The sequence below is a fragment of the Peribacillus sp. NPDC097675 genome, from assembly GCF_050277655.1.
In the GTDB taxonomy this organism is placed as follows: Bacteria; Bacillota; Bacilli; order Bacillales; family DSM-1321; genus Peribacillus.
This window is the reverse complement of record NZ_JBNNSK010000002.1, coordinates 57,672-288,357: the sequence shown is the minus strand read 5'-3', so window position 1 is coordinate 288,357 and position 230,686 is coordinate 57,672. Positions and strand designations below refer to the sequence as shown.

The window sequence follows — 230,686 nt, the reverse complement described above, 5'->3', positions numbered from 1 at the left end:
GGGACCGACAGGCGTAGGTAAGACAACAACCTTAGCCAAAGTAGCGGCAGAGACCATGCTGAAGCATGAAAAGAAAGTGGCATTCATTACGACTGATACGTATAGGATTGCAGCCATTGATCAATTGAAGACATATGCAAAGATTTTAAATGTTCCAATTGAGGTGGCTTATAACCTAGAAGACTTTAAAAGGGCGACGGAACGCTTTTCGCATTATGATTATGTATTTATAGATACAGCTGGGAGGAACTTTCGCAATCCACAGTATGTTAAAGACCTCGGAGAAATCATCCACTTCACAGATGAAATGGAAACGTATTTGGTGCTGTCGTTGACCTCGAAGCAAAAGGATATGGAAGATATTTATCGACAATTTACTACGATTCCCATTAAGCAGGTCATTTTTACGAAAGCGGACGAAACGTCAACTTTTGGTTCGATCTTTAATTTTATCCATGCTCATAAATTGGGGGCCGCTTATATAACTAATGGACAAAACGTACCAGATGATATTGAAAAAGCGACATCGTCCAATTTATTGAAGATGGTTTTTGGAGCTAAAGATTATGAAAGATCAAGCTGAAAACCTGAGAAGGAGACTCGAAATGCAAAAAAAACATTCATTGGCCAAGACACTTGCCATTTTGAGTGGGAAGGGTGGAGTTGGTAAATCCAACTTCTCTTTGAACTTTGCAATCTCCTTATCGAAACTTGGAAAAAGGGTCCTGTTGTTTGATATGGATATCGGAATGGGGAATATAGATATTTTGACCGGACAGCATTCTCCATACAGCATTGTTGATTTTTTTGAAAATGGTTTAAGCTTGCAAGATATCATGACTCCAGGTCCGGAACGAATTTCTATCATTACAGGTGGCACTGGACTCACTAATCTTTTTTCTCTAGATGAAGATAAATTTGCACGTTTTAATGAAGAATTTGGTTCGCTGATTGAGAACTATGATTATATATTATTTGATATGGGGGCGGGTATCACACAGGACTCGGTGAAATTCCTTTTATGTGTAGATGAATTAATTATCATCACAACTCCAGAACCGACTTCCATAATGGATGCCTATTCCACGATGAAATACATTCGTTCTGTAAATAATAGGATCCCATTTTTTCTCGTTTGCAATAGAGTATTCACCAAAAAGGAAGGCAAAGAAACAATAGATAGGATTCGAAATGCTCTACGAAAATTCTTAGGCACAGAGCTGGTTGCACTGGGGTATCTACCGGATGATCGATCAGTTTCCAAAGCGGTTTCAAGGCAAATTCCTTTTATTCTTTCTTATCCTGAAGGTGATGTTTCTAAGTCTCTATCCGAAATCACATCTAGATATGTAAATCATACATCCGGTGAAGATCCGGTTATACAAAAAAGCAATTTCCTACAAAATATGAAACGATATTTTCTTAGAAAGTAGGTTTCCTTATATGGACAAAGTTAAAGTGCTGATAGTGGACGATTCCGCATTTATGAGGAAGCTGATTTCAGAACTTTTATCAGAAGATAACAGAATTGAAATCATTGGGACGGCTAGAAACGGTAAAGATGCTTTAATGAAAATAAAATCATTGAATCCTGATGTTGTTACCTTGGATGTGGAAATGCCGGTTATGGACGGATTGGAAGCATTGAATCGAATTATGGAAGAATGTCCGACTGCGGTTGTGATGCTATCGAGCACGACGAAGAAAGGGAAGGACAATACATGTATTGCCATGCATAGCGGTGCCGTCGATTTTATAGCTAAACCATCGGGTGCTATTTCGTTGGATATGTACAAAATTAAGGAAGAGCTGTGTGAGAAAGTTATGGCAGCTAGTTTTGCAAATGTTCACAAACTACAAAATAATGCTAGAAATGTTGAAAGAAGTCCTTTAGAATGGAAAAAATATAGTAAAATAGAAGCAAAAGAAAATAATATTATCGAAAAAAACATAAATCACTGGTTCCATGGGAATAAAAAGATAGTAGTTATTGGTACATCAACGGGAGGACCAAGAGCTTTGCAGACAGTATTGACAGGACTTCCTGGAAATCTAGATGCTCCTATCTTGATTGTTCAGCATATGCCGCCCAGCTTTACAAAGTCTTTAGCAGATAGGCTCAACTCATTATGCAGGATTCAAGTAAAGGAAGCGGAAGATGGGGAATTGATTCAAAAAGGAATAGCATATATCGCTCCTGGTGGATACCATTTCAAAGTTAAACAAATCGGGAAGAGCCTCGCGGTTGAATTGGACCAATCCGAGCTCCGAAATGGGCACCGACCATCGGTGGACGTGCTATTTGAATCAGTAAGTGAAATTTCGGATTTAGCAAAAATAGCCGTTGTCATGACCGGGATGGGAATGGATGGTTCAAGCGGACTTGCTAAATTGAAAGCAAATGGTCCCCTGAAGGCAATAGCTGAGTCACAGGAGACATCCATTGTTTTTGGTATGCCAAAAGCGGCGATAGCTACCAATTTAATAGATAGTATAGAGGATGTAGATAAAATAGCTAAAGCAATTATCGGCTATTGCTAACAAATGGAGGTGGAGATCGTATGGATATGAATCAGTATTTAGAAGTATTTATTGAAGAAAGCAAAGAACATCTTCAAACGTGTAGTGAACAGCTGTTGGTACTTGAGAAAAACCCGAATGATCTTTCGATAGTTAATGAGATTTTCCGCTCAGCCCATACTTTAAAAGGAATGTCGGCGACGATGGGATATGAGGATTTAGCGAATTTAACTCATAAAATGGAAAATGTTTTGGATGCGATTCGGAATAGTAAAATCATCCTCACTCCTGAATTGTTCGACGTAATATTCTTAGCGGTGGATGATCTAGAAGCGATTGTCATGTCGATTGCTGAAGGTGGAGATGGAAAACGTGATGTGACGAACGTGGTACAAAAACTGCAACAAATTGAAAAAGGTGAATCGTTGGATATTTCTGCAGTCAATGAAACTGCCGCTGCCACCTCTTCCAGCGAAAAAATGGAAGAAGCGATGATGGGCGAATATGATGAATTCGAAATGACTGTGCTGCAACAATCCAAGGAACAAGGCTTCAAAAGCTATGAAATTTCAATCAGCTTGCGTGATGATTGTCTTTTGAAAGCAGCTAGAGTTTTTATGGTGTTTGAGGTTCTTGAAAAGTCCGGTGAGGTGATAAAATCTAATCCACCTGCTGAACTTTTGGAGGAAGAACAGTTTGACCAGAAGTTTACTGTTACCTTGGTTACAAATGAATCAATCGAAGAGACCAAGAAAAAAATCATGAAGGTTTCGGAAGTGGAAGTCGTTGATATAAAGGCCCTTAATCTTGATGAACTCCGTCATGCCGCAAATGTTAAAGAAGAAAAAAAGGCCGCCGATAAAAAGCCAAAGGAAGCCACGGATAATCCACCTTCAACTGATATTAAAGAAGAAAAAAAATTGGTTAAGCATGCCCCAAGTAAGACCATCCGAGTAAATATCGAGCGACTTGATATCTTAATGAACTTATTTGAAGAACTTGTTATCGATAGAGGTAGACTCGATCAAATATCGAGTGATTTGGATAACCAGGAATTGCATGAAACAGTGGAAAGAATGTCGCGTGTAACAAGTGATTTGCAGACGATTGTGTTGAACATGCGCATGGTCCCGGTGGAAACAGTATTCAATCGTTTCCCTAAAATGGTACGCCAATTAGCCAGAGACCTAAATAAAAAAGTGGATTTAGAAATTATCGGGGCTGAAACGGAATTGGACCGTACGGTTATTGATGAAATCGGTGATCCACTTGTCCATTTATTAAGAAATGCCATGGATCATGGAGTGGAGACGCCTGAAGTACGTCGGGCTAAGGGGAAAAAAGAAGAAGGAAAAATCCTTTTAAAGGCTTATCATAGCGGCAACCATGTGTTTATTGAAATCGAGGATGATGGAGCCGGTATTAATAAAGAACGTGTTTTAAACAAAGCCCTTTCCAATGGGATACTAACAAAGGAAACGGCTGTAACATTAACGGATAAGCAAATTTATGAATTGATTTTCGCATCAGGGTTCTCAACAGCGGATACCATCTCGGATGTATCTGGTCGTGGTGTAGGGTTGGATGTGGTGAAGAACACGATTGAATCGTTGGGTGGATCGGTAACAATCGACTCTAAGGAAAATGAAGGATCCATATTCCTCATTCAGCTTCCGTTGACGCTATCTATCATTTCCGTCATGCTAGTTGAAATTCAACAAGAAAAATATGCAATCCCTCTTTCTTCTATTATAGAAACCGCCATTATTAAAAAAGAAGATATCATGAATGCCCATAATCAACAGGTAATTGACTTTAGGGGAAAAGTGCTGCCACTTCTGTTCTTGAAAGATATTTTCGAAGTGCCTGTACAAAATGAAGAAGAAGAGTTTCTGTCAATCGTGATTGTCAGGAAAGGTGATAAGATGGCCGGACTCGTAGTAGATTCCTTTATTGGACAACTTGAAATCGTATTAAAATCACTAGGTAATTATTTATCAACTGCTTTTGCCATTTCTGGAGCAACGATTTTGGGTGATGGCCAGGTAGCCTTGATTGTTGATTGCAATGCATTGATTCACTAACCATTTCGGAATATAGATATGAACTACATTCCTTCCTACCAATAGGCTTGCTTCATAGAGATTCTACCATCTGGGAAAAGTTCTGATGGATGGAGCAGCAATGTGGTTGAGAGGTAAAAAGAGGAGGGTACTTGAATGTCGACAACAAGTCCTGTTCAAGATATAAAAGTAATTGTGTTTCAAATCAAAGACAAAGAATATGCCATTCCGGTGGAAAAAGTAAGTGGGATTGAAAAGCTTTTGCATATAACAAGAGTGCCCAAGGCTGTTCCATTTGTTAAAGGAGTAATCAATTTAAGGGGTGTGATTACGCCTATTATCGATTTACGGATCCGTTTTGGTTTTGAAGAGGTGGAATATAATGATTCCACAAGAATCATCATTGTCGTCCTAGATGACATGGAAGTAGGCTTAATTGTCGATTCTGCCAATGATGTGCTCGATATTCCAGTGGAGAGCATAGAGCCTCAACCGGAAGTAGTCGGCCACTTAGCTTCAGAATATATTAGTGGTGTTGCTAAAATTCAAAAACGTTTGCTTGTATTAATTAATCTGGAGAAGGCTCTAAGTCTCGAAGAAAATGAAATCGTGAGAAAAGAAGGATAAAGAGATGTCATTTATTGATAAAATCAACCCTATCCACCTTGATATTTTAAAAGAAATCGGAAATATTGGGGCTGGACATGCCGCTACTGCTCTCTCTGCCATTCTTAATAGAAAAATAGATATGAATGTTCCTAATGTCCGGGTAGTTTCCTTTGATGAAATGATGGAATTGGCGGGAGGCGCAGAGCACGTTGTGGCGAGTGTCTTCTTGAGAATTGAAGGAGATGCCACTGGAAGCATGATTTTTATCCTTTCGTTACCTGTGGCAGAGTACTTCATTCGACAGATGATTGGGGATGAGACCTTTTCCATAGATTCACCACCCCATTCTGAATTGGAGCTTTCTTGCCTTCAGGAATTAGGGAATATCCTATCGGGATCCTATCTTTCTTCCTTGTCGGACTTTACCAGATTAAACTTATATCCTTCCGTTCCATCCTTGAACATCGATATGGTGGGAGCGACAATCAGTTATGGGTTACTGGAATTATCTCAAGTAAGTGATTCTGCCATTGTGATCGATACCGTCCTTGCACAGGATGAAAGGTTTGCTGAGACTATAAACGGTCATTTCTTTTTACTGCCTGATCCCGATTCCTTTGATACTATTTTTGCAGCTTTAGGAGTGACAATAAATGGCTGATCTATTGCAAATCCAAGTTGTTAAAGTGGGGATAGCAGACATGAATATTGTGAAACCTCCCTATTCCATTCGTACTTCGGGACTTGGTTCATGTGTAGGGGTCGTCATTTATGACGAGAAAAAAGAGATTGCAGGTCTGGCGCATGTCATGTTGCCCGATTCTTCACTCGCTAAGTCCGGACAAATTAATATTGCAAAGTTTGCGGATACAGCAGTGAAGGAGCTGGTCGAACGCCTCGTTAAACAAGGAGCAAGGCCGAATTTCCTAAAAGCCAAGATGGCTGGCGGTGCTCAAATGTTTCAATTTGCATCTGGAGGGGATTTAATGAGAATAGGGCCCCGAAATGTGGAAGCTGTGAAGAAGGAATTGGAAGAATTACGTATACAAGTCGTTTCGGAAGATGTCGGCGGTAATAGTGGTAGGACAATTGAATTCAATTTGACGGAGTGCATGCTTAATATCCGGACCGTAAATAAAGGAACAAGAAATATTTAATAGGGTATAGGGAATGGCACAGCTGGAAAGTGACGGGAACACTGCAATCAAATATTGTTGCACCTAGAGCCTTCAAGGACCGTTTTGACTACAAAACGTAAACAATGTTAGGAGGAAGTCCCATGTCTCAACTGACTATCGAAGAAGAACAGTTATGCTGGAAAAATTGGGTCGACTGCAGGGACCCGCAAGCAGGGGACGTATTGGTGAAGAAATATGTGCCACTTGTGTCTTACCATGTCCAACGTATATCAGTCAGCCTTCCTAGGAATGTCAGTCGTGATGACATTAGGAGCTTAGGGATGATGGGCTTATTTGATGCCTTGGAACGCTTTGATCCAAATCGTGATTTGAAATTCGACACATATGCTTCATTCCGAATTCGTGGTGCCATTTTGGATGGTTTAAGGAAAGAGGATTGGTTGCCCCGGAGTGCGAGAGATAAAGCAAAAAAAATCGATTCAGCTATTGAAAAATTGGAACAGAAATATATGCGAAACCTTACACCCAAAGAAATTGCATCTGAATTGAATATTCCAGAAGATGAAGTATATGTTGCAATGAATGAGCACTTCTTCGCAAATGTTTTATCTATGGATGAAAATCCACAAGAGCAGGATGACAAAGAAGGAACGAATTACCATATAAAAGATGAAAAAGCAGATTTACCTGAAGAAAATGTTTTAAAACAAGAATTGTACGCAGAGCTAGCGAAAGGTATAGAAACACTAAACGAGAAAGAACAGTTGGTATTACAACTTTTTTATAAAGAAGAACTTACGCTGACAGAAATCGGACAAGTGATGAGCCTTTCTACATCCAGGATATCGCAGATTCATTCAAGGGCGATATTTAAACTTAGAAATGCCATGCAGGATAAAAAAAACTAAGCTGGCTCTCATCTTTCATACAGCTTTTTTTCTGGAACTTGTGTGCAAGGCTAAAATATTTGTGGGCAAACCTTTCCAAACATATGGTGTCATCAGGAGAAACAGGATAACCCATCAGTAACACTTACAGATGATTAGTGAAAGTTGAAAGGATATATGGGGGTGGGTGGCTGTTGAGTTTAAAAGCGATTGAAATGCAAATTGCCCTTCCTAGAACCCAAGATGCTGGAAAAATCCAAGAGCAACTTCTACAAAAAAATCTAATACAACAGGATCATGACACCACTCAGGGCCGAAAGGAAGACGAACGAAAACAAACTACTGTTATGGCTGAAGAACAAAAACTTCCTGCTCATTTTTATGAAAAAGAAGGAAGTGCGGACAAAGGTCCTTTTCTCCAACAGCAGAGGAAGAAAGAAAATAAGAAAAAAACAACAGTGAATATAGATCCCCATCCCTATAAAGGTAAGAGTATCGACTATTCCGGTTAAGAGGAGGCACCATGTCAGGAATTTTTATGTTTCTCCTTTTTAGTCTAAACATATTCACGATTTTCGCCGTTATTGTTTTATATCTTAGACAAAATCGATTAAGCAAGCTAGAAAAGGAACAAAAAGCAGTCATAATGGAGATGGAAGAACTACTAACAGGCTATTTAATGGAAATGAAGGAAGATAACGAAGCGTTGATAAAGGCAGTTACACAAGCTGGTGCGAAAACAAATCAGAATAGAATCAAAGAGCAGGTAATTGTAAAAAGTCGATCTGTAGTGAAAGAGGCAGCACCATCAGAGGAATTGATGCCCCTCTTAAAAGAACCAAGTCTTACCGGGGCGAAAAAGCAGGCAGCGAATGCTTATAAGAACCAGAGTGAAACTGATGGAGAGTTTAAGCCTGCTGACGGAGTGAAAGACAAGCTTGAGCTTTCATCGGATGCTTCCGGTTTATTATCCAAAGAAATAGCCCAGGTAGTTGAAAAAGATTTCTCAGCCATGTTGCAGGATTCTTTAGAGGAATTATCACTAAATGAACAAGTTGACTATCTAAGGGAGCAAGGTCTTTCTATTGAAGAAATTGCAAAAAAATTGAATAGAGGCCAAACGGAAATAGAGCTTTTATTAAAGTTCAAAATGAATAGATAAATATTGCTTGATTGTATTCCTTGAGTATGATATATTATGAAATGGTGTTAATACACACGCCCGTGATTCTAGCAGATGGTGCTGTTTATACAGTTTCTGTAGGAAAATGATCGGAGCGGAGGAAAAACAAAACCATTTAGGAGGAACTAAAATGTCAGTCATTTCTATGAAACAATTGCTTGAAGCTGGTGTGCATTTCGGACACCAAACACGTCGCTGGAACCCTAAGATGAAGAAATATATCTTCACTGAGCGTAACGGCATCTACATCATCGACCTTCAAAAAACAGTTAAAAAGGTTGAAGAAGCTTATAACTTCGTTAAAGAACTAGCTGCTAACGGTGGAACTGTTCTTTTCGTAGGTACTAAAAAACAAGCTCAAGAATCAGTTAAAGAAGAAGCTATCCGTTCTGGTATGTACTATGTAAACCAACGCTGGTTAGGTGGAACTTTAACAAACTTTGAAACAATCCAAAAACGTATTAATCGTCTTAAAGATATCGAAAAAATGGACGCTAACGGAACTTTCGAAGTGCTTCCTAAAAAAGAAGTTATCCAACTTAAAAAAGAATGGGATCGCTTAGAGAAATTCTTAGGCGGTATTAAAGATATGAAGACTCTTCCAGATGCGATCTTCGTTATCGACCCTCGCAAAGAGCGTATTGCTGTTGCGGAAGCACACAAATTAAACATTCCACTTGTTGGTATCGTTGATACAAACTGTGATCCGGATGAAATCGACGTAGTTATTCCTGCGAATGACGATGCAATCCGTGCTGTTAAATTATTAACAGGTAAAATGGCAGATGCTATCTTAGAAGCTAAACAAGGCGAAGAAACAGCAACTGAAACAACTACTGCTTAATAGTGGACAGAGTTGCTTAACTAAGTGAGAAAAAAAGGTGATAAGAGGATAATGCCTTTTATCCCTTTTTTTTGCACTAAAGTAAGCATACATAAATCCCGTGCTTTTCAATTCACGGTTGATTTTGAAACTGGTGATAATCAAGTTGATTGGTCAGTACCATGACTAATGGATGTTTTTTTGTAAAAAAATGCTGCGATTTGTTGTTTTTGATGTTAAAAACAAGTATTATCTGGCAAAATGGGTAAAGACTGAATAAACCGCATTTAATTTGAGGAGGATTTATATTATGGCAATCACTGCACAATTAGTTAAAGAATTGCGTGAGAAAACTGGCGCTGGAATGATGGACTGTAAAAAAGCTCTTGTACAAACTGATGGAGATATGGATAAAGCAATTGACTTCCTTCGTGAAAAAGGAATTGCAAAAGCTGCTAATAAAGGCGACCGTATCGCTGCTGAAGGTTTAACTTCTATCGTTGTAGACGGAAACCAAGCAGTAATTCTTGAAGTGAACTCTGAAACTGACTTCGTTGCTAAAAATGAAGGGTTCCAAGTTCTTGTTAAAGAACTAGCTGCATTCTTATTGGCTAACAAGCCTGAAAGCGTTGAAGCTGCTCTTGAGCAAACAATGGAAAATGGTGCAAAAGTTGCTGATCATATCAATGCAGCAGTAGCAAAAATCGGTGAGAAATTAACTCTACGTCGTTTCCAAGTTGTTTCAAAAACCGACAGTGATGCATTTGGCGCATACCTTCACATGGGTGGACGTATCAGCGTACTTACTGTTCTTGAAGGCACAACTGATGCTGAAGCAGCTAAAGGTGTTTCTATGCACATCGCAGCTATTAATCCAAAATATGTTTCTCGTGACCAAGTAGACGCTACTGAGCTAGAGCACGAACGTGAAGTTCTTACTCAACAAGCCCTAAACGAAGGCAAACCAGAAAAAATCGTTGCTAAAATGGTTGAAGGACGTATTAACAAATTCTACGAAGAAATCTGTGTGAACGAACAAGCATTCGTTAAAAACCCAGATCAAAAAGTAGGTCAATTCGTTGAAGCTCTAGGCGGAAAAATCCTTTCATTCGTACGTTACGAAGTAGGAGAAGGTCTTGAAAAACGTCAAGAAAACTTTGCCGAAGAAGTAATGAACCAAGTTAAAAAAGACTAATTGATTGTAAGAAAATGATTAAATAGGGAACACTATGGTGTTCCCTTTTTTTTGAAAAATCATGGATTTTTGGTTTATAAGCAAGAATGAGCATGATGGACGAACAAATAGATTACATAGTTGGAGGTTCTCATGGCTAAATATAAACGTGTCGTATTAAAACTCAGTGGTGAAGCTTTGGCTGGTGAAGATGGTTTTGGAATTAACCCAGCCGTTATAAAATCAATTGCTGAGCAAGTTAAAGAAGTAGCTGAATTGGATGTAGAAGTAGCTGTAGTTGTCGGCGGTGGGAACATATGGCGTGGAAAAATCGGTAGTGAAATGGGCATGGATCGTGCAAATGCTGACTATATGGGCATGCTGGCTACAGTCATGAACTCATTGGCGTTGCAAGATAGCCTGGATCAACTTGGCATTGAAACACGCGTACAAACTTCCATCGAGATGAGACAAGTAGCAGAACCATATATTAGACGACGTGCTATCAGACACCTAGAGAAGAAAAGAGTCGTGATTTTTGCAGCAGGAACAGGTAATCCATATTTTTCAACGGATACTACTGCCGCATTACGTGCAGCGGAAATTGAAGCTGATGTCATCTTGATGGCGAAGAATAATGTGGATGGCGTTTACAATGCTGATCCGGTTAAAGATAAAAATGCCGTGAAGTATGATGAGCTTTCATATCTTGATGTGATTAAAGACGGATTAGAAGTAATGGATTCTACTGCGTCATCGCTATGCATGGACAATGATATTCCATTGATTGTCTTCTCTATTATGGAAAAAGGTAATATCAAGCGTGCTGTATTAGGTGAAACGCTTGGAACTATTGTAAGGGGGAAATAAAAGATGCCGAAACAAGTTATTTCGAATGCGAAAACGAAAATGGAAAAAGCCATTGGAGCTTACACACGTGAATTAGCCAGCATCCGTGCCGGAAGGGCAAACGCCTCATTGCTTGATAGAATCTCTATTGATTACTACGGTTCTCAAACACCGATTAACCAAATGGCAGGTATTTCAGTACCTGAAGCAAGACTTTTAGTCATCCAACCTTATGATAAAACAATATTGGGTGAGATTGAAAAAGCTATTCTGAAATCAGATTTAGGATTGAATCCTTCTAATGATGGTTCAATAATCAGAATTGCCATTCCTGCCTTAACGGAAGAACGTAGAAAAGATCTTGTGAAGGTCGTTAAGAAAGAAGCGGAAGAAGCGAAAATTGCAGTCCGTAATGTACGTCGTGATGCTAACGATGAATTGAAAAAGCTTGAGAAAAATGGTGAAATCACAGAAGATGATTTGCGTGGCTATGTAGATGATATTCAAAAGATGACAGATGGCAACATCTCGAAAATCGATGATATTACAAAAGATAAAGAAAAAGAAATTTTGGAAGTCTAACCACTTTTAAAAATTTATAAAAAAAAGGGCCGAATCCATTGTGGTCATGTCTTGTACTAACATATAGGTGTGTTAAAAAGAGAAAACTGTTATAATAAGGTTTCTCCGATTATGATTACGCCTGAGTTAGTAAGAGCTTGAAAACGATGGAGGAGGTCCTTTTTTGTCCTTTCGCTATATAAACCTTGAAAGGCATCCAATAATAATTTCTTTCCAACTTCTAATGAAGAAAATATTTTCATAATAATAATAATATGATAACAAGTTTTTTTTTGATATTATAATATAGATTCTGTTCTTTTTTAGAATCCATAAATATACATAGTGCACGTAAATTTTGCATTTGTAGAGAGATAAGTACAACCTAATGGGGGACTAACATATGTATTCACTATGGAAGCGTTTCGTTAAAAAAGATGCTTCTTCCGATGTAGCAAGTAGGATCCAGCATATTAAAAAGTCTAATGTTCCTCAACATATTGCCATTATTATGGATGGAAACGGTCGGTGGGCTAAAAAACGTGCATTGCCACGTGTAGCAGGCCATCATGAAGGAATGAAAACTGTTCGTAAGATTACGAAAATATCCAATGAGCTAGGAATAAAGACATTGACCGTTTATGCGTTCTCCACGGAAAACTGGAAGCGCCCAAAAAGCGAAGTCGATTTTTTAATGAAGCTACCACAGGAGTTTCTTGGTACATTTCTGCCTGAACTTATAGCTGAAAATGTAAGGGTGGAGATGATGGGGGATTTATCATTAATTCCGTCCCATACTCAAAAAGCAGTTAAACAAGCGATGGAGGATACGAAAAATAATGACGGTATGATTTTGAACTTTGCTCTTAATTATGGAAGCCGAGGGGAAATAGTCACGGCAGTTAATAGCATCATTCACGATTCGAAAAATGGTATAATCAAGGAAGATGTTTCTGAGGAAATGGTATCCAGCTACTTAATGACCAAACATTTGCCGGACCCAGATTTATTGATCCGCACAAGCGGTGAAAAAAGGTTGAGCAATTTCATGCTTTGGCAGTCGGCATATACAGAGCTGTGGTTTACGGATGTATTATGGCCGGACTTTAGTGGAGAGCACTTACTGCAGGCTGTCGAGGAGTACCAAAAACGTTCACGCAGGTTCGGTGGCGTTTAATGTAGAAGGCGAGGAAATTGGAATAATGAAACAGAGAATTATTACGGCAATCATTGCTGCCGCTATCTTCATCCCGATTGTAATGGTAGGGAAAGTTCCCTTTTTACTGATGGTCTACTTGTTAGCATCCATCGGTTTGTATGAATTGATGAAAATGAAAAAAATGCGTGTGTTCTCCTTTGAGGCTATTCTTTCACATGTTTTGCTGTGGATATTATTATTGCCGAATGATTATAGCACGTTTTTAACTGAAAATAATTATGATAAAGTACAGATTTTCTTAATCGGCGTTTTAGTGCTGTTACTTTATACGGTTCTTTCAAAAAATAGGTTCACCTTTGATGATGCAGGCTTTTTAGTCATTACGATTCTGTATTTAGGCATCGGTTTTTATTACCTCTTTGAAACGCGTGATAATGAATCTTTAGGCCTGGTCTATATCCTTCTTACTTTATTTACGATTTGGGCAACTGACTCAGGGGCATATTTCATCGGAAAAGCATTGGGTAAAAGGAAGTTATGGCCTGAAATCAGTCCTAATAAAACAATTGAAGGGTTCTTTGGAGGGGTATTTTCCGCATTGATTGTGGGTGTGCTTTTCTACGCATTCTCTTCTTTGGATTATTCTTTATGGCAATTACTATTGATTTCTTTAATCATAGCAATCTTTGGCCAACTCGGCGATCTTGTTCAATCGGCTTATAAACGTCACTATGGCGTAAAGGATTCGGGAAAGATTCTTCCTGGTCATGGCGGAATTTTAGACAGGCTGGATAGTTTAATATTTATTTTACCAATTTTACATTTATTGCATGTTTTATAATAAAATATAGGCAAGGTTATATAGAATTAGGAGATGAACGGATTTGAAGTATATCAGCCTTCTGGGTGCAACAGGTTCGATTGGGAAACAGACAGCGGATGTAGTCAGGGCCCACCCCGATCAATTCAAGATAGTGGCACTTTCGGCCGGAAAGAATATTGATTTGGTCAGGATGTATATAAAAGAGTTTGAACCGGAGCTAGTTTCCGTACAGACAAAAGAAGATTATGAACTTTTGAAAAGTGAATACCCTAACCGGAAAAATTTAGAGTTCATGTATGGCGATGAGGGGATAACAGCTGTTGCGGTATATGATCAAGCGACAGTTTTAGTCAATGCCGTCATTGGGAGCGTGGGCCTTTATCCGACCCTGCAAGCGATTAAAGCCGGAAAGGATATTGCCATAGCCAATAAGGAGACATTGGTGACCGCTGGGCATCTGGTCATCGATGAAGCGAAAAAGGCTGGTGTGAGCCTACTTCCTGTCGATAGTGAGCATTCTGCGATATTTCAAGCACTACAAGGTGAAAAAGAAAAGAACATCGAACGATTAGTCATAACCGCCTCAGGTGGAAGTTTCCGTGATCGGACCCGTGAAGAGTTACAGGGAGTCACGGTGGAAGAGGCTTTGAACCATCCAAACTGGTCAATGGGAGCAAAAATAACCATTGATTCAGCTTCCATGATGAATAAGGGGTTGGAAGTTATCGAGGCCCACTGGCTGTTCGATCTTCCCTACGAAAAGATTGATGTAGTGTTGCACAGGGAGAGCATAATCCACTCGATGGTGGAATTTCACGACTCCAGTGTGATGGCACAATTGGGTACCCCAGATATGCGCGTACCCATCCAATACGCCCTTACATATCCAGATCGTCTGCCTCTTGTCGGGCGCAAGCGTCTGAACCTGGCGGAAGCAGGAAAACTGCACTTTAGTGAAATGGATTTCACTAGATATCCCTGTTTGCAATTCGCATATAAAGCAGGTAAAATGGGCGGCACGATGACAACCGTGTTGAATGCTGCCAATGAAGCTGCGGTAGCTGCATTTTTATCCGGAAAAGTTTCTTTCCTTGAAATCGAGAACTTGATAGAAAGAGCGCTTAACAAACATACTGTCATTGCGAGTCCTGATTTAGAAACAATCCAGGAAGTCGATATAATGACAAGGAAGTTTATAGAATCTATAGTGAAAGATAGGTGACCAGAATATGCAGACTCTAGAAACGCTTATAGCGTTCATTATCATTTTTGGCGCTCTTGTATTTTTCCATGAGTTGGGACACTTAGTATTGGCGAAGCGTGCGGGAATTTTGTGCCGCGAATTCGCAATCGGTTTCGGACCAAAAGTATTCACATATAAAAAGAAGGAAACGGTCTATACGATTCGCCTTCTTCCTTTAGGTGGATACGTTCGAATGGCTGGGGAAGATGCAGAAAATATCGAATTGAAACCTGGATATCGTGTTGGATTGATGTTTGATGAAGAAGAAAATGTCACTAAGATTATCTTGAACAACAAAGATAAATACCCGGATATTCGGCTTGTTGAAGTGGAAGTGATAGATCTAGACCATAAACTGATACTTACGGGTTACGAAGAGGGAGAAGAAGATACATTAAAAACCTTTACCATCGATAAAGAAGCTGTAATCGTTGAAAATGGAGTCGAAAACCAAATTGCCCCTTATGATCGTCAGTTTGCGTCAAAATCTCTTGGACATCGCTTCTTGACAATTCTGGCTGGTCCAGCGATGAACTTTGTTCTTGCTTTTGTTATTTTTACATTGATTGGTTTGTTTCAAGGGGTCGTTGTCGACGAAGCAAAACTGGGTGAACTAACTAAAGATGGTGCGGCTCTTACTTCGGGATTAAAATCCGGGGACGCCATTCAATCGATAGAAGGTACGGAAGTTACAACCTGGGAAGATGTGCAGGCAAGCATTCAAAAACATCCTGGAAAAGAAATCGAATTCGTTGTTTATAGAGATGGAAAAACGTTGGAAGTTCCAGTGACCCCTCAGGAAGTGGAGAGGGAAGGCGAGAAAATTGGAATTATCGGCGTATATCCACCGGTTGAAAAAGCTCCGCTAAAAGCAATTGAATATGGAGCGACAGAGACCTATTTTTGGACGAAACAGATTTTCATCATTTTGGGTGACCTAGTAACGGGAGGATTTACGATTGATAGTTTATCTGGTCCTGTAGGTATTTATAAATCCACTGAAGAAGTGGCGAAACAAGGGTTGTTCACGTTAATGAAGTGGGCTGGATTGCTCAGCATTAACTTAGGAATCATGAACCTTCTTCCGTTACCTGCTTTAGATGGAGGACGATTGTTATTCTTCGTGGTCGAATTCCTAAGAGGAAAACCAATTGACCGACAAAAAGAAGGAATGGTCCATTTTATCGGATTCGCATTGCTGATGTTATTAATGATAGTCGTAACATGGAATGACATCCAGCGATTTTTCCTTTAAGCCTGAAGTGTACGAATGAATTTAAACAGCCAGCAGAACTATCTGTTGGCTGTTTGTAATCGTTCCTATGTTTTTAAAGAGTTTGGGCAAAATAGTTTGTTTTATCGGTAATTCGTAAGTATAATCGAAAATGAGCATATGAAATCAACAACTTAATTAAATTAAAAAGCATTTTGTAGTAGATAACCGTAAATTTTCGTATGGAAGTTTAAAGGAAATATTGAAGAGGTGTAGATATGAAACAAAGTATGACGTTAATCCCTACATTAAGGGAAGTACCTGCGGATGCAGAAATTAAAAGCCATCAGCTTTTATTGCGTGCAGGGTTCATGAGACAAAATTCAAGCGGAGTATACAGTTTTATGCCGCTTGGTAAAAAAGTGCTTCAGAAGGTCGAAGCGATTGTTCGGGAAGAGATGGATAATGCGGGTGCCGTCGAATTATTGATGCCGGCCCTTCAGCAAGCAGAATTCTGGCAGGAATCGGGTCGTTGGTATACATATGGACCTGAACTAATGCGATTGAAAGACCGTAATAACCGTGAATTTGCCCTTGGTGCAACACACGAAGAAGTCGTTACTAGCTTAGTTCGTGATGAAGTGAAATCTTACAAACGTTTACCGTTGACAGTATATCAAATCCAAACGAAATTCCGTGACGAACAAAGACCACGTTTTGGTTTGTTGCGCGGACGCGAATTCATCATGAAGGATGCTTATTCATTCCATGCTAATCAAGAAAGTCTTGATGCTGTATATGAAAATCTATATAAGGCCTATTCAAATGTATTTAGCCGTTGTGGTCTTGATTTCCGAGCTGTCATTGCAGATTCAGGAGCGATGGGTGGTAAAGATACACACGAGTTCATGGTGCTTTCTGAAATAGGAGAAGATACAATTGCTTATTCGGATACATCAGATTATGCGGCAAATATTGAAATGGCACCTGTAACTGTTAAATATGAAAAGAGTTCCGAAGAGCTAGGTTCACTTGAAAAAGTTCATACTCCTGGGCAGAAATCGATTGATGATGTTGCGTCATTCTTGAAAACGGATGCTTCTAATTTGATAAAATCCTTGTTGTTTAAAGTGGATGAAAAATATGTACTTGTCTTGGTACGTGGTGATCATGAAGTCAATGACATCAAAGTGAAAAACTTCTATAATGCTGAAATCGTCGAATTAGTAGATCCAAACGAAACGAAAGAGGTATTAGGTTGTGCGGTAGGCTCTCTTGGACCAATCAATATTGCCTCCTATGTGGAAGTTATTGCTGATTTGGCTGTTGAATCAATGGTTAATGGGATTTCTGGTGCAAATGAGGAAGACTATCATTACGTGAATGTGAATCCTGACCGTGATTTTAACGTAGCAAACTATATCGACCTTCGTTTTATTCAAGAGGGTGATCCTTCACCGGATGGAAACGGACATATTAAATTTGCTAAAGGGATTGAAGTGGGCCACGTATTCAAGCTTGGAACAAAGTATTCCGAAGCGATGAACGCGACTTTCCTAGATGAAAATGGCCGTTCACAACCGATGATCATGGGTTGTTACGGTATTGGTGTGTCCCGGACACTTGCGGCAGTAGCTGAGCAATTCAATGATGAAAAAGGTCTAGTGTGGCCTACCAATTTAGCACCATACCAGGTTCATTTGATTCCAGTTAACATGAAGGATGAGTCTCAAGCTGAGCTTGCAGAAAAATTATATGGTGAACTTAAAAAACAAGGCATGGATGTATTGATGGATGACCGTCATGAGCGTGCAGGCGTCAAATTTGCCGATTCTGACTTGATTGGCCTTCCGGTCCGCGTAACGGTCGGTAAAAAAGCTTCTGATGGTATCGTTGAAGTGAAGATACGTAAAACGGGTGAAGTACTTGAAATGGAAACAGTGGAACTCGTACAAAAGCTGAAAGAATTATTAGGATAAGCGAATACAAATATAGGTGGGTTTGGCATCATTCAATTGGATGGTGCCTTTCCTTTTCTTTGTATGAAGAGACTCTTAAAAATTTATGTAGTGTGTTATAATAACCACTGTTGTTATCGAATGGATACGACGATTATTAATTAGATAGTAGATAAAGGGGAGAGAGGAAATGGATCAAAATCCAAACAGCGGTAGAGAGAGATTTCAACTCTTGCTCCAACAATTGGACTTGACAGAGGATGCCTTTGTGAATTTTTTCATTGGTGCCGAGATTGAAAAACTGTCGATTGAGAGAGAGTCACAAAAATGGCATTTCGCCTTTAATATACCTGCTTTAATACCATGCAGTGTCCATACAAGATTCGCTAACCATTTAACTAGTACATTTGCTCATATTGCCAAAGTAACCTTTACTTTGAATGTTGCTAATCCGTTGGTGACGGAAGAATTGGTCAAAGAGTACTGGAAAAATTGTATAAGCGAGCTACAAGGCATTTCACCAGCTCTTTTAACCCTATTAAATGAGCAGGAGCCGAAAGTAACAGGATATAAGCTTGTTGTCAATGCACGAAATGGCGCTGAAGCTGGGCAGTTAAAACAGAAATACTCCGGCCTTATTTCGAATATTTATCAGAGCTACGGTTTCCCTCCATTATCGCTTGAAGCGGAAGTGAACGAAAATGTCTCGAATTCGGATTACAAGAAGTTTTTAGCTGAGAAACAAAAAGAAGACGAGGAAAAGGGACTCGCCGCTTTACTAGAGATGCAGAAGAAAGAATCGGAAAAAGGAGACGATGGCGTCTACGAAGGTCCGGTTAAAATTGGGTATACCATTAAAGAAGATGCAGATTTCCGTAGCATAGAGCAAATTATCGATGAAGAGCGCAGAATAGCAATCGAAGGTTTCGTGTTTGACGCGGAAGTGCGTGAGCTCCGTAGTGGTCGCAGTTTATTAACGTTTAAAGTTACGGATTACACGAGCTCTATCCTGGTCAAAATGTTTTCACGTGATAAAGAGGATGCAGCCATTCTTGCCCGGGTAAAAAAAGGAATGTGGGTCCGTGCACAGGGAAGCATTCAAAATGATACGTTTGTCCGTGATTTGGTTATGATTGCCAATGACATTAACGAAATCTCTAAACAAGGTCGGCAGGATAAGGCCCCTGAAGGTGAAAAACGTGTCGAACTCCATATGCATACACCAATGAGCCAAATGGATGCTGTGACGCCGACATCTGCTCTCGTTGCCCAGGCAGCGAAGTGGGGACATAAGGCAGTGGCGATTACCGATCATGCAGGAGCTCAATCTTTTCCTGAGGCCTATAGCGCCGGTCAAAAAAATGACATAAAGATTCTTTATGGCGTAGAGGTTAATCTTGTGAACGATGGCGTGCCGATTGCCTATAACGAAGCGCATGTGCCGCTTTCTGATGCCACGTATATCGTTTTCGACGTAGAGACGACAGGCTTGTCTGCCGTTTATGATACAATCATTGAATTAGCTGCCGTGAAAATTCATGATGGCGATATTATTGATAAATTTGAGTCATTCGCTAATCCCCATCGACCGTTATCCAATACGATTATCGACTTGACCCATATCACCGATGATATGCTGGTGGATGCACCGGAAGTTTCAGATGTATTGGAAAGATTTAAGGAATGGGCTGGAGATGCCGTTCTTGTGGCCCATAATGCAAGTTTCGACATGGGCTTTTTGAATATGGGTTACAAAAATATAGGATATCCCAAAGCAGCCAATCCCGTTTTGGATACGCTGGAATTAGGAAGATTCTTATATCCAGAGTTCAAAAATCACCGCTTGAATACATTGTGTAAAAAGTTGGATATTGATTTGACCCAGCATCATAGAGCCATATACGATGCAGAGGCTACGGGTTACCTGTTATTGAAAATGTTGAAGGAAACGATAGGGAAAGGCATAACGTATCATGATCAGCTAAATGACAATATGGGTAATGGAAATGCTTATCAACGCTCTCGACCGTCTCACTGTACTTTGATTGCGCAAACGCAGGAAGGTTTGAAAAATCTCTTTAAATTAGTTTCGTTATCCCATATCAATTATTTTTACCGTGTGCCTCGTATTCCACGTTCACAACTGAAAAAATATCGTGAAGGAATCCTTGTGGGTTCTGGTTGTGATAAAGGGGAAGTATTCGAAGGGATGATGCAAAAGGGCTTTGAGGATGTTGTCGAAATTGCCGAGTTTTACGATTATCTTGAGATCCATCCTAAGGATGTCTATCAACATTTGATTGAGCTTGAATTTGTCCGAGATGAAAAATCATTAGAGACAATCATTTCCAACATCGTCAAGCTTGGAGAGAAACTGGACAAACCTGTTGTAGCGACAGGGAATGTTCATTACCTCGATCAAAATGACAAGATATACCGTAAAATCCTTGTGAATTCGCAAGGCGGGGCAAATATGCTGAATCGCCATAAGCTGCCGGATGTCCATTTCCGGACAACGGATGAAATGTTAAGAGATTTTGCCTTCCTTGGTGCCGAAAAGGCAAAAGAAGTCGTGGTCACAAATACGAATAAAATCGCGGATATGATTGAAAACATCAAGCCGATCAAGGACGATCTGTATACCCCTAAAATCGAAGGTGCAGAAGAAGAAATGCGCGCGATGAGTTACGGTATGGCCAGGAAGATATATGGAGAAAACCTTCCGGAAATCGTCGAAGCCCGCCTTGAAAAAGAATTAAAAAGCATTATCGGTCATGGATTTGCCGTTATCTATTTAATTTCTCACAAACTGGTTAAAAAATCATTGAATGATGGATATCTTGTCGGTTCACGTGGATCGGTCGGATCGTCATTCGTAGCGACGATGACAGAAATTACGGAAGTGAATCCACTTCCGCCACATTATGTGTGCCCAACATGTAAAAAATCGGAATTCTTCAATGATGGTTCCGTTGGTTCTGGTTTTGACTTGCCAGATAAAGATTGTCCTGATTGTGGCATTGCCTACACGAAAGATGGCCATGATATCCCTTTTGAAACGTTCCTTGGATTTAAAGGGGATAAAGTCCCCGATATTGACTTGAACTTCTCTGGTGAATATCAGCCGAAGGCCCATGATTATACGAAGGTTCTGTTTGGGGAAGATTATGTGTACCGTGCCGGAACGATCGGTACAGTGGCCGAAAAGACGGCATATGGGTATGTTAAAGGGTACTCAGCCGATAACAATATCCACATGCGCGGAGCCGAAACAGATCGACTTGTGGCCGGATGTACAGGTGTGAAGCGGACAACCGGACAACATCCGGGGGGGATCATCGTTGTTCCGGATTATATGGATATCTATGATTTCTCACCAATACAATTCCCAGCGGATGACCGGAATTCAGAGTGGAAAACGACTCACTTTGATTTCCACTCGATTCACGATAATATTTTGAAACTCGATATTCTTGGTCATGATGATCCAACAGTGATCAGGATGCTTCAGGATTTGAGTGGGATCGATCCTAAAACGATTCCGACAGATGATCCAGAAGTCATGAAGATATTCAGCAGCACGGAATCACTAGGAGTGACTGAAGACCAGATTATGTGTAAAACAGGTACCCTCGGTATACCTGAATTTGGAACGCGCTTCGTTCGGCAAATGCTTGAAGATACAAAACCGACGACTTTTTCCGAGCTTGTCCAAATTTCCGGATTGTCACATGGTACCGATGTATGGCTGAGCAATGCCCAAGAATTGATCCATAATAAGATTTGTACACTAAGCGAAGTAATTGGTTGTCGTGATGACATTATGGTTTATCTCATTTATCAAGGGCTAGATCCTTCCTTGGCATTTAAGATTATGGAATCTGTTCGTAAAGGGAAAGGTTTGTCGGATGAATTTGAAGAGGAAATGCGAAAGAATGAAGTGCCGGAATGGTATATAGATTCCTGTAAGAAGATTAAATATATGTTCCCTAAAGCACATGCTGCCGCATATGTGTTAATGGCTGTTCGAATTGCCTATTTCAAAGTGCATTTACCATTATTGTATTATGCAGCTTATTTCACGGTTCGTGCCGATGACTTCGAAATAGACGCTATGACACGGGGTTCACAAGCAATCAAGACCAAGATTGAAGAAATAAGCGTGAAAGGGTTGGAAGCTTCAACTAAAGAGAAGAACACGTTGACAGTACTTGAACTTGCCTTGGAAATGTGTGAACGCGGATACTCTTTTGCTAAGGTAGATTTGTACAAATCCAGTGCAGATCAATTCATTATTGAAGGCAATACGTTGATTCCGCCTTTCAATTCAATTCCAGGTCTTGGTACGAATGCGGCGATCAATATCGTCAATGCACGTAAAAATGGTGAGTTCCTTTCCAAAGAGGACTTGCAGCAACGCGGGAAGGTTTCCAAGACAATCCTTGAATATCTTGATAAACAAGGCTGCCTTGAGTCTCTTCCAGAACAAAATCAGCTTTCCTTATTTTAATAGGAGGGCTGGCCATAAAAAGGAAGAAACAGACATGATATTTGCAAAAATATCTTGATTATGGTATATTTTTATTGGAAATACTAAGAGGAACCAATGGCAAGAGTGGGGAAACCCACTCTTTCGTGTTGTATTGACCATTTAATTTTGAATCCGAAACCAAGCGCACACAACGCACGTATGGAGGAAACAAATGAGTAAAAAGGTAACGGAAGTTGTAGAAGAATTAGCTTTACCTATTCTTGAAGAATTACAGCTTGAATTAGTTGAAGTGGAGTATGTGAAGGAAGGCAAGAACTGGTTCCTTCGAGTGTACATTGATAAAGAAACAGGCGTAGATCTTGAAGATTGCGGGAACATGAGTGAAAAGCTCAGTGAAAAGCTTGATGAAGTCGATCCAATTCCACAAATTTATTTTCTCGAAGTTTCATCTCCCGGAGCGGAAAGGCCTCTGAAAAAAGAGAAGGATTTCCTTAATGCTATCGGTAAAAATGTTTACATAAAAACATACGAGCCCATTTTAAATGAAAAAGAATTCGAAGGAATCATGACCAGTTATGATGGGAATGAAGTGACGCTTGAAGTCAAGATCAAGACTAGAAAGAAAACGATTGTCATTCCATTTGAAAAAGTGGCAAAAGCAAGACTTGCCATTACCTTCTCTTAATCAAGCAAATCATTAATTAAATATCCGTAAGGGGGATCACCATGGGCAATGAGTTATTGGATGCTCTCTATATTTTAGAACACGACAAAGGAATTTCGAGAGAAGTTTTGATCGACGCGATTGAGGCTGCACTTATATCGGCATATCGCCGTAACTTTAACCAAGCACAAAATGTACGTATCGACTTAAATTTAGGCAAAGGAACAATGCGTGTATTTGCCAGAAAAGATGTGGTCGAAGAAGTATTCGATTCTCGTCTGGAAATTTCCGTCGAAGAAGCAAGAGCAATAGATCCTAACTACCAGTTGGAGGATATTGTGGAAATGGAAGTAACTCCGAAGGATTTCGGCCGCATTGCTGCACAAACAGCGAAACAGGTCGTTACTCAAAGAGTGCGTGAAGCAGAACGTGGCATTATCTATGCGGAATTCATCGATCGTGAAGAAGATATCATGACTGGGATTGTACAACGTCAGGATTCACGTTTTATTTATGTGAGTTTGGGTAAAATTGAAGCATTACTTCCTGTCAACGAACAAATGCCAAATGAACAGTACAAACCACATGACCGCATTAAGGTTTTCATCACAAAAGTTGAGAAGACTTCGAAGGGGCCACAAATTTTTGTATCCCGTTCGCATCCAGGTCTTTTAAAACGTTTATTTGAAATAGAAGTTCCTGAAATCTTTGATGGAACAGTAGAAATCAAGTCAGTTGCCCGTGAAGCAGGCGACCGCTCGAAAATCTCTGTACACTCAGATAATGAGGAAGTCGATCCGGTTGGTTCATGTGTTGGCCAAAAAGGACAACGTGTCCAGGCTATCGTAAATGAATTAAAAGGCGAGAAAATCGATATCGTTAAATGGTCAGAAGATCCGGTTATCTTTGTTGCGAATGCTTTAAGTCCTTCAAAGGTTCTTGAAGTTATCGTTAAAGAAGAAGATAAGGCAACTACTGTCATTGTTCCTGACTACCAACTTTCGCTTGCAATTGGTAAGCGTGGACAAAATGCACGCTTGGCAGCCAAACTGACTGGCTGGAAAATTGACATCAAGAGTGAAACGGAAGCCCGCGAAGCTGGCATTTATCCTGTTGAAGAACAGGAATTCCTGTTAAGCCGGGATAGTTATGTGAATGAAGAGGAAGAAGATTTCGAAGAGGATAACGAGTAAGGTAGAGGTGAAAATAGATGAATAGCCGAAAAAAAATCCCGATGCGAAAATGTGTAGCCACTGGCGTTATGAAGCCAAAGAAAGAACTCATTCGTATCGTTCGATCTAAAGAAGGGGAAGTCAGCCTTGATCCGACCGGAAAAAAATCGGGAAGGGGAGCTTATTTAACCCTTGATCGGGATATTATCGAGCTGGCCAAAAAGAAAAATGTGCTGGCAAATCACCTTAGTACTCGAATTGACTCTTCCCTTTACGAAGAACTGCTTGAATTAGTGGATAAGGAGAAAGACTAACACCATGACCCAACAACAACAATGGATGTCTCTATTAGGTTTGGCCAATCGAGCACGCAAGCTAATTTCGGGTGAAGAATTAGTGGTTAAAGAGATTAGAAGCGGTAATGCCAAAGTTGTTATTTTAGCCGCGGACGCTTCAAAAAACACTGAAAAAAAAATCTCTGATAAGTGCGCATTTTATCAGGTTCCTTTAAAGAGAGTCGAAGACAGATCCATGCTTGGCCATGCCATTGGCAAGGATGCTAGGGTTGCCGTCGCCGTTCTCGATGAAGGTTTTGCACAAAAACTCCGAATGCTGCTCGATTAAATTTACCGGGGGTGAACGTATGACAAAATTGCGTGTATATGAATATGCAAAACAAAAAAACGTTTCAAGTAAAGACGTAATAACTAAACTTAAAGAAATGAATATAGAGGTAACAAACCATATGACAGCATTAGACGATTCAACTGTAAACAAATTAAATGACTCACTTAAACCAAAAAGTGAAGAACCAGCCCAAGCTGCTGAACCGAAAGCAAATGCAACGGTTGCTAAATACGAAGCTGAAGCAGATGAGAAGAGCACGGTCAATAAAGAAAAGCTAAAGAAAAAACCGCCAGTTAAACCGCTGGGCACTAAAAAGCCAACAGGACAGTTTAACAGAGGAAGAAATAACCGTAACAAAAATAACAAACAAAGACAATCAGCGCCACAGGCACCTGTTACAAAGCGTAAAGAAAGAGAACTTCCAGAAAAAATTACGTTTTATGAGTCTTTGACAGTTATGGAACTCGGTAAAAAACTTCACCGTGAACCTTCTGAAATCATTAAAAAACTTTTCATGCTTGGTGTAATGGCAACAATCAACCAAACATTGGACAAAGACGCTATCGAATTAATCTGTACAGAGTACGGAGTATTGGCTGAAGAAGAGATTCGTGTCGACTTGACAGATCTTGAGTCATTAGTGACTGAAGATGCTTCTGAAGATCTAATCGAACGTCCGGCAGTCGTAACAATCATGGGTCACGTCGATCATGGTAAAACGACATTGCTTGATTCCATTCGTCATACGAAAGTTACAGAAGGCGAAGCGGGCGGAATCACTCAACATATCGGTGCTTACCAAGTCAAAGTCAATGACAAGAAAATCACATTCCTTGATACACCAGGACATGCTGCGTTTACGACAATGCGTGCTCGTGGAGCATTAATCACGGATATTACGATTCTCGTTGTAGCAGCTGATGATGGTGTTATGCCTCAAACGATTGAAGCAATTAACCATGCTAAAGCAGCGGAAGTTCCAATCATTGTCGCTGTTAATAAAATGGATAAAGAAGCAGCTAATCCTGACCGCGTTATGCAAGAGTTAACTGAGCACGGTTTAGTTTCTGAAGCTTGGGGTGGAGAAACAATCTTCGTACCAATTTCAGCTAAAACGGGTGAAGGAATCGATAGCTTGCTTGAAATGATTCTACTAGTAAGTGAAGTAGAAGAATACAAAGCAAACCCAACGCGTAAAGCGAACGGAACGGTTATCGAAGCACGTTTGGATAAAGGCCGTGGCTCTGTAGCGACGTTGCTTGTCCAAAACGGAACATTGAAAGTCGGAGACCCTATCGTAATCGGTAATACATTCGGTCGTGTACGTGCAATGGTCAGTGACCTTGGACGCCGTGTTAAGGATGCTGGTCCATCCACACCAGTTGAAATCACTGGATTAAATGAAGTTCCACAAGCAGGCGATCGTTTCATCGTCTTTGAAGACGAGAAAACTGCCCGCCAAGTTGGGGAAGTACGTGCACAAAGACAACTTGCTTCACAACGTAATGAAAAATCACGTGTTACACTTGATACATTGTTCGAACAAATGAAAGAAGGGGAAATCAAAGAATTGAACATCATCTTAAAAGCGGATGTTCAAGGTTCTGCAGAAGCAGTAGCCGCTTCCCTGAATAAAATAGAAGTTGAAGGCGCAAAAGTGAAAATCATTCACATTGGCGTTGGAGCCATCACAGAGTCTGATATCATCCTTGCTACCGCTTCTAATGCGATCGTCATCGGATTTAACGTCCGTCCTGATGCAAATGCGAAGCGTGCGGCTGAATCAGAAAAAGTTGATGTCCGCCTTCACCGCATCATTTACAAAGCGATTGAAGAAATTGAATCGGCTATGAAAGGGATGCTTGATCCTGAGTTCGAAGAAAAAATCATAGGTCAAGCTGAAGTTCGTACAACGTTCAAAGTATCAAAAGTTGGTACAATTGCGGGTTCATATGTTACAGAAGGAAAACTTACGCGTGACAGCGGAATTCGCTTAATTCGTGAAGGTGTCGTCATTTATGAAGGTGAAATTGACGCATTGAAACGCTTTAAAGATGACGTTAAAGAAGTTGCAACAAATTACGAGTGCGGTATTACCATTAAGAATTACAATGACCTTAAAGAGGGCGACGTAATTGAGGCTTATGTAATGGAAGAAATCGAACGTAAATGATCGTTGGATCCGTCCAATGTGAGTGCATTATCTATGACACCCATTCCTTGAAAGAAAAAAGAGCCGTGTTGCAACGTGTCATGACACGGCTCAAACAGAAGTTTAATATCTCGGTAGCCGAAACGGATTTCCAGGATCTTTGGCAACGTACTAAGATCTCCATCGTGACCGTTTCTTCCTCAAGGAAAGCTACTGAGAGAGAACTTCAAAATGCCCTTAAATTTCTAGATTCTTTTCCGGAAATTGAGCGTACAATAACAGATATAGACTGGCTATAAGCTAGCGAGGTGATATTATGAGCCTTCGAGCAAATCGTGTGGGCGAACAAATGAAAAAAGAGCTGAGTGAGATTATCGGCCGTAAGATCAAAGATCCAAGAATTGGATTTGTCACAGTAACGGATGTTGATGTGACAGGAGATTTACAACAAGCAACCGTTTATATTTCCGTCTTGGGAGACCAGGAACAACGGGAAAAAACATTGCAGGGTCTTGAAAAGGCAAAAGGATTCATGCGTTCAGAGATTGGACAACGAATTCGTTTGCGTAAAACTCCAGAGTTGTTTTTTGAATTTGATGAATCTGTCGATTACGGTAACCGTATCGAATCATTAATTTCTCAAATCAAAAAAGAGGAAAAACCTTCCGTGAAAGACGAAGAATAGGCAAGCAGTAAATGGAGGCTGACTCAATAAGTGCTTTGCACTTCTTGTTGTCGGCCTCTTTTTTTTGAAATGAGAATAATGAGGTGAAGGTATGGACGGAATACTTCCATTATGGAAACCAAAAGGAATGACATCCCATGATTGCGTCTTTAAATTAAGGAAGATTTTAAAAACCAAAAAGGTTGGACATACGGGTACTTTGGATCCTGAAGTCACTGGTGTTTTACCAATTTGTATCGGTAGAGCAACGAAGATTGCTGAATACTTAACAGAGGCAGGGAAGGCATATGAGGGGGAAGTGACCCTTGGTTTCTCAACGTCTACCGAAGACGCAAGTGGTGAAAAGGTAGCAGAGCAAAAGGTTACTGAACCAATTCAGCGTGACAAAATCCTTGAGGTATTGAAATCTCTAACGGGAACGATTGAACAAACTCCCCCAATGTTCTCAGCTGTCAAGGTAAATGGTAAAAAACTATATGAATATGCGCGTGCTGGAATTGAAGTGGAGCGCCCAACAAGGGAAATCACTATTTATGATATTACTTTGCTCGATGACCGTTTAGAATTTACAGGCGAAAACATTTCTTTCCGTTTTCGTGTCCATTGCAGTAAAGGGACCTATATTCGTACACTGGCTGTGATGATGGGGGAAAGATTGGGCTATCCTGCCCATATGTCTGACTTGACTCGGATTGAAGCCGCCGGGTTTTCGCTGGAAGATTGTTTGACATTCGCTGAAGTGGAAGCATTCATGGAATCGGAGCAAACAGAGGAATTTCTATTGCCCTTAGAACGGGGATTATTACATTTGCCGAAATTTCAGATTAGTGATAAAGTAGCAAAGAAAGTACTTAACGGTGCTGTATTGGACCAAACGGAGGATGTAGTTTTTGAAAAGGGGCAGCCATTTGTAATGGTAGATCCCGCTGATAAGGCCATTGCCATATATCAGATACATCCGACAAAAGATGGGTTAATTAAACCTGTAAAAGTTTTAGCACAAGAATCATAGACCGTTTTTGCCGTCGGAAAGAGGAGATTGAAAGGTGAAAGTGATTGCATTAGAGCATCCTCATCAATTTAAACCGGATGACTTCCCGGAGCTCGTCATGGCCCTTGGGTTTTTTGATGGCATTCATAAAGGGCATCAAACTGTCATCCAAACCGCCAAGCAAAAAGCCCATGAAATGAATCTTCTGTCAGCTGTCATGACATTTGATCCGCATCCTTCCGTAGTATTAGGGAAGAAAACGGGAAGTATCCGTTATATCACGCCACTTGAAGATAAGATAAAGATTATAGAAAAGATGGAGCTCGATTATTTATTTGTCGTACACTTCAGTAAGGAATTTGCTTCAATGCTACCTGAGGAGTTCGTCAACGACTATATAGTGGGTCTTAATGTCCGCCATGTTGTTGCTGGTTTTGACTATTCATATGGTCGATACGGTAAAGGCACCATGGAAGAACTGCCTGCATACGCCCAAGGACGATTTAGCCAAACTATCGTTGCAAAGCAGACATTTGAGGACGGTAAGGTGAGTTCTACAAGAATCAGGGAGACACTCCGCAAAGGTGACTTTTTTGATTTCTATCATTTGGCCGGCCGACGCTATTCAACGAAGGGACATGTGGTCCATGGTGAAAAGCGGGGGAGAAAATTAGGGTTCCCGACTGCCAATATTGAAGTGAGTGATGATTACATATTCCCCGCTCCAGGTGTATATGCAGTCAGGATTAAAATAAATGGCTTCTGGTATGATGGTGTGTGCAATGTTGGTTTTAAACCGACGTTCCATGAAGAAAAACCCCAATATCCCACCGTCGAAGTCCATGCTTTAGGTTTTACAGGGGATATTTACGGACAACAGGTCTCCGTGGAGTGGCATATTAGGTTAAGAAGCGAGCAGAAATTTTCTGGGCTTGAAGAATTGGTCAACCAGATTGAAATGGACAAACAAAATGCGCAAGCCTATTTTTTAGAAATGAACGCGAGAAAAAAGTAAGAAAGCTAAAGAATACAATAGAATACTTGCTTTTTTAACGGAAAGCATGTATTCTATTGTATGTATGAAAATAACCATTGCTTGGCTAGTCGAGACTCCGACGCTGGCTCGGTAATAGGTGATTTTACAGAATTTTAGGAGGAATAATAACATGGCTATTACACAAGAACGCAAAAACGAACTTATCGCTGAGTTCAGAACTCACGACACTGACACTGGATCTCCAGAAGTTCAAATCGCAGTATTAACAGAAGAAATCAACAACTTGAACGGTCACTTACGCACACACAAAAAAGATCACCATTCACGTCGCGGTCTTCTTAAAATGGTAGGTAAACGTCGTAATCTTTTAACTTACCTACGTAATAAAGACGTTACGCGTTACCGTACACTTATCAACACATTAGGTCTACGTAGATAATTTTTTCAAAAAAAGCGGGAAATTTCCCGCTTTTTTGATGTTATTCAAATGATTTGGACGCTTTCTGTTTTTAGGCTAAGCCATCGTCCTTTGGACTCGGCAACCGCCGGGTTTTTTTCTACTCATAAATGATTAAGATATATACATAATTGAATGAATAAATTTTTATTCATATTACTGTTAACACATGTTTTTTTCGTGCATAATAGTGATAGTTTGGTTTTAACTTGAGTTCAATTACTTTCACATAAATGATTTAAATTAATACGGGTTTAGGTAAACTAAGCCTCTAAAAGCGAAGATTCAGAGAGGGGTTTAATAAATGGGACAGGAAAAACATACGTATTCATTTGACTGGGCCGGCCGTAATGTAACGGTAGAAATCGGTCAGTTGGCCAAACAAGCGAACGGAGCCGTTTTAGTCCGTTATGGTGAAACAGCTGTCTTAAGTACAGCAACCGCTTCTAAAGAACCTAGAAATGTCGACTTCTTCCCGTTGACAGTCAATTACGAGGAAAGACTTTATGCAGTCGGTAAAATTCCAGGAGGCTTCATTAAACGTGAAGGCAGACCAAGTGAACGTGCAATCTTGGCAAGCCGTCTAATTGACCGCCCAATCCGCCCACTATTTGCGGATGGTTTCAGGAACGACGTCCAAATTATCAGCATGGTTATGAGTGTTGATCAAGATTGTTCTACAGAAATGGCAGCTATGCTAGGTTCATCTCTTGCACTTTCCGTTTCCGATATTCCTTTTGAAGGACCAATCGCGGGTGTAGTAGTGGGAAGAATCAATAATGAATTCATCATTAACCCTACTGTTGACCAACTGGCGAAAAGTGACATCAACTTAACGGTTGCCGGAACGAAAGATGCAATCAACATGGTTGAAGCTGGAGCGAATGAAGTACCTGAAGAAACAATGCTTGAAGCAATCATGTTTGGTCATGATGAAATCAAGAAGGTTATTGCATTCCAAGAAAAAATCGTAGCTGAAATTGGTAAGGAAAAATTACAAATCACGTTGTATAAAGTCGATGCAGAACTTGAAGCAGAAGTGAAAGGCCTATGTGAAGCAGACCTTAACAAAGCCGTACAAGTTCAGGAAAAACATGCACGCGAAGCCGCTATCAAAGAAGTTAAAGATGGTGTGTTGGCTAAGTATGAAGAAGAAACTGATGAAGAAAAACTAAAACAAATTAAAGAAATTTTAAATAAATTGGTTAAATCCGAAGTTCGCCGTTTAATCACGGAAGAAAAAGTTCGTCCGGATGGCCGTAATCCAGATGAGATCAGACCATTATCATCTGAAGTAACGATCTTGCCACGTACTCATGGCTCTGGATTGTTCACACGTGGACAAACTCAAGCATTATCCATTTGTACATTGGGTGCACTAGGAGATGTACAGATTTTGGACGGGCTCGGAACCGAAGAGTCTAAACGATTTATGCATCATTATAATTTCCCGCATTTCAGTGTTGGGGAAACAGGTCCGATCCGCGGAGCTGGACGTCGTGAAATCGGTCACGGTGCACTTGGTGAAAGAGCATTGGAACCAGTTATTCCAAATGATAAAGACTTCCCTTATACAATCAGACTTGTATCTGAAGTACTTGAATCAAATGGATCAACTTCACAAGCAAGTATCTGTGCTAGTACGCTAGCTATGATGGATGCAGGTGTTCCTTTGAAAGCTCCAGTAGCAGGTATCGCAATGGGTCTTGTAAAAACAGGAGAGCATTATACAATCTTAACGGATATTCAAGGTATGGAAGATCACCTAGGCGATATGGACTTTAAAGTGGCTGGAACGTCTAAAGGTGTTACTGCCCTTCAAATGGATATCAAAATTGATGGTCTTTCAAGAGAAATACTAGAAGAAGCATTGCTTCAAGCTAAAAAAGGCCGGATGCATATCTTGGAATCGATGATTGCAACAATCAATCAACCGCGTGAGAAGTTGTCTAAATATGCTCCAAAAATCGTTACAATGACTATCAATCCGGATAAAATCCGTGATGTTATTGGACCGAGTGGTAAACATATCAATAAAATCATTGAAGAGACCGGCGTGAAAATCGATATCGAACAAGATGGTACGGTATTCATATCTTCTACGGACGAGCCAATGATCGAAAAAGCTAAAAAAATCATTGAAGATATCGTACGGGAAGTCGTAGTGGGCGAACTATACTTAGGTAAAGTTAAACGCATAGAAAAATTCGGTTGCTTCGTAGAGATTTTCAATGGTAAAGATGGTTTAGTCCATATTTCTGAATTGGCTGAAGAAAGAGTCGGCAAAGTGGAAGATGTCGTTTCACTTGGCGATGAATTATTAGTTAAGGTTACTGAGATTGACAAACAAGGTAGGGTTAACCTTTCTCGTAAAGCTGTACTTAAAGAACAAAAAGAGGCAGCTAATCCTTCTCAATCATAAGAAAAAAAGAATAATCGGCATGCGGTTCCTTCGTGGACCTGCATGCTTTTTTTGTTTTAAAAGTTCGCCCTATGAATAAGGGTTTTTAGCAATTAAAAGTTGTCATGTTCTACCTTGTCCATTTTCTTCATACATTTCTGTATGAAGGGGGCGTAAAAAATGAATAATAAATGGAAGCAGATAGTTGCGATAAGTGCCATAGCAGGTATATCATGGTTATTAGTGCAAAATCCATATACACAAATTTATTTGACCCAATTAACAGATCGTTCAGTGGCTACCATGAAGCAGGAAGATGAACTTCTTATTCAAATAAAAGAATCAGCCAAAAAATATGAGATTGCACCACAGGATGCCCGAATAGATTCGGTTTGGAAGACCGTTCCTGGATACAATGGCCTGAAGGTGAATATCCAGGATTCGTATAAAGCAATGAAGAAGGAGGACCAATTCGATAAGGATAAGCTTGTATTTGATCAAGTTCCCCCAAAGGTCCACTTAAAGGATCTTGAGCCTGCGCCCATTTACCGGGCCCATCCCGAAAAGCAGGTTGTGTCATTTTTAATCAATGTAGCTTGGGGGAATGAATACTTACAAGATATGTTGGCTGTATTAAAAAAACATAACGTCAAGGCAACATTTTTTCTTGAAGGCAGATGGACTAAAAACAATCCTGAATTTGCAAAAATGATTGTGGATGGCGGTCATGAAATCGGAAATCATTCCTATACACATCCTAACATGCAAAATATCTCTGCACAGGCTACACGTGAGGAAATCAACAAGACGAATGAAGTAGTGGAGGCCGTGACGGGCGTGAAGATGAAGTGGTTCGCTCCACCAAGCGGAAGCTACCGAGATGAGACGGTCACCATAGCTAATTCTTTAGGGATGGGCACTGTGATGTGGAGTGTAGATACGATTGACTGGCAAAAACCAAGTCCTGAGGTCCTTCAACAAAGGGTTCTTTCTAAGGTTCACCCAGGAGCCTTTATTTTAATGCATCCGACAGAGTCTACAGCCAAATCCTTGGAGACGTTAATTATTAACATAGAAAAGAAAGACTTAGAAGTTGTTAAAGTTTCAGAAGCAGTTAGTGAAGAACGTTTGAATCCGTAACGCATTGGTTACGATAGCAGCATAGATGATTGGGAGGAATGTTAGTTGATTAAGAAATATACGTGTCAAAATGGAGTAAGAATAGTATTGGAGAATATTCCAACAGTACGTTCCGCAGCAATTGGGGTATGGATTAAGACTGGTTCCCGGAATGAAACACCGGAACTGAATGGTGTTTCCCATTTTCTGGAGCACATGTTTTTCAAAGGGACGACTACGAGGAATGCGCGAGAAATTGCCGAGTCATTCGATAGCATTGGCGGACAAGTAAATGCATTCACATCAAAAGAATATACATGTTATTATGCAAAAGTAATGGATAACCATGCGAGCTATGCACTTGAAATCCTTTCTGATATGTTCTTCAACTCCACGTTCGATGAAGAAGAATTGAAAAAAGAGAAGAATGTCGTCTATGAAGAAATCAAAATGTATGAGGATACACCGGATGATATTGTACATGACCTTTTAAGCAAGGCGGTTTATGAGAACCATCCTCTTGGCTATCCAATCCTTGGTACGGAAACTACGTTGGAAACATTCAATAGTGAAACACTAAAGAAATATGTTCATGATATGTACACGCCTGATAAAGTCGTCATCTCCATTGCAGGGAATGTGGACGAGAAGTTGATTCAGGAAGTGGAAAGTTACTTTGGTTCATATCAAGGTGGAGAAGACCGTCTGGAATTGGTGAAGCCTGCATTCCACGAAAATAGAATCACACGTAAAAAAGAGACTGAACAAGCCCATCTATGTCTTGGTTTCAAAGGACTGGAAATCGGAAATGACAAAACTTACAGCTTAGTCACATTGAATAATATCCTTGGAGGCAGCATGAGCAGCCGTCTCTTCCAAGAGGTCCGGGAACAACGTGGGTTGGCATATTCCGTATATTCCTATCATTCAAGCTACCAGGACACCGGTTTAGTAACGGTTTATGGTGGGACGGGTACAAGCCAGCTTGACAGTTTGTATGAAACGATTCAGGAGACACTGGATACGCTGAAAAGGGACGGTATTACAGAAAAAGAATTGCGGAATAGTAAGGAACAACTGAAAGGTAGCTTAATGTTGAGCCTTGAAAGCACAAACAGCCGCATGAGCCGTAATGGTAAAAATGAGTTAATGTTAGGTGAACATCGTTCACTTGATGATATTATCGTAAAAATTGATGAAGTGACGGAAGATAGTGTTAATGAATTAGCAAACCAAATCTTTACTGAACATTCATTGTCCTTAGTAAGCCCTTTAGAAAAATGGGATAAATAAATATCACTGACCTGTTCTTCTGTTTACCAATGGGAGAGCAGGTTTTTTTGTAGAAAGGAAAGGACGACTATTTTTAATATGGCCTTCTAAGTTCTCTTGATTTCGGATATAGATGGGATTAAGGAGAAAAAAGGGGGAGTAGGATTTGAGGTTGAGTGAATTAAGTGGAAAAGAGATTGTCGATGTAAACAGGGCAGAACGATTAGGGGTACTCGGACAGACGGATTTGGAGTTTGACGAAACGGGACAAATTACCACTTTGATTATCCCTTCAGTGAAATGGTTTGGACTCTTTAGAAATGGAAGTGAAGTCCGGGTCCCGTGGAATCATATTAAAAAAGTGGGAACGGATATGCTTATCATCGACTTTAGGGAAGAACTTGAAGTAGAAGCGATTAAAGATGGAGAACAGATGGACGGATAATGATATTAATGTAATAAACCTAATGAACGCCTGAGCAGGGAAAGCTCTAGGCGTTTTTTATTTTCTAAGTCACCGTTCTTATTTTCAACACATAAGATGGAGTGAGCTGAATGAATATCGGATAACGAATCGCTTTCAAGTGAATCATCGGCGAGGCGTGGTTTGGATTTTTATAAAGAAGGTGACGATTTAATGCTCACAGACATGCAAATCGCTGTAATTGGTGGGGATGCACGTCAGCTGGAAGTTGTTCGTAAACTGACTGAGCTGGATGCGAAGCTGTTTTTAGTAGGGTTTGAACAGCTTGACCATGCGTTTACAGGTGCGGTTAAGGAGAAATTAGAAGATATAAATTTTACGGAACTAGATGCAGTTATATTGCCAGTCAGAGGGACTGATTCAACGGGAAAAGTGGAAACCATCTTTTCCAGTGAAGATGTCTTCTTGACCGAAGCCATGATTAAAGACACCCCAGCTGATTGTGTATTTTATTCAGGGATCAGTAATGATTATCTAGATCGACTGTTTAAAGAAGCGAATCGTAAACTTGTTCTTTTATTTGAACGAGATGATGTAGCGATATACAATTCGATCCCCACTGTTGAAGGCGCAATCATGATGGCCATACAGCATACGGATTTTACCATCCATGGTTCGAATGTTGCCGTTCTAGGCCTTGGAAGAGTTGGGATGAGTGTAGCGCGTTCATTCCAAGCACTTGGTGCCAAGGTAAAGGTAGGGGCCAGAAAAAGTGAAGATATTGCCAGAATTACTGAAATGGCAATCACCCCTTTCCATTTGAATGATCTTTCATCCGAAATGAAAAACGTTGATATATGTGTTAATACCATCCCTTTTCCAATTATAACAGCAGACGTCCTTGCAAGTATGCCTGTTCATACATTGATTATTGACCTTGCTTCAAAACCAGGGGGGACGGATTTTCGTTATGCAGAAAAAAGGGGCATAAAGGCATTGTTGGCACCAAGCTTGCCGGGGATAGTAGCCCCAAAAACTGCCGGTCAAATATTAGCGAATGCGCTTGGAGTTTTGATTCAAGGCGAGTTCATCAAAAGAAAGGGGAAAAAAATATGAGTTTGAAAGGTAAACGGATTGGTTTTGGATTGACAGGGTCGCATTGCACATACGATAGTGTGTTTCCAGAAATAGAAAAGCTAATAAATGAAGGAGCAGAAGTGATTCCGGTTGTGACATCTACTGTTCAAAATACGGAAACGCGTTTTGGAAATGGGGAGGACTGGGTTGCACGAATCGAACAATTGACTGGAAATCAAGCCGTTGATACAATCGTCAAAGCAGAGCCATTAGGACCCAAATTGCCGCTTGACTGTATGGTCATTGCGCCAATGACCGGAAATTCGATGAGTAAGATGGCAAACGCCCTCACAGATTCGCCTGTACTTATGGCTGCAAAAGCGACGATGAGGAATCACCGTCCGGTTGTGGTTGCAATTTCAACAAACGATGCCCTTGGTTTGAATGGCATTAATTTAATGAGGTTGATGGCCGCAAAGGATATCTATTTTGTTCCATACGGTCAAGATAATCCAGAAGGCAAACCGAGTTCGATGGTAGCCAGAATGAGTTTGATCCGGGATACCATAGTGGCGGCCATTGATGGAGAACAAATCCAGCCAGTCATTATTGAACGGTTCAAAGATGAATTAACCTGATTGCCCCATAGCCTTCCGCTTCCCGGTAATTTGTTCAGGCTTTACAACCATGTACACTCTGTTATTCGTTAAAATCAATCTATACTGCCAGAATATTTTGTTGAAGTGCATTCTTTCGAATGTTAATGTGATAAAATATATGATATTCTGAGCAAGTAGAAGTATACCAGACAAATATTAATTAACTAGAGATAGAAAAGGAGCATGTACAAATGACCGGGACACAGGGATTGCATATTGCTGTAGTAGGAGCGACTGGAGCGGTAGGACAACAAATGATTTCAACGCTCGAAGAACGGGATCTTCCGATTAAAAAAATCATCTTTTTATCATCAGCTCGTTCCGCAGGGACTAAACTGTCATTTAAGGGCGAAGAAATCGAAGTTCAAGAAGCAAAACCTGAAAGCTTTGAAGGCATAGATATCGCTTTATTCAGTGCGGGTGGAAGTGTTTCTAAGGAATTGGCTCCAGAAGCAGTAAAAAGAGGAGCGATAGTAGTAGATAATACAAGCGCATTCCGCATGGATGAAAATGTTCCGCTTGTCGTACCGGAAGTGAATGAAGAGGATCTTAAAAATCATAATGGAATCATTGCCAATCCGAATTGTTCAACGATACAGATGGTTGTAGCGTTAGAACCGATTCGCCAGGAGTTTGGTTTATCGAAAGTGGTCGTTTCCACATATCAAGCGGTATCTGGAGCAGGGGTTGCAGCGATAAACGAACTGAAGGAACAGGCTCGTGATTTGCTGGATGAGAAAGAAATCGAACCAAAAATATTACCGGTAAAAGGGGATGCCAAGCATTATCAAATTGCTTTCAATGTCATTCCTCAAATCGATAAGTTCCAAGACAATGGGTTCACGTTTGAAGAAATGAAAATGATCAATGAAACAAAGAAAATCATGCATATGGAAAAGCTGCCTGTAGCTGCAACTTGTGTTAGGCTTCCCGTTGTAACAGGGCATTCGGAATCTGTTTACATTGAAGTTGAAAAAAATGGCGTTTCCGCGACTGAAATCAAGAATTTGATGAAAAAGGCACCAGGAGTCGTATTAGAGGATGAGCCAGAACAACAGGTTTATCCAACCCCTGCATCTTCTGTCGGAAAGAATGATGTTTTCGTAGGCCGGATCCGTAAAGATTTAGACGAAGATAAAGGCTTCCATTTATGGATCGTTTCCGATAATCTATTAAAAGGGGCAGCATGGAATTCTGTTCAAATTGCTGAAAGCCTTTTAAAACTAGACTTAGTGAGTGTTAAGTAAGAACGGATAATTAAATCTCAAGCAGCTAAGAACGTTCCAACATGATAAAGAGTTTATGTCAGCTTCCTTATTGGGAGGCTGGCTTATATTTGGGGTGAGAATATTGAAAATAGTCGTCCAGAAATTCGGTGGGACATCAGTCCGGGACGAAGATAGCCGGGCCCATGCCAAGGGCCATATTGAGAGGGCTCTAAAGGAAGGCTACAAAGTGGTGGTCGTTGTTTCTGCCATGGGAAGAAAAGGTGATCCATATGCTACAGATACATTACTTTCACTAGTAAATGGATCAAATGCCTTTCTTTCTAAACGGGAACAGGATTTACTTATGTCAGTAGGTGAAACAATATCTTCTGTCGTATTTACGAATATGTTATTGGAACATGGAATAGAGGCTACTGCTTACACAGGAGCCCAAGCAGGATTCCAGACGAATTATGATTTCTCCAGTGCAAGAATCGTTGAAATGAAATGTGATCGTCTATTGAAGGAACTTGAAATGAAGGATGTCGTTGTTGTTGCAGGCTTCCAAGGAGCCGCCAAAAATGGGGACATCACAACGATTGGACGAGGTGGGAGCGACACTTCTGCTGCTGCATTGGGAGCCGCTTTACAAGCTGATCGTGTTGATATTTTCACGGATGTGGAAGGAATCATGACTGCTGATCCGCGGATTGCCGAGCATGCACGCCCATTATCCATCGTTTCCTATACCGAGGTATGTAATATGGCATATCAAGGTGCAAAAGTCATTCATCCCCGTGCAGTCGAAATTGCGATGCAGGCCAAAGTGCCGATCCGAATCCGTTCCACATACAGTGAAGGATTAGGGACCCTAGTTACAAGCGTCAACAAGGGAAGCCAAGGCAGTGATATTAGGGAAAGACTTGTCACTGGAATTGCTCATGTCTCGAAAATTACTCAAATTAAGGTGAATGCAAAAAAAGGACAATATAATTTACAGGCTGAAGTGTTTAAAGCGATGGCCAATGCGTCTATTTCCGTCGACTTTATTAATATTTCACCGAATGGTGTCGTCTATACGGTCACGGAAGAGATGACGGAACTTGCCCTTTCTATTCTCGCTGAAATGGGGCATGACCCCCTTGTTGAACAGAATTGTGCTAAAGTATCTGTCGTTGGAGCAGGCATCAATGGAGTGCCTGGTGTGGCATCGAAGATAGTTACAGCACTTTCGGAAAAAGAAATATCGATTCTTCAATCTGCGGATAGTCATACGACAATTTGGGTATTGGTGAAGGAAGAAGATTTAATTGAGGCGGTTAATTCGCTTCATGATGCATTCCATTTACATGAAATAGAATTAGAATAACCGTTTTTATATTGAGGTTTTATAAATTAAAGAGGTGTAAAAACATGATATTTGGTAGAGTATCAACCGCAATGGTCACTCCTTTCGATAGTAAGGGGAACGTTGATTTTCAAAAAACGACTAAATTAGTCAATTACTTATTATCCAATGGAACGGATTCCCTTGTACTTGCAGGAACAACAGGGGAATCTCCTACATTATCTTCGGAAGAGAAGATAGCGCTTCTTCGTCATGTTACAAAGGTCGTAGAAAAACGAGTGCCCATCATCATGGGAACAGGAAGCAATAACACATATGCTTCCATCGAGTTGACTAAAAAAGCGGAAAAGAACGGTGCAGATGCTATCATGATTGTGGCACCCTATTATAGTAAAACGAACCAGGAAGGACTTTTCCAACATTTTAAAGCGATTGCCGAGAGTACAACACTGCCGGTGATGGTTTATAACATCCCTGGGCGTGCTGCTGTCAATATAGAACCGGAGACCATCATTCGTCTTGCGGAAATCCCAAACATCGTAGCCGTGAAAGAAGCGAGCGGCGATTTAAATGCTATGACGCAAATCATTGCTGAAACCGGTGAGGATTTCGCTTTATATAGCGGGGACGATGCTTTAACCCTCCCTGTATTAGCGATAGGTGGAGTAGGTGTCGTGTCAGTTGCCTCCCATGTAGCTGGCAATGAAATGCAGAAAATCATCGAAGCTTTTATCAGCGGGAACTTAGCAGAAGCTGCGAGACTTCATCAGGAACTGCTACCCCTCATTAAAGGTTTATTTGCAGCTCCAAGCCCAGCCCCTGTCAAAACGGCTCTTCAGTTGCAGGGCATAGATGTAGGCTCAGTCAGGTTGCCTATCGTACCACTGACGGAGCAAGAACGATTAATGTTGATTTCAGTATTAAAAAAATAAGTCATTACCACACAAGCTGATCGATTAATGATTGGCTTGTTTTCACATATAGATACATTAGTTTGAAAATTACGTATTATTTTCTTTCCAGTTATAGGATAAGGGCTTATACTTCTAATAGTCTTTTGTTTTAAAAGGGATATATTGGAGAGTTTAGCTCCTATACATAGACGCAGGCCAAAGGGAAAAATCTTTCTAAAAATGGTATGTGTTGTCATGTTTTTTGAACTTGAGTTATAATGAAATCAATGGAAATTATGAACGGCTATTTCTTAAGGAGGATATTCGATTGGGTAAAGATAAAAATAATGGAATTAAAGTGATTTCTCTTGGGGGACAAGGGGAACTTGGTAAAAATATGTATGTGGTTGAGGTAAACGAGGACCTTTATCTTTTAGATGCAGGTTTGATGTTGCCAGAAGAAGAAATGCTTGGTATCGATGCTGTTATACCGGATATATCATATTTGATGGACAATAAGGAACGAATTCAAGGGATCTTCATTACGCATGGTCATGAAGATCATATGGGTGCCCTGGCGTACGTACTGAAATATTTACCTGTTCCTGTATATGGTACAAAGCTTACACTTGCGTTAATTAAAACCAAACTAAAGGAAGATGGCTTTAATGGAAGGGCGATTTTTACAGAGATTGATTCAGATTCTCTTTTGAGTTTTCCGGAGGCTGCTGTTTCCTTCTTCCGTACGAACCACAGTATCCCTGATTCTGTGGGAGTCGTCATTCATACCCGTGAAGGCGCTATCGTCTATACTGGCGATTTCAAGTTTGATCAAGCGGCGACAGAGCTTTATAAACCGGAAATAGGTAAGATGGCAAGTATTGGAGAAGAGGGGGTCCTGTGTCTCCTATCTGATAGCACGGGGGCGGAGAGACCAGGTTATACCCCTTCTGAAGCAGTTGTTGCCAGAGATATTACCGAAGCCTTCCGTTCCACATCTGGAAGAATAATCGTTGCCTGCTTTGCTTCTAATGTAAACAGAATTCAGCATGTTTTCAATGCGGCTGCAGCAAACAAAAGAAAAGTGGCAGTAGTTGGAAAAAGTTTGAAGCGGGTATACGAAGCAGCATTAAATCTGGGTTACTTAAAAGTTGAGGAAGACCTAATTATCCCAGTTAGCGAGATCAATCAATACGAAGATCGTGAAATTGTGGTGTTATCTACCGGCCATCAAGGAGAACCGATAGCAGCCCTTCAAAAAATGGCGAAGCAGACCCATAAACAAGTTACGATAAAAAAAGGCGACACGGTCCTAATCAGTGCCTCCCCTCTACAGGGCGGAGAGCTTATTCTATCAAAGACCGTAGACTTGCTTTACCGGGTAGGCGCTGAGGTTGTTTCTTCAAATAAATATAAAGTACATGTGACGGGTCATGGTAGTCAGGAAGAATTGAAGATGATGATCAACCTGATGAACCCTAAATACTTTATCCCTGTACACGGGGAATACCGTCATCTATATTCTCACCAAAAAGTAGGTATCTCTGCAGGGATTAAACCGGAAAATATCGTGATTGCTGAAAAAGGTGACGTCATTGAAATGAATGGCGATAAGATTGCCCTTTCCGGAAAAGTAACTGCAGGTAATATTTTAATTGATGGCAGTGGTGTGGGAGATGTGGGGAATATCGTTCTCCGTGATCGCCGTTTATTATCACAAGATGGTATATTGATCGTCGTCGTCACATTGAATCGACAAGATAAGAGCATTGCCGCAGGTCCGGAAATCATCTCTCGTGGATTCGTATATGTGCGTGAATCCGAAAAGATGATGGCGGAAGCAACGGGTATTGTCAGTGAAATCGTGAAGAAGAACGGTTCGCGTCAGCCTTTCGATTGGTCTACGCTAAAACAGGAAATGCGTGATGCTTTAAATCAATTCTTCTATGAAAAAACAAAGCGCCGCCCGATGATTTTACCTATCATCATGGAATACTAAAAAAGGAAATTTTATAAAAAAGGCAGACATGTTGTTGAATCAACCTGTCTGCCTTTTTTGTCATTCATTCGAATTCGACTTAAGTACCCTGTATGGATCCTTCCCTTCTTTTCTTAAGTGCGCCTGTCTTGAAGAATGAAGTTTAAGACTCGAGACATAATAAAGGCATAGGCTTTAGAGAAAGGGGTTGCCCATAAATGGATACACCATTACCAAATGAAAATGAAGGCCGTCAGGAAGCTAAAAATTCAACCTTAATCGAGAAAATTCAGCAATTGGGAACTACAAATGTCCCACAACTTTCAAAAGACTCAAAAATTCATTGTTTGACAATTATTGGTCAAATCGAAGGACATATGCAACTTCCTCCCCAAAATAAAACGACCAAGTATGAGCATGTGATTCCTCAAATAGTAGCGATTGAACAAAATCCTAATATTGAAGGGTTGCTTGTCATTCTAAATACTGTCGGAGGAGACGTGGAAGCGGGCCTAGCCATTGCCGAGATGTTAGCTTCCCTATCTAAACCCTCCGTCTCCATAGTATTAGGAGGAGGGCATTCCATTGGGGTGCCAATTGCCGTATCTTGCGATTATTCGTTTATAGCCGAGACAGCGACCATGACGATACATCCAATCAGGTTGACAGGAATGGTCATCGGGGTACCTCAAACCTTTGAATACTTAGATAAAATGCAGGAGAGGGTAATTAAATTTGTCACAAGGCATTCCAATGTTACCGAAGACAGCTTTAAAGACTTAATGTTCGCTAAAGGAAACCTAACACGGGACATCGGAACGAATGTAATTGGGGTGGAAGCGGTGGATGTCGGCATGATTGATGGTGTTGGAGGAGTAGGGCAGGCTATGAGGAAATTGAATGAATTCATGGAAGAAAGAAGTACTAATAAAGGTGAAGAGGGGCTACTGCAATGACTCTTTATACCATCGTCCCTGATGAAATCATTTTCCCACACCATCATGACAAAATCGCACATATGATCGAAATGAAGGTGAATGGGGTCCATGTCATGGTAGAACATGAGGGTGGAAGTTCGTTTCGTATTGACCGGATTGTAAGTACGAATCCTGAAGATTACATGAAGGCCAATGTACAGCCTGGTGAGGTTGTCAATGTTTTTGAGTCGCTGAGCAACTAGAAAATAGGACCAAGAGAGATAAATTATGATATACTAATGAAAAAATCAGCAGCCCTTTTGGCTGCTTTATTCATTGGTTGGATTTTGAATACGCATAGTGGAGAAATGATCAAAAGACATCATCCTATTTTTTTGGTATAATCGCTTAGCGAACATTTGTTTTGTCTGGGCGTAACTAGGAATTGGCAATTAAGTTTCAAGAAGAATCAGGTGATTTTATGGTGAAAAAGAAAAAAAGGAAGAAGAAAAGCACTGAAAAACTAAAGATATCGCTTAAATATGAATTGATTGGCCTAACTATTATAAGTCTGGCAGTCATTGCCATTGCCAAATTAGGTGCAGTGGGGAGCGGTACAGTCCTGTTAGTTCGTTTCTTTATGGGAGAATGGTATATCCTCTTTTTGTTAGGGGCCATCGCAACTGGCTTTTATTTGATGATTAAACGAGAGATTCCTTATTTGTTGAAGCGACAATTAATTGGCTTGTATTTTATTGTAGCGAGTATGTTACTGCTTAGTCATGTTACCCTGTTTAATTTATTGGCCGAAGGTGGTCCATTTACAAAACCCAGTGTCATATCGAACACGTGGGAACTATTTTGGATGGAAGTGACCGGTAAGACTAGTACCAAGGATCTTGGCGGAGGAATGATAGGCGCTGTCTTATTTGCATCCTCTTATTTTTTATTTGACGAAACGGGATCAAAAATCGTGTCGTTCGTATTTATCATTATCGGAATCGTCTTATTGACAGGAAAGACATTAGGCGAGACACTTGGAAAATTTATCGTTACCCTTGGAAGCTTTACGAAAAAGCAGTGGTCGGCCTTTACCGATGATATGAAAACATGGAATGACGATAAGAAACAAAAGAAAAAAAATCCGGCGAAGAAGAAAAAACGTGAAAATGAACCTGTGGGAGAAATTCCTGCTGTACAGCAGGAAGAAGAGACACAAGAGATGGCGACGGAGCGGATCATTTCAAGCTTTGCTGATAAAGCATATGGTGATGAAATGGAAGAGCAGCCTGCTACTACTGAGAGGATTCCTCCAGTTGAAGCGGATGAAGAACAGGATGAAGTCGTACCGCCCATCAATTTTACTGAAGTGGAAAATAAGGAGTATACCTTACCACCCCTATCTTTGTTATTGCAACCCAAGAAAACGGATCAAAGTGGAGAATATCAGTTAATTCATGAAAATGCGGCAAAGCTTGAACGAACGTTTCAGAGCTTTGGGGTTAAAGCGAGAGTCACTCAGGTTTATTTGGGGCCTGCTGTGACCAAATATGAAGTGCACCCAGATGTAGGTGTAAAGGTCAGTAAAATAGTGAGTCTTTCCGATGACTTAGCATTGGCACTTGCAGCCAAAGATATCCGAATGGAAGCACCCATTCCAGGGAAATCGGCAATAGGAATTGAAGTGCCGAATTCTGAGGTGGCCATGGTTTCTCTTCGGGAAGTATTGGATGCTAAAGAAGTTGATAAACCAGATGCTAAACTGCAAATTGGTCTAGGGCGGAATATTTCAGGTGAAGCGGTTAAAGCCGAACTCAATAAAATGCCGCATTTACTTGTGGCAGGAGCAACAGGCAGTGGTAAATCTGTCTGTATCAACGGCATTATCACAAGTATCCTGATGCGGGCAAAACCACATGAAGTGAAGATGATGATGATTGACCCAAAAATGGTAGAGCTCAATGTCTATAATGGAATTCCCCATTTACTTGCACCAGTCGTGACTAATCCTAAAAAAGCGGCCCAAGCCCTGCAAAAAGTGGTGAGTGAAATGGAACGTCGCTATGAGCTCTTTTCGCACACGGGGACGCGAAATATTGAAGGCTACAATGATTACGTTAACCGTTTTAATAGTGAGGAAGATTCCAAACAGCCGCTCTTGCCCTATATTGTGGTCATTGTCGATGAGCTGGCAGATTTGATGATGGTGGCTTCAAATGATGTGGAGGATGCCATCACACGTCTTGCGCAGATGGCAAGGGCAGCAGGCATTCACTTAATCATTGCCACTCAGCGACCGTCTGTAGATGTAATTACGGGTGTCATCAAGGCAAATATTCCCTCCAGAATTGCTTTTAGTGTATCATCATCGACTGATTCAAGGACGATATTGGATATGGGAGGCGCAGAAAAACTGCTAGGCCGTGGAGACATGCTGTTTTTACCTGTAGGATCTTCCAAACCGATTCGAGTTCAAGGAGCTTTCTTATCCGATCATGAAGTTGAGGAAGTAGTCAATTACGTTATTTCACAACAGAAGGCTCAGTATAATGAAGAAATGATACCTGATGAAATACCGGAGACTTCAAGCGGTGAAGTCGAGGATAGTTTATATGGGGAAGCTGTATCCTTAATTACCGAAATGCAGACGGCTTCAGTTTCGATGCTGCAGCGCCGTTTCAGGATTGGATATACCCGCGCCGCGAGGTTAATCGATGAAATGGAAGCAAGGGGTATCGTCGGTCCCTATGAAGGAAGCAAGCCACGTAATGTGTTGGTAACAAAAGATGATCACGATGAAGCACATCTATCATAGAATTAAAAAATACCGGGCATTTGCCCGGTATTTTTTAATTGACTGTCGCTTCATCTAAATGTTCTAGGCAGAAGGCAGTAATCATAGCTACTTCTTCATCCTCTAACTCAAAGTCCAACAGCTGGTCACTGCCTTTTTCTAAAATATCATACTTAACTAGTCTGCCATTTTGTTCTTCAGATACAAATAAAACACGGATATATAAACCGTTCTCTGTAAAGAGTTCGTCCTCTTCCGGTACTTCAATATCTAAAAAATATTCAAAGCGGTCTCCGGATAAGATTCCGAATGGGTCGGTCAATTTTTCAACTGTATATTCTGTAATGTTTAACATAATTCAATCATCCCTTCAAAGAAGATAATGTCTATTATACATGAAAACAGATTCTTGGAAAGAAAGCTAGATCATTTTCCCGATAAGAATTTTGCAGATGAAAATTTATTTGATTAAGTCGAATAATCGCAAGATTTGCAACGTTTTTACTATGTGAAAAGAATTTCGGGGGTATATTATCCTAAATTATTTTCAGTTAATTAGAAAAACACTATATATTTATAATTGAAAAAATGTTATATTATTTTCGATTAGTAGGAATGATTCAACATCAGATGTCTGATGTCTTAAGAAACAAGCTGGGGGAGACTGTATGTCTATTAAATCAGATAGTCGACATTTATATTTGCAGGTTATTGATTACCTGAAGCAAGATATTGAGTCTGGAGTGTATAAGGAGAATGAAAAATTCCCTTCCGAATTCATCCTTGCAAAAAAGCTAGGAGTGAGTAGAGCTACGCTTCGTGAAGCACTGCGAATTTTAGAAGAAGAAAACATCATTATTCGCCGCCATGGAGTCGGAACCTTTGTTAATCCTAAGCCGCGGTTCACTTCAGGTATCGAGCAGCTAAAAAGTGTCACGAACATGATTGAGGAGGCAGGGATGAAGCCGGGGACGATTTTCTTAAGTTCGACGACACAAGAACCAACAGAAGAGGATATTTCGAGGTTTTCATGTACATCGGATGAACGTATCGTAGTCATTGAACGGGTAAGAACAGCGAATGGTGATCCTGTCATTTACTGCGTGGACAAAATTCCTGAATCGATTCTCTCGGTTAATTTCGACCGTAAAGATGAGTCCCTTTTTGATATATTGGAAAAGGATGCCGATAGGAAAATTACACATGCCGTAGCTGAAATTGAGCCAATCGGATACCATGATAAGGTTTCTCCTATCCTTAAATGCACGCCTGAAGCTGCGCTACTCGTTCTAAAGCAGATGCATCTCGATGACTGGGACCAGCCTATCTTGTATTCTGTTAACTACTTTAAAGCCAATATGTTTAGTTTTCATGTCCTTCGGAAACGTGTTTAGGCCTTCTTCCTTACATACGGATGAATGCAAGCGATTGTTCCAATTTTGAGGAATCGTTAAATCGTAATTTTTTACCGATTATTGAAAACGTAAACATGAATGACTTTTCAGAACATTTCTGCTGAACCATCTATCTTAGGAGGAAAAAAAATGAAAAAGCGTAAATTGGGTCTAGCTCTTTCGCTTGTTCTTGCTGCTGGTACATTATTGGGGGCTTGTGGTAATTCAGAGGATGATAATAAAGAATCTTCTACTGGAAAAGAAAAGAAAGATAATTTTACAGTAGCAATGGTTACCGATACTGGTGGGGTTGATGATGAATCATTCAACCAATCCGCTTGGGTAGGACTTCAGGAGTTCGGAAAAGAAAATAGTTTGGAAAAAGGTAAGGACGGCTATAATTACCTTCAATCAAAATCGGATGCTGACTATGCAAAGAACTTGAACACGCTTGTCCGTGAAGATTACAGTCTTATCTATGCGATTGGTTTCCTTTTGGCTGAGTCCGTTGAGGAAGTAGCTGACCAACGTCCAGATTCACAATTTGCTATCGTTGACACGATTGTAAATAAACCGAATGTAGCGAGCATTAATTTCAAAGAGCAGCAAGGTTCCTTCCTAGTTGGGGTAATTGCTGGACTTCAAACGAAAACAAACAAAGTAGGTTTTATCGGCGGAGTTGAATCTGAATTAATCAAAAAATTCGAAATAGGCTTTAAAGCTGGTGTATTGGCAGTAAATCCGAAAGCAAAAGTGGAAGCCAAGTATGCTGGGGATTTCAATAAGGCTGATATTGGTAAATCTACTGCAGGATCTATGTATGCTTCAGGCGCTGATATCATTTATCATGCTGCTGGCGGTACAGGTAAAGGTGTATTCACTGAAGCCGTGGAACAAAAGCAAAAAGATCCTAAGAGAGAAATTTATGTAATTGGTGTAGATAGTGATCAAGTTAAGTTGGGCAACGTTCCAGGAACGGACGAAAATATCACATTAACATCCATGATCAAACGTGTTGATATCGCTGTTAAAGACCTTTCCACAAAAGCTAAGGAAGGAAAATTCCCTGGCGGAAAAGTCATTGAATATGGTATTGAAGAGAATGGTGTAGGTATTTCTGACTCAAAAGATAACGTAACTGAAGAATCTTTAAAAGCAGTTGAAGAATGGACTGCAAAAATCAAGTCAGGTGACCTAGTGGTTCCAGGCACAGATGAAGAGTTCAAAAAATTCAAAGAAGAATTATAATCTCTAAGATTGAGAGGGAGTGGGAAAAAATCTTTCCATTCCTTCTTTTCCCCCAAAAAAGGCTGACTGATAAAAAAATCGAATGAAAGATTATGAAAAAATCATAGTTTCTCATTTGGTTTTTTCTAAGTAGGTCAAGTAAAAGGGATGAACCAATCTTCTAGTTAAGTATCATATACACTCATTTTAGGGGTTGATTATACGTGGAATATGTAATTGAGATGCTGAATATCCGAAAGGAGTTTCCTGGAATTGTCGCAAATGATAATGTAACCCTACAAGTGAAAAAAGGGGAAATCCATGCATTATTAGGTGAAAATGGTGCCGGGAAATCAACATTGATGAACGTTTTGTTTGGTCTTTACCAGCCAGAACAAGGGGAAATCAGGGTGAATGGAGAACCTCATAAGATTACTAGTCCGAATATTGCAAACGATTTAGGAATTGGGATGGTTCATCAACATTTCATGCTTGTAGATCCCTTTACTGTCACTGAAAATATCATTTTGGGAAAAGAGCCTTCCAAGGCTGGGAAAATCGATTTAAAAGAAGCGAGTGAGGAAGTTAGGAAACTATCGGAGCAATATCAGCTTCGGGTTGACCCTCATGCGAAAATTGCCGATATTTCGATAGGTATGCAACAACGTGTCGAAATATTAAAGACACTATATCGTGGAGCAGAAATTCTAATATTCGATGAACCGACTGCCGTGTTGACGCCTCAAGAGATTAAAGAGCTCATAACCATCATGAAGGCCCTTGTTAAAGAAGGAAAGTCGATCATTTTAATTACCCACAAACTTAAAGAAATCATGGAAGTTTGTGATCGGGTCACGGTCATCCGAAAAGGTCAGGGAATTGGGACAGTTACGGTCAGTGAAACAAACCCTAATGAACTAGCTAGTTTAATGGTTGGTCGGGAAGTCCTTTTTAAAACGGAAAAAACGGAGGGGGTCCCTACTGATATCGTTCTAGATGTAAAAGGACTTGAAGTTAAGGATGCCAGGGGAGTTTCAGCCGTCAAGAACCTGGATTTAACCGTGCGAGCGGGAGAAATTGTCGGTATCGCTGGTGTAGATGGAAACGGACAATCCGAACTAATTGAGGCATTGGCCGGTTTAAGGAAAGCGACAGCAGGTAGCATTCAATTGAACGGCAAGGAAATTCGGAACCTTAAGCCACGCAAGATTACCGAATCAGGAGTTGGCCATATCCCGGAAGACCGGCATAAACATGGACTGGTCCTTGATTATAGCATTGGAGAAAACATTGTCCTGCAAACGTACTATCAACAACCTTTATCCAAAGGTGGTATCTTGAATTCAAAGAAAATATTCGAGAAAGCCCGTTCTTTGATTAAGTCCTATGATGTTCGTACCCCAAGTGAGTATACCCCTGCAAGGGCGCTTTCCGGAGGAAATCAGCAAAAAGCAATCATTGGTAGGGAGGTTGATAGAAATCCAGATTTATTGATTGCCGCTCAGCCAACTCGTGGCCTCGATGTCGGAGCGATTGAATTTATTCATAAACGCCTTATAGAACAGCGAGATTCAGGCAAAGCGGTACTTCTCATATCATTCGAATTGGATGAGATCATGAATGTGAGTGATAAAATTGCCGTTATATACGAGGGAGAAATCGTTGCCATTGTCAGTCCTAAAGAAACGACAGAACAGGAACTAGGTCTTCTAATGGCGGGTAGTAAACGGACGGAAGCAGGTGTAAAAACAACATGACGAAGGACAAGATTAAGGAATATATATCTAAATACTTATCTAAATTACTAAACCCTGTGATAGCGGTCATCCTTGGTTTAATTGTAGGGGCTATCATCATGCTTGCCAGTGGATACGATCCTGTTGCCGGTTATGGGTCCATGATCGGTGGCATTGTAGGTGATTCATACTATGTGGGTGAATCGGTCAGGACGATCATTCCTTATATTCTGACCGGTTTAGCGGTCGCTTTTGCTTTTCGTACCGGTCTATTCAATATCGGTGTGGAAGGACAATTAATCGTAGGCTGGCTGGCTGCAGTTTGGGTTGGTATTGCGTTTGAACTTCCTAGGATCATCCATTTGCCCTTAGCGATTTTGGCTGGGGCTGTTGCAGGAGCTCTATGGGCATTCATCCCAGGTTATTTAAAAGCGAAGTTTCGCGTACACGAAGTAATCGTTTCTATCATGCTAAATTATACAGCCTTATATATGACAAATTATTTAATCCGGAACGTATTGACGGACAAGCTGGATAAAACAGAGAGAATTGCTGATTCTGCATCACTTCGTTCACCATTCTTTGAAAGCATTACCGATTATTCCCGGATGCACTGGGGAATTGTCCTGGCCATTATATGTGTATTCATCATGTGGTTCATCCTAGAAAAAACCAAAACGGGTTTTGAGCTGAAAGCGGTTGGATTTAATCAGCATGCATCCGAATATGCTGGGATGAGCGTCAATAAGAATATCATTCTTTCCATGGTCATTTCAGGTGCGTTTGCTGGACTTGCTGGAGCTATGGAAGGATTGGGAACGTTTGGATATGCCGCCGTCAAGGGCGGTTTCACAGGCATGGGCTTTGATGGAATCGCAGTCGCGTTACTCGGAGCAAATACAGCCATTGGTGTCGTTCTTGCAGCCTTATTATTTGGTGGGCTAAAGGCCGGGGCTTTGAACATGCCGCTCGAAACAGGCATACCTAGTGAAATTGTTGACATCGTCATTGCATTGATCATTTTCTTCGTAGCATCCAGTTATTTTATTCGTTGGATTGTCAATCGGTTTAAGAAAGGGGTGAAATAAGTGGACTTTTATCAAATACTACAAATTATCGTGCCATCTATGATTGCTTTAGCTGCTCCGCTTATATTCACGGCACTCGGCGGAGTATTTTCTGAACGGGCTGGCGTCGTTAATATTGGATTGGAAGGCCTAATGGTCATTGGTGCTTTTACCGGGATTGTATTTAATTTAACTTTTGCCGATGTGTTTGGAGGTTGGACACCTTGGCTAGCTGTTTTAGCAGCTATGGTGGCTGGTTTGTTATTCTCGATTCTCCATGCAGTTGCGTCGATCACCTTCAGGGCTGACCAAACGGTAAGTGGAGTCGCCATAAATTTATTAGCGGTCGGGCTGACGATGTTTTTAGTCAAGCTGATTTATGATAAAGGGCAAACAGATCGGATTACGGAAACGTTTCCGAGGATTGATGTCCCGTTATTAAGTGATATACCGTTTATCGGACCTATCTTTTTCTCGAATGGATATTATATTGTCTACCTAGCCATATTAATTGCGTTTGTCGTTTGGTATATCCTTTATAAAACGCCATTCGGTTTACGAATCCGTGCTGTAGGGGAGCATCCTATGGCCGCTGATACGATGGGTGTCAACGTAACGAAAATTCGCTATGCAGGCGTTCTTCTCTCAGGTGCTTTTGGGGGAATTGGCGGGGCCATATATGCAACCATCTTCTCCAATGAATTCAACCATGCGACCATTAATGGTCAAGGATTCATGGCTATTGCCGCAATGATTTTTGGTAAATGGCATCCAATTGGGGCAATGGGAGCCGCACTGTTTTTCGGATTGGCTCAAAGCTTGAGTATTGTAGGATCAAGCCTACCATTCTTTAAAGATATTCCATCCGTGTATTTGTTGATTGCACCATATGTGCTTACCATCATTGCCTTAACCGGATTCATTGGTCGAGCAGATGCACCTAAAGCATCGGGTCAGCCGTACATCAAGGGAAATAGATAAAAGTTTGACCGGTCAGCAGTTTTCATTGCTGACCTTTTTTTGTCAGTGAGAAAGGTTTAAAGTAGTTTTGGAAAAAAAGTAGTTGCAACTTGCATGAATTTTCCTTTCACATGTATATTTTAAGGAGATGTTTAAAAGGTAACGTATCTACAAACAATAACTTAATAAGATTGAATTTCATAATGAGGAGGATTAATCCATGTCTATTGCATCCGATACAGTTACAGAAAAAAGCGGATATAAGCTGCACATTGTCCGTACGGATAAATATAAAACAAACACTCTCGTGTTGAAAATGAAGGCACCTTTGAAGAAGAATTCCGTTACATACCGTGCTTTATTGCCATATGTACTGCAAAGCAATACAAGTAAATATCCGACTACGCCCGAACTCAGGTCTTATTTAGACGATTTATATGGAGCGGGCTTTTATGTCGATGTAGCTAAAAAAGGGGAATATCAAGTCGTAAGCTTTACGATCGATATCGTCAATGAAAAGTTCCTAAGTGATTCGACGCCCCTTCTAGAAAAGGCTTTCGCCTTGTTATCTGAAGTCATCTTTCATCCCAAAACAAATGGCGCGGAATTCGATGCCAAGACTGTCACTAATGAAATTAGGTCATTAAGGCAGCGTATCCAGTCAATCTTTGATGATAAGATGAGGTACTCTGCTACTCGACTTGTTGAGGAAATGTGCAAAGATGAGCCATATGCACTAGACGCAAGTGGCAATTTACAAGACTTGGAGACGATAACTCCGAAATCACTTTATACTTATTATAAAAAAATGTTGGCTGAGGATGAAATTGATCTGTATGTCATTGGAGATATCGATGAATCGGAAGTCGAGGAATTGGCTGAGCGTTATATCTCCCTCCCTGAGCGAGTACCAGCCCAACTTCAAAGAACTGTAGGAAAAGACGTTGTGAAGGAACAAGAAATCATTGAGAATGCCGATGTGAAACAAGGTAAGTTAAATATGGGGTATCGAACGCATATTTCGTATGGTGATCCCGACTACTATGCTCTTCAGCTGTTCAATGGGATTTTTGGAGGCTTTTCGCACTCAAAACTTTTCATCAATGTCAGGGAGAAAGCAAGCTTGGCTTATTACGCTGCTTCAAGACTTGAAAGTCATAAAGGCCTCCTAATGGTGATGGCTGGCATCGAAAATGAAAACTATAAACAAGCGATAGAAATCATTCATGAACAAATGAAGGAAATGAAACAAGGTAATTTTTCGGAAGAGGAATTGGAACAAACGAAAGCAGTCATTAAGAACCAGCTTCTTGAAACCATTGATGTGTCTAGGGGATTAGTCGAAATTCTATATCACAATGTCCTGTCTGGGCAAAATATATCCCTCGATGAATGGTTTGCGAAAACGGAACAGACAACAAAGGAAGAAATCATCAAAGTGGGTCAAAAAATTCAGCTTGATACAATTTACTTCCTATCTGGAACGGAGGTGCAGGAATAATGGAGAAAATTGAATTCACTCAACTAAAAGAAGAGCTTTATCATGAAAAAATGGAGAATGGATTAGAGGTATATATTCTTCCCAAAAAAGAGTTTAACAAATCATTCGCCACATTTACGACAAAATACGGTTCTGTTGATAGTCATTTCAAGCCATTAAATCAAGAAGAGTTCACTAGGGTACCGGATGGAATTGCCCACTTCTTGGAGCATAAGCTATTTGAAAAAGAAGATGGCGATGTGTTTCAGCAATTCTCTAAGCAAGGCGCTTCAGCAAATGCCTTCACTTCGTTTACAAGAACCGCTTACTTGTTTTCGAGTACATCAGAATTCGAAAGGAATTTAAAGACATTAATAGACTTTGTCCAAGACCCTTATTTTTCCGAGAAGACCGTGGAGAAGGAAAAAGGTATTATAGGACAAGAAATTAACATGTATGATGATAATCCGGATTGGCGCTTATATTTCGGTGCAATTGCGAACATGTACCATCAACATCCTGTGAAAATAGACATTGCAGGCACTGTTGCATCTATCGCTGATATTACGAAAGACATGCTTTATGATTGTTACAATACGTTTTATCATCCGAGCAACATGTTATTATTCGTTGTGGGGCCGGTCGATGTAGAGAATACGATGAACTTGATCCGTGAAAACCAGGCTGGTAAAGACTATCAGGAACAGCCGGAAGTCGAACGGAAATTCGAAAAGGAACCGGATACAGTGGCTAAGGATAAGGACATTTTGAAAATGAATGTTCAAACACCCAAAGTAATGATTGGAATCAAGGCTACCGATGTTCATCAAACTGGCGAACAATTATTGAAACGAGAGTTGGCGACGAACATATATCTGGAAATGCTGTTCGGTAAAAGTTCATCCCTTCATGAACGATTATACGAGGAGGGCTTGATTGATCAAACTTTCTCCTATGATTATACTCAGGAACAGGGATTTGGCTTTGCTTTACTTGGCGGAGACACGGCAAATCCTGAAAAATTAACGAAGTCTTTGCTCGACATCCTTGAAAATTCTAAAAAAGGTACGGGGTTAAGTGAAGAAAGTCTGCAAAGGACAATTAAGAAAAAAATTGGTTCCTTCTTACGCTCACTGAATTCACCCGAATATATCGCAAATCAATTTACGCGCTATGCTTTCAATGAGATGAACTTATTTGATGTGGTACCAGTATTAGAGAAACTAACAATGGGAGATATTGAACAAATCGCGTACGATCTCGTCTCTGAGGAGAGGACGACTGTTTGTGAGGTACTTCCTAAATAAAAAAAAGAGGGGGGCATTGGAAGTGGAGAAGCGTTTTGCCCTTATTACGGGAGCTAGTGGAGGAATCGGCAGGGAAATTGCTTTAAAGCTGGCCGAGGAGAATTATTCACTTTATTTACATTACAATAGCAACGAGGAAGCAATTCAAGAGTTAATAGAACAACTTCGTCCGTTTCAGGTCGAACTTATCCCAATTCAAGCAGATTTAGCAACAGGAGATGGATACAAAAAGTTGGCGGAAAATATTTTTGCGCTTCATGCGATTGTCCTAAATAGTGGTAACAGCTATTATGGACTCATATCCGATATGAATGAGCAAATTGTCAATGAAATGGTTCAGTTGCATGTGACCAGCCCTTTTCAATTGACAAAGGAGTTGCTGCCGAAGCTTATGTATCAAGACCGGGCGGCAATTGTCGCAGTTACCTCCATCTGGGGTCAGACGGGGGCTTCATGTGAAGTGCTGTATTCAATGGTTAAGGGAAGTCAAAATGCCTTTATCAAGGCACTGAGCAAAGAGGTTTCACTAAATGGGATCCGGGTAAACGCCGTTGCCCCGGGTGCAATTTCAACTTCCATGCTGGAGTCTTTTAGCGCTGAAGATTTGGAAATTATTAAAGGAGATATTCCAATGGGAAGGATGGGCAGTTCAAAGGAAGTGGCTGAAGCTGTTTCCTATTTACTATCTGACAAGGCATCCTATATAACTGGGCAGATCCTGGGTGTAAACGGCGGATGGTACACCTGATGATAAATTTTTTTAAGTTGTATAATTTTTTCGTTTCCTTCACAAAATAGACGTGTACGATTTTGAAGGAAAGGGTGACCACTCATGTCAGTATTAGACAATTGGGATCAATGGAAAAATTTCTTGGGAGATCGACTAAACGAGGGTGAAAAACAAGGCTTAAACGATGAGACTGTCAATAGCTTGGCTTTCGAAATCGGTGATTATCTAGCTAAGCAAGTTGAGCCCCAAAACGACCAAGAGAAAGTGCTTGCAGATCTATGGTCTGTTGCGAGCGATCAGGAAAAACAGGCAATGGCAAGTGTGATGGTCAAGTTAGTCGAGAACAATGAAACAAAGTAATATCTAAAGACAAAGGGCCCTGTTACCTAGGTAACAGGGCCCTTTGCATTTGTGATATGAAATTTTCCTCTCTCCATATAGAAAAATGATGAATTTTATGGGGTTTTTCCTTTTAACTTATCAAGAAATACTATATTATAGAAGCTAGACAATAATCATTTAAAAAGCAAAGAATATGAAATAGTATGACGGATAAGTAATACTCGATTGTTGGATAAAAGCTTCTAGGCTTAAGGAGTGTTATCGTGGAGAAAAAAGAATGGTATTTCGAATATGAAATTCAAGTTAACCGTCCAGGTTTATTAGGGGACATATCATCCTTACTCGGTATGCTCTCCATTAATATCATCACTATTAACGGTGTTGACCAAGGTAGGCGAGGTTTGCTTTTACAGGCAAATGACAGCCGCAATATAGAGAGATTCGAGTCAATTCTCCACACGATGGATACGATAAAGGTCATTAAACTTAGAGAGCCTAAATTACGCGATCGGCTTGCTGTAAGGCACGGCCGTTATATACAACGTGACGCTGATGAAAAAAACACTTTCAGATTTGTTCGTGATGAATTGGGATTACTTGTGGACTTCATGGCCGAACTATTTAAACAAGATGGTCATAAGTTAATTGGTATTCGCGGAATGCCTCGAGTCGGAAAGACTGAATCAATTGTTGCTTCGAGTGTCTGTGCAAATAAGAGATGGTTGTTTGTGTCATCAACCCTTTTAAAGCAGACGATTCGCAGTCAACTTATCGAGGATGAGTATAACAATGATAATTTGTTTATTTTAGACGGTATTGTCTCGACCCGTCGAGCCAATGAGAAACATTGGCAGCTTATCCGTGAAATAATGAGGCTAGACGCTGTCAAAGTCATTGAACATCCAGATGTTTTTGTTCAGAATACCGAGTATACTCTCGAAGACTTTGATTATATTATTGAATTAAGAAACAATCCGGAAGAAGAAATTACATATGAAGTTGTGGACCAAAAAGATCAGTTTTCAGGGTCGGAATTTGGATCCTTTGACTTTTAAAATGGTAGGTGTTTTATTTGACTGAGTTAGGTAATCGATTAAAGGAAGCAAGGGAAGCCAAAGGGTTTACCTTAGATGATTTACAAGAACTGACGAAGATACAAAAAAGGTATCTCGTAGGGATTGAAGAAGGAAATTACAGCATGATGCCCGGGAAATTTTATGTGCGGGCGTTCATTAAGCAATATTGTGAAGCAGTAGGTCTGGAACCTGAAGATATCTTCGAAGAGTTTAAGAGTGAAGTGCCTTCTGTCTATAGCGAGGAACTACCTGAACAGCTTTCAAGGGTAAAGACGCGTAAGACCATTCCAGCTAAAGATTCAAAATTTGTAGAAATGTTGCCGAAAATATTAGGAGCTATTGTAGTAATTGGTGTCGCTGTATTGATTTGGATACTGGTTTCCAATAGTATGAGCAATTCCGATGGCAATGATAAAAAGAACGATAAACCTAGTGAATCGGTTGGATACAATGAAAGCAATGAGTTTAACGAAAAAAAAGATAAAGTAGATAAAAAGCAGGATGAAGAAAAAGCAGATACATCTGACAAAAAAGATGACAAAGACAAAGTTGTAGAAGAAAAAGAAGAAGAGACTGAGCAGGAATTATCCGTTGTTAGTTCTAGCGGTAAAAATAGTACGTATGAGTTGAAAGGTACCGATACCTTTAAATTGAAAGTTACTTCTACAGGTTCACCATGGGTCGGCATTACGAATGGTGAAGGTAAATTATTTTTCCAAGGTGCAATCAAGGAAAAGGATAGTCAGGAAATGGATTTTACTGATGAAAAAGAAGCTGTCATCAATGTTGGTAGAGCAAATGAAACGGAAATATTTGTGAATGGCGAAAAGCTTAAGTATACTATTTCACCCAATGATATGACTACGCAATTGGTTACGATACAATTTACGAAAGCGGAATAGTCATCTCTTAGATGACTATTTTTCTCTTTCATTTAGAAAAGGAATAGTAAACCCGGCATACATCAATTGATTTTGAGGTAAAATTATACATAGGGATAACTTGGCCAAAGGCCACTTAACAATGATGGAAGCGCATTGCCGAAAAGCAGGCGTACATTTTGGAGGTTAAAAGTTTGAATCTGCCTAATAAGATTACAGTAGCAAGAATCTGTCTAATTCCAGTTTTTTTAATCATCATGCTCGTACCATTTTCATGGGGAACGCTTACTTGGGGAGAGTACACATTGCCGGTGGCACATTTAGCAGGTGCTATACTTTTCATCATAGCTTCTACTACGGATTGGATCGATGGTCACTTTGCAAGAAAATATAATTTGGTTACCGATTTAGGGAAATTTTTAGATCCATTGGCCGATAAGCTACTAGTTTCGGCCGCGTTAATTGTTTTGGTTGATTTGAATTTGATGTATGGACAGTCTTGGATTGCCATCGTCATTATTAGCCGGGAATTTGCCGTTACTGGTTTACGCCTGGTGTTAGCCGGTACTGGAGAAGTGGTCGCGGCCAACCAACTAGGTAAAATTAAAACGTGGGCGCAAATAGTCTCAATATCAGCCTTATTGCTTCATAACCTGCCATTTGCTTTCATTTCGCTTCCATTTGCCAATATTACCTTATGGATAGCGTTAATCTTTACAATATGGTCCGGTGTCGATTATTTCGTCAAAAACAAGCAGGCTTTTATTAATTCTAAGTAATGAAGGGGTCGTTGATATGGATGCAGAAATCATTGCAGTAGGCTCTGAACTTCTTTTAGGGCAAATCAACAATACAAACGGAAGATTTTTATCGCAACAGTTTGCTGAAATGGGTGTCAATGTTTTTTATCATACTGTTGTTGGTGACAATGATCGTCGTCTGCAACAAGCCATAGAAATTGCCGAATCACGGGCTAACTTAATTGTTTTTACTGGTGGTCTGGGTCCAACTAAGGATGATTTAACGAAGGAGACGATTTCTCGCCATATTGGGAAAAACCTCGTCTTTGATGAAGATGCACTACAATCCATAGAAGCGTATTTTAAAAAACGTGGTCGTCCAATGACGGAAAATAATAAAAAGCAGGCCCTCGTCTTGGAGGGGTGCGAGGTTTTAGCGAACGATCATGGCATGGCTCCGGGAATGGTCTTGTCTAAATCGGGAATTACATATATGCTCCTTCCGGGTCCACCAAGCGAAATGGAACCAATGTTCCTGAACCACGGATACGAAGCAATCATGAAAAGACTAGAAAAGCATGAACGAATTGATTCCAAGGTACTTCGTTTCTACGGAATAGGAGAAGCGGAGCTTGAGACGGTGATTGAAGATCTTCTTGTAAACCAAACGAATCCAACAATTGCCCCCCTTGCAGCGGAAGGGGAAGTGACTTTAAGGATTACAGCTAAAGAATCGTCTAAAGAAAAATGTGAAGAACTTATTACAGCAGCGGAGAAAAAAATTCTTAGCCGGGTAGGACAGTATTATTATGGAAGTGATAATACTTCGCTCATAAAAGAACTGGTTAAAGAATTAACGGTACGTAAGCTGTCAATAGCAGCAGCGGAAAGTCTAACCGGCGGCATGTTCCAAGAGCAGTTGACGACGATACCAGGGGCAGGGAAAGTGTTCAAAGGCGGTATTGTCAGCTATACAAATGATGCAAAGGCGAATGTCCTAGGCGTAAGCGAAGAGACTATTTCCGTTCATGGTGTCGTCAGTGGCGAGTGTGCTATGGAAATGGCCTCTAATGCCTGGAAAAAGTTTGATGCGGATATAGGCATTAGCTTTACTGGCGTTGCAGGGCCCGATGAACAAGAAGGTAAGCCTGTCGGTACGGTATTCATAGGCATTTCCTTTAGAAATGGGGACACCCGCTTCAAAGAGTTGAATTTATCTGGAAGCAGGGAGCAAAACCGCGTTCGAAGTGTAAAATATGGCTGTCATTATTTATTGCGGGAATTATAAACATAAAAAGCAGAGCTCCCTAAAAGGCTCTGCTTTTTTATGTTTAAGAGTTTGTTTTTTTAGAATTAAGGAAAAAAAAGAAAACAGTTTATTCGATAAAAAGGTGTTTTATTAGGAGATTTCCAGAAGAAAAGGTAAAATTAACTTAGACAAAATACTTTTTCAAGAAGATATAACCAAAAGAAAAAAACGAATGAATGTTCGACTTTTTGCTTGGCAAAATAGTAAAAAGAGTATATAGTAAAGATAGGTTTTGGGACAAGATATTGATCTTGTCCTCAAACAATGGCTAACGTAAGAACATCTGTAATCGGACTGCCGATTATTTGAATATAGAGGAGGAAATTAAGTGAGTAGTGATCGTCAAGCGGCTTTAGATATGGCGTTAAAACAAATTGAAAAACAATTTGGTAAAGGTTCTGTCATGAAACTAGGAGAACAGTCTGATCGAAGAATCTCTACGATCTCGAGCGGATCTTTAGCATTGGATGTTGCGTTAGGAGTAGGTGGCTTTCCAAGAGGCCGGGTCATTGAGATATATGGACCGGAAAGTTCAGGTAAAACAACTGTTGCATTGCATGCAATAGCAGAAGTGCAAAAAACTGGTGGGACGGCAGCATTTATTGATGCTGAACATGCCCTAGATCCAGCATATTCAGAAAAACTTGGTGTGAATATTGATGAATTGCTTCTTTCGCAGCCTGATACGGGTGAACAAGCTCTGGAAATTGCGGAGGCGTTAGTGCGAAGTGGTGCGGTTGATATTATTGTTATCGACTCGGTGGCAGCGCTTGTTCCTAAAGCGGAAATCGAAGGAGAAATGGGAGATTCCCATATGGGTCTTCAAGCCCGTATGATGTCACAGGCCCTTAGAAAACTCTCTGGTGCTATTAATAAATCCAATACTATTGCAATCTTCATTAACCAGATTCGTGAAAAGATTGGGATCATGTTTGGGAATCCGGAGACGACTCCAGGTGGTCGCGCATTGAAGTTCTATTCAACCGTTCGTCTTGAAGTGCGTCGTGCAGAACAATTAAAACAAGGCAATGAAGTCGTAGGGAACAAAACAAAAATTAAAGTCGTTAAAAATAAAGTAGCTCCTCCCTTCCGTCAAGCGGAAGTCGATATTATGTATGGTCAGGGGATTTCACAGGAAGGCGAGATCATTGATATGGGCGCAGACCTGGATATCGTCCTGAAAAGTGGTTCGTGGTACTCATACAATGATGAGCGTGTCGGACAAGGTAGGGAAAACGCGAAATTGTTCTTAAAAGAAAATAAAGATATCGCTCAAGAAATCTCACAGAAAATTAGAGATCATTATAATCTGGATGGAGAGTTTGAGCTTCCAGAAGAGGATAAAGAGGAGCATCTTGAACTGCTTGATTGATGGTGGGAAAGGACCTAAGCTTATTATGCTTAGGCCTTTTCTATATTCCTCAAGATCATTAAAATGAAAAAATTGCAAAAATTTAAGCGGTTTTAGAGTCCTCTAATATGTTAAACTGATACATATTAGTTGTGCCTAGTAATTAAACTTGAATAAACCTTGATACATAAGGGACAAAGGCTTGACAATAAAAATTCTCAACTATACAATTAATATGTATATTTTACAATTTTTCAAACTAAAATTTTGAAAATTAAGAGCTGTATATTGAATTTATGTGCAATGTACTTGCCGACAGTTCAACATTTTATGTAAAAGTTCATAGCAAGGGGAGGTGAAACGATGGAACCCATGACAATCATCTTCACTTTGCTTGGCCTAATCGTCGGTGCAGTTGTTGGTTATTTTATTCACAAATCAAAATTTGAGAGTAAAATAGCAGGGGCAAAGGGCTCTGCTGAACATATCCTTGAGGATGCAAAACGTGAAGCGGAAGCGCTTAAAAAAGAAGCCTTGTTGGAAGCAAAAGATGAAATTCATAAGGTTCGTTCCGAATCTGATCGGGAATCCCGTGAAAGAAGGAACGAATTACAAAAACAAGAAAATCGATTATTGCAAAGAGAAGAGAATCTTGATCGGAAGGATGAAACGTTGGATAAACGTGAAAGCCTTTTAGAGAAAAAAGAGGAGTCTCTTAACCAAAGACAACAGCATATTGAAGAGATGGAAAGCAAAGTGGACGAGACGGTACGTAAGCAGCAAACGGAGCTTGAACGTGTCTCTGGTTTGACTCGTGAAGAAGCTAAATCGATCATAATAGATCGGACAGAAAATGAGCTTGCTCATGATGTAGCACTTATGATTAAAGAAAGTGATACCCGCGCCAAAGAAGAAGCTGATAAAAAGGCGAAAGAAGTTCTATCTCTAGCCATTCAGCGTTGTGCGGCTGATCACGTTGCAGAAACCACCGTTTCTGTAGTGAATCTTCCAAATGATGAAATGAAGGGACGAATAATCGGACGTGAAGGCCGAAATATCCGAACACTTGAAACGTTGACTGGTATTGACCTTATCATTGATGATACTCCTGAAGCAGTCATTTTATCTGGATTTGATCCAATTAGACGCGAAACGGCACGCTTGGCACTTGAAAAACTTGTTCAGGACGGACGGATTCATCCGGCTCGTATTGAAGAAATGGTTGATAAGGCAAGACGTGAGGTAGATGAACATATCCGTGAAATCGGTGAACAAACAACATTCGAAGTTGGTGTTCACGGGCTTCATCCAGATCTTATCAAAATCCTTGGTCGTTTGAAATTCCGTACAAGTTATGGTCAAAACGTACTGAAGCATTCTATTGAAGTGGCCCAACTTTCAGGATTACTGGCTGCTGAGCTTGGTGAGGATGAAGTACTTGCCCGCCGTGCCGGTTTGTTACATGATATTGGGAAGGCAATCGATCACGAAGTTGAAGGCAGTCACGTTGAAATCGGTGTTGAGTTAGCAACTAAGTATAAAGAGCATCCAACTGTCATCAATAGCATCGCTTCACATCATGGCGATACAGAACCAACATCTATAATTTCGGTGCTTGTAGCGGCTGCTGATGCGTTATCAGCTGCAAGGCCAGGTGCAAGAAGTGAAACACTGGAAAATTACATTAGAAGACTTGAAAAACTTGAAGAGATATCCGAATCCTATGATGGAGTGGAAAAATCCTTCGCGATTCAAGCCGGACGTGAAGTACGGATTCTAGTGAAGCCAGAACAAATAGATGATCTATCGGCTCATAAACTCGCTCGTGATATCCGGAAACGGATTGAAGAGGAACTTGATTACCCAGGTCATATAAAAGTAACGGTTATCCGTGAAACAAGAGCGGTAGAATATGCCAAATGATTTGGCTTTGGAAACGAAGTGGTGAAAACCACTTCGTTTTCATTTTTGTATAAATTTTTATGGGCTTCACTGGGGTCCCTGAGTTAAACGAATCATGTGAAATGTATTAGGAAAGGATTTTGGTATGAAATTGTTATTTATAGGAGATGTAGTGGGTTCACTTGGTCGTGATATGGTCCAAGAATATCTCCCGAAACTTAAGGCAAAACATCAGCCTCATATTACAGTGATTAATGGGGAAAATGCGGCAGCAGGTCGGGGGATTACCGAAAAGATTTATCGCGGTTTTCTAGATTGGGGAGCTCAAGCCGTGACGATGGGGAATCATACGTGGGATAATCGAGAAATTTTTTCTTTTATAGATGAAGCGAAGTATCTCGTCCGTCCGGCTAATTTCCCCGAGGGTTCACCTGGCGAGGGACTGAAGTTTATAAAGGTAAATCAGCAGGTGGTTGCCATCATCAATTTGCAGGCCCGTACATTCATGCCGGCATTGGATTGTCCGTTCCAAAAAGCAGAGGAGCTCGTCCGGGAAGCACGAAAAAGGACACCAATCATTTTTGTCGACTTTCATGGTGAAGCGACAAGTGAAAAACAGGCAATGGGCTGGTATCTTGATGGAAAAGTAACAGCTGTGGTGGGAACCCATACACATGTCCAAACAGCCGATAACCGGGTTTTACCGCAAGGAACAGCTTATGTATCAGACGTAGGGATGACAGGCCCATATGACGGCATTCTAGGTATGGGGAGGGAGAATGTTATCCATAAGTTCTTGACAGGCCTACCAGTTCGATTTGAAGTGCCAAAGTCTGGCCGTACCCTATTAAGTGGTGTATTGATAGATATTGATAGTAAGTCCGGTAAAGCATTAAAAATTGAGCGAATTCTGATTAACGAAGATAACCCTTTTTATAACTGATATGAATGGACAACAGTCAAGGCTGATTGTCCATTTTTATTTTTGGCAATTGCATGTTAGTTAACATGAATTCAGTCCATAAAAGAAGAGATTAGGGCCTTCCATACTACGAAGGCTACTTCCCAGATCTGTCAGTGGAATGGGGGATAGGGCATTTACCGATAATATATCCTTTTTTGTAAATGGTAGTTGGACAATCCTAGTTTTCTTTGTCATACAAGTTTTACTAGCTGAATATAGTAGCAGTGGAAAGTGTTATAACTATTGAGCCAAGCTATAATCGGCAGGGAAAACAAGGAGGACTAGGAATGGAAATATTAAAGGTTTCAGCAAAATCTAATCCTAATTCTGTAGCAGGCGCACTGGCGGGGGTTCTAAGAGAAAAAGGAACCGCGGAAATTCAAGCAATCGGTGCAGGTGCGTTAAATCAAGCCGTTAAGGCAGTAGCAATCGCAAGAGGATTTGTCGCACCTAGTGGAGTCGACTTGATTTGTATTCCTGCCTTTACGGATATTCTTATTGATGGCGAAGAGCGTACAGCTATCAAGCTAATCGTTGAACCAAGATAATTTCATATGTAGTTGCCCTGTTTGTCTGATGACAAGCAGGTTATTTTTTTGTCCATGACGAAATATAAAGAGTAGAAAGGGGAATGAATAAATGATATTCGATGCGCATTGTGATGTTTTAATGAAGTTGTTTATTGAACCGGAGATTTCTTTTGTGGACAGTGATAAGTTACATATAACGAAACGTCAACTGATCGAAACAGGTGGAAAGGTTCAATGCTTTGCCATTTACATTCCTGAACAAGTCCATACCGATATGAGGTTTCAGGCTGCTTTAGCGATGATAGATATTTTTCATAAGAAAATTTTGAGCGAACCAGAAATGAAATTCATACGGTTTCGTAAGGATATCGATACCCTTAAAGAAGGAGAAATTGGAGCTTTGCTGACATTAGAAGGCTGTGATTGCATTGGCGATGATTTATTAAAGATGAAAATCCTTCTTCAACTTGGAGTTACTTCAGTAGGATTAACATGGAATTATGCCAATCTAGTAGCTGACGGTGCATTGGAGAAAAGGGGAGCGGGATTGACCCGATTTGGAAATGGTGTTGTGGCATTATTGAATGAACAAGCGGTGTGGTGTGATCTTTCGCATTTGTCGGAATCCGGTTTTTGGGACACGCTGGAAATTGCCACATTTCCAATAGCTTCACATTCAAACGCTTATCATTTATGCCCACATCCAAGAAATCTTAAGGACAGCCAAATAAAAGCTCTCCTACAAAAGAATGGGACTATTGGGGTGACTTTTGTCCCGCAATTTTTATCCAAAGGTGCAACCACTTCGATAAAAGATATCATTAACCATATTGAGCATATTTGCAGTTTAGGTGGAGATAAGCAAATTGGCTTTGGATCGGATTTCGATGGCATAGACGAGATGGTTGATAACTTGACTTCTTATAGGGATTATCAAAATTTAATCAATGAACTTGATAGGCTTTATTCCACTGATTTTGTAAACGGGATCCTTTTTGAAAATTTCATACGTAACTATCCTCGATAATGTAAGCACCCAGAGGTTGAAATGTATTTCTGAATTTACCTATAAAAATGAATATTCTGAAAATATAAAAAATAAAATCCTAAAGGTTGCATTTTATGTATTTTACCGATAGAATTGAAAGCGATTAGTACACCTTTCATGCAATAGAACGATTATATACATATTGAACGTTCTGAAGAGAGGTGCAGTTTAATGCAGTTATATACGAACGTTCTAAAGGAGTGTAAGACATGATCAATCAACTTTCATGGAAAGTTGGCGGACAACAAGGTGAAGGTATTGAAAGTACAGGAGAAATTTTCTGTATTGCCCTCAATCGCTTAGGTTACTACTTGTATGGCTACCGTCATTTCTCATCTCGAATTAAGGGTGGACACACGAATAATAAAATTCGTGTAAGTACTACCGAGACTCGTGCTATCTCAGATGATTTAGACATCTTAGTCGCTTTTGACCAAGAAACAATAGACGTCAATTATAAAGAACTACACGCTGGTGGCATCATTATCGCTGATGCAAAATTCAAACCTGTCTGCCCTGAAGATACAAAGGCAGAGTTATATATAGTCCCATTTACAGAAATCGCTTCTGAGTTGGGCACTTCTTTAATGAAAAACATGGTTGCAATTGGAGCTACCTGTGCTGTTTTAGGTATGGAAATCTCCGTGTTCAACGATGTAGTCGATGAAATCTTCGGCCGTAAAGGGGAAGAAATCGTTAAAAAGAACATGGATGCGATTACTGCTGGTTATAAATCCATGGAAACATTGCTAGGTGAAAAAGTGGGAGCCATGGAACTTGAAAAAGCGGATGGTCAAAAACGTTTGTTCATGATTGGTAACGACGCAATCGCACTAGGTGCGGTTGCCGGTGGTTGTCGCTTTATGGCAGCGTACCCAATAACGCCAGCTTCCGAAATCATGGAGTATTTAATCAAGAAACTGCCTAAAGTAGGTGGTACCGTTATCCAGACCGAGGATGAAATCGCAGCAGCTACGATGGCAATCGGAGCAAATTACGGTGGCGTTCGTGCTATCACGGCTTCAGCAGGCCCAGGGCTTTCCTTGAAAATGGAAGCAATCGGTTTAGCTGGTATCACCGAAACTCCGATTGTTATTGTAGATACACAACGTGGCGGTCCTTCCACGGGACTTCCAACGAAACAAGAGCAATCGGATTTAATGGCAATGATTTATGGTACACATGGGGAAATCCCGAAAATTGTCATGGCCCCGAGTACAGTGGAGGAAGCCTTTTATGATACGGCTGAAGCCTTTAATCTTGCTGAGGAATATCAATGTCCGGTTATCATTTTATCCGATTTGCAACTTTCACTAGGTAAACAAACGGTGCAACCGCTAGATTACAGTAAAGTAGAAATCAGACGTGGTAAACTTTTGGATTATGAAATTGAAGGATCTCAAGAAAAAACATATTTCAAACGTTATGAAGTAACGGAAGATGGAGTGTCACCGCGAGTCCTTCCAGGTATGAAGAATGGTATTCACCATGTAACCGGTGTAGAGCATGATGAAACAGGTAAGCCTTCTGAATCAGCTGCCAACCGTGTAGCACAGATGGATAAACGGATGCGTAAGCTTAGCAATTTGGCGCACACGTTCGATACACCTGTATACAAGAATGCACCTCACGAAGAGTCTGATTTATTGATCTTAGGATTTAACTCTACCCGAGGAACGATAGATGAAGCAATCGGTCGTTTAGAATCAGATGGAATAAAAGTGAATCATGCGCAAGTTCGTTTGATTCACCCATTCCCTGCGGATGAAGTTCTTTCTTTAGTACAATCGGCTAAGAAAGTAGTAGTAATTGAAAATAATGCGACTGGACAATTGGCTAATATTATCAAGATGAATGTCGGACATGTAAACAAAATTAAAAGCATCCTAAAATATGATGGCAACCCTTTCCTCCCGCATGAAATTCACACACAATGCAAGGAGATGTTCGAATATGGCAACGTTTAAAGAGTTTCGAAATGATGTAAAACCTAATTGGTGTCCTGGATGCGGGGATTTCTCCGTCCAAGCTGCCATGCAGCGTGCAGCAGCCAATGTAGGATTGGAACCAGAAAACTTGGCTGTGGTTTCTGGTATCGGCTGTTCAGGCCGCATTTCCGGCTACATCAAATCATATGGCTTCCATGGTATACATGGTCGTTCGTTGCCGATTGCCCAAGGGTTGAAAATGGCTAACCGCGAATTGACCGTTATAGCTTCCGGTGGGGACGGCGATGGTTTTGCAATCGGAATGGGACATACCATTCATGCAATTCGTCGTAACATCGATATTACGTATATTGTCATGGATAACCAAATTTATGGTCTAACGAAAGGTCAAACTTCCCCTCGTTCAGCTGCTGGATTTAAAACAAAATCCACCCCTGAAGGATCAATTGAGAGGGCAGTTTCTCCTATGGAATTAGCTTTATCAGCAGGCGCAACATTCGTCGCTCAAAGCTTTTCCACGGATCTAAAAGACTTAACGGCAATCATTGAAGCAGGAATCAATCATAAAGGGTTCTCCTTTATCAATGTTTTCTCTCCATGCGTAACTTATAACAAAATCAATACGTATGATTGGTTTAAACAAAACCTAACAAAATTAAACACGATTGAAGGGTATGATTCCACTAATAAAGAACAGGCCATGCAAACATTGATGAAGCACGATAGTCTTGTGACAGGAATCATTTATCAAGATTCTTCACGTCCATCTTATCAGGAATTAATTCCTGGTTATGCAGAGGAATCGTTGAATAAGTCGGATCTAACTTTGGATCAAGCTCATTTCGATAAACTTGTTGAAGAATTTATGTAAGCATGAAAAGGTCCACCCCAAATTTGGGGTGAACCTTTTTTTTATGGTTAACTAAGCGTTCTAGTTAGGAGATCGCCATTAAGTCGATCCTACTAATCAGTAAGCATTACCAACCGTTGCATCCGCAGTTGTTTCCTCCAAAGTTGCGGTTACAGCACCCAAAAGAAAAGAAATTGCAACGATTTCTCCTGCAACAACAGTTGTTGTTATTGTTATTGTTACAGTTGTTATGGTTATTATTGTTGTTGTAATGATGGTGATGATGGTGATGTTTGTTATTGTTGTCATTATCATTATTGCGACGTTGACAACCTCTTACTGCACGACAGAAATCTCGTTCGATATTGTTGTTATTATTTTCGTGCTTGTCATGCCCCTTGTGACACTCATACTCGTACTCGTCATTATTTTTGTTATATGACATATAAGTCACTCCCTAAATTATTTTTGTTGTACGAGATATCTTATTCAAGAGCGGACAGGATGTTATAGGACCCCGTCCCATTTAGTGAAAATGTACGTTAGACCTAGCCGATAAAAATAAATTGAAAATCTTAGAACCAATGCAATATTCATTTCATATGTTATTACTATTTTGTGAAATTTTTCTAACAAATGCTTAAGGAGTGACAGAATGATTGTTTCTTCCAGATAAAAGCTTTATACTATGATAATGTGGATATATCACAATAAAAGGCAATTATTTACTTGTTATTTAATAAGGTAAACTGTACAGAAATAGTTAGCATGATAAATAAACTAACTATTTTGAAAGGAGATTGACATGAACGAGAAACAGCGATTAGAATCACAACAAGTGCAGTCTGAAAATCCAGCGGACAAAAAATCCGAAAAGGATTACAGTAAGTACTTTCAAGCAGTTTATATTTCGCCTTCCTTGAAAGATGCTAAAAAACGTGGAAAAGAAGATGTTGAATATCATGATGACTTTGCTATTCCTGAGCAATTCCGTGGAATGGGAGAGGGCAAGAAATTTCTTATTCGTACATATGGTTGTCAAATGAATGAACACGACACAGAAGTCATGGCCGGTATCTTTACGGCACTCGGCTATCAACCGACCAATATGGTTGAAGAGGCGAATGTCATTTTACTGAACACTTGTGCAATTCGCGAAAACGCGGAGAACAAGGTGTTTGGGGAATTGGGACATTTAAAATCACTTAAATTGGAAAAACCTGATTTACTGCTAGGGGTTTGCGGTTGTATGTCACAAGAAGAGTCCGTCGTTAAACGGATTCTTGAGAAACATCATTTTGTCGATATGATTTTTGGCACGCATAATATCCATCGTTTACCTCAAATCCTTAATGAAGCCTATCTTTCAAAAGAGATGGTGATTGAAGTTTGGTCCAAAGAAGGAGACGTTATTGAGAATCTCCCTAAAGTTCGTAAAGGGAAAACGAAAGCCTGGGTAAATATTATGTATGGGTGTGATAAATTCTGTACATACTGTATCGTGCCTTTCACGCGTGGTAAAGAAAGAAGCCGCCGCCCGGAAGACATCATTCAGGAAGTGCGTCATTTGGCAGCGCAGGGCTATAAGGAAGTCACTCTCCTCGGTCAAAATGTGAATGCATATGGAAAAGACTTCACGGACATGGAGTACCGACTCGGTGATTTAATGGAAGAAATTCGTAAAATCGATATCCCACGAATCCGTTTCACTACGAGCCACCCCCGTGATTTTGATGATCATTTGATTGAAGTACTTGCTAAAGGCGGTAATTTAGTGGATCATATCCATCTTCCTGTTCAATCCGGAAGTACGGAAACGCTTAAGATCATGGCCCGTAAATATACACGCGAACATTATTTAGAACTTGTTAGAAAAATCAGAGAAGCGATTCCTAACGCGTCCTTAACTACGGATATCATTGTCGGTTATCCAAATGAAACGGAAGAACATTTTGAGGAAACGATGTCTCTATACCGAGAAGTTGGATTTGATGCTGCTTATACGTATATTTACTCTCCACGAGAAGGAACGCCTGCAGCAAAAATGCAGGATAATGTCCCGATGGAAGTTAAAAAGGAACGTTTGCAACGCCTGAATGCACTTGTTAATGAAACATGCGCATTGAAAATGAAAGAGTACAATGGGCAGATTGTTGAAGTCCTTGTAGAGGGTGAAAGCAAGAAAAACCCGGATGTATTAGCCGGTTATACGACGAAAAATAAGCTTGTGAACTTCAAGGGACCAAGATCTGCGATTGGCCAAATCGTCAAGGTGCAAATCACCGATACGAAAACATGGTCATTGAATGGGGATATGGTCGAAGAAGCAACAGCGATTGAGGTGGAGTAAATGACAAAGTATACAAAAGACGATATCTTAACAAAAGCGGCAGAACTGGCTCAAATGATTGCCAGCACAGAAGAGGTTGATTTCTTTAAACGGGCGGAAGCTCATATTAATGAAAATCAAAAAATCCGTGAAATGATTGCCAGTATCAAGAGCTTACAAAAACAAGCCGTGAATTTCCAACATTATGGAAAAGAAAAAGCGTACGGACAAGTTCAAGCCAAAATCGATGCCCTTGAAAAGCAATTAGATGAATTGCCTATTGTCCAAGAGTTCAAGCAATCTCAAGTAGATGTCAATGACCTTTTGCAAATGGTCTCTTCTCAAGTATCCAATAAGGTGACGGACTTGATTATTGAATCGACTCAAGGTGATATCCTTCGTGGGGAAACTGGATCAAAGGTACAGGCCGGCGGCGGAGGCTGTTCATAAATCTCTTAAAAACCCTTCTGACTTCAGAAGGGTTTTTTTATGCCCTAAACCCTTATACAGCGCCCATTCGTGACACATATCCCAAAACTGGCGCATAAAATAACCTAGATTTAAACATTACAGCAGTTTTCAGATATAAAAAATTCTACGCACACTAGACTTTTACCACGCATAGGATGAATGGAAACTGTATGAGGAGGGTTCGCTAGCATGTCACAATATAGAGAGATAATTACTAAAGCGGTGGTGGCCAAGGGACGTAAATTCACAAAGTCCTCACACACCATTTGCCCGGCTCATCATCCTTCTAGCATTCTAGGTTGTTGGATCATCAACCATAAATACGATGCCAAGAAAGTCGGCAAAAAGGTAGAAATTCACGGCAGCTACGAAATCAACGTTTGGTATTCATATAACCATAATTCCAAGACGGAAGTTGTCACAGAAAAAGTACAATATACCGACGTGATTTCGTTAAAATACCGTGATCCAGATTGTCAAGATGACCATGAAATCGTAGCGCAAGCTGTCCAACAGCCGAATTGTTTAGAAGCTGTAATCTCCCCTTGTGGACAAAAGATCATTGTCCATGTGGAAAGAGAATTCTTTGTGGAGGTCGTTGGCGAGACGAAAATCTGTGTCGCTGTAAGTCCAGATGGCCGCTGTGAAGATGACTGGGGCTCAGATTTTGATGATGATGAGTTCGAAGATTTAGATCCGGATTTCCTAGATGAATTTGAAGACGAATAAAATAGTATAAATATAGTCAATACCGGATGACATTCCCTTCATCCGGTTTTATTTTAGTTAAAGTCAAAAAGGGATAATCAGTCGAAACTTAATTACCTATCAGTGTTTATGATCTTTTACTCCTTGTGAGAAGCCGATTTCACTTGTTAGTGATAAGAGTTACTCGCGAATTTTACATGTATTCTTGCAATATCGAATACGGGAAAGGTGCTATCCCATATGGTATAATAAAGGACATATATGAATAACAGATTATAGTTTGGAAAGGTTTTGAAAGAATGGCTGGTTATACACCAATGATTCAACAATATTTAAAAATCAAGGCAGAGTATCAAGATGCCTTTTTATTTTTTCGTTTAGGAGATTTTTATGAAATGTTCTTTGAGGACGCTTTAAAAGCCTCACAGGAACTTGAGATTACGTTAACGAGCCGGGAGGGTGGCACTGAAAACCGCATTCCTATGTGTGGTATACCCTATCACTCCGCGCCTAATTATATTGATATTTTAATAGAAAAAGGCTTTAAGGTGGCCATTTGTGAGCAGACGGAGGATCCTAAACAAGCAAAAGGCGTCGTTCGCCGGGAAGTTGTCCAACTGATTACACCGGGAACCAAAATGGATAGTAAAGGCCTACGAGAAAAAGAGAACAATTATATTGCAACAATCACTTCTTTTGCAGATGGGCAATTTGGCTTTGCCTACAATGACTTATCGACTGGTGAAAGCAAGGTCACGTTGATTGAAAGTTTCGAAGAAGTATTAAACGAGTTCGCCATTCTTGGTGCCAGTGAAGTTGTCATTGCAACGGATTTTAACGAAGAATGGAAAAAGCATTTGCAGGTTCGCGGAGCAGCGGCACTTTCCCTTGAGGATAACTTGGAACAAAGTGAGTCGTTCATTTCCTTGCTCCGGTTGTTAAAAGAGGACAAGCAGGCTCAAACGACTGCTCGTTTATTGAATTATTTATATCGCACCCAAAAAAGAAGCCTTGATCATCTTCAACCCGTATTTGCCTATGAAACGTCCCAATATATGAAAATCGATTACTATAGTAAGCGTAATTTGGAGTTGACGGAAACCATACGTTCCAAAGGGAAGAAAGGGTCATTATTATGGCTTTTGGATGAAACGAAGACAGCGATGGGCGGGCGGATGCTGAAGCAATGGATTGATCGCCCACTCATCAATCGAGTGCAAATTGAACGAAGACAAAATCTTGTTGAAACGTTGAAGGAACAATATTTTGAACGTCAAGATCTGCGGGAGCGCTTGAAGGAAGTATATGATTTAGAGCGTCTCGCGGGCCGTGTCGCCTTTGGGAACGTCAATGCACGGGATTTAATCCAATTGAAACGTTCACTTCAACAGGTGCCCATCATTCGTGAAATCGTCCAATCCATGGCCTCCAACCTGGATATAGCAGCTCTTGCCGAAAAACTGGATCCCTGCGAAGAAGTGACCGATTTGCTTGAATCGGCACTTGTGGAGAACCCACCGTTATCCGTTAAGGAAGGAAACATCATTCAAGATGGTTTCCACTCGGAACTGGATACATATCGAGACGCCAGCCGAAACGGAAAAACGTGGATTGCCCAGCTTGAACGGGAGGAAAGGGAACGCACGGGGATTCGATCATTGAAAATCGGCTATAACCGAGTGTTTGGCTATTATATAGAAGTGACGCGTGCCAACTTGCATTTACTTGAAGAGGGGCGGTATGAACGGAAACAAACTTTGACCAATGCTGAACGGTATATCACACCTGAATTGAAAGAAAAGGAAGCCCTGATTTTACAAGCCGAAGAGAAAAGCGTCGGTCTCGAATACGACCTATTCCTTAATTTACGTGAACAGGTGAAAAGCTATATCCCGCGTTTACAAGAGCTAGCGAAAGGTGTCAGTGAGCTTGACGTTTTGCAATGCTTTGCAACGATCAGTGAAGAGCGTCATTATGTGAAGCCAATCTTTTCCGAAAATCGCAAAATTGTTCTCAAAGAAGGGCGCCATCCAGTTGTCGAAAAAGTACTGCAATCACAAGAGTATGTGCCTAATGACTGCTTGATGGATAGTGACCGGGAATTGCTTCTGATTACCGGACCGAATATGTCGGGTAAAAGTACGTATATGCGTCAGATTGCGTTGACATCCATTTTGGCCCAAATCGGTTGTTTCGTATCGGCATCAACAGCTGAACTGCCGATTTTCGATAAAGTGTTCACTCGAATTGGCGCAGCGGATGATCTCATTTCGGGACAAAGTACCTTCATGGTCGAGATGCTCGAAGCTAAGAACGCGATCATGAATGCAACGGAAAATAGCCTGATTTTATTCGATGAAATAGGACGTGGAACTTCTACCTACGATGGTATGGCACTAGCGCAGGCCATCATTGAATACATCCACGAAGAAATCGGCGCAAAGACACTCTTTTCGACACACTATCATGAATTGACGATACTTTCAGAGGAACTTACTAAACTGAAAAACATCCATGTAAGTGCAATCGAACAGAATGGGAATGTCGTTTTTCTTCACAAAATAAAAGAAGGTCCAGCTGATAAAAGTTATGGTATCCATGTAGCCAAGCTTGCCGACCTTCCTAAGCAGTTAATCGACCGGGCTTCTGCTATTTTAGCTCAACTTGAAAATGAAAATGGACAAGGACATGGGAAGGAAGTGCCTTCACGGCCAGCCACTGATCGTGATATGGGAGTTCCTCTCGTCACTAAGGATAAGGTTGAATCGGTTGTCAATGAAGCGTCACAACTTTCCTTTTTTGGGGAAGAAGCTCCTAGAGAAAAAACAAATTCATCACCCAAGGAAAAAAAGGTACTTGATGACATCAAATCGCTTGATATTCTTGAAATGACACCGCTTGAAGCAATGAATATACTCTATAAATTGCAAAAGAAATTGAAATAATTAACTGAAGTGAGGCGATGAACGTGGGAAAAATCAAACAGCTCGATGAGGCTTTATCGAATAAAATAGCAGCTGGCGAAGTTGTTGAACGTCCTGCCTCAGTCGTGAAAGAACTTGTGGAAAATGCCATAGATGCCAGCAGCACCATCATAGAAATAGAATTGGTGGAGGCTGGACTTGGTTCGATAAGGATTATAGATAATGGAGATGGAATGACGGCAGATGATGTAGAAGCAGCCTTTAAACGTCATGCCACAAGTAAAATAAAAGATGAAAATGACTTATTTCGAATTCGGACGCTGGGATTCCGTGGTGAAGCGATGCCAAGTATTGCATCTGTATCCCACTTTGAGATGAAAAGCAGCACAGGTGAGGGGCCGGGAACGCGAATCCTGCTTGAAGGGGGAGTCATCAGGGAACTGGAGGCTTCATCGAGCCGAAAAGGAACGGACATCACGGTTTCCGAGTTATTTTACAATACGCCGGCTCGGTTAAAGTATTTAAAAACGATTCATACCGAGCTTGGAAACATTACGGATGTCACCAATAGATTAGCACTGTCACATCCGGACATTTCGATACGCTTAACACATAATGAGAAACGTATCTTGCATACGAATGGAAATGGGGATGTCCGTCAAGTATTGGCGGCCATTTACGGCATGAATATTGCCAAAAAGATGATTCCGATAGAAACAAGGTCACTTGACTTCACTATAACTGGATATATCGTGATGCCAGAGGTTACCCGTGCTTCCCGAAATTATATTTCGACGATGATTAACGGTAGATTCATAAAAAATTACGTCCTTGTGAAGGCAATCTTGGAAGGATATCATACCTTGCTGCCGATTGGTCGTTTCCCGATTGCTTTATTGAATATTGAAATGGATCCGATATTGGTCGATGTCAATGTGCACCCATCTAAATTAGAGGTGCGACTTAGCAAGGAACAAGAATTATACAGCCTTGTTTCTGAAACGATTAAATCAGCTTTCAAGAAAATTTCCTTAATACCAAGCGGCTTTACACCTTCAAAGCAGGAAGAGCCAAGAAGCGAGCAGACGGAGCTCAGTTTAGACCATGTAGTGGAAAGTGGAAGACGGGTTCTCGAAGAAGCAAAAAAAGAAACGTCATTGCTGAAGAATACGTTGATACGAGAAAAACAGCAGCAGGAAAGTACTATAGAACCTATCGAGGATAATCGGACTATCGATACCATGCGAGAGATAATATATAGTAGTGAAGGAAGTAAAAAAATGGATGAATCCTCTATTCCTGTCTTTCCTCCAGAGGAAAAAATTCCACACTTCGAATCAGCTGAAGGGTATACGACGTATACAGTCGAGGAGATTGAAGAGGAAGTCGAAGAGGATGAATCAACAAGCCGAATACCACCCATGTATCCAATCGGACAAATGCATGGGACGTATATTTTTGCTCAAAATGAAAAAGGTTTATATATCATCGATCAGCATGCTGCACAGGAACGGATTAAATATGAATACTTCAAAGAAAAGGTCGGCCGTGTCGAAAACGAGCTACAGGATATGCTCGTTCCGATTACGTTAGAATTCTCGACTGATCAATCCATTCGCATAAATGAATACAGGACTGAACTAGAAAAAGTAGGCGTCTTTCTAGAGGAATTCGGCCATAATGCTTTTATTGTCCGTTCCCATCCGCAATGGTTCCCTAAAGGAATTGAACAGGAAATCCTTGAAGACATGATCGAGCAATTACTATCGATGAAAAAAGTGGATATCAAAAAACTGCGTGAAGAGGCGGCTATCATGATGAGTTGCAAAGCCTCCATCAAAGCAAACCGCCATCTCCGCAATGACGAAATACAAGCGCTGTTAGATGAACTAAGGCACACAACCGATCCATTCACATGCCCGCACGGAAGGCCAATCATCATCTCCTATTCCATTTATGAAATGGAGAAGATGTTCAAACGGGTGATGTAAACAGTAGAGAACTCCTTTTAATAGGGGTTCTCTGTTTTTATATACCATAATGGGATAGATATTTAAGGGCCCATAAGAAAACCCCCTCCTCAGTTTGAGAAGGGGGTGGTCCTGATTAATCTTCAAACAATTCATCCATCAAGTCATCAATTTCTTTTTTTAACTGTTTAGTGCCTTCTTTAGAGACCGTAATTTTATCACCATCGATTATTAGCATATCCCCGACTCTGGCCCCTTTAGGAAGGGAGCTTTTCGGGAAATCCTTCATATCTCCGCCATTGATTTCCACAACGGCGATTTTTCCTTCGAAGCGATCAATAATTCCCTGAACCATTTATTTCACCGTCTTTACAGTAAGTTTCGTACCTGTAGAAGTAAAAATGATATTTCCTGATTTGTCTGTACGATAGGTCTGGGCTTTAACGGAGTTCAAACGTTTTATCACGGTAGAAGTAGGATGTCCATATCTATTTTTTCCTACGCTAATTATAGCGTATTTTGGTTTGGTTTTCTTTACAAAGGCTGAACTAGTAGAGGTATTTGCTCCATGATGGCCAACTTTAAGCACATCGACACTTGGTATTAGTTTTTTAGCAAGCATATCTTTTTCTGACTTTTCTTCTGCGTCACCAGTGAATAAGAACGTCTTTTTGTTGTGTGTAAGTAAAAGGACGGCACTCCAGTTGTTCAAGTCTGACTTTGCATAATCTTTGACTGGAGCTAAGAATTTTAATGATGTATTTTTGGCTTTCGTGCTGATTTGCACACCAGTCTTAGCGGTTTTGATTTTCAATCCTTTTTTCTTAACTGCTGATAAAAAGTCTTTGTATGCTTGTGTAGTGTGCGAAACTTTGGGAGCATACACCGCCTTTACTTTTAGCGTATTTAAAACATAAGCTAATCCACCTACATGGTCAGCGTCCGGATGAGTGGAAACCACGGCATTAAGAGTTGTAACTTTTTGTTTCTTTAAATAAGCAACAACCTCATCGCCTTTTCCTTTTCCACCAGCATCGATTAATATGTTTTCGTTCCCGGTTTGAATAAGTATGGAATCGCCTTGACCTACATTGATAAAGTGTACCTTTACGTTAGAAGCTGCTTCCGCTGATTGAGTTCCTGTAAATAAAGTTAAAAAAAGAACAGCAACTAAGAAAATTTTAATTTTTTTCATTATTATATCACCCTAATGTATATTACCATGGTTTATGAGAAAAAAGAGTGATTAAAATATTTTAATATAATAATATCTTTTGTGAATTATATATATGTGTACATAGAAGCGTAATAATCACGATTAACCTGTTTAAATAGAAAAGTATATAGAGGATGGATGGATTAAAAGGGTTCCTGAATAAGAGAAAAAATATAAACGAACTTGAAGGGATAATGAAAGAAGAACTTCAATGTGCCATAAGATTTTCTTTATATTCTGGAAATATCTAATTTTGGTTCTGTTAATAAAAATAATAGGGCATGTTAGTTGGATATTGGTAGTAGTATGGATTGTTTGGGTAAACGTACCCTTGGTTTATATAATGTGATTGGTGAGTTGCACGGTTTTTCACGGATCTGTTAAAAGAGGAGGCGGGACCTATAAATGTTGAGGGCTTAACTGGTGCAGTGGTATTTTTCCACTGGTCTTCATCCATGGAATATGTGTGGGCCATAATGTCCGCTGGCGTTAATTTCAAGATATCTGAACCGAGGATGACTTCAGGTGTGGGTGCATTGAAAATAGCAAGTAAATGTGTATTGTCCTCAGTAGCTACTTCATAATGCCACCAACCTTGAGGGACATTGGCTACTTGGCCGGGAGTGATTGGGTAATTTTGAATGAGCTTTGTAAATGGATTGAGTAGGGAAACTGTAGCGGCTCCTGAAATGCAATATACCAGCTCAGCGGCATTTTGGTGGTAATGTGGTTCGATAATATTATTGGCACTTAAAAAAATATCGAGTAAAGAGGTGTTATCCAGTGTATTCAACTGTGAAATGCCCAGTACGTTTATATAGTTTAGGTTATCCTTTTTTACGAGAGTGCTTTTATTTACATCAAAGGAAAATTGAGTAGCAGGTGATGTATAATCCATAAATGATTCCTTCCTTCCTTTATTATGTTATTTGTCTGTGCAGGATATGTGGAGTTTTCATCAGATGTTCCAAAACCTATTTTAAAGAGTGCTACTAGAAATTCAGTTCGTATAAATCAATATTCTGGAAAAATAAAATTTAACTGAATTTTCCCTATTATCTTATTTAAGAATAAGCAGAATTTTCCCATTGCATGTTTAGAAATTACAGTGATATAATAATTCCTGTAATTTTAAAGTTAAATAGATATGGGAAGTGTCTAAATTGTCGAACAATTCAAAAGAAAGCAAATTCGTTCCATACGTGTCTGCTTCAAAATCTTTACCCGAATTAACTGTAACTGCAATTATTCTTGGTATTATCCTTGCAATTGTATTTGGAGCAGCTAATGCATACTTAGGTCTCCTTATCGGGTTGACTGTTTCCGCTTCAATTCCTGCGGCAGTCATTTCTATGGCAATCCTGAGAGGGGTTTTCCGTCGAGATTCGATCTTAGAAAACAATATTGTGCAAACGATGACAACAGCAGGTGAGGCCATTGGTGCCGGAGCTGTTTTTACTATTCCAGCATTATTTATGTGGGGAATGGATGTTAGTCAAGCGTTAATCCTTTTCATCGTTTTAACTGGTGGATTCCTTGGGGTCTTCATGATGGTACCCCTTCGTCAGCTTTTAATTGTAAAGGAGCATGAAACATTACCTTACCCTGAAGGTACGGCATGTGCTGAAGTACTGAAATCAGGTGAAAAAGGTGGATCAAGTGCTAAATTAATTGGAATCGGTTTAGTGATCGGTGGCGCGGTTAAGGCACTTGGAGATGGATTTAAGCTTTTCAAAACGGAAGTGGAAACGGGCATCACTGGTTTCAAAAATGCAGTAGTGGGCCTTGATGCATTTCCTTCTCTATTAGGTGTCGGTTATATCATCGGGCCACGTGTTGCCGGACAAATGATTGGTGGAGGTCTATTAGCCTGGATCGTTCTCATACCAGCAATCAGTTTCTTCGGTAGCGGTAGCACTACACCAATATTCCCATCTGAAGTACCAATCAGTGAATTGGATGCTTGGGGAATTTGGGATAACTATATCCGTTATATCGGAGCTGGAGCAGTTGCGACTGGTGGTCTGATCACACTGATTAAAACATTGCCGACTCTATTCAGTTCAGCTTTTGCAACCATTAGAGGCGTACAAGCGAATAAAGGTCAGCTTAAGGCAGGTACAATCCGTACTGAAAAAGATATTCCAGCTAAATTCGTGTGGTTGGGAATGATCGTCGTTCTTTTAATTATTGCCTTTGCTCCTGTAACGGAAGTAGGAATCATCGGGGCCATTGCGATCGGTATCTTTGGTTTCTTATTCGTAACGGTTGCTTCGAGGATCGTTGGGATTGTCGGAAGTTCTTCCTCACCAACATCAGGAATGACCATTGCAACATTACTTATTGTCGCTCTTATCTATAAGGCAACAGGCTTCACTGGCATGGATGGTATGATAGCTGTAGTCACGGTTGCTGCAATCGTTTGTACGGCACTTGCAGTGTCAGGGGACGTTTCGCAAGATTTGAAAACCGGTTACATCGTCGGTGGTACACCATGGAAACAACAGATTGCAATGATGATAGGTGTCGTTGCCTCTGCCGCTGTCATCGGCTTTACCCTTGTTTTAATGGATAATGCTTATACAATGGGTTCGGCAGAACTTCCAGCACCAAAAGCGGCCTTGATGAAAATTCTTGCTGAAGGTGTTCTTGGAGGAGACTTACCATGGACTCTTATCTTCATTGGAACAGCTATTGCCATTACGTTAGAATTCTTCGGATTGAATTCACTTAGTGTGGCTGTGGGTATTTACTTGCCAGTTCATACGAGTGCGCCAATTATGATTGGTGGTTTTGTACGTTACTTCGTTGAACGTTTTGCAAAATCTAAAGAAGCACGTAAAGCAAGAGTGGATAGAGGTACATTGTTCGCGTCCGGTTTAATCGCCGGTGAATCATTGATTGGAGTGCTTATTGCAATTTTAATCGCAGTGGGAGTTCAAGTTCCTGCTGTAGCAGTGTTGGCTAGCAATCTGATACCATTCTTATTATTCCTTGCTTTAGCTGGAGTGCTTTGGTATGTATCTAGCAAAAGGAATAAAGAAGATGTTTCGTAAACAAAAATCAAAGAGAAACCTACTAACAATGGTTCCTCTTTTGGAAAGTCGTGTCACCTTTGAATGTGATTCTTCATCGGATACCGGCCTCTTGATAATCCAGAGAACTAACTTTGTCGAGAGACTGACGATTCGTTTCTTTAAGCAACGAGCATTTCGCAAAATAAAGCTCGATAAGTTCGGTAGATTTGCCATTGAGCAAATGGACCATCGCAAGAATGTCCATGAGATTTCGGAAGCAATGATTGAACATTTTGGGGAAGAGGCCGAGCCGTCCTTACCACGCCTAGTGAAGTTTTTGGAAATCCTTGAGGTTCATGAATGGATTACTTGGGAAGAATGAAAATAACAAACAAGCTGAAGCATGTAATATGTGCTTCAGCTTGTTTGTTTATCTTTGCAATGATATCAGTTAATTCCATAACAGTTTGATTTGAAAAGAAAAACAACCTACTTTATTATGGAAGGGAGTAATAAAGTAGGTTGTTTACTAGTATAAGAATAGAGGGGGATGAAGAGTGGGAAGAGTACAAGGTAAGGTAGCATTAGTAACGGGTGGAGCATCCGGTATCGGTCTATCGGCATCGGTGTTGATGGCCAAGGAAGGTGCCAAGGTAGTAATTGCCGATTTAAATGAAAAAGAAGCTAAGGATGCGGCCGAAATGATTAAAAATCAGGGGGGAGAAGCAATTGGTATATTCCTGGATGCCGGAAAGGAAGAATCAATCAGGAATGCAATAGAAACGACCGTTGAGTCATTTGGTACCATAACGGTACTGGTTAATAATGTAGGATTAACGAATTTACATAAAGATCTGGATGTCGTGAACCTTGATTTGGATGAGTGGGACCGGCTTATGAACGTAAACTTGAAAAGTGTGTTATTGGGTAGTAGATTTGCCATTCCGCACATGATTAAAGCTGGTGGTGGTTCGATAATTAATACAGCTTCCATGGCAGGTCTTACAGGGGATTCTACAAGATCAGCCTATGGGGCGTCTAAAGCAGCTGTCGTGAACTTGACTCGCTATATCGCAAGCCAATATGGTAAAGATCATATTCGGTGTAACGGGGTGGCGCCAGGCCTGATTTTAACACCGGCCGCCCAAAATAATATGCCACAGGCTGTACTCGATATATTCGCAAAGTTTAATGCCTTACCATACCATGGCGAAGCTGATGATATCGGATATACGGTCCTATTCCTTGCATCGGATGAGTCGAAATTCATTACAGGACAGACGATACAAGTGGAGGGCGGTCACTATATGGCCAACCCCAGTATTTCAGATTTCAATGACTATCTAGCTAAGTCACAGTCATGAAAAGAATTCTTTCGCTTGGCTGAGGGTGCTTTTTAAGCGTAGAAAGGTATCCATACCATCTTTAAAATGTTCTATTAACGGTTGGAATATGGATAAATATTTGTGAGCAGGTGCACTGAAATGAAAGAGAATGACTATGATGAATTACTTAATATCAAGACCAGTGGAAATCAAATGGGGTTCAATGACTCTATTCATTATCACCGATATGAACCAACTCCATATAGCGCACTAGAACAACTATTTAAAATCTATGAGTTGAAAAGAAGTGATCGGATCGTGGATTTCGGTTGTGGAAAAGGGAGATTGAATTTCTATATTTCCCACTTGTTTCATGCCTCTGTTGTGGGTGTTGAGATGAATGAAGATTTCTATCTAGAGGCGGTTGAAAATCGTAAAAATCATATGAAGAAAGTAAAAACGTACGATAACAGTATTGAATTTCATTGCTGTCTGGCAGAAGAATATATGATTGATTTCCGGGACAATCGCTTTTATTTCTTTAATCCATTTTCGGTACAAATCTTCATGAAAATCATCAATCATATCTTACTTTCCTTCGAAAAACACCCACGCCAAATCGAATTGATACTCTTTTACGGGTCAGAGGATTACATCTTTTTCCTAGAGAATCAAACGGGGTTTGAATGGAAGGAAGAAATACTGCTTCCTCAATTATCCGAGCGTGATTTCTATGAGAGATTTGTAATCTATCAATTGAACTGTTGAATAAACCCTAATGGAAGAGGCCCCTTTTGGAAAAATCCATAGAAATGATAAGGGAGAAACAGGAGAATTCTAAAATGAGGCTGTACGTAAGATGGGAACTATTAACCTAGAATAAGGATTGACTTTTCCATAAACCAAGAAAACTTAAATAGCCAGTTCCTCTCTTTAGAGAGGAACTGGCTATTATCTTTACAGACTTTATAAAAAAGTAAGTTCAGTAGTGAACTTAATAAACCAAGTTGTAAAGGGCTTTAATGTGAGTCAAATAACGGATGTTACTTGCTTCTTTCATTAATGTTGCTGGTAAGCCTTTAAGTGAAGTGTTGTTAGCTCCAACTGTAGCTACACCATCTTTACGTCCTAAGCTAGCAAGTGTTCCTGAGTTGATAGGAGAGAATTCTTCTAGTTTTTTGCCTTCAAAAGCTGCATAAAGGTTGTAACCGACTAGTTCTCCCATTTGCCAAGCGTTTTGTGCAGTAGGTGCGTATGGACGGCCACCTTCTGGAGGGAATGCGACAGCACTATCACCGACAACGAATACGTCATTATGAGATTTAGATTGAAGGTATTCATTGACTGTTGCTTTACCGCGATCAACTTCAAGGCCTGATTCACCAACGATAGGAAGAGCAGCAACGCCACCTGTCCAAACAAGTGTATTAGCCGTAATTGTTTGTCCGTCTTTCAATTCGATAACATTTCCTTTAACACCTGTTACAGGAAGGCTAGTTAAGAATTCAACACCACGTGCTTGTAGACTTGTCATGGCACGTTCAATTAAGTGATCAGGTAAGACTGGAAGAATTTTTGGACCTGCTTCAATAAGCTTGATTTTCAAGTCTTTGTAATCCACTCCGAATTGCTTAGCAATTTTAGGGAAGTGGTCTACGATTTCACCGATTAATTCCACGCCAGTTAATCCGCCGCCGCCAATTACGATTGTAGCATCCGCTTCATTTTTAGTAACAGAATATTCACGAATGCGATCTTCGATATGTTTGTATATTTTGTTTGCATCATGTACAGATTTTAATACCATGCTGTTTTCTTCAAGTCCTGGAATGCCGAAGAATCCTGTTTGGCTTCCTAAAGCAACAACTAAAGCATCATAAGTAAGAGTAGAACCATTAGCAAGTTTCACTTGTTTTTTATCTACTGAGAAAGATTCTGCTTTTGAGATGACAAGATCGATGTCTTTTCCTTTGAAAAGTTTTTCTAATGGAATAGCCACAGCTTGTTCGGAAGCGGATCCTCCTGCAAGACGATGAAGTTCTGTGATAATTTGATGTGTTGGGTATTGGTTAACTACTGTAACTTGTGCTTCATCTTTATTTAGATATTTTCGAACAGTCAATGCAGATAGTAATCCGCCGTATCCTGCACCTAAGATGACGATTTGTTTTGACATTTATTAATCCCCCGTCCTAACTGGTTGAATGATATTATAGAATTATTTTTGGTTATTACGTTCTGCAGAGATTTCAAGGAAAGCACTGGCGAAACGGAAAAGCTTTTGTGCTTGTGGATCTTTCATCATACGTAATAAGCCAAAAAGACCAATGACTTCCGTGCTTTCTTCAGCACGATCTTTTGCTTCAATTGCATTGGCAGCAAGGCCTTTAACAGAAGAAACAACTGGAGTTGCCATTTCTGAAATAGCACTGACTGTATCGTTTTTCAATACTTCATCAGTCGCCACAGATTGAGCAAAATCATAAGACTTTGTCATGATATTAACTAATTCAGTTAATTTTGGTAATTGTTCTACTAAATTATTCAGTGATTTTTGTACTTCAGGGTTTAAAAGTTGATCTAGGATATCTCTTTGTTCTTGGCTTGCAGAGATGTTAAGTGTTTCGTTTTCAGGTTTTGATTTTGAGACTACATCTGCCATATCTATTTCCCCTTTGCGTTGAACTAAATTTGCTAATTAGGATGCAAAGTCACATTAATTGTGAAGTCAGAAAACTTTAACCTTTAAACTCTCTTAAAAAGTTAAAGCTTCCGTGAGGTCCATCCTGAATTTGTTCCCTATGATAAAACCTTTTTACTTGCTGAACTCACGTGTCTTTATCCTAACACTCCTAATCATACGTCTACCGACTGGTAATTTCAATTTATTTTTACGATATAAATATAATTTTAAAGTTGATTATTTACGAGAGTATGAGGGTGGATCCATTTCTCTTAAGTATTATCTGAAAATTTTATATTAAATCTAAAATAAAATCTTCTTTAATAGAAGAGTCGTAAACATAATTCCAAACAATTCCTTTTTATCATTTTTTTGAGATTGTTTTTATTTCTATGAATAAACACTTAAAAATCAGGGTATAAGTAATTATCTGTATTGGAGATGATGCCATTGATAAAACGAAGATTGTTAAAAATTCATGGAGAGATTATCGAAATATCCTCCAAATATTCTAAAAAACATAACAGATGGAATAGTACGGCAAAACTTCCTAATAGTTCTCTTATCGCTTATTGTCGAGATAAGAATAGAGTGCGTGCAGAAACTGTGTCCATGAGCAGATTATTAATTACTTACGATGATTATAAGATTATATAAACAATATGATCGTGAATTATAAAGGAGACAAGGCACTCAACCACTTTGGTTGAGTGCCTTGTCCGATCCTCATTCTTTAGTATATTCATTCTCATGTCGGTATAATAAAAATCCATATGAATATAAGCTATCTGATATTGCACAGGTAGTTTTTTTATATAAATATTAACCATATTTGTTTAAAATTACATGGATTAGTGTAAAAAATAACAATGAAGATAACAGATTTCACAATAAAACGTTTACCATGTAATCATATATGCATGAAGGAAAAGAGGTTAATGAAAGTTGGGAAATTCTAAGAATACGGTAGCGAAAGTAATCATTGAACAGCTACATCTCATGGACGTGAAAAGAATTTATGGAGTTGTAGGAGATACGGTAATCGGTTTGATTGACGCGCTGGCGGATCAAAAAGATATTCAATTTATTGCAGTAAAGCATGAATCGGTAGCTGCTTTAATGGCTTCGGCGGAGGCGAAGTTAACAGGGAAATTGGGAGTGTGTACCGCGACCATGGGTCCTGGAGTCACTAACTTGCTTAATGGACTCGGTGATGCCTATTCCGATAGGGCCCCAGTGCTGGCCATCACTGGACAGGCTCCAAGTGTTAAAATCGGTACGGACTATCAGCAATATGTCAATCAGCAGGAGCTAGTGAAGCCTTTTGCTTCCTACAGTGCTAATTTGACTAGTCCTGATGCGATTATCGATGTTATGCAAAAAGCGGCTCAAAAATCACTTGGACAGAGGACAGTTACTCATCTTTCCATACCAAAGGATTTTTTCGAGGAAAAAACGACAGTGAAACCAAGGCGTTTACCCACACTGGTCAAAAGTGCCTCCTTTATAGAAGAAGAAAGCAAGAATCGTATTCTTGATGTAATGAAAACAGCAAGAAAACCAATGATTCTTGCTGGAGCAGGTGCTAGGGGCGCTTCAGAAGCGATTGAAAAGCTTGCGGAAACATGGGGAGCAGGCATTCTTACCAGTCTGGGAGGAAAAGGGGCGTTCGAGGTCAGCTCCCCGAATCTTTTACAAGGAATTGGTGAAGGAGGAAATCCGTATGCTAAAGGGATTTTCATGGAGGCGGACGTCGTATTGCTTGCCGGTGTCACATGGTGGCCTGAAGGATATGTACCAAACGACGCTAGAATCATTCAGATTGACAGTAATTTCGATAAAATTGAAAAAAATATACCAGTCGAAATCGGGATTGCTGGTAAGACGGAAGAGGTTATTCCCAAGTTGATTGAAGGATTAAAAGATTTTGATAGAAACGACGTGTGGATGAACCAACGCCAGGTAGCGAAAGATAAATGGTCAGCTCAATTAGAGGAGGAAGGCAATAGTGAGGGTACTCCTTTGCATCCCGCAAGAATCGTTCGTGCAATTGAAAGATCGATCAATCCAAACGCGATTCTGGCAATCGATACAGGGGATGTAACGGTATGGATGAATAGAATCATGCGCCAAAAAAAACAAAGGGTACTATTTTCAGGTTACTGGAGAACAATGGGGTTTGGTCTGCCAGCAGCAATGGCAGCCAAATTAATCGAACCAAATCAACAGGTAGTGGCTGTTGTCGGGGACGGTGGTCTCCAGATGACACTTGCGGATTTACTTACCGCGCAACGGTATGGCATTAAGATTACTGTCATTGTATTGAATAATGAATCTTTACAAATGGAGCGGGATAAAATTAAAGCAGAAGGTGGGGATGAAGTCGGCGTTGGTCTAACAAATCCGGATTTCGTAAAAATAGCAGAAGCTTGTGGCTGGAAGGGATTGTACGTAGAATCGGAAAGCGCACTGGAAGCTTCCCTCGAGGAAGCTTTGCACTCGGACTTACCCGCTTTAGTTGATATACGTACGGCGCAAATTTTCTTCCCAGAAACAGAATAACCCATTCTTTGATGGATGGGGATTTATAGGGTGAACATTAAAGAAAAAAAGAGGCACTTAATCAAAAATGAACTCCCCCCTTTTCGGACAGTATAAAAAAGTGCCTAAACGGCTAATAGGTGGTCCCGGTATTGTACCGGGGCCATTTTTTTTAGTCCCCATTGGTAACGAAACACATTGTATTCTTCTATAACTCGATCAACTTCTTCCTTCACATCCGTTAAATTACTCAAGTTTTATATTCTGCTAAATCCTTAAAGTGGCCAAAAAATCTTTCCATCGGCGCATTATCCCAACAGTTTCCCTTTACGGGACATGGATTGGGTTAGCCCGAGTTGCTTTACTTTGTTTTGAAATAGCGGATGGGTGTAATGGAATCCCTGGTCAGAATGCAGAATTGCACCCGAATGGAACTTGTTATTCATAGTATGCCTTAGCTTGTTTAATGTTTCATAAACGATATTCATATCTAATGAAGTGGATAAATGATATGTAAGGATTTCTTTTGTGGCCGCATCTTTTACACATGACAAATACGCTTTTTGACCTTTTCATAATAAAGGTAGGTAATGTCAGTAAGCAGTACTTTTCCTGGCTCCTTCTGTTCGAATTCACGATTAAGAAGGTTTGGACAAGTAAGGTGCTCTTTGGTTGCCTTAGCCATCTTTCGATATGGATTAGCCCTTCTAATTTTTGCAAAGAGGCTATACTTTGACATCAACTGTCGGATTTTCTTATGATTCATGACGGCCAAATAATCTTTTTCCATAATCATTTTGATTTGGAGCGCTCCTACTTTTTCCTTTTTATTGAGAAATATCGTTTTAATTAATTCTATATCCAAATCATCCTGTTCCTCACGTAGCTCACGGGTTGAGGCTGCCTTTAACCAATCGTAGTAGCCACTTCGACTTACACCAGCTAATTTGAATAGATAGGCAACAGCCTTCTTTAGCTTTCATGTCCTAATCGTCCTTTCAATCAGAAAGAAATACTCACCTGGAGATAAAGTTATTTCTTTTTCAACGCCCGCGTTTCTAACTCTTCCAGCTTTTTTAGGAAGTCATTTTCTGCTTCAAGGAATTTAATTCGGGCTTCGGCTTTCCTAAGTTGATCCTCCATAGATTGTGGCTTGGAAGAAGGGCGTCCTGTATTTCCTTTTCCACGGCGTTCCGTAAGGAACCCATCTTCACCAAACTTTTCGAATGTCTCACGCCAGCGCTGTAAACAACGTTTAGGTTGTTCTTTACCGATTATTTCGAGATTAAATCCCTGTTCAATGAAAATTTGTGAGGGGGATTTCCCCTTTTTATATTCCTTAACAGCTTTTGTTTTAAATGCAGGATGATAGGAGATAGATCGCTCCGAAGCACTCATGATATTTGGATTCTTTTCAAGTTCTTTAATCTGAAATTCAGTATATATATTTTTACTCATATAAACCCTCCGTCCATACTCATTACATCTATTGAAACATAAAAAACCCCGGATAAGGGACACTTTTTTTATGTGTGTCCGTTATCCGGGGTATAGTTCAAAATTGGTTATGTGCCTCTTTTTTTATGATATATTCCAGATATGTTTTCTAATTCATGTTTTGAATAGTAGTTTAAATTCTAATAATAGTATACTAAAATAACCAGATAAAAAGTGGAGGATAAATTTTATTCATAGACGGAAGAAACAAACAATGTTTAGAATCATCCCTTCATGAAAGAAGGGGTGCATGGACATCTAGATTATTAAAATTTATAACCACTGCACTATGAGTGATACAATGGTAACTGAAAAGTATTGTTACATCCTAATAGCTGAGTAGTTACATATATGCCTTATTGTCAACATATTTGTAATATAATGTGTAAGGGTCACTTTATTTCGGTGGAGGGCAAACTTTTGAACAGTCTATTATTGGGGAAATACATATCATACCAAAGAAATTGGACAGGCCCGGTTATTGCATGATTCACTGGTGATTGTTACCCTTTAGCCTTTTTCAACATTTATAAAAAAGAAATCTTTCTGATATCTGAAAGTAACCACAGCCTGATTTCTAACAATCAGAAGGGGTTTACATGATGAAGTTGAGAATTAGTTTAATTGAGTAGTAATCGAATTCGCTCTTATACAGTTGGATTTGAAAAAGTGTCTGGCCGTAAACTCTCTTGTTTCTAGAGAGCGTGCGGCTTTAACTGGGGTCCACCAAGTTATGGAGGAAAGAAGACGGGTCTTTTCTAGTTAATTTTTTGAAGAGGAGAATTATCATTGAATCTTGAAATGCAACAATTTAAAGCGGAATTTTTTAAGGCACTTGCACATCCCTTAAGAATTAAAATTCTTGAGTTATTGTCAGAAGGAGATAAAAATGTAAATGAAATTCAAAACCTTATTGGTAGTGAGGGTTCAGCGGTTTCTCAGCAGCTAACGGTTTTACGGGGGAAAAATATTGTTGTAGGTAGGAAAGATGGGAATCGTGTCGTCTATTCGTTGAGAGACCCCATGATAGTGGAGCTTCTTTCTATAGCACGTCAGATATTTAATAATCATTTGGTAGATACCATAACAATGTTAGATAAAATAAGTGAAAATGAGGGTAAAAACAGAAATAAGTTTTAGTAAGCTGGGAAAAGTGGTGACATCATATAATCATGACCATGTCACCGCTGTATATTCTCATTTGCATTTTGGTTTATTTTTCCTATTTTCCCTGGTCTTTTCAGAAAATACTGATGAAAATTAGTGAAATTATGTTAATATATTTTAAGAAAGTGGTATAGGATAAATAAAGGGGAATGATAGTAACTTTAAATTCTATGGTCCCTCCGGAATAAGAATAACTTAAAATATTGTACGATTATAATTATTTGATATCTATTGTATTAAAAGACATCTGCGTTCGGTTTTATTTTATATCCCCGGAATTACCTCTGGTTACATTATATTTCTTTTTCTTTTCAATACTTTTCAAGAAAATGGTATTTAAATATCAATTAAAGGTAGGCTTTATTTCAATCGGTCGTTTAGGTTATATAATAAAAAATGGAGTTGATAAGATGAGCAATATCACAGGATATGGAAAAGCAACGCAGGAAGCGATTAATAACTTTGAGCATCATATTGGATTTGAAATCCCTGCTGATTATAAACAATTCCTCCTTGAATTTAATGGAGGGAACACAAGTGTAAAACATGCTAAGTTTTATGTCGAGGCATTAGACACGCATGTGTCTTTGGATGTGTTATATGGCTTAGATATTGATAATGAACAGCTTGACTTACAGAAAATACATGAAGAGCATAAAGAAGGACTACATAGCAATTGCATCATAATAGGTAAAGATACTTATGTAGGGAAAATCCTGTTAATTGAAAATGAAGATGAACAAGGAATCTACTTTTGGGATCAAGGATGGTATGCAGATCCATCAAGCCAGGATGAAAATATTTACAAAGTGACGGAGACCTTTCAATCCTTTATTGAGGGCTTGAAGGTTCCAGAGGAAATATAATAATGTTTTTAGACTCCTTGATTGGTTAAAACCTCTCAAGGATTTTTCGTTTAGAAGGTACAATGCTGAATTAAGGTGGTTTCCGTCAAAATACGCACGGGGCACTAAAATAGGTCAAATGGGTTGTGATTCTCTGGTCACATCTTGTTTTCCCATCAAATTAATTTTGGTCTCCAGCTTTATAAATTAGACCAATGTTCTTGGAAAAATGATTAGAATATTAAGACATTTTATTATCCGAGTATAGTGTGATTAAATATACCTATAAATACAGAAACAATACGAGTTTACTATATTTCTTTCCTTCTATTTATAGTAAAATTATAGTGGCTTGAAAACTTTTAACTTCCAGAGATGGGGTATATCAAATTTTATGAGAAATAAAAAGGTTAAAATATTCCTTATATTTATATTCCTTTTGTTACTTGCATTTGTTCTTTTAAATATGTTTACTTCTTATTTGAGTATTCAACATTCTGTTCAAAGATCTATGGCCAATCAGAGTGTGATATCCGCGAAATCTATTTCTAATTCGCTGGATAAAGAAGCATATACACATTTTCTTGAAACCCGAGTAAAGAACCGAGAATATGAGGATATCCAAAACTACTTAGAACAGGCACGTGAAAATATTGGGGCCCTTCATGTATATACCCTAGAAGTGGACAACCCAATAAAATCAAAAGTCATGATTGCAAGTCTTCCTGAAGAATTCAAAGATGAAGATATAGCAATTGGAGTGCCTTGTACTGTCCCGGCAAAACAGGTCAGAAGGGCATATGAGGGGAGAACCTTCATCACTGATATCCTTAATGATCCTGTTTATGGAGAATATATGACAGTTGGAGTGCCGATAAAAGATGAAAACGGTACAGTTATAGGTGCCTTGAGCATAGATGTGAGTGCAGAATCCATTCATGCGATAAGCGATAAGGTTATTAAAAGCAGCATCTTTAACCTTATTTATTCTGGTGCATTTGTTATTATCCTGGCTATTGCTTTTATATTGATACAAAAATGGTATCGAAAAGAGATGAAACGAGAAGTCGTTGATACGGAAGATACTTATCGGACGGAATTTCAATCACTTATCGCTTCTGTACGTTCCCTAAGGCATGACTTTTCCAATCACGTTCAAGTTGCACACGGACTCTTAAAGCTAGGGGAGAGTGCCAAAGCTTTGGAGTATTTAACCAGTCTTTCTAAAGAAGTACATTCAATAGAGTCCATGGAATTGGATGTAACCCATCCAGGGTTGTCCGTCCTTTTGGAAACCAAAAGGCTGTCTGCTCAAAATTATAATATCGACATCACGCTTGATATTTCTCCTGACTCATTTGATACTATAAAAACGACAGATCTAATTAAATTATTATCGAATGTAATAGATAATGCCATAGAAGCTACCATTGAATTGCCTGAGCAAGACCGCCGTATGAATATTACTTGTAAAACCGAGGAAGGAAACTATATGTTTGCCGTTAAGAATTCAGGACCTATGATTAGCTTGGTAGATCAAGAAAATATCTTCAGAAGTGGATATTCCACCAAAAAGAAAGAAAAGGGAAAAGACCGTGGGCAAGGCTTATTTATCGTTAAGGATTTAGTGAGAAGATATAACGGAGAGATTTTTGTGGATTCGAATGAAATAGAAACGAGTATAATAGTCTTGATACCTGCAGAATGATCTTTTTTATGGCTATAGATGAATAGATTGGTTGTGAAATGACCCCAAAAGTAAGACATGGTTATTTCTAGGCATCCTGTTGAGCATGAGTTCGGTATTTGTACTGGACTCATGCTTTTTAATTTTGGCTGTGTTGAATAAATCTGTTGATATTTGGAAAAAATGAACTTTTACTCTATAATGTAATGAAAAGAGCGAGAATGAGTTGTTAAGAATGGCGAGGAGGGGGACTATTGACGAGACCTTTAGGAGTTTCAATAATTAGTTATTTTTATATTTTTGGTGCGATTGCTTTATTGTTTACAGCCATTTTTTATAATGCTGATGCTAATTCAATTGGTATCGCTGATAGATTTGGAATACCGATTGTGCCTGAAAGACTAATGAGAGTATTGTTGGCAATCATTTCATTAGGAATGGTTTATGGGTATATGAAAATGAAAGAATGGGGCTTTTGGGTAATGATTGTTTATTCTGTTCTTTTCGGCATAATAAGTTCCTTACTACTGTCTAATCAACCTCAACAGCCATTTTTCGGTAATGTGATTTTTTCAATTATTGTCTTGGTTTACACGATTCGTGTGAGAAATGCGTTTTTTAAAACAGAATATCAAAAATTAGAAGAACTGATTTGAAGACATAACTATAATCAGGGGCTTTAATTGAAAAAGGGAACTCCAAGAAAATATGGAATTCCCTTTTATTATATAAAATTACCATTAACCTTTAACATAGCTTTAACTTTAATAAACATATATCAATAAACGTTTCGAATGAATCGATAAGGACAGGAGTACTTTACTATAGAAGAAACAATACTTTTTACAATAGTGGTCAATTTTTCTCGTTGTAGTCAAGGTGACCCCCTCGCTTTCAACGGGGATGAAAAGCTCTGGGGATATTTTTAACTTGTACTGAACTCTAATGCCGTGTATGGAAGGAAAGCTGAATCATCCTGTCCCAGTCCATATGTAATAAGGAAAATAGGCCAGGATCCAATTCGTTGAGGACGCATTATGTAATTTCCGGGCTCTTATCTTTTCATCAACGTGGCTTTTTTAAAGAGAAAAGCAACTTGTATAAAAAATTATGAAGTGAGAAATGAGAATTGAACACTTCCGGCCAATAATGAGAATAAATAAATAAGGAATGGACATAATGGTTAGATGTTTAACTGCTTTTGTGGGGTTTTGTGATAAGATAAAAAAAAATCATATAAGGCAGTGAATAATGAATGTTGAAACAACAAAAGGGAAAACTTCTTGTCATAATTGGACCGACGGCTGTAGGTAAGACGAAACTGAGCATTGAGATGGCTAAACGTTTTAATGGAGAAATAATCAGTGGAGATTCCATGCAGGTGTATAAGGGAATGGATATTGGGACTGCGAAGATCAAAGAAGAAGAAATGGAAGGGGTTCCCCATTATCTACTTGATATTAAGGAACCAGATGAACCATTCAGTGCAGCTGAGTTTCAGAAGCGGGCTAATGCTTGCATCGAGGATATTCAGAGCAGGGGAAAACTTCCGATTATTGTAGGAGGAACAGGTCTATACATACAATCGGTTATTTATGATTATCATTTCTCTGAAGCACCTTCCGACCCTCTTTATCGGGAACGACTGGAAAAACAGGTAAAAGAAGAGGGGATTGAACCTGTTTTTGATCAATTACGGAATGTGGACCCGGAAAGTGCTAAAAGAATACATCCTAATAATGTAAGAAGGGTAATTCGTGCACTTGAGATTTTTCATTGTACAGGCAAAACGATGAGTGACCAGATGAATCAACAACCGACAGAAATGAAATACGATACATGCATAATAGGTTTAACGATGGATCGGGACCAATTATACCAACGAATTGACCAGCGAGTTGATGGAATGGTGCAAGAAGGGTTATTTGATGAAGTTCAATCTTTTCATGATCGGGGATTGAGAGATTGCCAATCGATACAGGCTATTGGTTATAAAGAGATTTATGACTATTTTGAAGACCGGGCTTCGATAGACGAAGCAATCGATTCTTTGAAGCAAAACTCGCGCCGATATGCGAAACGTCAATTAACTTGGTTCCGAAATAAAATGGATGTAATCTGGTTTAATATGACGGACATCGAAGGTTTTACAAAAAAAATAAATGAAATATCTGGGTTTGTAGCAGGAAAGCTTTTCGATGAAGGCGAATACATAAATTTAGAGAGAAAAGAGGAGGACTAAATCATGAAGCAATCCGTAAATATTCAAGATCAATTTCTTAATCAATTACGCAAAGATGGTACGTATGTGACAGTATTCTTATTAAACGGTTTCCAAATCAGGGGCCAGGTTAAAGGGTTTGATAATTTTACCGTATTATTCGAATCGGAAGGTAAGCAACAATTGGTCTACAAACATGCTATATCTACATTTGCTCCACAGCGTAATGTCCAAATTGATTACGAAGTGAAGGAATAACCCTATACATGATCGTGAAAATGACAGGCCCCGTTAATAGGGGTCTGTTTTTTGTGTTTAGAGCTTGTATCTTTTTCACGGATTCGATAATTTTACTTCTTGGTTTTGAATATACATAAGTAGGGAAGATTTCTTTCTCGGGAAAGCGCAGGAAATGACAAGGGAATAAAAGGATTGAAGAGATGGAAATAACCCTGTCGAAAAGACTTTTATAGACATGAACGCTGTCTGGGTAATTTAAGGGAAAGTGATTTATCATTTTTGATAAGACCAGGGTCCTAGATGGAGAGGTGGAGACATTGGAACAACCGATCCGTATGAAAAATAACGGGCAAATCAACATCGTTTTTAATGCAGAAAACAGAAAATCATTACAAAAAGATTTGCCGGTCAAAGAGGTGCTGGTTCAGGAAATTCCACACCAGCACGTGGCTCTAAAGGAAATAGAAGACGAACTGAAAGCATTAGTTGGCATGGAAGAAATGAAACGCATGATTAAGGAAATATACGCTTGGATTTACATAAACAAGCAGCGTGAGTCGAGGGGGCTGAAGACCGGGCGACAAGCGCTTCACATGATGTTTAAAGGGAATCCAGGAACAGGAAAGACTACGGTTGCACGATTGATTGGAAAATTATTTCAGAAGATGAATGTTCTTACTAAAGGGCATTTGATTGAAGCGGAACGAGCGGATTTAGTCGGCGAATATATTGGTCATACGGCCCAAAAGACGCGTGACCTAATTAAGAAGGCAATAGGTGGCATTCTTTTTATTGATGAGGCCTACTCCTTGGGGAGAGGTGGAGAAAAGGATTTTGGGAAAGAAGCGATTGATACACTTGTTAAACATATGGAAGATCGCCAGCATGAATTTATCTTAATCCTTGCCGGTTATTCAAGGGAAATGGACTACTTCTTAAGTCTCAATCCAGGGCTCTATTCGAGGTTTCCACTGGTCGTTGATTTTCCGGATTATACAATAGATCAGCTAATGGAGATAGCCGATCTCATGCTACAGGAGCGTGAATATTTAATGAGTCGGGATGCTGAACGTAAACTAAAGGAGCATTTGATTGTATTGCGTTCATTTGGTGGGCCGGTCTCGTTTTCTAACGGCCGGTACATTCGGAATGTAATTGAAAAATCGATAAGGGCGCAGGCGATGCGCTTACTCATAGAGGATAGCTTTGAAAAAGTAGATCTGCTAACACTTACTAGCCAGGATCTCATTTTCGAGGATGATATGAAGGATTGAAAAAGTAAAGGCCGGCCATTAGAGGCTTGCCTTTCTCATTTATGTTTTCGGAACCCACTTTTTATTGGGAAGGTGCCAATTATATGTGTAAGATAGCACCCGGAATAGAGTGACGAAAATGAAGAGTGTATATAACTGCCAAGCTTGTGAGAAAAGCCCGCTGCCTAGAACCAATCCTGCGATGATGGCCCATACCGCATAGATTTCTTTTCTAAAAACTAATGGTTTTCTTCCGGCAAGTACATCTCGGATTACTCCGCCGCCACATCCTGTTAATGCCGCTGAAACGATGATAGCGCTAATTGGATGATTCAATTCCACTGCGTACATGGCACCTTGGATGGCAAATGCAGAAAGTCCGATTGCGTCACTGAAATTCCCCCATCTGTCCCAATGTTTTGATAGATTGGTAGGGAAAAGAAAAACGATCGTAATCGATAATAAGGCGACGATGAAATATAAACTTTGATCCCAAAGAGCTGACACAGGTACGCCGATTAAAAGATTTCGAATCGCGCCTCCTCCAAAAGCCGTAACGATTCCTAATATATATACGCCTAAAATATCATACTCTTCTTCCATGGCAATGATCGTTCCACTTATGGCAAATGCAATTGTACCGATAAAGCTTAATACTTCCCATGTCATATCTTTTTCCCTCTATGTCTTTTTTGAATTTATGGTAAAGCCAAATTTGATTTTAGCATGTTATGGGTGATTTTAATATGGTTATTGGCCTTGTTTTGAAGGAAATTTTATAAGTGCCAATTTATTTGATATGATGGAGGAAAACCGTTTAGGTGGTGCATGATTTGAATCAAGACATAAGAGAAAAAGCTGTATTGATTGGCTGTCAAACAACAGAGGATGCTGAACGTTTTCACTCTACACTAGAAGAGTTGGCTTCGCTTGCCAAGACGGCAAATGGTGAGGTATTGTTGACCATCACACAGAAAAGGGAACGGATTCATCCGTCTACATATATAGGAAAAGGAAAAATCGAAGAACTTCAAAATTTAGAAGGAGAGTTGGAGCCTGATCTTTTCATCTTTAATGATGAATTGTCGCCGAGTCAGATACGCAACCTTTCTAAATACTTACAGGCGAGAGTAATCGATCGGACACAGCTTATTTTGGATATTTTTGCTCAGCGGGCTCGATCAAGAGAAGGGAAACTTCAAGTGGAACTTGCCCAGCTTCAATATTTAATGCCACGTTTAGCCGGGCAAGGTACTGCGATGTCTAGACTTGGAGGCGGGATTGGAACCAGGGGGCCAGGAGAAACGAAACTTGAAAGTGACCGCCGCCACATTCGTGGGAAAATAGATGAAATCAAGCAACAGCTCAGCGGAATCGTGAAGCACCGTGAACGGTATCGTGAAAGAAGAAAACGAAATAAAACGTTTCAGGTTGCCCTCGTTGGTTACACGAATGCCGGTAAATCAACGTTGTTCAACCGCTTGACAGAAGCCGATTCATTTGAAGAGAACCTGCTGTTTGCCACTCTAGATCCGATGACACGAAAAGCAATCCTTCCAAGTGGATTTACCGTTCTGATGACAGATACGGTCGGTTTTATACAGGACTTGCCGACTGCCTTGATTGCTGCCTTTCGCTCGACCCTTGAAGAAGTGAAGGAAGCGGACTTGTTGCTTCACGTCGTCGATTCATCCAACTCGGATTACTTTAACCATGAGAAAACGGTCCATGATCTGTTAAATGATTTAGATGTCTCTTCCATTACACAGTTAACGTTGTATAATAAGAAGGATAGGGTCCACGTCGACTTTTTAAGATCTTCCAGTAATGATTCGTTATTGATCAGTGCCTTTGATTCAACGGATCTGGAAACTGTCATGGAAGAAATTGAAAAATACGTAATTGAGAAAATGATACCGTATAATGTTTTCCTACCTTCAAGTGAGGGTAAACTACTATCACAGCTGAAAAATGAAACCATATTGCGCACTCTCTCCTTTAATGAAGAATCGGAAAGATATGAATGCAAAGGTTTTTGTCTAGCTGATCATTCAATTGTCGGACAGCTAGAGAAATATTCATTATAAAAGGGGAATTTGGATGTATCAGCAGTTAAAGCATGGAGAAGCCTTAAAAACAATCGTTCAAGAAGTGGAAGCGATGATTTCTCCATTACATAAGCAAGTAGATGAAAGAATTGAAACAAATCAATTTCGTGTGTTGCAAAGCTATCAGGCACACCGTGTGAGTGACTCGCATTTCAATCCAACAACAGGATATGGCTATGATGATATCGGACGTGACACGCTCGAATTGATTTATGCTGATGTTTTTGGTGCGGAAGCAGGATTGGTGCGCGCTCAAATCATTTCCGGGACCCATGCCATTTCGACTGCACTATTCGGGATTTTACGGCCAGGTGATGAACTACTCTACATAACTGGAAAACCATATGATACATTGGAGGAAATTGTCGGAATTAGAGGCTCGGGAGTTGGGTCTTTGCGCGACTTTCAAATAGGCTATAATTCGGTGCCGTTATTGGAATCAGGTAGTGTTGACTTTGAAGCTGTCAGACAAGCGATAAAACCAAACACCAAAATGATTGGCATTCAACGCTCAAAAGGCTATGCCACACGCCCTTCCTTTACAATTGATGAAATCCAAGAAATGATTTCTTTCGTTAAGGAAATCAACCCTGAAATCATTGTATTCGTGGACAATTGCTATGGGGAGTTTGTGGAAACTCAAGAGCCTTGTCATGTCGGGGCAGATCTTATGGCGGGTTCGCTCATTAAAAACCCAGGCGGGGGAATTGTGAAGACAGGTGGATATATTGTCGGTAAAAAGGATTTGGTTGAAGCATGTTCGTACCGCTTGACATCCCCAGGCATCGGAGCGGAAGCAGGTGCCTCCCTATATAGCTTGCAGGAAATGTACCAAGGTTTCTTCCTTGCTCCACATGTCGTGGGTCAAGCGATTAAAGGAGCGATGTTCACTGCTGCCTTTTTAGAGAAAATCGGGATGAACACATACCCTAGGTGGGATGCAAAACGTACTGATTTAATTCAGTCTGTCCAATTTGATGACAAGGATAAAATGGTTGCTTTTTGTCAGGCGATTCAATATGCTTCTCCAATTAATTCACATGTTACTCCATACCCTGCTTATATGCCTGGATATGAAGATGATGTAATTATGGCTGCAGGTACCTTCATCCAGGGGGCAAGTATTGAACTGACAGCAGATGGTCCGACAAGGGCACCTTATGTTGCTTATGTTCAAGGTGGATTAACTTACGCCCACGTGAAAATGGCTGTATTGACTGCAGTGAATTCTTTAATAGAGAAAAAATTAATCCAGTTGTAAAAAGGGAAGGTATACCTTTTTCTGTCGGTTAAGTATTTAGATGAATCCACAATAACTGGATTCATCTAAGATGCAATAGTCGAAATATTTTTATAGTTGCCAATCATTTTATTATTATGAAAAAAATATGTCATAAAAGGTGACATCAACTTGACATGTTAAATAACATATATTATGATTATAGTAAGATAAATGAAGGAGGATGCTAAGAATGAGTGGCAACAACATTCGGCGTTCAATGCCTCTTTTTTCCATCGGGATTGTGATGCAGCTGACCGATTTGTCTGCACGACAAATTCGATATTATGAAGAGCATCAATTAATTACTCCTATGAGAACAGACGGAAACCGACGCGTTTTTTCTTTAAACGATATTGATAGACTTCTAGAGATTAAAGATTTAATCGAACAGGGTGTCAATCTCGCCGGCATTAAAAAGATATTTACAGTGAAAGAACAGAATATACCAAAAACACAAGATCTTGAGCAAGCGGAGAAAATTAGACGTGACCTAAGTGATGAAGAGCTTAGGAAGCTTCTACGTGCTGAGCTACTGCAAGGCACTAGAAACCGCACATCTCTTCGGCAAGGTGATATGTCGCGTTTTTTCCAATAAAAATATTAATGATGAACAATTATTCTAGGGGGAATTGAAATTGGCAAAGTTTACACGTGAAGACATTACTCGTTTAGCGAAAGAAGAAAATGTTAAGTACATCCGCTTACAATTCACTGACATTCTAGGAACAATCAAAAATGTTGAAATTCCGGTTAGTCAATTAGAAAAAGCACTTGATAATAAAATGATGTTTGATGGTTCTTCCATTGAAGGGTTCGTACGTATCGAAGAATCAGATATGTATTTATTCCCAGATTTAGATACATGGGTGGTCTTCCCTTGGACATCAGAAAAAGGGAAAGTTGCTCGTCTGATCTGCGATATCTACAATACAGATGGAACACCTTTTGATGGAGACCCTCGTGCTAACTTAAAACGAATCCTTGCTGAAGCTAGAGAAATGGGATTCACTAATTTCAACTTAGGACCTGAGCCTGAATTCTTCCTATTCAAATTAGATGCTCAAGGCGAACCTACTTTGGAATTAAACGATAAAGGCGGATACTTTGACCTTGCACCTACTGACTTAGGGGAAAACTGCCGTCGCGATATCGTTCTTGAACTTGAAGAAATGGGCTTTGAAATTGAAGCATCCCATCATGAAGTTGCACCAGGTCAACACGAAATCGATTGGAAATATGCAGACGCTGTATCAGCATGTGATAATATTCAAACATTCAAATTGGTTGTTAAAACAATCGCTCGTAAACATGGTTTACATGCAACGTTCATGCCAAAACCATTGTTCGGTGTAAATGGTTCAGGTATGCACTGTAACGTTTCTTTATTTAAAGGAAGCGAAAATGCTTTCTACGATAAAGAAGGTAAATTAGAATTAAGCAAAACAGCTGAGCAATTTATCGCCGGTATCATTAAACATGCACCTAACTTTACAGCGGTAACGAACCCAACTGTTAACTCTTACAAACGTCTAGTCCCTGGTTACGAAGCGCCTTGCTATGTGGCTTGGTCCGCTAAAAACCGTAGCCCATTAATCCGTATCCCAGCTTCACGTGGAGTAAGTACACGTGTTGAGGTACGTAGTGTCGATCCAGCAGCAAATCCATACCTAGCACTTGCTGTAATCCTTAAAGCTGGTCTTGACGGAATCGCAAATAATCTGACTCCTCCAGCACCAGTCGACCGCAACATCTATGTCATGAACAAAGAAGAACGTGAAGCAGAAGGTATCAGTGATCTTCCAGCTACTTTATATGCAGCATTAGAAACATTAAAAGCTGATGATGTCATCAAAGACGCTCTAGGCGAGCATTTACTTGAACACTTCATCGAAGCAAAAGAAATCGAGTGGGATATGTTCCGCACGCAAGTTCACCCTTGGGAACGCGAACAATATATGTCTACTTATTAATAGAAGAAATAGCAGGATAACCCTTGACACCATTGGTGTTGAGGGTTTTTTGTGTTTCGGGCATTTTTTAATTTATTTTAGAGGTAACTTACTGCCCGATAAATGCCTAGAAAAATTCAAAAAGGTAGGTGGTGTTAGCTGGATGGGATAAGACGTTTTTGGATACTGGGGCTTCTAGTCTTGTTCCTTCCGCTGTTTCTTCGGTGGGGATACGTTAACTTCTAAACAGTTCTGAACTCTTTATCTATGCCGATGGACCTCTTGAAAATGTAAGACTTATCAAATCCAATAGAATTACTTTTTTGATTACAAATGTAAATGACACGGAATTCATCAAAAGAAATTTCATTGAACTTATTACAAACACTCGATTTATTTACAAAATAAAAGATAACACTAGAAATTCAATTAAAGGAATTGCTAGAAAGCAATTTAATATAAAGGATATAATCTATATGCATAACTCAAGAAAATCTTCCGGCTTATTACTAAAACAAAAAAACCGTGATAAAATACATAATATTGGAAGAAAAAGGAGAGTGTCATATGCTAAGTTTTAGGGACTCAACAAAAGTTATTAAGGAAAGCGGGACAGACATTGCGATCATATCCGTTGGTGCTACGGAACAGTTTGGCCCATACCTACCAATGCACTTAGATACATTAATAGCTGAACAATATGCGAATGCTTTTGGTGAAGTATTAGGGGGCTATGTTTTACCTACAATTCCTTTTAATACATCGGAAGAGCACGCCAGCTATAAAGGGACTATTACAGTGAGTCCCAATGTGTTATCTACAATGTTGGAAGAGATAATAGTTAATCTATCGAGACAAGGCTTTAAAAAATTCGTTTTATGTAATGGACATGGAGGGGCTTATTGGGAATCTTCTTTTGTAAAACATATAAATTTCAAGTATCTTGAAATCTTATTAATTACTACCCACCGACATTTAGCTTGGGAAGATGCTTTAAAAGATGCAGGTATTGAAGGACTTAAAGAAAGACACGCTGGTTTCTTGTCAGTATGTACGGCAATGTGGTTATGTCCTGAATTTGTAAAGGTTGGCTCTATGGGGTCAGAAGTGCCTGTCGAAATTAATAAATTCGCTGATTATGTTTTTTGGGATAAGCTAACGGAAGATGGATGTTGGGGTAAATTCGAAAGTGGCGTTTATTCCGACCAACAACTTGCTTCTATAGGAAAAATATTTTGGACCTCTTATATTTCGAAGAGAAGTGAGCATTTAAAAGAAACCCTGGATAAGGCATATCAATTAAAAATGGGAAGATAAAATAAATGAAATTATTAAAAAGCAGGAGATATTTTCTTGCTTTTTTGTTACATAGATTTACTTTTGATTGCAGTACTAATCGTATTTTTACATCTTTTGTGAATATAATTATTGCACTTCAAATCCTAAATATTTTGTGTTTTGGAAGTTCTGAAAAATAGATACCTTCGGGCGCCTTTTGTATTGGAAGGGGCTTTTCTGTAATGCCGTGACTTATGTACAAGCATTTATATTTACGTAACATTTAATATTGTGAGGTGATAATGATGGTGAAGATTTATATTGATCCAGGACATGGTGGGACAGATTCAGGTACGGTTGGTAATGGTTTAAGAGAAAAAGACCTTACATTACAAATTGGTACAAGAATTAAGGATATTCTTGCTGGTTATAAGAACGTCACTACTAAAATGAGTCGTTCAGGAGATACCTATCCCTCTTTATCGACGAGAACGAATGAAGCAAATGCCTGGGGAGCTGATTTTTTCTTGTCCGTCCACATTAATGCTGGTGGAGGCACAGGTTATGAAGATTATATTTATACCTCGACTAGTAAAGAGACAAAGACTTACCAAGATAATATCCATGGAGAAATTATGAAACTTATTAATATGAAGGATCGTGGACAGAAAACTGGGGATTTACATGTGCTGAGAGAATCATCTATGCCGGCCTTATTAACAGAAAACGGTTTTATCGACAATACCTCGGATGCTGCTCAACTTAAAAAGAGTTCTTTTATTGAAGCTATTGCCCAAGGACATGTTAACGGCCTAGTAAAGTCTTTCAATCTGAAAATGAAAGATGAAGAGGTTTCTGGTAGTACTCATATAGTTGTAAAAGGAGATACGCTTTATTCAATCGCTAAGAAATACGGAACGACGGTGGCTAAATTACAAACATTGAATCCAAAGGTAGAAGCGGATTCACTACAAATTGGCCTGAAACTAATTATTAGTGGTTCAACTAGTACTTTTCATAAAGTAGTAAAAGGTGATACTGTATCTGCTCTTGCAAAGAAATATGGCAGTACGATTCAGCAAATAAAGAATTGGAATGATCTAGATAGTAAATACACAATTACTATTGGCCGAAAAATTCGAGTGAAATAAGTATAACCCTTACTCTAAAGAGTAGGGGCTTTTAAATTCAATTGTCATTTTACTATCAATAAAGAAGAGAATGTAACAAAAGATGCTGAGCCGTATACATTATAGGAGAGAATAATCCAGCATTTTTAAAAAATATTTGTAAATCTAGGGAGTCAATTATGAAAATATCCATTATTCTAGATTCATCTGAGAGTTGGTTTGTAGATTATGCAGAAAGACTACGTGATAACTTGAATAAAAAGCACGAAGTGAAAATATTATACGGATTTAATGAGATGACTAAAGGAGATATTGCATTCTTTTTGAGTGTTACTAAAATCTGTCCTTCTGAAAAATTAAGGTTAAACAATAACAACATTGTCATCCATGCGAGTGATTTACCAAAAGGGAAAGGCTGGTCACCCATGCCATGGCAAATAATAGAAGGGGAAAATGAAATAACGCTATCGCTTTTCGAAGCAGTTGAGAAAGTGGATAGCGGGAAGGTATACCTTAAAGATAAGGTTGTATTTAAGGGGCATGAGCTTATTGGTGAACTACGAGAACAATTGTCAGATAAAATCATCGAAATGGCTGTCAGATATGTAGACAACTACAATAATATGGTAGGGCATGAGCAGGAAGGGAAAGAAACATTTTATAAAAAGAGAACTCCTGAACATAGCGAATTGAATGTCAATAAAACCATCCACGAGCAATTTAATATTTTGAGAACGGTTGACAATGAAAAATATCCAGCGTTCTTTTACAAGGATGGCATAAAGTATATTATCAAAATATATAAAGATTGAATTCGCATAAAAGTCTTCCTTCAAAAGGAAGGCTTTTTATTATGTCTAAATATAGAGGGGCAATTAAACGGTAATAGTACTAGTTATTGCATTCGGAAAGTGTTAAGGGATGCGGGGCTTAATACTATGGTGGGTTTCAACACAGTCATTAGAAAAGGGTTTGAATATATTGGAGATAGGACTACTTGTCCCACGAAAGCTGACTAAGAACGAGACTGATGAGATTAATCTCATAAGCTTAGCCTATTTATGTGTAATTAAGGAGGAGAACTACTAATGGCAACGGTTGAACAGCAAAATTTTATTAATAAATTAGGAATTCCCGCAAGAGCCGACTTCGAAAGGACCAATATCTTACCTAGTTTAGTTATAGCCCAGGGAATATTAGAATCTGGATGGGGAAAGAGCGCTTTAGCGATAAATGGAAATAACTTATTCGGCATAAGAGGGGACTTTAATGGTGAGTCAATTTTGGGGACAGATAAGGAGATTGATCGATATGGTAATCCTTTTCCCGTTATTGTTTCCTTTCGAAAATATCCCTCATTTGCAGAATCCATCATGGATCATGCAGACATGCTGACTAAACCGAGGTATTTAAAAGTCGTACAAGCCAAGGATTATAAGCAAGGTGCGCAGGCTTTATATGATAGCGGATACGCTGGAGATATGAGTTATCCTGCCAAATTAATCGAAATTATAGAGAAATATAAGCTCTACGAGTGGGACCAGGTGGATATCTATCACATGGTCGTGTCGGGTGACACAGTTTCATTCTTAGCTAAGAAGTATGATAGCTTAATAGCAGATATAAAAAGGTGGAATAACCTTAACGATAATTATGTCATAAAAATTGGACAGAAATTAAGAGTTAAATAGGGTATTTATATGTTTAACAAAAAACCTTTCGTATTGAAGATCTGGTCATGATAACCTAAGAGGTAAAGGTATATAGTTTAAATGGAGGAAACAAATTGACTAAAAAATCGCTAATGCTTTCTCTTCTATTGTCACAAGGTTTATTCTTTGCAGGTCTTCCAATTTTCCTTCAACTTCCTTTATACCTGAATCCATGGGTGATTATGGTTGTTTGGTTTTGTTCCTTAGTATTCGTGGCACTCATCGTATTGTGGATTAGGGGTGAAACCATGACGGTTTCGCGATGGTGTTGGAATTTAACAATCGTCACTTACAGTTTATCTATATTGGTCTTACTATTCTTTCGTCCTAAAGGTCAGGAGTATTCTTATAATTTCACTCCTTTTTCTACAATTTCAGCTTATTTATCAACCGATTCATATTGGCTTGTTTCATTGTATAACCTTAGCGCGAATATCCTGTTATTCATTCCTTTTGGACTGTTCTTACTGTACAAACAAGGAACAATGATGCCTGCTATTCAAAGATTCCTGATTCCTTTTTTCTCGATTTTAAGCATCGAAATGGGTCAGTATGTTTTTCAAAGAGGAGGTTTCGATATAGATGATCTTTTTTTGAATCTAACTGGTGTATATTTGGGATATTTCCTGTTTCAATGGTTCGTCAAAGTAATTGTTATTCTTCCAAAAAATCAGAGTGCAATGTAAGACCACTATAAAGAAAGTAAACAAAAAGCCAACCTGTCCTATTATGGACTAGCTGGCTTTTTGTTTTGTTTACCTTAAGCCTTTCATAAAGGATTGTATCTTAGGTGATATTGCTAACAAGATAAACCCTAATACGAGAGAAGAGATACCGATTACTCCGAAATAAACCATTTCCGTTTGTTCTGAGTAAAATCTAACAATTTGTGCGTTTAATGCCTGTGCTGCTGCATTAGCTAAGAACCATAAGCTCATCATCTGTGATGAGAAAGCAGATGGAGCAAGTTTAGTTGTAGCTGACATTCCCACGGGTGACAAACAAAGCTCTCCAATTACTACAAGGAAGTAGCTAAGTACAAGCCATAATGGACTGACTAAGGAACCGGAGCCTCCGAAATACGATGGAACCAAAATCACTAAGAATGATAAACCAGCAAAGAATAGACCAATCGAGAATTTTTGGGGAATGGTCGGCTGGCGTTTCCCTAATTTTACCCATAACCATGCGAATATTGGAGCTAAAGTAATAATGAACAATGGGTTCAAAGACTGGAACCAGGCAGGTGAAATAGTAAAGCCTGCAAATTCTAACTGTGTCCGTTTATCAGCATAATTTGCTAAAATAGTTGAGCCCTGTTCTTGGATTGCCCAAAACATGACGGCCGCTATAAATAAAGGGATATAGGCAATTAAACGAGATCGTTCAACAGAAGTTGTTTTTGGACTACGATACATGAAAATGAAATACATAGTCGGAATAAGAATTCCTAGAATACCAACAAGACCAATGAAACTATTTAGCGTTAAAGTGCCCGTAACAATAGCGATGGCACTGATGATTGCAATAATTATTATGGCTAGGCCAATCTTAGTGTAAACGGATTTCCTTTCCTTAGGAGCTAAAGGATTCACAGGTTCTATTCCTGCAAGGCCTAAGTTCTTTTTCTTTGTTGCCATAAAGACGATTAACCCTATGAACATACCGATTGCCGCAATACCAAAACCAAGATGGAAATTGTAGTTCGTTCCAATTGTTCCGACAATTAGAGGAGCAATGAATGCACCCGTGTTAATTCCCATGTAGAATATGCTGAAACCAGAATCGCGACGATCATCGCCTTCAGCATAAAGATCGCCTACAATGCTGGATACATTTGGTTTTAAAAGGCCTGTTCCTAGTACGATTAGTACCATGGAGACGAAAAACATGGAAATGCTACCGGGGATAGCAAGTGCAATGTGACCAAGCATAATCAATATACCACCGTAAAAAACGGATTTGGCTGTCCCGAAAATTCTATCAGCTAACCAGCCACCGATAATCCCGGACATATATACTAGCGATCCGTAAATGGATACTATGGCAAGAGACGTTTTTTCATCAAGGCCTAATCCACCTTTAGATACCTCATAGTACATATAATATACAAGAATAGCTTTCATTCCATAATAAGAAAAGCGCTCCCAGAACTCTGTGAAGAAAAGAGTGAATAGACCCTTAGGGTTCCCGAAAAAACCTTTTTGAGGAATGCTATCCAAAATTTTCTGTTTATTCATCGATGACATACATTCAACTCCCTTTTATTATAGTATAATAACTTTTCTTTAACCGGTTGTAAAGAATATTTAGTGTATTTTAATAATAATTCTTAATAGGTTGATTATTCATCGTTCTCATGAAAATAATAGTTCAATCTTACCCCTCTATCATATTAAAATCCCAGATTAGAGTAGTTTCTTTTAGTAGCGTAATGTGGATCTGAAAAAGTATTTTATTAACAGTTTACTGAAACGTAAATGAGTATAACTAATGAACTATTTCAATGAATCAAGATGGACATGTAAATGGAATGCTATAAATCCATAAGTAAGAAATATGTGTATAAGATACGATATTGAAATAAAGGAAGCAAAAAACAATTAGGAGGTACTGGAGAATAAAAATAGGAAAAATGTCTTATCGACAAAAAACGACAAAATACTTATTCTAGTATAGAAAGCAATTTGATTGTTTTCTTTTTTACCATGTTGTGCAGCCTGATAATTGCAGTTATCAGGCTGCATTTATTATTATAACCATATAATATTATTTAATCGTCCATATACAACTCTTTTGGTTGAATAGCATCATATTAAAAAGATCCATTTAATCTTTCAAGCCGCCTTTTTAAGGTGGCTTTTTTATTTTGTCGTGAATAAGCGTCTGGTATAAAGAAAGTGAACATAAACAAACGAAATAGGTAGTATTTTCGTTCTTTGTTGCACTGTTCTAATGATAAATATAATTCATAAATTTAAGGGAAGGGAGGTGGAAATTTTTGGAACTAATATGGATGTTAATTGTTGGTGGAATAATTGGATGGCTGGGAAGTCTGATTTTGGGAAGGGATATGCCGGGTGGAATTATTGGAAATATCATTGCTGGATTTGTTGGAGCATGGCTTGGTACAGCAATTTTAGGACCAATAGGACCTGAAACTGAAGGATTTTACATTGTGCCAGCTTTATTGGGCGCAATAATCGTCGTGTTTATCGTGTCAATAATTATGAGAAACACCAGATGGAGATAGAACGAGGGCAACATTCATTCAAAGGATTTTTCAGGATTACAGTGTAGATGAAAGAACTTTGTGATATATATTTGTCCATTATTGTTTGAAAATGCTGTTCAACAATGCTGGACAGCTTTTTTTGTGAAAAGATTTGTTTTTATTAATTCGAATGATGATCAGATTCCCTAAAAGACAGTATTGCCGTCTTCAGTGCGGCATAATTTCCAATACTGGCATATCCATAAAACCACCCCATAAAAATTCCTGTCATCAAGTAATGCCGATGACTAATGAAAATGGAAAGGATTAAGCCAAGACCTAAAGCTATGGATGGTATATATTTCCGTGGGAGTGGAAAAAGGATTTTTATGATTTGAGTCAAAATCATGATAGTTGGAATGGCAATCACTGCATCCCAAAAATTAGTATGAATAGTAGGGAAGTCCATGGTAGCACCACTTTCAAAGAGAAATATCTATGGATTAATTTCACCGATTCTAGAAGGATTATACATCCTAATATTTACATCGTTCATCCTAGATCTATATTTCGTGGTAAAGGCACAATAGTCTATCAATTAAAATATTTAAGTTCAAGCCATTTACGTCTCTACTAAAAAGAAAGTTTATATTATTCTTTCTGTCATATAAATGGAAAAGATACATAGATTATAAAGATTATAAAAACAAAAAAAGCGCATAGCGCTTTTAGTGAATTTGTCTATATAAACCGATTACTCTTCCTAGGATTGTAACATCTCTTAGAATAATAGGCTCCATATTGGAGTTTTCCGGCTGAAGTCGTATGTAATCCGGTTCCTTAAAGAATCGTTTTACAGTGGCTTCATCATCTTCCGTCATGGCCACGACGATATCTCCATTATTGGCGTTGCTTTGTTGCTTAACGATTACATAATCACCGTCGTGAATTCCTGCTTCAATCATACTTTCCCCCATAATTTCAAGCATGAATACATGATCATCATGTGGAACCATGCTTTCAGGAAGCGGGAAGTATTCTTCTATATTCTCAATCGCAGTTATTGGTAAGCCCGCTGTTACTTTACCGAGTAGTGGTACGTTAACTACGCTTGTTTTTGGTATATTATTAGCTTCTTCTATATTCAAGATCTCAATGGCCCTCGGCTTAGTTGGGTCGCGTCTGATTAAGCCTTTGCTTTCCAAACGAGACAAATGACCATGGACAGTTGAACTTGATGCAAGTCCCACAGCTTCGCCAATCTCTCTTACGGAAGGTGGATAACCTTTTTGGCGGACTTCATCTTTTATGAAATCAAGAATGTCCTGCTGTCGTTTTGATAGTTTAGTCATATGTGCACCTCTTCTCCATAATTCTTTGCTATATTATAGCATGGCTTACTTCTCTATACAAACATAAGTTCGAATTTCAATGTTGACTGAAACAAGTGTTCGTATTATAATTCAATTATAAATTAAGAACGAACATATATTCGCTATGGAGGGATATTGATGAAAACTTTTTACAAAAATAATATGTATACGATTCTATTAGCAGGATTGGTATTTATCTTTTCAATTTTATTTTCTTTCACATTAGACAAAAATCAAGATAAAAAATTTCTTTCTATAGAAGTAAATGAAGGTGATACAATATGGGAGATTTCCGAGAAATATGGTCAGACTGAATTGACAAAAAAAGAATTCATTGGTTGGATAGAAGAGTATAACGGTGTAAGGGCAGATGCTATTAAGGCTGGTCAAATAATTGTCATCCCCGTTGAAAATGATAAAGTAGTCCAAAGTTTGGCTAGCAAGCAGTAAGTAGTAAAGGTAGGGTCATATGAAAGCAGTCATCTATTGTCGGGTAAGTACAGAAAAAGAAGCACAGGAAACCTCGCTTGCTAGGCAGCAAGAGGAATTAGTGAAGTTAGCGGACAATAAAGGCATGGAGATTGTTTCCGTAATAAGAGAGCAGGCAAGTGGTTACGAATTAAATCGTGATGGGATATTTGACATGCTTGATCTTTTTAAAGCGAAAGAGGCAGATGTTCTATTAATTCAAGATGAAACGAGATTGGGAAGAGGAAATGCAAAAATTGCCTTGTTTCATGTTATTCTCAAAGAAGGAGTTAAGATTTATACACTTTCCCATGATGGCGAATTGGAACTATCGGATTCGGATGCCATGGTTATCCAAATTGTTGGTATAGTAGAAGAATATCAGCGGAAGTTACATAATTTAAAAATTAAACGAGGAATGCTCCGAGCGGTTGAAAACGGCTACCGGCCCCAAAAGAACTTGAAGAACCAAAGAAATTCTACTGGTAGAGAACGTAAAGAAGTACCTATAGAAGAAATTGTAAAACTGCGTTCGAATGGATTAACATTTGCAGAGATTGCAGCTACTCTTAGAGGCTTTGGTTATGACGTATCGAAAGCTACTGTAAACCGCAGATTTCTGGAGCATTATCAGAACACACAGGAAAACCAATCTTAGAACTTGTAATTTCACCTTTTTTTTTATACCATGTCAATATCCGCATATATATGAAGGAGCGAAATTATGTTATCAAAAGAAAAACTCGCCCGTATCAATGAACTTTCTAAGAAGGCTAAGGGAGACGGCTTAACGGTAGAAGAGGCTAAAGAACAAACTTCATTGCGAAGTGAATACCTTGAAACATTTAGGCGTTCTATGGCAGATACGTTGGAACATGTTAAGGTTCTGGATCCTGAAGGCAATGATGTTACACCCCAAAAAATTAAAAATATAAAAGAAAAAAAGGGTTTGCATTAATGTTGTAGTGTAAGATTGGAACCCTTCATTTGGCCAATCTTAAGAAATATTAAGTAAAAAAGAGAATGCATCGATGTATGTATTCTCTTTTTTAGTTCAAGCTAACTATGGTAATTCTTAAAATAGTAGAAAATTGAAATAGCTGTGAAAGAAATGGTTATTTTAGTTGTGATATTAACCATGTCAATATAATATAAAGATGTACATTACAGGAAGGGATGTTTTACACATGTTAGATAAATTAGATGCGCTTTCTATTAATACAATTCGTACATTATCGATTGATGCTATTGAAAAGGCTAATTCCGGTCATCCCGGCATGCCTATGGGTGCAGCTCCTATGGCATATAAACTGTGGACTGAATATATGAATCATAACCCAAAAAATCCTGAATGGTTCAATAGAGACCGTTTTGTTCTATCGGCAGGACATGGCTCTATGCTTTTATATAGCCTTCTTCATTTATCAGGATATGGATTGACTATCGATGACTTAAAGAGTTTCCGCCAATGGGGCAGTAAAACTCCTGGACATCCTGAGTATGGACATACAGCTGGAGTTGATGCCACAACAGGACCGCTTGGTCAAGGAATTGCAATGGCTGTAGGTATGGCATTGGCAGAACGTCACCTGGCTGAAAGCTACAATCGTGACTCTTATAATGTGGTTGATCATTATACATATAGTATTTGTGGTGATGGAGATTTAATGGAAGGCGTTTCAGCTGAAGCAGCTTCTTTAGCAGGTCACCTTCAGCTTGGAAGACTTGTCGTTTTATATGATTCGAACGATATATCTCTTGATGGTGATTTAAGCCAATCCTTTAGTGAAAGTGTAGCTGACCGTTTCAAAGCTTATGGCTGGCAATATTTGCGTGTCGAAGACGGTAATGATTTACAAGAAATCGCAAAAGCCATTGAAGAAGCAAAAACGGACGAGGCCCGTCCGACATTAATTGAAGTGAAAACAGTAATTGGGTACGGCTCTCCGAATCGTTCTGGTAAGTCGGCTGCACATGGTGCGCCTCTTGGTGCTGATGAAATGAAATTGACGAAAGATGCATACAAATGGACATTCGAAGAAGATTTTTATGTTCCAGATGAAGTATATACACACTTTAATGAGTCTTGCGTCGAAGCAGGAAGTAAAAAAGAACAAGCATGGAACGATCTATTTAATGATTACAAAGAAACTTACCCAGAACTTGCTGAACAACTGGAGTTAGCTATCAAAGGTGAATTGCCTGCTGACTGGGATCAGGAAATTCCAGTTTATGAAGAAGGTAAGACACTGGCTTCACGTGCTTCAAGTGGAGAGGTGTTGAATGCATTAGCTAAAAAGCTTCCAAACCTTATTGGGGGTTCAGCCGATTTAGCAGGATCCAATAATACGTCTATCAAAGGCGCGACAGATTTATTACCTGGAAACTACAGTGGACGTAATATTTGGTTTGGTGTACGTGAATTCGCTATGGGAGCAGCAATGAACGGTATGATGCTTCACGGTGGCTTAAAGGTTTATGGCGGAACATTCTTCGTATTCTCTGATTATCTGCGTCCTGCTATTCGGATGGCGGCTTTAATGGGGCTTCCAGTTACGTATGTCTTCACCCACGACAGCATTGCTGTTGGTGAAGACGGTCCGACACACGAGCCTATAGAACAACTAGCTTCTTTACGAGCCATGCCGAACCTTGGTGTGATCCGTCCAGCTGATGGTAATGAAGTAGCTGCAGCTTGGAAAGTTGCTATGGAGACTAAAGATAAACCAACGGCACTTGTATTAACACGCCAAGGATTGCCAACTATTAAAGATACTTCTGAAGCAGCATATGAAGGTGTGGTAAAAGGTGCATACGTCATATCTAATTCTAAAAAAGAGGTAGCGGACGCATTACTGCTTGCTACAGGTTCTGAAGTTAACCTTGCTGTTGAAGCACAGAAAGCATTAGCTGAAGAAGGAATTGAAGTTTCTGTTATCAGCATGCCATCATGGGATCGCTTCGAAACTCAGTCAAAAGAATACAAACAAAGTGTGATTAACCCGGCAGTTAAAAAACGTCTAGCCATAGAAGTGGCTTCACCGTTTGGCTGGGATCGTTATACGGGTGATGAAGGAGAAATATTAGCGATTAATCATTTCGGAGCTTCAGCGCCTGGTGGTAAAATCATGCAAGAGTTTGGCTTTACCGTTGAGAATGTCGTGTCCCGTGTTAAAGCAATGCTTGCAAAATAATATTGATTAGTTAAAAACTGACACCATTTCAAATGGTGTCAGTTTTTTTCTTATATAATGAAGAAATATAAATTATTAAGGGAAATATCTTACATTCGACAAAAAAAGATTAAAATTTCTCCAGCAAACAACATATCTTATAAATTTGTCAAGATATAATAAGAATAAATATATTATTGTTTCCATGTGTCACATATAGGGGGAACCTTTATAAGATTACCGGGCAAATACTAAAATAATGTGTTGGTTCATAAATAGGAATCCTAGGGAGGTATAGGCTTATGAGAACTTATCAGATTTTTTTGATTGAAGATGAATTTGCCCATCATTATTATGGCAGGGAGAAGCTTTTTTTCAATTTGTTTTTAGAATATATTCAAGCAAAGGATGGACTGAAGAGTATTTTGCAAAAACAAATTGAATATATTACAAAGACAGTTCCAGTGATCCAATTACAGGGAGTTATTGAACAACGGTTAAAGAAAAAAATGAATTTTTGGTCACAAAACGGTAAATACTATTTAGAAAAAACAAACGGTACAAGCACAAGTAAAGCGGCTTTAACCTTTGAAGGCGATTCCATCATACTCAAAGCAGAAGGTGATTATGAAGCGGAGACTGCTTTCTTCGAATGTATTCGTAAATGTGAAGCAGGTTTTCTTGCAATCGATTTTGACCACAAAAAATATGGCTGGTTAAAACCAATAAAAGAAAGAAAATTTGTCTAAATGGGGGACTTTTCCCTAGCGGGTATTGTATAATAATCTTTGGTCTAGTACACTGATGTTAGACAACATGAAGGAGGAAATAGTATGTGGGTTTACATTCTAGTTGGCGTACTAGCATTGATCTTAGGAATAGTGCTAGGATTTCTCATCGCTCGTAAATACATGATGGATTACTTAAAGAAAAATCCGCCAATTAACGAACAAATGTTGAAAATGATGATGATGCAAATGGGTATGAAACCGTCCCAAAAGAAAATTAATCAAATGATGAGCGCTATGAATAAACAACAAACAAAATAAAACCTTACATATCAAGGTTTTTTGATGGTATATCAGTACAAAGATGAAGTTCAGATGGGCATGATAAGTCAAAGACTGAATCCTTCCTTGGATTTTTCTTTTTATTTGGTTAATCCTTCATATTTCTATTCTAATACCACCCATTCTGTTGAAAGATTAACAGAGAGGTGGTATTTTTTATGGTTTTTGAAGAATATTTCTATTACTGTTAGGCACGAGGTAATCACGGAAGACAATGACTAACAAGAGTTAGGAGTATAGAACCTAAAAATACTTGAAAGAAAATTTTTACACTAAGAAGGCTCTGATGTATTTGGTGGATACTCTCTTATAGAAACAGTCCTCTTTAATATTTTGTCCTTAAAATATTGCTTCCTCATTTGGGCATATTAATTAGAATCTTCTTTAGTGTTGGACTTATGAAAACAATTAGATTTTTTCAGTTAATGGTATTAAGCCCGTTAGCGTACGTTGATATTGATATGCAATTTCAATTGCAAAAATCATTTACATTAAATCCATTAGCATTACTAAAAAGGTTAAAGCTGATGAAACTTTGTAAATGGTTACTACTACGTAATTAACAAAGTGTTGTGTGAATTTTGAGGATTAAATTACATACTGTCTAATGAATGCGCTTTTCTTCTAAAGATATAATGAATTAAATGAATATTCAATCTACTTTGATTTATTATGGTTGTCGTCCAAAATGGAAATTCAGATGTTACATGGGCCCATTGTATGGCGGAAGCCTTAGGGGGGGATATGATATACCCCACAGTATTGTGAACTCTGTTTTGCTACCATGTGTATTGGAAAACAATATTCCATTTAATATTGAAAAACATGCCATTCTTGCAGAACAGCTTGGGGTATCCAGCGAAGGAAGAAATGCAGAACAGGTAGCTCAAGAAGGTGTCGAACTTTTAAAAGAACTTTCTAGTAAAGTGGGCATTCCGAAAATGAAAGATTTAAAAAATATAAACCCCGAAAATTTCCTTACTTAGCAGAAGGTGCAACGAAAAATGTATCAGCAGCAAGTAACCCGCTTCCTGCTTTAAAAGAAGATTATTTAGAGCTTTTCTATAAAGAATGAAGCTAGTGAAATTAAAATATAATAATGCAGGAGGTATGGTAGATGAGTGGAGTCAAATTAAACCGTACACTAGGATTTTGGACAGCTTATTCAGCTTCTGTAGGTCTTGTAGTCTCCGGGACGGCAATGGTTACATTAGGTCACGGTTATGGAGTAAGCGGTCCTGCATTTAGTGTTATCGCATTTTTGGCATTAATTGTTATAATGTGTGTAGCTTTTTCTTACTCAGAGCTTGCTGCTATGCTTCCAGGAGCTGGAATGATTGGTGAATATACAACTCCTGCCTTAGGAAAGCTCCCCGCTATATTCGCAGTACTTGCGGGCTATATCATTTTAGTTGGGACTGATGGCGGAACCAATATGATAGTAGGCGGAAAAAGTATTGAGACTCTAACAGGCATTCCGTGGGGTTTATCTGTATCTATTCTATTGGCAGTATTAGTGGGAGTTAATCTGGCAGGAGTAAGTGTATTTGCCAAAGTGCAAACGGTAATGGCGATTGGAATGATGGCACTCCTAGGGTTAATAGGTCTTTGGGGGATGTCTGGTATCGGATTGGAACATCAGTTGGCTGAACAACCGCCATTTTCAACAATGGCATGGTCTGGTCAATTAGGTACACTTGGTGCTGCAATATGGTTGTTTATAGGAATGGAATTTGTGGCTCCTTTAGCTGAAGAAGTTAAAAATCCTGGGAAAACAATTCCTCTAGCAATGATTTTTGCATGTTTAACGATTTGGTTAGTCGATCTGTTTTTTGGTCTTGGTATTTCAAAATATATTAAGCTAGATGTTTTGGCTGAATCGACGATTCCTCATATTGATGGAGCTACAGCAATGTTAGGCCATTCAGGTCTTGTATTAATGAGCATTGTTTCTATACTTGCAGCTATTACAACGTGTGATACGTATTTAATGGCCATTCCAAGAATGCTTTATGGTTTATCCAAAGAAGGCATGCTACCAAAATTCTTTTCTTATTTGCATCCAAAGACTCGTACTCCTTGGTATGGTATTTTATTTGTAACAGGATTAATTATGATCGTTTTATTATATGCTGGAATAAATGATGCTAATATTAACTTTATTACGACAATGATTTCTGTGGCATGTGCCTCATGGTTAATGTCCTACATTATAGCCCAAGTTAATGTTATTATACTGCGGGGTAAATATCCACAGAAAGAACGACCTTTTAAAAGTCCGCTTTATCCTCTACCTCAAATAATTGGAATACCGGCTTGTATATATATGATATATACACTTTACGTTGATCACCTTGTTATGAAAATTTCTTTAATTACACTTGCGATTATTGTTGCTTTTGGAGGAGCCTTTTTAAAGATAACTGGACAAAAATTATTCAAGCCTGTCTCACTAGATGAAATCCACAATAAAATAATAGAAAGAAGTGAAACAGTTTCAATTGCTCAAGTAGTATCATCGGAAATGGAAGATTCATTTTCAATCAGGGAGAAAAAATGAAAGTAAACATTGTTGAATTATGGGGTATAGTTGAGGGGGATTTTACAGATGGGGTTTTATAGTTTTATAGACAAACGTGCAGAAAGAGCACTAGTAGATATTACGAATATCTTCCAAAATAATATTCCTATTATTTCAAAAGAGAAGAATGAGATACTTTTTGATGGTTCCCAATATGGTGCTATTCAATTAAAAGCGTACCATAGAAAAATCAATAAATTAATGGGCCTAGTTTACATTTATACATGGAGACTCGAGTGGCAGGGTCTTCCCCTTAGCGAACATATTAAACTTCAGCTTAACTATGCCTCTGGATTTAGGAAGAACCCGCAATTTGTTTCTAGTTCTGGTCATCAAGAACTGGCTGATATATTGAACAATAATAAAGAAATAATAGACATTTGCCATTTAATTGATTTTGAAAAGATAGAAATTTATTTTAATCAGGAAAATCAAAACTGGCTTGTAGATTTCGCTCCTAATTATGGTGATTATATTACCGTTCTAATCCCTCCTATTTTTTATGCGAGAAAACCGAATCAAGAAGAAGTTAAAGGGACCGTTCAGTTAATAAATCTAATAGGTAAATATATAAAAAGTGTGCAAAAAGGAGTGATTATTTAATGAAGAAGATGTATATCAATGGGAAATGGCTACATGCAGTCAAGGGGGAAACAAGGGATATTATTAATCCAGCAAATGGTGAAGTAATTACCCTTGTAGCAGATGGATCAGTAGAGGATGTGAAAATAGCGATTAATGCTGCACGATGGGCATTTGATAGAGGTGAATGGACAGAAATGAGTGCTCGTTCAAGGGCGGATTTACTTTATAAAGTGGCTGATAAATTAACTAATAGGGTAGAAGAATTTGCTCAATTAGAAACGTTAAATAACGGAAAGCCTTATAGGGAAGCTAAATATGATATTCATGATGCAATCAATCAATTACATTATTACGCAGGCCTAGCTACTAAACCAAAAGGACAGACTTTTGATGTACCAGAAGATATGCAGTCTATGGTTGTTCGAGAGCCAGTCGGTGTTGTAGGGCAGATAATTCCATGGAATTATCCACTAGTAATGGCTGTACAAAAAATCGCACCAGCTATTGCTGCAGGATGTACTATCGTTATTAAACCGGCTGAAAACACTCCACTTACATTAATTCGGCTATTTGAAATAATCAATGAATGCGGATTTCCACCAGGTGTAGTTAATCTTGTTTTAGGCCCTGGAGCTACAGTCGGTGCTGAAATCGCCCGTAACCCGAACGTAGATAAAGTTGCTTTTACAGGAGGAACAGAAACGGGCATTCGAATTATGAAGAGTGCAGCGGAAACGATAAAAAAAGTAGGACTTGAATTGGGTGGGAAATCTCCGAATATTGTTTTCGCGGATGCAGACTTTGAAACAGCTGTTGATCATGCTCTATACGCGATTTTCGCCAATCAGGGACAGGTTTGTTCTGCAGGCTCACGTTTACTTTTAGAAAAATCAATTTATGATAAGTTCGTTCCGGAGTTGGTGCGACGCGCACAAGAGATAAAGGTCGGGCCAGGGTTAAAGGAAGGCACTGAAATGGGACCGCTTATCAGTGAAAATCATATGAATCGAGTACTTAATTATATCAATATAGGAAAAAATGAAGGAGCCAAATTGCTTTGTGGGGGATATAAAATAGAGGATGAAGAACTTTCTAGAGGTTATTTTATTGCCCCTACCATTTTCACTGATGCAACACCTGAAATGAGAATTGTTCAAGAAGAAATATTTGGCCCAGTGTTAGTCATACAAACTTTTGAAACTGAAGAAGAGGCTATTATTTTGGCTAATGGAACCAGATATGGTTTAGCAGGTGCAGTATTTACATCAGATGGCTCAAAGGCATTACGCGTCATTCGTAAATTGCGTGTTGGAATTACGTGGATTAATTCTTATCATAATACATTCAATGAAGCTCCTTGGAGTGGGTATAAACAAAGTGGTATTGGCAGGGAGTTGGGAACATACGGATTTGAAGAATACTTAGAAACTAAACAAATAAATATTTCAATTCATCCAAAGCCATCAAACTGGTTTGGAAATACTCCTTAACTAGCAAATGAAATAAAAAAGTAAAATCTCCGTAAATTTATGTTGTTACTGGTAAAGCAGGCAAGACCTAAAGAACAAAATCGCTAACGTTTCTTAAATCACGACCCAATTGAGGAGTATTCACTTGGGTCTTTCTCGACCATACATCGTAACGTTACAAAAAAGACAGACATATTCTTCATTTTCTTTCAAATCCTAATGAAACTCTTTGACAATATATTCTGGAACCTCATCTTCCTCACTACAATCTAAATTGAAAATAATACCTTTTATATCTTCATTCACTCCAAATGGGTAGTAAAATACTTTATTCAATTCATCCAGTTTTTTTTGTCAAGATTAATCCTAGATTTGAGTCAATACTTTTGACACATAAAACTTAAATCCTAAGCAGTAGCAAATCTTACTTACCTTATAGAGTGAATCTTTCATCAAAAATCTTTTATCGAATCAATCCGAAACCTCTTCTCTAACAGATCTATGGGAGAAGTTTTTTTGTGTTGTTGGGAATCATAGAAGGGGAGAATGCCTTTTTAAAAATGGCGCAAGGTTTTTCTTAAGGGTAGAGATACAATTAATATATCGATAAATTTATGGATTTGAAAATAAAAAAACTGGATGTCCCAAATTCATAAGGAGACAACCAGTTGCTCCAGCTACTAAGCCGTTCATTAATGAAATTTTGACGATGAATCCGTTTTTGTTTTTTAAAATATGAAATAACTGTTTTCATATATAAAAATACAAAAACTCGATTGATATTTACGATTTTTAGATATTAATCTAATGACTTATTTTCAATAGAATTGTTCAAGCCGATAAAAGCATTGTTTATTCGAATAGATAGAACTTTATTGGACGGGAATATCCATTAAAAATTCGGGGAATTTCAAATGTGAACGATACAAAAGCTCTGATACGGTTACACACTCATACCCATTCTTATAAAGGTAATCTAGAGTTGTCTCTAAGGCCTGGACTGTTTGTGGGCGATCGCTCCAATCGTGAAGCAAAATGATATCTCCTGGTTGTAAGGCTTTGATAATATGATTTGATATTTTACTGGCTGGAGGCATTGCCCAGTCTTTGGGATCTTGATGCCAAGACCAGAGGACGACTTTAAATCCTTTATTAACTGCAGTATTAATGATTGTGTCATTGTGAAGACCACCAACAGGCCTATAAAGAGAGGGCCTATAGCCAGAAAGATTCTTTATTATTTTATCTGTGTTGTCTAATTCAGATGATAGTTTATTGGCGCTTATATTTCTGTCATAGGGATGCGTATAAGTATGGTTTGCAATCTCATGTCCCTCATTGACTTCTCTTTTTAAAACATCTGGATAGCTTTTTACTTTGTTTCCAGCCACAAAAAAAGTAGCTTTTGCATCGTATTTTGCTAATAAGTCCAGAATTTGAGGAGTATAGTCTGGATGAGGTCCATCATCGAATGTAATGGCAACGATTTTTTGATGAGTTTTTACTTCCCAAATAACATTCCCTGTGCTTTCATAATTCTCTCTACTTTGCGTTGCCGCATTGGCACCGATAGAATGGACAAAGCAAAGAAAGGTGAGAAGGGTTAAAGTAATAATTATAGGTTTCAACATAATCAACTCCATAAATACGGCTATATATTTAGTATGTGAAGTTTCCCTTTAATTATTTGTGAGTGAAAGGAGAATAAAGGCTTATGGTATGAGCATTAGAAAAGAGGATTAGCGAAGTTCAGTGCCAGTTTTATAGTATTTTTTATGATACATGTTTAGTAATTGGTCAAGCTGTTGACTAAGCTCAATTGCAAGGTGAGAGCTCAGTCCGTTTCTTGCGACAATCGCAATAAGTTCACGTCGTTTTAATTCTATTTGTTCAAGACACTCATTACTTTTTGACATAGTTATTCCTTTCTAAATCCGAATGCAGTGGCGTTTTCAAGGTTTGTTGTAAAATATGTATGAATATAACAATTATAAGGCCTTGGTGGTTTGATATCAAATAAGTTTATCTCATGTTTAAATAATTATTTATTCAGCTTTTTTTATATTTTCATGAAAAATTTAAATTCCAAAAATGTATTTTTTTATATTATTTGTTACAATGTTTATAGGTTGACTTACATAGGAGTGGAAGTAGTTGAATGAAATTAATATTTTCTTAGCATTTGGAGCTGGGTTTTTAAGTTTTATTTCTCCATGTTGCTTACCGTTATATCCAGCCTTTTTATCTTATATTACCGGTATGAGTGTAGGAGAAATTAAATCAGATAATGCCATGTTGCAAAGAAGGAGCATGTTACACACATTGTTCTTTTTGCTAGGGTTTTCTTTGGTATTTATAGCGCTAGGATTCGGTACTACATATCTAGGTTCTTTCTTTTCGGATTACCAGGAATTAATTCGACAAATTGGAGCCATATTAATTATCCTTTTCGGGTTGTTTATCGTGGGGATCTTCCAACCGGAGTCTTTAATGAAAGATAGTCGCTTTGAATTCAAGAATCGTCCTGGTGGTTATATTGGTTCTGTTCTGATTGGTCTAGCTTTTGCCGCTGGGTGGACACCTTGTGCGGGCCCTCTTTTAGGTACGGTTGTGACTCTAGGGGCCACTAACCCTAGTGCTGCTATGAACTATATGATTGCTTATGTATTAGGGTTCGCTATACCGTTTTTTATTTTATCGTTCTTTATAGGTAAATTAAAGTGGATAAAAACATACAGTCGTTACATCATGAAAATCGGTGGATACTTGATGATTGTAATGGGCATTATTTTATTTTTTGATTGGATGACTAAAATCATTGCTGTTTTAACTACACTATTCGGTGGATTTATTGGATTTTAGTACACAAATTGTAACTAATATAATCTTTTGGATTAGATTTTATCCCTGATGTGGCTTTAGTCTCTTTTATTAAGGCGTTTATTTTGTTTTTTTATGGAAAATTCGTTGATTTTAGGACTTAAGTTAGATATTCTATGAATATATAAATTTTTAGATATCTTTTATTTGTTCTGCTTGTTGTGTGAAATGAGGAGGAGCGGCTATGGCCCGATTATTAGTAGTTGATGATGCTAAATTTATGAGAATGACACTTTCAAATATATTAACTAGAGCAGGTCATGAAGTGGTTGGTGAGGGTGAAAATGGAAACGAGGCGATTGAATTATATCGTAAACTGAATCCTGATTTGGTTATCATGGATATAACCATGCCGATAATGAGCGGACTGGATGCAGTTAAGGAAATCAAAAAGGAATTTTCCTCTGCGTTGGTGATCATGTGTTCAGCCATGGGACAACAAAAAATGGTGGTCGAAGCCATTGAGGCAGGTGCAAAGGACTTTATAGTAAAGCCTTTTGATGAAAGCCGTGTCTTGGACGCCGTAAATCGGGTGCTTGATTGATTACTCGCCTTGTTTATCTGAATTAGGTACTATATACTTTGGATAAGGTTATGAATATTATATAATTTTATTGTGATGGTACTTACTTAACTTAGTTAAAAAGGATGAGTTAAATGATATATTTTACAACAGGAATGGCTATTGTAATGGCTATCGTTGTTTTTAAGTTGCGAATGAAGGAAACGGAAAGACCTGTTAATGCCAAAAAGATTATTTTACCGCCGGTTTTCATGAGTACAGGTGCCTTAATGTTTCTTTTTCCAATGTTTCAAGTTACGCGGGCTGAACTTTTAGAAGCTCTTATAGCTGGCATGATATTTTCTATCTTATTAATTAAGACATCAAAATTCGAAGTCCGGGATGAACAAATATACATCCAACGTTCGAAAGCGTTTGTATTCATATTAATCGGTCTTGTTGTAATTCGCCTAGTAGCCAAACTGATCTTAGGAAGTACGCTTGAGATTGGCGTACTCGGAGGGATGTTTTTCCTTCTTGCCTTTGGTATGATTGTCCCTTGGCGAGTTGTCATGCTTTACCAATATAAAAAGGTCAAAGCTGCCTATTTTAATGAGGGTAAAATGGTATGAATCTTACCGAATACGAATAAGAAAAAACACATGTATCTACGGATAGATGTGTTTTTTTGTGTGATAACTTTATTATTTTGGTATAAAAGTTAATTTATGGTTTTCTATTAATTGTATATTATTATGTACAAAAATAAGTTTATTGAAAAAACTTTATTAAAAGCATAGTAATTTTATGTGAATTATATTATATTGATAATATTGTTGTTTCATTAGGGGGGAACGGTTCATGTTACAAATGATTGTTTTAGGAATTATTTGTGGTTTACTGCTGGGATTTGTGCTTCAAAGAGGCCGTTTCTGTGTTGTCGGCGCATATCGTGATTTGCTTATAGCTAGAGATGGTCGAATGTTTTTAGCAACGTTCATAGTCATTGCTATACAAAGTATCGGTGTGTATGCATTACGAGATACAGGAGTAATTCAGTTTGGAAATGATGGCTTTCCATGGTTAGGAACTATCCTTGGAGGCTTTATATTTGGTGTCGGTATGGTTCTTGCCGGTGGTTGTGCGACAGGTACATGGTATCGGGCTGGAGAGGGTATGATTGGCAGTTGGGTTGCCCTTTTCGGATACATGCTTGGAGCTGCGATGACGAAGTACGGTGTATGGAAAGCTACGGGTGATCATTTAGTATCATATCGTACGAATGATACTTATATTCATGAAACACTGAATGTTTCACCATGGGTACTTATCATCGCTTTAATAATCATAGTAGGGATTTTAGTCATCAGGGAATTGAAAAAGCCTAAACTTCCTATTTTTAAAATGAAACCGAAGAAAACGGGATTAGCACATATTTTATTTGAAAAACGCTGGCATCCTTTTGTCACTGCTGTACTGGTAGGGTTGATTGCGATTATGGCCTGGCCTCTAAGTGCGATGACAGGGAGAATGTTCGGACTAGGTATTACAACGCCTTCCGCAAACATATTAACGTTCCTTATCACAGGTGAAAATGCGCTTATCGACTGGGGCACATTTTTAGTATTGGGTATTTTCCTCGGTTCGTTCATAGCAGCTAAAGGGAGTGGGGAATTCCGTTGGAGACTGCCAGATGTGAAGACTTTACGGAACAATGCTATTGGTGGAGTAATCATGGGATTTGGCGCAAGCATTGCCGGTGGTTGCACGATTGGTAATGGACTTGTAAATTCAGCATTATTTGCATGGCAGGGCTGGGTTGCCATTGTCTTTTTCTTACTAGGAACATGGGTAGCGGTTTATTTCACTATCATCCGTAAGCAAAAGGATTCAAGAGCTTCAAAGGTAGCCTGAATTTTATCATATTAGTTTAAGGAGTGGATTTTAATGGCAAAGGTATTAGAAACATCTGGAATGGTCTGTCCATTTCCATTAGTAGAAGCAAAAGAAGCTATTGCGGATATGGGTAAAGGGGAAGAATTAATTATTAATTTCGATTGCACGCAAGCTACAGAAAGCATCCCACGCTGGGCTGCGACGGAAGGGCATGAAATTACGGAATTTGAACAAATCGATGATGCCAAGTGGCGTATAATCGTAAAAAAAGGTAAGTAACTTGAAAACGTGCCAGGAATATCCTGAGCACGTTTTTTTATTTTGAAGCTAAAATCGTTGGCGTTAAGCAGCAGGAGTGGTAACATAACTTTAATCTATATTAAGGAGTTGTTGATAAGATGGTTGATGAAGTTGTATTGAATGATGTTTCACTGCATGTCACTAATTTTCATGCAGAATCCGTGGAAGATTCTGAAGGTGGAGAGTACAGAAAAGTAAGTTTTGATTTTAAAGTAACGAGCGAGGAGTATCATGATATCACAACGCTGCTCTATCAAATGGTTTTTGAATTAAAGATTCCAGAGACAAGGGAAGAGTATCGAGCAGAAATCTTCAATTATTCAACATCGCTTACGAATTTATATGAAGAAAATGCTGTGGGGGATTTTTCCCTTACGTTAATTGAAGTAGACTCTCAAGAATGATTTCATTACCAGCCTTGTAAAGAAATGGGTTACTGTCTATAATAATGGTAACGATTAATTAATTTATACATATGAGGTGGTTCTTTGCTAGGAGGCTGGTTTTTATGGTTCATTCTTTTTTGGGTAGTCCTTTTAGTGACGTTAATGAGCATTGGTGGTTTTTTCATGTTTCGAAAATTCTTGAAAAGATTCCCGAAAGAAGATGGGAAATCAGATATGGATTGGGAAGAATATTATTTGGAGCAAACCAATCACTTATGGTCTCAGCAACAAAAGGATTTACTTGAAGATTTAGTGAGTCCTGTACCGGAACTTTTTCGTGATGTCGCACGTCACAAAATTGCCGGTAAGATAGGGGAATTAGCATTAAAGGAGAAGGCGCCAGATATAACAGAAGATTTGGTGATTCGTGGCTATATCATTGCCACGCCTAAACGGGATCATAAATTTCTACAAAAGAAGTTGACGGAACGAAAAGTGAATATGGATCCGTATCAGCATTTATTTAGCTGAAGGTATACTCTTGGAGTATGCCTTTTTTTCATGACTTGTGGTAATAATTAGAACGTTTGTACTCTATCGAGGCTTTCTTTTTAATTTTTGATATAATAGTAGTAAGAAAAATGAGGACGGAGTGAAATGATGAAATTTATCCATACGGCAGATTGGCATTTAGGTAAAATCGTCCATGGTGTACATATGACGGATGATCAACGTCATGCATTGCTGCAGTTTATTGAGATAATTGAAGAGGAAAAACCTGATGCGGTGGTCATAGCCGGTGATCTTTATGACCGTTCCGTACCTCCGACAGATGCGGTGGAACTCCTTGATGAAATTCTTTATACAATCAATGTAAAAATGAATATACCCATTGTGGCCATTTCGGGAAATCATGATTCTGCGGAAAGGTTATCGTTTGGTTCGTCGTGGTATCGTCATAGCCAGTTATACATTCATGGGAAACTGACAAAGACATGTGAACCGGTCCATATCAAAGGGGTCAATTTTTATTGTGTTCCTTATGCAGAACCTGGAACGGTGCGTCATCTTTTCAATGATGAAAGCATCCATTCCCATCAGGAAGCGATGAAAAGGATTACGGGGGCAATAGAGGAAACGCTCAATCCCAATGAGGCAAATGTATTAGTTGGACATGCCTTTGTTTTGGGCGGGAAAACGAGTGATTCGGAACGGGTTCTATCAGTTGGAGGATCGGGTTGTGTTACAGCTGATCTATTTGATGCGTTCGATTATACAGCGCTTGGACATTTGCATAGCCCTGACGCAATCCGTCATCCTAAGGTCTATTATTCTGGGTCTCTTTTGAAATATTCATTTTCCGAGGCAAAACAAAATAAGTCCCTATCCATAGTTGAGATGAAAGAAGACGGCAACTTTGATATTCGCTACCGTTCATTAACCCCTAAGTTTGATATGAGGGAACTTTCTGGCACGATGGAAGAACTACTGGATGTCTCTTTTTACCAAAATCAAAAGGTAGACGACTATTTGAAGATCATCTTGAATGATGAAGGATCGCTCATCGATCCAATTAACCGTCTACGCCAAGTGTACCCGAATGTGCTCCATCTGGAGCGGAAGTGGGATTTGACCGATGCGAGACGGAAAAAATCATATTCTTCCGTAAAACATGAACGGAAGTCCGAACTGGATCTGTTTGAGACATTTTATCAGGAAATGACAGATCGGGAGTTCGATTCTAAAAAGCAAGAACTGATGGTTTCTGTCATTGAAGCTGTCAAGAAGGAGGAGGCTTTGAAATGAGACCTCACATTCTAACGATGCAAGCATTCGGTCCGTATGCCGGTAAGGAAATCATTGATTTCAACAAACTGGGTGAACGAACCATGTTTGTCATTTCCGGAAAGACTGGTGCCGGTAAAACGACGATATTTGATGGGATTAGCTTTGCGATATACGGGAAAGCGAGCGGTGAAGATCGTAGTGGGCAAGATTTACGAAGCCAGTTTGCCGAAGATGATGTCTTGACGGAGGTATCGCTACAATTTACGCTTCGTGGAAAAACATATCTGGTAACCCGTTCCCCACAGCAGGAACGAAAGAAGAAATCTGGAGAGGGCACCACAACAGTTAGCGCAAAGGCTGAACTATATGAAATACAAGCCGATGGAAAAAAGTTGCTTGGAGCCAATGTCCGCGAGGTTGAAGAAAAAATAAAAGTACTTATCGGATTGGATGCGAATCAATTCAGGCAAATCCTGATGATACCGCAAAATGAATTTCGTAAACTATTAACATCCGATAGTAAAGATAAAGAACAGATTCTCCAAAAACTTTTTCATACCGAACTGTATAAGCGAATCGAAGAAAGATTAAAGGAAGAAGCGTCCCTCCTTAAGAAACAAAGCGAAAAGAGTGCACAGCGGCGCATTGAATTAATGAAGGGCATAAAACCAGGGGAGCATGCAGAGCTTCAAGCCTATTTGGAAGCAGATGAACCAAATGAACAACAAATTCTGCCTTTCCTACATGAAGTAATTATCGCTGCTACAGAAAAATATCAATCCTTAGCTCAGCTATTAAAGGAAAAGCAGGAAGCTCGTGATCGGGTTAATCAAGAGCTTTCAAAAGCGGCTGATTTGTTAAATCGATTTGCTGAGAAAGAAAGGCTACAAAGTGAAAAAGAAGCCCTTGATTCGAAGCGCCCTGAAATATTGGAATTAAAAGAACAGATGAAAATGGCACATAAAGCGGCTTCGCTCGAAAAACAGGAGCAGTATTACTTGCGAATCGGAAAGCAAGTAAAAGAGGTGACGACTGAACTTCAGAATTTAACCAATCAGGCCGAAATGTTGTTAACGGAGCGCCTTAAGAAGCAGGATTTATATGAGCTAGAGCTGGAAAAAGAAGAGGATAGAGAGCAGGCTTTACGGGATGTGCATCAGCTTGAACAAGTGAAAGAAGCCGTTATGATTTTTACTAGTTTAAAAGAGCAGGTCCTTTTAGATGAAAAAGAGTGGCGAAAAAGTAAGCAACTTCGTGAAAATAACGTTAATGAGCTTACTAGAATCGAAACGGAAATGGAAAAAATCCACCTAGAAAAGGCTGAAGCCGAAAAAGCAACCATCCTTTATGGGGATAAGGAAAGGGAATTAGAAAAAAATCAACAGCTCGTTTCAAAATTAAGCAAGCTTCAATCCGTCTTATCGGAATGTGAGAGTACGGAGGGTGTCTTAAAGGAGAAAAAGTCCACTTTTCAACATCTTCTTGATCTTCAGCTTCAGGAAAAAGAAAAACTGGAGATGCTTAATCAAAATTGGCGGACAGGTCAGGCGGGCATGCTTGCATCCATGCTTCATGATGGTCAAGACTGTCCGGTCTGCGGTTCGGTCAATCATCCTAAGCCTGCGCATTTACATGATAATATGCCATCAGATATAGAATTGAAGCAGCAGGAGACTAAAGTGAAAAAGGCAGATCAGCAAAAAAGTCAGGCTGAAAGTGAATTTTATCAAGCTGAATCCAAATTCCAAGCCCTTACAGACTCCTCCAAAGAAAAATTGATGGATTTACAAAATGAAATGCCTGCGTTCACTACCGAGCATATGGAAGAATATATGAACGCATTTGAAGAAAAAGGAAAAGAGCTGCAAAAACAATTACAGTCCTTGATGCGTATGAAGGATATGGGGAGCCAACTGGAAAAACAAGTAATGATCTTGAAAAAGAAGGCTGCCGAGTTGAAAGAGAACGTGACTTCTTTAGAAAAGATGGAAGACGATACTAAAACTAGGTATATTGAAAATTCTACAAAGCTTACGGGTCTAATGGACTCCCTACCAGAAGGAATACGTACAGAAGAAGAGTATACGAGAGTGTTTGACGTGGCATGCAAAAGGCAGAAGCAGTTGCAGAAAGCATTGGAAGAGGCACAAAAAGCCCTTCACTTGGTCAAAGAAAAAGAATCCGTCATCCATGCGAAAAAGGAATCCCTCGCCGGGAATATCGATGCCTTGAACCTTGAATTAAATGAAGAGCGTGAAAAGCTGATTGTGGATATGTCCAATCAAGGATTTGCTACGTATAAGGAATATACTGCAGCCAAAAGGACGGAAGATGCGCTTAAATCCATAGAAAAACAAGTTCAGCAATACGAGCAAAATTGGCAAAGTGTCATAAGCTTGTTTCATGACCTTGAAATGAAGTTGAAAGATGTACCAAAACCGGACTTAGATGGGTTGAAAAAGACATTTGAATTCATTGACGGTGAACTTGACCAATTACGTCACACGCAGAATGAGTTACAGGCGGACAAAAGGAATAACCAAGAAATCGAGCAAAAACTGGCACTTATACGAGAAGAGCAAAAAAGCCTGGATGAACAATACAGCATTGTTGGCCATCTTTCAGAGATTTCAAAAGGACAAAATTCGTTCCGAATCACTTTTGAACGGTATGTTTTGGCTGCCTTTTTAGATGATATTCTAAAAGAAGCCAATCTTAGGCTTTTAAAGATGACGAGCGGTCGTTATCAGCTCTTAAGAAAGCTTGATCCAACTCGTAGAAATATTCAAAGCGGATTGGAGTTGTCTGTGTATGACCAATATACAGGCCAGGAACGTCATGTAAAAACGCTTTCTGGAGGAGAAAGTTTCAAAGCATCGCTCGCACTCGCTCTTGGGCTTGCAGATATAGTCCAGCAAAATGCAGGAGGAATTTCGCTTGAAACGATGTTCATTGATGAAGGTTTCGGTACTCTTGATCCTGAATCACTTGATCATGCAATTGAAGCATTGATGGATATCCAGAGCAGTGGTCGACTCGTTGGCATTATTTCTCATGTTCCGGAATTGAAGGAAAGAATCGATGCTCAACTTCAGGTCATATCTACACAAAATGGAAGTACGACTTCGTTTAATTTTGCAGGCTAGTAAAAAAGAATGGCTCGTGAAGCAAGAAGCTTACGAGCCATTCTTTTTATATTTGAAGATGAGAGTTACTCTATCCGGATATCTTCTGTGGCTCGACCAGGGGTATACTTATGAATGCGAATCACTAATAATGGTTGTGTAAACTCAGCGGTAATTCTACGTGAACAAATGGAAAAAGGGAAAGAAATCTTACGCTGCGCAGCTGGAATAACCGCTTTATCTTTATGAAAAAGTTTTGGAAAAGGTTTATGAGGTTGATCGACCAGAATCGAAATCTCATTATCTCTTAATAATATTTTGATATCTTTTGCAGCATGGTTTTCCAAAATCGCTTCCACCATATATTCATCGTTACTTTCGTAAATATCAATCGTGAATAACTGTTGATCCAAGAGACTTGTTTCTGGGTTGAGAAAAAATTTTTTCACCCAATCATCAAATACCTTAACCTCATTTATCTGTACATCATGTAGTTTATCTTGCATGTGTATACCCCCGGTTTTGCCTTTGTTTGTATTATATGTAAGAAGTAAATAGAATGGTGATAATATTAAATACTTTCTCATACTTGGTTTTAATGGTGATAGAAAATCAATGAGGAAAAGTTGGTAAAACGGTATTTTTTTTATTTCATGAGGGGAAGGTTGACAGTTAGCCAAACCACTAACTGATTTTTCAAGTAGAATTTAAGCATAAGGTCTAAAGAGGATTAAGACTGGTTCATGAAGAAGTAACAAATGTTTAAATGGGAAAACAAAAAAGTAGGTTTTTAAAATAATACAAACATACAACAGCAAAATGCTGTTTCCAATGTTGTCCCATTTGGGTTAATTTTTTTATGGAAGAATATACTTAAATACAGAGGTAATGAGTCCTTTAAATGAAGGAAAAACAAAGACTTATAAATATAATCTTAGCCATAATACAGGTATGAAGTTATAATTAGAAGATAACAAGTTAAGCTTTTCAAAAGATGGTAAAAGCTGAGGAAAGTTTAATTTCAGGAGTTAAGGAAGTGTAGGATGAAAAAACATATACCTAATATGCTGACTTTGGGTAATCTATTTTGTGGGTTCCTATCAATAGGATGTATTATCACTGGTGATTTAAGAAATGCAATAATATTGATTTTTATCGCTTTAATGTTAGATGCATTGGATGGCAGAGTAGCAAGAATCCTTGGGGTCTCTAATGAAATGGGTAAAGAGTTGGACTCTTTGGCCGATATTGTATCATTTGGGGTAGCGCCCGCCTTTTTGGCTGTACATACATATTTCAATGACTTTGGGCAAGTCGGGATGCTAATCGCAGGTTTGTTCCCCCTATTCGGAGCATACCGATTGGCGAGGTTTAACATTACCGACCAAGCAGAATCTGTTAAGTATTTCAAAGGGATACCCATTACTTTAGCGGGTGGGATTGTGGCATTCTTTGTCTTGATTGAAGCATTGATACCATTATGGGTATTTATTATCCTTTATTATGGACTGTGTATACTGATGGTAAGTACAATGAAAATTCCGAGCTTCAAAAAAGTAGGCATGCCGAAGAATAGTGTTCTTATAACCTTATTTTTATTCTATACGTTTTATTTAGTGGCTGAATCCAGATTCGAATCCATACCGCTATCTTTTTATATTGCTTTAGGAACATATATAGTATTAATAGTGGTGAGATATATCAAAGAAAAAGAACCCAGGTTCCCTAACAAAAAGAAAATCAAAAAGCAAAAAATCAAAGTGATACGTAAGAAAAGGATGAAACAATAAAAAGGAGCTGCCTCAAAAGTCTTGGGAAATGACTTTTGGGGTTGCTTTTTTTGGGATGAGAAGAATTAGGCACCTTCTTTAAAGATTATTGCTAATAAGCTCAAATTTTCCACTTTCAAACATTGGATATACCATTTATTGTTCTTACGTATGTTTGGACAATAATCTAACTCCCTTTGAATCCGTATTTTTTTACGGAATAAGTATAATCAAGATATGTAGGGACATTACCAATATCCCTCTGAGACCAAGCTACCTTTTGATGGATTTCTTCCATTCTTAAATTTTCTCTATCATATTTTTTATAAGCTTCTTCAAAACTTAATCCTTTATACTTTCCTCCATAGAAGATAGATAAATCTGCTATATACTCTTAAGAGAATTGTCCATACATCCAGTTTAAATGGTTCAAGTATCGATTTAATTCTAGGAATTTCAAAGTCCTGGGGAAGGTTTTTCAACAATTTTGTGTAAGAATGTCATGTGAAGAATAAAAGTGGAATCAGATACTTGAAAAAAAGAACGCTAAACTATCTTGACATTATACCCCTATAGGTATATTATTGGGTTATAAATTGTTACACAGGTGGTAAACATGACTCTTTTGTTTCTAGTACTGTTTGTATTTTTACTGACAAGTTTATATAAACGTTATATTCCTGTTAAAAATGTTCCGTGTCTAAAAGATTACGCAAAAGAAAGTAACGTTGTTTCTTTAGACATACGGGCATATAATCAAGAAAGAAATGATTTAAATAAAGATACTTTGAATATTCCTTATGCATATTTAAAACGATTTAGTAAGGACATTCCAAAGGGAAACATTCACGTAATTGCTTCGGATAGATTAGAGTTGAACTTAGGACTTCGCTTATTAAAAAGTAAAGGGATTAACGTGACCAGCTATGAGATAATTGAAAGTCTTTATAGATAGGTGGGTATAGAACATGGAATACGATAAAAGTGTCATTAATCGGTTAAGGCGGATTGAAGGCCAAATTAAAGGTGTGCTAGGAATGATGGAACAGGGAAAAGACTGCAGGGATATCGTCACGCAATTATCAGCTGCTCGAAATGCCATTGATAGGACGATGGGAGTCATTGTAAGCACCAATCTCGAACAATGTGTACGGGAGAATATCATTAATGGTGATGAAACAGAGAGTCTTGTCAAAGATGCTGTTGAATTATTAATTAAAAGCAGATAGCGATTAATAAGAGAAATCATTTTTACAGGGTCGTCAAAAGGGTTGACGAACTTTATTTTTTGCTATAACATATACCCCATACGGTATATTGAGATGTTAAAAAATATACCCATTAGGGTAACTTAAATTCAGGGGGAAAATACTAATGACAGAAAAGAAAAAAACGACGATTATTTTATTTAGCGGTGACTATGACAAGGCGATGGCCGCTTATATTATTGCGAATGGAGCGGCGGCTTATGATCATGAAGTGACAATTTTCCATACATTCTGGGGATTGAACGCCTTACGTAAAGATGAGTCATTGACATTGAAAAAAGGCTTCCTTGAAAAGATGTTTGGCAAAATGATGCCAAGAGGCGCGGATAAAATGGGCTTATCAAACATGAACTTTGCTGGTATGGGGCCGAAAATGATCAAACATGTCATGAAAAAACATAACGCCATGTCCCTTCCAAGTTTAATTGAAATGGCTCAAGAACAAGAAGTGAAGCTGATTGCTTGTACGATGACCATGGATTTATTGGGCTTACAGCAAGAGGAGTTATTAGAAGGTATTGAATATGCCGGTGTTGCCGCTTATTTAGCTGATGCAGAAGATGGTAACGTCAACTTATTTATCTAAGGTAAGGGAGGAATCAAGCTAAATTGGGTACATTATTGAATATCCTCATGATTGCTATAATAGTCTGGTTTTTGTATCATCGATTTATTCCGGCAAAAGGAATTAAACAGATTAGTACCATGGAATTAAGAGCACATTTAAATAATAAAAGTAAGCAATATATCGATGTCCGGACGCCTAATGAATTTAGAGGTAACCACATCAAGGGATTTAAAAATATCCCCTTATTCGAATTGCAAGATAGAGCAAATGAGCTCTCTAAAGAAAAAGAAGTTTTCGTGATTTGCCAAAGTGGTATGAGAAGTAGCAAGGCAAGTAAGACTTTACAAAAACTTGGATTTAAAGAAATCACGAATGTTAAAGGCGGAATGAGTGCTTGGCACTAATAAAAGGAGGCAGTTTACTATGAAAGAAATTTCAACAAGTGAAGTCGAAACTCTTTTAAATCAAAAGGCACCAGTGAACATTATTGATGTACGTGAGGTAGATGAAGTGAAAATGGGCAAAATACCCAATGCCATGAATATACCCCTAGGCCTAATAGAATTTCGCCTGCAAGATTTGGATAAATCAAAAGAGTATATCATGGTCTGCCGCTCTGGTGGAAGAAGTTCAAAGGTCGTCAAGCTACTTGAAAATCATGGTTTTCAAGTGAGCAACATGACAGGCGGAATGCTTGCGTGGAAAGGTATAACCGAATAATTTTTTTAATAATTTAATACCCTACTGCGTATACAAAATAAGGAGGAATAAACATGATTAAAACAAATTCTGTATTGGATGCAAAAGGATTAGCATGTCCGATGCCCATCGTAAAAACCAAAAAGGCTTTAAATGCCTTGGAAGCGGGAGAAGTATTGGAAGTGCAAGCGACGGATAAAGGTTCAACGGCCGATATGAAAGCTTGGGCTGAAAGTACAGGCCATCAATATTTAGGTACAGTCGAAGAAGGGACTGTTCTGAAACATTATCTTCGTAAATCAAGCGGAGAAGAAAGTATTGAAAAGAAACACCCGAATATTGTTTCCAATGAGGAGCTTCAACAAAAAATAGAAGCAAATCCAAATATCGTTGTGTTGGATGTACGAGAATCGGCAGAATTTGCTTTCGAACACATTCCAACGGCAAAATCCCTTCCTATGGGTGAATTGGAAGACCGTCTAAGTGAATTAGATAAAGAATCCGAGATTTTTGTCGTCTGCCGTACTGGAAGCAGAAGCGACCTAGCCGCACAAAAACTTGCAGAATCAGGATTTAAACAAGTAATCAATGTCGTGCCTGGCATGAGCCAATGGAATGGTCCTACAGAAAAATCAGTGAATAAATAAACCCTAAAAAATGGAGGAATGAAATTATGACTAAAAAGGTAGCAATCATCGCAAGTAATGGTGGATTATTTGACGCATATAAAGTATTTAATATTGCCACAGCAGCGGCAGCAACAGATCAAGAGGTAACCATTTTCTTTACGTTCGAAGGCTTGAACTTGATTCATAAGGAAGGCAATAAACAACTTCCGATGCCAGAAGGCAAAGAACATTTTGCCGAAGGATTTGCAAAGGCCAATGTACCGGCTATTCCAGAATTGCTTGCTATGGCTCAAGAATTGGGCGTGACTTTTATCGGATGCCAAATGACCATGGATGTCATGGGACTCGTAAAGGAAGACTTCGTTGACGGAATTGAAGTCGGCGGCGCCGTCACATTCTTGGAATTCGCTAAAGATGCGGATGTCACTTTAACATTTTAATATCAGCGAAAAAAACAAAAAAATTTAAATGTAAATATACTATAGGGGGTATAGTGAATGCCATACAATGAAATGACAGCTAAAGAAGTTGCAAAGAAAGTAATCAATAAAGATGAATTATTTATTTTGGATGTTCGCAATGAAAGTGATTTTAACGATTGGAAAATTGAAGGTGTGAATTTCGACTACTTTAACACGCCTTACTTCGAATTGCTAGATGGTGTGGAAGAAATCATGGATAAAATTCCTACCAATAAGGAAGTTCTGGTTGTATGTGCAAAAGAAGGCTCATCCGTTATGGTAGCGGAAATGCTATCTGATGCTGGGCTAACGGTTTCTTACTTAAAAGGCGGAATGAAAGCTTGGAGTGAACACTTAGAGCCAGTGAAAATTGGCGATTTGAATGACGGTGGCAAGATTTATCAATTTGTTCGTCTTGGAAAAGGATGCTTGTCCTACATGGTCGTTTCCAATGGAGAAGCAGCCATTATCGACTCCACTAGAATGATTGATACGTACCTTGATTTTGCAGAAAGCATCGGTGCAAAGATCACACAAGTATTTGATACACACTTACATGCCGATCATATTTCAGGTGGGAGACAAATTGCAGAAAGCACGAATGCAACGTATTGGTTGCCACCAAAAGATGCTACGGAAGTGGTCTTTGAATATGAGCCTTTAGAGAGTGGTAAAGTGGTTAAAATCGGTCAAACAGCCATTGAAATCCAAGCGCTATATTCTCCTGGACATACGATTGGCTCTACTTCATTTGTTGTCGATGAAAAATACCTTTTGACAGGGGACATTCTATTCATCGATTCCATCGGTAGACCGGATCTAGCTGGATTGGCTGAGGATTGGGTTGGCGACTTGAGAGAAACCCTTTATACACGTTACAAAGAACTATCAGACGAGTTGATCGTCCTGCCATCTCATTTCATGATCATAGAAGAATTGAACGAAGACGGCAGTGTCGCTAAGAAGTTAGGATCGTTGTTTAAAGAAAATCACGGCCTGAATATTGCAGACGAAACGGAATTCAGAGAGATGGTAACAGGAAACCTACCTCCACAACCAAATGCATACCAAGAAATCCGTCAAACGAACATGGGAAAAATCACTCCTGATGAGGAAAAACAACGTGAAATGGAGATTGGACCAAACCGTTGTGCGGTTCGCTAAAACTTCATAAAAAAACTAAAAATAGAGGAGATTTATCATGATGAATTCAGAAAAAGTATTAGATGCTAAGGGCTTGGCTTGTCCAATGCCGATCGTTAGAACAAAGAAAGCGATGAATGAATTGGAATCCGGTCAAGTATTGGAAATACATGTAACAGATAAAGGCGCAAAAGCAGATTTAGCTGCATGGTCAAAATCAGGTGGACATGAGCTTGTTGAAATGACAGAAGATAATGGTGTGTTGAAATTCTGGATTAGAAAAGGCTGATAAAGATAAGGGGGCCAATTAGGTTCCCCTCTTCTAAAGGAGAGACTGACATGGACATTAATTTTATCATCACCATATTTTTAATTGGTTTCATTGGCTCCTATATTTCAGGAATGCTTGGCATAGGCGGGTCAATCATCAAGTACCCGATGCTTTTATACATTCCACCGATCTTCGGTTTAGCGGCATTCAGTGCCCACGAAGTTTCAGGTATCAGCGCCGTACAAGTATTATTCGCCTCCATTGGTGGTGTATGGGCTTACCGTAAGGGTGGTTATTTAAACAAGCCTCTTATCCTCTACATGGGTATCAGTGTATTAATAGGAAGTGTGATTGGGAGTTTCGGTTCGCAATCGATGTCGGAAGACGGTATCAATATCGTCTATGGCCTGCTTGCGTTAATAGCGGCGGTGATGATGTTCATACCGAAAAAAGGTATAGATGATATCCCGTTGGACCAGGTCAAATTTAATAAGTGGTTAGCGGCAATCCTTGCATTGATTGTAGGTTTAGGTTCCGGGATTGTAGGGGCAGCCGGAGGCTTCTTACTTGTTCCGATTATGCTCGTTGTCTTGAAAATACCGACGAGAGTAACCATTGCCTCTTCACTAGCCATTACCTTCATTTCCTCCATTGGGGCAACAGTCGGCAAGGTATCTACAGGGCAAGTCGACTATTACCCAGCAATCATCATGGTAGTTGCAAGTATCATCGCTGCTCCACTTGGTGCAATGGCCGGAAAGAAAATGAATACAAAAATCCTTCAAGTCATATTGGCACTATTAATATTAGCGACAGCAGTGAAAATTTGGTTGGGAATTTTGGCGTAAGGTTGGTAATAGGATATTAGACTTCTACCTTGACAGGGTTGGGGTCGGGAGTTCGAATCCCTATACAGGCTATTACTTTCCAAAAAGCTAGAATACTTGATAAATCAACTTTCGAGACGGATGGAGTTAGTGTAATGAAAGAAGAACGAATTTCCGATGGGGAAATCGTTCTTTTTTCGCATTAAAAAGGATTAAAGTTATTTTTGTTGAATGATTGTACTGATAAGCAGAAGAGTTGAATAATGATAATTACTCGCTGCATTAAAAAAGAACATATACTCAAGTTTAGTGATGGATTTTTTTAGTGAAGAGCCTGTTGGGAAATTCAATTAAAGGAGGTATGAATCTTATTGAAACAATCCAAAAGATGTATGAACATTTGAATTGGGCTAACCGGCGTATCCTTGAAACATTGCAAAAGGTGGAAGATGAAAATCAAGAGGTTAGCCGTTTATTTTCGCATATCCTATTTTCAGAAAAGGTATGGATAACTAGATTACAAGGATTGGACAGTTCGCGACTACCTATCTGGTCAGATGTAGACATAGAATTTTGTGCAGAACTTGTTATGCAAAGTGAAGAAAGCATAACAACATTTTTAACTAATTTGGCAGAGACTGATTTAGAAAGGATAATATCCTACAAAAATAGTAGTGATAAATTGTTTAAGAATTCTGTAAGAGATATTTTAACTCATGTAGTATTGCATGGTCAATACCATCGAGGTCAGATTAACTCTCGCCTTCGAGCAAATGGTATCGAACCAGTTAATGTTGATTTTATTACATTTATGAGATAAATGTTTTTGCTATAGTCTTGTTCAAGGTTCTTAAGAATAAAAAACACCAGCATCCTTTTGTTGCCACATACATTCACCACATGTGGAGTGCTGGCGTTGTTAAAAGTTAATAAAATAATTAGCAGGTGGGCCTCAGAATTTGTAAAAGATTCACGGACCCACCTGCTTTTCTTTCAATTAAACGTGGCTGAATTTTTGGTGTTAGTTCTTGGAAATTAGCAAATCGAACGGTCTGTTGTTATAGCTTCGTTTACTTGCATTCAGAATTTCAAGGATATATAGAATAGAATCAGGATTTTTTGGGTCATTGAGAATAAGTAATATTAAGTCAGCCTCTTTTAAGTGCTCAATACATGCTTTAATACATTGTTTATTGTAAATTCCACAAATATATCCGCGACAGTTCCCTTAAAAATTCTAATTGAAGTGACAATGGTCAAAGTGACTTCAAAAGGACAATATTCACCTTGGCAATATTCTGTCTTTATCCTCCAACTCTACTTGTATAGACAATCATTTTTGAACATTCTTCGATTAGTATTTTTATCTGAAGCTTTAAACTTTAATCCGAATTATGTACCATCTCACATTCATTAACTTTCTATTCCTCTAACTATTCCATAGCATGCCAATATCCCGAAGCGTAAAATGTCAGGATCTACAAAGACTTGATCATTAAAAACATCGACAAGTCTTTTATATCAAAAATATCTCTACAAAACAGGTCAAAACCCATGAACAATTGACAAATACTTTGCAAGTTATTCAGTAAATACGTCGATTTCTAACTAGTAAACAAGTTGTATGTAGGGTTTTGTCAAATTAAAATTTCTTATAATTCCGAAAACTAACAAAATTTTCACTAAGCAATGCTTAGAATTAACACCAAGGTTTAAGGAAACTATTACACATTTTATAAACAAATCATCATATCCATACACCTGGAAAATTCTAATAGAAGAATTTTTTATTTAAAATTCACAAACATAACCAAGTAGTAGATTTCACACAGGTGTTGTCCGATTTATGGCTTTGAGGGGGTGGGGATAAACCGGGTAGGAAATTAAGTTGTGACAGAAGGCTATTAAGGGGCATGTTCCTATTAAAGGCCAAGGTTTTTGTTCTTAAGTGCTGTTGGATTATTAAAAAAATACGAATGTGATGTCCTCGAAAGCGTATAACAGTTGGAAAGCAAATGAAGATGCTATTGATGAGGAAAAAAGCCGGTTAGTGGACAACCCCATCCATGTTAAAAAGGGGAGATCGTCACTTATAAAACAAGTGACAGAATCCTGATTACCCATCGAATTTTTAAGGTACGGGGACGCAATACATAACAAAGGGCAATTACAACAATATACCGGATACCACTATATTTCATTGGGCATCTAAAGAAATATAGTGGAATTCGAAGTAAAGAAGAAAGCGAAGGAACAATATCAATTAGCTTCGGTTATAAAACTAAACTTGATAGTCGTTCAAAAACAACATCCCTAAAAAGAGGGAAAAGCTTAAGGAGGAGTAAATATGGAATTGAAAAAGAAATTAGGTATGGGAATTATGTCGGGAATAATGTCGGGAATAATGGGAGTATCTTTAATTGGAGGGGGAACTTTTGCGTACTTTAGTGACAGTGCAGATGCGAGCAGTACGTTTGCGGCGGGGACACTCGATTTATCTGTGCAACCCACAACGGTTATTGATATCAGCAACATCGCTCCTGGAGACTCAATGACGCGTGTTTTTGAACTGCATAATGACGGAACACTTGATATTAAAGACGTGACGTTGGGTACCCAGTATTCCGTGGTTGATACCAAAGGGGATAACACGGAGGATTTTGGCAAGTATATTGAAGTGGAATTTCTGTACAATATGGACCAAGGTAATGAAATCATTTACAAAACAACATTGGATAAGCTAAAGGGTATGAGCCCAAAAGCGGTGTCAGAAAAGATATTTAACGAAGCTCTTGATGGTGGCATCCTTAAGGTGGGCGATGAACATGATTTAGTAGTGAAGTTCAATTTCATTGATAACGAGGGAGATCAAAATCAATTCCAAGGGGATAAACTTAATCTATCATGGACTTTTAACGCCACACAAGGCAAGGGTAGAGATCTATAAGATAAAAAAGCTGTGTCATGGCTGCTTACTTATTTTGATAGGGACACTTCTCTATCAAACTTAGTTATAGATTTTCGCATTTATGAGATTCATAGGAAAAAACCAATAGAATGGCTGGGACAGTTGGAGAACTGTCCCGTCTAGTTTATTGATCAGTTTTAGCCATTTTATCCTTGTAATTTTTACTTGGTGCTTGTTCGGCTCTAACCTCCTGCGCCGGGCAAGGTACACGTTAAAACGTACAATGAAAATTTCACATAGGGAAAATTGTACCCATTTCATCAATTAGTAGTTGTTAATTAATTGTCGTTGAACCTTACACTAATTACATAGTTAATTATGCTACTAACGATAGTGTTTATCATTATAAAGTATCAGGCTATTCTTATGGAATGATTACACCACACTTGTATTTTTAGAAGGGGACGGAGGAAAATGTATCTTAAAAAATTGATGGGAGGTGATTTGCAGGCGCTCTCCTATTAGGGTGCTTAAGAGGTATTTCCTTTAAGTTGCATAAGAATTGAGATTAAATAAACGGCTCTTGAATCCCTCAATTTGTAAAATGTCAAATGTTAAGGGTATGTCTTCCTTAAGGGCCCTGTTAAGAATTTGGGAAAAGCGGATAGTTTGCCATGCTACACAACTAATTTTTTTAAAGTAAAGGCGTGGAATGTAAAAAAAATCAAGGATTAGATTGAAAAAGCAAAAAGGGAGCATTCGTCTTCAAAAAGCTCCCACATGGTATGACGGGGTGTCAAATCGTGGTGAGACACTTCAGTTACCCACGTATCATGAAGGTATGGAGGCTGAACTTCGCGTTAAAATCGAATAATGAGAGTTATTACTAGTCTCGTAGAGGCTACATAAGTTCCTACATCCCATTATTAGAACTAGACAACAGGATAATACGGAAGAAGCTGGCACTATTTTTTCGATTCTCCCTCGAGTTCCTAAGATTGCTTGGCCAGCCTTTTCCTTATGACTGGATAAAACGAAGGAATGTAGGCACACTGATGCCTAAAGAATCGGGAAGGGACTTCAAAATAGGCATTTAATAATCCATTCTGCTGTGCATGTATCCCTAACACTACCTTCCGTAATTATCCAGTAGTGATAGCAAGCTTACCCTTATCTAGAGATAGTTTCATATAAAATTAAAATATTGTAAGAGACTTTGTCAAAAAAATTTTTGACACTCTACCAAAAGTTAAAACCGTTGTTACTACAACATATATACAGGGAGGAATATGATGAAAAGGTTTAGTCTTAAAAAAGTTTTTTCAATAGCGATCATAATTGCATTTCTACTTGGTACGAACCAAATGAGTTCTACGGCTGCGGAAAATCGAATTTTCAATGATATGCCACATACAGGAAATGTTTTCGCAGACATGGAAAAACAAATTGATTATTTTAAAGAAGATGGGAATATTCGGAGTGATATCGCGGTCCGTACATTGAAAATGCACATTAGCGGAGTAGCTCTTTTTCAAAAACAAGGACAGACCGATAAGGTAATTAAACAAATGCAGAGTTTTAAACGCCTGCTTGATAATCAGAAAAGCAACGGGGGCATTTCCGGAATAGCGCATGATGTCCTGAATACGTACACACAATACGTGATTGGGAATATTAATGGTTCATTTAACTCCGATAATGTTATGAAGCATATCAAACACCTAAGTGTCGACATTGGGCCAAGGGAGGCAGGCAGTGAGAGTGAGAGAGCAGGTGCTGAATACATTGAAAGTGTGTTGAAAAGTTACGGCTATGAGACCAAAATTGAGGAAGCTCCAAGGAGCAACCGAGTTGAATTGATACTTAAGGTACTCTCCGACAATAACAAAAAACTTCCATTGAGAGCCGTTAGCGGAGCCCCTCAAACGACTGGGGACGGCATCACAGGGAATATATATCATGCGGGGGATGGGCAACCGAGTGATTTCACTGCGGCTGCAAGTGGCAAAATTGCATTAGTACAAAATGGTGGAATCACTGCCGGGGCCAAGGTGCAAAACGCAATGGCTGCAGGTGCGAAAGGTGTCCTTATATATGACAACCAGGATCGCTTTACCCTTCCATCTGTTTCCTTAGGCAGCGTACGCCCGAACATTCCGGTTGGGACAATTACCAAGAAGGATGGGGAAGCATTTGTTTCTCAACTTTCCAAAGGAAATGTAGAAGTCCAACTTTCAATTAAAACACTGACGAATCAAAAAACAGTCAATGTAATCGCTGTAAAAAAACCAAAAGGCATTGAAAATCCTGAAATATATTACATTGGCTCACATTTGGACAGTGTTGCATTCGCCCCAGGGGCCAATGATGATGCCTCCGGGACCTCTACACTAATGGAGTTAGCAAGGATTTTTAAGGACTATGATGGTGACAAGGAATTACGCTTTGCTGCATTTGGGGGCGAAGAACTTGGATTTGTCGGCTCGAAATACCATATCGGTAATTTGTCAGAAGATGAAGTTAAAAGAACAAAAGTTCAGTTTCAGATGGATATGACTGGTACGGCTTGGGTACCTGCCTCGCAACTTTTTATTAATACTGTCGATGGGAAATCTAATCTTGTTTCGCAATCAACACACCAAGCTGCTGAAAAACTAGATATCAATAAGGATTTATTGCCTGTTCATATGCTGAGTAGGTCTGATCATGTTCCATTCCATGAAAAAGGGGTACCATCAGCACTGTTCATATGGATGGAGCCTGGTACACCGCCTGGGGGAGCTGATATCGAGCCTTACTATCACTCGTTAGAAGATAAAATAGAGCATGTAAGCCCTGAGAGAATACAACTTACCGGAGATGTAGTTTTTAAAGCTATTTCTGATTTAATTGGTTTTCAGAAAAATAGTGGTAAGAATGAAGAGGCATCACTAAAGGATGCTTCATAGAATCATAGTTAAACAGATGAATGACTGGAGAACAGCTTAATTTCGTAAGGAATCTCCAGATAAATAACCAAAAATATCAAACATTTCCTTGGAAAGCCCTAAGGGAATGTTTGATATTTTTAATAACTTGATTTCAATTACTCTGAAAAAGTTAGAGAAAAAGTGTCCCTCACTGATTATCAGATTCCAGCTTTTTTTATTAATTATATGAATTTCATTGAATTCCCTATAATGGTGGAACTTACTGAAGTAAGGCTGATAAAAGTTAAATTGTATAGATACCACTACATGGAATAGCCTGTCATTAGGTTCTGCTATGTATTTTTTTATATAAAAACTCTTCTAAGCTGTCGCAGTACTGAAATTAGTTTAATAAGCGAAAAAAAGCTGTGTCAAAATCCAGGTTTGAGTGGATTTCGACACAGCTTTTCTTTTGTGGATTTGAAGTATAGTTAAACAGTATTAGTTGCGAAATATCAAGGCTATGCAAAGGGAAATGAACAACTGAGGGCTGCATTTACAGAAGAAGAAAAATCCTTACGTCTGCTTCGGCTGAAAGCCAAGTATTTGAAGAAGCACTAGCTACTACTTTTAGTCTGTTTTAATACAATAGATTTTCATAATGAAAAGCAAAAATTAAAGCTTCTCTATATTGCGATTTAAGCGCGTGAGAAATTGCTTGAGTTGCTGTAATTCGCTTTCTGAAAAATCATCATAGAGATCATTCATAAATTGATCTTTAAACATTGTACAGCCTTCTAATAATGCTCGTCCTTTATCTGAGATCGTTACAAGTACTTCGCGATTGTTTTTTTCATTACGTTTCCGTTCGACATATTGCTGTTCTTCAAGCAACTTTAAATGGCGCGTTATCGCCGATTGATCGATGGCTAAAGATTGTTGTAACACTTTTTGGGTCACACTGCCCTTTTTCACTAAGGAAGCTAGAATCTCATATCTAGTTAAACTAACTTCTGTTCTTTTTTCAAAAATTTGAGTGACATGACGGTCTAACCTTTTGAGCATTAGAATCATTTGTTTTTTATCATCCAAACAAACTTCCATACTATTCCTCCTCATACTGATTGCTCGGCATTTTGCGATCCTTAAAGATAGCATTTCCGTTCATTTGGATATAGTATAACAAATTTCGGTTCCATATCGTGTCATAATAAAGATTTAATTGACTTAGCTAGAATAGCGAATAATCTGATCAAACGGTAAGCGGGATGAATTACGTGCTGGCATAGCAGCTTTTCCGATCGCAATCAAAATCATCGGTAGCTCATTGGCAGGTAGCTCATATTTTTTAGCGAATGCTGCTTTATCAAATCCGCCCATTATTACTGTTTCATAGCCCATGTCCTTCGCTAAAAGTACGATCTGCATAGAAATCAAACCTGCATCTAAATGTGCGATATTTGTTCGTTCAGCTTCAGAGAAATTACTATAGGCTGTTTCTGAGTTGGCAATCATCATATCAGCAATATCACGTGGCATATAGCCTAGTTCAACGTTTAAATCATTAATTTGTTTAGCGTTTTTATACATTTCATTATCGCCGATTACCGCAATAATCGCTGATGAAGTTTCGATTTGTGCTTGGTTGAATCCAGCGATACGTAATTCTTTCTTTTGCTCTTGATCATCAATAACAAGGAAGCGCCAAGGCTGTAAGTTACTTGATGATGGAGCAGATGTTGCTTGTTCTAATATATGTTGAATTTGTTCCCGTGGAATAGTCACACCAGGCTCATATTTACGAACCGATTTACGAGCATGCATTAATTTTTCTAAATCTGTATTTGGTTGTACCATATTCTTTCACCCTTTTATGTTAATTTTGAATCGATTTTCATTATAGTTGATTAGTCAACAGTTGACAAGTCATTTATTAATTTGGAATTTTTGATAGGAGAATGATTGGACAATTGACACGGAAGGGATCGGGGGTTCGAATCCCTTACAGGTCATCTGATGGGTAGCCTGGTATCCTTGATATACCAAAAGTTTTAGTCTTTTTTCTGTTATTAATTATTTATATGTGAAGCCAAAAAGATAGAAACGGTTTGCGTGTGCCAGGGCACTAAATAGGGGTTACCATGATGATAAAAATTTGCTGAAATACTAATACATGGAAGAACCTGTCGTGCGGTTCTGCTATGTTTTTTTTGCGTGGAAATTATTCTAAAGCACACTGACGGAAATAATTATAGCTGAGTATGTGAGGTTGTACTTGAGTTATTGGGTGAGTTGTACAGAGGAAAAGAAAAATAGAATAACATTATGTGATAAGATACACTTAAATGTTTTTAAAGTTATTAAGTTATTAAAGTTATAATACTATTATAAGGAGTCCTAAAATTGAAAAGGATAACAAGTTATTTAGCATTACTTTTAACGCTTGTGTTTATGGTTGGTTGCACGAACGAAGAAAATGCAACCATTACAGATGGAGAAATAGATTCACAAGAAGTACCCACAGTTCATACTGATGAAAATAATATAAAGGAAGAGACTATCAATACGGATGTTGACGGATCAATAGTTGAAGAAACAACAACCGAACCAAATGATGAACAGTTCTCAGGATACAAACGTATTGAAATTGATGGTGGTGATTTGTCTGGATATCGTGAACCTAACGTCGTTGTTGATATTGGCTATGGGGGCCGTGAATATTGGGCATTTACTAATGAATACGGGCAACTAGTACGTGTCATTGCTGACAAAATTACTTTACAAGATGACCGTAAAGAACCTGTAACATCGTCTGGAAGATACTATTCGGATGAGGCGAAAGTTCCAGGTGTCGAAAGCGATGTTTTAGATGAAGGACATATCATCGCTGATTCTCTCGGAGGGGTATCGAATGCATATAATATTACCCCACAAGATAGTACACTTAACCGCCACGGTGACCAAGCTTATATGGAGAATGCGATTCGTAGTGCAGGTGGAGCCACTAATTTTGAAGCGATTATTACATATCCAAATTCGAAAACGCAGATTCCTTCACATTATCAATATACCTATACGTTAAGGGGCAACAAGATTGTTGATTCATTTGATAATGGAAACCCTGATGAAGTAAATGCATCACTCGGTTTAACAGGCAGCAAACCTTCTAATTCAGATAGATCAAATCAAAATTCAACGAGTTCCAATAAAAACGGTGATATTTCTAGTGTTGACACTAACGGAAATGGACAAGTTACGATTAAAGAAGCAAAAGAAGCAGGTTTCAGTATGCCCATAACGAGGGATCATTGGTTATACCCTTATATGCGTGATACCGATAATGACGGTATGGTAGGTGAGTAAGTACCTTTAAGGTAAAATTAAGATTTTTCACTAACAGATTTTTGCATTGATTTCATAAATAAACGGGGTTGTCCTAAGTCATTTTCCTGACTTTGGGACAGCCCCGTTTTTTATTTTGCCTAATTGGCTGTATTCGACCTTATAGAAGTATGATGGTTAAGTACAATCATTATAATGCGTTTAAAATTAACCCTATTGATGCATAGATAATTACCGTAAAGTAAATAATCATCATGTGTATTAAGGAAAATATAAACATTTTATTTGCCCAAACCTTCAGTTCATTTTTACGTTGTCCAAATAAGCTGAGCCCTAACCATATTAGCCCTAAAATAAGTGAAATCAAAGTTAGCCCTAAGCTTAGTGGTAAGAATAAAAAGCTGGATAGAACCAATAGAACTAAATAGAAATTTGTTTGGATATATGTCCGTTTCCTACTCTTGACAACGGGAAGCATTGGAATATTTGCTGCAGCATAATCTTTTTCCTTACGGATGGCAATCGAATAAAAGTGAGGCATTTGCCAGATCACCATGATTAAAAACAACGCCCAGCAAGCTGGATGCCAAATATCTGGAGCGACTGATGCCCATCCGATTAAAGGAGGCATGGCACCTGAAATACTACCAACTTCCGTGTTCCAGATAGTATGGCGCTTAGTCCACATTGTATAAGGGACTACGTAGAAAAATACCCCTAAAAATCCAAGTAACGATGCTAGTGGAGAGGTTACATATAATAAAATTAACCCGATTACTAGTAGTGAAATGGCAGCTACTAGAACTTTTTTAATCGATATGGCACCTGTAACGGTCGGGCGAACTTTTGTACGAGCCATAATGGCATCAATATCACGATCGTAAATGTTATTGAACGCACCAGCTGCGGCTATAACGGCAGCCGTTCCTAAAAATGCAAAAACTATATTCCAAACGTTATCTACAAAACTGTATTGATACGTATATAAAGCGAGCATTAATCCTGCGATCATTGGAATAAGATTTGACTTGATAATTCCGGTTTTAACTACTTGAGCCCATAAGGTCATCTGTGATTGCTTTTTCATTGTATTTTGTAACTCCTCTTTTATTCACAAGAACTAATATAACCTATAAGGTTAGCTAAATTCCATCATAATATTGCTTTTCTACAATCATTTTTAATTATATCATGTCTGTGTCTAATGAGTTAAAAATATAGATGAACATTATCCAACTCTTTGTTTTACAGTATAGGTTGCTTGCTAGTGAATGGCGTGAGGATATGAAGGTTACTCGACCAAAATATTGAAATCATTGATATAGAATGTGCACCTAGTGACTTTTCTAAAGAAGTAATCGTAGTAAAGTTAATGAAATAAAAAGAAATATTGTCTTAAATACTTTCTTCTGGTTAGGAGCTGTTGAGTAGCTTTGAAAATTTCAAGTTCAAATGGATAAATAGATTTCTTTGACAAATAATAATTGTGAGAAAATAAGTGGAAATTCATTTTACATTGGAGGAATATCGTGGGTAAATTAGATGGTAAAGTAGCAATCATTACAGGGGCAGCACAAGGTATGGGTGCTATGCATGTTCGTAAATTTGTGGAAGAAGGCGCAAAAGTTGCGATTACAGACTTGAATTTTGAAGGTTCACAAAAACTGGCCAATGAATTAGGTGAGAATACAATCGCTCTTAAATTAGATGTTGCAAGTGAAGAGAACTGGATAGAAGTTGTAGGGAAAACAGAAGAAGCATTTGGTCCTATCAACGTTTTAGTAAACAATGCAGGTATTGGTATCTTTAAAACACTTGAAGAACTAACTGTAAAAGACTTCGAACTAACATTTAAGGTAGATGAGCTGGGGGTATTCTTAGGAATGCAAAAAGTACTTCCTTCAATGAAAAAAGCTGGCGTAGGCTCTATTGTGAACATTTCATCAGTAGATGGTTTAGTAAGTGCGCCAACAGCTATTGCTTATAGTGCTTCAAAACATGCTGTAACGGGTATGACAAAAGGTGCTGCTGCAGAGCTTGGACCACACAACATCCGTGTGAATTCGGTACATCCTGGAATCATTAAAACTCCTATGGCTGACCAACCAGATGTGGAAGAGTATCTAAAGCAACTTGAACAAGATATTCCCCTAAGAAGAAGAGCAGAAGTAAAGGAAGTATCCAATTTGGTTGTGTATCTTGCATCTGACGAATCTAGCTATTCGACTGGAAGTCAATTTGTAGTGGACGGCGGAATGATTTCTGATCTATAAAAAAGAGTGAATGGTTATGCAGGGGATTTATAAATGAAATCTAAATTAAAAAGGGCTCGGAATTAAAATAATTCCGAACCCTTTTTCTCTGCAAACTAAAAGTATTGGAGAATGGGTTTAATTTACAAATTAAATGTTATATTATGCAAACATGTTCTTTGCTTTCTAAACAACTTGGACATTATGGGAAATCGAAAAGTTGAGTTGAATTTACATAAAATCGATTTAATTTATTGGATGAAGAGAATATGGTGAAGTAGGGGAGACATTTGTGCGATTATTATTCCTTTTTAAGATAACGTTGATAATATACATGATTATAAACGACTCTTTTCATAAGAAAGGTAGATATCTTCGTGTCACTAGAGTCCTTAAAGTATTGAGGAGAGTCCCACAACTCTTTAAAAACTTCTGAAATTAAGTTTTCTGAATATATCTTAGATCCTGTTAGTTTTAAGGCAATACTCTTTAGCATATTTTCATGATCAGAGTATAATTTCCTGAAATACTCAGTATCTTTGTCTAATAAATGAGTAACAATTTCATTTTTTGTATCCAATATAACACCTCATTTCTATGTTGCTATAGGTAATATGTACCCTAGTTTTATAAAAGGAAAACGTAATATCAAATTAACAGAACTTTATATAGAATAGGATTTAAGATATTAGTATATTTTCAGCTAAAAAGCCAACAAGATTTCACAGAATCTTGTTGGCTTTTTTCTTCCATTTTATATAGAGATTACACTAGGATGGTAGGGCTGTACTTCCAATGATAATTGTACGTTTCCATTTCTAATAGGTTGCTTAGTAATGAGTAGGTGGAATAATCTTTTCCTTTTAACCTATAATTTCATGATTTTTTTAACAGAACAATAAGTGATGCCAAGAGACTCTCCGATTTAAGTCGGATAGAAAAGACCCTAGAATTGCATAATCCATTTTATGAATAGTAGCCAGAAACTACATATTTTTATTCTTCCGGCGAAGTAACCATATTTCTAAGGCTCCCGATCCAAGTAAAACTCCTGTCACAATGAAGATAAGACCAAAAAAATGTGCTGGAACAATGGCTTCATTCAAAAGAATAGCCGCGCCGACTAAAGAAAAAAAGGTGTTGAAATTTAAAAAGATAGAGGACTCTGCAGCTCCAACCTTTCCAATGATATAATTGTAGGTCATATGACCTATTCCAGTAGCAAAAAACGCTGAGAAAAAGAAAGCTATCCAGATAGAAAAAGAAGCAGATGAGATTGAAGCTAAACCATGTGGTTCCTTCCAAAGGCTAATGGCAAATAGAATAAATGACCCAATTAGCATCATGTACCCCGTTAATAACCGAGGATCCATCGTTTTTGAAGCTTTATAAATCAGGATAAAACTTAGCGCTTGTGAAAGAATGGAAAGTAAAATATCCAAATCTCCTAGATTAATAGAGTGGATACCTCCGCTGCCCGCCAAAACCGTAAAACCTACACCAAGAGCCCCGCAAAAAAAACCTAGAACCCGAATGAATGTAAGTTTTTTGCGAAAAATCACCAAAGAAAAAATGGCTGTCAATAAAGGTCCCATACCCAAAATCAATCCTGTATTCGTAGCTGAAGTTTTTGTTAACCCTTCTGCCAAAAAATAGTGATGAAAAACGACGCTCAAAAGGGCCCCTCCAAAAATATAAAAAAGCTCAGATTTTTTCGGTAGACGAATGAGACCAAGAATTCCTAGAATTAAAAAGACTATTAAAGATGCCGTAAAGATTCTAATAGAAGTAATGGTCACAGGTTGAATGTTTTCAACTAAAATTTTTATAACAGATACGTTGAAACCCCAAGTAATCATGATTCCAATAAGTAAAATGTACGTTTTAAAATAACTCATACCAAAACAACCTTTCAAACTTATTTAATAATTGACCTATTATACAACTTTTTTTAAAATAATTGTAAAAAAGTAAAAATAGCTTCTAAAAAACTGAAGATGAGTACGTAATTTGTTCTAATCTAATTTCTAAGTATGGATGACCATAGTTAATATATAGGACGGTTACTCTAAAAAAATATTAAGATATCTTATTACATAATTTAATCCGAAAAATTCGAATAAAAATAAAATTTAAAATAATATTATTTTTTGGTTGTGTTTGTAAGTGCTTTCATTTAGAATTCCATTATAAGGTTACAAAACCGGTTTAGTAAAAAACTAAACCGGTTTTGTAAGATAAGAATTAGTGGATATGATCAAATCTATTACCCTTTAGTCGTGAATGTTAAATAAGGAGGTACTGTATTGCTAGCAAAATATAATATTTTTACATTGGGTGACGCCATGATTACGTTAAATCCGGAAGAAACTGGACCTTTAAGGTTTGTAACCCGCTTTGAGCGTAAAGTAGGAGGAGCTGAACTTAATTTCGCCATTGGTTGTGCTCGGCTTGGTATGCATGCAAAGTGGCTAAGTAGATTAGGCGAAGATGAGTTTGGCCGGGTGATTTATAATTTCGCTCGAGGAGAAGGCGTCGATGTGAGTGATGTTGTCTATGTAAAGGAATATCCGACATCATTAAATTTCAAAGAAATTCGGGAGGATGGCTCAGGAAAAACCTTTTATTATCGACATCAGTCACCTATTTTGACTCTGAATCCAGAGGATATTACAGAAGAGATGTTTGAGAATATTGATCTCGTCCATCTTACGGGTGTTTTTTTAGCTATTGACGCTAAAAATCTAGATATAGCAATGAGAGTGATTGAAATTGCAAAACAAAAAGATATCCCATTATCATTTGATCCGAATATCCGCCTAAAGCTTTGGTCTATTGAAGAAGCGAGGTCTGCTTTTATGGAGATTTTTCCATATACTGATATTTTACTAGCAGGTTCAGATGAGATCCGATTGATTATTGGGAATGACTCTGAAGAATCATTGGAGAAATTTGCTACTGAAAATAAGATTGATCAGCTTGTCATCAAGGAAGGAGCAAATGGTTCAAAGGTTTACGCAAAAAGTGTTTGGCATAAAAAAGAAGCCTTCCCTGTAAATCCCGTAGATACGGTTGGTGCAGGAGATGGTTTTGATGCCGGATATATTTACGGGTATCTCAATGATTTATCTATCAATGATAGATTAGCATTTGCAAATGGAGTGGGGGCCCTTGTCACCACTGTATCGGGTGACAACGAAGGATTACCCTATTTGGATGAGGTATGGTCATTTATAAAGAACGAAGCTGTTATTGAAAGGTAAAGTGGTGAACGACATCCTTTCTGTAATCCCTTTTTCAAGGGAATGAGAGTTATACGTAATCTCCAAAAGGTCGCACCGGCACCGGTGTTTGATCGAGTATATGTGCCGGGTGAAATGGAAAAATTCATGAAGAAACAAACCTTAAAAACGTATAACGATAGCATCAAGTGTATACGAAATTCTTACGAAAAAGGTGAAGCTATGAAAGCGGTTCAAGTAAGAAAAGCAAATGAACTAGTCATTCAAGAGATAGAAAAGCCTGGGATTTCAAACCCAACAGATGTCCTTTTCAAAGTGAAAAGAGTCGGGATTTGTGGATCTGATATGCATATTTATCATGGAACAAATCCACTTGCCACACTACCGCGTATTGTGGGCCATGAGGTGGCAGGTGAAGTAGTGGAGATTGGTCAAGAGGTAACAGGCATTAAGGTTGGAGATCACGTTGTGATTGAGCCCATCCGTTATTGCGGAGATTGTTATGCTTGCCGTAAAGGTCGGCAAAATGTCTGCGAAAAATTATCCGTTTTTGGTGTACATGAAGATGGTGGGATGAGGGAATGGTGTGTTCTCCCCGAGAAGCAACTACATGTTGTGGATGCTGATTTAGCATGGGAAGAAATAGTATTAGCTGAACCTTATACAATCGGTGCACAAGCGGTTTGGAGAGGTGAGGTCGAGAAAGGTGATACGGTCCTTATCCAAGGAGCAGGACCTATCGGAATCTGTATATTAAAGATGGCCAAGCTTCAAGGTGCATCTGTAATGATTACGGATTTGAGTGAAGAGCGCCTGGCATTTGCTAAAGAGAACGGTGCAGATGTCACCGTCCTAGCAGGTAGTGAAAATGTTCGACATCGTGTAGAGGAATGGACGAACGGAGAAGGTGCTAATGTTGTCATTGATGCAGTGTGCTTACCGATGACTTTTGAATTATCTTTCGATGTAGTTTCTACAGCGGGAAGAATTGTCGTGCTAGGTTTTGATGAGCGTACTGCAGCGATTTCCCAACTTCCAATTACCAAGAAGGAAGTATCAGTAAAAGGATCTAGATTACAAACCAACCAGTTTCCAAAAGTGGTTAGTCTGTTAAATGATGGGAAACTGCGCCAAGAAGGTTTAGTTACACATACGTTTTCGCTTGATGACGTTCAAGAAGCATTTAATTTTGTTGAAAGCCATCCAGAACAAGTTAGAAAAGCGATCATTATATTTAATTAAGGAGTGAGAAAATGGATAAACATTCAATATTAAAAAAAATTTATGGAACAAAAATCGTTGCTGTTATTCGTGGAAATGATGCACAGGAAGCCATAAAGATATCTAAAGGAGCTGTGGAAGGAGGTATACAGGCAATTGAACTAACATATACCACCCCACATATAAGCGAGGGCTTTAAAGAGTTGCAAGACACAGATGCACTTCTAGGAGCAGGAACTGTATTGGATTCAGAAACTGCACGTCATGCAATATTAGCTGGAGCAAAATTTATTGTGAGTCCTTTTTTTGTCGAAGATGTTGCTCTGCTTTGTAACCGATATGGCATTCCGTATATGCCTGGATGTATGACAGTCCGAGAAATGGCAATGGCTTTTGAAGCGGGTTGTGATGTTCTGAAATTATTTCCGGCAAACAACTTTGACCCATCTTTCATTAAATCCGTACATGGTCCGCTACCCAATGTGAAAATCATGCCAACTGGCGGTATAAACTTGGAAAACATAAGTGCTTGGTTAGAAGCAGGAGCAGTAGCAACAGGAATTGGAAGTGACCTGAACAAAGCCTATCAGACGGGTGGTTATGGAGCAGTAGTAGAATTAAGTAGGAAATACATTCAAAAATCAAAAAAATAATGGAGGTGCATGATGAATATTACATTTAGGTGGTATGGAAAAAACAATGATACTGTAACCTTGGAACAGGTTAAACAAGTTCCTGGAGTGAAAGGTATTGTATGGGCATTGCACCAAAAACCAGTTGGCGAAGTATGGGAAAAGGAAGAAATACAAAAAGAAGTCGATTACATTCAATCATTTGGCTTCCATACGGATGTGGTAGAGAGTGTAAATGTTCATGAATCGATTAAATTAGGCAATGATGATCGTATGGAGTATATCGAGAAATACAAAGAGACAATCCGAAACTTGTCCAATTTCGGTGTGAAAGTAATTTGTTATAATTTCATGCCGATATTTGATTGGACTCGGACAGAAATGTTCCACCCTTTAGAAGATGGCTCAACCGCATTATTTTACGAAAAAGCAAAAGTCGATACACTAGAACCAAAAGAATTAATTCGTACTGTGGCAGAAGCGTCAGATTTAACATTGCCAGGGTGGGAACCAGAAAAGATGGACCGAATTTCGGAATTATTCGAAGCATATAAAAGCGTAGATGAAGAGAAACTGTGGGCGAATTTAGAAATTTTTCTTAAAGAAATTTTACCTGTTGCTGAGGCTTGCGGCATTAAAATGGCAATTCACCCGGATGATCCACCATGGTCCATTTTTGGATTACCACGAATCATCACTGGAGAAAAGAGTTATGAAAAATTGATCTCGATTTCGGATTCACCATCGAATGCGTTTACGATGTGTACTGGCTCGATGGGGGCGAATTCTGAAAATGATATGGTTCAAGTAGCTAAAAAGTATGCTTATCGTGCTCCATTCTCGCATATCCGTAATGTTAAAATCTATGAAAATGGTGATTTTGTGGAAACATCGCATTATACACAGGATGGATCGATCAACATACAGGGTGTTGTTAAAGAATTGAATGAGCAAAATTATACTGGCTATGTAAGACCCGATCACGGCCGTCACATTTGGGGAGAGCAATGTCGTCCTGGATACGGTTTATATGATAGATCTCTTGGAATTATGTACTTACTGGGGCTATGGGATGCATATGAAGCTACAAAATTAGGAGGACGATCATGATTCCAATCCATGAAAACTTAACAAATAGAGTAGCGGTAATTACTGGCGGCAGTGGGGTATTATGTTCCAAAATGGCTATTGAATTAGCACGTCATGGTGTCAAAATAGCTATATTGAACAGGACGAAAGAAAAAGGTCAAGAAGTGGTAGAACTCATTGAACAGATAGGCGGCACTGCAATCTCCATAGCAACAGACGTTTTGGATAGAAGCTCACTAGAAAGTGCAAGAGAGGAAATTAAAAAATTGTTCGGACGAGTGGACTTATTAATTAATGGTGCAGGGGGGAATCATCCTGATGCCATTACAGCTCCTGAGAGATATGGGGAAGAAACCGAAGGGAAATCTTTTTTCGATTTGGATGAGAATGGATTCTCTCGGGTTTTTGACAGTAACTTCATTGGTACATTTTTAGCCAGTCAAGTTTTTGGGAAAGATTTACTACAGGCGGAATCACCAGCTATCGTAAATATTTCTTCCATGAGCTCCTACTCTCCTATGACTAAGGTTCCGGCATATAGTGCAGCCAAAGCTTCAATTAATAATTTTACAATGTGGATGGCTGTTCATTTTGCGGAGGTTGGTTTACGGGTGAATGCGATTGCTCCAGGTTTCTTCATAACGAAGCAAAATAAAGATCTATTGCTTAAAGAAGACGGTAGTCTAACAGCTAGATCCAATAATATTATGACGGCAACACCGATGAAGCGCTTTGGTCAGCCTGAAGATTTACTTGGTACGTTGTTATGGCTTGTTGATGAGTCCTATTCGGGTTTTGTAACAGGGATAACTGTTCCTATAGATGGCGGTTTTATGGCCTACTCAGGTGTGTAAATCGGATATTATCTTTAAAATAATGTAATAGTCATTATTGGTATGGGAAATGTGTTTTCGGTATATTATATTTCTATATATAATAAACATATAGATAAATAGTGATAACCAAAGAAATGATTACACATGACAGGAATGAATGAATTGAGAGCCATTACAATTACTGATGTCGCCAAACATGCAAAAGTATCGAAAAGCACAGTTTCCCAATATTTAAACAAGCGCTACGAGTATATGAGTGAAAAAACGAGAAAAAAAATCCAAGAGACCATTGAAGAGCTGAACTATCAACCCAATATTCTAGCACGTAGTTTAAAACAAAAATCTACCTTTACTGTAGGAGTAGTGGTTGCTAATATTCTTCATACATTTTCAACTCAAATTATCCGTGCGATAGAAAACTATTTTTATAAACACGGATTTCATATTATTGTATGTAATGCAGATGATAATCCAGAGAAGGAAAAAAATTATATAGAAATGCTAAGAGCTAAGCAAGTTGATGGGATTATCATTTTCCCCACAGGGGATAATCTTGATTTATATAAACATATGAAGAGTGATCAGTTCCCAATCGTATTTATGGATAGGTCGATAGAAGAGTTAAATATTGCGACGGTCATGCTTGATAATCAGCTTGCGTCTAAGTTAGCGATTGATTGTTTTGTAGAAAAAGGGTATGAAAACATTGCGATGATAACAACTTCTATATACCGTAATATCAGCCCACGACTTGAACGAATCAAAGGATACAAAGAAACTCTTGAATCACATGACATACCATTTAATCCTGATTATATTAAAGCTGTGAATGCAGAAGAAATTCCTACTGCTCTTTCAGGAATTTTCGAATTAGAAACACCGCCACAGGCCATATTGGCAGGAAATGATATCGTACTTAATGAAGTTCTATTATATTTAAAGAAACACAACATGAATATTCCAGATGATGTTGCAGTTATAGGAATTGATGAAGTCCCGTATGCAAACTTCTATACACCTACTATAACGACTATTAATCAACCAGCAATTGAAATGGCAAACCAAGCGGCTGAGCTATTGCTTAGTCAAATCAATAAAACTGGCATAGAAGATACAAGCGTACATCGTTTAAAACCAAGTTTGATGTCAAGGAATTCTTGCTAGCTATTAGAATTCAAGTGGAAAAGTAAGCTCTTTTCCACTTGAAATTAACTGAAATGGATCATAATTTTTCGGAATTTTTAGAATATTTTTACGTTGAGTGAAAACGGTTTCAAAAATAATTATACATTTATAATTTCATAAGGGGGTTCAATATGTTTTCTAAAGGTAGAGGAATGGTCATTCTTTTCTTATTCTTAGCGGGTGTAATAAACTATTTAGATCGGTCTGCATTATCCATTGCAGCCCCATTCATTCAAGATGATTTAACTTTAACAGCAACTCAGATGGGGATTATCTTTAGTAGTTTTTCTGTTGGATATGCCATCTTTAACTTTCTTGGTGGAGTAGCATCTGATAAATACGGAGCAAAGCTAACACTTTTTGTGGCAATGATTGTTTGGTCCCTATTCAGCGGTGCACTTGTATTGGCTGTAGGGTTTGTAAGTATGATTATTATTCGTATTATGTTTGGGATGGGAGAAGGGCCTCTCTCATCTACAATCAATAAAATGGTGAATAACTGGTTTCCACCCAACCAGAGGGCCTCGGTTGTTGGTCTGACGAATAGTGGGACCCCACTTGGAGGTGCGATTGCGGGACCAATAGTTGGTTTTATAGCCATCTCATATGGATGGAGAGTTTCATTTATAGCTATCATGGTGATTGGTCTTATATGGTCTATTTGTTGGTGGAAATTTGCCAAGGAAAAACCAAAAGAATCAGTTGATGAAGAAAATACAGGAAAACCATATGTAGCGGCAACAACGGAAGGGAAATTGAAATTTACCTTCTATTTAAAGCAAAAAACAGTATTATTTACAGCTCTTGCATTTTTCTCTTATAACTATATTTTGTTTTTTTTCTTAACATGGTTCCCAAGCTATTTGGTCGATGCACGCGGATTAAGTGTAGAAAATATGAGTATCATAACAGTGATACCGTGGATCTTCGGATTTATTGGACTTGCATTAGGAGGATTTATATCGGATTATTTCTATAAAAAGTTTGCTAAAAAAGGGGTTTTATTCTCACGTAAGCTTGTGCTTGTTTCATGCCTATTCCTGTCGGCGGTTTGTATCGGATTTGCGGGATTAGTATCGACTACATTGAGTGCTGTTACACTGGTAGCACTTTCAGTGTTCTTCCTGTATTTGACAGGAGCTATTTATTGGGCGATTATAAATGATGTTGTAGACCCAGATAATGTTGGATCAGTTGGTGGATTCATGCATTTCCTAGCTAACACAGCTGGAATCATCGGGCCAACTTTAACAGGTTACATTGTTGATACATCTGGAACATACACCGTTGCATTCTTGCTTGCAGGCGGGTTAGCTGTTGTTGCATCGCTAGCAGTCATTCGCTTTGTACGCCCGATTGTAAAACCTGCGTTATAGATTGGTAGCTTAGAAGTGTCTCCCATTGGCATTTTAAATGAGGACACTTCTAATTAGTAATCTTGCAAATATATCTTGGCTTTAATGGATTCTATTTTTATTTAGAAATATGATTACCCGATGCCGATAGCTTCTTAAAAAACTCTACTGAAGTGAGGAATATTGCGAAAATATATCATAATGTGGAGCACAATTGTTAAGGAAGGCTTGCGGAAGCCGACTTCATTTTTTGTCACTTATCTAGTAATAAGGAAATTTTATAGTTCTTCCTGTTGAGTAGTCAAACAGGCTTAAGACGGAGACATACTCTGTCGTACATATAAAGCATAAAAAAGGAGTGTCATTTAATGAAAAGTATTGTATGTGAGCAACCTTATCAATTTAAAATGATGGAGGCTGAAAAACCTGTTCCAAAGCTTGGAGAGGCTTTAATTCGTGTACGACGTATTGGAATATGTGGAACGGATATTCATGCTTACCAGGGAAATCAACCGTTTTTTACCTATCCGCGTATACTGGGTCATGAACTTTCTGGATATATCGAATTCCTTCCGGAAAAAGTTTCCGGACTAAAGGTTGGCGATCAAGTTTCAGTCATACCGTATATGGAGTGTGGAGAATGTATTGCGTGTAAAAGTGGAAAAACGAACTGTTGTACGGATATGAAAGTGTTGGGGGTACATAAAGAAGGAGGAATGCAGGAATGGGTTGTGGTTCCTTACGATCATTTAGTAAAAACGGAAGGCCTTACTCTTGATCAATCAGCTATGATTGAACCATTAAGTATAGGCGCTCATGCAGTAAGAAGAGCTGCTATTAAAGAAGGAGAATTTGTACTCGTTATTGGTGCAGGACCAATCGGCTTAGGGGTCATGGCTTTCGCTAAAGAAAAAGGTGCGACTGTAATTGCAATGGATGTAAACGATGAGCGTCTAACGTTCGCTAGTAAATGGGCAAACGTTGATTTTCAGGTGAATGCTACGAAGCAACCGATGGAGAGATTAACCGAGTTGACTAATGGAGAAATGCCCACAGTCGTATTTGATGCAACAGGTAACGCAAATTCGATGATGGAATCTTTTAAATACCCTGCACATGGAGGGAAATTGATATTTGTAGGCTTAGTTAAGTCTAATATCACCTTCAATAATCCAGACTTTCATAGTAAAGAGCTTACATTAATGGGGAGTCGGAATGCAACTCGAGAAGATTTTAATTATGTAGTGGATACGCTGAATAAGGGTACAATAGATTTAAGTCTGTATATTTCACATCGTACTAGTCTTGTTGAATTGATTCCTCAGTTTGAAAAGTGGCTAACCCCTGACGCTAAAGTCATAAAGGCTATTGTTGAGATTGACTGAAAGTATCAGTCCAACTTAGGATGAGATTACGTTATTTTATTGAAGAGATTCATATGTTTAAGAAAGCCTACAAGATCTCTTAAGATCTTGTAGGCTTTCTCATTAGTTATATCTAAGTTTTTTCTTCGATTTTAAAGAAATTAGGCTAGAAGAAATCGTAATGACGAAGAGTACAATAACAATAATGAATACTGTATAGTACGAACCTGTTGAATCGAAAATGTAACTGAATAATGTAGTACCAAATGCTACGCCTAAGGTAGAGGCTGACATGATTGTTGTATAAATGGATGCGTAATCTCTCCCGCCGAATACTTCACGGATTACGATTGGAGGAAGTAATGTAGATCCTGAGAAGCCTATACCAAATAGTAAGGCACCAGTATAAAGCATACCTATTCCGAATGAATCGGAAATAAGTAAAGCGACTACACCTAGCATACCGCCCCCAATTCCAATGAATAGAGCTGCTTTAACTCCCAATTTATCGTTAATGGCACCAAGCAGGAATTTTCCACCTGTTTGACCAATCGTCACACAAGTTACACCTGTAGCCGCCATTGCTGCTGTGAACCCAACGGACTGTACAAAGTTTGGTACATGGAAGCTAACTGTCGAAGCCAATCCGAAAAGCCCCGTGAATAATACAACCAAATAGAATGCAGGAGATTTCAAAGCTACGCCTTTCAAGACACCAGATTCAGGTTTTTGTTGCATAGTGGCAGTTTTATCATCGACTTCATCTGCACCATAAGCAGTCATATTTAGTTGTTCTGGCTTTGAACGAATAACGAATAGAGAGAAGGGTATGATCAAAATGGCTACGATAACACCTAATACCATATAGGTTGAGCGCCAGCCAATTGACTCAATTAAGCCACCGGTAATTTGAGCGAAAATAGCTCCACCAATTCCCATGAAAGCCATAGCGATACCTAAAGAGGTACCAGCTTTTGCTTTAAACCATTTGTTCATAATTAAAGGAATTGAACCGTAAATTAAGAAGGTACTCCCAATCCCTAATGCAATTCCTGAAATATAAAATGGGAAAACGGAATGATAAGTACCCATAAGCAACGGTGCTTGTTTCTCCACCTTTATGAGGTGACATCAATTAGAAAATGTGTCACTTGCAGCTAAGGAGCTTTCAATTTCGCAACCGGCCTTAAGCAAGGCGATTACTAATCTCGAATCGGAACTTGAAATGGATTTGTTTTTCCGTAGTGGTAAGCGGATTTCATTAAATGAAAATGGCAAATTTTTATTTAAACGAGCTGAGCGCATTTTCTCAGAAGTTCATCATTTAGAGCGTGGATTAGAGGAAAGACGAGGTGAAGGAAGTGGGAACTTGTCGATTGTAACAACACTTCCTTATACATTTACAAATATCATTGACCAATTTTTTAATGAATATCCAAATGTGAAATACCAGCAAGTGCCATTATCGAAAGAGAACTTACAACAATTTACCGAAAACGGGAAATTCGATGTGTGTATTACCACGGAGGAAATTCATCATCCGAATGTCGAATGGGTACCATTATTTGAAGAGGAAATTTTTTTAACCGTACCAAAGTCATACAAAGAAACAACAACAGGAACAATTGACTTATTGGAATTTAATCACCTACGATTTATTGGTTTAACAAAACAGTATTGTTTTCGTCAATTTACAGACCAATATTGTAAATCAATAGGATATACACCGATTTATCAAGTAGAAGTAGAAGAAGCGACAACTATTTTAAAACTTGTTAAAAATGGACGTGGAGCAGCCTTTACTCCTGAAACAGCTATTAATTTATATGATAGTAAACTAAAGCACTTAAAAATTGAAAATGAAAAATTCACGAGGACGATTGGCTTATTAAAGCATCGTTATTTATTCCCAACAAAAATTTCAGAGGCCTTTGTAGCCCATTGCCATCATTACTTTAAGGAGTATAAAAAAGATTAAAGGGGATTAGAGTTTGAAATGCGGATTCATTATAACGGAGTTTGTCGAGAAGGTAGCGCTTCAATAAAAGAGAAGACTAGATACACTGTACCCAGTCTTACATTCTAAAAATCAAGATGAATGGAAGTAGCACATGTTCAATTTTAATAGTTCCACTCGAGTATCAAAGCGGTAAAACCTGTTTTGGTCGATCCATTTTCCATTCTTCTACTGATGGCAAAATATCACTAAATTGTGTTTCCCAATACTCGAAGGTCTCCCACTTCTTAGGACGCAAAGGTTTCTCTTTATGCCAAGGACGTGGTTCCATAATATTTAGCTGTGGGATATATTTATCCATATCTGTATATAATTCAATTACATGTTTATCAGGATCCAAATGATATGAGGCAATATTATGTCCAGCCGTATGCCGACTAGGTCCCCAAATAGTAGGTATGTTATGTCGCATAAGAATGTCGGAGCTAGAATATTGATGCCCTGGATTTCGTAATTGAAAAGCAATATGATGCATATAAGACTTTTTACCTTGTATGATATTCAAGGTATGATGGTCTTCATTACAAGTTAGAAAATTTGCTACATCTAAAATTTGATCTGTCTTGTGAAATCCAAGGATTTGATGATAAAAGTCGACGTTCTTAGGAGCATCTTTGACACTAATAGATAGGTGGCCTAATTTATTCGGGATAATTCCAACTTCACTATAACCTGGTGAACTATATTCCATTTCATGATAGAGAAAAATCTTATTACCATCTGGATCTTGTAACTCGAGTTGTTCAACTACTCCAGGTTGTTTATCATGTATAAGTTCGCTAAAAATACCTTCTTCTCTTAAAAGACGCTGCGCATCTTTTAATTCCATTTGTGCATGGACCTGCCAACCTATCCCTTCCATGAAGCTGTGTTGGCTAGGATGTATGACAATATGATGATGCTCGAAACCATTGCTGATATAGACCGTCCCATTTCCCGCCTGTTCAACGACTTTGCATCCCAGTACGTTTGTATAATAACTGACCATCGCTTCAACATTCTTTGAGAAGAACGTTACATAGCCTAGCCGGAAAACTGGAATCATGAAATCCCTCCTTTTATTTTACAGGTATTGCATGTGAAATTATATTTTCTTGCACGCCTAAGTCCATGACATTGTCTGTGCTTTTGATGGAAAGACGTAAAATATCGCCATCTTCTAAATAGCCATTGTCTTTTTGCGTATCGATAAAATAAGAGATTTTATCTTCATGAGGGATTGTGTTATCAAAAATATTTTGGATGATGTTTGCATTTAAACGTAAGCATACGCCACCGGGTGTTCCTGTAAGCACGAGGTCTCCTGTTTTCAAATTGTAGATTTCGGACATTTCACTTAACGTTTCTGTTGGTTTGAAGAGTAATTGATCAGTGATTACATGTTGGCGCGTTTCACCGTTTACTTCTAAGTGCAGAACAAGTTGATCTAGATATTGAATCTCATTTTCTTCTAATAAATAAATGTAAGGTCCTACCGGACAAAATCCTCGATAGCTTTTTCCTTTGAACCATTGTTGCTCTACAATTTGCACGTCTCGCGCAGACATATCATTAGCGATAACAAGGCCAGCGATGTAGTCTTTCAGATTTTTTTCTGTAATGGTAGTTTGTTCGGTGATGTCTTTATTCATGATTAGACCAAGTTCAATTTCATAGTCCAATAGTTTTACATGTGCAGGACAGATTATATCAGCAGTTGCAGATGTTAATGTGCTAGATGCTTTTGTGAACAGTAAATTGTATGGAGGTTTTTGTTTTGTAAAGCCTGCTTCTTCGCGATGCAAGCCATAGTTGGTTCCTTGGCAAAAGATATTGGCATCTTCAGTTACTGGTGAAAGCAATGTGATTGCTTCATGTGCAACAATTTTTCCATGTGTTTTTGCATTCTGAATTGCGTCATAACCATTAGTTAATAGTATATTTAGTGTTTGTGCCTCATGCTCAATAATTCGAATGACTTCTTCTAAAACACCCCAATGTATTTGAGATCCATATTCAAAACGTAATAATTTGATGCCCATAGTAATATCCTCCTTAAAGTTATTAAACTTATTGTAATGGGTAAGCTTTATAGAGAACTAGTGTGATTCTTATTGAAATCTTGAATGAGTTAAATAAAAATAATGAATCTGTTCTAGGAAGGTTTAAATACTTAGAGGTTATTTTTATTAAATGACGTCTGTTGAATTAGATGGCTCGTATTCTGTATGGACGGATCCTTTTTTAGAGAGTGATGTAATTACCACCCAAATAATGGATAGTGCCAATAAACCAATGGCTGCAAGAAATAGTGTAGAACGACCACCTTCTTGCCCGAATGAATCTAAAGTCAATTGATACATGAAAGGGCTAATGATAGCGCCAAGTCCTTGTGCGGCAGCTGCAAATCCAACGAAAGAGATGCCCTTTGCTATATTTGAAAGATCCGAAACGCGTGATAAGACTCCAGGAATCACGATTCCTAAGCCCATACCTCCAACTAAACTAGCGATGAATATGAATGTTAAGTCTTTAGCATAGAAACACCACAAGATTCCAGCTGCAGTCAATATAATGCCAAATGGAATATTGAAGTTTGGCCAAAGTTGACGAAGTCGTCCGAAGAAGAAGCCTACTAATAATGTACCTAGTGTGAATAATGAAATGGCAAGACCTGCTTCTGTTGCACTACCTAGTTTTTCGGATTGAATAATGATAGAAATGTTCGTCACATAGCCGAATACCAAGGCTGTATAAAAAACTTGTCCCAGAGTAAAGCCATAAACTGTTTTAGAAGCTGAAAATAGAACTTCTTTAAGAGAGGCATTCTCCACTTGAAGCCTTTTGGGCTCTGGTAAATATAAGAATGTAATCGCCAAAATCCATATAGGAAAAAGGTAGACTAAGAATCCGAATTGCCAGTTGTAGGCATCAGCCAGCATACCACCAGCCACTTGAAAGAATACAGCGCCAATACAAGCAACAGTGGATGTGCCGAGACCAATTAGAGTATCTCTTTCACGACCATTAAAGAAGCTCGATATAATATCAATGGATAATGGTAATGTAATACCGACACCAAGGCCCAATAAACCGCGGAATGCAATGATTACAAATAGGTTATCAATGAAGAATGGCATAATTCCCCCAATAATAAACAAGAGGAGTCCGGTAAAAAGAAGGGTCCTTTTTGTAAACGCATTCGCTAATTTCCCATAGAACAAGGAAGGGAAAATCTGAAAAAAACCAGGTATTGTAGCAATGAGCATCACGACGGAAGGGGGGAATTCAGGAAAGGCTTTGATAAGATCTGCCATAATGGAACCTGCTACACCTGCGGCAACATCCTGGAAAGCGATTAGAACGATCAAAAATTTTAAAAAAGTAACGCTTTTTGTCTTTGCCATAAATAAAGACCCCCAATTTTTTTATTCGTTTTTAAATAAATGCAAATGCCGTGCAATGGCTTAGATAGTGAATGTGACTCCCTTCTTAATAGTTACTCAAGATGATAGCATAGAATCTTACATTCAAAATCAATGTATTTTAATCAAAAGTAGAGCCATTTTACGATAAAACCACTTATTAGTTCAGAATAATTAAAAAATTAAGGTGCCTTTTTTTTATAAAATTAGAATTTTTAATGCCGGAAGTAATTTGATTTAATCTTGAATTCAATAAAATATATTTGTTTTATGTCAATCCAATTCAATTTTCCCTAAGATAATAAGGGATTTCAAAAGTAGCATAAGTTCAAATGAATGAGTCGAACTTCTTAAATCTTTATTGAGCATTTCCTCAATTTTTTGTATTCGATAGACCAACCCACTCATGGATAAATTTAAATCAAGCATAGTCTGTTGTAAGTTACCGTTGTTGTTTAAAAATGCATAGAGCGTCTTTAAAAATTCATCCTTTTTGTGTGCTTTTAATGCAAGAATAGGTGAGAGTTCTTTTTCCGCAAGTTGGATAATGGTATTCATATTGACGGGATTAATAATTGACCCCATAATACTCGTATTTTCAAAGTAAATAAGGTTAGTTTTTTTATCGATATTTAATGATGTCATTGCCTGTTGATTTGCTTCAGGTATATCTTCGATGTTATGAAGGGAACGACTTAAACCAACACGAAATTCATAACTTTTAAATGTTCGATGTAAATGTTTTAAAATATTGGTTAAAAGTTCATGGGTCTTTTCTTTTTTTGGAAACAAAAAAGTGATTTCTTGTTGAAACTCCGTAATAAAAATTTGAACTTGGTGCATTTCCAAATAGGTTGTAAAGGATTGAATAATTTTGTTCATCAAGGTGGAATCCTTAATGATGATTCCTTTTTTTGTAATGCGCAAATTTCCTATATAGAAGTCTTCATTCAAATCAATTTGTAACATATAACTCCGAGATATCATGTTACTTTTCGATATATATTGCTTCTGTAAAAGTTGCTCAAAGAAGTAAGCCTTTATATTTTCTATAGCTTCTAAGCTTGATTTTTCATTTAAATAACATAAGGCGATGGCAGTAGCTGATCGTTGTAGAAAATTCATTTCATCCTTTCGCGGTCCTTCTTCACATGAGTAAAGAAAAGAAATATACCCAATGATTTGTTTTTGGACCGTTATGGGACTGATTAAACGAATGTGTTCTGTGCAATCAATTTGAATTGAATGCAAAGGCTCAATATGTTTCATTAAAATCTTCCCAGATTTAGTCTGTGGCATTTGATTAGCAAAATCAGTAGCTACAGCATCCAATTCTGGTTCGGTAATACCAATGGAATGGAGTGTATTAAAATTTAAATCTTGAATAATAACAGGAACATTTATATTTTCATGGATGGTCTCTAATATTTGTTCAATCGTCATTCCCTGAGAAATACCAATTGTTAAGTCGTTATGGAAAGTGGAAACTTTTTCAGTTTGTTTTTTTTCGAGAAAAAGTTGTTCGTAAGTTTGATTCAACACATCAATCATTGGAGCTTGATGTGTTTTTTGTAATTCTTCCTTCGTTTTTTCATCCCAATGTTCTATCATTCTCATTTCAAAAGCACAGTCATCATCTCCTTTAGCTCTGCAAGTAATTTCAACTATATAAATCTCTCTCTTTGTTAAATAGGAAGTATAACCACTTGCATATCCTGCTAAGGTATGACAAATACATGAATCACTTTTCCCAAAATGATTCGTATGTTCATATATTTCATAAGAATTTATCCAGATTCCTTTTGCATACATATATTTAACCGTATCGTCAGGATTAAGTTCTAAAATTCTATCAGATATAACATCAGTAATCTGGCCAGAATTTAAATGATAACCAGAGGCGCAATCTAATTTTTCACGTAAACTAAGTGGTCTCTGTTCCACTTCCTTTGCATGAACCACACCGATATTCCAGCCATATCGCCTTAAAAAAACTTTAGCATATTCCAAGCCGAGATATTCAATCAATTCTTTGCGCAGTAGACCGAATGTACCTGATGTTGAAAATAATTCTTTATCGACATATCCTGAATTCGCCATCATAGAATCCTCCCCTTAAGTGTACGGATCTATTTTTATAAAAAAAATAAAGCGCTTACAGAAAACATTCTAGCAGAAATAAATGGAAAATGTAAACTTTGTAGGAATTATAACCCATTCAAGTTTTGCCAATCATGATAAATGGCTAATTACCTAGGTGAATTTGCAACTGAAAATGGAGGAAGAGTCTTTATATGATGTGAAGAATATCTGTTTTTAATCTCGCTAAAGAAGTGCTTTTTAAATAAAATTAAATAGTTTTTGTTAGAATTCATCTTGAAAATTCAAGACATTTCACTAAACTTTATTAGCTAGCAGTTTGATATATTAGATACAAATTAAACAAAGGAGTTGGATATATGACAATCACCTTGAATGAAAAAGAATTAGAAACGATTCATCACGCAAAGCAAATAGCTAACGATATTCGCGATCGAGTAAAGGAAACTGAAACTCTCCGTCGCATCCCAAATTCTACAATCCAACAATTAAAAGATCATGGTATCTTCAAGATGCTACGACCAGCCAGATATGGTGGGTTAGAAGTTAGTATCCAAACCTATAGCCAAGTTATTTTAGAAATTTCGAAAGCATGTGCTTCTACCGGTTGGGTTGCTTCTTTATGTGCCATTCGTGAAATGATGGTAGCTGAATCCTTCAGTGAAAAAACACATTTGGAAATCTTTAGTGGGGATCCGGATGACGTGTTATTTGCAGGAGTATATGAGCCCCGTTCATGTACTGTTAAGAAAGTTGAAGGCGGTTACATAGTTGAGGAAGGGCATTGGATGTTCTGTTCGGGCTCACTGCATGCTACTTGGGGTTACTTCGGCATGTATTTAAAAGATGAACACGGAAATATTCAAGAGCAACTTTTGATGACATTACCATTCGAAGAGTTAGAAATTGAAGATGATTGGTTCACTCTTGGATTACGTGGTACGGGCAGTAATGCGGTTCATATGAAGAATGTATTTATACCGGAACATCGGTGTACATCTTTTGTCAATGTATTGGATGGCCATTTCCAATCGGAGCATCTTCGAGATATTCCACTATATAGTTCGGCATTATTCCCTTGTCTAATATTATCTTTGGCATTACCAGGATTAGGTGTGATGCAAGAAATGCTACGTTTGTTCCATCAAAGTTTACCTTATCGTACCGCGCAACATATGGGCGTCAAAATGATTAAGGATGCAGCAAGTACTCATAGCATCCTTGCCGAAGCAACATTAAAAGTAGAAACTGCCGAAATTTATTTAATGAATATAGCAAAGAGCATTGATGAATGGGCGAATAAGCTAACAATCATACCAAAATCAGAACGTCTAAAGATACTTGCCGATATCGGTTATAGTAATAGTCTATTGAACGAAGCGATGCAAGAACTTCTATCCATCGGTGGATCAGGGTTTGTATATGATGGCAATCCGATGCAACGTTTAATTCGCGATTTCATTACTTTGCATTCACATCGTTCATTGTCGCCAGTAATCACTCTTGAGAATTTTGGTCGTCACTTATCTGGATTAGAACCAAATCAAGTCCGCTATTAAATTTATCTTTTGAAAAATAGAGGAGACGATATCGGTTAGTGAATGGTTTTCATTTTTCTAACATGAAAACCGTAAGGGGGGTTTAGGTGTGAAACCACAAATTGCAAAGTTAGGTTATGTAGCTTTAGAGTCTTCAGACATCGAAAAGTCGGTTACCTTTTTCCAAGATGTTATTGGACTAGAGTTAACAGAAAAAGTACAAGATACGTATTATTTTAGAGCTTGGGGCGATTTTCAACATCATACTTTATCAATTTCACCAGGGAAGATAGGAAAAGTGACATACATCGCCTTACGCACAAAAAGTTCAGAAGATTTGTACTTATTCAAAGAACAACTAGAAACGAAAGGTTATAGCATAGAACATGTAGCAGCGGGAACGACTCCAGGAATTGGAGAGGCCTTTCAATTTGATGCACCATCAGGTCACAGGCTAGAGCTATATTATGATGTTGAAAAAGGAGAAGTAGACGATCATCGGCGATCTGTCTTGAAAAATCAGACATATAAGTCTTGGGCAAAGGGGGCTTCTCCTCGTCGTCTTGATCACGTGAATATCCATACATGTGCCCCAGGAAATAGCGCCTTCGATTTCTTTGTTGACGAATTAGGATTCCGTATCAATGAGTGCATTGAAACAGTAGAAGGTAAACTGTTAGCTGGATGGATGAGCGTGACACCTCTAGTACATGACGTTGCACTTGTAGCACATGATTCATTGGAAACGAAAGCCCGCTTCCATCATATCTCTTATTGGTTAGATAGTTCAGGAGATTTGATGAGAGCGGCAGATATATTGAAAGAAAATGGACTTCAATTCATTGGTCCCGGAAAACACAGTGTTTCACAAGCTATTTACTTATATGTCATTGACCCTGGAAGTGGATGTCGGGTGGAGCTATTCACAGGAGGCTATCTGATCTTCGAACCAGACTGGGAAACGGTTGTTTGGCGACCTGAGGAAAGGGCATTTGGTAACACGTATTGGGGAGACAGTATTACGGGAAATGCACTTATAGTACCAACGATAGAAGCTTAAAGGAGGAATGAAGTGTGACAATGACAAGGGAAGAAAATTTAATTACTTCGAAGCACATTAATACCGGGGAATATACGACTTGGATGAATGAAACGGGCAAAAAAAATAATGAAACCATCCTTTTTTTACACGGTTCAGGTCCGGGCGTAACGTCCATTGCGAATTGGAGCTATGCTTTAGCGGATTGTGCTGATACATTCCACTGCCTGGCACCAGACTTATATGGGTTTGCTAAAAGTGACCATCCAGCAGAGCCGTTGAAAAATCGTCAAGCTTGGATGGACTGCTGGATTGAGCAAGTAATGGAAATTCTTGATTACTATGAATTAGAAAAAGTTCATCTAGTCGGGAATTCTCTTGGTTGTTCTATAGCGCTAGAGCTATTGTTAGAATACCCCGAGCGGTTTGACCGTATTGTTTTAATGGGACCTGGTGGTACACCTAATACCAAATTAAGCCTAGAATTAACCCGTGCTAAGTCATTTTACGATAGCCCTTCCAAAAAAAGGTTGCAGCAAATCATGGGATGGTTTGTATACGATAAAGAAATGATGCAGCCAGTTATAGATGGCTTGACAGATGATCGGTTTGAAAATGCGATGCGTGAAGAGGTACGTCGTTCTAATAATTCCATTTTTTCAACGGCAGCTGTACCCATTCCAACAGTGGCACTAGGTCGCATTAAGAATCCCATTCTTCTTGTTCATGGTAGAGATGATAAGGTGTGTTCGATTGAGTCTAGCTATTATTTAATGGAATTTCTTGATGATGCGCAATTACATGTTTTCAGTCAATGTGGACACTGGACGCAAATCGAAAAGAAAGAACAATTCAATCACCTTATACAAGAATTCTTTAATGGGCATTTATAACCTCTTATTTATAGGCTTACAAATGGATAATAGGAGTGAAAATGAATGTCGGAAATAACGGATATCGTGGTTATTGGAGCGGGAAACGCTGCATTATGTGCAGCCATTGCAGCAGCTGAAAAAGGGGTAACTGTCACGATTTTAGAAATATCATCCGAAGAAGAAAAAGGCGGTAACACAGCCTATACACATGGCTCCATCCGATTCGCGTATGAAAATGGTGAACAAGTCCGATCTCTATTACCGGACATGACGGATGAGGAGTTTAATACAATAGACTTTGGTACTTATACGAAAGAGCAGTTTTTTGATGACCTTGCCGTTATGTCGAACTATCGAACGGATTATGATTTGGCTTCGATCATGACAAAAATGAGTTATGATACCGTTCGTTGGCTCACTGAACATCATGTTAACTGGATCCCAATATACGGTAGGCAGGCTTATAAAACGGAAAATAAGTTTATTTTTTGGGGAGGAATGGTCATTGAGGCCGTCGGTGGAGGAAAAGGGTTGGTCGACGCTCTCCACCGAGAAGCATTACGAATGGGTGTGAAAATTCACTATGATACAGCGGCAATCGATCTTGTAACTGCAAACCGTACAATTGAAGGAGTTATAGTGCGCAACGGTGACCAAGAACGGATAATCTCCTGCAAAGCTGTCATCTTAGCATCCGGTGGATTCCATGCAAATGTGGCGATGCGGACACAGTATTTAGGACCCGGATGGGATACGGTTCATACAAGAGGTTGTAAATATAATGTCGGTGATGGTCTACGGATGGCAATGTCACTTGGAGCACGTACGACTGGTAATTGGTCAGGGGCACATGCGGTTTGTGGAGATCGATATCTTCAAGATTATAAAGAAGGTTTTCAAAAGTTGAGTTTTCCATTTGGCATTATGGTTAATCAACAAGGCCGTCGTTTTTTTGATGAAGGGGAAAATTTCCGTAATTATATTTATGCGAAAGTCGGTAGAGAAATTTTAAAGCAACCGGGACAAGTTGCATGGCAAATCTTTGATGCAAAGGTGAAACCTTTTATCCGAGAGGAATACAATGGTCGCCATATTACCAAAGTAACGGCCAACACATTAGAAGAGTTAGCTGACAAACTGGATGGCATCAATAAAAAAGGATTTTTAAAAGAAGTGGAAGAATTCAACGAATCCGTTTCTAAAAGTGTGGCTTTCAATCCCAATGTACTAGATGGCAAGAATGCCATAGGATTGACCGTTCCAAAATCGAATTGGGCCAACACATTAGATGAAGGACCATTTGAGGCCTATGAAGTGGCTTGCGGAATCACTTTCACATACGGAGGTTTGAAAATCAATAAGCAGGCACAAGTGATACACAACGACTTTACTGCCATTGAGGGGTTATATGCAGCTGGTGAAATCGTAGGTGGGCTATATTATGATAACTATCCTGGTGGTGCCGGCTTGACTTCCGGAGCTGTATTTGGAAAAAGGGCTGGAGAACATGCTGGGCAATATATTCAAAGTTTAAAAAGGCAGAAGATTAAAAATACTTAGGGGGTAAGGATATGACGATCAAACAACATAAAGTTAAAACGGGTGCATTTGAAACGTATTTTCATGAGGGGGGTAAGGAACATGAAGAAACGGTCATTTTCATTCATGGTTCAGGTCCAGGAGCTAATGCAAAAGCCAACTGGCAATTTGTTTTAGAAGAATATGCACAAGATTTCCATGTCATTGCACCAGACTTAATTGGCTTCGGCGATACGGATCATCCCGAAATATACCCGGAAAATGGTGTGCAATGGATGTCGATCCGAGTTCAGCAAATTTTAGATTTGATGGATGCATTGCAAGTTAAAAAAGCCAATTTAATTGGGAATTCTCTTGGTGGCGTAGTATCTATGTATTTGAACATGCAGGCCCCGGAACGCTTTGGGAAAATCGTATTAATGGGAGCGGGGGTACTTTTAAAGGAGCCTACCCCAGAACTGATGAAACTATCTAGTTTCCATCTAGACCCAACAAAAGAAAATTTAAAGAACTTATTAAGCTGGTTTGTTCATGATTTGGATAGCATGAAAGATTTTGTAGATCAGGTAGTAGATGAACGTTTTGCAATGTTCCAACGTCCTGAAATTCTTCGTTCATATCGTGAAAACTTCACCAAGTCTTCGTTGACAGAAATGCTTATTCCGCAAACTGCACTTGAACGGATGGAAAATGAGTTTTTATTGATACATGGTTACTATGATCGCTTTGTACCATTACAAAGTAGTCTATATGCACTTGACCATTTGCCAAATGTGGAATTACGTGTCTTCAAAAAATGTGGACACTGGGTAATGATTGAACAACGAGAAGAATTTTTACATGAGACGAAGCATTTCTTTACCAAGGATAAAGTCCAAGTGAAAATTTAAATGATAAAAAGGAGGGATTACGATGAGTGAAACAATAGTGAATATGGAAAATGTCAGTGAGATGCTTATTGATAATGCACGATCACTACGAAAGGAATTACGCGACGCTACTCTAGAAATCGATCAATCGAGTACTCTACCTAAGAAAATCGTTGATTCAATTCGTGATAAAGGACTTTTGAAAATTCTGCTCCCGAAAATGTTCAAGGGGTATGAAACGGACATGCGCACGTACTTTGATGTTGTAACAGAAATTAGCCGTGGTAATGCTTCAGCTGGCTGGTTTGTTTCGCTAAGTAATATCCGGGATTACATGATATCGTATGCATTTGGTAGAAAAGCATTGCTGGATATTTTCGGACCCAATCATGATAAGGATGTTGTGTTAGCGGGAAATTTCAAACCCGTCCACATTGATATTGAAAAAGTAAATGGCGGGTACATGATTAAAGATGCTAAATGGCCATTTGTCTCCGGTTCACCATATGCGGATTGGTTTTACTTTGGGGCACCAATCGATGATGGCAATGGTGGAGTTGAGATGGCAATCCTAGTTATTCCAAAAGAAGATGCCACGGTTTTAGATGACTGGGACGTTGTGGGTCTTCGGGGATCTGGTAGTAACAGTGTCATTGTGAAGGATGTGTTCATTCCGGAACATCGTACGTCATTGGACCGCCTTGCACAGCAAGGTCATTATGTTATCGATGAACTTAAGGATAACCCGCTATATCGTACACCGTTTGTACCATCGTTAACGTTATCCATCGTGGCACCGGCTTTGGGAATTGCACTTGGTGGCTTCGATTTGCATATGGAGCGCGTGGCAAAAGCTGGAATCGGTAATACCTTCTACAACAAAATGGATGAAGCGGCAGTTACGCATCTGCAAATTTCTGAGATTGATATGAAACTGGAGTGTGCACGAATGTTACTTGAAGAAGCCATTGGGAATTTAGATGGCCATTCGACAAACGGGGAAATTTTCACACAGAAAGAAAGTATTCGGATAAAAGCGCAGTTTGGCTATGCTAATCAATTATGTAAGGAAGCATTTGATTTGATGTTAGCTGGGTCTGGTTCCATATTTGCCTATAACAACAATGTATTCCAAACATTTTATCGTGATTTCATCACCATGCATTTACATGGTTTCATTACACCGTCAAGTTTATTGGAGACATATGGCCGGGTTATGTGTGATTTAGAGGCAAACACATATTTTGCATAAAGTAGATAAGGGGGAAAGGTTATGAGTAAAGCAGAAATTTCAAAATTGGGTCATTTTGGGTTAGTAAGTACGGATTTAGAGAAGTCTCTTTGGTTCTTTAAAGAAGTGGTTGGATTAGAGGAAACGGATGAAGTGGATGGCGTTCATTATCTTCGAGCATGGGGTGACTTTGAGCACCATACATTGTCAATACGTGCAGGAGAGGAAGCTTACTTAGATCATATTGCCTGGCGTACAAAGCGTCGTGAAGATGTCGATATATTTGCTAACCAACTCGAAAATAGTGGTATAGCCATCGATTGGGTGGAAGAAGGTACTGAAAAAGGTCAAGGAAAGGCATTCCGTTTCAAACTACCAAGCAATCATACTTTTGAAATCTATTACGATATGGAAAAAACTTTAGCTTCACCAGAAACACGTTCTGTACTAAAAAACCAAACACATAAATCTTGGAACAAAGGTGTGTCCCCACGAAGAATTGACCATGTAAATCTATTAAGTTCTCTGCCTGCTAATGAATTAGTAGACTTCATGCAAGAGCACTTAGGTTTTAATCTCCGTGAATATGTAGAGGCTCCAGATGGTACGTATGTTGGAGCTTGGATGAGTGTCACTCCATTGGTCCATGACATTGCCTTTAGTTTCGATCCAAATTCAGCGTCAACACATGAAGTCCATCATATCGCTTACTGGTTAGATAATGCACAAGATTTATTGAGGGCGGCAGATATTTTAAAAGAAAATGGAATCTTCTTTAAAGGTCCTGGAAAGCATGGTATCTCACAAGCCATGTATATATATGCCATTGATCCTGGTAGTGGTGTGAGATTGGAGATTTTCACAAATGGCTATCTAATTTTTGAACCAGACTGGGAACCAATCCGTTGGACGGTTGATGAAATGGATATCGGTTTTACGTATTGGGGAGATCAAATGGATGCAAATACAGAAAATAATCCAACCATTAAAGCATAGAGGGGTTCGTTTATTCCGAGATACAATGGCGGAATTTTCGACCGGCGTGACCGTGATAACAACAAAGCATGAAGACAAGGCACACGGGATGACGGAGAATGCCTTCATATCCGTATCCCCTTAATCCCAAATGAGTTGTTATTTCCCTTGGTGAAAATGCTCGCTGTCTTAACAAAATTTATGAAAGTGGCCAATTTGGAGTCATCACTGCAAATTGTCGTTTAGGGGGAAACAATGAACATTCAAACAGCAAGCCAGGCATTACTAGATGCTGAAGAAAACAAGACACCTATTGAACCTTTTACATCCACTACTAAAATTTCGGTAGATGATGCATATCGTATTCAGCTGCTGCAGATCCAAAAGAAATTAGAAAATGCTAATTTAGTAGGCATGAAGATTGGTTTGACAAGTAAGGTCATGCAGGACATGTTTGGTGTTGATTCACCGGATTTTGGTCATATTCTGAACAATATGGTTTTCGAAAATAATAGTGTTGTATCCGTTTCCAATTTTATCAGTCCAAAAATAGAATTTGAAATCGCTTTCATATTAAAAGAAGATTTGCAAGGCCCCAACATTACAGCGGAGCAGGTTTTACAGGCAACGGAAGTGGTGGTGCCAGCAATTGAAATAATCGATAGCCGGATAAGAGACTGGAAATTCCGTTTTGAGGATACGGTTGCTGATAATGGTTCATCGGCTGGTGCCATATTAGGTGATGTACGTTCCCAACCAACAATGGATGAATTAGCAAATATTAAAATTACAGCGATGAAAAATGGTTCGGTTTTTGATGAAGGAATCAGCAATGCTGTCATGGAGAACCCAGCAAGGGCCGTGGCCTGGCTAGCGAACATGTTATCAGCTTATGACATTACATTAAAAGCAGGACAATTTATTCTCTCTGGTGCAATCACTGCAGCTGTACCGTTTGAATCGGGAGATGTATTCGAAATAGATTATGGCCCATACGGCCATATGAAGGTAACTTTTTCAGACTGAGGTGACGATATGGAGAAACTAAAAGTGGGAATTATTGGTTCTGGGAATATTGGAACAGATTTAATGTATAAAATTGAACGTTGCGATGCATTAGAAATGTCTGTCATGATCGGTATCGATAAAAATTCAGAAGGCTTAAAACGAGCTAGAGATCGAGGATATCATACGATTGATAATGGGATAGAAGGGTTGAAAAATCAGCTTGATCTCGTTGATATCGTTTTTGACGCAACAAGCGCCTACGCACATGCTGAAAATTACGAGGTAATCAAATCAGCCGGTAAAAAGATGATTGATTTAACACCGGCAGCAATCGGACCCTTCACAGTGCCACCCGTCAATTTAACGGAGCACTTTGATAAAGATAATGTCAACATGGTGACATGCGGTGGACAAGCTACAATTCCCATCGTACATGCCATCAATCGTGTAGTAGCTGTAGATTATGCTGAAATAGTTGCAACAGTTGCGAGCAAAAGTGCAGGTCCTGGCACCCGTGCCAACATTGATGAATTTACACGTACGACATCTCGTGCAATCGAAGTCGTAGGCGGTGCTAAAAAAGGTAAGGCCATTATCATTCTTAATCCTGCTGAGCCGCCAATCATTATGCGAGATACGGTTCATGCCCTTGTTTCAGAAAAGGGAAAGGAAGAGGAAATCATTAGCTCCATTTTAGCTATGGTCCAGGAAGTGCAGGAATACGTGCCAGGCTATCGTTTACGTGGAGAACCTGTTTTTGAAGATAATAAGATTTCTGTATTCTTAGAGGTTGAAGGGGCAGGAGATTTCTTTCCAGCATTCTCGGGGAATTTAGATATTATGACCGCAGCGGCCGCGCGTGTGGCTAATGAAATGGCGAAGACTATGTTGACTCAGGGAGGGGCGGTCTCATGAGGGATGTTCATGTGTTGGATGTATCATTACGGGATGGAAGTCATTCAATGAAACATGCTTTTACCGAGCGGCAAGTAAGAGATATTGCAAGAGGTTTGGATCAGGCTGGAGTGGAATATTTTGAGGTAGCTCATGGAGATGGGCTTGGCGGTTCTAGTTTACAATACGGTTTTTCCTTGGTAGATGAACTGAAACTCATTGAAGCGGCTGTCGATGAATGTCAGCAGGCAGAAGTAGCTGTACTTTTAATCCCAGGAATTGGTATTAAGGAAGATATAAAAGAGGCGGTTAAGGTCGGGGCAAAAATGGCTCGTATTGCAACGCATGTAACGGAAGCGAATATAGCTGCTCAACATATTGCCATGAGTAAGGAATTAGGGTTAAAAACGGCAGGCTTTCTAATGATGGCGCATATGGCACAAGTCGATGTCATTGTAGAACAGGCGAAATTGTTCGAGCAATACGGTGCAGACATCATTTACGTGACTGATTCAGCAGGTCATTTGTTACCAAATCAAGTGACGGAACGCATACAAGCTTTAAAGCAGCATGTGCACTGTGACATCGGCTTCCATGCACATAATAACATGTCTTTAGCAATGGCGAATTCACTAGCAGCTATTGAAGCAGGAGCTACATATATTGATGGCTCGCTCCGTGCGCTTGGGGCCGGAAGCGGCAATACACAAACAGAAGCATTGGTTGCTGTTTTAGATCGTCTCCATATTCAAACTGGTATTGATTTATACAAAATCATTGATACTGCAAATAATACTGTAGCCCCAATCTTACCTAGACCACAAGAGATCTCTGGTTCCAGCCTTATGATGGGTTATGCCGGTGTATATTCGAGCTTTTTACTTCACACAGAAAAAGCGGCAAAACAATTCCAGGTAGATGAACGAGATATTTTAGTAGAGCTAGGAAAACGTAAGGCAGTTGGCGGTCAGGAAGACTTGATTTATGAAGTAGCACAACAACTACAATATGCAAAGTAATTGCACTCTCATATCGTAAGAAAAGGAAGAGCTAAATACTCTTTCTTTTTTTACAATTTACTACATGATTTTATGAACTTTATCCGTTTTCCATGAAAGTTCACCTTAGTGAAAACTGGCTTAAATATCAGAAGGGAAGACAGGGAGGAACGATATTGAAATAGTGGGTGATTAACATAAAAAAATGTGGAAGCTACCGTGCAAAATTTGGAGATGGACCGATTTGGCATGAAGGATATGGTTTGATTTGGCTGGATGTTACGGCGAAGAAAATCATTACGTATAACCCGGAAACGGAACAAGAAAATGTATATGATGCACTTGGTTGGATCAAATCCATTGTGCCATCAGTGGATGGACAGTTTATTGGGATATATAAAGATGGTTTGTATTATTTGAATTTTGAAAAAGGTAGTAAAGTCCCTTTTGTCATACCAGACGGACTAAATGATATTCATTATTTGAATGATGGCAAGTGTGGACCGGATGGACAGATTTGGGTAGGCCTATCGGACGGTTTTTTTAAACGCTTCAAAGAATCTCCTTATACAGCATTGTCACATTACCCATTTGAAAACTCCAAGTTATTTAGTATTGATGCTGTGGGAAATATTTCTGTGAAGCTGGAAAATATAACATTTTCGAATGGTTTGGATTGGAGTCGCAAAACCAATAATTTTTATCATATTGACTCTTCTAAGCATCTGATTTTCCAATACCAGCTTAAAGAAAATGGTGAAATTCAATTTGAGAAAATCATCTATTCCTTTGAAATGGATGAAGGTTTCCCTGACGGTATGGCAATCGATGCAGATGGGAACCTATGGGTAGCTTTATATAAAGGTGGTACCATTGCAGCTCGCTTAAAGAAACCTACGAGAATTGTATGTATCAGTCCTAAAAAGATGGAGGTCATTCAAGAAATTGAACTGCCATTATCACACGTGACATCTTGCACAATCGGTGGTGAAAATCTAGATACCTTGTTTGTCACAACTGCCTATGAACCATTATCGGAAGACAAGATTAAGCGGGAGCCTCTTGCGGGATACTTATTGGCTATTCCGATTGAACAGCGAGGAGTGGCAAACTATAAGTTTATTACCAATGAGGATAAAGCGAAAATTCGGTAGTTCTTTATGGAAAATGGAGTGAATTTCAGATAAATGATTCGTAGTTTTCAATAAAAAAAGTTTGTAAAATGAAAGCAAAGCTAATCGAATTTTCATACAGGAAGGAAGAGGGTCATTGAAACCAGAAATTGCAAAGTTAGGACATGTTGCATTAGTTACGAGCGACTTAAATAAATCATTATTCTTTTTCAAAGAAGTGATCGGCTTGGAAGAAACTGAAGAGGTAAATGGTGTTCATTATCTACGTGCATATAGCGATTTTCAACATCACACATTAAGCCTTGAAGCTGGAAAGGAAGGCTATGTGAAACATATTGGCTGGCGTACAAAAACAGCAAATTGCGTTGAGAACTTCAAGGGAGTATTGGAAAAACACGAAGTGGCCTTTGAAGAATATCCAAAAGGGACGACAGTTGGAATTGGAGATTCAATCCGGTTTAAGATGCCGAGCGGCCATACATTTGAACTATATTATGATGTTGAAAAGCCGAAAGCAACAAACGGAAATGCATCGGTATTAAAAAATCAGGTATATCAATCATGGCGAAAGGGTATTTCACCTCGACGATTCGATCATGTGAATATTCATACGTCTACAGATGTAAACGCTTCATTCGAGTTTTTAATGGATGTTTTAGGCTTTAACATGCGTGAATATATGCGCGGTGATAATGGTATCTTAGCAGCTTGGTTAAGTGTTACATCATTGGTTCATGATGTTGCTTTACTAAAGAAAGATACATTACCAACTCCGGCACGTTTGCATCATATTTCATATTGGTTGGATGATTCTCAAGATATCTTACGAGCAGCGGATATTTTAAAAGAGAATGGATTACAATTTATCGGACCAGGAAAGCATGGTGCAACACAAGCTATCTATTTATATGTTATAGACCCAGGAAGTGGGTGTCGTGTGGAATTGTTTTCAGGTGGTTATCAAATTTTCGAACCGGACTGGGAGCCAATTGAGTGGACATTAGAGGAACGGTCTTCCTGCAATACGTATTGGGGCGACACTGTACAGGATAAGGAATTGAACAATTTAACTATTGAAGTTCGCTAAGGTATGGAAGGTAGGCAAGAGTGATGAAAGTGATTCTTGTAAATGAACAAAACCTCTCAATTGTTCAATCAAATAGTTGTTCAAGTGTAATGGCATTAGGTTTTTTTGACGGAGTTCATAAGGGGCACCAACATGTGATCAGAAAGGCTAAAAAGTCAGCAAAGCTAAGAGGTCTTCCTTTAGCGGTCATGAGTTTCTTTCCGCATCCAAAAACCGTATTTTCAAATCAAGAAATTGATTATTTAATGCCAATGGAGCAAAAGGTACAACAATTAAAGACGCTGGGTGTAGACATTTTCTACATTGTGGAGTTTACAAAGACATTTGCATCTCATCGACCGAAAACATTTGTGCAAGAGTATTTAATCAAATTACAGGTGAAACACGTGGTAGCTGGTTTTGATTATACGTATGGAGCAAAGGGTGCTGGAACGATTCAGACGATTGCAGAGCACAGTGAACAACTTTTATCCGTGGATGTCGTAGAAAAATATGCAATGTATGGTACTAAGGTAAGTTCCACTTATTTGCGAGAACTTTTACGAAAAGGAAAAGTTGAAACAATGGCTGCACTACTCGGACGGCCTTATCAAGTCCAGTACTCTTTCCAAGAGGGATTAAAAGCGTATTATACACTGCCGGATGATGGAAGTTATTATGTTTCTGTGTTGATAGGAAAGCGAGCTATTTCCCAAGTTGTGCATGTGCTTGATCAAAGAATTCAATTCAATCATGATTTTCATTTTGAGGAATCTACAATTATTTTTCATCAAAGTGCAGCACATGATTTACAAGTAACTAGTTAAAGGATGAGGTACATGCTTAAGACAGAAAAGTTTTATCAATTATTACAGCAGCAAGAAACGCTGTTATTACCAGGCGCATATGACGGTATGACAGCACGGTTACTAGAAGAAGCGGGTTTTGAAGCGATTTATGTGACAGGAGCCGGAATTGCTAATGCGCAACTTGGTTGGGCGGATGTCGGGTTAACGACGTTAACAGAAATTGCACAAGTTGTTTCATGGATGTCCGATATCACAAAGGTTCCATTAGTGGTAGATGCAGATACTGGATTTGGAAATTCTATTAATATGCAACGGACTATTAAAATATTAGAAAAGGCAGGTGCCGCTGCCATTCAAATTGAAGATCAAGTCATGCCAAAGAAGTGTGGACATTTTAATGGTAAAGAAGTAATTTCTCAAGAAGAAATGGTAGGGAAAATACATGCAGCTCTTGACGCACGTCAAGATGAAAAATTAGCAATCATTGCACGTACGGATGCACTGTCTGTATTAGGTTTTGATGAAGCAATCAAGCGTGCTAATGCTTATAAAGAAGCTGGCGCTCATGCTATTTTTATCGAAGCCCCACAAGAATATGAACAAATTATAGAGATTCCAAAATTAGTCACAGGCATTCCACTTATCTTGAATTTGGTAGAAGGGGGAAAAACACCTCTATTTTCTCAAACGGAAGTACAAGAAATGGGTTATCGCGTTATGCTTTGTGCCAATACGGTTTTACGTGGTGCAATTAAAGGAGTAAAAGATGCAGTAAACGTTTTAAAGCAAGAGCGGTCACAGAAAAATATAGCACCATATATTTGCTCGTGGGAGGAACGTCAAGAATTATTTAAATTACATGAGATAAATAAAATGGAAGAAAAATATTCTGAAAAGTAAGAAAGTGGTGAACGCACATGGATGAAATAAATTATGATCTTGTTATCGTTGGTTGTGGAGCAGCTGGAACAGCAGCTGCTTTAGCGGCAGCGGAAGAGGCAAAATCTCAAAATCAAACACTATCTATTGCAATATTAGAACGTGCGCCGTTTGAAAAACGGGGTGGAAATACCCGTTGGACTGCTGCTTATATGCGAATGGAAAACATTGATACACCGGCACCTAATTTGGTGGGCGACATGCGAGATTTTTCGGATAATTTAATTGATCTTGAATATGCTGAAACATTAGAAAAAGAGGCAGGGCCAACGTTACGATGGGTTGAATCCAAGGGGGTTGAATTTGATTTCTTACCTACAATGTTTTTAACCGCTTCTCGTCCACGCTTATTACCAGTGGGGGGAGGTAAAGCGATAATTGATACGTTAAGTTTACGAGCTCGTGCTTTAGGTGTCGAAATTATATATGAGGCTACAGCTTGGGATTTAACCCTTGATGATACAGGAGCAGTGAACGGGCTACAAGTACGTGTAGCTGATGGTAGTAGCATTTACTTGAAAACAAATGCCGTAATTTTAGCGGCAGGTGGATTTCAAGGCAATAAAGAAATGATGGCTCAATATGTGGGGAGAGATGCACACAAAATCCCCCCAGTTTCAGAAGGTGGCTTGTTTAATAAAGGAGAAGCTATTCGAATGGCGATGCGAATTGGTGCATCAGGGAACGGCCAATTTGATTCCTTTCATGCAGAGACAGTAGACCCTAGGAGTAAGCGTGAGGAAGCTGCTGTTATGTTATTTCCCTACGCAATTCTAGTGAATCAAAATGGTGAACGCTTTACCGATGAGGGTGTATCAACGATTGATGAGCAGTACGAAGAAGTAGCACGCAAAATTTTTTATACATGCGAAAATCATATTGCCTATATGATTACTGATCAAAAGATGTATACGATCCCCAATTACGAAGAGGCCTTACAAACTGATAGACCACCAATTGTTGCAAACACAATCGAAGAGTTGGCAGACAAAATCAATGTTAATCGTGAAAACCTTGTACAAACGGTAGATGATTTTAACGCTGATTGTCCGACTGGGGAATTCATTTATGACAAAGTTGATGGTTTAGCGACGACGGCATTAGCTTTAAATAAATCAAATTGGTCAATTCCCATAAATGAGGGGCCTTTTATTGCTTATCCCATACATTGTTGCAACGTGTTTACAAACGGCGGGCTTGCAACAGATGTTGAGGGTCGCGTGTTAACAGGTGACGCAGTGCCGATTCCTGGTTTATATGCTGTTGGTGAAACATCAGGTATTTATTATGGGAAATATCCAGGCGGTACATCTGTATTGCGTTGCTTAGTATTCGGACGTCGTGCAGGTAAACATGCAGTGTCGTATATAGATAGCTATCAAACGATTCGATAAAGGAGGTCGTCTTAAATGGAACTAGAGGGGAAAGTGGCTCTTGTTACAGGTGCCAGTAAAGGGATTGGAAAAGAAACAGCCATTTTACTGGCTTCTTACGGAGCAAAGGTGGCCATTTGCGCCCGAGATTTGCAGGAATGTGAAAACGTGGCACAGTTTATTCAAAATACTTATGGTACAAAAGCTATTGGCGTCTCCTGCGATGTTGCGAATGAAGAGGAAGTAGAAGCGGTTGTAGAGAAGGTTAGGGAACAACTCGGGACGGTTGATATATTAATTAACAATGCAGGAGCAATGCTTTTAAAACCTTTTACTGAAACATTAACTTATGAGTGGCAAAGGATGTTTGATGTGAATGTACATGGCCCGTACTATTTCTGCAAACAAGTTGTAAAGGAAATGAAGCAAAAGAATGATGGAGTTATTGTGAATATTTCATCTATATGGGGTACAAAAGGCGGTCCGGATCGCAGTGCTTATATCACTTCGAAACATGCTGTAATCGGTTTTTCGAAAGCATTAGGCGAAGAATTAAAACCTTATGGTGTACGAGTGAATGCAGTATGTCCGGGACCTGTCGACACGCAAATGACCGCAGCACTTGGGGAAAATATCAATAAGGCAGGCTGGCTCGTTCCCATCGATATCGCCTTTGTAATTGTTGATTTAGTTTTACCAAAGAGTAAGGCTATATCGGCAACTTCTGTAGAAGCATTTGGTGCTGGGATGCCAGTTGGAATTACAAAATAATGAAATGGGGGAGTTTATAATGACAGAATTGAAACAGGTATACACACAACAAACAATTACATTGGATTTGGCTAAGGAGATACTTGAAAAGGCAGAAGAGAAAGGGAAAGAGTTAGGCATGAAATTTGCGATTTCTATCGTGGATAAAGCAGGAAATTTAAAGGCGTTCTCTGCTATGGACGGTACGCCTGTATTGGCATTGGAAATCGCTCAAAATAAGGCATTTTCAGCAGCTGCTTATAATCGTGCGACCCATGAATGGTATGATCGCTTGAAGGATGATCCACCATTAATGGCTGGATTAGTACATACAAATCGCCTTGTGGTATTTGGTGGAGGATATCCAATCCAGGTAGATGGTGAGTGCGTTGGGGGGATTGGTGTAAGTGGTGGCCATTACACGCATGATATGCAAGTGTGTGAAGCCGGGCTAAGCGTTTTGTTAGCAGCAACAAAGGAAGTATAAGGCTATGAATCAAGTAGATGTGATTATTGTCGGGGCTGGAATGGCTGGCCTATGTGCCGCACTGGAAGCTACCGAACAAGGATCAAGAGTCGCCATCTTTGAAAAACAAGATACCATTGGTGGCAGTTCACTTTTAAGTGGTTGTTTTATGGCTTTTGCTGGAACCAATTTTCAGGAACGTCTCGGTATCCAAGACTCAACTGCTAGTTTAATAGAAGACATGTTAACGGTTGGACAGCATCAAAATGATGAGGCGTTAGTAGAAGCGTACGGAAAACATCAACTGGAAACGTATAATTGGCTCGTTGCACATGGTATTCAGTTTCAAGATTGTCAGGCAGTAAGTGGCCATTCTAACCCTAGAGGACATACCATCATTCCGGAGCAAGCCATTTACACACTAAGAAATAAGGCAGTGGAAAATGGAGCTATCTTGTATTTGGATAGTCCGGTTAATCGGTTGATCATCAAGGAAGATAGAGTTAGCGGCGTAGTGTATGAACAGAATGGTGAGAAAAAAGAGTGCTTTGCCAATTCAGGTGTTATTTTATCGACTGGTGGATTTTCTCAAAGCGAAGAGATGCTTCATTTATATGCCCCGCAATTAGATGAAACGATTCGCCTTGGAGGAACTGGGAATCAAGGAGATGGTTTAAAATTAGCCGCTTCTGTAGGAGCATGGTTAATAGATTTTCCTAATTTGAAAGGCACATATGGTTTTCATCCGAATTCATCTAACGAGAGAAAGCGGCAAGCCCATACGTTTTATAAGGGTGGCATCATCGTAAATGAAGAAGGCAACCGTTTTGTGAATGAATCAATTTCTTACAAATTATTAGGGGATGCGGCGTTACAACAAAAACAAAGAACTTTTCAAGTCTTTGATCAAACAGTTATGAATGAAAGTGTAAAAAACGATGCCCTATATGATTTTGATCTTTTGTATTCAGAGAACTTAATAGTGAGTGCAGATTCTTTAGAAGAGCTGGCTCATTTACTTCGAATACCTACAGAAAGTCTAGTCCAGACTGTTGCATCCTATAATGAGGGGATTGCTAGAGGAAAAGATATGTATGGTAGAAAAACTTTAACTCATACATTTGGAAGTCCTCTTCCAATTCAGCGAGCGCCATATTATGCCATGGAAACCGTTGCGGCAATGCTAGCGACATATGCAGGTGTACGGGTTAATTCAAGAGCAGAAGTGGTCAATCCATTTAATGAAGTGATTTCAGGATTGTATGCGGCAGGAGAAATGGTTGGTGGGTTCCATGGCGCTGGGTACATGACAGGAAGTTCTTTGGGAAAAGCAGCTATTTTTGGTAGGATAGCCGCGAAACAAGCTATAAATAAGTTAAGTGATAGAAATTTGGCATCAAAGAATTGTTGAAAAAGAGCGTAATGCAGAAGTTCAGCATTTAAAAAATTGACGTTGGTGAAGAGCCTCGTGGGAGAAGAATCTTTATTGGTTTCAGTTTTAGAGACATTTATTCTGTTGGAAAACCCATTAAGTGGGAGGGGATAGATATGAGCGAGAATATCAATATACAGGAAATTGAAAGAAGTACATTGAAGAAAACTATGAGAAGGATTTTACCTTTTATTTTGGTTTTGTATATTGTTGCTTTCCTTGACCGGGTTAATATGGGGTATGCTGCGTTAGAAATGAATGCTGAACTTGCGTTATCCGCCGAAATGTTTGGACTTCTATCAGGATTTTTTTATATCAGTTACTGTCTGTTTGAAGTACCTAGTAATATGATTTTACAAAAGGTTGGAGCAAAGTTTTGGATCGCTAGGATCATGTTAACCTGGGGAATCATAGTCGTACTTACTGGTTTCGTACAATCGGCAGTCCATCTTTATATCTTACGGTTCTTGTTAGGTGTGGCCGAAGCAGGGTTCACCCCTGGCATCATTTTATATTTAACGTATTGGTTTCGTGCTAGGGAACGCGGAAAAGCAACAGCAGCGTTTTTTGTTGCCCTCCCATTAGCTGCATTGGTGGGTGCACCGCTCTCCACTTGGATTATTGATAAGATAGCTTGGGGTGGGTTATCTGGATGGAGATGGATGTTTATTCTCGAAGGTACCCCAGCTGTAATGTTAGGTATAATTGTGCTGTTTTATTTGACTAATCGTCCTGCCCATGCGAAGTGGTTAACGAATGAGGAAAAAACATGGTTGGAAGGGGAACTTGAAACAGAAAGAAAGGTAGCTGCAAAACATAATAAAACTTCGCATAGAGGCATGTTGAAGAATTCGAATGTGTGGAAACTGTCAGTATTTAATATTGCAGGATTTGTAGCTGTAAACGGTTTGAATTTCTGGATTCCAACCATTATTAAGAATCTTTCTGCATCAGGGACGTCGAACCTAGAAATCGGTTGGCTTGCAATGATACCTCCACTGGTTGCCATACCTTCGATTTTATTTGTCGGTTGGAATGCGGACAGGACCAATAAGCATAAACAACATCTGGCTGTTTGTGTATCAATCGCTATGATTGGATTGATCGGATGTGCCTTTGTTACAACCATACCATTAATGATTCTAATGCTTTCGATAGCATCCGCAGGATTATATGGAATTTCGGGTTCATTTTATGCTTATTTAACCTTTTTCTTCAGTGAATCTACGGCACCTGCAGGAATCGCACTCGTAAGTACCTTGTCATCTTTGGGTGGTTTTATTGGACCGATGGTATTAGGTGTTTTAAATTTACAGCAAGGTATGCTTGTCATTTCAGGATTTATGGTTGTTAGTTTGCTGACGCTCATTACCTTAAATCAACATCATAGAAAATTGACGCTGAATGTTGGCGAGGAAGTGTAAACCAATCTCGTAAATTGCACATATTTACTAATAATACAGGAGGTAACTCATGAAAATCTGGCATCAAAGTCTAACCAGCATTGAATCAGTCATTCCATATCGGGATGCTGTCTTGAAACATATTGATCGTATAGCTCGTCCGGGAGTAGAGGTTGTGCTCCATGGAATGGAGAAAGAGACCTACCCAACAAATTACCCTGGACACTTTATTACTTATTCTTATCTACAAAACTTGCACCGTGAACAGTTTGTTCGCGCAGCAATAATGGCTGAAAATGCTGGATATGATGCCATGTTCATCGGTACAATTCCTGATGTGGGTCTGTTAGAAGCCCGTACATTGGTAGATATACCTGTTATTGGATATGGTCAGGCCTCCTTCCATATTGCTTCTATGCTTGGCGATCGAATAGGTGTTGTGAATTTCTTGGCTCCACTAGCAGATGAGCTTCGTCAAAATGCTGAACGTTATGGTTTAGGAGGGAAACTAGGACCAATAGTTCAGACAGATATTGGTTTTGACGAAGTACTGGCCGGGTTTGAAAATCCAGAACCTGTAATAGCTTCATTCAAAAAGGCTGCTGAAAAGGCCATTGCTGAGGGAGCAGATATAATCGTACCTGGAGAAGGACCAATGAACGTATTCCTAGCCACCCATGGAATATCAAGGATTGGTGATGTTCCGGTGATTGACTCTTTTGCCGCGGGGATTAAGATGTGTGAATCGTTGGTGGATCTTAAGAAGAATTCAGGTGTTTACATGACTCGACGAGGTTTTTACAATTCAAAACCGCCTGTAGAAGCAGTAGCAAGGCTTCGTGAACTTTACGGATTGGTTCCTGTTCCAGATTATAAAAACGATCATGGGCTCCCAGTAAGAGGCGGGGAAAAAACATCTTTAACTTAAAACGTTTTAAGTCGTCATATCAACTGAATGATTTCTATTGAAGGATGAAAAGTAAAAATCTAAAAAACTTATTAGAAATTAGAATAGAAAAACAGGTGGGGAAAATAAACTCTTTTCCCCACCTGTTTTACTTTTTGCACTCATTAGGATTAGCATCTTATCAAAAGTTCTCACGCATTTTCCCTTTCATAACTGGCCATTTTATTTCTACGTAATTTACGTTTTAGTTTTTAAAATAGTCTCAATAATTTAGGTTAGTCCATTTTCCCTTCTATATAAGATGTTGATACTTGATCGATAGCTACCTTATTTTTATCTAATATCTTTTCAAGAACTATAGCTATACTATAAACGATTACAGAGGTGAGAATCGCATTAACAGGCGGAATACCTGGTATAAAGTTGGCTGCGAATATCCCAGTCACCCAAGCAATAATGGCTTTCGTATTGACTATTTTAATTTCATTTTGAGCATAACCTGATTTTCTTCTTATTAAAAAGTAATCAGCTAAAATTATAGCTCCAATAGAGGGAATGGTTGATCCAAGAATAGTTAACCAACTGATAAAGTTGTTATAAACGACTAATGAGAGAGCTGTACCTATTAATCCATTAAAAACGACAATCTTATTCTTTGGTAACTTTGTGATATGTGAAAATCCTAAACCTGACGTGTAAAGAGAATTATCGTTCGTTGACCAAATGTTTAGACCTAAAACAATAATGGCGGGTATAAGTAAACCCTGGGCCAACATAACGTCTGAGATATCTGCAAATCCCATAGCTAGAGTTCCGACCATTCCGAAGGCGAACATCAAAGAGTTACCAATGAAATAGGCAATGAAAGTTGTAAGAAAACCATTTAGTCCAGTTTTGGAGAATCTTGTGAAATCCGCTGTTAATGTAGCCCCACCTATAAAAGAGCCGATACAAATAGAAAGCGCTAATGTATAGGACATGGTCTCCGTGGGTTCAAGTTGCATCAAAAGTTCAAAGCCACCAACATTATCCGTAGCTTTGAAGATAGAAAGGCTACCGAGGATAGCAATGGCAGGTACTGCCACTACACTTAGTATTGTTAATGCTTTCATTCCCCAATAAGCGGTGGATGTCATCAAAATACCAGAAATGATAATTAAAAGGGGTAAGCTGATTCCTGTTGCTTTATTCACCATAATCGAAAAAGTTGCTACACCTACACCAAACCATCCTATTTGAATGGCGCTTAGCAAAAAGGATGCTAGATAGGACCCTTTATTTCCGAATGAGTAACTGGTCAATAAATGTGTACTCAATCCTGACTTGGCTCCAATGAACCCAAGAAATGCGGCGTAAATGCCTAATATAAAATTTCCAGCCAAAATAACAAGTATAAACTCTCTCATATTCAAACCCTGGCCTAATGTTCCTCCAGCCACCATACTGGAGGAAAAAAAGGTGAAGCCTAACATTACGAAGAACATAGGAATAAATCCTCTGCGATGTTTCTTGGGAATGGATTCTAATGCAAAATCTTGGTCTTGATGTGACATTGTAAGTCCTCCTTTTTTTATATAAAGTTTAGAATATTAAGAAAATTTAAGAGAAAATAGGGATGTTAATCTTTGTTATAGCAGGCTTTGTTTCAACTATAATTTCGCCGTTTCTAATTGAATAAAGTACAGGTGATTGACAACGAATGGCTTCATACTCTGAATCTGTATCAATAACGATAAGATTCGCTTTATTTCCTTCTTTTACACCATAATCTTCTTTCAACTGTAAAGCTTTAGATCCATTTGTAGTAATTAGCTTCATCGCTGTGACAATGTCGTTGTATCCTGTCATATGGCATGCATGTAGCCCCATTTCTAGAACACGAATTAAATTACCATCGCCTAGTGGATACCATGGATCCATAATTGAATCTAGTCCAAAACATACATTGATATCTGCTTCTAAAAGTTCTTTTACTCTTGTTATTCCTCTTCGCTTAGGATAGCTGTCGAATCTTCCTTGTAAATGCAAATTCGCCTTCGGAAGTGCTACAAAATTAATATTTGATTGTTTTAGTTTCTTGAAAAGTTTGTAAGCATAAGCATCATTATAAGAGCCCATTGCGGTTGTATGGCTTGCCGTTACACGCTCACCCATTCCTAATTTATAAGCTTCGGAAGCTACTACTTCTACAAATCTCGATTGTTCATCATCAATCTCATCACAATGAATATCAACCATTTTATTATATTTATAGGCCAATTCAATTGATTTTTTCACTGAGTTAACGCCATCTTCTCTCGTAAACTCATAGTGTGGAATGCCACCAACAACGTCTGCCCCCATTTTTAAAGCCTCTTCTAATAATTCTTCTCCATTTGGGTAGGCATAGATCCCTTCCTGAGGAAAAGCGACGATTTGCAAGTCTACCCAAGGTTTTACTTCTTCTTTGACTTCTAACAAAGCTTCTAACCCTAGAAAACTGGGATCCGTGATATCAACATGGGTTCTTACGTGTTGAATACCGTGTTTCATTTGCATATTCAATGCCTTCAATGCACGGTTCTTAATATTTTCTTTAGTATCTTTGAAAACTACTTTTCTCTCTGACCAAATTTGGATGCCTTCAAATAGGGTACCAGATTGATTCCATCTAGGTGTTCCGGCAGTTAAAACACAATCCAAATGGATATGCGGTTCGACAAAAGGTGGCAAGACGAGTTTCCCTTCTAAATCAATTATTTGATCGTTCTCTACTGTATCCTCAGGGGAGTAAGAGGTGATACTTAGGATTTTTTCGTCCCTTATACTAATATTCCATCTTCCTTCTTGACCATATAATTTAGCATTTTTTAAAAGCATAGTATTCACATCTCCTCGATTGTTTGTGGGTGCTAGTATATTAAAACTATAAATGAAAAAAATTCCTTTGTCTACACCAGTGTGTTAGATTATATAACATGTAGGTTAAGGGTTTATTGAAAAAAAGCTTAGGAATAAAGAATATTCTATTGTTAAATCTAATTTTAATAGTTTGTGTTATGTTTTATTACAACAAGGGGAGTTTGTTTGGTTGAACTTTTTTAAACGTTTTGTCATATGAAGTGGGTTTTCATTTATCTGAGCTGAATGGTGAAATGCTATTGAGTGGAATGTAGGGGGTGGTTTGCAAGAAAAAAACTTGAATAATCTGAAATTTTATTCATAATTAAAGAATCAGCCTATTAAATAGTGTTACATAATCCAATAATAAGGTGTTTTTATATGACCGAAAATACAATCGAAGAGCTTTGCCATTTATATACTGATTTATCGGACCCGGATATTCAGATCATTGTTAACGTAGCTAACACGCTACCTCTATATGCTGAACTTACTAACAAGTGTATATTTATAGACTGTATGGTGAAATCTAGCAAACAAGCAATTGTTGTTGCCGAGGCACTACCAAGAACACAGGAAGCGGTTTATAAAAAGTCCGTAGTAGGGGAATTTGTCTATGAAACATTTGAACCAGGCGTTCATTATAGTCATCGTACTGGAAAAAAGTCTATCCGGCATCGGGCTATTACACAAGAAGGTAAAATTGTTGAGCAAAGTGTCGTGCCCATACGTAATGATCTCCATGAAGTGATTGGTACATTGATTATGGAAGAGGAATTAGCTACTATTTTTAATAAAGCGAATGAGCGGGCTGACATTTCATTTGGATCAAAAGCACTCGGGGATTTGATGGCCGAAACTATTGATGGTTATCCGATTGTAACAGATCTGTTGATGGAAATTTTTCTCGTTACAGACGCTGATCAGCGGCTTGTATATGCTAATCCGGCTGGAGTCAGATTTATAAATGAAATGAGTCAAGCAGATAGCATACAAAATGAAGATATTTTAACACTCCTTCCTTTTCTAGCGGAGATTCTTGATAACCAGGAAGCAGTTTATGTTTCTGAATTGACTGTTTTGTCAAAAAATATTGAAGTGAAAAAGGTGAAAATGCATAGTAAAACAAATGAGCTGAAGGGTATTCTATTGATCATTCAGGATTTGACAGAACTGCGCACGAAAGAAAAAGAATTGATGATGAAGTCCGTTGTCATTAAGGAAATTCACCACCGAGTCAAAAATAATTTACAGACTGTCGCAAGCCTTCTAAGGTTACAAATGCGCAAAATATATCCGTCTGAAAATAGAATCCATTTTGAAGAAACCTTAAACCGTATTTTTAGCATTTCTTCAGTTTATGAATTGATTTTAGCCAATGAAACTGTGGATGAAGACGATGTGGATCTGATAGAATTATCAAAGAAAATTAGCTCGTCTATGGTACTTAATGGACTTTATAAAAAAATAGGTTTGATTATTGAGTCAAATGGCAACAAAGTAATAACATCCTCCAGAAAGGCTGTTTCAGTTTCATTAGTTGTCAATGAACTTGTACAAAATTCCTTGAAACACGCATTTCCAGGAGAATTATCCGGTACTATTCATATCGAGTTTTTTTCCCATAAGAAGTTTGTTGAACTGCACATCCGTGACAACGGCGTCGGGATGGCAAGGGCATCATATTCGCTCGGGCTTGATATCGTTCATAATCTCGTTGTGAATGATCTTGGGGGAGAATTCATGTATAAGACAGTTCAAAATGGTACACAAGCAATAATCAAGTTCCCACTAAGCCAGGAGGTAATGATTCATCATGAAAAAACGGATTCTAATTGCTGAAGATGAATCAATTATTCGAATGGATTTAAAAATGATGCTTCAGGATCATGGTTTTCAAGTGGTAGGAGAAGCAGGAGACGGAGACCGGGCGATTGAACTTTCTTTTGAGTTGAAGCCAGATCTCATATTAATGGACATTAAGATGCCAAAAGTTAATGGTTTGCAAGCAAGTAATATCATCGGTCGCCAACTTGATTTGCCGATTCTTCTCATTACAGCTTATAGCCAACAGGAGTTCGTGGAAAAATCTAAACAGGATAATATTCTCGGGTACCTCGTAAAACCGATATCAGAATCAAATTTGATTCCGGCTATCACGGTAGCTCTTCATCAGGCTGAAAAAGCAAAGTCACTTAAGCGTTCAGCCCAATCTGCACAGGATGAAGTTCAAAAACGAAAGCTTATTGAACGTGCGAAAGGATTACTGATGGAGAAGAGTAAGCTCTCGGAGAAGGATGCCTATACCTCACTTCGAAATGAGAGCATGTCCCGCCAGCTGACAATGGAGTCAATTGCACAGGAAACTATTTTAAAGTATCTCAATTAACAAGTACATAAGAAATTATTAAGCAAAGGCGCTTAAAGAGTAACTTCTTTAATGCGTCTTTTTGTTCTTTAAGGGGGCTGTTATTTATCAGAGATAAGCGAATAGAGAATTGAATAATACTAATCATCAAGAAAACAGGAGGAAATTCATATGGAATTGATTGGTACAGGTGTAATATACATTATCATGGCATGTGCTCTTGCTGGAGCCATTGCTGCTATAAAAAATGCGGATCAGGGGCTCGGAAAAGAGTTTATGGACGGTATTCATACCGTAGGTCATATTTTTGTTCCGGCTGCTGGAATTATGGCATCCATTCCGTATTTAACAATTTTTATTGATAAACTCGTCGGACCATTTTTTAATCTTCTTGGTGCCGATCCGGCGATTGCAGCAACAGCCATTCTGGCATCTGACATGGGCGGATATCAACTGGCGAATGCATTGAAGGGATCATATGAAGGCTGGATAATGGCATTGATCGTTGGCTATATGGCTGGCGCCACCATTGTTTTCTCGGTTCCGATGGGACTAGCGATGCTTGATAAACGCGATCATAAGTATATGGCACTTGGAATCATGTCAGGCGTATTGACGATTCCGATTGGAGCGTTAATTTCAAGTGTATTGGTAGTTTTATTTAATACAGAAATCCGTACAGAAATTAGTACAACAGCTGATTCAACACATGAATTCGCACTGGCATATGGGCAAATTTTTCTGAATTTATTACCTCTGCTCCTATTTGTCCTCGCGATTGCGGCTGGACTAAAATTTTTCCCGCGTATGATGATCAGCGGTTTTATGATTTTTGGGCGAGTGATGGATGCGTTAATTAAACTAGTACTTGTTTTCTCGATTATTGAAATTTTCACAGGTATCTTTTCGACGGTCTTCGGAGAATGGGGATTCCATCCAATCATGGCTGATGAAAAGGATCAGTTCCGTGCCCTGGAAACAGCAGGTTATATCGGTATCATGCTTGCCGGAGCCTTCCCAATGGTATATTTACTCCGTAAATATGCAGCAAAACCGCTTGAATTAGGTGGACGTAAACTTGGTTTATCTTCTACTGGAAGTGCTGGTATTCTGGCAACAGTAGCTAACATTCTAGCGATGTTTCAGCTCATTCGGTACATGCCTCCTAAAGACAAAGTGATCAATATTTCATTTGCGGTATGTTCAGCTTTTTTGCTAGGAGATCATCTTTCCTTTACCGCTAACTTTCAGCCAAATCTCATCTTACCGGTTCTTGCCGGCAAATTTCTAGCTGGTGTATGTGCAATTGCTTTCGCTTATTGGCTATCCGTCCCAACTGCCTTGAAACTGGAAGAACAGGACCGTAAGAACGGTATAATTAAAAAAGGAGAGTATCTCACAGAAGGGGATGCTGAATATCTTGTTGATAAGAAAGCCTAACAATTATCGGTTAGTTATTAAAAATGTTGGGATACACAGTAACCTCAAATATGGGTTAAGAAGGATTAGTGATAGAGGGTAAATTAACTGTAATCTTTACAATTGATAGAATATTTGATATATTGTTTCTATTGAAAAGTAAATGTTTTTGGCAAAGGCGCCTTTACAGCTCGACGAATAATCGTCGGTTATGTAAAGGCGTCTTTTTTTTACGGGGAAAGCAGGTGTCTGAATGGCCGGAGTTCATTTGAAACGAGAAACGATCATTAGCGCTGGTATAGATATTGGCACGAGTACAACTAAAATTATTATCAGTCGCTTTTCACTTATGAATACCGCAGGGAGTACGGATATCCCGCGCATCGAAATTGTCGGTAAAGAAATCTTATACAAAAGTCCCATTTTTCGAACACCACTTAAAGATGCTATAACCATTGATGTAGCTAGCGTGGAAAAAATCATTCGGTCGCAATATGAGGAGGCGGGTGTACATTCATCGGATATCGAAACAGGAGCTGTCATCATAACCGGTGAAGCCGCAACAAAACAAAATGCAAGCGAAATCGTCCATCACCTCTCAGGTGAAGCTGGTGACTTTCTCGTGGCAACGGCTGGATCAGACCTTGAAGGAATAATCGCGGCAAAAGGATCCGGTGCATATGATCACTCGGTGAAAACTGGAAAAGTGACAGCCAACGTTGACATTGGTGGAGGTACAGCCAATATAGCTGTCTTTAAACGGGAGGAATTGCTAGGTACATGTACATTGCATATTGGAGGAAGACTCATTGAGTTCAGTGAAGGGTTGGTCACATCGATATCAACCCCCGTACAGAGGTTAATTGAGCAGGAAGGCTGGACTCTTACATTAGGGGATTCGTTTCATCACCTCGATATTGATAAAGTGACGGAATTCATGGCTGAGTCAATTGCACGTATTATAGCAAATGATCCAGTTTTAAAAGATGATGTACTACTACTGGGTCATCAGCCCAATTGGGAAGAAAAGGTTGAAGATATTATCTTTTCTGGTGGCATTTCTGAATGCATGTATAAAAAGGAATCGTCAAAACCCTCTGACATCTTGTACTGTGATATCGGAGTTAAACTGGCAGAGGCATTGTTAAAAAATAAAGCTCTCACTAAATGGAATAGAATCGAACCCAACGAGACTGTACGTGCGACGGTAATCGGTGCTGGAACCCAAACGACGGAAATAAGCGGTGCAACGATACATGTTGCTTCAGATGAGCTACCTCTAAAAAATATGCCTGTATACAAATTCTCGTTTAAAGATGGGTTTGAAAGCGGGCTTTCTATATTTGAAGAGTCTGTTAAAGAGGCAATTGACATATATGATTCGTTTCAGGAAGGACAAAATTTCGTTATTTATTTAGCGGATTTGCCATATATGGGTTTTAAGGATATTCAAACATTAGCAAAAGAAATTATAAAATTGATGGAACTGCGACATGATCCGGAGCAGCCAGTTGTTATCGTATTACAAACCGATCACGCCAAAGTGCTTGGTCAGACATTGCAGGCCATGAATGCTCGGCAAAGTGTCATATGTATTGATCAGATAAATGTAGAACATGGCGATTATATGGACATTGGACGCACTCGGCAGTCCGAAGTTGTACCTGTTGTCGTCAAAACACTAACGTTTCATTCAACATAAAGGAGATATAAATAGTATGAAGTTAAAAACCACGCTTGGCAGTAAAGTATATCAATTCACCAATTTAAAAGAAGTATTTGCAAAAGCAAATGAAGAGAAATCGGGAGATCGTCTCGCGGGGCTTGCAGCGGAAAATGTGCAAGAACGTATCGCTGCTAAAACAGTTATCAGTGACATTACGCTTGCTGATATTCGAAACACTCCGTTTTTACCTACTGATCAGGATGAGGTATCCGCCATTATTGAAGGCGACGTAAATGAAAAGATTTATTCGCAAGTGAAAAATTGGAGTATTGCAGAATTACGAGAATACATTTTGAGCAGTGAAATAGGAGACAGAGAGCTGAAACGGCTTAGTAAAGGACTGAACAGTGAAATGATTGCTGCAGTCACAAAGATAATGTCGAATCTGGACCTAGTTCAGGCGGGAAACAAAATGGAAATTTTAACTACCTGTAATATTACTATTGGTCAGAAAGGTACTCTATCATCGAGGTTACAGCCAAATCATCCGACTGACAATGTGGATGGAATGATTGCCTCCCTCAAAGATGGTCTCTCGTATGGAATTGGCGACGCACTAATTGGTATTAATCCGGTTAACGATTCTGTTGAAAGTGTGAAACGTCTTCTACACGCGACCAATGATTTTATACAAGAATGGAAGATTCCGACACAAAACTGTGTGCTTGCCCATATAAATACACAGATGAAAGCTATTCGAGAAGGCGCACCAGCAGATATGATTTTCCAAAGTATCGCGGGTACAGAAGCAGCAAACCGTTCATTCGGCATTACAGCTGAACTAATCGCAGAAGCTAATGAGTTGGCAAAAAGACAGGGAACAGGGACTGGGCCACAGCATATGTATTTTGAAACGGGTCAGGGTTCTGAATTGTCTGCAGAAGCGCATTTTGGTATTGACCAGCTGACGCTTGAATCGCGTAATTATGGCTTTGCCCGCCATTATGATCCCTATATAGTCAATACAGTCGTCGGTTTTATTGGTCCAGAGTATTTATATAATAGCAAGCAGGTTATTCGTGCCGGTCTTGAAGATCACTTCATGGGCAAAATGCATGGTCTTCCTATGGGTGTAGACATTTGCTACACGAATCATATAAAAGCCGATCAAAATGACATAGAAGACCTGGGTGTTTTACTGACAGCAGCAGGCGTAAACTTCATAATAGCCACACCTATGGGTGATGATTGTATGCTGAACTATCAATCTATGAGCTATCACGACGTGGCAACATTAAACCAGCTATTTGGAAAAACACCGGCGCCGGCTTTTCTGGAGTGGCTAGAGAAAATGGGGATATACGAAAATGGGCACCTTGGCCCTAACGCTGGTGACATTTCTTTATTTTCATAAAAAAGGGGGATACTTATTTTGCAAAATGAACAGCGGTTGCAACATATGAAGGGCCTAAACCAGGAAAATACCGAATTGATAGAAGAGTTACAAATGAAAACCCCGGCACGCATAGCAGTAGGCAAGGCAGGATCAAGACCAAAAACGAGTACTTGGCTTCAATTTCGGTTTGACCATGCAGCAGCAGTGGATGCAGTATACGGAGAAGTACCAGAAGAATTACTAAAGGAACTAGATTTATTCCAAGTTCAAACACGTGTTAAAGATAAAGAAGAATACATTCGCCGGCCAGATCTTGGACGCAAATTATCCGATGATGCAAAAGAGGTCATTAAAAAGAAATGCAAGTCTTTACCTTGCGCGCAAATAGTCGTCTCAAATGGCTTGAGCGCAAAAGCAATTGAGGAGAATGTGGAAGATGTGTATTTATCACTCGTCCAGTCACTCGGAAACTTAGGTATTGAAACAGGTACGCCTTTTTATGTTGATAAAGGCCGCGTTGCCCTAATGGATGAAATTGGGGAAATACTTCAGCCGGATGTGGTCATATTGCTGATTGGCGAGCGGCCTGGACTTGTTTCGGCTGAGTCACTCAGTGCGTATTTATGCTATAAGCCGCGTATCGGCACGATAGAATCGGAGCGAATGGTTGTCTCAAATATTCATAAAGGTGGCATTCCTCCTGTTGAAGCCGGTGCCTATCTTGGCACACTTATTCAAAAAATTCTAAAGTATGAAGCGAGTGGCATTTCGCTCGTGAAAAAGGAAGGCTAAATATTACAGCACGCTAAATTTCGTGAAGTTGTGGGCAATCAAGTTATTTTACATGTTGATGAAACAATTTACAGAGATGCTATAGAAAAATCGAACCCATTACAGCCCTTAGTGTAAAAAGAACTTAAATCCTTATTAGGGTTTAGGTTTTTTTGCATCAAACATAATCATTAAGCTTTCCTATACCGTCAATATTTAGAGTGTGTAAAATTCATATAAATAATCTCTTCCTCCTCAGAGCCCCTGCGATATTCTAAAGTTCCAACTTCATATTTTTAAAATGTGTTATATAGAGGGGGGAACTCTCAATTTTATTTTTTAGCATAATTTCTCATGAGGATTTTGAATATTTCGTTTCATTGCATGACGTCAGTCCCTTTGGTACACTAGGCAGAAGTGCTTTTCGCATTTTTGCTTGTATTTAATATCAAATTAGAATAAATTACTACATAAATCATGTATCGAGAAAGACTATTGAAAATATTACATACTAATTTAATGTTTTACGGAAAATCATGTGTTCATGCATGCTATGAGATTTGTGTGAGTGGCATGAGTTTACAAGGTTTTTCTTTGAAGATCTTGCATTAGTAATAAAATTAGGAGGAAGTAATGAATAATTATAAATTGACGATTCAATATGATGGCGGGCGCTATCAAGGCTGGCAGCGACTAGGTAATAGTGAAAATACGATTCAGGGGAAAATCGAAAGTGTTTTAACAGAAATGGTAGGGGAGCCGATTGAGATAATTGGTTGCAGCAGAACGGATTCCGGTGTACATGCTCTTTCCCAAATAGCGAATTTTAAGAGTGATACAAATATGACTGAAGCAGAAGTCATGAATTACTTGAATAGGTATTTACCTCGAGATATCAGTATTGTGGAAGTTACTTTAGTTTCCGATCGTTTCCATGCCCGTTATAATGCTAAGGATAAGACTTATTTGTATAAGATATGGAATGAGCAATATACTAATCCTTTCATGCGCAAATATAGTATGCATGTTGAGGAAAGCCTGCATGTCCCCAATATGATAAAAGCTAGTCATTACTTTATAGGCAGTCATGATTTTACTTCTTATTCAAATGCCAAGTCAAAGAAAAAGTCCATGGTGCGGGAAATATATTCGATTGATTTCGAAGAAAATGCCGGTTTCATCGAAATAAGAGTGCGTGGTAATGGTTTTCTTTATAATATGGTGAGGAAAATAGTCGGAACCTTAATAGAAGTTGGATTGGGTGAAATAGACGCTAAGAATATCCCAAGTATTATCGAGTCAAAAGAAAGAGTCCAAACGGGTCGTATGGCAGATCCAGCTGGTTTATACTTGGAAAACGTCGATTTCTAAATGAAAAAATAAAATCACTTGAACGGCAGAAGCATTCACAGATATGTTTCTCCCGTTTTTTTATTTTGCTTTAAACAAAAGGAGAGGGCGTTTCTTTCCGAAAGGTTCTGTTAACTGATATTTTTAATAAAAGATAATAACGAAAAAAAGATCCAAAATGAGTCCTTTTTTCGTTAATCTACTTCATCTAGTGTCCTATATAGTAAATGAAGGTTATTATCAACGCTATTTCTTTTTCTTAATGGCATCTCTACTCAATAAAAAGTAGGCAGTACCAGCTATAAATAACCCTGTGCTAAGCCACATTGCTATACCGTTCCATTCCCCATTAAACAATGTGATATTTGTTAGATTCACAAAAAATATTGCGATTAGAATAATGTACAATCCTGTTATCTCTTTCATTTTACCCCCCCAATTAAATTGGCTCTCTTAGTTGAATAACTAAAAACACTAATATTGATACGTTCTTAATGACCGATAAGTTTCATTAATTGGAAATAAACAACTTTCCTCTCATTTTGATTATAGAGCCTTTAGTTATTGAACATAGCCTTCCGAAAAAGCCAGTTCCATTCGCAAAAAAACCTACTGAAAAAGAAGGGTTCTTGACTTTTATTCATTTACTCTTTTCAACCGAAGGTTATACCTGAATGTCTCTTCGTCAGAATATAATTTGTACCCTAGACTATCGTTGTAATTAAGGAAAACTTTATCAGGAAGATGTTTTTTTGACTCACTTGAAATTAAGATAGGGATTCCATCAATGATGTGTTTTTCATCATCTTTGTTCTGGTTGTCGATTTTCAGTTCGTGTTCTACATAAATAGAACAACTTCCACGATAAATGGCTTCAATCCGAATGCCCTCAGAATCTTTATAATCTACTTTTTTAAGTTGGTCTACTGCAGCCTGTTTAATCTCGATTTGCATTTATACACACTCCTATTAAAATATTGCTTCAAAATTATTCTATGTATTCCTATACCCAATTATTTATAAATTAATGTGCTCAGTGAGGCTGCTTTAATTGGTGCAGATACTTCCCAGTATTCTTACTAATATTCTTATTCTGGAATACCATGTTTAATTATCTTTATTCTCTTTATCTGCGGTAGATTTGATAGAAGGAAATGTCATCCGAAATATGATTAAGCGAAGTATGATATTAAAAGAAGTAATGCTATAATAGGGTACTCAGGTAGATTAGGGAGTCTAGCGCCTAATTGAAAGGAAAGTATCCGAAACTTCTTCCTACGTTTAATTCGGGAACACTATCGGAGGTGTGTAATATGAATAAAAAATGGACTATTGAAAATATCCGTGATTATGTCACGAAGAATTCCGATAGTGAATTACTTTCTACTGAATATCTTGGGTACTCTCAAAAACTACAGTTTAAATGTTCATGCGGAAATGTTTTTGAAAAATCTTTCACTAAATTTAAAGGTAGCAATCAGAGAAGTTGTTCGGATTGTTCAGAGCCTAAAACTTCGCGTTGAGGTTAATAGATCTCTTATCGTAATGTAATGCAAAAAGTCGTTCAACAAGCTGAGTATTCAGAAGTTGAACGACTTTTTTGCATTCAAAAAGGTAGAGCTAAAAACTACTTGAAGATGAAAATCGAGTTTTCAATGATAGTCTATCAATAATCAAAGGGGGCCCGATAAGGACACCCACATAACCCATTAAGAGGGCATACCAATTATAGCTTTAGGCTCAAGGAATTCTTCAATTCCGAAATCGCCCCATTCACGACCGATTCCTGACTGTTTAAAACCGCCGAATGGTGCTGAATAGTCCGTTTTGGAATTGTTAACCGTGATTTGGCCAGCTCGAATGTTTGAGGCCACTTTTATTAATTCTTCTGGATTCGTACCAAATACATAGCCGGCTAAGCCATATTTAGTATCATTGGCTATTTCGATGGCCTCATCAATGTCTTCGTATGTGAGAATGGACATGACAGGTCCAAAGATTTCCTCTTGAGCAATGGTCATGTCGTTTTTTACATCGGTGAAAACTGTGATTTTGGTGAAATAACCCTTATCCAGTCCTTCTGGTTTTCCAGGTCCACCAGCTACAAGCGTAGCTCCTTCTTCTGTACCTTTTTTAATATAGGACTGAACGGTTTCCCACTGTTCCTTGGATACTTGCGGTCCCATAAAGGTGTTTTTATCTTGTGGATCGCCTACTGGGAAATCGGGCAGTGCTTCTTTGACTGCTTCGATGAATTCATCATGCATCGATTTTGGAACGAGGGTCCGGGTTGCAGCCGTACATACTTGTCCGGTATTCATCGCAACATTTAAGATAGCTGTTTTTGCGGCTTCTTTAACATTTGCATCTTTTAAAATGACTAATGGGGATTTTCCTCCGAGTTCAAGTGACACTTTCTTTATATCTTGGGCAGCATTTTCCATGATTTTCGTACCTACGCCACCAGAACCGGTAAAGGAAACAAAATCAATATCAGGATGAGAACTAATTGCGTCCCCAATGGTTGATCCAGATCCATTCACTAAGTTGAATACACCTTTAGGTAATCCGGCTTTATCGAATATCTCTGCTAAAATGATTGCTGCAAAGGGTGTCATAGCTGCCGGTTTTAAAACGACAGTGCTACCCGCGGCAAATGCACTCGCCAGTTTGGTAGAGGGTTGGTTTGTTGGGAAATTCCACGGCGTAATAAGTCCAGCCACGCCGATTGCCTCTTTTTTTATTAATGTGTTCCCACGTTGCTCAGTGAATTCGAAGGTTTTAAGAAGTTCAGCTGCCTTTTTAAAATGTTGTAATCCCATCTCGTATTGTACTTGTTCAGTACGTGTAACAGGAGACCCTAACTCTTCGGTCATAACCTTAACCAAATCGTCTTTGCGATTTTCATATTCTTTAGCAATATTCTCTAAAAGTTGAATTCTTTCTTCTTTTTCCATTCTGGAGAAGGATGGAAAGGCATTGCGAGCCGCTTTTACTGCCCGATCGACATCTTCTTTAGTACCAGCACTAATTTTTCCTATTACTTTTTCTGTTGCCGGATTTATAACATCAATCGTTTCAGAACCTGTGGAATCCACCCATTCGCCATTAATATATTGTTGTGTATAGTTACGCATATTTCCAGCTCCTTTTTTCATTTTGTCTTATAAGGTATTTTCCCGGTATAATGACGAATAAACTTAAAAACACACATCCTTGTTTTAGATGTGTGTGTTGGGAACCGATAATTACACAAATATAGACGGGTAAAAAAGGAAGGGGAGCAGGTAAGAGTAGAGGTTACTTCATGTTATCCCTAATATTGTCTGGAATCATTACTACTTCGGTTTTTAAATCGACCGGTCTAAATGTTTCATCAATACATTCTTTCCAATACTCTAAATGCTTCTTATCTATCCAGTGATCGGAATCGTTCACTTCCAGGCCATTTTCACCTTGGATGGAGTACCAATATAAATATTCATCACCATTTAACAGCTCTCTAAAAATGGTTTCTACATACATCTTTTCACCTTCGAGCGTGATCAGAACATCTTTCATATTTTTGTTTAAGAAAGTTAACCATTCATCTACATGTTCTGATTTTCCTTTTTTCACTTTAAATCTTGTAAGTTCTACATTCATATTTTTCTCCTATTAGATATATATTTTCTATTTTTTAAAAATAATTAACAATTATTCACTTCAGCTTGAAGATAGGATATTAGATAATGCGTCGATCACCCATTGATTATTTACGTATAGCAGGAATCATGGATGGTATTCCATTACTGGCATTATTAATTATTGCTATGCCGCTAAAATATTTTGCTGATTTACCACTTGCTGTGACGATTAACGGTAGTATACACGGGGTTATTTTTATGTTGTATATGGTCACTATTCTATATGCAGCTATTCGATCACAAATGAGAAGGCTGAATTACTTATTATTCGTCAATAGTTTATAAATGAATAGATATAAAGCTCATTAAAATCAGGAAAAAACAGAAAGTTTCTATATTGAAAAAGTATGGATTAGGCTTAAATCTACCAAAAAATTTAATTCGCTTGAGAAGACTAATATCAACTAATATAGCTAGAAAATAAACAATGAGTAAGCAAAATAGTGACATTATGATTGCCAATAAGAAGTTATTATTCTCCCAAAATGCAATGGTTAAAAATAATGCCCAGATACATTTTAAAATATTTGCTAAGAGCTCAAAAGGACCAGATAATGTTGCCATCATATGGTTACTACGTTCTTCCTGAGTGGTACTTTTATTTACTTCCCTTTCTATGTGTACTATATGACCTGTTTGCAAAGCCATGGTAATTATCATCATACTTAAATAAATTATACCGAAAATCATTCCAACCTGTAAGGCTTCGTTATTTAACAAATGAGTCATTGCAATCGGTATAGGTAACCACATTACATACATGACCGCCATTAATAAATGTAAAAATCCGAATTCATTATTTTTTGCTAATTTGTTGAATGTTGTAGCAATAAAAAGAAATAGTAAGATACCAATCCAGCCCAAAATTACAGTAGATAATAACATAAGTAATAATTCCTCTCAATTATTTTTAATGCAATCCTCATATACTTACCTCATAGCTTATTACTATGTATATATAGTACCATAAAAAGTAAATTTTTCCTCCTCGTAGTTAAAAGCAAAAACATTACGAAAAGAGCCTTTTATTTAGTTAATCGAACGTGTATTGAATTTCCTTTTAGTGACTACAAAACTATTCAATCTATCACAAGTTGATAAATAGGCTTTTGACCTGTTCATTTCTTTTGCGTTATTTGATAAGCTTATATCAACAATAGAATGAAGGGTGTAGGTAAGATGATTAAAGAGTTTAGGGAATTTATTGCTAAAGGTAACGTACTTGATCTGGCTATAGCAGTAGTGATGGGGGCAGCTTTTGGTAAAATCGTATCGTCACTAGTGGAAAATATAATCACACCGATTGTTGGGATTTTACTAGGGGGAATTGATCTCTCTTCGTTGTCCATAACGGTAGGCAAAGCAGTGATTCAATATGGTTCATTTGTTCAAGCTGTCATCGATTTCTTGATTATTTCGTTTGCGATTTTCATATTTATGAAGTTGGCAAACTCTATTTTTAGGAAAAAAGATCAAGAGCAAGAGGTAGTGGTCGAAGCACCAGCTACCGAGCAATATTTAAAGGATATCCGCGACCTTTTGCAAAAAAATGCACGAGAAAATGAGAGTAGATAATTTTTTTATCAAGACTCGCGATTATATGGGATGCTAAAGAACATGGTTTGAACTGATCGTTCAAACCATGTTCTTTTATTTATGGATTCAGCCATCCTATACGGTCATGATCTCTATATAAAAGTAATCTGAATAATGTATATCGGAAGATTGTAACGGCAAATATTCGAAGAAAAGCGTCTATTTCAATGCTTCTATTATATAAATATTTAGTCATTATTTATTTCTTCAAAAGCTACATATAAAGTGTATGTGACTAAAATCTAATAACAAAGATTACTCTAATAAGTTGATAGACTTTCATAACCTTCATATACAACATTCCTTAGCGTAACCTCAAGAGAGTAACCTCAAACCTTTAAACTGTGGGGATGTTTTACCAGAGCTTTTGTTAGATATTCGTTCTTTTTTTTTGAATATGAAATTTTATTTTTAGTTAGTACTATGGATTCATTTGAGAAATAGATGAAATTTTAAAAATTGGTGGTGTTGCAAGTAAATGAAGCTACCTGAAGAAAAGCGTTTAAAAAATTGTAGATCTTTCGTCCACTTGTAATTAGGAATAATCTCCTATAAAAGCAACGGCTCATTATTGCTGAACCATACTTCATGTGAGGTTTCATCACAATGGTACATTGTGCAATTGAAAAACAAATGATATAATTTAGAAAATTCCGAAATGTGAAACGAAAATTCCGAATTTCGGTATAGATTTATTAGATGACAAACTATCAATTTTTGAGAAAAGTTATTAGAGTTTTCGATAAAAAGGAGAAGTAAACCATGCATACAGTTGATTTGAATTGTGATTTAGGAGAAAGTTTTGGAGCTTATCAGATAGGAAATGATGAAGAGATTTTAGATTACGTCACTTCTGTAAATGTTGCCTGCGGGTTTCACGCGGGGGACCCATCAGTTATGAGGAAAACAGTTCAACTAGCTTTAGAGAAAGGTGTGAAGATCGGGGCTCACCCGGGTTTGCAAGATTTAATGGGTTTTGGGCGGAGGAATATTAAGATTTCCCCTCAGGAAGCTTATGATATCGTGGTGTATCAGATTGGTGCATTGAATGGCTTCCTGCAAGCAGAAGGAGGCCGGATGCAGCATGTTAAACCTCACGGAGCACTCTACAATATGGCCGCCCAAAACAGAGGGTTATCACAAGCCATTGCGGAGGCCGTATACAAAATTAACCCCGAGCTTATATTATTTGGCTTGTCGGGGAGTGAATTGATACGGGCTGGCCAATCTATTGGGTTGCAGACAGCTAGTGAAGTGTTTGCCGATCGAACCTATCAAAATGATGGATCCTTGACGTCTCGAATGGAAAAGGACGCATTAATTGCAAGTGATGAAGCAGCTGTAGCTCAAGTGATTAGGATGGTTAAGGAAGGAAAGGTCTTGTCACAACAAGGAACTGATGTAGCGATTATGGCAGATACCATTTGTATTCATGGAGATGGAGCTCATGCATTAAGCTTTGCGAGTCATGTGAATAAATCCTTGCGATTATCTGAAATCATCATTCGTTCGTTTACGTAATAATAGACACTAGGAGGTGAATCGATTGGAGCCAATCAAAAGTAAACCGGTACATACTATTCCGAATAAGCCAAAAACCAATAAGACTTTATTATTAGGTGCGGCATTCCTCATGGCAACATCCGCTATTGGACCAGGATTTTTAATGCAAACAACCGTTTATACCCAAAGCCTGGCAGCAAGTTTTGGTTTTGTCATTCTTATTTCGGTTATTCTTGATATCTTTGCTCAGACCAATGTGTGGCGCATTATCGCTGTATCCGAAAAGAGGGGTCAGGAAATTGCCAACATGGTTCTTCCTGGACTAGGCTACGTCCTGGCGGCCCTCATCGTAATGGGAGGTCTTGCCTTCAATATAGGCAACATAGCAGGAGCGGGTCTTGGATTGAATGCAATGACAGGCATATCTCCGACAACTGGAGCGGCCATTAGTGCAGTCATTGCCATTTTAATTTTTGTTGTGAAAGAAGCAGGAAAAGCGATGGACCGATTTACTCAAATCGCTGGTTTTGTAATGATCTGCTTGATGGTTTACGTTGCATGGACAACTTCTCCACCAGTAGGGGAAGCAGTAATGAAGACATTTGTACCCGATAAAATCGATATTATTGCAATCGTTACGTTAGTTGGGGGATCTGTAGGTGGTTATATTACCTTTGCTGGTGGACATCGTCTATTGGATGCGGGAGTTAAAGGTGTTGGAGCCCTTCCAGAAGTTACAAAAAGTTCGGTAGTAGGTATCTTAATAACAACCGTTATGCGAATTGCTTTATTTTTAGCTGTTCTGGGTGTCGTTTCCAAAGGGTTACAAATTGATTCAGAAAACCCTGCGGCTTCCGTATTCCAACTGGCTGCCGGAAATGCTGGCTATAAAATCTTTGGTATCGTTATGTGGGGTGCAGCCATAACATCAGTAGTAGGTGCTGCCTATACTTCCGTTTCATTTATCAGAACATTCAGCGAAAAGATAGAGAATAAAGCTAATTGGATCATTATTGGTTTTATTGTACTTTCTACTATCTGCTTTGTATTAATTGGTAAACCGGTTAAAGTACTCCTTGTGGTAGGGGCAATTAACGGCCTTATTTTACCGATTGCACTTGGAACACTATTAATCGCTGCTTATAGAAAGAATATTGTAGGTGATTATAAACATCCATTATGGTTAACAATCTCGGGTGTATTCGTTGTAGTGGTTATGGCATTAATGGGCGGTTATACATTAATTACTCAACTACCATCCTTATTTTAATCAAACTGGTTATGAGAAAAAGCCAATGTTATTTATAGGAGATGTCTAATATATGATAGATCTTTCACAAGCAACCCCTGCTGAATTGCGCTCAATGATTCGTAAGAATGAATGGATTAAACCTACTGCTGGGATGGCTAATGGTTATGCTCAAGCAAATTTAGCCATCTTAAAAAAAGAACACGCATTTGATTTTTTATTATTTTGTCAGCGTAATCCTAAATCTTGTCCATTACTGGATGTGACAGAAGTAGGTTCACCCATTCCTGAGTTCGCGGCCGAAGCAAGCGATATCCGGACAGATATTCCGAAATATCGAATCTACAAATATGGAGAACTGGTAGAAGAAGTGACGGATATAACTGAATATTGGGAAGACGATATGGTGGGGTTCTTAATCGGTTGCAGCTTCACATTCGAACATGCGTTACTGAAAAATGATATCCCCATTCGCCATATCGAAGAAGAATGTAATGTTCCTATGTATAAAACCAATATACCTTGTATAGATGCAGGTATATTTCACGGGAACATGGTAGCAAGCATGCGTCCTATCCCGCAAAAAGAAGTCGTTCGGGCTGCACAAGTTACATCACGTTTCCCCGCTGTTCATGGCGGACCTATCCATATCGGAAGTCCGGAGTCCCTTGGCATTTCTTCCATTGATCTACCTGACTTTGGGGATGCCGTGACCATTCACGAAGGTGAAGTTCCAGTATTCTGGGCATGCGGAGTGACACCTCAATCCATCGCCATGGAAACAAAACCAGCGATCATGATTACGCATGCACCAGGACATATGTTCATAACGGATATTCGTGACGAAAAATTGGGTGTCTTATAATAAATGAAAAGAGATGAGTTCAATGCCGGAAAAGCTTTCAGATCATACAAAAGGTGTACTTTCTCCATTAGGCGATTCCGCAATCGTGATTACATTGGGAAAAGAAATGAATGTTGACATTCACAAAAAAATAAAAGTATTCATGAACATGCTCGAAGAAGAACCATTTATAGGCTTCATAGAATGTGTACCGGCTTTTACAAACTTGACGGTCTATTATGATTCGCTAATGATCTATAAAGAACAAAAGCTAAAGAGTAAAGAAGAATATATTTCACCTTATGAAGTGGTTCGGTCAATCATCGAAAGGAAACTACAGCGGATGAAGAAAGACAAAGCCCTGCCCCAACGAACGGTCACTATACCGGTATGTTATGGGGGAGAATTTGGGCCGGACCTTGAACATGTAGCTCGTTACAATCATTTAACCACTGAGGAAGTCATTCATATCCATTCTAATGGAGAGTATTTAGCCTATATGATTGGGTTTGCACCAGGTTTTCCATTCTTGGGAGGACTTTCTGAAAAAATTGCGACACCTAGGAGGCCTTCACCCAGGATGAGCATACCTAAGGGAGCCGTTGGAATTGCAGGCATGCAAACAGGCGTATATCCCATTTCAACACCTGGAGGTTGGCAACTGATTGGTCAAACACCATCCAAGCTATTTTTACCGAATGAATCCCCACCGACCTTATTACAAGCAGGTGACAAAGTGAAATTCACCCCGATTACTTCTATAGAGTATAAAGAAATGACTCTTAAGGAGGAGTTAAAATGAGCGTGAGTGTAATCAAGCCAGGATTATTAACCAGTATTCAAGACCTTGGAAGAAAAGGGTATCAGCAGCACGGAGTCATAGTAAGCGGAGCCATGGATCCCTTTTCCCTTCGCATTGCCAATATATTGGTTGGCAATAAAGAAGGAGAGGGCGCTCTAGAAATTACCTTAATGGGTCCCACTCTTAAAGTGGAAAAAGATTGTTTAATCGCGATAACGGGTGGGGACTTGACACCTACCGTCAATGGACGAGTTGTTCCGATGTGGAGACCTATCTTTTTGAAAAAGGATGCGATTCTTGCGTTCGGAGGGTGTAGATCAGGATGTCGGACTTATTTGTCTGTAGCAGGGGGGTTCAACATTCCTTCTGTTATGAATAGTAAAAGCACCTATTTAAAAGGTGGACTGGGCGGATATAAGGGGCGTGCGCTACAAGCAGGTGATGAGATAGAGATTAATGAAGAGCTTCCTAGTGAAGAGAAGCGCGCGTTCAATGATTTCTCTACAGTCAAATGGTTTGTTAACGGGAAAGATTTCATGCCCGAAAGCAAACCTGTTATCCGATTTATACAAGGAAGCCAGTATGAATTTTTTACGGATTCCAGTAAAGATGATTTTGAAAACGAATCTTATAAAGTATCCAACCAGTCTGACAGGATGGGCTATCGAGTATCAGGTCCTTCAATGGAATTTAAAGAGAAGCGGGATTTACTGTCAGAGGCTGTAACAAATGGTTCGATTCAAGTTCCACCAGACGGGAATCCTATCATTTTACTTGCGGATAGCCAAACAACGGGAGGATACCCTAAAATTGCTCAAGTAATTACGGCTGATATACCATTTATTGCCCAAGTTAAACCAGGAGAATCCATCCAGTTTTCCAGAGTGACTTTAAGAGAAGCCGAGCAACTTTATCTTCAAAAAGAACAAATGCTAAAAGATCTGAAGACCTCAATTTCATTAGCCTTGAAAGAAATACATCAATAATATCTACATTAAAACTGCGTTATAGGAAAGTATCTCTTACTCTGAGAGCACTTTCTTTTTTTATTCTTTCATAGATAATGGCGAATGAGGCTCTACTTAATTATTTCCATGATTTATAATAAAATGATGGTAAAAGTGAACGTAAAGAAAGGAGATATTGCATGCAAGCGCATAATAAAACGGTAGTAAAATCGATGCAAATTCTTACCCTTTTCTTAAATCATCCTAAACTATCATTTAATGAAATGATGATTTATTCCGACCTTCCCAAAACGTCCCTACATCGAATGGTTGTATCGTTAGAGGAAATGGGGTTCTTAACAAAAGATGGGGATGGAAATTATTCACTGGGGCTTATTTTCTTACAGTTTGGACAATTAGTTAGTGAACGCTTAGATATTAGGACAATTGCATATCCCGTGATGAAAGAGCTTCGAGATGAAGTAGAAGAGGCTGTGAACTTAATTATAAGGGATGCCGATGAAGCAATGTATATAGAGAAAGTAGATACGATGCAGCCTGTACGTCTCTATACCTCGATTGGCCGGCGCTCCCCCCTTTATGCAGGTGATTCTCGTATCATTCTTGCCCATTTACCTGAAGAAGAGCAGGAAGCATACATAGAAAAAGTGGAATTAAAGTCAATCGCCATAGGAACAATCAGCGATAAAACAATTCTTCGGCAGGTTTTGGAAGAGTCGAAGAAAAAGGGATATACCATCACGTCATCAGAACTTGAAAATTACACAAAATCCGTCAGTGCACCCATATTAAATGGTAAAGGTCAAATTGTTGCCGGTATAAGCGTAGCAGGAATCGAAGCGCGCTTTAAAGAAGACCGCTTACCGGAATTAATTGAGAAAGTAATGAATGCAGCTAAACGGATTTCTTATAAAATGGGATTTAAATCTTAACAGATTAAAGGCATTTATCAGGAAATATTCACCTTTAGGGGGTAGAGAATGAATACACTGTCTCGACCAGTAACGGCAATCAGTATCGCTTTCGTTGTGATGATTTGGGGTTTATGTTGGCCTATTTATAAAGTGGCACTCATCTATTCGCCACCACTGCTTTATGCTGGAATGCGAACATTGTTAGGCGGTCTGCTCTTAGCCTTCACGCTACTTCCCCAATGGAAGAAAATACAGTGGAAAAGAAATTGGTACATCTATGTAATCGTTGCATTCTTCAACACCATCATCTTCAATGGTGTCCAAACAATTGGTCTCCAATATTTACCCTCAGGATTATTTTCTGTAATCGTGTATCTTCAACCCGTTTTAGTCGTTCTAATAGCATGGATGTGGTTGAAGGAAACATTATCTGCTATTAAAATTGTTGGGTTAATGATTGGGTTTCTTGGAGTTGTGCTAGTTTGTTTGGATGGAATGAATGGTAATATTTCATATATTGGCATTCTATTAGCACTTATCACGGCAATTGGTTGGGCATTCGGTGTCGTTTATGTTAAGAAGACAAGTACGCAAGTGCATGGATTGTGGCTGGTTGCAATGCAAAGTATCATGGGTGGTTCATTTTTAACTGGAAGTGGCCTGGCGGTAGAAAATGTGTCAAATATCGTGTGGAATAGGCCTTACATATTCTGTTTAATATTTGGTTCGATCTTCAGTATGGCGTTAGCGACCGCGGTATATTTTAAACTAATGAGTTCCGGGGAAGCAAGTAAAGTGGGATCCTTTACCTTTCTTGTCCCATTAATAGCGGTAGGGATAGGAACCCTATTCTTGGGTGAGCCATTCACTGCTTCCCTCCTTGAAGGCATGGTCCTGATCTTACTTAGCATTTATTTAATTAATCGGCAAAGTTCAACAAAAGCAAAGAAAAACGTCGCATAAAATATGAGCTCATAAAGGGAAAATAAATCAAAATTGCAGAAGTACAAAAGGATGCAGCTACCGTATATAACAGGTGGATCCTTGCTGTCAATGCATGGTTTACTTTAATAGTCGGCAAATTTCTTTTGCAACGATTAATCTGCTAGCATCCACATCTATACGATGATGTCGACATGATGCGTATGGAAGAAACTCTCACCTTGTGCACATGAATATCGATGAAGGGTCTCAGGATTATGATGAAACAGCTGAAAGTCAGTATGGAAATCTGGTCAGGGGAAAGAGCATCAAGGAAATTCATAATATGGCTGAAGTGATGCGATTGTATACTGAGCAGCCTATTATATGGGTTCAAGTAGCTCGATAGAATTTAAGAAAAGCGCAACCACTTCTAAAGATGGTTGCGCTTTTTTCGTAAGCAGGGAGGGGTGAAATATTTCTTTCAAATGCAAAATGAGATTCATCACAGCATGTCTATTTTAGATTTCTTTTATATCTGTCCACACATGAGCTTTCTATGATGAATACATTACAAAGAACTGAAAAAATGGTTTAGAAATCCTTAAAAGGAAGTAAAGCTTCAACTTTGTCTTGAGTGAAGTAGTTTTCTTGATGGCAAAAGGTTCTTACAAATACTTTTAGGTGAAGTAATTAAAGGAGTATCCTATACCATGAAAATCCTAATGATTTCTTCCGGCTATAAAGGAATTTACCCACATTTTGAACAAGCCATAGAGAAAGCATTGAGGAGTTCCGGGCATTACATTCGAACAATAAAACCAGCTTGTGAACAAGAAATAATGGGTGCAATCAGAGAGTTTCATCCCGATTTCATCATTACGCTTGTTGGTTTCATGGTGAATGGGACCTTGATGGAATGCCTCAAAAAAAGCGGCTTGATTCTTTGTATATGGCTTACAGAAGATCCTTTCTATATGGATAAGACGATAGAAATGGTTAAGGATTATCATTATGTGTTTACTGTAGATGTAGGAGCATTCGAGCATTACAGGAAGAAGTTCCCCGACAAAAAAATTTTCTTTCTCCCATTAGGAACAGACCCATTCCTGTATAGGCCTTCTAACAATACAGTCCAGTATTCATATGACGTTTGCATCGTTGGCTATCCGTATCCAGATAGGGTTGAATTAGCAAATGATATCCTGAATAAAACCCCATATAGATTGATCCTTGTGGGACCCCGATGGAAAAAACACATGGCCAACCAGCCGAAAGAAAGGGTAGACATCATCAATAGGTGGGTGGCTCCAGAAACTGTAAGGAATCTTTTTACCACTTCAAAAATCATCTTGAATCCTCATCGAGCTTTCGATTTTGAAAAAAACAGTAATTCTATAGGAATTATTAATAAAAGCATAAATAATAAAACTTTTGATATCGCAGCTAGTGGTAGCTTCCAACTAATTTCTAATCAAACCGATATAAAGAAACATTTTCATCCTGATGAAATTGTTTCATATAGAGATCATACTGATTGCTTGGATCTGATCAATTATTATATCGATAAGGAAAGTGAAAGAAGTCAATATAGCGAAAAAGCTTATGATAGAGTGCTGAATTGTCATACTTTTCCTCATAGAGTTCAGTACATCCTTAAGCAACTAATTTTAAATTAAAGGGCGGAATTGAATGTTTTCTTTAAAAAATAAGACAATCTTGGTAACTGGTGGAACCGGTTCATTTGGGAAAAAGTTCGTTCGTAAGGTGCTAGAAATGGATGTTAAGAAAGTGATTATATTCAGTAGGGATGAATTAAAACAATATGAAATGGCTCAGGAATATACAGATCCAAGAATCCGTTTTTTTATAGGCGATGTAAGGGATAAAGAGCGGTTATTTCGGGCATTTGAAGGTGTGGATGTTGTCATCCATGCTGCCGCTTTAAAACATGTGGGCATTTGTGAATATAATCCTTTTGAAGCCATTAAGACAAATATCCATGGAGCCCAAAATATTATCGAGACTGCGATTGACAGAGGAGTGGAAAGGGTGGTGGCTTTAAGTACCGATAAAGCAGCTAGCCCCGTCAACCTCTATGGAGCAACAAAATTGGCCTCAGATAAATTGTTTGTGGCCGCAAATTCATATGCAGGAAATAAGGAGACCCGGTTTAGCGTGGTTCGTTATGGGAATGTCGTTGGAAGTCGGGGAAGCGTCGTTCCATTTTTCAAAAAAATCAGGTCGACAGGAAAACTGCCGATAACTGATGAGCGAATGACTCGATTTTGGATTACCTTGGAGCAAGGTGTGCAGTTTGTTCTTGATAACCTCAAAAGAATGAAAGGCGGAGAAATTTTTGTTCCAAAGATACCAAGTATGAAAGTGACGGATTTAGCAAAAGCGATTGCCCCAGAATGTAAAGTGGAATTCAAAGGAATACGTCCTGGTGAAAAATTACATGAAGCTATGATCACTGAAGATGATGCACGTCGTACATTGGAATTCGATACGTTTTACATCATTCAACCTGAGTTTCCATGGTGGGATTCAGAATCATTGAAAGGTGGAAAACCGGTTTTAGAGGGATTTAGTTATATAAGCAATACAAATGACCATTGGTTATCTGTTGAAGAGTTGAAGAAGTTAGTGCAAGAGTAAAGGCTGTTAACCAGCTAGTGGAAGGAGGAGGATAAATGGATGGATAGACCAATAAGAGAAACGTTTCTGCCTTATGGTCGGCAATGGATTGATGAGGAAGATATCAATTCAGTCATACGGGTTTTAAGAGGAGATTACTTGACGACAGGTCCTTTCATTTCTACTTTTGAACAGGAGTTAGCAAATTATGTTGGAGCAAAGTATGCTGTAGCGTTCTCTAATGGAACTGCTGCATTACATGGTGCCTGTTTTGCAGCTGGTATCGGGGAAGGGGATGAAGTCATCACTACACCGCTAACATTTGCAGCCAGTTCGAATTGTATCTTATACCAAGGTGGGTTACCCGTTTTCGCTGATATTGATGAAAGAACATTAAATATAGACCCGAAAGAAATCGAGAAGAAAATCACTGAAAAAACTAAAGCAATTATTCCTGTACACTTTACGGGGAACCCTGCACCCTTGGATGAAATATATAAGATTGCCAACAAACATGATTTGGTCGTCATTGAAGATGCAGCACATGCACTCGGAGCAACGTATAAGCAGAAAAAGATAGGTTCAAAAAGTGATATGACCATGTTTAGCTTTCATCCTGTTAAACATATTACTTCGGGTGAAGGTGGCATCATTACAACGGATGACAAAGAGTATTATGAAAAACTATTACAATTCCGTTCGCATGGCATAACACGTGATCCTGATAAAATGGTTGAGGATCATGGACCATGGTACTATGAAATGCAATTTTTAGGTTATAACTATCGGATGACAGACATCCAGGCAGCTCTTGGATCGAGCCAATTAAAGAAAGTTGATGAATTTTTAAACCTACGGAAAAAATATGTCTCGATGTACAACGATGGACTAAAAGAGATAAAGGATATTACCATTCCACATATAAATAAAGAGGGTAGTTCTAGTTGGCATTTGTATGTAATCCGGCTACATTTAGAGAATTTAACGGGAAACAGAAAAGAAATATATAATGCCCTCCATCAGGAAAACATCGGTGTGAATGTGCATTATATTCCTGTTTATCTATTGCCGTATTATCAAGATCTGGGTTATAAAAAAGGGCTATGTCCGCATGCAGAAAAGCTGTATGAAGAAATCATTACATTGCCTCTTTTTCCGGCAATGACAGAAAAGGACGTAGTTGATGTGATCAAAGCTGTTAAAAAAGTTCTAGACTGCTATTCTAAATGAAGATTAGAAGGTGAAAGGTTTGAAAGTAGTCGCAATAATTCAAGCGAGAATGGGATCTTCGAGATTGCCAGGAAAGGTTATGAAGCAAGTCCAAGGAAAACCTTTGCTTCAGTACCAGTTGGAGAGGATAGGGAAAGCAAGATTCATTAATAAAATTGTGGTGGCCACTACTACCAAGGAAACGGAACAGCCCATTGTAGATCTATGTGAAAGACTTTCGGTCGCAATCTTTCGTGGACCGGAAGATGATGTATTGACAAGGTTTTTTGATGCAGCTACTGAGCATCAGACTGACATTGTGGTAAGACTTACCGCTGATTGTCCATTAATCGATCCTCATACGATTGACCAAGCTCTAGAAGAATTTCTTGCAGGGGTCGGAAAATATGATTATGTTTCAAATACTCTTGAAAGAACATACCCTCGAGGTTTCGATGTGGAGGTTTTCTCCATGAAGGCGCTAGAGCAAGCATTCAAGGAAGCTAAAGAAGCCACTTACCGAGAGCATGTAACCCCTTATATCTATCACCATCCTGAAAAATTTAGACTAGCTCCCTTTTTAAATGATATCGATTTTAGTTCCTTACGATTAACGGTTGATACAGAAGATGACCTGAAGCTGATTACCTGGTTGCTTGACCATCTGTATGAAAATGATGACTTTACCCTCGAGGATGTTACCAATCTGCTACAGGATAATCCAGAGTGGGCCTCCATCAATGCCCATATTGAACAAAAGAAAGTATTCACTATGAAAGAATCAGATCGTGAATGATGAATGCATATATCCGTGTCGATGCTTCCTTAGATATTGGAACAGGTCACGTAATGAGATGTCTGACGCTTGCAGGTTGCTTAAACAAACAGGGGCTCACCGTCCGTTTCATTTGCAGGGAACATCCCGGTAATTTGTGTAATCTTATCGAAGAAAATGGATTTGAAGTTTTCCGACTTCCGTCTTGCAGAGCTTTGAATGCAAACACCCCGAATCTCTCGCCATATTTGAACTGGCTAGGCGTACCATTACAGGTGGATGCTGAACACACCATGGAAATTCTAAAGCAGGAAACTGTGGACTTGTTAATTATCGATCATTATGCGATTGATGAGAAATGGGAAAGGAAATTTAAAGGCATTTCAAAGAAAATCATGGTCATCGATGATTTAGCGGACCGTAAGCATGATTGTGATCTATTACTTGATCAAAATTTTTATGATGACTATCAAAGTCGTTATCACTCTCTAGTACCCAGCCATTGTAAATTGTTTTTAGGACCGGGGTACGCTTTATTGAGAGAAGAATTTCACGAACAATGGAAGAAGCAAATAGTGCGAAATGGGACTGTAAAACGGATCTTGATTTTTTTTGGTGGAATTGATCGAACGAATGAAACGGGAAGAGCCATCGATTCTTTTTTGAAGCTAGAACGGGGTGATATCCAAGTGGATGTGGTTGTGGGCAAGGCCAATCCCCATATAAAAGAGCTTGAAACGATATACCAACGCTATGATAATGTACATCTTCATTGTCAGGTTTCTAATATCGCCGAATTCATGTGTCAAGCTGACCTTTCCATCGGGGCAGGTGGTTCGACTACATGGGAACGGTGTTACCTGGGTTTACCTTCTATGGTATGGAGCGTTGCTGAAAATCAGGTGGAGATTTGCAAAGCCCTAGATAAAAAGAAAATCATCAAATATTTAGGAAATAAGGAAAAGGTTGAGGAGAGTTTTGTAGCCAATCAATTGAACGATATGATAAAAAATGAAGTGAACCGACATGTGATGTCACTCTTGTCCTATCATTTTATGAAAAATCTTCATGTGAGTCATCAAATGATGATAGAAGAAATAGTGAACTAGGGATGAATAAGATGGACTATCAATTAATCGCTTTATCAAAGGAAGACAGAGAACAAATTTATAGATGGAGAAATATGGAGCATATTCGTATGAATATGTATAATCATCAACGTATCCCCCACGACGATCATTGTCGATGGTTTGAAGATATACTGAAGGAACAAATGGAGTATTATCGTCTCTTCATTTATCAAGAAAAACCCTTAGGTCTTGTCTCTTTCAAAAAGTGTAGCCAGCAAATGCTAACGTGTGTCTGGGGTTTTTATATTGGGGAAATCCATGCTCCTAAGGGAGCAGGTACAATAATGGGGTATTTGGGATTGGAATATGCTTTTCATACATTAGGTATGAAAAAAATTATTGCTGAAGTTTTATCCAATAATAATAAAAGTGAAGGGCTTCATCGGAAATTAGGATTTAAGCATGACAATCGTTTAGAGGACACTTTTATAAGAGAAGGTCAGTCTATCGATGTAAATAGTTTTTCCATCATACGTGAAGATTGGGAAAAGTATAAAGGAACATTGAAAATGAATTTCACAGCAGAGGCGTGATCATATGAAAGATATCAATCTTGCAGGAAGAATGATTGGACCGAAGCATCCTCCTTTTATTATAGCGGAGATGTCAGGGAACCATAATCAATCCTTGAACAAAGCTTTAGAAATCGTCGAGGCTGCTGCAAAAGCTGGGGCCCATGCCTTAAAAATCCAGACTTATACGGCAGACACGATGACTTTAAATATAGATAATGAAGATTTTAATATTGAAGATAAAAGTAGTTTATGGCATAAAAATAACCTGTATAACCTTTACCAACAAGCTTATACTCCATGGGAATGGCATGAGGAAATTTTTGATAGATGCAGAGAGTTAGGACTCATCCCCTTTAGCACTCCATTTGATGTGACCGCAGTTGACTTCCTTGAAGATTTAAATATACCCATGTACAAAATAGCCTCATTCGAGAACAATGACATTCCCCTTATAAAGAAGGTGGCCTCAACTGGTAAGCCTATGATTATTTCTACTGGTATGGCAACACTTGCTGAATTAGATGAAATGGTCCGTGCTGCTAGAGATGCCGGGTGTAAAGATCTCGTACTATTAAAATGCACGAGTACTTATCCAGCAACGCCTTCCAATACGAATATATCGACAATTCCACACATGAAAGATCTCTTTGGATGTCAGGTAGGTTTATCCGATCACACGCTTGGTATCGGAGTTTCCGTCGCAAGCATTGCAACTGGAGCGACTGTCATCGAAAAGCATTTCACTATTTCCAGAACAGATGGTGGTGTAGATGCCGCATTTTCCATGGAACCGGATGAAATGAAGGCTTTGGTTGAGGAGACGCAAAGAGCATGGCAATCTTTTGGTCAGGTGAGCTACGGTCCGACCGAAGCAGAAATAAAGTCCATGAAATTTAGACGGTCAATCTATGTGGTTAAGGATGTAAAGGCCGGAGATATATTGACTAAGGAAAATATAAGAATCATAAGACCCGGGTATGGGTTAGCACCCAAGTATTACGAGAATTTAATAGGGAAAAAAGTCGTGAAAGAGCTGAAAGCAGGAACCCCCATTGATTGGGATATCCTATAGGGCTCGCCAGTTTAATGGATTTTGTGGAACCAAATTATTGCTGAAATTTTTAAAAAGGGGTGTGGGATTTGCCAAAAGTAACAGTGATTCTAACGAGCTATAATAAACAAGAATACGTAGCGAATACGATTCGTTCAATTTTAGAGCAAACTTTCCAGGATTTCGAATTGTTTATAATGGATGATAATTCCAATGAGGAAACACTTAGTGTTATCGATGAATTTTTAGATGATGAAAGAGTTAAATTTTTCCAGAGTAATATCGAAACACTTGAGGAAAGAGTAGAGAAGACTAGATACGCAGTTCTCATCAATCAAGCATTGGAATTGTCACAGGGAGAATATGTTACGTACGCTACCGATGATAATGTATATCACAATCAAAAAATTGAGAAGATGGTTGAGTTCTTAGATCAACATTCTGAAGCTATGATTGTCTACTCAGCTTCCAAAACCGTTCATTTGAATGAAGAAGGGGAAGTAACGAACCAAATTGTCAGACCCGCTAAATCTATTTCATGGCTTGCTTCTTGCATGACTGATCATTGTTCAATCATGCACCGGCAGTCCATTCTCCCTAAAATCAAAGAAACGTTCGGTTCGCACTGGGACGAGGATCCACAATTTTATAGAACAGGTGATGCTAGGTTCTTTTGGAGACTCAATCATTTCTGGCCATTTTTCCCCATCAATGAGATCCTAGATTTTAACTATATCACCCCTAAATCCATCCATGCCCAGTTATTCAATGAAAACCCTAATGATTTTTCCCAAATGTTACCCACTCAAAGAACCTGTAAAGAACTTAGAGAATCCATAAGGGCCCGCAGACGGAGCGAGAGGGGATGAGTATCTATCTATCAAACTATTGGACACTGTATAAGGAGTTTGTAGATACATTCAGTCACTTGAAATTCAGAGAAATCCCGATTGTATTGTTAACTAACTTTTATCAACAAATAGATGCTGAACTTAAAGCGAAAATGGAGGATGAAAACTTTCATTTGAATATAAACGCTCCAAGATTAGACCAGGAGATGATTCAACCTTATTTTGAAAAGTGGTTAGAAAAAATCAGGGCTCCATTGATGGTTAAGCCTAAGGATGGTAAAGTCTTAATCAATGCGGATTACACGCGTATTCCTGAGAAAACCTATATGAATAAGTTTGACTCTGAGCGATCGCTTATTCTCTCCAGGTCAAAAGGGTCTCACATCTATGGGATTCCATGCGAAAGTTTGGGGAAATATGCAGAGGTAAATGATGAGGGTTCGGAGGAACTTGTAAAAGAGGCAACTGATTTATTTGAATCATTCAGCACACATCCCGCTTTTGGAAATGTATACTTTCAAGAAACCTTTATTAAGCGGATTCCCCCAATCGTAAAAACCCTTAGTATGATTTTCAACCTTTTTGATAAACAAGAGATTTCCACTATCGTTGTGGGAACGACTGAAGATATGCAAAGCAGAGCTCTTTCAATTGTGGGATTATCAAAAGGTATCAGGAGCATTTGTTTGCAGCACGGGATTTTAATGGGGGAAGAAGCATTTATGCCGGTTTTCACCACCGTTGTAGGAGTGTACGGCGATTACGAGAAAGAGTGGTATGCTAAAAGAGGCGTTTCCATGGAATGTGTGGCTGAAATAGGGCACCCTAAATTTGACGATATTTTTCTTGATACTGCAACGGATAAAGTGGATTTCATAAAAAAATATGGACTTGATCCTAAAAAGAAAACCTTATTGGTGATTACTGGTCCGCAACTGGATGTTGTCAGGTTCGAAGCTTTAATGGAGAATATTTTGAATGAGTCCAATTTTCAAATTATTATAAAGCCGCATCCGTGGGAAATGGGGAAAAAGAAATACGGAATGTATTTAGAGCTAGAAGAGAAATATGAATACCTCCAAGTATATACATCTAGAGATAATCATTTGTACGAATTACTATCTCATAGCGATGGGGTGGTTTCCTCTCTTTCTACAGTCGCTTTAGAAAGTATATTATTTAATAAACCTGTGTTTATATTTAATTTCTTAAATAGTAATCGTCCCTATGATTATTTCGATATCTTAGGTGATTATATACAAGAAGATCCTAGTAAGCTTACTGAAGTAATAAAGAACTATTATCATGCTAGTGAACATAGAGCTATTTACCATTCTATACGAAATCAATACGTATCTAACTCTTATAACGATGGACGTTCTGGTCAAAAATTAGTCGATTTAATTAATAAGGAAGGTTAAATGAAAGAGCCAATGCAAAAAGAAAACCACGTTAGCAACTTGAACGTGGTTTTCTTTATTTTTAGCGTCTTCTATAGAGTATTTCTATACCGGAAATGCATTTCCGATAAAAACGACTGGTCCATTAACCTCTGCAGTAGAATCCGGACTCAATAGGGGATCTACTTGTGCCGTCAATTCATATGTGATGGAGCCCAATCCAGGAGAGGAATCGACATGTAAGATGGAACTTAAGAATCTAGCTTGTTCATCAGATTCAAAGCTGGCGCCATCACGACCTTCCCAAATGACTGGTCCTCCGCTGCCCTTACGAATCCTCCATATCAGTGCCAAATCAAAAAAGTTAGGTGAAACCATTGCTAAATTAAAGAAATTCGGTGAACTCCATCCTACCTGCCCCTGCAGTACTACCGCTGCATCTTGGAAGAGTGAGATAGTAAGAGTGGTGATAGCAACTTCTTCATTTGACACAGTTAATAAGCCGGGAGAAGGGATGAATATAGCTGATGGTACAGAAAATTCAAACCCCGCATTCCCTGTCGCTCCGGTAGCGCCAGTTACACCAGTAGCTCCGGCAGACCCCGTGGCTCCAGTTGCTCCAGTAGCTCCGGCAGGCCCCGTGGCTCCAGTTACACCGGTAGCTCCTATAGGACCAGCAGGCCCCGTGGCCCCTGTACAACCAATACATTTTTTCCAGAAATTACAGAACCTTTTAAAACTCAAATTCTTACCCCCTTTTTTAAACACTACATTATCTTATTAAATGGATACCATTTTTGATTGGACAAATACCAACGTTTATATCAATTATTCCGCTTGATCTAACTACTAGGGGATTTTTCTTTTCTATTGAAACGTAAGATACCCCCTTATTATTCATAGTAGTAAAATCTCCTATCCTAAAGCTCGATAGAATAAATATAAATCAAAAAATCCCTAACATGGGGGGAAGCAGCCCACGTTAGGGATTCGTTTGTAAGGTTTATATTTTTTTATTGTCCACAAAAACATTCTTCTTATGCCATTTAAAGTATGGCTTATTTTCAGGATGAATAGCGACTTTTATGCCTTTTTCTAATCGGTACATATCATATTCTTCCTCAGGAATCTGCTGAGATATATGTATTCTACCTTGACCGTCAAAAGTGATTAAGCCTTTTTCATACAAGGCGTCATGATTGTAGCATAACAAGAGTCCATTATAAGGATTAAGGCGTTCCTCATCCGTACTATCCTTCCAAGGTTTAGCGTAACTGGTCTGTAGCAGAGCCGCCATACCAATTCCACATAGTGGACAATGATGATTCCAAAGAGGCATAACCAATTTTCTGAATTTTTGTTGACCACAGCGAATTTTCATCTTGGCTTCTGATTCTGTTTCAGCGAGAAGTGCTTGTAAGGGATTTCGCTCTTTTGCAATGACTTCATCGACAGAGAGCTCTAATTGGTCTTCATCGGCATTAAATATGTTAAGCATACTAATATATTCTAAAAGTTTTAGCGTAAGTTCTTCGTTACATGGATATAAATAACCTGAATTGCCAGTGCCATCCTCTTGGAATGCTGAATATTTAATAGGAAGGTACTGAGTGATTTCATTAAAATGGTCCCGTATATTAAGGGGTATCTCCAACTCACGATACTCCGTTTCAACTAGATATCCATTTTCTATCTTATGATTTCGATTTCTTTGAGGTCTTATAGCTTCTTGACAACCCATTTTCACAATACTGATAGCGACAATCGAACCTTTTACATAATGGAAAATGCGATCACCATTTTTGATTTCTTGGATTAATTTAGATGAGTGTGGAACTAAACCGGATTTATCTATTTGAGGAGACCAAATGATCCCTAAATGTCTTTCTTCTTGATATGTAGTACCCTGCATGACAATAAAACTATTCAACGTCTTTCCTCCTACTTACTACTATGCGTTTTAAATGAAAGAGCGGTTTGTTTACGCTTCGAACATAATCTATGTAACTTATCATACCCTAATTATTTCAGAAATGTAATGATAACGTGCTAAAAGCCAAAGAAGTAAGGTGAAAGGACGCAAAAAGAAGATAGAAGGTGGGAAGGTGAAAATAAAAAGGATACGCCTCAAACATTAGAATATTTGAGGCGTACATAGGTATGAAAGATACGATTGGTAACGTCAGTAAATTAGTTAAGAATACGTACGGCTTTTACATAAAGAGGTTTCCAGTATGAACTGTTGATATCAGCATACGATACACCTCTAGAGGAGGATGCATTAATCATTTGATTATTCCCTGCATAAATCCCTACGTGGTTGATTACTCCGTCTCGATTAGTATCATAAAATACTAAATCGCCTTTTTTTAGAGAATAAGAAGATACAGGAACACCCATTTGAGCTTGACCGGTTGAAGTCCGAGGCAAGGAAATTCCTGCTGCTTGGAATGCTTTCATGGTAAAGGATGAGCAATCGAACGCGTCAGTGCGTGATGTGCTTGCAGCATACAGATATTTAGCTCCTAAATATTTTTTAGCAGCGGTTAAAACCCGGTCCACTTCAGATGTAGATGATACAGTCGTGGTCGTTGTGTAATTTGTGGAAGCTGTCGTAGCTTTTCCTGAGACTTTAATAGACTTTCCAATCTGAAGGGCATTAACATTTTTGATGGACGGGTTTAAAGAAAGTAAAGCAGTAACCGTCGTTTTATATTTCTTTGCTATAGTGGATAGATTATCTCCTGATTTAATTATATAGGTTGAAGTTGAACTACTTGTTGTAGTAGTTGTGCTAGCTGTCGTAGCTTTTCCTGAAATTTTAATAGATTGTCCAATCTGAAGAGCATTAGCATTTTTGATGGACGGGTTTAAAGAAAGTAAAGCCTTGACTGTCGTTTTATGTGTTTTTGCAATGTTGGAAAGGTTGTCTCCTGATTTAACCTTATATGTACCGGTTGAACTGCTTGTAGTTGCAGGAGTATTAGCTGTCGTAGCTATTCCAGAAACAATGATGGATTGGCCAATACGAATCCGGTCTGAATTGGAAATGCTAGGGTTCATTTTCATCAATGAAGTTAGCGAAAGATTATATTTTTTTGCAATATCACTTAGAGTATCGCCAAGTTTGACTACATGCTTCTTAGTTGATCCTGTGGTTTTTGCCGTGGATTCGTTTATTTTTAAAACTTGTCCCGGGAATATAAGATTACTAGATAAATTATTTTGTGATTTTAACTTTTGGATCGTTATGTTTTTTGCTTTAGAAATTTTATATAGACTGTCGCCTGATTTAACTTGGTAAGTACTAGCATAAGCAGAATTGCCGATAAATAGGGTACCTATGATAGAACCTGCAAGGATAAAAGATTTTTTTGAATTATTCATAAAAAGGAAGATTCCTCCTGATATTCTATAATATTATTGCTCAATTTTTATTGTGCAATAATATTATAAGGTAATTAAACCAGAAAAATATTAAAAATAGAAATATATTCTGCATATTGTGTTAAGTTTTTATTGCTTTTATTACAGGATTGTTACGTTGCTTCGGAAGGTGTTACCTATTACCTAAAATACTTCAATATATTAGAAATGCATGTTTTTAAGTCATTTGGTAATGATTTGATAAGTTTACTGTTTTTTAAAAATAATAATTTTAAGAGAGCATAAGAGAGCATTCTTTTATATTAATAAGATAAAGGAAAAATTCTGACTATTAAAAAACATATTGTAATAGTTAGTCATCTCATATAAAATGATACCCATTCCTATGAATAATCGTTATATAAATATCCTTGTATAATATCAGTGAAAAGGTCTGATAGTTTCTACCTGGCTGCCATAAAAAAAAGCCGGACTACAAGGAAGCGTGTATATAAGAGAAGAACTGGTATTTAGTTGTGCGCTTTGTAAGTCGTTTTGAATTTCTTACAAGGTTCAACTATTTTATTTAGTTTTGTAAGAAGCTCTTATTTATCATGCTTTCTGTCCAGTGGCTGAAAGCATGATAAATAAGGGCTTTTTATGTATGAATAACCTATAGGGATAATTAAATGGAAGTGGGTGTCGTATGTACTTTTTGTTAAATATCCTAGGTGTATTGGTTGTCATGGGGATTGTCTACCTGTGCTCGCCCAATAGAAAGAACGTTAAATGGAAAATCATTCTTACCTTGCTGGGGATTGAGTTGCTTATTACCTGGTTCATGTTATCGACCTCAGTCGGAACATGGGTCATTAAGCAAATTGCTACTTTCTTCACCTGGTTGATCGCCTGTGCAAATGAAGGGATTTCTTTCGTATTTCCTTCTGTTATGGCCAATGAACAAGTGGATTTCTTTTTCAGTGCCTTAATGCCAATCATCTTCATTATTACGTTTTTTGATATTCTATCGTATTTCGGCATCCTGACTTGGATTATAGATAAAGTCGGTTGGCTTATTTCGAAAGTGTCCGGTTTGCCGAAATTGGAGAGCTTCTTTTCTATCCAGATGATGTTTCTCGGAAACACGGAAGCTCTCGCTGTAATACGGATGCAACTTATTTCTTTAAAAGATCAACGTTTGCTTACGTTTGGAATTATGAGTATGAGTAGTATAAGCGGTTCCATCATTGGTGCGTATTTATCCATGGTACCGGCAGAGTTTGTGTTCGTTGCCATTCCCTTAAACTGTTTAAATGCCTTGCTGATAGCCAATATGTTAAATCCCGTTACGGTCAGTAAAGAGGAAGACGTCGTGTATATCCCAACAAAAGAGGAACGTAAAGACTTCTTTTCAACGATTTCAAACAGTATGCTGGTTGGAGTCAAAATGGTCATTGTTATCATGGCCATGGTAATCGGGTATGTCGCGTTGACAGCCAGCCTGAATGGTATATTAGGTCTTGCGGTGGATGGTTTGACGATTCAAAAAATCTTCTCTGTGATCTTTAGTCCATTCGCTTTCTTGTTTGGATTAAACTGGGGAGATACGATGTATGTTGCTCAATTAATGGGTATTAAACTGGCTACCAATGAGTTTGTGGCCCTGCTGGACTTAAAAAATCAGATAAGCGGTATGGCTCCACATACAGTCGCCGTCGCCGTAACGTACCTGACTTCATTTGCAAACTTCAGTACAGTCGGCATGATTTATGGAACATTCAATTCCATCCTAGATGAGGAAAAATCAAGTATCATTGGTAGGAATGTCTGGAAGCTACTGCTTAGTGGAATGGCAGTATCCATGCTAAGCGCCATGATTGTTGGCTTGTTTGTTTGGTAACTATTGATTTACTAGAAACCGTTAACATATTGATGTTTATATGTAAATTATGAATACATTAAGCCAAGTGATTTTATGCATCCTTGGCTTTTGTTGTCCTATAAAAGTAAGTACTGAATCTTAATAAAATGTTTAATAGGAAATAAGATGAGACTATACTTAAAAAGGAATTATCCTTATAAAAGTTTGTGTAACTTTTTCGAATAGAATCCTAAGGTAAGTAAAGAGTATAATAGTACAGAATCAAGAGAAGATGAATTTCTTTACATAGGGTAGTGGGGTATGGTACTTTATTGTTGAGGAGGGATGAGGATGAATAAAGAGATAGAAGAAAAGGACCTTTTCATTGAAAATGAATGCTGTATCAATCCTTCCCAGGACCGGAAGAGTCATCACTCGGATGCAGTAAAAAAGAACTTAACGACCAGGTTAAATCGGATTGAAGGTCAAATCCGTGGTATTAAAGGTCTTATTGAAAAAGATACGTATTGTGATGATGTTATCACCCAAATTGCCGCGACTCAAAGCGCTATGAATAGTGTGGCTAAGATTTTATTGGAAGGTCATATGAGAAATTGTGTCGTTAACAGGCTCAATGATGGAGATACTGAAGTCATAGATGAAGTGCTAATCACGATACAAAAATTAATGAAAAAATAAAGGAGAAGTGATTGGAATGGAAAAAGTAACATTAAATGTAAGTGGTATGTCTTGTGGACATTGTGTAAATGCAGTTGAAAGTAATGTAGGTAAGCTTACAGGCGTAGAAAGCGTAAAAGTCCAACTTGAATCCGGAAAAGTGGAAGTTAATTTTGATAAGGAAAAGGTTTCTCTTGAAGAGATTAAAGAAACAATCGATGATCAAGGATACGATGTCGAATAAATAATTAGGGTGCTTTTATCGAGCACTTCTTTTTTGCTAAATATTATACCCCATAGCGGTATAGGGAAGAAGGGTAGGATATGAGTATAAAGGAAACCAGCATGCAGGTTTCTGGTATGACGTGTGCGGCCTGTGCGAACAGGATAGAAAAAGGGTTAAAC

The 230,686-nt window shown here is 38.7% G+C and carries 220 protein-coding genes, 1 pseudogene and 1 riboswitch (2 of these 222 only partly in view); of the genes and pseudogenes, 186 read left to right on the top strand and 35 right to left on the bottom strand.

Annotation, left to right across the window (positions count from 1 at the left end):
- The 43 genes from flhF to ACQKL5_RS04420 all read left to right on the top strand — a co-directional run.
- Nucleotides 1–583 carry the final stretch of a flagellar biosynthesis protein FlhF gene (gene flhF / locus ACQKL5_RS04630; protein ID WP_427606842.1) on the top strand. 590 nt of this gene lie to the left of the window's left edge, so the window shows 583 of its 1,173 coding nt (coding positions 591–1,173); the start codon falls outside the window, past its left edge; it ends in the stop codon at nt 581–583.
- A 22-nt stretch (nt 584–605) separates the two neighbouring features.
- Complete coding sequence (locus ACQKL5_RS04625) at nt 606–1,433, top strand: MinD/ParA family protein (protein WP_427606841.1); 828 nt, start codon at nt 606–608, stop codon at nt 1,431–1,433.
- 10 nt (nt 1,434–1,443) lie between these two features.
- Nucleotides 1,444–2,541, top strand: coding sequence for a protein-glutamate methylesterase/protein-glutamine glutaminase (locus ACQKL5_RS04620; protein WP_427606840.1), 1,098 nt, complete (start codon nt 1,444–1,446; stop codon nt 2,539–2,541).
- A 20-nt stretch (nt 2,542–2,561) separates the two neighbouring features.
- Nucleotides 2,562–4,604 carry a chemotaxis protein CheW gene (locus tag ACQKL5_RS04615; RefSeq protein ID WP_427606839.1) on the top strand — a complete coding sequence of 681 codons (2,043 nt, stop codon included), beginning with the start codon at nt 2,562–2,564 and terminating at the stop codon, nt 4,602–4,604.
- Between the two features lie 135 nt (nt 4,605–4,739).
- Complete coding sequence (locus ACQKL5_RS04610; RefSeq protein WP_427606838.1) at nt 4,740–5,210, top strand: chemotaxis protein CheW; 471 nt, start codon at nt 4,740–4,742, stop codon at nt 5,208–5,210.
- Between the two features lie 4 nt (nt 5,211–5,214).
- Nucleotides 5,215–5,853, top strand: coding sequence for a chemotaxis protein CheC (locus ACQKL5_RS04605; protein WP_427606837.1), 639 nt, complete (start codon nt 5,215–5,217; stop codon nt 5,851–5,853).
- Nucleotides 5,846–6,349, top strand: a complete 504-nt coding sequence (locus ACQKL5_RS04600) for a chemotaxis protein CheD (protein WP_427606836.1) — start codon at nt 5,846–5,848, stop codon at nt 6,347–6,349. The genes ACQKL5_RS04605 and ACQKL5_RS04600 overlap by 8 nt, the downstream gene beginning before the upstream one ends.
- 122 nt (nt 6,350–6,471) lie before the next feature.
- The gene (locus tag ACQKL5_RS04595) at nt 6,472–7,239 is read left to right on the top strand and encodes a FliA/WhiG family RNA polymerase sigma factor (RefSeq protein WP_427606835.1); all 768 of its coding nucleotides are present in this window, start codon (nt 6,472–6,474) and stop codon (nt 7,237–7,239) included.
- 194 nt (nt 7,240–7,433) lie between these two features.
- Nucleotides 7,434–7,730 carry a hypothetical protein gene (locus tag ACQKL5_RS04590; protein WP_427606834.1) on the top strand — a complete coding sequence of 99 codons (297 nt, stop codon included), beginning with the start codon at nt 7,434–7,436 and terminating at the stop codon, nt 7,728–7,730.
- A gap of 11 nt (nt 7,731–7,741) precedes the next feature.
- Nucleotides 7,742–8,380, top strand: coding sequence for a DUF6115 domain-containing protein (locus tag ACQKL5_RS04585; protein WP_427606833.1), 639 nt, complete (start codon nt 7,742–7,744; stop codon nt 8,378–8,380).
- 151 nt (nt 8,381–8,531) lie between these two features.
- On the top strand, nt 8,532–9,245 hold the full coding sequence (gene rpsB, locus ACQKL5_RS04580; protein ID WP_402868377.1) for a 30S ribosomal protein S2: 714 nt from the start codon (nt 8,532–8,534) through the stop codon (nt 9,243–9,245).
- A gap of 289 nt (nt 9,246–9,534) precedes the next feature.
- Complete coding sequence (gene tsf, locus ACQKL5_RS04575) at nt 9,535–10,419, top strand: translation elongation factor Ts (RefSeq protein WP_427606832.1); 885 nt, start codon at nt 9,535–9,537, stop codon at nt 10,417–10,419.
- A gap of 132 nt (nt 10,420–10,551) precedes the next feature.
- Nucleotides 10,552–11,268, top strand: coding sequence for a UMP kinase (gene pyrH, locus ACQKL5_RS04570; protein ID WP_402967968.1), 717 nt, complete (start codon nt 10,552–10,554; stop codon nt 11,266–11,268).
- A gap of 3 nt (nt 11,269–11,271) precedes the next feature.
- Nucleotides 11,272–11,829, top strand: coding sequence for a ribosome recycling factor (frr, locus tag ACQKL5_RS04565; RefSeq protein ID WP_427606831.1), 558 nt, complete (start codon nt 11,272–11,274; stop codon nt 11,827–11,829).
- A 382-nt stretch (nt 11,830–12,211) separates the two neighbouring features.
- Nucleotides 12,212–12,985: an isoprenyl transferase gene (locus ACQKL5_RS04560; RefSeq protein WP_427606830.1), complete on the top strand. Its 774-nt coding sequence runs from the start codon at nt 12,212–12,214 to the stop codon at nt 12,983–12,985.
- 25 nt (nt 12,986–13,010) lie between these two features.
- Nucleotides 13,011–13,808, top strand: a complete 798-nt coding sequence (locus ACQKL5_RS04555) for a phosphatidate cytidylyltransferase (protein ID WP_427606829.1) — start codon at nt 13,011–13,013, stop codon at nt 13,806–13,808.
- Between the two features lie 43 nt (nt 13,809–13,851).
- On the top strand, nt 13,852–15,012 hold the full coding sequence (dxr, locus tag ACQKL5_RS04550; protein ID WP_427606828.1) for a 1-deoxy-D-xylulose-5-phosphate reductoisomerase: 1,161 nt from the start codon (nt 13,852–13,854) through the stop codon (nt 15,010–15,012).
- A 7-nt stretch (nt 15,013–15,019) separates the two neighbouring features.
- Complete coding sequence (gene rseP, locus ACQKL5_RS04545) at nt 15,020–16,288, top strand: RIP metalloprotease RseP (protein WP_427606827.1); 1,269 nt, start codon at nt 15,020–15,022, stop codon at nt 16,286–16,288.
- A gap of 236 nt (nt 16,289–16,524) precedes the next feature.
- Complete coding sequence (locus ACQKL5_RS04540; RefSeq protein WP_427606826.1) at nt 16,525–18,225, top strand: proline--tRNA ligase; 1,701 nt, start codon at nt 16,525–16,527, stop codon at nt 18,223–18,225.
- 169 nt (nt 18,226–18,394) lie between these two features.
- A complete protein-coding gene (locus tag ACQKL5_RS04535) occupies nt 18,395–22,714 on the top strand; it encodes a PolC-type DNA polymerase III (protein ID WP_427606825.1) in 4,320 nt (1,439 codons plus the stop codon).
- A gap of 193 nt (nt 22,715–22,907) precedes the next feature.
- Nucleotides 22,908–23,381 carry a ribosome maturation factor RimP gene (gene rimP, locus ACQKL5_RS04530; protein WP_427606824.1) on the top strand — a complete coding sequence of 158 codons (474 nt, stop codon included), beginning with the start codon at nt 22,908–22,910 and terminating at the stop codon, nt 23,379–23,381.
- A 41-nt stretch (nt 23,382–23,422) separates the two neighbouring features.
- On the top strand, nt 23,423–24,553 hold the full coding sequence (nusA, locus tag ACQKL5_RS04525) for a transcription termination factor NusA (protein WP_427606823.1): 1,131 nt from the start codon (nt 23,423–23,425) through the stop codon (nt 24,551–24,553).
- 17 nt (nt 24,554–24,570) lie between these two features.
- Nucleotides 24,571–24,846, top strand: a complete 276-nt coding sequence (gene rnpM / locus ACQKL5_RS04520; protein ID WP_427606822.1) for an RNase P modulator RnpM — start codon at nt 24,571–24,573, stop codon at nt 24,844–24,846.
- Between the two features lie 4 nt (nt 24,847–24,850).
- A complete protein-coding gene (locus ACQKL5_RS04515) occupies nt 24,851–25,156 on the top strand; it encodes a YlxQ family RNA-binding protein (RefSeq protein ID WP_402868399.1) in 306 nt (101 codons plus the stop codon).
- Nucleotides 25,157–25,175: 19 nt separating this feature from the next.
- A complete protein-coding gene (infB, locus tag ACQKL5_RS04510) occupies nt 25,176–27,332 on the top strand; it encodes a translation initiation factor IF-2 (RefSeq protein ID WP_427606821.1) in 2,157 nt (718 codons plus the stop codon).
- On the top strand, nt 27,329–27,610 hold the full coding sequence (locus tag ACQKL5_RS04505; protein ID WP_053345363.1) for a DUF503 domain-containing protein: 282 nt from the start codon (nt 27,329–27,331) through the stop codon (nt 27,608–27,610). Before infB ends, ACQKL5_RS04505 begins: the two co-directional genes overlap by 4 nt.
- A 17-nt stretch (nt 27,611–27,627) precedes the next feature.
- The gene (gene rbfA, locus ACQKL5_RS04500) at nt 27,628–27,996 is read left to right on the top strand and encodes a 30S ribosome-binding factor RbfA (RefSeq protein WP_427606820.1); all 369 of its coding nucleotides are present in this window, start codon (nt 27,628–27,630) and stop codon (nt 27,994–27,996) included.
- A gap of 91 nt (nt 27,997–28,087) precedes the next feature.
- Nucleotides 28,088–29,008: a tRNA pseudouridine(55) synthase TruB gene (gene truB, locus ACQKL5_RS04495; RefSeq protein ID WP_427606819.1), complete on the top strand. Its 921-nt coding sequence runs from the start codon at nt 28,088–28,090 to the stop codon at nt 29,006–29,008.
- Nucleotides 29,009–29,042: 34 nt separating this feature from the next.
- The gene (gene ribF, locus ACQKL5_RS04490; protein WP_427606818.1) at nt 29,043–30,002 is read left to right on the top strand and encodes a bifunctional riboflavin kinase/FAD synthetase; all 960 of its coding nucleotides are present in this window, start codon (nt 29,043–29,045) and stop codon (nt 30,000–30,002) included.
- Nucleotides 30,003–30,153: 151 nt separating this feature from the next.
- Complete coding sequence (rpsO, locus tag ACQKL5_RS04485; RefSeq protein WP_402868411.1) at nt 30,154–30,423, top strand: 30S ribosomal protein S15; 270 nt, start codon at nt 30,154–30,156, stop codon at nt 30,421–30,423.
- Nucleotides 30,424–30,745: 322 nt separating this feature from the next.
- Complete coding sequence (gene pnp / locus ACQKL5_RS04480) at nt 30,746–32,863, top strand: polyribonucleotide nucleotidyltransferase (protein WP_427606817.1); 2,118 nt, start codon at nt 30,746–30,748, stop codon at nt 32,861–32,863.
- A gap of 159 nt (nt 32,864–33,022) precedes the next feature.
- Nucleotides 33,023–33,982, top strand: coding sequence for a polysaccharide deacetylase family protein (locus ACQKL5_RS04475; RefSeq protein WP_427606816.1), 960 nt, complete (start codon nt 33,023–33,025; stop codon nt 33,980–33,982).
- Between the two features lie 45 nt (nt 33,983–34,027).
- Nucleotides 34,028–35,254, top strand: coding sequence for a M16 family metallopeptidase (locus ACQKL5_RS04470; protein WP_427606815.1), 1,227 nt, complete (start codon nt 34,028–34,030; stop codon nt 35,252–35,254).
- 145 nt (nt 35,255–35,399) lie between these two features.
- On the top strand, nt 35,400–35,678 hold the full coding sequence (locus tag ACQKL5_RS04465) for a YlmC/YmxH family sporulation protein (RefSeq protein WP_427606814.1): 279 nt from the start codon (nt 35,400–35,402) through the stop codon (nt 35,676–35,678).
- A gap of 192 nt (nt 35,679–35,870) precedes the next feature.
- Nucleotides 35,871–36,773 (top strand): dipicolinic acid synthetase subunit A, encoded by a 903-nt coding sequence (gene dpaA, locus ACQKL5_RS04460; protein ID WP_427606990.1) that lies wholly within the window; start codon nt 35,871–35,873, stop codon nt 36,771–36,773.
- Nucleotides 36,770–37,372 (top strand): dipicolinate synthase subunit B, encoded by a 603-nt coding sequence (locus ACQKL5_RS04455; RefSeq protein WP_427606813.1) that lies wholly within the window; start codon nt 36,770–36,772, stop codon nt 37,370–37,372. Before dpaA ends, ACQKL5_RS04455 begins: the two co-directional genes overlap by 4 nt.
- A 212-nt stretch (nt 37,373–37,584) precedes the next feature.
- Nucleotides 37,585–38,640: an aspartate-semialdehyde dehydrogenase gene (asd, locus tag ACQKL5_RS04450; RefSeq protein ID WP_427606812.1), complete on the top strand. Its 1,056-nt coding sequence runs from the start codon at nt 37,585–37,587 to the stop codon at nt 38,638–38,640.
- Between the two features lie 103 nt (nt 38,641–38,743).
- Nucleotides 38,744–39,970, top strand: coding sequence for an aspartate kinase (gene dapG, locus ACQKL5_RS04445; RefSeq protein ID WP_427606811.1), 1,227 nt, complete (start codon nt 38,744–38,746; stop codon nt 39,968–39,970).
- A 44-nt stretch (nt 39,971–40,014) separates the two neighbouring features.
- Complete coding sequence (gene dapA / locus ACQKL5_RS04440) at nt 40,015–40,881, top strand: 4-hydroxy-tetrahydrodipicolinate synthase (protein ID WP_427606810.1); 867 nt, start codon at nt 40,015–40,017, stop codon at nt 40,879–40,881.
- Nucleotides 40,882–41,170: 289 nt separating this feature from the next.
- Nucleotides 41,171–42,841, top strand: coding sequence for a ribonuclease J (locus tag ACQKL5_RS04435; RefSeq protein WP_427606809.1), 1,671 nt, complete (start codon nt 41,171–41,173; stop codon nt 42,839–42,841).
- A gap of 197 nt (nt 42,842–43,038) precedes the next feature.
- Nucleotides 43,039–43,776, top strand: coding sequence for a ClpP family protease (locus tag ACQKL5_RS04430; protein ID WP_427606808.1), 738 nt, complete (start codon nt 43,039–43,041; stop codon nt 43,774–43,776).
- Complete coding sequence (locus ACQKL5_RS04425; RefSeq protein ID WP_427606807.1) at nt 43,773–44,000, top strand: YlzJ-like family protein; 228 nt, start codon at nt 43,773–43,775, stop codon at nt 43,998–44,000. Before ACQKL5_RS04430 ends, ACQKL5_RS04425 begins: the two co-directional genes overlap by 4 nt.
- 218 nt (nt 44,001–44,218) lie before the next feature.
- Nucleotides 44,219–46,552 (top strand): DNA translocase FtsK, encoded by a 2,334-nt coding sequence (locus tag ACQKL5_RS04420; RefSeq protein WP_427606989.1) that lies wholly within the window; start codon nt 44,219–44,221, stop codon nt 46,550–46,552.
- 34 nt (nt 46,553–46,586) lie between these two features.
- Here ACQKL5_RS04420 and ACQKL5_RS04415 read toward each other — a convergent pair whose 3' ends face one another.
- Complete coding sequence (locus ACQKL5_RS04415; protein WP_402969982.1) at nt 46,587–46,886, bottom strand: DUF6509 family protein; 300 nt, start codon at nt 46,884–46,886, stop codon at nt 46,587–46,589.
- Between the two features lie 313 nt (nt 46,887–47,199).
- On the opposite strand from ACQKL5_RS04415, the gene ACQKL5_RS04410 reads away from it, so the two are divergent.
- The 20 genes from ACQKL5_RS04410 to ACQKL5_RS04315 all read left to right on the top strand — a co-directional run bounded on the left by ACQKL5_RS04410 (nt 47,200) and on the right by ACQKL5_RS04315 (nt 69,395).
- On the top strand, nt 47,200–47,925 hold the full coding sequence (locus ACQKL5_RS04410) for a GntR family transcriptional regulator (RefSeq protein WP_427606806.1): 726 nt from the start codon (nt 47,200–47,202) through the stop codon (nt 47,923–47,925).
- A gap of 150 nt (nt 47,926–48,075) precedes the next feature.
- Nucleotides 48,076–49,173: a BMP family lipoprotein gene (locus tag ACQKL5_RS04405; protein ID WP_427606805.1), complete on the top strand. Its 1,098-nt coding sequence runs from the start codon at nt 48,076–48,078 to the stop codon at nt 49,171–49,173.
- 203 nt (nt 49,174–49,376) lie between these two features.
- Complete coding sequence (locus tag ACQKL5_RS04400) at nt 49,377–50,909, top strand: ABC transporter ATP-binding protein (protein ID WP_427606804.1); 1,533 nt, start codon at nt 49,377–49,379, stop codon at nt 50,907–50,909.
- Nucleotides 50,910–50,932: 23 nt separating this feature from the next.
- Nucleotides 50,933–51,976, top strand: coding sequence for an ABC transporter permease (locus ACQKL5_RS04395; protein WP_427606987.1), 1,044 nt, complete (start codon nt 50,933–50,935; stop codon nt 51,974–51,976).
- Between the two features lie 39 nt (nt 51,977–52,015).
- Entirely contained in the window at nt 52,016–52,936 is a 921-nt protein-coding gene (locus ACQKL5_RS04390) for an ABC transporter permease (protein ID WP_427606986.1), read from the top strand.
- Nucleotides 52,937–53,135: 199 nt separating this feature from the next.
- A complete protein-coding gene (gene yfmF / locus ACQKL5_RS04385) occupies nt 53,136–54,416 on the top strand; it encodes an EF-P 5-aminopentanol modification-associated protein YfmF (protein ID WP_427606803.1) in 1,281 nt (426 codons plus the stop codon).
- Nucleotides 54,416–55,702, top strand: coding sequence for an EF-P 5-aminopentanol modification-associated protein YfmH (gene yfmH, locus ACQKL5_RS04380; RefSeq protein WP_427606802.1), 1,287 nt, complete (start codon nt 54,416–54,418; stop codon nt 55,700–55,702). The genes yfmF and yfmH overlap by 1 nt, the downstream gene beginning before the upstream one ends.
- Nucleotides 55,703–55,724: 22 nt before the next feature.
- Nucleotides 55,725–56,450, top strand: a complete 726-nt coding sequence (ymfI, locus tag ACQKL5_RS04375) for an elongation factor P 5-aminopentanone reductase (protein WP_427606801.1) — start codon at nt 55,725–55,727, stop codon at nt 56,448–56,450.
- A gap of 84 nt (nt 56,451–56,534) precedes the next feature.
- Complete coding sequence (locus ACQKL5_RS04370) at nt 56,535–56,792, top strand: DUF3243 domain-containing protein (RefSeq protein ID WP_427606800.1); 258 nt, start codon at nt 56,535–56,537, stop codon at nt 56,790–56,792.
- A 245-nt stretch (nt 56,793–57,037) separates the two neighbouring features.
- On the top strand, nt 57,038–57,829 hold the full coding sequence (locus tag ACQKL5_RS04365) for a DUF3388 domain-containing protein (protein WP_427606799.1): 792 nt from the start codon (nt 57,038–57,040) through the stop codon (nt 57,827–57,829).
- An 8-nt stretch (nt 57,830–57,837) separates the two neighbouring features.
- Complete coding sequence (locus ACQKL5_RS04360; RefSeq protein WP_427606798.1) at nt 57,838–58,752, top strand: RodZ domain-containing protein; 915 nt, start codon at nt 57,838–57,840, stop codon at nt 58,750–58,752.
- A 173-nt stretch (nt 58,753–58,925) separates the two neighbouring features.
- On the top strand, nt 58,926–59,510 hold the full coding sequence (gene pgsA / locus ACQKL5_RS04355) for a CDP-diacylglycerol--glycerol-3-phosphate 3-phosphatidyltransferase (protein ID WP_427606797.1): 585 nt from the start codon (nt 58,926–58,928) through the stop codon (nt 59,508–59,510).
- A gap of 16 nt (nt 59,511–59,526) precedes the next feature.
- Nucleotides 59,527–60,759, top strand: coding sequence for a competence/damage-inducible protein A (locus ACQKL5_RS04350; protein ID WP_427606796.1), 1,233 nt, complete (start codon nt 59,527–59,529; stop codon nt 60,757–60,759).
- Between the two features lie 349 nt (nt 60,760–61,108).
- Nucleotides 61,109–62,152, top strand: coding sequence for a recombinase RecA (gene recA, locus ACQKL5_RS04345; RefSeq protein WP_427606795.1), 1,044 nt, complete (start codon nt 61,109–61,111; stop codon nt 62,150–62,152).
- A 342-nt stretch (nt 62,153–62,494) separates the two neighbouring features.
- Nucleotides 62,495–64,054, top strand: coding sequence for a ribonuclease Y (gene rny / locus ACQKL5_RS04340; RefSeq protein WP_402969938.1), 1,560 nt, complete (start codon nt 62,495–62,497; stop codon nt 64,052–64,054).
- Nucleotides 64,055–64,178: 124 nt separating this feature from the next.
- Entirely contained in the window at nt 64,179–64,976 is a 798-nt protein-coding gene (locus ACQKL5_RS04335) for a TIGR00282 family metallophosphoesterase (protein ID WP_427606794.1), read from the top strand.
- Nucleotides 64,977–65,284: 308 nt separating this feature from the next.
- Complete coding sequence (gene spoVS / locus ACQKL5_RS04330) at nt 65,285–65,545, top strand: stage V sporulation protein SpoVS (protein WP_427606793.1); 261 nt, start codon at nt 65,285–65,287, stop codon at nt 65,543–65,545.
- Between the two features lie 91 nt (nt 65,546–65,636).
- Nucleotides 65,637–66,554 carry a dipeptidase gene (locus ACQKL5_RS04325; protein ID WP_427606792.1) on the top strand — a complete coding sequence of 306 codons (918 nt, stop codon included), beginning with the start codon at nt 65,637–65,639 and terminating at the stop codon, nt 66,552–66,554.
- A 230-nt stretch (nt 66,555–66,784) separates the two neighbouring features.
- Complete coding sequence (locus ACQKL5_RS04320) at nt 66,785–68,542, top strand: 2-oxoacid:acceptor oxidoreductase subunit alpha (RefSeq protein ID WP_427606791.1); 1,758 nt, start codon at nt 66,785–66,787, stop codon at nt 68,540–68,542.
- Nucleotides 68,529–69,395: a 2-oxoacid:ferredoxin oxidoreductase subunit beta gene (locus ACQKL5_RS04315; protein WP_402969926.1), complete on the top strand. Its 867-nt coding sequence runs from the start codon at nt 68,529–68,531 to the stop codon at nt 69,393–69,395. The genes ACQKL5_RS04320 and ACQKL5_RS04315 overlap by 14 nt, the downstream gene beginning before the upstream one ends.
- Before the next feature lie 96 nt (nt 69,396–69,491).
- On the opposite strand, the gene ACQKL5_RS04310 is transcribed toward ACQKL5_RS04315, so the two are convergent.
- Nucleotides 69,492–69,683 (bottom strand): hypothetical protein, encoded by a 192-nt coding sequence (locus ACQKL5_RS04310; protein ID WP_427606790.1) that lies wholly within the window; start codon nt 69,681–69,683, stop codon nt 69,492–69,494.
- A gap of 496 nt (nt 69,684–70,179) precedes the next feature.
- Between ACQKL5_RS04310 and miaB the strand changes: the two genes are divergently transcribed.
- From miaB to mutL, 5 genes are all read left to right on the top strand, one after another.
- Nucleotides 70,180–71,724 carry a tRNA (N6-isopentenyl adenosine(37)-C2)-methylthiotransferase MiaB gene (gene miaB / locus ACQKL5_RS04305; RefSeq protein WP_427606789.1) on the top strand — a complete coding sequence of 515 codons (1,545 nt, stop codon included), beginning with the start codon at nt 70,180–70,182 and terminating at the stop codon, nt 71,722–71,724.
- Nucleotides 71,725–72,153 carry a RicAFT regulatory complex protein RicA family protein gene (locus ACQKL5_RS04300; RefSeq protein WP_427606788.1) on the top strand — a complete coding sequence of 143 codons (429 nt, stop codon included), beginning with the start codon at nt 71,725–71,727 and terminating at the stop codon, nt 72,151–72,153.
- A gap of 210 nt (nt 72,154–72,363) precedes the next feature.
- Nucleotides 72,364–72,903 carry an outer spore coat protein CotE gene (locus ACQKL5_RS04295; protein WP_427606787.1) on the top strand — a complete coding sequence of 180 codons (540 nt, stop codon included), beginning with the start codon at nt 72,364–72,366 and terminating at the stop codon, nt 72,901–72,903.
- Nucleotides 72,904–73,181: 278 nt separating this feature from the next.
- A complete protein-coding gene (mutS, locus tag ACQKL5_RS04290) occupies nt 73,182–75,827 on the top strand; it encodes a DNA mismatch repair protein MutS (RefSeq protein ID WP_427606786.1) in 2,646 nt (881 codons plus the stop codon).
- A gap of 23 nt (nt 75,828–75,850) precedes the next feature.
- A complete protein-coding gene (gene mutL, locus ACQKL5_RS04285; protein WP_427606785.1) occupies nt 75,851–77,797 on the top strand; it encodes a DNA mismatch repair endonuclease MutL in 1,947 nt (648 codons plus the stop codon).
- Between the two features lie 115 nt (nt 77,798–77,912).
- On the opposite strand, the gene ACQKL5_RS04280 is transcribed toward mutL, so the two are convergent.
- The 3 genes from ACQKL5_RS04280 to ACQKL5_RS04270 form a co-directional block, all read right to left on the bottom strand.
- Nucleotides 77,913–78,131: a DUF3006 domain-containing protein gene (locus ACQKL5_RS04280; RefSeq protein ID WP_427606784.1), complete on the bottom strand. Its 219-nt coding sequence runs from the start codon at nt 78,129–78,131 to the stop codon at nt 77,913–77,915.
- On the bottom strand, nt 78,132–78,971 hold the full coding sequence (locus ACQKL5_RS04275; protein WP_427606783.1) for a ComEC/Rec2 family competence protein: 840 nt from the start codon (nt 78,969–78,971) through the stop codon (nt 78,132–78,134).
- Between the two features lie 283 nt (nt 78,972–79,254).
- On the bottom strand, nt 79,255–79,890 hold the full coding sequence (locus ACQKL5_RS04270; RefSeq protein ID WP_427606782.1) for a cupin domain-containing protein: 636 nt from the start codon (nt 79,888–79,890) through the stop codon (nt 79,255–79,257).
- 265 nt (nt 79,891–80,155) lie between these two features.
- On the opposite strand from ACQKL5_RS04270, the gene ACQKL5_RS04265 reads away from it, so the two are divergent.
- The 4 genes from ACQKL5_RS04265 (at nt 80,156) to ACQKL5_RS04250 (ending at nt 84,102) form a co-directional block, all read left to right on the top strand.
- Complete coding sequence (locus tag ACQKL5_RS04265; RefSeq protein ID WP_427606781.1) at nt 80,156–82,048, top strand: OPT family oligopeptide transporter; 1,893 nt, start codon at nt 80,156–80,158, stop codon at nt 82,046–82,048.
- Nucleotides 82,038–82,391 carry a PqqD family protein gene (locus ACQKL5_RS04260; RefSeq protein WP_427606780.1) on the top strand — a complete coding sequence of 118 codons (354 nt, stop codon included), beginning with the start codon at nt 82,038–82,040 and terminating at the stop codon, nt 82,389–82,391. Before ACQKL5_RS04265 ends, ACQKL5_RS04260 begins: the two co-directional genes overlap by 11 nt.
- A 175-nt stretch (nt 82,392–82,566) precedes the next feature.
- Nucleotides 82,567–83,373 carry an SDR family NAD(P)-dependent oxidoreductase gene (locus tag ACQKL5_RS04255; protein WP_427606779.1) on the top strand — a complete coding sequence of 269 codons (807 nt, stop codon included), beginning with the start codon at nt 82,567–82,569 and terminating at the stop codon, nt 83,371–83,373.
- 120 nt (nt 83,374–83,493) lie between these two features.
- Complete coding sequence (locus ACQKL5_RS04250) at nt 83,494–84,102, top strand: class I SAM-dependent methyltransferase (RefSeq protein WP_427606778.1); 609 nt, start codon at nt 83,494–83,496, stop codon at nt 84,100–84,102.
- Between the two features lie 226 nt (nt 84,103–84,328).
- Here the strand turns inward: ACQKL5_RS04250 and ACQKL5_RS04245 are convergent, their stop codons facing one another.
- Nucleotides 84,329–85,510, bottom strand: coding sequence for an NAD(P)/FAD-dependent oxidoreductase (locus tag ACQKL5_RS04245; RefSeq protein WP_427606777.1), 1,182 nt, complete (start codon nt 85,508–85,510; stop codon nt 84,329–84,331).
- A gap of 42 nt (nt 85,511–85,552) precedes the next feature.
- The gene (locus ACQKL5_RS04240) at nt 85,553–85,996 is read right to left on the bottom strand and encodes a DUF1641 domain-containing protein (protein WP_427606776.1); all 444 of its coding nucleotides are present in this window, start codon (nt 85,994–85,996) and stop codon (nt 85,553–85,555) included.
- 966 nt (nt 85,997–86,962) lie between these two features.
- Here ACQKL5_RS04240 and ACQKL5_RS04235 point away from each other — a divergent pair.
- Complete coding sequence (locus ACQKL5_RS04235; protein ID WP_427606775.1) at nt 86,963–88,579, top strand: thiamine pyrophosphate-binding protein; 1,617 nt, start codon at nt 86,963–86,965, stop codon at nt 88,577–88,579.
- Nucleotides 88,580–88,683: 104 nt separating this feature from the next.
- Here the strand turns inward: ACQKL5_RS04235 and ACQKL5_RS04230 are convergent.
- Nucleotides 88,684–90,016 (bottom strand): annotated as a pseudogene (locus tag ACQKL5_RS04230) (IS3 family transposase).
- A gap of 828 nt (nt 90,017–90,844) precedes the next feature.
- Here ACQKL5_RS04230 and ACQKL5_RS04225 point away from each other — a divergent pair.
- The 7 genes from ACQKL5_RS04225 (at nt 90,845) to spoVK (ending at nt 97,489) form a co-directional block, all read left to right on the top strand.
- Nucleotides 90,845–91,195, top strand: coding sequence for an ArsR/SmtB family transcription factor (locus tag ACQKL5_RS04225; protein ID WP_427606774.1), 351 nt, complete (start codon nt 90,845–90,847; stop codon nt 91,193–91,195).
- 437 nt (nt 91,196–91,632) lie between these two features.
- On the top strand, nt 91,633–92,088 hold the full coding sequence (locus ACQKL5_RS04220; RefSeq protein WP_427606773.1) for an SMI1/KNR4 family protein: 456 nt from the start codon (nt 91,633–91,635) through the stop codon (nt 92,086–92,088).
- 490 nt (nt 92,089–92,578) lie between these two features.
- Nucleotides 92,579–93,775 carry a GHKL domain-containing protein gene (locus ACQKL5_RS04215; protein WP_427606772.1) on the top strand — a complete coding sequence of 399 codons (1,197 nt, stop codon included), beginning with the start codon at nt 92,579–92,581 and terminating at the stop codon, nt 93,773–93,775.
- Nucleotides 93,776–94,008: 233 nt separating this feature from the next.
- Nucleotides 94,009–94,410 (top strand): hypothetical protein, encoded by a 402-nt coding sequence (locus ACQKL5_RS04210; RefSeq protein ID WP_427606771.1) that lies wholly within the window; start codon nt 94,009–94,011, stop codon nt 94,408–94,410.
- Between the two features lie 599 nt (nt 94,411–95,009).
- Nucleotides 95,010–95,996 carry a tRNA (adenosine(37)-N6)-dimethylallyltransferase MiaA gene (gene miaA / locus ACQKL5_RS04205; RefSeq protein ID WP_427606770.1) on the top strand — a complete coding sequence of 329 codons (987 nt, stop codon included), beginning with the start codon at nt 95,010–95,012 and terminating at the stop codon, nt 95,994–95,996.
- 3 nt (nt 95,997–95,999) lie between these two features.
- On the top strand, nt 96,000–96,233 hold the full coding sequence (gene hfq / locus ACQKL5_RS04200) for an RNA chaperone Hfq (protein WP_034313436.1): 234 nt from the start codon (nt 96,000–96,002) through the stop codon (nt 96,231–96,233).
- A gap of 299 nt (nt 96,234–96,532) precedes the next feature.
- Nucleotides 96,533–97,489, top strand: a complete 957-nt coding sequence (spoVK, locus tag ACQKL5_RS04195) for a stage V sporulation protein K (RefSeq protein ID WP_427606769.1) — start codon at nt 96,533–96,535, stop codon at nt 97,487–97,489.
- A gap of 39 nt (nt 97,490–97,528) precedes the next feature.
- On the opposite strand, the gene ACQKL5_RS04190 is transcribed toward spoVK, so the two are convergent.
- Nucleotides 97,529–98,137 (bottom strand): trimeric intracellular cation channel family protein, encoded by a 609-nt coding sequence (locus ACQKL5_RS04190; protein WP_427606768.1) that lies wholly within the window; start codon nt 98,135–98,137, stop codon nt 97,529–97,531.
- A gap of 164 nt (nt 98,138–98,301) precedes the next feature.
- Here ACQKL5_RS04190 and hflX point away from each other — a divergent pair, with 164 nt between their 5' ends.
- The 9 genes from hflX to ACQKL5_RS04145 all read left to right on the top strand — a co-directional run bounded on the left by hflX (nt 98,302) and on the right by ACQKL5_RS04145 (nt 107,613).
- Nucleotides 98,302–99,555, top strand: a complete 1,254-nt coding sequence (gene hflX / locus ACQKL5_RS04185) for a GTPase HflX (protein WP_427606767.1) — start codon at nt 98,302–98,304, stop codon at nt 99,553–99,555.
- A 13-nt stretch (nt 99,556–99,568) separates the two neighbouring features.
- Nucleotides 99,569–100,837, top strand: a complete 1,269-nt coding sequence (locus ACQKL5_RS04180; RefSeq protein ID WP_427606766.1) for an aminotransferase class I/II-fold pyridoxal phosphate-dependent enzyme — start codon at nt 99,569–99,571, stop codon at nt 100,835–100,837.
- Nucleotides 100,838–101,048: 211 nt separating this feature from the next.
- Nucleotides 101,049–101,453 carry a MerR family transcriptional regulator gene (locus tag ACQKL5_RS04175; RefSeq protein WP_402971469.1) on the top strand — a complete coding sequence of 135 codons (405 nt, stop codon included), beginning with the start codon at nt 101,049–101,051 and terminating at the stop codon, nt 101,451–101,453.
- 40 nt (nt 101,454–101,493) lie between these two features.
- On the top strand, nt 101,494–102,828 hold the full coding sequence (glnA, locus tag ACQKL5_RS04170; protein WP_427606765.1) for a type I glutamate--ammonia ligase: 1,335 nt from the start codon (nt 101,494–101,496) through the stop codon (nt 102,826–102,828).
- 546 nt (nt 102,829–103,374) lie between these two features.
- Nucleotides 103,375–104,124 (top strand): creatininase family protein, encoded by a 750-nt coding sequence (locus ACQKL5_RS04165; RefSeq protein ID WP_427606764.1) that lies wholly within the window; start codon nt 103,375–103,377, stop codon nt 104,122–104,124.
- A gap of 266 nt (nt 104,125–104,390) precedes the next feature.
- A complete protein-coding gene (locus ACQKL5_RS04160) occupies nt 104,391–105,236 on the top strand; it encodes an N-acetylmuramoyl-L-alanine amidase (protein WP_427606763.1) in 846 nt (281 codons plus the stop codon).
- A 158-nt stretch (nt 105,237–105,394) separates the two neighbouring features.
- A complete protein-coding gene (locus ACQKL5_RS04155) occupies nt 105,395–106,027 on the top strand; it encodes a formyltransferase family protein (protein WP_427606762.1) in 633 nt (210 codons plus the stop codon).
- Nucleotides 106,028–106,303: 276 nt separating this feature from the next.
- The gene (locus ACQKL5_RS04150; protein WP_427606761.1) at nt 106,304–106,906 is read left to right on the top strand and encodes a glucosaminidase domain-containing protein; all 603 of its coding nucleotides are present in this window, start codon (nt 106,304–106,306) and stop codon (nt 106,904–106,906) included.
- Nucleotides 106,907–107,001: 95 nt separating this feature from the next.
- Complete coding sequence (locus ACQKL5_RS04145; RefSeq protein ID WP_427606760.1) at nt 107,002–107,613, top strand: VanZ family protein; 612 nt, start codon at nt 107,002–107,004, stop codon at nt 107,611–107,613.
- Nucleotides 107,614–107,682: 69 nt separating this feature from the next.
- Here ACQKL5_RS04145 and ACQKL5_RS04140 read toward each other — a convergent pair whose 3' ends face one another.
- Nucleotides 107,683–109,176 carry a peptide MFS transporter gene (locus tag ACQKL5_RS04140; protein ID WP_427606759.1) on the bottom strand — a complete coding sequence of 498 codons (1,494 nt, stop codon included), beginning with the start codon at nt 109,174–109,176 and terminating at the stop codon, nt 107,683–107,685.
- A gap of 767 nt (nt 109,177–109,943) precedes the next feature.
- Here ACQKL5_RS04140 and ACQKL5_RS04135 point away from each other — a divergent pair.
- Complete coding sequence (locus tag ACQKL5_RS04135) at nt 109,944–110,180, top strand: GlsB/YeaQ/YmgE family stress response membrane protein (protein WP_402875429.1); 237 nt, start codon at nt 109,944–109,946, stop codon at nt 110,178–110,180.
- Between the two features lie 142 nt (nt 110,181–110,322).
- Here the strand turns inward: ACQKL5_RS04135 and ACQKL5_RS04130 are convergent, their stop codons facing one another.
- Both ACQKL5_RS04130 and lexA read right to left on the bottom strand, forming a co-directional pair.
- Nucleotides 110,323–110,610: a hypothetical protein gene (locus ACQKL5_RS04130; protein ID WP_427606758.1), complete on the bottom strand. Its 288-nt coding sequence runs from the start codon at nt 110,608–110,610 to the stop codon at nt 110,323–110,325.
- A gap of 259 nt (nt 110,611–110,869) precedes the next feature.
- Entirely contained in the window at nt 110,870–111,493 is a 624-nt protein-coding gene (gene lexA, locus ACQKL5_RS04125) for a transcriptional repressor LexA (RefSeq protein WP_427606757.1), read from the bottom strand.
- A 159-nt stretch (nt 111,494–111,652) separates the two neighbouring features.
- On the opposite strand from lexA, the gene yneA reads away from it, so the two are divergent.
- The 10 genes from yneA (at nt 111,653) to ACQKL5_RS04075 (ending at nt 120,881) form a co-directional block, all read left to right on the top strand.
- Nucleotides 111,653–111,964: a cell division suppressor protein YneA gene (gene yneA / locus ACQKL5_RS04120; RefSeq protein ID WP_427606756.1), complete on the top strand. Its 312-nt coding sequence runs from the start codon at nt 111,653–111,655 to the stop codon at nt 111,962–111,964.
- Nucleotides 111,965–111,983: 19 nt separating this feature from the next.
- The gene (locus ACQKL5_RS04115) at nt 111,984–112,640 is read left to right on the top strand and encodes a YneB family resolvase-like protein (RefSeq protein ID WP_427606755.1); all 657 of its coding nucleotides are present in this window, start codon (nt 111,984–111,986) and stop codon (nt 112,638–112,640) included.
- Nucleotides 112,641–112,706: 66 nt separating this feature from the next.
- On the top strand, nt 112,707–112,940 hold the full coding sequence (locus tag ACQKL5_RS04110) for a DUF896 domain-containing protein (RefSeq protein ID WP_427606754.1): 234 nt from the start codon (nt 112,707–112,709) through the stop codon (nt 112,938–112,940).
- Nucleotides 112,941–113,169: 229 nt separating this feature from the next.
- Nucleotides 113,170–115,176 (top strand): transketolase, encoded by a 2,007-nt coding sequence (gene tkt, locus ACQKL5_RS04105; RefSeq protein ID WP_427606753.1) that lies wholly within the window; start codon nt 113,170–113,172, stop codon nt 115,174–115,176.
- Nucleotides 115,177–115,478: 302 nt separating this feature from the next.
- A complete protein-coding gene (gene sirA / locus ACQKL5_RS04100; RefSeq protein ID WP_427606752.1) occupies nt 115,479–115,904 on the top strand; it encodes a sporulation inhibitor of replication protein SirA in 426 nt (141 codons plus the stop codon).
- 84 nt (nt 115,905–115,988) lie between these two features.
- On the top strand, nt 115,989–116,204 hold the full coding sequence (locus ACQKL5_RS04095) for a YneF family protein (protein WP_402967024.1): 216 nt from the start codon (nt 115,989–115,991) through the stop codon (nt 116,202–116,204).
- An 812-nt stretch (nt 116,205–117,016) separates the two neighbouring features.
- Nucleotides 117,017–117,211 carry a hypothetical protein gene (locus ACQKL5_RS04090; RefSeq protein WP_427606751.1) on the top strand — a complete coding sequence of 65 codons (195 nt, stop codon included), beginning with the start codon at nt 117,017–117,019 and terminating at the stop codon, nt 117,209–117,211.
- A 131-nt stretch (nt 117,212–117,342) separates the two neighbouring features.
- Nucleotides 117,343–118,785, top strand: a complete 1,443-nt coding sequence (locus ACQKL5_RS04085; protein ID WP_427606750.1) for an APC family permease — start codon at nt 117,343–117,345, stop codon at nt 118,783–118,785.
- Nucleotides 118,786–118,833: 48 nt separating this feature from the next.
- The gene (locus tag ACQKL5_RS04080; protein ID WP_427606749.1) at nt 118,834–119,409 is read left to right on the top strand and encodes a hypothetical protein; all 576 of its coding nucleotides are present in this window, start codon (nt 118,834–118,836) and stop codon (nt 119,407–119,409) included.
- Nucleotides 119,409–120,881 carry an aldehyde dehydrogenase family protein gene (locus ACQKL5_RS04075; RefSeq protein WP_427606748.1) on the top strand — a complete coding sequence of 491 codons (1,473 nt, stop codon included), beginning with the start codon at nt 119,409–119,411 and terminating at the stop codon, nt 120,879–120,881. Before ACQKL5_RS04080 ends, ACQKL5_RS04075 begins: the two co-directional genes overlap by 1 nt.
- Before the next feature lie 851 nt (nt 120,882–121,732).
- Here ACQKL5_RS04075 and ACQKL5_RS04070 read toward each other — a convergent pair.
- Nucleotides 121,733–122,491, bottom strand: a complete 759-nt coding sequence (locus ACQKL5_RS04070; protein WP_427606747.1) for a polysaccharide deacetylase family protein — start codon at nt 122,489–122,491, stop codon at nt 121,733–121,735.
- Between the two features lie 108 nt (nt 122,492–122,599).
- A complete protein-coding gene (locus ACQKL5_RS04065; protein ID WP_427606746.1) occupies nt 122,600–122,776 on the bottom strand; it encodes a Spo0E family sporulation regulatory protein-aspartic acid phosphatase in 177 nt (58 codons plus the stop codon).
- Nucleotides 122,777–123,014: 238 nt separating this feature from the next.
- Here ACQKL5_RS04065 and ACQKL5_RS04060 point away from each other — a divergent pair, with 238 nt between their 5' ends.
- The 9 genes from ACQKL5_RS04060 to ACQKL5_RS04020 all read left to right on the top strand — a co-directional run bounded on the left by ACQKL5_RS04060 (nt 123,015) and on the right by ACQKL5_RS04020 (nt 131,758).
- Entirely contained in the window at nt 123,015–123,722 is a 708-nt protein-coding gene (locus ACQKL5_RS04060) for a cytochrome c biogenesis CcdA family protein (protein ID WP_427606745.1), read from the top strand.
- A gap of 202 nt (nt 123,723–123,924) precedes the next feature.
- Nucleotides 123,925–124,284, top strand: a complete 360-nt coding sequence (locus ACQKL5_RS04055; protein ID WP_427606744.1) for a response regulator — start codon at nt 123,925–123,927, stop codon at nt 124,282–124,284.
- A gap of 113 nt (nt 124,285–124,397) precedes the next feature.
- Nucleotides 124,398–124,874 (top strand): CcdC family protein, encoded by a 477-nt coding sequence (locus ACQKL5_RS04050; protein ID WP_427606743.1) that lies wholly within the window; start codon nt 124,398–124,400, stop codon nt 124,872–124,874.
- Nucleotides 124,875–125,103: 229 nt separating this feature from the next.
- The gene (locus ACQKL5_RS04045) at nt 125,104–126,156 is read left to right on the top strand and encodes a YeeE/YedE thiosulfate transporter family protein (protein ID WP_427606742.1); all 1,053 of its coding nucleotides are present in this window, start codon (nt 125,104–125,106) and stop codon (nt 126,154–126,156) included.
- A 33-nt stretch (nt 126,157–126,189) separates the two neighbouring features.
- Nucleotides 126,190–126,417 (top strand): sulfurtransferase TusA family protein, encoded by a 228-nt coding sequence (locus ACQKL5_RS04040; RefSeq protein WP_427606741.1) that lies wholly within the window; start codon nt 126,190–126,192, stop codon nt 126,415–126,417.
- 119 nt (nt 126,418–126,536) lie between these two features.
- Nucleotides 126,537–126,842, top strand: coding sequence for a DUF3219 family protein (locus ACQKL5_RS04035; protein WP_427606740.1), 306 nt, complete (start codon nt 126,537–126,539; stop codon nt 126,840–126,842).
- 84 nt (nt 126,843–126,926) lie between these two features.
- The gene (locus tag ACQKL5_RS04030) at nt 126,927–127,355 is read left to right on the top strand and encodes a DUF2621 domain-containing protein (protein ID WP_427606739.1); all 429 of its coding nucleotides are present in this window, start codon (nt 126,927–126,929) and stop codon (nt 127,353–127,355) included.
- A gap of 129 nt (nt 127,356–127,484) precedes the next feature.
- The gene (locus ACQKL5_RS04025) at nt 127,485–128,630 is read left to right on the top strand and encodes an exonuclease SbcCD subunit D (protein WP_427606985.1); all 1,146 of its coding nucleotides are present in this window, start codon (nt 127,485–127,487) and stop codon (nt 128,628–128,630) included.
- On the top strand, nt 128,627–131,758 hold the full coding sequence (locus tag ACQKL5_RS04020; protein WP_427606738.1) for an AAA family ATPase: 3,132 nt from the start codon (nt 128,627–128,629) through the stop codon (nt 131,756–131,758). Before ACQKL5_RS04025 ends, ACQKL5_RS04020 begins: the two co-directional genes overlap by 4 nt.
- Nucleotides 131,759–131,823: 65 nt before the next feature.
- On the opposite strand, the gene ACQKL5_RS04015 is transcribed toward ACQKL5_RS04020, so the two are convergent.
- Nucleotides 131,824–132,243: a hypothetical protein gene (locus tag ACQKL5_RS04015; protein ID WP_427606737.1), complete on the bottom strand. Its 420-nt coding sequence runs from the start codon at nt 132,241–132,243 to the stop codon at nt 131,824–131,826.
- 537 nt (nt 132,244–132,780) lie between these two features.
- Here ACQKL5_RS04015 and pssA point away from each other — a divergent pair.
- The 14 genes from pssA (at nt 132,781) to ACQKL5_RS03945 (ending at nt 145,228) form a co-directional block, all read left to right on the top strand.
- Entirely contained in the window at nt 132,781–133,527 is a 747-nt protein-coding gene (gene pssA / locus ACQKL5_RS04010; RefSeq protein WP_427606736.1) for a CDP-diacylglycerol--serine O-phosphatidyltransferase, read from the top strand.
- A 595-nt stretch (nt 133,528–134,122) separates the two neighbouring features.
- Nucleotides 134,123–134,461, top strand: a complete 339-nt coding sequence (locus tag ACQKL5_RS04005; RefSeq protein ID WP_427606735.1) for a sulfurtransferase — start codon at nt 134,123–134,125, stop codon at nt 134,459–134,461.
- A 13-nt stretch (nt 134,462–134,474) separates the two neighbouring features.
- Nucleotides 134,475–134,735, top strand: coding sequence for a metal-sensitive transcriptional regulator (locus ACQKL5_RS04000; RefSeq protein ID WP_427606734.1), 261 nt, complete (start codon nt 134,475–134,477; stop codon nt 134,733–134,735).
- Nucleotides 134,736–134,880: 145 nt separating this feature from the next.
- Entirely contained in the window at nt 134,881–135,360 is a 480-nt protein-coding gene (locus ACQKL5_RS03995; RefSeq protein ID WP_427606733.1) for a DsrE/DsrF/DrsH-like family protein, read from the top strand.
- A 47-nt stretch (nt 135,361–135,407) separates the two neighbouring features.
- Complete coding sequence (locus tag ACQKL5_RS03990; protein ID WP_427606984.1) at nt 135,408–135,746, top strand: rhodanese-like domain-containing protein; 339 nt, start codon at nt 135,408–135,410, stop codon at nt 135,744–135,746.
- Nucleotides 135,747–135,765: 19 nt separating this feature from the next.
- Nucleotides 135,766–136,062 (top strand): rhodanese-like domain-containing protein, encoded by a 297-nt coding sequence (locus ACQKL5_RS03985; protein WP_427606732.1) that lies wholly within the window; start codon nt 135,766–135,768, stop codon nt 136,060–136,062.
- A gap of 53 nt (nt 136,063–136,115) precedes the next feature.
- Nucleotides 136,116–136,688: a sulfurtransferase TusA family protein gene (locus ACQKL5_RS03980; RefSeq protein WP_427606731.1), complete on the top strand. Its 573-nt coding sequence runs from the start codon at nt 136,116–136,118 to the stop codon at nt 136,686–136,688.
- 26 nt (nt 136,689–136,714) lie between these two features.
- Nucleotides 136,715–137,110, top strand: coding sequence for a DsrE/DsrF/DrsH-like family protein (locus tag ACQKL5_RS03975; RefSeq protein WP_402966992.1), 396 nt, complete (start codon nt 136,715–136,717; stop codon nt 137,108–137,110).
- A gap of 57 nt (nt 137,111–137,167) precedes the next feature.
- Complete coding sequence (locus tag ACQKL5_RS03970) at nt 137,168–138,295, top strand: MBL fold metallo-hydrolase (protein WP_427606730.1); 1,128 nt, start codon at nt 137,168–137,170, stop codon at nt 138,293–138,295.
- Nucleotides 138,296–138,335: 40 nt separating this feature from the next.
- Nucleotides 138,336–138,563 (top strand): sulfurtransferase TusA family protein, encoded by a 228-nt coding sequence (locus ACQKL5_RS03965; protein WP_427606983.1) that lies wholly within the window; start codon nt 138,336–138,338, stop codon nt 138,561–138,563.
- A gap of 50 nt (nt 138,564–138,613) precedes the next feature.
- On the top strand, nt 138,614–139,393 hold the full coding sequence (locus ACQKL5_RS03960; protein ID WP_427606729.1) for a sulfite exporter TauE/SafE family protein: 780 nt from the start codon (nt 138,614–138,616) through the stop codon (nt 139,391–139,393).
- A 340-nt stretch (nt 139,394–139,733) separates the two neighbouring features.
- Nucleotides 139,734–140,192: a DinB family protein gene (locus tag ACQKL5_RS03955; protein WP_427606728.1), complete on the top strand. Its 459-nt coding sequence runs from the start codon at nt 139,734–139,736 to the stop codon at nt 140,190–140,192.
- 1,527 nt (nt 140,193–141,719) lie between these two features.
- Entirely contained in the window at nt 141,720–142,319 is a 600-nt protein-coding gene (locus ACQKL5_RS03950) for a TasA family protein (RefSeq protein WP_427606727.1), read from the top strand.
- A 1,253-nt stretch (nt 142,320–143,572) separates the two neighbouring features.
- Nucleotides 143,573–145,228, top strand: a complete 1,656-nt coding sequence (locus ACQKL5_RS03945; protein ID WP_427606726.1) for a M28 family peptidase — start codon at nt 143,573–143,575, stop codon at nt 145,226–145,228.
- Between the two features lie 636 nt (nt 145,229–145,864).
- Here the strand turns inward: ACQKL5_RS03945 and ACQKL5_RS03940 are convergent.
- Both ACQKL5_RS03940 and ACQKL5_RS03935 read right to left on the bottom strand, forming a co-directional pair.
- Nucleotides 145,865–146,293 (bottom strand): MarR family winged helix-turn-helix transcriptional regulator, encoded by a 429-nt coding sequence (locus ACQKL5_RS03940; RefSeq protein WP_427606725.1) that lies wholly within the window; start codon nt 146,291–146,293, stop codon nt 145,865–145,867.
- A 123-nt stretch (nt 146,294–146,416) separates the two neighbouring features.
- The gene (locus ACQKL5_RS03935) at nt 146,417–147,046 is read right to left on the bottom strand and encodes a nitroreductase family protein (protein WP_427606724.1); all 630 of its coding nucleotides are present in this window, start codon (nt 147,044–147,046) and stop codon (nt 146,417–146,419) included.
- 594 nt (nt 147,047–147,640) lie between these two features.
- On the opposite strand from ACQKL5_RS03935, the gene ACQKL5_RS03930 reads away from it, so the two are divergent.
- Entirely contained in the window at nt 147,641–148,552 is a 912-nt protein-coding gene (locus tag ACQKL5_RS03930) for a DNA/RNA non-specific endonuclease (RefSeq protein WP_427606723.1), read from the top strand.
- A 169-nt stretch (nt 148,553–148,721) separates the two neighbouring features.
- Here ACQKL5_RS03930 and cyoE read toward each other — a convergent pair whose 3' ends face one another.
- Nucleotides 148,722–149,618: a heme o synthase gene (gene cyoE, locus ACQKL5_RS03925; RefSeq protein WP_427606722.1), complete on the bottom strand. Its 897-nt coding sequence runs from the start codon at nt 149,616–149,618 to the stop codon at nt 148,722–148,724.
- 442 nt (nt 149,619–150,060) lie between these two features.
- Between cyoE and ACQKL5_RS03920 the strand changes: the two genes are divergently transcribed.
- The gene (locus ACQKL5_RS03920) at nt 150,061–150,804 is read left to right on the top strand and encodes an SDR family NAD(P)-dependent oxidoreductase (RefSeq protein WP_427606721.1); all 744 of its coding nucleotides are present in this window, start codon (nt 150,061–150,063) and stop codon (nt 150,802–150,804) included.
- Nucleotides 150,805–151,084: 280 nt separating this feature from the next.
- Here ACQKL5_RS03920 and ACQKL5_RS03915 read toward each other — a convergent pair whose 3' ends face one another.
- Both ACQKL5_RS03915 and ACQKL5_RS03910 read right to left on the bottom strand, forming a co-directional pair.
- Nucleotides 151,085–151,363 (bottom strand): RNA polymerase sigma factor, encoded by a 279-nt coding sequence (locus ACQKL5_RS03915; RefSeq protein ID WP_427606720.1) that lies wholly within the window; start codon nt 151,361–151,363, stop codon nt 151,085–151,087.
- Between the two features lie 406 nt (nt 151,364–151,769).
- Nucleotides 151,770–152,681 (bottom strand): DMT family transporter, encoded by a 912-nt coding sequence (locus ACQKL5_RS03910; protein ID WP_427606719.1) that lies wholly within the window; start codon nt 152,679–152,681, stop codon nt 151,770–151,772.
- A gap of 408 nt (nt 152,682–153,089) precedes the next feature.
- Here ACQKL5_RS03910 and ACQKL5_RS03905 point away from each other — a divergent pair, with 408 nt between their 5' ends.
- From ACQKL5_RS03905 to ACQKL5_RS03870, 8 genes are all read left to right on the top strand, one after another.
- Nucleotides 153,090–154,046 (top strand): sugar kinase, encoded by a 957-nt coding sequence (locus tag ACQKL5_RS03905; RefSeq protein WP_427606718.1) that lies wholly within the window; start codon nt 153,090–153,092, stop codon nt 154,044–154,046.
- 201 nt (nt 154,047–154,247) lie between these two features.
- On the top strand, nt 154,248–155,267 hold the full coding sequence (locus ACQKL5_RS03900) for a zinc-binding alcohol dehydrogenase family protein (RefSeq protein WP_427606982.1): 1,020 nt from the start codon (nt 154,248–154,250) through the stop codon (nt 155,265–155,267).
- Nucleotides 155,268–155,278: 11 nt separating this feature from the next.
- Nucleotides 155,279–155,899, top strand: coding sequence for a bifunctional 2-keto-4-hydroxyglutarate aldolase/2-keto-3-deoxy-6-phosphogluconate aldolase (locus tag ACQKL5_RS03895; RefSeq protein ID WP_427606717.1), 621 nt, complete (start codon nt 155,279–155,281; stop codon nt 155,897–155,899).
- 12 nt (nt 155,900–155,911) lie between these two features.
- Nucleotides 155,912–156,988: a mannonate dehydratase gene (gene uxuA, locus ACQKL5_RS03890; protein ID WP_427606716.1), complete on the top strand. Its 1,077-nt coding sequence runs from the start codon at nt 155,912–155,914 to the stop codon at nt 156,986–156,988.
- Nucleotides 156,985–157,821, top strand: a complete 837-nt coding sequence (locus ACQKL5_RS03885) for an SDR family oxidoreductase (protein ID WP_427606715.1) — start codon at nt 156,985–156,987, stop codon at nt 157,819–157,821. The genes uxuA and ACQKL5_RS03885 overlap by 4 nt, the downstream gene beginning before the upstream one ends.
- Before the next feature lie 144 nt (nt 157,822–157,965).
- The gene (locus tag ACQKL5_RS03880; RefSeq protein ID WP_427606981.1) at nt 157,966–158,967 is read left to right on the top strand and encodes a LacI family DNA-binding transcriptional regulator; all 1,002 of its coding nucleotides are present in this window, start codon (nt 157,966–157,968) and stop codon (nt 158,965–158,967) included.
- A 152-nt stretch (nt 158,968–159,119) separates the two neighbouring features.
- Nucleotides 159,120–160,364, top strand: coding sequence for an MFS transporter (locus tag ACQKL5_RS03875; protein ID WP_427606714.1), 1,245 nt, complete (start codon nt 159,120–159,122; stop codon nt 160,362–160,364).
- 347 nt (nt 160,365–160,711) lie between these two features.
- Nucleotides 160,712–161,728, top strand: coding sequence for a zinc-binding alcohol dehydrogenase family protein (locus tag ACQKL5_RS03870; protein ID WP_427606713.1), 1,017 nt, complete (start codon nt 160,712–160,714; stop codon nt 161,726–161,728).
- Nucleotides 161,729–161,830: 102 nt separating this feature from the next.
- Here ACQKL5_RS03870 and ACQKL5_RS03865 read toward each other — a convergent pair whose 3' ends face one another.
- Complete coding sequence (locus tag ACQKL5_RS03865; protein ID WP_427606712.1) at nt 161,831–162,799, bottom strand: CynX/NimT family MFS transporter; 969 nt, start codon at nt 162,797–162,799, stop codon at nt 161,831–161,833.
- A gap of 52 nt (nt 162,800–162,851) precedes the next feature.
- Between ACQKL5_RS03865 and ACQKL5_RS03860 the strand changes: the two genes are divergently transcribed.
- The gene (locus tag ACQKL5_RS03860; RefSeq protein ID WP_427606711.1) at nt 162,852–163,685 is read left to right on the top strand and encodes a LysR family transcriptional regulator; all 834 of its coding nucleotides are present in this window, start codon (nt 162,852–162,854) and stop codon (nt 163,683–163,685) included.
- 163 nt (nt 163,686–163,848) lie between these two features.
- Here the strand turns inward: ACQKL5_RS03860 and ACQKL5_RS03855 are convergent, their stop codons facing one another.
- The 4 genes from ACQKL5_RS03855 to ACQKL5_RS03840 form a co-directional block, all read right to left on the bottom strand.
- Nucleotides 163,849–164,769, bottom strand: a complete 921-nt coding sequence (locus tag ACQKL5_RS03855; protein ID WP_427606710.1) for a VOC family protein — start codon at nt 164,767–164,769, stop codon at nt 163,849–163,851.
- Nucleotides 164,770–164,782: 13 nt separating this feature from the next.
- Complete coding sequence (locus tag ACQKL5_RS03850) at nt 164,783–165,745, bottom strand: fumarylacetoacetate hydrolase family protein (RefSeq protein WP_427606709.1); 963 nt, start codon at nt 165,743–165,745, stop codon at nt 164,783–164,785.
- Between the two features lie 147 nt (nt 165,746–165,892).
- Entirely contained in the window at nt 165,893–167,110 is a 1,218-nt protein-coding gene (locus tag ACQKL5_RS03845; RefSeq protein ID WP_427606708.1) for an MFS transporter, read from the bottom strand.
- Between the two features lie 291 nt (nt 167,111–167,401).
- Nucleotides 167,402–169,228: a helix-turn-helix domain-containing protein gene (locus tag ACQKL5_RS03840; protein WP_427606707.1), complete on the bottom strand. Its 1,827-nt coding sequence runs from the start codon at nt 169,226–169,228 to the stop codon at nt 167,402–167,404.
- Between the two features lie 359 nt (nt 169,229–169,587).
- Here ACQKL5_RS03840 and ACQKL5_RS03835 point away from each other — a divergent pair, with 359 nt between their 5' ends.
- From ACQKL5_RS03835 to ACQKL5_RS03735, 21 genes are all read left to right on the top strand, one after another.
- Nucleotides 169,588–170,787 carry an acyl-CoA dehydrogenase family protein gene (locus tag ACQKL5_RS03835; RefSeq protein ID WP_427606706.1) on the top strand — a complete coding sequence of 400 codons (1,200 nt, stop codon included), beginning with the start codon at nt 169,588–169,590 and terminating at the stop codon, nt 170,785–170,787.
- 88 nt (nt 170,788–170,875) lie between these two features.
- On the top strand, nt 170,876–171,826 hold the full coding sequence (locus ACQKL5_RS03830) for a VOC family protein (protein WP_427606705.1): 951 nt from the start codon (nt 170,876–170,878) through the stop codon (nt 171,824–171,826).
- Between the two features lie 20 nt (nt 171,827–171,846).
- On the top strand, nt 171,847–172,698 hold the full coding sequence (locus ACQKL5_RS03825) for an alpha/beta fold hydrolase (RefSeq protein ID WP_427606980.1): 852 nt from the start codon (nt 171,847–171,849) through the stop codon (nt 172,696–172,698).
- A gap of 45 nt (nt 172,699–172,743) precedes the next feature.
- Nucleotides 172,744–174,240 (top strand): FAD-dependent tricarballylate dehydrogenase TcuA, encoded by a 1,497-nt coding sequence (gene tcuA, locus ACQKL5_RS03820; protein ID WP_427606704.1) that lies wholly within the window; start codon nt 172,744–172,746, stop codon nt 174,238–174,240.
- Nucleotides 174,241–174,251: 11 nt separating this feature from the next.
- A complete protein-coding gene (locus ACQKL5_RS03815; protein ID WP_427606703.1) occupies nt 174,252–175,109 on the top strand; it encodes an alpha/beta fold hydrolase in 858 nt (285 codons plus the stop codon).
- Nucleotides 175,110–175,131: 22 nt separating this feature from the next.
- Nucleotides 175,132–176,340, top strand: coding sequence for an acyl-CoA dehydrogenase family protein (locus tag ACQKL5_RS03810; RefSeq protein ID WP_427606702.1), 1,209 nt, complete (start codon nt 175,132–175,134; stop codon nt 176,338–176,340).
- 21 nt (nt 176,341–176,361) lie between these two features.
- The gene (locus tag ACQKL5_RS03805; protein WP_427606701.1) at nt 176,362–177,315 is read left to right on the top strand and encodes a VOC family protein; all 954 of its coding nucleotides are present in this window, start codon (nt 176,362–176,364) and stop codon (nt 177,313–177,315) included.
- Nucleotides 177,278–177,439, top strand: a complete 162-nt coding sequence (locus tag ACQKL5_RS03800; RefSeq protein ID WP_427606700.1) for a hypothetical protein — start codon at nt 177,278–177,280, stop codon at nt 177,437–177,439. The genes ACQKL5_RS03805 and ACQKL5_RS03800 overlap by 38 nt, the downstream gene beginning before the upstream one ends.
- 110 nt (nt 177,440–177,549) lie before the next feature.
- Entirely contained in the window at nt 177,550–178,320 is a 771-nt protein-coding gene (locus ACQKL5_RS03795) for a 2-keto-4-pentenoate hydratase (RefSeq protein WP_427606699.1), read from the top strand.
- Nucleotides 178,321–178,329: 9 nt separating this feature from the next.
- Nucleotides 178,330–179,217, top strand: coding sequence for an acetaldehyde dehydrogenase (acetylating) (locus ACQKL5_RS03790; RefSeq protein ID WP_427606698.1), 888 nt, complete (start codon nt 178,330–178,332; stop codon nt 179,215–179,217).
- On the top strand, nt 179,214–180,215 hold the full coding sequence (gene dmpG / locus ACQKL5_RS03785) for a 4-hydroxy-2-oxovalerate aldolase (RefSeq protein ID WP_427606697.1): 1,002 nt from the start codon (nt 179,214–179,216) through the stop codon (nt 180,213–180,215). Before ACQKL5_RS03790 ends, dmpG begins: the two co-directional genes overlap by 4 nt.
- Before the next feature lie 167 nt (nt 180,216–180,382).
- A complete protein-coding gene (locus ACQKL5_RS03780) occupies nt 180,383–181,348 on the top strand; it encodes an SMP-30/gluconolactonase/LRE family protein (protein ID WP_427606696.1) in 966 nt (321 codons plus the stop codon).
- A 115-nt stretch (nt 181,349–181,463) separates the two neighbouring features.
- A complete protein-coding gene (locus ACQKL5_RS03775; RefSeq protein ID WP_427606695.1) occupies nt 181,464–182,414 on the top strand; it encodes a VOC family protein in 951 nt (316 codons plus the stop codon).
- Nucleotides 182,415–182,437: 23 nt separating this feature from the next.
- The gene (locus ACQKL5_RS03770; RefSeq protein WP_427606979.1) at nt 182,438–183,220 is read left to right on the top strand and encodes an adenylyltransferase/cytidyltransferase family protein; all 783 of its coding nucleotides are present in this window, start codon (nt 182,438–182,440) and stop codon (nt 183,218–183,220) included.
- A gap of 12 nt (nt 183,221–183,232) precedes the next feature.
- On the top strand, nt 183,233–184,102 hold the full coding sequence (locus tag ACQKL5_RS03765) for an isocitrate lyase/PEP mutase family protein (protein WP_427606694.1): 870 nt from the start codon (nt 183,233–183,235) through the stop codon (nt 184,100–184,102).
- 17 nt (nt 184,103–184,119) lie between these two features.
- Nucleotides 184,120–185,535, top strand: a complete 1,416-nt coding sequence (locus ACQKL5_RS03760; RefSeq protein WP_427606693.1) for an FAD-dependent oxidoreductase — start codon at nt 184,120–184,122, stop codon at nt 185,533–185,535.
- A 15-nt stretch (nt 185,536–185,550) separates the two neighbouring features.
- Nucleotides 185,551–186,285 carry an SDR family NAD(P)-dependent oxidoreductase gene (locus ACQKL5_RS03755; protein WP_427606692.1) on the top strand — a complete coding sequence of 245 codons (735 nt, stop codon included), beginning with the start codon at nt 185,551–185,553 and terminating at the stop codon, nt 186,283–186,285.
- A gap of 19 nt (nt 186,286–186,304) precedes the next feature.
- A complete protein-coding gene (locus ACQKL5_RS03750; RefSeq protein ID WP_427606691.1) occupies nt 186,305–186,751 on the top strand; it encodes a GlcG/HbpS family heme-binding protein in 447 nt (148 codons plus the stop codon).
- Nucleotides 186,752–186,755: 4 nt separating this feature from the next.
- On the top strand, nt 186,756–188,141 hold the full coding sequence (locus ACQKL5_RS03745; RefSeq protein WP_427606690.1) for an FAD-dependent oxidoreductase: 1,386 nt from the start codon (nt 186,756–186,758) through the stop codon (nt 188,139–188,141).
- A gap of 137 nt (nt 188,142–188,278) precedes the next feature.
- Nucleotides 188,279–189,586, top strand: a complete 1,308-nt coding sequence (locus ACQKL5_RS03740) for an MFS transporter (protein WP_427606689.1) — start codon at nt 188,279–188,281, stop codon at nt 189,584–189,586.
- 49 nt (nt 189,587–189,635) lie between these two features.
- On the top strand, nt 189,636–190,493 hold the full coding sequence (locus tag ACQKL5_RS03735; protein WP_427606688.1) for an aspartate/glutamate racemase family protein: 858 nt from the start codon (nt 189,636–189,638) through the stop codon (nt 190,491–190,493).
- Nucleotides 190,494–190,747: 254 nt separating this feature from the next.
- Here ACQKL5_RS03735 and codB read toward each other — a convergent pair whose 3' ends face one another.
- Both codB and codA read right to left on the bottom strand, forming a co-directional pair.
- Nucleotides 190,748–192,025 (bottom strand): cytosine permease, encoded by a 1,278-nt coding sequence (gene codB / locus ACQKL5_RS03730; protein WP_427606687.1) that lies wholly within the window; start codon nt 192,023–192,025, stop codon nt 190,748–190,750.
- Nucleotides 192,026–192,071: 46 nt separating this feature from the next.
- Nucleotides 192,072–193,331, bottom strand: coding sequence for a cytosine deaminase (codA, locus tag ACQKL5_RS03725; protein ID WP_427606686.1), 1,260 nt, complete (start codon nt 193,329–193,331; stop codon nt 192,072–192,074).
- A 402-nt stretch (nt 193,332–193,733) separates the two neighbouring features.
- Here codA and ACQKL5_RS03720 point away from each other — a divergent pair, with 402 nt between their 5' ends.
- The 7 genes from ACQKL5_RS03720 to truA all read left to right on the top strand — a co-directional run bounded on the left by ACQKL5_RS03720 (nt 193,734) and on the right by truA (nt 202,343).
- Nucleotides 193,734–195,194: a sensor histidine kinase gene (locus tag ACQKL5_RS03720; protein WP_427606685.1), complete on the top strand. Its 1,461-nt coding sequence runs from the start codon at nt 193,734–193,736 to the stop codon at nt 195,192–195,194.
- On the top strand, nt 195,169–195,741 hold the full coding sequence (locus tag ACQKL5_RS03715; protein ID WP_427606684.1) for an ANTAR domain-containing response regulator: 573 nt from the start codon (nt 195,169–195,171) through the stop codon (nt 195,739–195,741). Before ACQKL5_RS03720 ends, ACQKL5_RS03715 begins: the two co-directional genes overlap by 26 nt.
- A 150-nt stretch (nt 195,742–195,891) precedes the next feature.
- Entirely contained in the window at nt 195,892–197,160 is a 1,269-nt protein-coding gene (gene eutH, locus ACQKL5_RS03710) for an ethanolamine utilization protein EutH (protein ID WP_427606683.1), read from the top strand.
- 232 nt (nt 197,161–197,392) lie between these two features.
- Nucleotides 197,393–198,841: an ethanolamine ammonia-lyase reactivating factor EutA gene (locus ACQKL5_RS03705; RefSeq protein ID WP_427606682.1), complete on the top strand. Its 1,449-nt coding sequence runs from the start codon at nt 197,393–197,395 to the stop codon at nt 198,839–198,841.
- Between the two features lie 16 nt (nt 198,842–198,857).
- Nucleotides 198,858–200,219, top strand: coding sequence for an ethanolamine ammonia-lyase subunit EutB (locus ACQKL5_RS03700; RefSeq protein WP_427606681.1), 1,362 nt, complete (start codon nt 198,858–198,860; stop codon nt 200,217–200,219).
- Nucleotides 200,220–200,264: 45 nt separating this feature from the next.
- Entirely contained in the window at nt 200,265–200,993 is a 729-nt protein-coding gene (eutC, locus tag ACQKL5_RS03695; protein ID WP_427606978.1) for an ethanolamine ammonia-lyase subunit EutC, read from the top strand.
- 612 nt (nt 200,994–201,605) lie between these two features.
- A complete protein-coding gene (truA, locus tag ACQKL5_RS03690; protein WP_427606680.1) occupies nt 201,606–202,343 on the top strand; it encodes a tRNA pseudouridine(38-40) synthase TruA in 738 nt (245 codons plus the stop codon).
- A 225-nt stretch (nt 202,344–202,568) separates the two neighbouring features.
- Here truA and ACQKL5_RS03685 read toward each other — a convergent pair whose 3' ends face one another.
- Together ACQKL5_RS03685 and ACQKL5_RS03680 are read right to left on the bottom strand one after the other, a co-directional pair.
- Nucleotides 202,569–202,748 carry a hypothetical protein gene (locus ACQKL5_RS03685; RefSeq protein WP_427606679.1) on the bottom strand — a complete coding sequence of 60 codons (180 nt, stop codon included), beginning with the start codon at nt 202,746–202,748 and terminating at the stop codon, nt 202,569–202,571.
- Nucleotides 202,749–202,958: 210 nt separating this feature from the next.
- On the bottom strand, nt 202,959–203,276 hold the full coding sequence (locus ACQKL5_RS03680; protein ID WP_427606678.1) for an iron-sulfur cluster biosynthesis family protein: 318 nt from the start codon (nt 203,274–203,276) through the stop codon (nt 202,959–202,961).
- A gap of 359 nt (nt 203,277–203,635) precedes the next feature.
- Here ACQKL5_RS03680 and ACQKL5_RS03675 point away from each other — a divergent pair, with 359 nt between their 5' ends.
- Nucleotides 203,636–203,845, top strand: a complete 210-nt coding sequence (locus tag ACQKL5_RS03675; RefSeq protein ID WP_402966829.1) for a hypothetical protein — start codon at nt 203,636–203,638, stop codon at nt 203,843–203,845.
- A 186-nt stretch (nt 203,846–204,031) separates the two neighbouring features.
- Here the strand turns inward: ACQKL5_RS03675 and ACQKL5_RS03670 are convergent, their stop codons facing one another.
- Both ACQKL5_RS03670 and ACQKL5_RS03665 read right to left on the bottom strand, forming a co-directional pair.
- The gene (locus ACQKL5_RS03670; RefSeq protein ID WP_427606677.1) at nt 204,032–205,459 is read right to left on the bottom strand and encodes an aldehyde dehydrogenase family protein; all 1,428 of its coding nucleotides are present in this window, start codon (nt 205,457–205,459) and stop codon (nt 204,032–204,034) included.
- Between the two features lie 163 nt (nt 205,460–205,622).
- The gene (locus ACQKL5_RS03665; protein ID WP_427606676.1) at nt 205,623–205,967 is read right to left on the bottom strand and encodes a DUF6176 family protein; all 345 of its coding nucleotides are present in this window, start codon (nt 205,965–205,967) and stop codon (nt 205,623–205,625) included.
- 86 nt (nt 205,968–206,053) lie between these two features.
- On the opposite strand from ACQKL5_RS03665, the gene ACQKL5_RS03660 reads away from it, so the two are divergent.
- Nucleotides 206,054–206,293, top strand: coding sequence for a DUF3817 domain-containing protein (locus tag ACQKL5_RS03660; RefSeq protein ID WP_427606675.1), 240 nt, complete (start codon nt 206,054–206,056; stop codon nt 206,291–206,293).
- Here ACQKL5_RS03660 and ACQKL5_RS03655 read toward each other — a convergent pair.
- Nucleotides 206,288–206,893 (bottom strand): hypothetical protein, encoded by a 606-nt coding sequence (locus ACQKL5_RS03655; RefSeq protein ID WP_427606674.1) that lies wholly within the window; start codon nt 206,891–206,893, stop codon nt 206,288–206,290. The two genes, ACQKL5_RS03660 and ACQKL5_RS03655, sit on opposite strands and share 6 nt — an antisense overlap.
- 294 nt (nt 206,894–207,187) lie before the next feature.
- On the opposite strand from ACQKL5_RS03655, the gene mscL reads away from it, so the two are divergent.
- From mscL to ACQKL5_RS03565, 18 genes are all read left to right on the top strand, one after another.
- Nucleotides 207,188–207,583, top strand: coding sequence for a large conductance mechanosensitive channel protein MscL (mscL, locus tag ACQKL5_RS03650; RefSeq protein WP_427606673.1), 396 nt, complete (start codon nt 207,188–207,190; stop codon nt 207,581–207,583).
- A gap of 783 nt (nt 207,584–208,366) precedes the next feature.
- Nucleotides 208,367–209,125, top strand: coding sequence for a LamB/YcsF family protein (locus ACQKL5_RS03645; RefSeq protein WP_427606672.1), 759 nt, complete (start codon nt 208,367–208,369; stop codon nt 209,123–209,125).
- Between the two features lie 112 nt (nt 209,126–209,237).
- Nucleotides 209,238–210,377: an NRAMP family divalent metal transporter gene (locus ACQKL5_RS03640; protein WP_427606977.1), complete on the top strand. Its 1,140-nt coding sequence runs from the start codon at nt 209,238–209,240 to the stop codon at nt 210,375–210,377.
- Nucleotides 210,378–210,429: 52 nt separating this feature from the next.
- A complete protein-coding gene (locus tag ACQKL5_RS03635) occupies nt 210,430–211,221 on the top strand; it encodes a putative hydro-lyase (protein WP_427606671.1) in 792 nt (263 codons plus the stop codon).
- Nucleotides 211,222–211,234: 13 nt separating this feature from the next.
- The gene (pxpB, locus tag ACQKL5_RS03630; RefSeq protein ID WP_427606670.1) at nt 211,235–212,002 is read left to right on the top strand and encodes a 5-oxoprolinase subunit PxpB; all 768 of its coding nucleotides are present in this window, start codon (nt 211,235–211,237) and stop codon (nt 212,000–212,002) included.
- Nucleotides 211,999–212,988 (top strand): biotin-dependent carboxyltransferase family protein, encoded by a 990-nt coding sequence (locus tag ACQKL5_RS03625; RefSeq protein ID WP_427606669.1) that lies wholly within the window; start codon nt 211,999–212,001, stop codon nt 212,986–212,988. Before pxpB ends, ACQKL5_RS03625 begins: the two co-directional genes overlap by 4 nt.
- Nucleotides 212,989–213,149: 161 nt before the next feature.
- The gene (locus ACQKL5_RS03620) at nt 213,150–213,902 is read left to right on the top strand and encodes an IclR family transcriptional regulator (protein WP_427606668.1); all 753 of its coding nucleotides are present in this window, start codon (nt 213,150–213,152) and stop codon (nt 213,900–213,902) included.
- Nucleotides 213,903–213,950: 48 nt separating this feature from the next.
- Complete coding sequence (locus ACQKL5_RS03615; protein WP_427606667.1) at nt 213,951–214,847, top strand: DMT family transporter; 897 nt, start codon at nt 213,951–213,953, stop codon at nt 214,845–214,847.
- Between the two features lie 208 nt (nt 214,848–215,055).
- Nucleotides 215,056–215,214 carry a hypothetical protein gene (locus ACQKL5_RS03610; RefSeq protein ID WP_427606666.1) on the top strand — a complete coding sequence of 53 codons (159 nt, stop codon included), beginning with the start codon at nt 215,056–215,058 and terminating at the stop codon, nt 215,212–215,214.
- A 304-nt stretch (nt 215,215–215,518) separates the two neighbouring features.
- Entirely contained in the window at nt 215,519–216,484 is a 966-nt protein-coding gene (locus ACQKL5_RS03605; protein ID WP_427606665.1) for a CgeB family protein, read from the top strand.
- 13 nt (nt 216,485–216,497) lie between these two features.
- On the top strand, nt 216,498–217,466 hold the full coding sequence (gene pseB, locus ACQKL5_RS03600; RefSeq protein WP_427606664.1) for a UDP-N-acetylglucosamine 4,6-dehydratase (inverting): 969 nt from the start codon (nt 216,498–216,500) through the stop codon (nt 217,464–217,466).
- A 39-nt stretch (nt 217,467–217,505) separates the two neighbouring features.
- The gene (gene pseC / locus ACQKL5_RS03595) at nt 217,506–218,675 is read left to right on the top strand and encodes a UDP-4-amino-4,6-dideoxy-N-acetyl-beta-L-altrosamine transaminase (RefSeq protein WP_427606663.1); all 1,170 of its coding nucleotides are present in this window, start codon (nt 217,506–217,508) and stop codon (nt 218,673–218,675) included.
- Between the two features lie 19 nt (nt 218,676–218,694).
- The gene (locus ACQKL5_RS03590) at nt 218,695–219,450 is read left to right on the top strand and encodes a cytidylyltransferase domain-containing protein (RefSeq protein WP_427606662.1); all 756 of its coding nucleotides are present in this window, start codon (nt 218,695–218,697) and stop codon (nt 219,448–219,450) included.
- Nucleotides 219,447–220,538 (top strand): UDP-2,4-diacetamido-2,4,6-trideoxy-beta-L-altropyranose hydrolase, encoded by a 1,092-nt coding sequence (gene pseG / locus ACQKL5_RS03585; protein WP_427606661.1) that lies wholly within the window; start codon nt 219,447–219,449, stop codon nt 220,536–220,538. The genes ACQKL5_RS03590 and pseG overlap by 4 nt, the downstream gene beginning before the upstream one ends.
- An 11-nt stretch (nt 220,539–220,549) precedes the next feature.
- The gene (gene pseH, locus ACQKL5_RS03580; RefSeq protein WP_427606660.1) at nt 220,550–221,092 is read left to right on the top strand and encodes a UDP-4-amino-4,6-dideoxy-N-acetyl-beta-L-altrosamine N-acetyltransferase; all 543 of its coding nucleotides are present in this window, start codon (nt 220,550–220,552) and stop codon (nt 221,090–221,092) included.
- 4 nt (nt 221,093–221,096) lie between these two features.
- A complete protein-coding gene (gene pseI / locus ACQKL5_RS03575; RefSeq protein WP_427606659.1) occupies nt 221,097–222,146 on the top strand; it encodes a pseudaminic acid synthase in 1,050 nt (349 codons plus the stop codon).
- A gap of 68 nt (nt 222,147–222,214) precedes the next feature.
- Nucleotides 222,215–222,994, top strand: a complete 780-nt coding sequence (locus ACQKL5_RS03570) for a glycosyltransferase family 2 protein (RefSeq protein ID WP_427606658.1) — start codon at nt 222,215–222,217, stop codon at nt 222,992–222,994.
- The gene (locus ACQKL5_RS03565) at nt 222,991–224,397 is read left to right on the top strand and encodes a CDP-glycerol glycerophosphotransferase family protein (protein WP_427606657.1); all 1,407 of its coding nucleotides are present in this window, start codon (nt 222,991–222,993) and stop codon (nt 224,395–224,397) included. Before ACQKL5_RS03570 ends, ACQKL5_RS03565 begins: the two co-directional genes overlap by 4 nt.
- Nucleotides 224,398–224,481: 84 nt before the next feature.
- Here ACQKL5_RS03565 and ACQKL5_RS03560 read toward each other — a convergent pair whose 3' ends face one another.
- The 3 genes from ACQKL5_RS03560 to ACQKL5_RS03550 all read right to left on the bottom strand — a co-directional run bounded on the left by ACQKL5_RS03560 (nt 224,482) and on the right by ACQKL5_RS03550 (nt 227,763).
- A complete protein-coding gene (locus tag ACQKL5_RS03560) occupies nt 224,482–225,120 on the bottom strand; it encodes an exosporium leader peptide-containing protein (protein WP_427606656.1) in 639 nt (212 codons plus the stop codon).
- Nucleotides 225,121–225,379: 259 nt separating this feature from the next.
- Nucleotides 225,380–226,306 (bottom strand): HNH endonuclease, encoded by a 927-nt coding sequence (locus ACQKL5_RS03555; protein ID WP_427606655.1) that lies wholly within the window; start codon nt 226,304–226,306, stop codon nt 225,380–225,382.
- A 260-nt stretch (nt 226,307–226,566) separates the two neighbouring features.
- Entirely contained in the window at nt 226,567–227,763 is a 1,197-nt protein-coding gene (locus ACQKL5_RS03550) for a LysM peptidoglycan-binding domain-containing protein (RefSeq protein WP_427606654.1), read from the bottom strand.
- 390 nt (nt 227,764–228,153) lie between these two features.
- A riboswitch (purine riboswitch) is annotated at nt 228,154–228,258 on the top strand.
- Nucleotides 228,259–228,448: 190 nt separating this feature from the next.
- Between ACQKL5_RS03550 and ACQKL5_RS03545 the strand changes: the two genes are divergently transcribed.
- The 4 genes from ACQKL5_RS03545 to ACQKL5_RS03530 form a co-directional block, all read left to right on the top strand.
- The gene (locus ACQKL5_RS03545) at nt 228,449–229,642 is read left to right on the top strand and encodes a nucleoside transporter C-terminal domain-containing protein (RefSeq protein ID WP_427606653.1); all 1,194 of its coding nucleotides are present in this window, start codon (nt 228,449–228,451) and stop codon (nt 229,640–229,642) included.
- A gap of 312 nt (nt 229,643–229,954) precedes the next feature.
- Nucleotides 229,955–230,302 carry a metal-sensitive transcriptional regulator gene (locus tag ACQKL5_RS03540; protein ID WP_427606652.1) on the top strand — a complete coding sequence of 116 codons (348 nt, stop codon included), beginning with the start codon at nt 229,955–229,957 and terminating at the stop codon, nt 230,300–230,302.
- A 16-nt stretch (nt 230,303–230,318) separates the two neighbouring features.
- On the top strand, nt 230,319–230,525 hold the full coding sequence (gene copZ, locus ACQKL5_RS03535) for a copper chaperone CopZ (RefSeq protein ID WP_427606651.1): 207 nt from the start codon (nt 230,319–230,321) through the stop codon (nt 230,523–230,525).
- 80 nt (nt 230,526–230,605) lie between these two features.
- Nucleotides 230,606–230,686, top strand: the 5' portion of a protein-coding gene (locus ACQKL5_RS03530) for a heavy metal translocating P-type ATPase (RefSeq protein ID WP_427606650.1). 2,328 nt of this gene lie beyond the right edge of the window; 81 of the gene's 2,409 nt are visible here — the first part of the coding sequence; it begins with the start codon at nt 230,606–230,608; its stop codon lies beyond the right edge, outside the window.

Coding starts and splice junctions, on each gene's coding strand:
- ACQKL5_RS03550 (WP_427606654.1), bottom strand. CDS start 227,763: ATGAATAATTCAAAAAAATCTTTTATCCTTGCAGGTTCTATCATAGGT.
- ACQKL5_RS04160 (WP_427606763.1), top strand. CDS start 104,391: ATGGTGAAGATTTATATTGATCCAGGACATGGTGGGACAGATTCAGGT.
- ACQKL5_RS04415 (WP_402969982.1), bottom strand. CDS start 46,886: ATGTTAAACATTACAGAATATACAGTTGAAAAATTGACCGACCCATTC.
- ACQKL5_RS04540 (WP_427606826.1), top strand. CDS start 16,525: ATGAAACAAAGTATGACGTTAATCCCTACATTAAGGGAAGTACCTGCG.
- ACQKL5_RS03950 (WP_427606727.1), top strand. CDS start 141,720: ATGGAATTGAAAAAGAAATTAGGTATGGGAATTATGTCGGGAATAATG.
- ACQKL5_RS04405 (WP_427606805.1), top strand. CDS start 48,076: ATGAAAAAGCGTAAATTGGGTCTAGCTCTTTCGCTTGTTCTTGCTGCT.
- ACQKL5_RS03965 (WP_427606983.1), top strand. CDS start 138,336: ATGAATTCAGAAAAAGTATTAGATGCTAAGGGCTTGGCTTGTCCAATG.
- ACQKL5_RS03845 (WP_427606708.1), bottom strand. CDS start 167,110: ATGGCAAAGACAAAAAGCGTTACTTTTTTAAAATTTTTGATCGTTCTA.
- ACQKL5_RS04025 (WP_427606985.1), top strand. CDS start 127,485: ATGAAATTTATCCATACGGCAGATTGGCATTTAGGTAAAATCGTCCAT.
- ACQKL5_RS04180 (WP_427606766.1), top strand. CDS start 99,569: ATGTATCAGCAGTTAAAGCATGGAGAAGCCTTAAAAACAATCGTTCAA.
- ACQKL5_RS03815 (WP_427606703.1), top strand. CDS start 174,252: ATGACGATCAAACAACATAAAGTTAAAACGGGTGCATTTGAAACGTAT.
- ACQKL5_RS03970 (WP_427606730.1), top strand. CDS start 137,168: ATGCCATACAATGAAATGACAGCTAAAGAAGTTGCAAAGAAAGTAATC.
- ACQKL5_RS04315 (WP_402969926.1), top strand. CDS start 68,529: ATGGCAACGTTTAAAGAGTTTCGAAATGATGTAAAACCTAATTGGTGT.
- rseP (WP_427606827.1), top strand. CDS start 15,020: ATGCAGACTCTAGAAACGCTTATAGCGTTCATTATCATTTTTGGCGCT.
- tkt (WP_427606753.1), top strand. CDS start 113,170: ATGTTAGATAAATTAGATGCGCTTTCTATTAATACAATTCGTACATTA.
- ACQKL5_RS03910 (WP_427606719.1), bottom strand. CDS start 152,681: ATGAGTTATTTTAAAACGTACATTTTACTTATTGGAATCATGATTACT.
- mutS (WP_427606786.1), top strand. CDS start 73,182: ATGGCTGGTTATACACCAATGATTCAACAATATTTAAAAATCAAGGCA.
- ACQKL5_RS04420 (WP_427606989.1), top strand. CDS start 44,219: ATGGTGAAAAAGAAAAAAAGGAAGAAGAAAAGCACTGAAAAACTAAAG.
- ACQKL5_RS04070 (WP_427606747.1), bottom strand. CDS start 122,491: ATGTTGAAACCTATAATTATTACTTTAACCCTTCTCACCTTTCTTTGC.
- ACQKL5_RS03875 (WP_427606714.1), top strand. CDS start 159,120: ATGTTTTCTAAAGGTAGAGGAATGGTCATTCTTTTCTTATTCTTAGCG.
- ACQKL5_RS04175 (WP_402971469.1), top strand. CDS start 101,049: ATGAGTGGCAACAACATTCGGCGTTCAATGCCTCTTTTTTCCATCGGG.
- ACQKL5_RS03770 (WP_427606979.1), top strand. CDS start 182,438: ATGAAAGTGATTCTTGTAAATGAACAAAACCTCTCAATTGTTCAATCA.
- ACQKL5_RS03835 (WP_427606706.1), top strand. CDS start 169,588: ATGACAATCACCTTGAATGAAAAAGAATTAGAAACGATTCATCACGCA.
- rnpM (WP_427606822.1), top strand. CDS start 24,571: ATGAATAGCCGAAAAAAAATCCCGATGCGAAAATGTGTAGCCACTGGC.
- ACQKL5_RS03865 (WP_427606712.1), bottom strand. CDS start 162,799: ATGGGTACTTATCATTCCGTTTTCCCATTTTATATTTCAGGAATTGCA.
- ACQKL5_RS04515 (WP_402868399.1), top strand. CDS start 24,851: ATGACCCAACAACAACAATGGATGTCTCTATTAGGTTTGGCCAATCGA.
- cyoE (WP_427606722.1), bottom strand. CDS start 149,618: ATGAAAAAGCAATCACAGATGACCTTATGGGCTCAAGTAGTTAAAACC.
- tcuA (WP_427606704.1), top strand. CDS start 172,744: ATGTCGGAAATAACGGATATCGTGGTTATTGGAGCGGGAAACGCTGCA.
- rbfA (WP_427606820.1), top strand. CDS start 27,628: ATGAGCCTTCGAGCAAATCGTGTGGGCGAACAAATGAAAAAAGAGCTG.
- ACQKL5_RS03935 (WP_427606724.1), bottom strand. CDS start 147,046: ATGGTACAACCAAATACAGATTTAGAAAAATTAATGCATGCTCGTAAA.
- ACQKL5_RS03675 (WP_402966829.1), top strand. CDS start 203,636: ATGAATAAAAAATGGACTATTGAAAATATCCGTGATTATGTCACGAAG.
- ACQKL5_RS04045 (WP_427606742.1), top strand. CDS start 125,104: ATGTTACAAATGATTGTTTTAGGAATTATTTGTGGTTTACTGCTGGGA.
- ACQKL5_RS04350 (WP_427606796.1), top strand. CDS start 59,527: ATGGATGCAGAAATCATTGCAGTAGGCTCTGAACTTCTTTTAGGGCAA.
- dpaA (WP_427606990.1), top strand. CDS start 35,871: ATGCTCACAGACATGCAAATCGCTGTAATTGGTGGGGATGCACGTCAG.
- hfq (WP_034313436.1), top strand. CDS start 96,000: ATGAAGCAATCCGTAAATATTCAAGATCAATTTCTTAATCAATTACGC.
- rpsO (WP_402868411.1), top strand. CDS start 30,154: ATGGCTATTACACAAGAACGCAAAAACGAACTTATCGCTGAGTTCAGA.
- ACQKL5_RS04085 (WP_427606750.1), top strand. CDS start 117,343: ATGAGTGGAGTCAAATTAAACCGTACACTAGGATTTTGGACAGCTTAT.
- ACQKL5_RS03705 (WP_427606682.1), top strand. CDS start 197,393: ATGGCCGGAGTTCATTTGAAACGAGAAACGATCATTAGCGCTGGTATA.
- pseH (WP_427606660.1), top strand. CDS start 220,550: ATGGACTATCAATTAATCGCTTTATCAAAGGAAGACAGAGAACAAATT.
- ACQKL5_RS04320 (WP_427606791.1), top strand. CDS start 66,785: ATGATCAATCAACTTTCATGGAAAGTTGGCGGACAACAAGGTGAAGGT.
- ACQKL5_RS04005 (WP_427606735.1), top strand. CDS start 134,123: ATGACTCTTTTGTTTCTAGTACTGTTTGTATTTTTACTGACAAGTTTA.
- ACQKL5_RS03990 (WP_427606984.1), top strand. CDS start 135,408: ATGATTGCTATAATAGTCTGGTTTTTGTATCATCGATTTATTCCGGCA.
- ACQKL5_RS04300 (WP_427606788.1), top strand. CDS start 71,725: ATGACAAAGTATACAAAAGACGATATCTTAACAAAAGCGGCAGAACTG.
- ACQKL5_RS04155 (WP_427606762.1), top strand. CDS start 105,395: ATGAAAATATCCATTATTCTAGATTCATCTGAGAGTTGGTTTGTAGAT.
- ACQKL5_RS04390 (WP_427606986.1), top strand. CDS start 52,016: ATGATTGCTTTAGCTGCTCCGCTTATATTCACGGCACTCGGCGGAGTA.
- ACQKL5_RS03850 (WP_427606709.1), bottom strand. CDS start 165,745: ATGGGCATCAAATTATTACGTTTTGAATATGGATCTCAAATACATTGG.
- ACQKL5_RS04425 (WP_427606807.1), top strand. CDS start 43,773: ATGACTCTTTATACCATCGTCCCTGATGAAATCATTTTCCCACACCAT.
- rimP (WP_427606824.1), top strand. CDS start 22,908: ATGAGTAAAAAGGTAACGGAAGTTGTAGAAGAATTAGCTTTACCTATT.
- ACQKL5_RS03620 (WP_427606668.1), top strand. CDS start 213,150: ATGCAAGCGCATAATAAAACGGTAGTAAAATCGATGCAAATTCTTACC.
- pseB (WP_427606664.1), top strand. CDS start 216,498: ATGTTTTCTTTAAAAAATAAGACAATCTTGGTAACTGGTGGAACCGGT.
- ACQKL5_RS03955 (WP_427606728.1), top strand. CDS start 139,734: ATGAATCTTATTGAAACAATCCAAAAGATGTATGAACATTTGAATTGG.
- ACQKL5_RS03940 (WP_427606725.1), bottom strand. CDS start 146,293: ATGGAAGTTTGTTTGGATGATAAAAAACAAATGATTCTAATGCTCAAA.
- ACQKL5_RS04240 (WP_427606776.1), bottom strand. CDS start 85,996: ATGGCAGATGTAGTCTCAAAATCAAAACCTGAAAACGAAACACTTAAC.
- ACQKL5_RS04220 (WP_427606773.1), top strand. CDS start 91,633: ATGAGCAATATCACAGGATATGGAAAAGCAACGCAGGAAGCGATTAAT.
- ACQKL5_RS03615 (WP_427606667.1), top strand. CDS start 213,951: ATGAATACACTGTCTCGACCAGTAACGGCAATCAGTATCGCTTTCGTT.
- ACQKL5_RS04140 (WP_427606759.1), bottom strand. CDS start 109,176: ATGTCATCGATGAATAAACAGAAAATTTTGGATAGCATTCCTCAAAAA.
- ACQKL5_RS04625 (WP_427606841.1), top strand. CDS start 606: ATGCAAAAAAAACATTCATTGGCCAAGACACTTGCCATTTTGAGTGGG.
- rpsB (WP_402868377.1), top strand. CDS start 8,532: ATGTCAGTCATTTCTATGAAACAATTGCTTGAAGCTGGTGTGCATTTC.
- ACQKL5_RS03760 (WP_427606693.1), top strand. CDS start 184,120: ATGGATGAAATAAATTATGATCTTGTTATCGTTGGTTGTGGAGCAGCT.
- ACQKL5_RS04040 (WP_427606741.1), top strand. CDS start 126,190: ATGGCAAAGGTATTAGAAACATCTGGAATGGTCTGTCCATTTCCATTA.
- ACQKL5_RS04475 (WP_427606816.1), top strand. CDS start 33,023: ATGAATAATAAATGGAAGCAGATAGTTGCGATAAGTGCCATAGCAGGT.
- mscL (WP_427606673.1), top strand. CDS start 207,188: ATGATTAAAGAGTTTAGGGAATTTATTGCTAAAGGTAACGTACTTGAT.
- ACQKL5_RS03805 (WP_427606701.1), top strand. CDS start 176,362: ATGAGTAAAGCAGAAATTTCAAAATTGGGTCATTTTGGGTTAGTAAGT.
- ACQKL5_RS03665 (WP_427606676.1), bottom strand. CDS start 205,967: ATGAATGTAGAACTTACAAGATTTAAAGTGAAAAAAGGAAAATCAGAA.
- dapA (WP_427606810.1), top strand. CDS start 40,015: ATGATATTTGGTAGAGTATCAACCGCAATGGTCACTCCTTTCGATAGT.
- rny (WP_402969938.1), top strand. CDS start 62,495: ATGGAACCCATGACAATCATCTTCACTTTGCTTGGCCTAATCGTCGGT.
- pseI (WP_427606659.1), top strand. CDS start 221,097: ATGAAAGATATCAATCTTGCAGGAAGAATGATTGGACCGAAGCATCCT.
- ACQKL5_RS03795 (WP_427606699.1), top strand. CDS start 177,550: ATGAACATTCAAACAGCAAGCCAGGCATTACTAGATGCTGAAGAAAAC.
- ACQKL5_RS04215 (WP_427606772.1), top strand. CDS start 92,579: ATGGCCAATCAGAGTGTGATATCCGCGAAATCTATTTCTAATTCGCTG.
- ACQKL5_RS03790 (WP_427606698.1), top strand. CDS start 178,330: ATGGAGAAACTAAAAGTGGGAATTATTGGTTCTGGGAATATTGGAACA.
- codA (WP_427606686.1), bottom strand. CDS start 193,331: ATGCTTTTAAAAAATGCTAAATTATATGGTCAAGAAGGAAGATGGAAT.
- ACQKL5_RS03605 (WP_427606665.1), top strand. CDS start 215,519: ATGAAAATCCTAATGATTTCTTCCGGCTATAAAGGAATTTACCCACAT.
- ACQKL5_RS03635 (WP_427606671.1), top strand. CDS start 210,430: ATGATAGATCTTTCACAAGCAACCCCTGCTGAATTGCGCTCAATGATT.
- nusA (WP_427606823.1), top strand. CDS start 23,423: ATGGGCAATGAGTTATTGGATGCTCTCTATATTTTAGAACACGACAAA.
- ACQKL5_RS03625 (WP_427606669.1), top strand. CDS start 211,999: ATGAGCGTGAGTGTAATCAAGCCAGGATTATTAACCAGTATTCAAGAC.
- ACQKL5_RS03740 (WP_427606689.1), top strand. CDS start 188,279: ATGAGCGAGAATATCAATATACAGGAAATTGAAAGAAGTACATTGAAG.
- ACQKL5_RS04555 (WP_427606829.1), top strand. CDS start 13,011: ATGAAACAGAGAATTATTACGGCAATCATTGCTGCCGCTATCTTCATC.
- ACQKL5_RS03825 (WP_427606980.1), top strand. CDS start 171,847: ATGACAAGGGAAGAAAATTTAATTACTTCGAAGCACATTAATACCGGG.
- miaB (WP_427606789.1), top strand. CDS start 70,180: ATGAACGAGAAACAGCGATTAGAATCACAACAAGTGCAGTCTGAAAAT.
- pxpB (WP_427606670.1), top strand. CDS start 211,235: ATGAGTTCAATGCCGGAAAAGCTTTCAGATCATACAAAAGGTGTACTT.
- ACQKL5_RS03735 (WP_427606688.1), top strand. CDS start 189,636: ATGAAAATCTGGCATCAAAGTCTAACCAGCATTGAATCAGTCATTCCA.
- ACQKL5_RS03810 (WP_427606702.1), top strand. CDS start 175,132: ATGAGTGAAACAATAGTGAATATGGAAAATGTCAGTGAGATGCTTATT.
- ACQKL5_RS03610 (WP_427606666.1), top strand. CDS start 215,056: ATGAATATCGATGAAGGGTCTCAGGATTATGATGAAACAGCTGAAAGT.
- ACQKL5_RS03900 (WP_427606982.1), top strand. CDS start 154,248: ATGAAAGCGGTTCAAGTAAGAAAAGCAAATGAACTAGTCATTCAAGAG.
- ACQKL5_RS04000 (WP_427606734.1), top strand. CDS start 134,475: ATGGAATACGATAAAAGTGTCATTAATCGGTTAAGGCGGATTGAAGGC.
- pyrH (WP_402967968.1), top strand. CDS start 10,552: ATGGCTAAATATAAACGTGTCGTATTAAAACTCAGTGGTGAAGCTTTG.
- pseC (WP_427606663.1), top strand. CDS start 217,506: ATGGATAGACCAATAAGAGAAACGTTTCTGCCTTATGGTCGGCAATGG.
- ACQKL5_RS03645 (WP_427606672.1), top strand. CDS start 208,367: ATGCATACAGTTGATTTGAATTGTGATTTAGGAGAAAGTTTTGGAGCT.
- ACQKL5_RS03540 (WP_427606652.1), top strand. CDS start 229,955: ATGAATAAAGAGATAGAAGAAAAGGACCTTTTCATTGAAAATGAATGC.
- ACQKL5_RS03640 (WP_427606977.1), top strand. CDS start 209,238: ATGGCAACATCCGCTATTGGACCAGGATTTTTAATGCAAACAACCGTT.
- ACQKL5_RS03685 (WP_427606679.1), bottom strand. CDS start 202,748: ATGAAAGAGATAACAGGATTGTACATTATTCTAATCGCAATATTTTTT.
- ACQKL5_RS04150 (WP_427606761.1), top strand. CDS start 106,304: ATGGCAACGGTTGAACAGCAAAATTTTATTAATAAATTAGGAATTCCC.
- yneA (WP_427606756.1), top strand. CDS start 111,653: ATGAAAACTTTTTACAAAAATAATATGTATACGATTCTATTAGCAGGA.
- ACQKL5_RS04615 (WP_427606839.1), top strand. CDS start 2,562: ATGGATATGAATCAGTATTTAGAAGTATTTATTGAAGAAAGCAAAGAA.
- ACQKL5_RS04335 (WP_427606794.1), top strand. CDS start 64,179: ATGAAATTGTTATTTATAGGAGATGTAGTGGGTTCACTTGGTCGTGAT.
- ACQKL5_RS04050 (WP_427606743.1), top strand. CDS start 124,398: ATGATATATTTTACAACAGGAATGGCTATTGTAATGGCTATCGTTGTT.
- truA (WP_427606680.1), top strand. CDS start 201,606: ATGAATAATTATAAATTGACGATTCAATATGATGGCGGGCGCTATCAA.
- pnp (WP_427606817.1), top strand. CDS start 30,746: ATGGGACAGGAAAAACATACGTATTCATTTGACTGGGCCGGCCGTAAT.
- ACQKL5_RS03765 (WP_427606694.1), top strand. CDS start 183,233: ATGCTTAAGACAGAAAAGTTTTATCAATTATTACAGCAGCAAGAAACG.
- frr (WP_427606831.1), top strand. CDS start 11,272: ATGCCGAAACAAGTTATTTCGAATGCGAAAACGAAAATGGAAAAAGCC.
- ACQKL5_RS03960 (WP_427606729.1), top strand. CDS start 138,614: ATGGACATTAATTTTATCATCACCATATTTTTAATTGGTTTCATTGGC.
- codB (WP_427606687.1), bottom strand. CDS start 192,025: ATGTCACATCAAGACCAAGATTTTGCATTAGAATCCATTCCCAAGAAA.
- ACQKL5_RS03745 (WP_427606690.1), top strand. CDS start 186,756: ATGAATCAAGTAGATGTGATTATTGTCGGGGCTGGAATGGCTGGCCTA.
- ACQKL5_RS03655 (WP_427606674.1), bottom strand. CDS start 206,893: ATGTTATTATCTACTGTAATTTTGGGCTGGATTGGTATCTTACTATTT.
- eutC (WP_427606978.1), top strand. CDS start 200,265: ATGAAGGGCCTAAACCAGGAAAATACCGAATTGATAGAAGAGTTACAA.
- ACQKL5_RS04585 (WP_427606833.1), top strand. CDS start 7,742: ATGTCAGGAATTTTTATGTTTCTCCTTTTTAGTCTAAACATATTCACG.
- ACQKL5_RS04590 (WP_427606834.1), top strand. CDS start 7,434: ATGCAAATTGCCCTTCCTAGAACCCAAGATGCTGGAAAAATCCAAGAG.
- ACQKL5_RS04595 (WP_427606835.1), top strand. CDS start 6,472: ATGTCTCAACTGACTATCGAAGAAGAACAGTTATGCTGGAAAAATTGG.
- ACQKL5_RS03750 (WP_427606691.1), top strand. CDS start 186,305: ATGACAGAATTGAAACAGGTATACACACAACAAACAATTACATTGGAT.
- ACQKL5_RS04370 (WP_427606800.1), top strand. CDS start 56,535: ATGTCAGTATTAGACAATTGGGATCAATGGAAAAATTTCTTGGGAGAT.
- ACQKL5_RS03930 (WP_427606723.1), top strand. CDS start 147,641: ATGGTTGGTTGCACGAACGAAGAAAATGCAACCATTACAGATGGAGAA.
- ACQKL5_RS04535 (WP_427606825.1), top strand. CDS start 18,395: ATGGATCAAAATCCAAACAGCGGTAGAGAGAGATTTCAACTCTTGCTC.
- ACQKL5_RS04250 (WP_427606778.1), top strand. CDS start 83,494: ATGAAAGAGAATGACTATGATGAATTACTTAATATCAAGACCAGTGGA.
- ACQKL5_RS03885 (WP_427606715.1), top strand. CDS start 156,985: ATGATTCCAATCCATGAAAACTTAACAAATAGAGTAGCGGTAATTACT.
- ACQKL5_RS03945 (WP_427606726.1), top strand. CDS start 143,573: ATGAAAAGGTTTAGTCTTAAAAAAGTTTTTTCAATAGCGATCATAATT.
- eutH (WP_427606683.1), top strand. CDS start 195,892: ATGGAATTGATTGGTACAGGTGTAATATACATTATCATGGCATGTGCT.
- ACQKL5_RS03995 (WP_427606733.1), top strand. CDS start 134,881: ATGACAGAAAAGAAAAAAACGACGATTATTTTATTTAGCGGTGACTAT.
- miaA (WP_427606770.1), top strand. CDS start 95,010: ATGTTGAAACAACAAAAGGGAAAACTTCTTGTCATAATTGGACCGACG.
- ACQKL5_RS04245 (WP_427606777.1), bottom strand. CDS start 85,510: ATGTCAAAACAAATCGTCATCTTAGGTGCAGGATACGGCGGATTACTA.
- ACQKL5_RS03660 (WP_427606675.1), top strand. CDS start 206,054: ATGCGTCGATCACCCATTGATTATTTACGTATAGCAGGAATCATGGAT.
- asd (WP_427606812.1), top strand. CDS start 37,585: ATGACCGGGACACAGGGATTGCATATTGCTGTAGTAGGAGCGACTGGA.
- yfmH (WP_427606802.1), top strand. CDS start 54,416: ATGGAGAAAATTGAATTCACTCAACTAAAAGAAGAGCTTTATCATGAA.
- ACQKL5_RS04600 (WP_427606836.1), top strand. CDS start 5,846: ATGGCTGATCTATTGCAAATCCAAGTTGTTAAAGTGGGGATAGCAGAC.
- spoVS (WP_427606793.1), top strand. CDS start 65,285: ATGGAAATATTAAAGGTTTCAGCAAAATCTAATCCTAATTCTGTAGCA.
- dmpG (WP_427606697.1), top strand. CDS start 179,214: ATGAGGGATGTTCATGTGTTGGATGTATCATTACGGGATGGAAGTCAT.
- ACQKL5_RS03565 (WP_427606657.1), top strand. CDS start 222,991: ATGAGTATCTATCTATCAAACTATTGGACACTGTATAAGGAGTTTGTA.
- ACQKL5_RS04110 (WP_427606754.1), top strand. CDS start 112,707: ATGTTATCAAAAGAAAAACTCGCCCGTATCAATGAACTTTCTAAGAAG.
- ACQKL5_RS04325 (WP_427606792.1), top strand. CDS start 65,637: ATGATATTCGATGCGCATTGTGATGTTTTAATGAAGTTGTTTATTGAA.
- ACQKL5_RS04455 (WP_427606813.1), top strand. CDS start 36,770: ATGAGTTTGAAAGGTAAACGGATTGGTTTTGGATTGACAGGGTCGCAT.
- ACQKL5_RS04270 (WP_427606782.1), bottom strand. CDS start 79,890: ATGGATTATACATCACCTGCTACTCAATTTTCCTTTGATGTAAATAAA.
- ACQKL5_RS04075 (WP_427606748.1), top strand. CDS start 119,409: ATGAAGAAGATGTATATCAATGGGAAATGGCTACATGCAGTCAAGGGG.
- pseG (WP_427606661.1), top strand. CDS start 219,447: ATGATGAATGCATATATCCGTGTCGATGCTTCCTTAGATATTGGAACA.
- truB (WP_427606819.1), top strand. CDS start 28,088: ATGGACGGAATACTTCCATTATGGAAACCAAAAGGAATGACATCCCAT.
- ACQKL5_RS03545 (WP_427606653.1), top strand. CDS start 228,449: ATGTACTTTTTGTTAAATATCCTAGGTGTATTGGTTGTCATGGGGATT.
- ACQKL5_RS04280 (WP_427606784.1), bottom strand. CDS start 78,131: ATGGTTCAGGGAATTATTGATCGCTTCGAAGGAAAAATCGCCGTTGTG.
- ACQKL5_RS04260 (WP_427606780.1), top strand. CDS start 82,038: ATGTTTCGTAAACAAAAATCAAAGAGAAACCTACTAACAATGGTTCCT.
- ACQKL5_RS04020 (WP_427606738.1), top strand. CDS start 128,627: ATGAGACCTCACATTCTAACGATGCAAGCATTCGGTCCGTATGCCGGT.
- ACQKL5_RS04095 (WP_402967024.1), top strand. CDS start 115,989: ATGTGGGTTTACATTCTAGTTGGCGTACTAGCATTGATCTTAGGAATA.
- ACQKL5_RS04410 (WP_427606806.1), top strand. CDS start 47,200: ATGTCTATTAAATCAGATAGTCGACATTTATATTTGCAGGTTATTGAT.
- ACQKL5_RS04165 (WP_427606764.1), top strand. CDS start 103,375: ATGCTAAGTTTTAGGGACTCAACAAAAGTTATTAAGGAAAGCGGGACA.
- ACQKL5_RS04135 (WP_402875429.1), top strand. CDS start 109,944: ATGTTAATTGTTGGTGGAATAATTGGATGGCTGGGAAGTCTGATTTTG.
- lexA (WP_427606757.1), bottom strand. CDS start 111,493: ATGACTAAACTATCAAAACGACAGCAGGACATTCTTGATTTCATAAAA.
- ACQKL5_RS03670 (WP_427606677.1), bottom strand. CDS start 205,459: ATGCGTAACTATACACAACAATATATTAATGGCGAATGGGTGGATTCC.
- ACQKL5_RS03755 (WP_427606692.1), top strand. CDS start 185,551: ATGGAACTAGAGGGGAAAGTGGCTCTTGTTACAGGTGCCAGTAAAGGG.
- ACQKL5_RS03895 (WP_427606717.1), top strand. CDS start 155,279: ATGGATAAACATTCAATATTAAAAAAAATTTATGGAACAAAAATCGTT.
- ACQKL5_RS03715 (WP_427606684.1), top strand. CDS start 195,169: ATGAAAAAACGGATTCTAATTGCTGAAGATGAATCAATTATTCGAATG.
- ACQKL5_RS03870 (WP_427606713.1), top strand. CDS start 160,712: ATGAAAAGTATTGTATGTGAGCAACCTTATCAATTTAAAATGATGGAG.
- ACQKL5_RS04620 (WP_427606840.1), top strand. CDS start 1,444: ATGGACAAAGTTAAAGTGCTGATAGTGGACGATTCCGCATTTATGAGG.
- ACQKL5_RS04035 (WP_427606740.1), top strand. CDS start 126,537: ATGGTTGATGAAGTTGTATTGAATGATGTTTCACTGCATGTCACTAAT.
- ACQKL5_RS04115 (WP_427606755.1), top strand. CDS start 111,984: ATGAAAGCAGTCATCTATTGTCGGGTAAGTACAGAAAAAGAAGCACAG.
- ACQKL5_RS03800 (WP_427606700.1), top strand. CDS start 177,278: ATGCAAATACAGAAAATAATCCAACCATTAAAGCATAGAGGGGTTCGT.
- ACQKL5_RS03840 (WP_427606707.1), bottom strand. CDS start 169,228: ATGGCGAATTCAGGATATGTCGATAAAGAATTATTTTCAACATCAGGT.
- tsf (WP_427606832.1), top strand. CDS start 9,535: ATGGCAATCACTGCACAATTAGTTAAAGAATTGCGTGAGAAAACTGGC.
- ACQKL5_RS04560 (WP_427606830.1), top strand. CDS start 12,212: ATGTATTCACTATGGAAGCGTTTCGTTAAAAAAGATGCTTCTTCCGAT.
- ACQKL5_RS04080 (WP_427606749.1), top strand. CDS start 118,834: ATGGGGTTTTATAGTTTTATAGACAAACGTGCAGAAAGAGCACTAGTA.
- ACQKL5_RS03700 (WP_427606681.1), top strand. CDS start 198,858: ATGAAGTTAAAAACCACGCTTGGCAGTAAAGTATATCAATTCACCAAT.
- ACQKL5_RS04430 (WP_427606808.1), top strand. CDS start 43,039: ATGGATACACCATTACCAAATGAAAATGAAGGCCGTCAGGAAGCTAAA.
- pssA (WP_427606736.1), top strand. CDS start 132,781: ATGAAAAAACATATACCTAATATGCTGACTTTGGGTAATCTATTTTGT.
- ACQKL5_RS04505 (WP_053345363.1), top strand. CDS start 27,329: ATGATCGTTGGATCCGTCCAATGTGAGTGCATTATCTATGACACCCAT.
- yfmF (WP_427606803.1), top strand. CDS start 53,136: ATGTCTATTGCATCCGATACAGTTACAGAAAAAAGCGGATATAAGCTG.
- ACQKL5_RS04055 (WP_427606744.1), top strand. CDS start 123,925: ATGGCCCGATTATTAGTAGTTGATGATGCTAAATTTATGAGAATGACA.
- infB (WP_427606821.1), top strand. CDS start 25,176: ATGACAAAATTGCGTGTATATGAATATGCAAAACAAAAAAACGTTTCA.
- ACQKL5_RS03855 (WP_427606710.1), bottom strand. CDS start 164,769: ATGATTCCAGTTTTCCGGCTAGGCTATGTAACGTTCTTCTCAAAGAAT.
- ACQKL5_RS04190 (WP_427606768.1), bottom strand. CDS start 98,137: ATGACATGGGAAGTATTAAGCTTTATCGGTACAATTGCATTTGCCATA.
- ACQKL5_RS03985 (WP_427606732.1), top strand. CDS start 135,766: ATGAAAGAAATTTCAACAAGTGAAGTCGAAACTCTTTTAAATCAAAAG.
- uxuA (WP_427606716.1), top strand. CDS start 155,912: ATGAATATTACATTTAGGTGGTATGGAAAAAACAATGATACTGTAACC.
- ACQKL5_RS04065 (WP_427606746.1), bottom strand. CDS start 122,776: ATGTCAAAAAGTAATGAGTGTCTTGAACAAATAGAATTAAAACGACGT.
- ACQKL5_RS03720 (WP_427606685.1), top strand. CDS start 193,734: ATGACCGAAAATACAATCGAAGAGCTTTGCCATTTATATACTGATTTA.
- ACQKL5_RS04295 (WP_427606787.1), top strand. CDS start 72,364: ATGTCACAATATAGAGAGATAATTACTAAAGCGGTGGTGGCCAAGGGA.
- ACQKL5_RS03680 (WP_427606678.1), bottom strand. CDS start 203,276: ATGCAAATCGAGATTAAACAGGCTGCAGTAGACCAACTTAAAAAAGTA.
- copZ (WP_427606651.1), top strand. CDS start 230,319: ATGGAAAAAGTAACATTAAATGTAAGTGGTATGTCTTGTGGACATTGT.
- ACQKL5_RS04310 (WP_427606790.1), bottom strand. CDS start 69,683: ATGACAACAATAACAAACATCACCATCATCACCATCATTACAACAACA.
- ACQKL5_RS04605 (WP_427606837.1), top strand. CDS start 5,215: ATGTCATTTATTGATAAAATCAACCCTATCCACCTTGATATTTTAAAA.
- ACQKL5_RS04015 (WP_427606737.1), bottom strand. CDS start 132,243: ATGCAAGATAAACTACATGATGTACAGATAAATGAGGTTAAGGTATTT.
- ACQKL5_RS04275 (WP_427606783.1), bottom strand. CDS start 78,971: ATGAAAAAAATTAAAATTTTCTTAGTTGCTGTTCTTTTTTTAACTTTA.
- ACQKL5_RS03980 (WP_427606731.1), top strand. CDS start 136,116: ATGATTAAAACAAATTCTGTATTGGATGCAAAAGGATTAGCATGTCCG.
- ACQKL5_RS04130 (WP_427606758.1), bottom strand. CDS start 110,610: ATGGACTTCCCTACTATTCATACTAATTTTTGGGATGCAGTGATTGCC.
- ACQKL5_RS04610 (WP_427606838.1), top strand. CDS start 4,740: ATGTCGACAACAAGTCCTGTTCAAGATATAAAAGTAATTGTGTTTCAA.
- ACQKL5_RS03975 (WP_402966992.1), top strand. CDS start 136,715: ATGACTAAAAAGGTAGCAATCATCGCAAGTAATGGTGGATTATTTGAC.